204 protein-coding genes, 9 tRNA genes and 2 pseudogenes (1 of these 215 cut by a window edge) are annotated in these 230,686 nt (G+C 51.2%); 162 read left to right on the plus strand and 53 right to left on the minus strand.

Annotated features, from left to right (window positions below; translation table 11 throughout):
- Window position 1: 1 nt before the first annotated feature.
- The 17 genes from PHO67_03200 to PHO67_03280 all read right to left on the minus strand — a co-directional run bounded on the left by PHO67_03200 (window position 2) and on the right by PHO67_03280 (window position 17,057).
- A tRNA-Asp gene (locus PHO67_03200) sits at window positions 2-80 on the minus strand.
- A 170-nt stretch (window positions 81-250) separates the two neighbouring features.
- Window positions 251-327, minus strand: a tRNA-Val gene (locus PHO67_03205).
- A gap of 189 nt (window positions 328-516) precedes the next feature.
- Window positions 517-1,644 (minus strand): M48 family metallopeptidase, encoded by a 1,128-nt coding sequence (locus PHO67_03210; protein MDD5546156.1) that lies wholly within the window; start codon window positions 1,642-1,644, stop codon window positions 517-519.
- Window positions 1,641-2,171 (minus strand): DUF4416 family protein, encoded by a 531-nt coding sequence (locus tag PHO67_03215; protein MDD5546157.1) that lies wholly within the window; start codon window positions 2,169-2,171, stop codon window positions 1,641-1,643. The genes PHO67_03210 and PHO67_03215 overlap by 4 nt, the downstream gene beginning before the upstream one ends.
- Entirely contained in the window at window positions 2,172-2,864 is a 693-nt protein-coding gene (locus tag PHO67_03220) for a hypothetical protein (GenBank protein MDD5546158.1), read from the minus strand.
- Window positions 2,839-3,612, minus strand: coding sequence for a 5'/3'-nucleotidase SurE (gene surE, locus PHO67_03225; protein ID MDD5546159.1), 774 nt, complete (start codon window positions 3,610-3,612; stop codon window positions 2,839-2,841). Before surE ends, PHO67_03220 begins: the two co-directional genes overlap by 26 nt.
- Window positions 3,609-4,682 carry a DUF362 domain-containing protein gene (locus PHO67_03230; GenBank protein MDD5546160.1) on the minus strand — a complete coding sequence of 358 codons (1,074 nt, stop codon included), beginning with the start codon at window positions 4,680-4,682 and terminating at the stop codon, window positions 3,609-3,611. Before PHO67_03230 ends, surE begins: the two co-directional genes overlap by 4 nt.
- Window positions 4,679-5,170 carry a metallophosphoesterase gene (locus tag PHO67_03235; GenBank protein ID MDD5546161.1) on the minus strand — a complete coding sequence of 164 codons (492 nt, stop codon included), beginning with the start codon at window positions 5,168-5,170 and terminating at the stop codon, window positions 4,679-4,681. The genes PHO67_03230 and PHO67_03235 overlap by 4 nt, the downstream gene beginning before the upstream one ends.
- Window positions 5,171-5,183: 13 nt before the next feature.
- A complete protein-coding gene (pgeF, locus tag PHO67_03240) occupies window positions 5,184-5,846 on the minus strand; it encodes a peptidoglycan editing factor PgeF (protein MDD5546162.1) in 663 nt (220 codons plus the stop codon).
- Window positions 5,846-7,822, minus strand: a complete 1,977-nt coding sequence (locus PHO67_03245; protein ID MDD5546163.1) for a BamA/TamA family outer membrane protein — start codon at window positions 7,820-7,822, stop codon at window positions 5,846-5,848. The genes pgeF and PHO67_03245 overlap by 1 nt, the downstream gene beginning before the upstream one ends.
- Complete coding sequence (locus PHO67_03250) at window positions 7,804-8,595, minus strand: protein-L-isoaspartate O-methyltransferase (GenBank protein MDD5546164.1); 792 nt, start codon at window positions 8,593-8,595, stop codon at window positions 7,804-7,806. The genes PHO67_03245 and PHO67_03250 overlap by 19 nt, the downstream gene beginning before the upstream one ends.
- A gap of 2 nt (window positions 8,596-8,597) precedes the next feature.
- Entirely contained in the window at window positions 8,598-9,425 is an 828-nt protein-coding gene (locus PHO67_03255; protein ID MDD5546165.1) for a lysophospholipase, read from the minus strand.
- A gap of 9 nt (window positions 9,426-9,434) precedes the next feature.
- On the minus strand, window positions 9,435-11,231 hold the full coding sequence (locus PHO67_03260; GenBank protein MDD5546166.1) for a long-chain fatty acid--CoA ligase: 1,797 nt from the start codon (window positions 11,229-11,231) through the stop codon (window positions 9,435-9,437).
- Window positions 11,232-11,243: 12 nt separating this feature from the next.
- Complete coding sequence (locus PHO67_03265) at window positions 11,244-12,554, minus strand: FAD-dependent oxidoreductase (GenBank protein ID MDD5546167.1); 1,311 nt, start codon at window positions 12,552-12,554, stop codon at window positions 11,244-11,246.
- 27 nt (window positions 12,555-12,581) lie between these two features.
- Window positions 12,582-14,630, minus strand: coding sequence for a patatin-like phospholipase family protein (locus tag PHO67_03270; protein MDD5546168.1), 2,049 nt, complete (start codon window positions 14,628-14,630; stop codon window positions 12,582-12,584).
- 359 nt (window positions 14,631-14,989) lie between these two features.
- Window positions 14,990-15,886, minus strand: coding sequence for a GTPase Era (gene era, locus PHO67_03275; protein ID MDD5546169.1), 897 nt, complete (start codon window positions 15,884-15,886; stop codon window positions 14,990-14,992).
- 1 nt (window position 15,887) lies between these two features.
- The gene (locus PHO67_03280) at window positions 15,888-17,057 is read right to left on the minus strand and encodes a tetratricopeptide repeat protein (protein ID MDD5546170.1); all 1,170 of its coding nucleotides are present in this window, start codon (window positions 17,055-17,057) and stop codon (window positions 15,888-15,890) included.
- A 39-nt stretch (window positions 17,058-17,096) separates the two neighbouring features.
- Here PHO67_03280 and mazG point away from each other — a divergent pair, with 39 nt between their 5' ends.
- Window positions 17,097-17,867: a nucleoside triphosphate pyrophosphohydrolase gene (mazG, locus tag PHO67_03285; protein ID MDD5546171.1), complete on the plus strand. Its 771-nt coding sequence runs from the start codon at window positions 17,097-17,099 to the stop codon at window positions 17,865-17,867.
- Here mazG and PHO67_03290 read toward each other — a convergent pair.
- The 7 genes from PHO67_03290 to PHO67_03320 form a co-directional block, all read right to left on the minus strand.
- A complete protein-coding gene (locus PHO67_03290; GenBank protein MDD5546172.1) occupies window positions 17,840-22,156 on the minus strand; it encodes an acyl-CoA dehydratase activase in 4,317 nt (1,438 codons plus the stop codon). The genes mazG and PHO67_03290 overlap by 28 nt on opposite strands.
- Window positions 22,153-22,902 (minus strand): alpha/beta fold hydrolase, encoded by a 750-nt coding sequence (locus tag PHO67_03295; protein ID MDD5546173.1) that lies wholly within the window; start codon window positions 22,900-22,902, stop codon window positions 22,153-22,155. Before PHO67_03295 ends, PHO67_03290 begins: the two co-directional genes overlap by 4 nt.
- Window positions 22,899-25,688: a DUF2339 domain-containing protein gene (locus tag PHO67_03300; GenBank protein MDD5546174.1), complete on the minus strand. Its 2,790-nt coding sequence runs from the start codon at window positions 25,686-25,688 to the stop codon at window positions 22,899-22,901. Before PHO67_03300 ends, PHO67_03295 begins: the two co-directional genes overlap by 4 nt.
- Entirely contained in the window at window positions 25,675-26,133 is a 459-nt protein-coding gene (locus tag PHO67_03305; protein ID MDD5546175.1) for a MarR family transcriptional regulator, read from the minus strand. Before PHO67_03305 ends, PHO67_03300 begins: the two co-directional genes overlap by 14 nt.
- 95 nt (window positions 26,134-26,228) lie before the next feature.
- Window positions 26,229-26,606 (minus strand): hypothetical protein, encoded by a 378-nt coding sequence (locus tag PHO67_03310; GenBank protein ID MDD5546176.1) that lies wholly within the window; start codon window positions 26,604-26,606, stop codon window positions 26,229-26,231.
- Window positions 26,603-27,127 carry an NUDIX hydrolase gene (locus PHO67_03315; protein ID MDD5546177.1) on the minus strand — a complete coding sequence of 175 codons (525 nt, stop codon included), beginning with the start codon at window positions 27,125-27,127 and terminating at the stop codon, window positions 26,603-26,605. The genes PHO67_03310 and PHO67_03315 overlap by 4 nt, the downstream gene beginning before the upstream one ends.
- Before the next feature lie 107 nt (window positions 27,128-27,234).
- On the minus strand, window positions 27,235-27,435 hold the full coding sequence (locus PHO67_03320; GenBank protein ID MDD5546178.1) for a cold-shock protein: 201 nt from the start codon (window positions 27,433-27,435) through the stop codon (window positions 27,235-27,237).
- A gap of 273 nt (window positions 27,436-27,708) precedes the next feature.
- Here PHO67_03320 and ndhC point away from each other — a divergent pair, with 273 nt between their 5' ends.
- From ndhC to atpC, 21 genes are all read left to right on the plus strand, one after another.
- Window positions 27,709-28,065 (plus strand): NADH-quinone oxidoreductase subunit A, encoded by a 357-nt coding sequence (gene ndhC / locus PHO67_03325; protein ID MDD5546179.1) that lies wholly within the window; start codon window positions 27,709-27,711, stop codon window positions 28,063-28,065.
- On the plus strand, window positions 28,056-28,568 hold the full coding sequence (locus tag PHO67_03330) for an NADH-quinone oxidoreductase subunit B (protein ID MDD5546180.1): 513 nt from the start codon (window positions 28,056-28,058) through the stop codon (window positions 28,566-28,568). The genes ndhC and PHO67_03330 overlap by 10 nt, the downstream gene beginning before the upstream one ends.
- Window positions 28,558-28,917 (plus strand): NADH-quinone oxidoreductase subunit C, encoded by a 360-nt coding sequence (locus PHO67_03335; protein MDD5546181.1) that lies wholly within the window; start codon window positions 28,558-28,560, stop codon window positions 28,915-28,917. Before PHO67_03330 ends, PHO67_03335 begins: the two co-directional genes overlap by 11 nt.
- A gap of 23 nt (window positions 28,918-28,940) precedes the next feature.
- A complete protein-coding gene (locus PHO67_03340; protein ID MDD5546182.1) occupies window positions 28,941-30,011 on the plus strand; it encodes an NADH-quinone oxidoreductase subunit D in 1,071 nt (356 codons plus the stop codon).
- On the plus strand, window positions 30,011-30,985 hold the full coding sequence (nuoH, locus tag PHO67_03345) for an NADH-quinone oxidoreductase subunit NuoH (protein MDD5546183.1): 975 nt from the start codon (window positions 30,011-30,013) through the stop codon (window positions 30,983-30,985). Before PHO67_03340 ends, nuoH begins: the two co-directional genes overlap by 1 nt.
- Window positions 30,982-31,425: a 4Fe-4S dicluster domain-containing protein gene (locus tag PHO67_03350; GenBank protein MDD5546184.1), complete on the plus strand. Its 444-nt coding sequence runs from the start codon at window positions 30,982-30,984 to the stop codon at window positions 31,423-31,425. Before nuoH ends, PHO67_03350 begins: the two co-directional genes overlap by 4 nt.
- A complete protein-coding gene (locus tag PHO67_03355; GenBank protein MDD5546185.1) occupies window positions 31,397-31,951 on the plus strand; it encodes an NADH-quinone oxidoreductase subunit J in 555 nt (184 codons plus the stop codon). Before PHO67_03350 ends, PHO67_03355 begins: the two co-directional genes overlap by 29 nt.
- The gene (nuoK, locus tag PHO67_03360; GenBank protein MDD5546186.1) at window positions 31,948-32,256 is read left to right on the plus strand and encodes an NADH-quinone oxidoreductase subunit NuoK; all 309 of its coding nucleotides are present in this window, start codon (window positions 31,948-31,950) and stop codon (window positions 32,254-32,256) included. The genes PHO67_03355 and nuoK overlap by 4 nt, the downstream gene beginning before the upstream one ends.
- Window positions 32,250-34,130 carry an NADH-quinone oxidoreductase subunit L gene (gene nuoL, locus PHO67_03365; protein MDD5546187.1) on the plus strand — a complete coding sequence of 627 codons (1,881 nt, stop codon included), beginning with the start codon at window positions 32,250-32,252 and terminating at the stop codon, window positions 34,128-34,130. Before nuoK ends, nuoL begins: the two co-directional genes overlap by 7 nt.
- Window position 34,131: 1 nt before the next feature.
- Complete coding sequence (locus PHO67_03370; GenBank protein MDD5546188.1) at window positions 34,132-35,610, plus strand: NADH-quinone oxidoreductase subunit M; 1,479 nt, start codon at window positions 34,132-34,134, stop codon at window positions 35,608-35,610.
- The gene (locus PHO67_03375) at window positions 35,607-37,052 is read left to right on the plus strand and encodes an NADH-quinone oxidoreductase subunit N (GenBank protein MDD5546189.1); all 1,446 of its coding nucleotides are present in this window, start codon (window positions 35,607-35,609) and stop codon (window positions 37,050-37,052) included. The genes PHO67_03370 and PHO67_03375 overlap by 4 nt, the downstream gene beginning before the upstream one ends.
- An 8-nt stretch (window positions 37,053-37,060) precedes the next feature.
- Window positions 37,061-38,191, plus strand: coding sequence for a TIGR02281 family clan AA aspartic protease (locus PHO67_03380; protein MDD5546190.1), 1,131 nt, complete (start codon window positions 37,061-37,063; stop codon window positions 38,189-38,191).
- Window positions 38,192-38,227: 36 nt separating this feature from the next.
- The gene (locus tag PHO67_03385) at window positions 38,228-38,500 is read left to right on the plus strand and encodes an AtpZ/AtpI family protein (protein ID MDD5546191.1); all 273 of its coding nucleotides are present in this window, start codon (window positions 38,228-38,230) and stop codon (window positions 38,498-38,500) included.
- Window positions 38,493-39,242, plus strand: coding sequence for a F0F1 ATP synthase subunit A (atpB, locus tag PHO67_03390; protein MDD5546192.1), 750 nt, complete (start codon window positions 38,493-38,495; stop codon window positions 39,240-39,242). The genes PHO67_03385 and atpB overlap by 8 nt, the downstream gene beginning before the upstream one ends.
- 96 nt (window positions 39,243-39,338) lie before the next feature.
- The gene (locus PHO67_03395; protein MDD5546193.1) at window positions 39,339-39,569 is read left to right on the plus strand and encodes an ATP synthase F0 subunit C; all 231 of its coding nucleotides are present in this window, start codon (window positions 39,339-39,341) and stop codon (window positions 39,567-39,569) included.
- A gap of 11 nt (window positions 39,570-39,580) precedes the next feature.
- Window positions 39,581-40,078, plus strand: coding sequence for a F0F1 ATP synthase subunit B (gene atpF / locus PHO67_03400; protein ID MDD5546194.1), 498 nt, complete (start codon window positions 39,581-39,583; stop codon window positions 40,076-40,078).
- Complete coding sequence (gene atpH / locus PHO67_03405) at window positions 40,075-40,623, plus strand: ATP synthase F1 subunit delta (protein ID MDD5546195.1); 549 nt, start codon at window positions 40,075-40,077, stop codon at window positions 40,621-40,623. The genes atpF and atpH overlap by 4 nt, the downstream gene beginning before the upstream one ends.
- A 1-nt stretch (window position 40,624) precedes the next feature.
- Window positions 40,625-42,160 (plus strand): F0F1 ATP synthase subunit alpha, encoded by a 1,536-nt coding sequence (atpA, locus tag PHO67_03410; protein MDD5546196.1) that lies wholly within the window; start codon window positions 40,625-40,627, stop codon window positions 42,158-42,160.
- Window positions 42,144-43,049, plus strand: a complete 906-nt coding sequence (gene atpG / locus PHO67_03415) for an ATP synthase F1 subunit gamma (GenBank protein ID MDD5546197.1) — start codon at window positions 42,144-42,146, stop codon at window positions 43,047-43,049. Before atpA ends, atpG begins: the two co-directional genes overlap by 17 nt.
- A gap of 4 nt (window positions 43,050-43,053) precedes the next feature.
- Window positions 43,054-44,463: a F0F1 ATP synthase subunit beta gene (gene atpD / locus PHO67_03420; GenBank protein ID MDD5546198.1), complete on the plus strand. Its 1,410-nt coding sequence runs from the start codon at window positions 43,054-43,056 to the stop codon at window positions 44,461-44,463.
- 7 nt (window positions 44,464-44,470) lie between these two features.
- Complete coding sequence (gene atpC / locus PHO67_03425) at window positions 44,471-44,740, plus strand: ATP synthase F1 subunit epsilon (GenBank protein MDD5546199.1); 270 nt, start codon at window positions 44,471-44,473, stop codon at window positions 44,738-44,740.
- Window positions 44,741-44,830: 90 nt separating this feature from the next.
- Here atpC and pyrE read toward each other — a convergent pair whose 3' ends face one another.
- From pyrE to dnaA, 23 genes are all read right to left on the minus strand, one after another.
- The gene (gene pyrE / locus PHO67_03430) at window positions 44,831-45,400 is read right to left on the minus strand and encodes an orotate phosphoribosyltransferase (protein MDD5546200.1); all 570 of its coding nucleotides are present in this window, start codon (window positions 45,398-45,400) and stop codon (window positions 44,831-44,833) included.
- A complete protein-coding gene (gene pyrF / locus PHO67_03435) occupies window positions 45,397-46,107 on the minus strand; it encodes an orotidine-5'-phosphate decarboxylase (protein ID MDD5546201.1) in 711 nt (236 codons plus the stop codon). Before pyrF ends, pyrE begins: the two co-directional genes overlap by 4 nt.
- On the minus strand, window positions 46,092-47,006 hold the full coding sequence (locus tag PHO67_03440) for a dihydroorotate dehydrogenase (GenBank protein MDD5546202.1): 915 nt from the start codon (window positions 47,004-47,006) through the stop codon (window positions 46,092-46,094). The genes pyrF and PHO67_03440 overlap by 16 nt, the downstream gene beginning before the upstream one ends.
- Window positions 47,000-47,788, minus strand: coding sequence for a dihydroorotate dehydrogenase electron transfer subunit (locus PHO67_03445; protein MDD5546203.1), 789 nt, complete (start codon window positions 47,786-47,788; stop codon window positions 47,000-47,002). Before PHO67_03445 ends, PHO67_03440 begins: the two co-directional genes overlap by 7 nt.
- Window positions 47,770-50,997 carry a carbamoyl-phosphate synthase large subunit gene (carB, locus tag PHO67_03450; GenBank protein ID MDD5546204.1) on the minus strand — a complete coding sequence of 1,076 codons (3,228 nt, stop codon included), beginning with the start codon at window positions 50,995-50,997 and terminating at the stop codon, window positions 47,770-47,772. The genes PHO67_03445 and carB overlap by 19 nt, the downstream gene beginning before the upstream one ends.
- Window positions 50,990-52,087, minus strand: a complete 1,098-nt coding sequence (carA, locus tag PHO67_03455) for a glutamine-hydrolyzing carbamoyl-phosphate synthase small subunit (protein ID MDD5546205.1) — start codon at window positions 52,085-52,087, stop codon at window positions 50,990-50,992. Before carA ends, carB begins: the two co-directional genes overlap by 8 nt.
- A 7-nt stretch (window positions 52,088-52,094) precedes the next feature.
- Window positions 52,095-53,324 (minus strand): endonuclease Q family protein, encoded by a 1,230-nt coding sequence (locus PHO67_03460; GenBank protein MDD5546206.1) that lies wholly within the window; start codon window positions 53,322-53,324, stop codon window positions 52,095-52,097.
- Window positions 53,324-53,638, minus strand: a complete 315-nt coding sequence (locus tag PHO67_03465; GenBank protein MDD5546207.1) for a hypothetical protein — start codon at window positions 53,636-53,638, stop codon at window positions 53,324-53,326. The genes PHO67_03460 and PHO67_03465 overlap by 1 nt, the downstream gene beginning before the upstream one ends.
- A 13-nt stretch (window positions 53,639-53,651) precedes the next feature.
- Complete coding sequence (locus tag PHO67_03470; protein MDD5546208.1) at window positions 53,652-54,941, minus strand: dihydroorotase; 1,290 nt, start codon at window positions 54,939-54,941, stop codon at window positions 53,652-53,654.
- A 1-nt stretch (window position 54,942) separates the two neighbouring features.
- Window positions 54,943-55,881 carry an aspartate carbamoyltransferase catalytic subunit gene (locus PHO67_03475; protein MDD5546209.1) on the minus strand — a complete coding sequence of 313 codons (939 nt, stop codon included), beginning with the start codon at window positions 55,879-55,881 and terminating at the stop codon, window positions 54,943-54,945.
- 2 nt (window positions 55,882-55,883) lie between these two features.
- Window positions 55,884-56,432 (minus strand): bifunctional pyr operon transcriptional regulator/uracil phosphoribosyltransferase PyrR, encoded by a 549-nt coding sequence (gene pyrR / locus PHO67_03480; GenBank protein ID MDD5546210.1) that lies wholly within the window; start codon window positions 56,430-56,432, stop codon window positions 55,884-55,886.
- Window positions 56,429-56,608 (minus strand): hypothetical protein, encoded by a 180-nt coding sequence (locus tag PHO67_03485; GenBank protein MDD5546211.1) that lies wholly within the window; start codon window positions 56,606-56,608, stop codon window positions 56,429-56,431. Before PHO67_03485 ends, pyrR begins: the two co-directional genes overlap by 4 nt.
- A 104-nt stretch (window positions 56,609-56,712) precedes the next feature.
- A complete protein-coding gene (locus PHO67_03490) occupies window positions 56,713-58,812 on the minus strand; it encodes a glycoside hydrolase family 2 TIM barrel-domain containing protein (GenBank protein ID MDD5546212.1) in 2,100 nt (699 codons plus the stop codon).
- A complete protein-coding gene (gene lpxA, locus PHO67_03495) occupies window positions 58,764-59,570 on the minus strand; it encodes an acyl-ACP--UDP-N-acetylglucosamine O-acyltransferase (protein MDD5546213.1) in 807 nt (268 codons plus the stop codon). The genes PHO67_03490 and lpxA overlap by 49 nt, the downstream gene beginning before the upstream one ends.
- Window positions 59,563-60,255, minus strand: a complete 693-nt coding sequence (gene rsmI, locus PHO67_03500; GenBank protein MDD5546214.1) for a 16S rRNA (cytidine(1402)-2'-O)-methyltransferase — start codon at window positions 60,253-60,255, stop codon at window positions 59,563-59,565. The genes lpxA and rsmI overlap by 8 nt, the downstream gene beginning before the upstream one ends.
- A 2-nt stretch (window positions 60,256-60,257) precedes the next feature.
- Window positions 60,258-62,087, minus strand: coding sequence for a glutamine--fructose-6-phosphate transaminase (isomerizing) (gene glmS, locus PHO67_03505; GenBank protein ID MDD5546215.1), 1,830 nt, complete (start codon window positions 62,085-62,087; stop codon window positions 60,258-60,260).
- A 3-nt stretch (window positions 62,088-62,090) separates the two neighbouring features.
- Window positions 62,091-62,705 (minus strand): carbohydrate binding domain-containing protein, encoded by a 615-nt coding sequence (locus PHO67_03510; protein ID MDD5546216.1) that lies wholly within the window; start codon window positions 62,703-62,705, stop codon window positions 62,091-62,093.
- 24 nt (window positions 62,706-62,729) lie between these two features.
- Window positions 62,730-62,806 (minus strand) — tRNA-Glu (locus PHO67_03515).
- A 24-nt stretch (window positions 62,807-62,830) separates the two neighbouring features.
- Complete coding sequence (gene gyrA / locus PHO67_03520) at window positions 62,831-65,269, minus strand: DNA gyrase subunit A (protein MDD5546217.1); 2,439 nt, start codon at window positions 65,267-65,269, stop codon at window positions 62,831-62,833.
- A gap of 23 nt (window positions 65,270-65,292) precedes the next feature.
- Window positions 65,293-67,746 carry a DNA topoisomerase (ATP-hydrolyzing) subunit B gene (gene gyrB / locus PHO67_03525; GenBank protein ID MDD5546218.1) on the minus strand — a complete coding sequence of 818 codons (2,454 nt, stop codon included), beginning with the start codon at window positions 67,744-67,746 and terminating at the stop codon, window positions 65,293-65,295.
- A 3-nt stretch (window positions 67,747-67,749) separates the two neighbouring features.
- A complete protein-coding gene (locus PHO67_03530; GenBank protein MDD5546219.1) occupies window positions 67,750-68,049 on the minus strand; it encodes a DUF721 domain-containing protein in 300 nt (99 codons plus the stop codon).
- Window positions 68,050-68,052: 3 nt separating this feature from the next.
- Window positions 68,053-69,153: a DNA polymerase III subunit beta gene (gene dnaN, locus PHO67_03535; GenBank protein MDD5546220.1), complete on the minus strand. Its 1,101-nt coding sequence runs from the start codon at window positions 69,151-69,153 to the stop codon at window positions 68,053-68,055.
- 234 nt (window positions 69,154-69,387) lie between these two features.
- On the minus strand, window positions 69,388-70,749 hold the full coding sequence (gene dnaA / locus PHO67_03540) for a chromosomal replication initiator protein DnaA (protein MDD5546221.1): 1,362 nt from the start codon (window positions 70,747-70,749) through the stop codon (window positions 69,388-69,390).
- A 169-nt stretch (window positions 70,750-70,918) separates the two neighbouring features.
- On the opposite strand from dnaA, the gene rpmH reads away from it, so the two are divergent.
- Genes rpmH through PHO67_03580 form a run of 8 tightly spaced genes read left to right on the plus strand, consistent with a single transcriptional unit; the run spans window position 70,919 to window position 76,967 of the window.
- Window positions 70,919-71,056 (plus strand): 50S ribosomal protein L34, encoded by a 138-nt coding sequence (rpmH, locus tag PHO67_03545; GenBank protein MDD5546222.1) that lies wholly within the window; start codon window positions 70,919-70,921, stop codon window positions 71,054-71,056.
- Window positions 71,057-71,071: 15 nt separating this feature from the next.
- Entirely contained in the window at window positions 71,072-71,428 is a 357-nt protein-coding gene (rnpA, locus tag PHO67_03550; GenBank protein MDD5546223.1) for a ribonuclease P protein component, read from the plus strand.
- The gene (gene yidD / locus PHO67_03555; GenBank protein ID MDD5546224.1) at window positions 71,429-71,641 is read left to right on the plus strand and encodes a membrane protein insertion efficiency factor YidD; all 213 of its coding nucleotides are present in this window, start codon (window positions 71,429-71,431) and stop codon (window positions 71,639-71,641) included.
- 7 nt (window positions 71,642-71,648) lie between these two features.
- Window positions 71,649-73,280 carry a membrane protein insertase YidC gene (gene yidC / locus PHO67_03560; protein ID MDD5546225.1) on the plus strand — a complete coding sequence of 544 codons (1,632 nt, stop codon included), beginning with the start codon at window positions 71,649-71,651 and terminating at the stop codon, window positions 73,278-73,280.
- Between the two features lie 7 nt (window positions 73,281-73,287).
- A complete protein-coding gene (locus PHO67_03565) occupies window positions 73,288-73,491 on the plus strand; it encodes a Jag N-terminal domain-containing protein (protein ID MDD5546226.1) in 204 nt (67 codons plus the stop codon).
- Window positions 73,492-73,507: 16 nt separating this feature from the next.
- Window positions 73,508-75,268 (plus strand): tRNA uridine-5-carboxymethylaminomethyl(34) synthesis enzyme MnmG, encoded by a 1,761-nt coding sequence (gene mnmG, locus PHO67_03570; protein MDD5546227.1) that lies wholly within the window; start codon window positions 73,508-73,510, stop codon window positions 75,266-75,268.
- 39 nt (window positions 75,269-75,307) lie between these two features.
- The gene (locus PHO67_03575) at window positions 75,308-76,141 is read left to right on the plus strand and encodes an AAA family ATPase (protein ID MDD5546228.1); all 834 of its coding nucleotides are present in this window, start codon (window positions 75,308-75,310) and stop codon (window positions 76,139-76,141) included.
- Window positions 76,110-76,967, plus strand: coding sequence for a ParB/RepB/Spo0J family partition protein (locus PHO67_03580; GenBank protein ID MDD5546229.1), 858 nt, complete (start codon window positions 76,110-76,112; stop codon window positions 76,965-76,967). Before PHO67_03575 ends, PHO67_03580 begins: the two co-directional genes overlap by 32 nt.
- On the opposite strand, the gene PHO67_03585 is transcribed toward PHO67_03580, so the two are convergent.
- Window positions 76,907-78,511, minus strand: a complete 1,605-nt coding sequence (locus PHO67_03585; GenBank protein MDD5546230.1) for a hypothetical protein — start codon at window positions 78,509-78,511, stop codon at window positions 76,907-76,909. The genes PHO67_03580 and PHO67_03585 overlap by 61 nt on opposite strands.
- Before the next feature lie 73 nt (window positions 78,512-78,584).
- On the opposite strand from PHO67_03585, the gene PHO67_03590 reads away from it, so the two are divergent.
- The 76 genes and pseudogenes from PHO67_03590 to PHO67_03965 all read left to right on the plus strand — a co-directional run bounded on the left by PHO67_03590 (window position 78,585) and on the right by PHO67_03965 (window position 155,401).
- On the plus strand, window positions 78,585-80,045 hold the full coding sequence (locus tag PHO67_03590; GenBank protein MDD5546231.1) for a radical SAM protein: 1,461 nt from the start codon (window positions 78,585-78,587) through the stop codon (window positions 80,043-80,045).
- Window positions 80,042-82,321 carry a YfhO family protein gene (locus PHO67_03595; protein MDD5546232.1) on the plus strand — a complete coding sequence of 760 codons (2,280 nt, stop codon included), beginning with the start codon at window positions 80,042-80,044 and terminating at the stop codon, window positions 82,319-82,321. Before PHO67_03590 ends, PHO67_03595 begins: the two co-directional genes overlap by 4 nt.
- Window positions 82,322-82,339: 18 nt before the next feature.
- On the plus strand, window positions 82,340-83,755 hold the full coding sequence (locus tag PHO67_03600) for a radical SAM protein (GenBank protein MDD5546233.1): 1,416 nt from the start codon (window positions 82,340-82,342) through the stop codon (window positions 83,753-83,755).
- Complete coding sequence (locus tag PHO67_03605) at window positions 83,752-85,644, plus strand: DUF2079 domain-containing protein (GenBank protein ID MDD5546234.1); 1,893 nt, start codon at window positions 83,752-83,754, stop codon at window positions 85,642-85,644. Before PHO67_03600 ends, PHO67_03605 begins: the two co-directional genes overlap by 4 nt.
- The gene (locus PHO67_03610; protein ID MDD5546235.1) at window positions 85,634-86,575 is read left to right on the plus strand and encodes a glycosyltransferase family 9 protein; all 942 of its coding nucleotides are present in this window, start codon (window positions 85,634-85,636) and stop codon (window positions 86,573-86,575) included. Before PHO67_03605 ends, PHO67_03610 begins: the two co-directional genes overlap by 11 nt.
- Window position 86,576: 1 nt before the next feature.
- Window positions 86,577-87,644 (plus strand): radical SAM protein, encoded by a 1,068-nt coding sequence (locus PHO67_03615; GenBank protein ID MDD5546236.1) that lies wholly within the window; start codon window positions 86,577-86,579, stop codon window positions 87,642-87,644.
- Window positions 87,645-87,651: 7 nt separating this feature from the next.
- On the plus strand, window positions 87,652-88,632 hold the full coding sequence (locus PHO67_03620; protein MDD5546237.1) for a thiamine pyrophosphate-dependent dehydrogenase E1 component subunit alpha: 981 nt from the start codon (window positions 87,652-87,654) through the stop codon (window positions 88,630-88,632).
- Window positions 88,633-88,634: 2 nt separating this feature from the next.
- A complete protein-coding gene (locus tag PHO67_03625) occupies window positions 88,635-89,684 on the plus strand; it encodes a transketolase C-terminal domain-containing protein (protein MDD5546238.1) in 1,050 nt (349 codons plus the stop codon).
- Entirely contained in the window at window positions 89,665-90,432 is a 768-nt protein-coding gene (locus tag PHO67_03630) for a glycosyltransferase family 2 protein (protein MDD5546239.1), read from the plus strand. The genes PHO67_03625 and PHO67_03630 overlap by 20 nt, the downstream gene beginning before the upstream one ends.
- A gap of 20 nt (window positions 90,433-90,452) precedes the next feature.
- Complete coding sequence (locus PHO67_03635) at window positions 90,453-91,556, plus strand: radical SAM protein (protein ID MDD5546240.1); 1,104 nt, start codon at window positions 90,453-90,455, stop codon at window positions 91,554-91,556.
- Window positions 91,553-92,032 (plus strand): hypothetical protein, encoded by a 480-nt coding sequence (locus tag PHO67_03640; protein MDD5546241.1) that lies wholly within the window; start codon window positions 91,553-91,555, stop codon window positions 92,030-92,032. The genes PHO67_03635 and PHO67_03640 overlap by 4 nt, the downstream gene beginning before the upstream one ends.
- A 5-nt stretch (window positions 92,033-92,037) precedes the next feature.
- The gene (locus PHO67_03645; protein MDD5546242.1) at window positions 92,038-92,517 is read left to right on the plus strand and encodes a hypothetical protein; all 480 of its coding nucleotides are present in this window, start codon (window positions 92,038-92,040) and stop codon (window positions 92,515-92,517) included.
- Window positions 92,514-93,365, plus strand: coding sequence for a radical SAM protein (locus PHO67_03650; protein ID MDD5546243.1), 852 nt, complete (start codon window positions 92,514-92,516; stop codon window positions 93,363-93,365). Before PHO67_03645 ends, PHO67_03650 begins: the two co-directional genes overlap by 4 nt.
- Entirely contained in the window at window positions 93,365-95,296 is a 1,932-nt protein-coding gene (locus tag PHO67_03655; protein ID MDD5546244.1) for a tetratricopeptide repeat protein, read from the plus strand. Before PHO67_03650 ends, PHO67_03655 begins: the two co-directional genes overlap by 1 nt.
- Window positions 95,297-95,362: 66 nt before the next feature.
- Window positions 95,363-95,869 (plus strand): nucleoside-diphosphate kinase, encoded by a 507-nt coding sequence (locus PHO67_03660; GenBank protein MDD5546245.1) that lies wholly within the window; start codon window positions 95,363-95,365, stop codon window positions 95,867-95,869.
- Window positions 95,866-97,641, plus strand: a complete 1,776-nt coding sequence (locus PHO67_03665; GenBank protein ID MDD5546246.1) for a phosphoenolpyruvate carboxykinase (ATP) — start codon at window positions 95,866-95,868, stop codon at window positions 97,639-97,641. The genes PHO67_03660 and PHO67_03665 overlap by 4 nt, the downstream gene beginning before the upstream one ends.
- Before the next feature lie 11 nt (window positions 97,642-97,652).
- Window positions 97,653-98,534, plus strand: a complete 882-nt coding sequence (locus PHO67_03670) for a YicC family protein (GenBank protein ID MDD5546247.1) — start codon at window positions 97,653-97,655, stop codon at window positions 98,532-98,534.
- 4 nt (window positions 98,535-98,538) lie between these two features.
- A complete protein-coding gene (gmk, locus tag PHO67_03675; GenBank protein ID MDD5546248.1) occupies window positions 98,539-99,114 on the plus strand; it encodes a guanylate kinase in 576 nt (191 codons plus the stop codon).
- A gap of 4 nt (window positions 99,115-99,118) precedes the next feature.
- On the plus strand, window positions 99,119-99,328 hold the full coding sequence (gene rpoZ / locus PHO67_03680; GenBank protein ID MDD5546249.1) for a DNA-directed RNA polymerase subunit omega: 210 nt from the start codon (window positions 99,119-99,121) through the stop codon (window positions 99,326-99,328).
- Window positions 99,328-99,870, plus strand: coding sequence for a flavoprotein (locus PHO67_03685; protein ID MDD5546250.1), 543 nt, complete (start codon window positions 99,328-99,330; stop codon window positions 99,868-99,870). The genes rpoZ and PHO67_03685 overlap by 1 nt, the downstream gene beginning before the upstream one ends.
- Window positions 99,867-100,553 (plus strand): phosphopantothenoylcysteine decarboxylase, encoded by a 687-nt coding sequence (locus PHO67_03690; GenBank protein ID MDD5546251.1) that lies wholly within the window; start codon window positions 99,867-99,869, stop codon window positions 100,551-100,553. Before PHO67_03685 ends, PHO67_03690 begins: the two co-directional genes overlap by 4 nt.
- Window positions 100,546-100,722 (plus strand): annotated as a pseudogene (locus PHO67_03695) (type II secretion system protein). The gene PHO67_03690 and the pseudogene PHO67_03695 overlap by 8 nt, the downstream one beginning before the upstream one ends.
- Window positions 100,723-101,053: 331 nt before the next feature.
- Window positions 101,054-101,260, plus strand: a pseudogene (locus PHO67_03700) (type II secretion system protein).
- A gap of 300 nt (window positions 101,261-101,560) precedes the next feature.
- Window positions 101,561-101,636, plus strand: a tRNA-Cys gene (locus tag PHO67_03705).
- Between the two features lie 25 nt (window positions 101,637-101,661).
- Window positions 101,662-101,748, plus strand: a tRNA-Leu gene (locus tag PHO67_03710).
- A gap of 148 nt (window positions 101,749-101,896) precedes the next feature.
- Window positions 101,897-103,924, plus strand: coding sequence for a diguanylate cyclase (locus PHO67_03715; GenBank protein MDD5546252.1), 2,028 nt, complete (start codon window positions 101,897-101,899; stop codon window positions 103,922-103,924).
- Window positions 103,914-105,545 carry a secretin N-terminal domain-containing protein gene (locus tag PHO67_03720; GenBank protein ID MDD5546253.1) on the plus strand — a complete coding sequence of 544 codons (1,632 nt, stop codon included), beginning with the start codon at window positions 103,914-103,916 and terminating at the stop codon, window positions 105,543-105,545. The genes PHO67_03715 and PHO67_03720 overlap by 11 nt, the downstream gene beginning before the upstream one ends.
- Before the next feature lie 3 nt (window positions 105,546-105,548).
- A complete protein-coding gene (locus PHO67_03725) occupies window positions 105,549-107,180 on the plus strand; it encodes a GNVR domain-containing protein (protein MDD5546254.1) in 1,632 nt (543 codons plus the stop codon).
- Window positions 107,170-108,039: a CpsD/CapB family tyrosine-protein kinase gene (locus PHO67_03730; GenBank protein MDD5546255.1), complete on the plus strand. Its 870-nt coding sequence runs from the start codon at window positions 107,170-107,172 to the stop codon at window positions 108,037-108,039. Before PHO67_03725 ends, PHO67_03730 begins: the two co-directional genes overlap by 11 nt.
- An 85-nt stretch (window positions 108,040-108,124) precedes the next feature.
- Window positions 108,125-108,838, plus strand: a complete 714-nt coding sequence (locus tag PHO67_03735; GenBank protein MDD5546256.1) for a class I SAM-dependent methyltransferase — start codon at window positions 108,125-108,127, stop codon at window positions 108,836-108,838.
- Entirely contained in the window at window positions 108,839-110,119 is a 1,281-nt protein-coding gene (locus PHO67_03740; GenBank protein MDD5546257.1) for a flippase, read from the plus strand.
- Between the two features lie 39 nt (window positions 110,120-110,158).
- Window positions 110,159-111,352: a glycosyltransferase family 4 protein gene (locus tag PHO67_03745; GenBank protein ID MDD5546258.1), complete on the plus strand. Its 1,194-nt coding sequence runs from the start codon at window positions 110,159-110,161 to the stop codon at window positions 111,350-111,352.
- Window positions 111,345-112,760 carry an O-antigen ligase family protein gene (locus PHO67_03750; GenBank protein MDD5546259.1) on the plus strand — a complete coding sequence of 472 codons (1,416 nt, stop codon included), beginning with the start codon at window positions 111,345-111,347 and terminating at the stop codon, window positions 112,758-112,760. The genes PHO67_03745 and PHO67_03750 overlap by 8 nt, the downstream gene beginning before the upstream one ends.
- Window positions 112,757-113,902: a glycosyltransferase gene (locus PHO67_03755; GenBank protein MDD5546260.1), complete on the plus strand. Its 1,146-nt coding sequence runs from the start codon at window positions 112,757-112,759 to the stop codon at window positions 113,900-113,902. Before PHO67_03750 ends, PHO67_03755 begins: the two co-directional genes overlap by 4 nt.
- 25 nt (window positions 113,903-113,927) lie before the next feature.
- Window positions 113,928-115,124, plus strand: coding sequence for a glycosyltransferase family 4 protein (locus PHO67_03760; protein MDD5546261.1), 1,197 nt, complete (start codon window positions 113,928-113,930; stop codon window positions 115,122-115,124).
- Between the two features lie 13 nt (window positions 115,125-115,137).
- A complete protein-coding gene (locus PHO67_03765; protein MDD5546262.1) occupies window positions 115,138-116,775 on the plus strand; it encodes a beta-N-acetylhexosaminidase in 1,638 nt (545 codons plus the stop codon).
- 15 nt (window positions 116,776-116,790) lie between these two features.
- The gene (gene wecB / locus PHO67_03770) at window positions 116,791-117,927 is read left to right on the plus strand and encodes a UDP-N-acetylglucosamine 2-epimerase (non-hydrolyzing) (protein ID MDD5546263.1); all 1,137 of its coding nucleotides are present in this window, start codon (window positions 116,791-116,793) and stop codon (window positions 117,925-117,927) included.
- Between the two features lie 72 nt (window positions 117,928-117,999).
- A complete protein-coding gene (locus tag PHO67_03775) occupies window positions 118,000-119,070 on the plus strand; it encodes a glycosyltransferase family 2 protein (GenBank protein MDD5546264.1) in 1,071 nt (356 codons plus the stop codon).
- A 3-nt stretch (window positions 119,071-119,073) separates the two neighbouring features.
- Complete coding sequence (locus tag PHO67_03780) at window positions 119,074-120,111, plus strand: MraY family glycosyltransferase (GenBank protein ID MDD5546265.1); 1,038 nt, start codon at window positions 119,074-119,076, stop codon at window positions 120,109-120,111.
- A gap of 48 nt (window positions 120,112-120,159) precedes the next feature.
- Window positions 120,160-120,990 carry an AraC family transcriptional regulator gene (locus PHO67_03785; protein ID MDD5546266.1) on the plus strand — a complete coding sequence of 277 codons (831 nt, stop codon included), beginning with the start codon at window positions 120,160-120,162 and terminating at the stop codon, window positions 120,988-120,990.
- A gap of 75 nt (window positions 120,991-121,065) precedes the next feature.
- On the plus strand, window positions 121,066-121,533 hold the full coding sequence (locus PHO67_03790; GenBank protein ID MDD5546267.1) for a hypothetical protein: 468 nt from the start codon (window positions 121,066-121,068) through the stop codon (window positions 121,531-121,533).
- Window positions 121,534-122,406 (plus strand): hypothetical protein, encoded by an 873-nt coding sequence (locus tag PHO67_03795; GenBank protein ID MDD5546268.1) that lies wholly within the window; start codon window positions 121,534-121,536, stop codon window positions 122,404-122,406.
- Window positions 122,407-122,408: 2 nt separating this feature from the next.
- Window positions 122,409-123,257, plus strand: a complete 849-nt coding sequence (locus tag PHO67_03800; protein MDD5546269.1) for a tetratricopeptide repeat protein — start codon at window positions 122,409-122,411, stop codon at window positions 123,255-123,257.
- 1 nt (window position 123,258) lies between these two features.
- Window positions 123,259-124,098 carry an exosortase gene (gene xrt / locus PHO67_03805; protein MDD5546270.1) on the plus strand — a complete coding sequence of 280 codons (840 nt, stop codon included), beginning with the start codon at window positions 123,259-123,261 and terminating at the stop codon, window positions 124,096-124,098.
- A complete protein-coding gene (locus tag PHO67_03810) occupies window positions 124,074-124,724 on the plus strand; it encodes an EpsI family protein (protein MDD5546271.1) in 651 nt (216 codons plus the stop codon). The genes xrt and PHO67_03810 overlap by 25 nt, the downstream gene beginning before the upstream one ends.
- A 349-nt stretch (window positions 124,725-125,073) precedes the next feature.
- A complete protein-coding gene (locus PHO67_03815; GenBank protein MDD5546272.1) occupies window positions 125,074-125,604 on the plus strand; it encodes a PEP-CTERM sorting domain-containing protein in 531 nt (176 codons plus the stop codon).
- Between the two features lie 91 nt (window positions 125,605-125,695).
- Window positions 125,696-126,766, plus strand: coding sequence for a glycosyl hydrolase (locus tag PHO67_03820; protein ID MDD5546273.1), 1,071 nt, complete (start codon window positions 125,696-125,698; stop codon window positions 126,764-126,766).
- Window positions 126,767-126,858: 92 nt separating this feature from the next.
- A tRNA-Val gene (locus PHO67_03825) sits at window positions 126,859-126,935 on the plus strand.
- 14 nt (window positions 126,936-126,949) lie between these two features.
- On the plus strand, window positions 126,950-128,662 hold the full coding sequence (gene thrS / locus PHO67_03830; GenBank protein ID MDD5546274.1) for a threonine--tRNA ligase: 1,713 nt from the start codon (window positions 126,950-126,952) through the stop codon (window positions 128,660-128,662).
- 35 nt (window positions 128,663-128,697) lie between these two features.
- Window positions 128,698-129,192 carry a translation initiation factor IF-3 gene (gene infC, locus PHO67_03835; GenBank protein ID MDD5546275.1) on the plus strand — a complete coding sequence of 165 codons (495 nt, stop codon included), beginning with the start codon at window positions 128,698-128,700 and terminating at the stop codon, window positions 129,190-129,192.
- Between the two features lie 28 nt (window positions 129,193-129,220).
- A complete protein-coding gene (gene rpmI, locus PHO67_03840) occupies window positions 129,221-129,418 on the plus strand; it encodes a 50S ribosomal protein L35 (protein MDD5546276.1) in 198 nt (65 codons plus the stop codon).
- A gap of 27 nt (window positions 129,419-129,445) precedes the next feature.
- Entirely contained in the window at window positions 129,446-129,799 is a 354-nt protein-coding gene (rplT, locus tag PHO67_03845) for a 50S ribosomal protein L20 (protein MDD5546277.1), read from the plus strand.
- Entirely contained in the window at window positions 129,799-130,824 is a 1,026-nt protein-coding gene (pheS, locus tag PHO67_03850) for a phenylalanine--tRNA ligase subunit alpha (GenBank protein MDD5546278.1), read from the plus strand. The genes rplT and pheS overlap by 1 nt, the downstream gene beginning before the upstream one ends.
- Before the next feature lie 49 nt (window positions 130,825-130,873).
- Window positions 130,874-132,922 carry a phenylalanine--tRNA ligase subunit beta gene (pheT, locus tag PHO67_03855; protein ID MDD5546279.1) on the plus strand — a complete coding sequence of 683 codons (2,049 nt, stop codon included), beginning with the start codon at window positions 130,874-130,876 and terminating at the stop codon, window positions 132,920-132,922.
- 104 nt (window positions 132,923-133,026) lie between these two features.
- Entirely contained in the window at window positions 133,027-134,364 is a 1,338-nt protein-coding gene (locus tag PHO67_03860) for a replication-associated recombination protein A (GenBank protein MDD5546280.1), read from the plus strand.
- On the plus strand, window positions 134,340-135,350 hold the full coding sequence (locus tag PHO67_03865; GenBank protein MDD5546281.1) for a hypothetical protein: 1,011 nt from the start codon (window positions 134,340-134,342) through the stop codon (window positions 135,348-135,350). The genes PHO67_03860 and PHO67_03865 overlap by 25 nt, the downstream gene beginning before the upstream one ends.
- A 2-nt stretch (window positions 135,351-135,352) precedes the next feature.
- Window positions 135,353-136,087: a cytochrome c biogenesis protein CcdA gene (locus PHO67_03870; protein ID MDD5546282.1), complete on the plus strand. Its 735-nt coding sequence runs from the start codon at window positions 135,353-135,355 to the stop codon at window positions 136,085-136,087.
- A gap of 51 nt (window positions 136,088-136,138) precedes the next feature.
- Window positions 136,139-136,696, plus strand: coding sequence for a 5-formyltetrahydrofolate cyclo-ligase (locus PHO67_03875; protein ID MDD5546283.1), 558 nt, complete (start codon window positions 136,139-136,141; stop codon window positions 136,694-136,696).
- A gap of 32 nt (window positions 136,697-136,728) precedes the next feature.
- Window positions 136,729-138,291 (plus strand): ribonuclease Y, encoded by a 1,563-nt coding sequence (gene rny, locus PHO67_03880; protein ID MDD5546284.1) that lies wholly within the window; start codon window positions 136,729-136,731, stop codon window positions 138,289-138,291.
- A 4-nt stretch (window positions 138,292-138,295) separates the two neighbouring features.
- Entirely contained in the window at window positions 138,296-139,078 is a 783-nt protein-coding gene (locus PHO67_03885) for a TIGR00282 family metallophosphoesterase (GenBank protein MDD5546285.1), read from the plus strand.
- Between the two features lie 8 nt (window positions 139,079-139,086).
- Entirely contained in the window at window positions 139,087-140,274 is a 1,188-nt protein-coding gene (gene xseA, locus PHO67_03890) for an exodeoxyribonuclease VII large subunit (protein ID MDD5546286.1), read from the plus strand.
- A complete protein-coding gene (xseB, locus tag PHO67_03895) occupies window positions 140,271-140,510 on the plus strand; it encodes an exodeoxyribonuclease VII small subunit (GenBank protein MDD5546287.1) in 240 nt (79 codons plus the stop codon). The genes xseA and xseB overlap by 4 nt, the downstream gene beginning before the upstream one ends.
- A gap of 14 nt (window positions 140,511-140,524) precedes the next feature.
- The gene (locus PHO67_03900) at window positions 140,525-141,340 is read left to right on the plus strand and encodes a polyprenyl synthetase family protein (GenBank protein MDD5546288.1); all 816 of its coding nucleotides are present in this window, start codon (window positions 140,525-140,527) and stop codon (window positions 141,338-141,340) included.
- Between the two features lie 3 nt (window positions 141,341-141,343).
- Complete coding sequence (gene dxs / locus PHO67_03905; GenBank protein ID MDD5546289.1) at window positions 141,344-143,266, plus strand: 1-deoxy-D-xylulose-5-phosphate synthase; 1,923 nt, start codon at window positions 141,344-141,346, stop codon at window positions 143,264-143,266.
- 3 nt (window positions 143,267-143,269) lie between these two features.
- The gene (locus tag PHO67_03910; protein ID MDD5546290.1) at window positions 143,270-143,473 is read left to right on the plus strand and encodes a 4Fe-4S dicluster domain-containing protein; all 204 of its coding nucleotides are present in this window, start codon (window positions 143,270-143,272) and stop codon (window positions 143,471-143,473) included.
- A complete protein-coding gene (locus PHO67_03915) occupies window positions 143,474-144,568 on the plus strand; it encodes a 3-methyl-2-oxobutanoate dehydrogenase subunit VorB (GenBank protein MDD5546291.1) in 1,095 nt (364 codons plus the stop codon).
- Entirely contained in the window at window positions 144,565-145,299 is a 735-nt protein-coding gene (locus PHO67_03920; GenBank protein ID MDD5546292.1) for a thiamine pyrophosphate-dependent enzyme, read from the plus strand. The genes PHO67_03915 and PHO67_03920 overlap by 4 nt, the downstream gene beginning before the upstream one ends.
- Before the next feature lie 4 nt (window positions 145,300-145,303).
- A complete protein-coding gene (locus tag PHO67_03925; GenBank protein ID MDD5546293.1) occupies window positions 145,304-145,846 on the plus strand; it encodes a 2-oxoacid:acceptor oxidoreductase family protein in 543 nt (180 codons plus the stop codon).
- A complete protein-coding gene (gene gltX / locus PHO67_03930; GenBank protein ID MDD5546294.1) occupies window positions 145,847-147,919 on the plus strand; it encodes a glutamate--tRNA ligase in 2,073 nt (690 codons plus the stop codon).
- Between the two features lie 47 nt (window positions 147,920-147,966).
- Window positions 147,967-149,166: a prepilin-type N-terminal cleavage/methylation domain-containing protein gene (locus PHO67_03935; protein ID MDD5546295.1), complete on the plus strand. Its 1,200-nt coding sequence runs from the start codon at window positions 147,967-147,969 to the stop codon at window positions 149,164-149,166.
- Window positions 149,167-149,185: 19 nt separating this feature from the next.
- A complete protein-coding gene (locus PHO67_03940) occupies window positions 149,186-149,782 on the plus strand; it encodes a hypothetical protein (GenBank protein ID MDD5546296.1) in 597 nt (198 codons plus the stop codon).
- A 45-nt stretch (window positions 149,783-149,827) separates the two neighbouring features.
- A complete protein-coding gene (locus PHO67_03945; protein ID MDD5546297.1) occupies window positions 149,828-151,441 on the plus strand; it encodes a glycosyltransferase family 39 protein in 1,614 nt (537 codons plus the stop codon).
- 752 nt (window positions 151,442-152,193) lie between these two features.
- The gene (locus PHO67_03950; protein ID MDD5546298.1) at window positions 152,194-153,270 is read left to right on the plus strand and encodes a HigA family addiction module antitoxin; all 1,077 of its coding nucleotides are present in this window, start codon (window positions 152,194-152,196) and stop codon (window positions 153,268-153,270) included.
- Window positions 153,271-153,282: 12 nt separating this feature from the next.
- Window positions 153,283-154,050, plus strand: coding sequence for a hypothetical protein (locus tag PHO67_03955; protein ID MDD5546299.1), 768 nt, complete (start codon window positions 153,283-153,285; stop codon window positions 154,048-154,050).
- A 294-nt stretch (window positions 154,051-154,344) separates the two neighbouring features.
- Window positions 154,345-154,500 (plus strand): hypothetical protein, encoded by a 156-nt coding sequence (locus PHO67_03960; protein MDD5546300.1) that lies wholly within the window; start codon window positions 154,345-154,347, stop codon window positions 154,498-154,500.
- Window positions 154,490-155,401 carry a hypothetical protein gene (locus tag PHO67_03965; protein ID MDD5546301.1) on the plus strand — a complete coding sequence of 304 codons (912 nt, stop codon included), beginning with the start codon at window positions 154,490-154,492 and terminating at the stop codon, window positions 155,399-155,401. The genes PHO67_03960 and PHO67_03965 overlap by 11 nt, the downstream gene beginning before the upstream one ends.
- A 13-nt stretch (window positions 155,402-155,414) precedes the next feature.
- Here the strand turns inward: PHO67_03965 and PHO67_03970 are convergent, their stop codons facing one another.
- Window positions 155,415-155,633, minus strand: a complete 219-nt coding sequence (locus PHO67_03970) for a helix-turn-helix transcriptional regulator (GenBank protein ID MDD5546302.1) — start codon at window positions 155,631-155,633, stop codon at window positions 155,415-155,417.
- A 52-nt stretch (window positions 155,634-155,685) separates the two neighbouring features.
- On the opposite strand from PHO67_03970, the gene PHO67_03975 reads away from it, so the two are divergent.
- The 9 genes from PHO67_03975 to PHO67_04015 all read left to right on the plus strand — a co-directional run bounded on the left by PHO67_03975 (window position 155,686) and on the right by PHO67_04015 (window position 163,315).
- On the plus strand, window positions 155,686-156,336 hold the full coding sequence (locus PHO67_03975) for a hypothetical protein (protein ID MDD5546303.1): 651 nt from the start codon (window positions 155,686-155,688) through the stop codon (window positions 156,334-156,336).
- 91 nt (window positions 156,337-156,427) lie between these two features.
- Window positions 156,428-157,219, plus strand: a complete 792-nt coding sequence (locus PHO67_03980) for a hypothetical protein (protein ID MDD5546304.1) — start codon at window positions 156,428-156,430, stop codon at window positions 157,217-157,219.
- Window positions 157,220-157,361: 142 nt separating this feature from the next.
- Complete coding sequence (locus tag PHO67_03985; protein ID MDD5546305.1) at window positions 157,362-158,081, plus strand: hypothetical protein; 720 nt, start codon at window positions 157,362-157,364, stop codon at window positions 158,079-158,081.
- A gap of 74 nt (window positions 158,082-158,155) precedes the next feature.
- Window positions 158,156-158,875: a hypothetical protein gene (locus tag PHO67_03990; protein ID MDD5546306.1), complete on the plus strand. Its 720-nt coding sequence runs from the start codon at window positions 158,156-158,158 to the stop codon at window positions 158,873-158,875.
- A gap of 581 nt (window positions 158,876-159,456) precedes the next feature.
- The gene (locus PHO67_03995; GenBank protein ID MDD5546307.1) at window positions 159,457-160,533 is read left to right on the plus strand and encodes a tyrosine-type recombinase/integrase; all 1,077 of its coding nucleotides are present in this window, start codon (window positions 159,457-159,459) and stop codon (window positions 160,531-160,533) included.
- Window positions 160,534-160,795: 262 nt separating this feature from the next.
- Window positions 160,796-161,515 (plus strand): hypothetical protein, encoded by a 720-nt coding sequence (locus PHO67_04000; GenBank protein MDD5546308.1) that lies wholly within the window; start codon window positions 160,796-160,798, stop codon window positions 161,513-161,515.
- Window positions 161,516-161,625: 110 nt separating this feature from the next.
- The gene (locus PHO67_04005; protein MDD5546309.1) at window positions 161,626-162,420 is read left to right on the plus strand and encodes a hypothetical protein; all 795 of its coding nucleotides are present in this window, start codon (window positions 161,626-161,628) and stop codon (window positions 162,418-162,420) included.
- A 235-nt stretch (window positions 162,421-162,655) separates the two neighbouring features.
- Window positions 162,656-162,729, plus strand: a tRNA-Gln gene (locus tag PHO67_04010).
- A gap of 22 nt (window positions 162,730-162,751) precedes the next feature.
- A complete protein-coding gene (locus tag PHO67_04015; protein ID MDD5546310.1) occupies window positions 162,752-163,315 on the plus strand; it encodes a hypothetical protein in 564 nt (187 codons plus the stop codon).
- 79 nt (window positions 163,316-163,394) lie between these two features.
- Here PHO67_04015 and PHO67_04020 read toward each other — a convergent pair whose 3' ends face one another.
- From PHO67_04020 to PHO67_04030, 3 genes are read right to left on the minus strand one after another with little or no spacing between them, the layout of a single operon-like run.
- A complete protein-coding gene (locus PHO67_04020; GenBank protein ID MDD5546311.1) occupies window positions 163,395-166,529 on the minus strand; it encodes an efflux RND transporter permease subunit in 3,135 nt (1,044 codons plus the stop codon).
- Window position 166,530: 1 nt separating this feature from the next.
- A complete protein-coding gene (locus PHO67_04025; protein MDD5546312.1) occupies window positions 166,531-167,685 on the minus strand; it encodes an efflux RND transporter periplasmic adaptor subunit in 1,155 nt (384 codons plus the stop codon).
- Entirely contained in the window at window positions 167,669-169,003 is a 1,335-nt protein-coding gene (locus tag PHO67_04030; GenBank protein MDD5546313.1) for a TolC family protein, read from the minus strand. The genes PHO67_04025 and PHO67_04030 overlap by 17 nt, the downstream gene beginning before the upstream one ends.
- Before the next feature lie 273 nt (window positions 169,004-169,276).
- On the opposite strand from PHO67_04030, the gene PHO67_04035 reads away from it, so the two are divergent.
- The 41 genes from PHO67_04035 (at window position 169,277) to PHO67_04235 (ending at window position 224,458) form a co-directional block, all read left to right on the plus strand.
- Window positions 169,277-170,137 carry a hypothetical protein gene (locus tag PHO67_04035; GenBank protein ID MDD5546314.1) on the plus strand — a complete coding sequence of 287 codons (861 nt, stop codon included), beginning with the start codon at window positions 169,277-169,279 and terminating at the stop codon, window positions 170,135-170,137.
- 17 nt (window positions 170,138-170,154) lie between these two features.
- Window positions 170,155-170,242 (plus strand) — tRNA-Leu (locus tag PHO67_04040).
- A gap of 24 nt (window positions 170,243-170,266) precedes the next feature.
- Window positions 170,267-171,049, plus strand: coding sequence for a sugar phosphate isomerase/epimerase (locus tag PHO67_04045; GenBank protein MDD5546315.1), 783 nt, complete (start codon window positions 170,267-170,269; stop codon window positions 171,047-171,049).
- A 2-nt stretch (window positions 171,050-171,051) separates the two neighbouring features.
- The gene (locus PHO67_04050; protein MDD5546316.1) at window positions 171,052-172,056 is read left to right on the plus strand and encodes a Gfo/Idh/MocA family oxidoreductase; all 1,005 of its coding nucleotides are present in this window, start codon (window positions 171,052-171,054) and stop codon (window positions 172,054-172,056) included.
- A 4-nt stretch (window positions 172,057-172,060) separates the two neighbouring features.
- A tRNA-Glu gene (locus PHO67_04055) sits at window positions 172,061-172,135 on the plus strand.
- A gap of 29 nt (window positions 172,136-172,164) precedes the next feature.
- Window positions 172,165-174,195 carry a beta-galactosidase gene (locus PHO67_04060; GenBank protein MDD5546317.1) on the plus strand — a complete coding sequence of 677 codons (2,031 nt, stop codon included), beginning with the start codon at window positions 172,165-172,167 and terminating at the stop codon, window positions 174,193-174,195.
- 138 nt (window positions 174,196-174,333) lie between these two features.
- Window positions 174,334-175,437: a GntR family transcriptional regulator gene (locus PHO67_04065; GenBank protein MDD5546318.1), complete on the plus strand. Its 1,104-nt coding sequence runs from the start codon at window positions 174,334-174,336 to the stop codon at window positions 175,435-175,437.
- Window positions 175,434-176,033: a hypothetical protein gene (locus PHO67_04070; GenBank protein ID MDD5546319.1), complete on the plus strand. Its 600-nt coding sequence runs from the start codon at window positions 175,434-175,436 to the stop codon at window positions 176,031-176,033. Before PHO67_04065 ends, PHO67_04070 begins: the two co-directional genes overlap by 4 nt.
- 22 nt (window positions 176,034-176,055) lie before the next feature.
- Window positions 176,056-176,631, plus strand: a complete 576-nt coding sequence (locus PHO67_04075; GenBank protein MDD5546320.1) for a hypothetical protein — start codon at window positions 176,056-176,058, stop codon at window positions 176,629-176,631.
- Between the two features lie 35 nt (window positions 176,632-176,666).
- Window positions 176,667-179,687: a sugar-binding protein gene (locus tag PHO67_04080; protein MDD5546321.1), complete on the plus strand. Its 3,021-nt coding sequence runs from the start codon at window positions 176,667-176,669 to the stop codon at window positions 179,685-179,687.
- Window positions 179,688-179,702: 15 nt separating this feature from the next.
- On the plus strand, window positions 179,703-181,253 hold the full coding sequence (locus tag PHO67_04085) for a discoidin domain-containing protein (GenBank protein MDD5546322.1): 1,551 nt from the start codon (window positions 179,703-179,705) through the stop codon (window positions 181,251-181,253).
- 24 nt (window positions 181,254-181,277) lie between these two features.
- Window positions 181,278-181,859 (plus strand): glycan-binding surface protein, encoded by a 582-nt coding sequence (locus PHO67_04090; protein MDD5546323.1) that lies wholly within the window; start codon window positions 181,278-181,280, stop codon window positions 181,857-181,859.
- Window positions 181,860-181,928: 69 nt separating this feature from the next.
- Window positions 181,929-183,116, plus strand: a complete 1,188-nt coding sequence (locus PHO67_04095) for a hypothetical protein (GenBank protein MDD5546324.1) — start codon at window positions 181,929-181,931, stop codon at window positions 183,114-183,116.
- Between the two features lie 13 nt (window positions 183,117-183,129).
- Entirely contained in the window at window positions 183,130-184,059 is a 930-nt protein-coding gene (locus tag PHO67_04100; protein ID MDD5546325.1) for a glycoside hydrolase family 130 protein, read from the plus strand.
- Between the two features lie 14 nt (window positions 184,060-184,073).
- The gene (locus PHO67_04105) at window positions 184,074-184,949 is read left to right on the plus strand and encodes an ROK family protein (GenBank protein ID MDD5546326.1); all 876 of its coding nucleotides are present in this window, start codon (window positions 184,074-184,076) and stop codon (window positions 184,947-184,949) included.
- The gene (locus PHO67_04110; GenBank protein ID MDD5546327.1) at window positions 184,946-187,816 is read left to right on the plus strand and encodes a DUF5060 domain-containing protein; all 2,871 of its coding nucleotides are present in this window, start codon (window positions 184,946-184,948) and stop codon (window positions 187,814-187,816) included. Before PHO67_04105 ends, PHO67_04110 begins: the two co-directional genes overlap by 4 nt.
- Before the next feature lie 266 nt (window positions 187,817-188,082).
- A complete protein-coding gene (locus PHO67_04115; protein ID MDD5546328.1) occupies window positions 188,083-188,742 on the plus strand; it encodes a PEP-CTERM sorting domain-containing protein in 660 nt (219 codons plus the stop codon).
- A 55-nt stretch (window positions 188,743-188,797) separates the two neighbouring features.
- Window positions 188,798-191,227 carry a hypothetical protein gene (locus PHO67_04120; GenBank protein MDD5546329.1) on the plus strand — a complete coding sequence of 810 codons (2,430 nt, stop codon included), beginning with the start codon at window positions 188,798-188,800 and terminating at the stop codon, window positions 191,225-191,227.
- Complete coding sequence (locus tag PHO67_04125) at window positions 191,228-192,307, plus strand: hypothetical protein (GenBank protein MDD5546330.1); 1,080 nt, start codon at window positions 191,228-191,230, stop codon at window positions 192,305-192,307.
- A 41-nt stretch (window positions 192,308-192,348) separates the two neighbouring features.
- On the plus strand, window positions 192,349-193,593 hold the full coding sequence (locus tag PHO67_04130; protein ID MDD5546331.1) for an extracellular solute-binding protein: 1,245 nt from the start codon (window positions 192,349-192,351) through the stop codon (window positions 193,591-193,593).
- The gene (locus tag PHO67_04135; GenBank protein ID MDD5546332.1) at window positions 193,590-194,492 is read left to right on the plus strand and encodes a sugar ABC transporter permease; all 903 of its coding nucleotides are present in this window, start codon (window positions 193,590-193,592) and stop codon (window positions 194,490-194,492) included. The genes PHO67_04130 and PHO67_04135 overlap by 4 nt, the downstream gene beginning before the upstream one ends.
- Window positions 194,482-195,378: a carbohydrate ABC transporter permease gene (locus PHO67_04140; protein MDD5546333.1), complete on the plus strand. Its 897-nt coding sequence runs from the start codon at window positions 194,482-194,484 to the stop codon at window positions 195,376-195,378. The genes PHO67_04135 and PHO67_04140 overlap by 11 nt, the downstream gene beginning before the upstream one ends.
- A gap of 3 nt (window positions 195,379-195,381) precedes the next feature.
- Window positions 195,382-197,508 (plus strand): DUF5060 domain-containing protein, encoded by a 2,127-nt coding sequence (locus PHO67_04145; protein ID MDD5546334.1) that lies wholly within the window; start codon window positions 195,382-195,384, stop codon window positions 197,506-197,508.
- 68 nt (window positions 197,509-197,576) lie between these two features.
- Window positions 197,577-198,602 carry a LacI family DNA-binding transcriptional regulator gene (locus tag PHO67_04150; GenBank protein ID MDD5546335.1) on the plus strand — a complete coding sequence of 342 codons (1,026 nt, stop codon included), beginning with the start codon at window positions 197,577-197,579 and terminating at the stop codon, window positions 198,600-198,602.
- Complete coding sequence (locus PHO67_04155) at window positions 198,596-203,173, plus strand: glycoside hydrolase family 2 TIM barrel-domain containing protein (GenBank protein MDD5546336.1); 4,578 nt, start codon at window positions 198,596-198,598, stop codon at window positions 203,171-203,173. Before PHO67_04150 ends, PHO67_04155 begins: the two co-directional genes overlap by 7 nt.
- A gap of 49 nt (window positions 203,174-203,222) precedes the next feature.
- Window positions 203,223-204,128: a glucodextranase DOMON-like domain-containing protein gene (locus PHO67_04160; GenBank protein MDD5546337.1), complete on the plus strand. Its 906-nt coding sequence runs from the start codon at window positions 203,223-203,225 to the stop codon at window positions 204,126-204,128.
- A 33-nt stretch (window positions 204,129-204,161) separates the two neighbouring features.
- On the plus strand, window positions 204,162-205,178 hold the full coding sequence (locus PHO67_04165) for a glucodextranase DOMON-like domain-containing protein (GenBank protein MDD5546338.1): 1,017 nt from the start codon (window positions 204,162-204,164) through the stop codon (window positions 205,176-205,178).
- Window positions 205,114-206,079 (plus strand): glucodextranase DOMON-like domain-containing protein, encoded by a 966-nt coding sequence (locus PHO67_04170; GenBank protein ID MDD5546339.1) that lies wholly within the window; start codon window positions 205,114-205,116, stop codon window positions 206,077-206,079. Before PHO67_04165 ends, PHO67_04170 begins: the two co-directional genes overlap by 65 nt.
- Window positions 206,080-206,145: 66 nt before the next feature.
- Window positions 206,146-207,171 (plus strand): LacI family DNA-binding transcriptional regulator, encoded by a 1,026-nt coding sequence (locus PHO67_04175; GenBank protein MDD5546340.1) that lies wholly within the window; start codon window positions 206,146-206,148, stop codon window positions 207,169-207,171.
- A complete protein-coding gene (locus PHO67_04180; protein MDD5546341.1) occupies window positions 207,168-210,458 on the plus strand; it encodes a hypothetical protein in 3,291 nt (1,096 codons plus the stop codon). The genes PHO67_04175 and PHO67_04180 overlap by 4 nt, the downstream gene beginning before the upstream one ends.
- Window positions 210,451-213,246: a beta-galactosidase gene (locus PHO67_04185; protein MDD5546342.1), complete on the plus strand. Its 2,796-nt coding sequence runs from the start codon at window positions 210,451-210,453 to the stop codon at window positions 213,244-213,246. The genes PHO67_04180 and PHO67_04185 overlap by 8 nt, the downstream gene beginning before the upstream one ends.
- 145 nt (window positions 213,247-213,391) lie before the next feature.
- Entirely contained in the window at window positions 213,392-217,951 is a 4,560-nt protein-coding gene (gltB, locus tag PHO67_04190) for a glutamate synthase large subunit (GenBank protein ID MDD5546343.1), read from the plus strand.
- Window positions 217,944-219,383, plus strand: a complete 1,440-nt coding sequence (locus tag PHO67_04195; GenBank protein MDD5546344.1) for a glutamate synthase subunit beta — start codon at window positions 217,944-217,946, stop codon at window positions 219,381-219,383. The genes gltB and PHO67_04195 overlap by 8 nt, the downstream gene beginning before the upstream one ends.
- A 28-nt stretch (window positions 219,384-219,411) precedes the next feature.
- The gene (locus tag PHO67_04200) at window positions 219,412-220,023 is read left to right on the plus strand and encodes a nitroreductase family protein (protein ID MDD5546345.1); all 612 of its coding nucleotides are present in this window, start codon (window positions 219,412-219,414) and stop codon (window positions 220,021-220,023) included.
- Complete coding sequence (locus tag PHO67_04205; GenBank protein MDD5546346.1) at window positions 220,020-220,442, plus strand: pyridoxamine 5'-phosphate oxidase family protein; 423 nt, start codon at window positions 220,020-220,022, stop codon at window positions 220,440-220,442. Before PHO67_04200 ends, PHO67_04205 begins: the two co-directional genes overlap by 4 nt.
- 5 nt (window positions 220,443-220,447) lie before the next feature.
- Window positions 220,448-221,407: a tRNA dihydrouridine synthase DusB gene (dusB, locus tag PHO67_04210; GenBank protein ID MDD5546347.1), complete on the plus strand. Its 960-nt coding sequence runs from the start codon at window positions 220,448-220,450 to the stop codon at window positions 221,405-221,407.
- Window positions 221,408-221,426: 19 nt separating this feature from the next.
- Complete coding sequence (locus PHO67_04215) at window positions 221,427-222,518, plus strand: ATP-dependent 6-phosphofructokinase (protein ID MDD5546348.1); 1,092 nt, start codon at window positions 221,427-221,429, stop codon at window positions 222,516-222,518.
- Between the two features lie 17 nt (window positions 222,519-222,535).
- The gene (locus tag PHO67_04220; protein MDD5546349.1) at window positions 222,536-222,793 is read left to right on the plus strand and encodes a hypothetical protein; all 258 of its coding nucleotides are present in this window, start codon (window positions 222,536-222,538) and stop codon (window positions 222,791-222,793) included.
- Window positions 222,794-222,796: 3 nt separating this feature from the next.
- Window positions 222,797-223,459, plus strand: coding sequence for a DNA alkylation repair protein (locus tag PHO67_04225; GenBank protein MDD5546350.1), 663 nt, complete (start codon window positions 222,797-222,799; stop codon window positions 223,457-223,459).
- Window positions 223,456-223,923 carry a nucleoside deaminase gene (locus PHO67_04230; GenBank protein MDD5546351.1) on the plus strand — a complete coding sequence of 156 codons (468 nt, stop codon included), beginning with the start codon at window positions 223,456-223,458 and terminating at the stop codon, window positions 223,921-223,923. The genes PHO67_04225 and PHO67_04230 overlap by 4 nt, the downstream gene beginning before the upstream one ends.
- Window positions 223,895-224,458, plus strand: coding sequence for a hypothetical protein (locus tag PHO67_04235; protein ID MDD5546352.1), 564 nt, complete (start codon window positions 223,895-223,897; stop codon window positions 224,456-224,458). Before PHO67_04230 ends, PHO67_04235 begins: the two co-directional genes overlap by 29 nt.
- On the opposite strand, the gene PHO67_04240 is transcribed toward PHO67_04235, so the two are convergent.
- On the minus strand, window positions 224,400-225,848 hold the full coding sequence (locus tag PHO67_04240; GenBank protein ID MDD5546353.1) for a peptidyl-prolyl cis-trans isomerase: 1,449 nt from the start codon (window positions 225,846-225,848) through the stop codon (window positions 224,400-224,402). The genes PHO67_04235 and PHO67_04240 overlap by 59 nt on opposite strands.
- A 151-nt stretch (window positions 225,849-225,999) precedes the next feature.
- Here PHO67_04240 and PHO67_04245 point away from each other — a divergent pair, with 151 nt between their 5' ends.
- The 6 genes from PHO67_04245 to PHO67_04270 form a co-directional block, all read left to right on the plus strand.
- Window positions 226,000-226,323 (plus strand): hypothetical protein, encoded by a 324-nt coding sequence (locus PHO67_04245; protein MDD5546354.1) that lies wholly within the window; start codon window positions 226,000-226,002, stop codon window positions 226,321-226,323.
- A gap of 15 nt (window positions 226,324-226,338) precedes the next feature.
- Complete coding sequence (locus PHO67_04250) at window positions 226,339-226,941, plus strand: sigma-70 family RNA polymerase sigma factor (GenBank protein ID MDD5546355.1); 603 nt, start codon at window positions 226,339-226,341, stop codon at window positions 226,939-226,941.
- Window positions 226,928-227,290 carry a hypothetical protein gene (locus tag PHO67_04255; protein MDD5546356.1) on the plus strand — a complete coding sequence of 121 codons (363 nt, stop codon included), beginning with the start codon at window positions 226,928-226,930 and terminating at the stop codon, window positions 227,288-227,290. The genes PHO67_04250 and PHO67_04255 overlap by 14 nt, the downstream gene beginning before the upstream one ends.
- 25 nt (window positions 227,291-227,315) lie before the next feature.
- Entirely contained in the window at window positions 227,316-228,191 is an 876-nt protein-coding gene (hisG, locus tag PHO67_04260) for an ATP phosphoribosyltransferase (GenBank protein ID MDD5546357.1), read from the plus strand.
- Between the two features lie 133 nt (window positions 228,192-228,324).
- Window positions 228,325-229,857, plus strand: a complete 1,533-nt coding sequence (locus PHO67_04265) for a tetratricopeptide repeat protein (protein MDD5546358.1) — start codon at window positions 228,325-228,327, stop codon at window positions 229,855-229,857.
- Window positions 229,857-230,686, plus strand: the 5' portion of a protein-coding gene (locus PHO67_04270) for a transketolase (GenBank protein ID MDD5546359.1). The gene runs 1 nt beyond the window's last position; 830 of the gene's 831 nt are visible here — the first part of the coding sequence; its start codon is at window positions 229,857-229,859; its stop codon straddles the right edge of the window (only 2 of its three bases are visible, at window positions 230,685-230,686). The genes PHO67_04265 and PHO67_04270 overlap by 1 nt, the downstream gene beginning before the upstream one ends.

Here is a 230,686-nt window from a genome sequence, read left to right on the forward strand (position 1 = left end):
ATGGCGGGCCCGACGAGATTTGAACTCGCGGTCTTCAGATCGACAATCTGACGTGCTAGACCAGACTGCACCACGGGCCCGTCGCAACACTTCTTGTCAAAAAATGGGGTGTTGCTCCCGTGGGGAAACCTTGGTTTCCCCACGTAACCCCTTCCTCAAAGCGCGGAAGACGGTCTCTCCCGCACCCTCTTAGTTCGCTTGCTTCGCAAGCGAACCTCGATCATAGTCAAACAACAAATATTTTCATATATGGTGGGCACTAGAGGACTTGAACCTCTGACCCTCTGCGTGTAAAGCAGATGCTCTAACCAACTGAGCTAAGCGCCCTTATAAAGCAGAATGGTGAGTGTATAAATTACCATAAAAACTAAGGGGTGTCAACTTCACAATTTTGCCTTATTCCCTTGAAATTTAACGTCTCGCGAAGAGCCGGTTTATGACGCAGTAGATATTTGGTAGAAGCGAGTAATAAATAAGGCCGAGCGAGACTTAAATTTCAAGGGATAAGCGCCGATATTAGGGCTTATTTTTATATTCCTCCGCTATCTTCAGGCGTTTTCCTATGGACGGGTGGTCGTAGAGGAATATCTCTATAAGCCGGTTCGGCTCCCTGTCGGCGAGGTTCTGGTCGCCGAGCTTGCCCATCATTGAGATGAAGGCGCCGGGATTTTGCGTGATCTCAAGGGCAAAACGGTCCGCTTCCCTCTCGAATACCCTGCTCAGCCCGTTCTGGAAAGGCATCATGACAACCGCGAAGAAGAAAAATATGAGCGCAAGCAGCGGGAAGCCCGCCAGGTCGGCTATCCCGCGGTAATCAAGCATCCCGGAAAAGCCCTTGAATACCAGGTTGGCGATATAAAAGCTCACAAACGTCACCGCGGCGCCGAATACGAGCAATTTCATTATGTGGCCCTTCTTGTGGTGGCCGAGCTCGTGGGCGAGGACAGCCTCTATCTCGTCGTGGGTGTACTCCTTGAGCATCGTGTCGCCCAAAAGCACCCTCCTTGTCTTCCCGAGGCCTGCCAGGGCTGCGTTCGCCTTGACCGTCTTCTTGCTTAAGTCTATTTCGAAGATGCCGTTGACTTTCGAGCCGCATTTTTCGGCGAGATTCAAGAGGCGGACGCGCAGGTCTTCGTCGGCAAGCGGTTTTACCTTGAAAAATAGCGGAAGGATGACGACAGGCGCGAGCCTGCTTAGGACTATCGTGAAAATTATCCAGAATACGGCGGTCCATATCCACCAGGTCGCGGTAAAATTCCGCAGGAACAGGTAAAGCGCCTCGATAAGGATGAAGAATATCGTCCCGCCGACGAGCAGCTTCTTTAAATAATCGAGGACCCAGCCGCCGAACGTCTGCGTCGAGAGCGAGAATTTCCGCTCGAGCGAGAAGCCCTGGTACATATCGAGCGTGAACGTGACCGCCGCGTATATAGCCCCGAACACCAGGAAATAGGCCGCGGTCTGTATCCACGGGTTGCGCGAGGCCCCTTCGGCAAAATTGCGTATCCATACGGACGGGCCCTGCGTGGCCATGATATAGAGGAATAAGACCGTCAGGACGAGCTCGACGCCGAACAGGACGTTCTTTATCCGCGAGTATCTTTTGCCCTCGCCTGACCCGCCTTCGAAGAACCGCTCTATCATTTTATCTGGTGCAAATATATCTTGCGGATCTCGTTGAAGATGTCGACGTATTCCTTCGTCTGGTAGTCGCGGTATGTCCATTCCCACGGCTGGAACGACCTGTCGACAAAGCGGAGCGTTATCTCGGCGAAGACGCCTCCGTGCAGGTAGACCCTGTGCGCGTTGTCTTTCGTCGTCGCGAGGATCAGTTTCGCGTCGGTAATGTAACCCGGGTCGATGTTTATCCTGCGCGACGGCTTGCCGCGCTCCCTGCTCATCCCCAGCTCGAGCTTGTTCGTGTAATGCTTTATCTTCGGCAGGACCTCGGGGTTGACGAGCTTCCTGAAGGATACGAACTGCCTCTTTAGATTCTGCCCCATCTCAGGCGCGTAATAATCCGTATACGCGAAATCCAGCAATGAGGTCCTGAAATCTATCTTCCCGAATTTCCATTCCAGCGTCTTTTCTATTTTCATTATCAGGTCCGGGTCGTTCGATATCATCCCGATGATGAGTTTGACCGGCTTATGCTGCTTTGCTGCTCCCATTTAATCCTCCTGTTGTTTCCCCTTGCATACCCTTACACATACACCGCAAATAGAATGGCCTATCCCCGCTTTGTTGGCAAAGGTTTTCAACAATTCGCGGCAGGCCTTCAAATCCATGTCCTTTGGATCTTTTTTGATCGCCTTGGCCGGGCAGGCGGCGACGCACGCTGCGCATTTCCCGCAGCTGATATCTACCGGCTTGTCTGACTTGAGAGGCATATCGGTAAGCACTGTCCCGTATCTTACCCTGGCGCCGTATTCCGGGTTGATGAGCAGGCCCGAGCGGCCGGTGAAACCCAGCCCGGCGAGGCGGCCTATCTCCCTGTGCGAGAGCGTCGCGCGCATCAGGCCCCAATCCTCGACGAGGCTCGCCGGGACCGGCAGCGCGGAATAGCCGCTCTCCTGGATATGGTTTGCCAGCTTAAGGGTGATCTCGTCGATCAGGGAATTGACCCTTTTATAATGGAAGGCGTAGATCTTTGACGGCTCATCCACGACAGTCTCGATTATCCTGCCGGAGAGGCGCACGCCTATCGAGATGCCGCGGTCGAGCCCTTTGAGGACGGACTTCGGCTCGATGATAAACCCGTCTTTTATAGACGATACATCGGCGACGCCGAAGAGCGAGGCGCCCTCCCCTTCGGCGATAGCTTTCAATTTTTCGTAATTACTTAAAGAATCTTTTCCTTGCATCAGCTAATTTCTCAAAGTCCTTATAATCGGTCATATCGAAATGGAGCGGCGTTATGGAGATGTAGCCGTCGCGCACCGCGACCGCGTCAACGAGCTCATCGCCTCTTACCTCGGCCCTGTAACTGCACAGCCAGTAATAGAGGCGCCTGTTCGGGTCCTCGCGCATGTCGTAATCTTCCTTGTAGAAGGTAGACATCCCCTGCCGCGTTATCTTTACCCCTTTTATCTTCGACCTCGGAAGCGCCGGGACGTTGACATTGAGCAGCGTAGTGACAGGGAGCTTCTTTTCGAGCATCAGTTTCGCGAGTTTATGCGTAAAATCTACCGCCGCCTCGAACTTTTCCCATTTAAACGACGCCAGAGAGACTGCGAACGCCGGGACGCCGAGTATCGCCCCCTCTGTCGCGCCTGAGACCGTCCCGGAATAGAGGACGTTTATCCCGAGGTTCGGCCCGCGGTTCAGGCCGGATACGATCAGATCCGGTTTTTTCTTCTTCATTATGTTCATCAGCCCGATCTTCACGCAATCGGCCGGCGTGCCTGTTATCGAGTAGCCGAAATATTTCCCGTCGCGTCGCGCCTCGTTGACGCGCAGCGGCACCGATAGCGTTATCGCGTGCCCCTGCGCCGAACGCTCGGCGTCAGGCGCCACGACCGTCACCTCGGCTATCGACTTTAATTTTTTCTGCAGGGCGGCTATGCCCGGCGAATATATCCCGTCGTCGTTTGTAAGTAATATCCGTTTCATTTCATCTCTATCAATTCGTATTCGAGGTTACCGAGGCCTATCCCGGCGCCGTACCTGAGCTGCGCCTCCCAGTCGATATGAGGCCATTCCCTTTTGAATGCGTCGGTCTTGGAAGCTTCATTTATCAGATCGGCAGAGGCCTTATCGATCGCTATCGGGTCTGTCGAGGCGAATATCCCGACATCAGGCGCCACGGACGGGTCATCCTTGGCCAGGCAGTCGCATTCTTTCGTTATCTTCATCGCGTAACTCAGGAATAATATCTTCCCCTCTTTGTCCTTCATCACGCCCAGGGCGAACTCGGCCATCTTCTCCTGCACGTTATTGCTCGACTCGCTCCACGATATGTCGATCGCGTCGCTGCGGCAGGCGACGAGGCAGTCGGCGCAGCCGATGCATTTCTTCTCGTCTATATACGCTATTTTTTCCCTTAACGTTATCGCCCCGGTCGGGCAATGGATGACGCACAGCCCGCAGCCGATGCACGCCTTCGCGTTGACGTTAGGTTTTATCGCGGAATGCTGCATCAGTTTCCCGGCGCGCGTCGCGAAACCCATCCCGATATTTTTTACCGCCGAGGCCAAGCCTGTGACCATGTGCCCGGTCACGTGGGAGAGGACGACGGCCGCGTCCGCGTCGGCGCAGGCCTTCGCTATCTTCACCGACTTGAAATGTTTCTTGTTGATCTTCACCTCGAAATCTTCGCCCGATCTCAGCCCGTCGGCGATGACGACCGGCGCGCCGCATACCTCGGGCGTAAAACCGTGCTCATAGGCGATATTCGCGTGGTCGACAGCGTTCGACCTCGACCCCTTATACAGCGTGTTCGAGTCGGTAAAGAACGGCTTGCCCTTGAGCGCGGATATCTCGTCGGCGACGAACCTCGCGTGGCGCGCGTCGACGTGTCCGGTATTGCCTTTGTCGCCGAAGGTCAGTTTTATGGCGATGAGCGCGTCCTTTTTGACTATTTTTTTGAGGCCGGCGTTCTCGAGCAGCCAGCGCGTCTTCCCGCGCATCGAATCGAGCGGTTCGTCTTTATTGGCTTTTACGAAAAATACTTTCGACTTCACGCAAGCTCCACTATCTTTCCTTCCATCGTCTTGATGTCTATTATCGCGACCGTAGATTTGCCGGTCGTCCAACCGCCTGTCTCGCCGGGATTGACCAGAAGGGCGGTGCCCACCTTCTTTATCTCGGGCTTGTGCGTATGGGCGTAGATAAGGAGATGCAGCTCCTGGTTCTCTATCATGCCCATGATGCCCGGGACGTCTTCTATCTCGTGGGTGATTATCATCCTTACGTTCGAGAGGTCATACCTGTAAGGGTGGTCGACTATCATGCCGTTCGATTTTATGGAGAGGGCCTTCTTGTCGCCGTCGTTGTTGCCGTAGACGCCCAGCCATTTGCATTTCAATTTGTCGAGCGGCGAGAGCGCGAACGGCGAGCAGTAGTCGCCGGCGTGGACGACCAGGTCGCACCCTTCCGCGTTGAATACCTCTACCGCCTTCCTCACCATAGGCACATTATCGTGCGAATCAGCCATCACTCCGAGTTTCATGCGTTCCTCCGTATCATTTTAACATTATAACCGAGAGCATCCTCCCGGCCTTGTCCTTCTCTTTCCTGAATGAGAAGAATTCACCGTTCTTGCAGGCGGTGCATATGCCGCAGTCAAAAATATTTTTTGCGCTTATCCCGGCGGCGATCAGCTGTTCGGCGTTCTCCCCTACCAGGTCGAAATAATGCTTATGCGCCATTTTAACAACCGAATCCGGAAAATGCACCAAAAATTCGCTGTTAACCTCGTAACAGCACTGCCTGAGCGCCGGGCCCATCCCGGCAAACAGCTTCGCCGGCGCCGACCTGTATTCGGATCTCATCGCCTCGACGACGTTTTTGGCTATCTTCTCCTTCGTGCTCTTCCATCCCGCGTGCGCGACGCCGATGGCGTTATGCTCGGGATCGTATAACAGCATGGGAAGGCAATCGGCGGTCCTGACAGAGAGGGTTATCCCTTTCACATCGGTTATCGCGCCGTCCGCGCCCGGGATCTCGCCGGATAAGGCAGTCCTCGCGTCTATCTTTACGACCTTCCCGCCGTGCACCTGCTGCAGGCGGACGAGGCCCTTAGGCGGTATTTCCAGCTTTTTCAGGAAATCCTCGTGGCTTATCTGCCTGTCGGATATTCCGTGCAGGACAGGAAACTTGTTAAACTCCCGGAACGATATTATCATCAGAACGGCAACCCCACATCGAACATGAACCTCGGCACTTGCCTCTCCTTGTTTGTGTTGAGCGGGTAAGCGAGGTCAAAGCGCAGGACGGTCCACTTCGTCTTGAAGCGCAGGCCCGTGCCGATGGAATTCTGGAGCTCCGCAGGAAAGCGCACCCTGTTCAAGCTTCTCCAGTTCCCGCCCACATCGTAAAAGAACGCGCCGTTGAACCATTTATATATCGGGAATCTCATCTCGGCGTTGCCCAGCAGCATCACCGTCCCCCACAGGGGCCTGTTGTCCGCGTCCTTCGGGCCTATGGAGTTGACTTTATACCCGCGCACCGTATCTATCCCGCCCAACATGAATTTTTCGAAGAAAGGGACGTCCTTCGTTTCGCCGTACCTGTCCATCCACCCGCCCATCCCCCTGAAGGCGACGGTTATCCTCGGGAAAGGCAGGGTGAAACACCATCTCCCTTCGCCTACGGCCCTCATGAAATTATAATCGCCGCCGAGGCCCTTCGCGGCGACGCCGAAACCGGCGTGATAGTACGAGCCGTCCGTCGGGTAGAGGTTATCGTTGAAGGTGTTCCTCTCCCAGTGGAAGGATAGCGTGGACACGCCGGTCCTGCCCGCGTTATTCTTGAATTCCTGTGGAGCCCAATCCGCTATTTTATCGACATTCACGTGCTCGTATGTGTATTCGAGGAACCCGTGGGTATGCTCTGTCAGCCGGCTCCCGAATATAAGGCTGCCGCCGAGGTCCCGCATGTCGTGACGGTCGTCTTTCGACGCGCGCCAGAGCACCTCACCGCCGCCGAAATATCCCGAGCCGAAAAGGTTCTGCCGTATGACGCCGGCGCGGATATCCCGGTACCTGTTGTTCGTGCCGACCTTGACCTTGTAGCTCGTCTCGTTGCCTATGATATTCCCCGCGTCTATCGAAAAATTCGATACGGGATACTCGGGATAATACGAAGGCTCGATCCTTTTGGCCTTTTCCCTGTCGACCAGTTCCGCGTAAAAGAACTGGAACGTCTTCAATTTGGCGTAGCCCATCGTGAATAGCGAAGTGAAATGGCCCGACGGTATCCAGACTATCTGCGGCTTTCCCAGCGCCTCCCACAGTTGGTCGGTGCTCGCGCGCGGGATCGCGGTATCGAAATACGCGTTTACCATCAGGATTGGCTTGCCCTTGCACCCGTCCGCGAAAGTCAGCGGGTCTATTATCCATAACCTCTTCTCGAGCTCTCCCTCCGAAACTATCCCTTCCTCTTCCAGGCTTTTCTTGAATGTCTTTGTCGCGAAGCTGTTCCACATTATCTTGCCCATATCGCCGCCGCCGAGGATTATCGCCATCGAGCACGGCCTCCGGTCCACCGCGGTGACTATGGGCACCATTATCCCGCCGAGGCTCAGCCCCATTATGCCGATCTTTTCCTTCTCGACTTTCGGCTGCGCTTCGAGCCAGTCTATGCCGCGGCGCGCCTCGATGACTATCTGCCGGAATAACTGGACTATCGCGTCAGAGCCGCATTGCCTGATATTCTCCTCGAGCCATCTGCGGCTGAATTTATAATCCTTCTGGTAAGCGGTCTGGATGAACAGGACCGCTATGCCGTTGGAGGCGAGTTCGCGGCAGAATTCCCCTTCGATCTGCGGCACTCCTCCCGCTATGTGGCTGAGGAATATTACCGCGGGATATTTTTCCTTGCCATTGGCTTCGCCAGGGACTCCGCCCTTCGGCTCATAAAAATCCAGGTATACCGTATTATTGGGATAATCGGTCTGCAGGGCGGAAGGATAGCTGAAAGAATAATGTTCATATTGGCTAGTCTTCTCCCTCGGCTCGAGCTTACAAAGAGGCGCGCCCTTGGCGTAATCGTAAAATTTGGCGGGGTCCGCTTCTTCGCCGTATGCGGAAAAAGCCGAAGCCCCCGCGAAGAAGACCATGATATAGAACGCGAACGGCCATTTCATTTTTTCTTCATCCACTTACTGCCTTTTACGGCCTCCCATTTCGCGCCTTCTATTTGTTTCGGCGGGGTTTCTTTAGCGGCCGCCGAAGGCGCCTCGCCGGTGAGCGGCGTTACCAGGGTACCTGTCATCTCTAAGCCTTTGCCCTTAGGCGTCTTCTTAAGCACGACTATCTTCTTGCCCCAGTATTCGCGGAGAGGCATCACCATCCTTCCGTTCGGCATGAGCTGGTCGATCGCCTGCTGGGGGGCGAAATCTATCGGGCTGGTTATCACGATGACGTCGTAAGGGGCGAATTCCAGCCATCCCGCGTCAATCCTGCCCGTCTTTACTTTTATATTTTTGTAGCCCAAGGCCTTGAGCTTCTCCCCTGCTTCCAGCGCGATCTTCCGCGACGGTTCGACGCAATAGACATCCGCGGAGAGTTCCGCGAGGACGGCCGCCTGGTAACCGGACTCTATGCCCAATTCCAGGACCTTCTCTTTCCCTTTAAGGCCGGCGAGTTGGGCGACCAGCGAGACGAAATACGCCGGGGGGACGGCTTCATCCCCGCCTACCGGGAGGGATATATCCTCGTAGGCGTATTGCCTCATGCCTTCGGGGATGAATTTGTGCCGCTCTATTTTTCCGACCGCGTCGAGGATCCTCTTGTCTTTTATCCCGCGCGCGGCGATCTGGGAATCGACCATCATCTGCCGCTCCCTGGCATAATCCGTTTCCTCCGCGGCGCAAACGGCTGATGACGCCAGTAAAAAAGAAAGGAAAAATGCGCACGGGCCGCGCAGGCTCATATTCACGCCCTTTTCGCTATCCAGCCGAGAATGTAGTCCGTTATCTCCTGCCTCTCCGTCTCGCGCAACAGCTCATGGTAGAGGCCGTCGTATAATTTTATCTCTTTGTCCGCGAAAGTCATCTTCCGGAAAAATTCCTTTGTCCCGGACGGGTCGACCACCTTATCCCCGGTGCCTTGCAGCAACAGGAGCGGGACCTTTACCGACGCCGCGTTCTCGAGGGCATACGCCGCCGCCTTTGTCGCCTCGGAAAATAACCTGAAAGAAATGACCCTGTGCGATTGCTTGTCGCCTTTCGTCTTCTCTACCAGTTCTTTATCATGCGACAGGTATTCGAAAGGCACCCTGTTCGGCGTCGTGAGCCTCGGCAGGAAAAAAGACAATAATCCGGCCATGCCGGCCTCTATGCCGGTGGGCGGGCTTACGAAACGCAGGGCGGGCGCACAGACAACCGCACCTTTTATCATCCCGCCGTATTTCATCGAAAAAAGCAGTGAAGTCAGCCCGCCCATGCTGAGTCCCACGATAAAGGCGTCATCGCACAGCGATTCGATCTTGGCTATCCCGACGAACTGGCGCAGGTCTTCCACGAGATCATCGAACCTGTCGACGTGGCACCTGAAGCCGCCGGAGCGGCCGTTGCCGCGCTGGTCATAGGCGAAGAAGGCCATCCCCTTTTTGCAGGCGTCCTCGGCGAAATAATTGTATTTCGCCGAATGCTCGCCGAGCCCGTGGACGAGGATTACCGCAGCCTTCGGTTTTTCCGGGATGAAAGCCCTGTAAAATATGTTCTGGGCGTCTTTATTCTTGAACGAACCTTCGGTCTTCATTGTGCCGTCCTAGGATCTGTACATCCCGTCGAAGATATCCTTGTATTTTTCCGCGACGGCCTTCCGCTTTACCTTAAGGGTCGGCGTTATCTCGCCTCCCTCGATAGTCAATTTATTTTCCAGCATGGTGAACTTCTTTATCTTCTCGTAATTGGCGAAGTCCTTCTGTTTCTGCTCTATCCTATCGGCGATGAAATCCCGCACGCGGGGATGCCTGGCCAGCTCCTCTGCCTTTATGTACGGTATGCCCTGCCTCAGGGCGAGGCCCTTGAGCGCGTCGAAATTCGGGACTATGAGGGCCGTAATGTACGGCCTCCTGTCGCCGTGCAGGATGACTTCGTGTATATAGGAATCGGACCTGATCGTGTTCTCTATGTTCTGCGGCGCGATATTCTTCCCGCCGGCGGTTATTATGATATCCTTCTTCCGGTCGGTTATATAGAGGAAGCCTTCCTCGTCGAGATACCCGATATCGCCGGTGCGGAACCGCCCGTCGGCGTCGAATGCCTCCTTGGTCTCGGTTTCCTTTTTATAATAGGCCTTCATCACGCCGGGGCCGGTGATAAGTATCTCGCCGTCCGGGGCTATCCTGACCTCGGTGTTATGTATGGGCTTGCCGACCGAACCGAATCTGAACGCCTTGAAAGTATTTACAGTAACGACCGGCGAGGTCTCGGTCAGGCCGTATCCCTCGAATATGAATATCCCGAACGAATAGAAGAACTCTCCGAGCTCTTTCGAGAGCGGCGCGCCTCCTGATATGAAGAACTTGATCCTCCCGCCGACGGCGTCCCTTATTTTAGAGAAGACTAGCGCCTTCGCCAGTTGGTATTCAAGCCAGAGGACCGGGCCGGGGCCCAATTTGTTCAATTTGGCGTCGGCATATCTCTTGGCCGCCGCAGCCGACCTCTCGAATATCTTTTTCGCGGGCTCCGGGCTGCGCGAAACGGAATCCATTATGTTCGCGTGCATCTTTTCGTAGAACCGCGGGACGGAACAGGCGTAAGTCGGCCTTACGTCTTTGAGATCCTGGGCTACGGATTCATTGCTGCCGGCATACGCTATCGTTCCGCCGACAAACATCGTGAAATAATAGCTGGCCATCCTCTCGAAGACATGGGAAAGCGGCAGGAACGAGAGGCATGTGTCATCCTCGCCGAGAGGCAGGAGGTCGACGGAAGACCTGCAGTTCGAAAGGAAATTTTCGTGCGTCAGGCAGACGCCTTTCGCCGCGCCGGTCGTGCCTGACGTGTAGATTATCGAGGCGAGACCGTCCTTCCCCGCGGCGTTAAGCCGGAATTCGAATTCGCCCCTTAGCTCCGGCGCCTTCGACGCCCCGGCCTTAAGGACCGACTCGAACGGGATGATAGCGGCGTCGCCTGTCTTTTCCGGCAGATCGATCATTATTATTTTCCTGAGCTCCGGGAGCCCCTGCTTTATAGAGATTATCTTATCCAGCTGCTCCCGGGTCGAGACTATGACCATCGCGCAGCCGGAATCCCGGAGGATATACTCCATCTGGAGCGAGACATCGGTGGGATAGAGCGGGACATCTGCGCAGCCGAGGGAAAGGACGGCGAGGTCGGAATAGGCCCATTCCGGCCGGTTCTCGGAAAGCAGGCCGACCTTCTCGCCGGGTTTAAGCCCGAGGGATATCAAGCCGATGGCGAGGTCTTTTACTTTGCCCTCTGCCTCTGCCCAGCTTATATCGCGGTACTTACCGTTCTCTTTCGACCTGAGGGCGCACTTCCCTCCATACTTGTTCGCCCTCGAGAAAAACATAAAAGGAATCGTGTCTTCACGCATCGAATTATCCCGTCAGAACATCACTTTGCGCGCGCGATTCATCCCGATAGCCAGCTTGAGGAGGTTGACCCTCTTCAGGCCCTTCTTTATCACGGCCATCCTTGACTTGCCTTTCGGCGTCTCGGAGACGGTGAAGAAGTCCTCGGCCAGCTCGACCAGCAGCTCCGGATATTCCTTGAAAAATTCAGGATGTTTCGCCGCGAAATTTGAAATGCCCTTATAGCGCTTCAGGTCCTTGAACACAAAAGAGTCTTCCAGCCGCCTGCGGTATCCCGCGAGCCCGTTCTCGGAGAAATCGTTCTTCTGTTTCGCCTCTATTATCGTCTCGGCCGCGAACAGCCCCGAGGCCATCGCCAGGTTGGAGCCCTCGTGGAACATCGGGTTCATATTGACGAAACCCGCGGCGTCGCCCGCGATGATTAGCCCGTCCATCGTCAGTTTCGGGAGGTGGTCGTAACCGAACTCGGGTATCAAATGCGCCGCATATTCCAGGAGCTTCCCGCCTTTTACGAGCCGCCTTATCGACGGGTGTTCCTTGAAATTCTCAATGAGGTCATTCGGCGTCAACTTGTTATATTTCAGGTCCCTGGTCGAGACGCCGATGCCGACCGAGAGCGTCTCCTTATTGGTGTAGATAAAGGCCGAGCCTACCATCCCCTTCACAGAGCCCCCGAAATATTCGAGCGAGGCCCCTTCCTCTCCCTCGAGGTTGAACCTCTCCTCGATGACTTCCTTCGGCAGGGCGACGACCTCCTTGCAGCAGGTGACCATATGCTCCGGGACGTGCCTCTCCCTCAATCCCAGCCTTTCGGCGAGGAGCGAACCGACCCCTTCCGCTATGACGATAGTGTCCGCGAAAAGGTCGCCGTCCTCGAGCCGCGTCTTGACCCCGACCGCCTTTTTGCCTTCGGTGATCACCTTATCCACGACAGCCTGGTTGAGCACCATTACGCCGGCCTCTTCCGCTTTCTTTGCGTACCACGCGTCGAATTTCCCGCGAAGGACCGCGAAGGTGTTATTGAACGGCGGCTTATTGAAACCCTCGAACCTCATCCCCATCTGCAATTCAGAATCGGCGGACAGGACTGAGAACACTTTTTTCACGATGCGCCTTTCCACCGGCGCCTCTTCCCAAAAATTCGGTATGACCTTATTGAGTATCGTCGAATATAATATCCCGCCCATCACGTTCTTTGAACCGGGCGCCTCCCCGCGTTCGAGCAACACCACGCTAAGGCCCGCTTTCGCGAGCGTATACGCGCACGTCGTCCCTGCCGGGCCGGCGCCGACTACGATGCAATCGAACTTCTCACCGCTTGCCATCGGTCCCTCTCCTTATAGTATAGATGATCATTCCTCTATCAATGCTTTTATCTGCGGGAGCATCTTTTCCGTCTCCTGCTCCCCGCGCCTTATCAGCGCCTCTACTTTATACAATTCGAACCACGCCGCGTTCGGGAGGACCGGATGTATGACGCAATCCGCGTCCTTGGACGAAACCTCGGCGAATGCATACTGCATAGCCAGCGAAACGTTCATCATCACATCGAATATGTTAGGCGCGAATGTCCGGCGAATCCAGTTTCTGAAATTATAGGCGAGGCGCGAGAATACCGTGCGCCGCGACAGCCTTATTTCGTCGTTCCTGCGCTTCTCCTCGAATTCCTTGAAGGCCTTCATCATCTCTTCCTGGCTTGGCAGGCAATTCACCGCTATTATCTTCTTCGCGCCGAGTTTCGTCAGGACGTCTATCGGCACCGGGTCGAGGGTGCCGCCGTCGATAAGGAAATCATCCCCGTATCTTACGGGTTTTATAAACGCGGGGATGGAACACGAAGCCCTAAGCGCGTCGACAAGACTGCCCTCGTCAATAACTATGTTCTCGCGGGACCTGAGGGTATTCGCGACGATCTTCAGCGGGATATGCGTATCGTGGAATGTCTTCTTCCCGAGGTATTCCCGGAAAAACTTCTTGAAATTATTCCCGTTCATGAAACCCTGCAGCGGCATGAGCGAAAAATCCGCCAGCGAAAAGAGCATGTCCTTCCTCTTGAATCTCAGCGCTATCTTTTCGAGTTCCCCGCTCTCTATGCCGGACGCCCAGAAAGCGCCGACCACCGCGCCTATCGAGGTGCCTGCTATAAAATCTACCGGTATCTTCTCCCTCTCCAATACTTTCAATACGCCTATATGGGCCAGCCCGAGCGCCGCGCCGGAGCCGAGCGCGAGGCCGACGAGGATCTTCCCGATCTCGCGGGCTATCCTCCTTACGGACCTCGAATAGAGGCTCTCCGGGACAGCCAATACCGGGGGCAACCCCGCGGACATCATCCCGGCCAGTAACCCCAAATCCGGCAGTGTGGCATATGCCTTGTGGCCCAGCAATTTTACCTCTTCCTCGAAACTCTCGGTCCTCACGAACTCGTTTATTATCGCCTTAACGGTATTTTCGGGATCCTGCACCGCCTTCTTAAGTTCTTTTATGAGCATTCCCGTGGCTTTAAGGTTATGCTCATTGCAGTCGCTGACTACATGTATGAGGTCTGACTGCTCGAGAAGCGCGTAGGTCGGCTTGCCTATCTCCGCCGGCATGTCGACGATTATGTAGTTGAACTCCGACGTCAGGGAACTCAAAAAAGAGATGACATGCGACGGCTCGATCTTGCTGTGGTCGTCACAGCCCATATTAAGGAGATATATGCCCCCGGCTTCGTATTTCACAATAAGGGGCTTGGCCTCCTCGTAATTCATGCTGTGGCGCTTCAGGTCGACGCATTTAAGCTCATCCATCTGCAGCATCGAGGAGCATTCGTTCCCCGAATGGCTCATGTCGAGGAGTATGACCTTTTTGCGCGTCTCATAGGCCAGCGCTATCGCGAGGTTGACCGCGTACATTGTCCGCCCGGATTTTTTCGCGAGCCCGAAGACGGATATTATCGAGGACTCGAAGATCGTCCTCTGTTTAGATTCTGCCTTCTTCAGGCGGCGCGAGAGCGCCTCGGTAAATTTCAGGGCAAGCTGAGGCGCTTCCTTGAGCAGGAGATCGAAATTCTTTTTATCTATGCGGAGGACCAGCGAATCGTTTATTATGCGGACCGACGCGGAATGCGGCTCGTTGGTAAGAAGGGAGATTATGCCCACATAGTCACCGCGGTGCAGGTGGACAAGCGTCCTCTCTTCACCGGACGGCGTCCTTACGAATACCTTCGCCCTTCCCGTGACCATGCAGTAAAAGGAATCGGCCGGGGCGCCTTCGCGGTAGAGGATATGGTTCCTCTTGTATTCGGCTACATAGGAATAATCCTCTATCAGCTTTTGGGCCGCGCTCGGGAGGCCTGAGAAGATCGGTATCCTTCTTATTATGGACGCTTTGTCTATACTTGGGTTGGCAGGGTTCATCTCTTGTATTATATAGGCTTGGGAGGGAAAAGTCAAAAAAAACGCCAACGGCTCTAAACCCCTTCGAAGCTGCTTACTGCGATACTGCCGCTTCTTTCTTGAATCCTGCTAGCCGTTGGCAATTATTGTCAGTTGACCGTTAAGGGGGCAACCTACGCCTTTGACCTTTTCTCCAGTTTCGGCAACCTTTTGGCCTTGTCCCTTGACTGCGGGATTTAGGCTTGAGGTTTTGCGTCCCGCCCTTTCGGTGCCGACTGATGCGGCATCAGCGCGTTTTGGCCTATTCGCGCTGAGCGGCTTTGCCCTCTTCGGTCAATTGAAGTATGCCACATCCCGGGGAAAATACAAGGGTGAAAAGATCACGCGTAGCCGAGCATCTTCAGCGCGTTGGGGTCCTTGCGCCAGTTCTCGTGGACCTTGACCCACAGCTCAAGGTAGGCGTGCCGGTCGAGGAGCTTCTGGATCTCCCTCCTCGCGGTCTCGCCGATGGCTTTTAACATCTGGCCCTTATGGCCGACCAATATCTTCTTCTGCGAATGGCGTTCGACATATATCACCGCCCTTATGTAGACGAGTTTCCTCGGGCGTTCCGTAAATTCCTCGATAAGGACCGCGACCGAGTGCGGGACCTCCTCGTGCGTCATCTCAAGGGCCTTCTCGCGTATTATCTCCCCTACCATGAACCTTTCGGTCCTGTCGGTAAATTGCCCGTCGGGAAAATATTTCGGCCCCTCGGGAAGATGCTCGATGACCTTCTCGAGGAGAATGTCCATATTGTCGCCGTTCGACGCCGATGTCGGGATTATCTCCCTGAAATCGTAGAGCCGGGCCCCGTCCTCGATAAGCGGCAGGGCGAGCGACTTGCTCCTAAGGTCTATCTTGTTTATCAGCAGGATGGCCGGCTTCTTCGCGGCTTTCACGAGGTTGAATATGAGCATATCTTCCGGGGTTACGCCTTTTGTGACGTCCAGGACGAAGACGATAAGGTCCACTTCGAGCAAAACGTCCTTCGCGACCTGCGTTATCTGTTTTCCGAGGAGGTTCTTGGGCTTATGTATCCCCGGCGTATCGACGAATACCACCTGCGCTTCGGGGCGGGTCAATATCCCTTGTATCTTGTTGCGCGTCGTCTCGGGTTTTTGCGTGACGATGGCGACCTTCTCTCCGACAAGGCGGTTAAGGACCGTCGACTTGCCGACGTTCGGCCTGCCTATTATCGCCACGAACCCTGATTTGAATACTTTTTTATCCGCCATATCAGTAGAGCCTGCCTTTATTCAATTCGGTAAGCCAGCGTTTTTCGAATTCTTTCATGGATGTGTTAAATTTTTTTTTCATGACCGCCTCGAACGTTTCGCCATCGCCCATCCCCTTAAGGATCTCGCGGATGGTGTATTTGTTATACCTCTTCATCATGTAAAAGGCGATGGTATACGACTCCTCGCACGCGAGCCAGTAATCTTCACCGACGTCTTGCGCCTTCAGCACATCATCGAGGCCGGCGAGCGGTATCAGCCGGTTCTTATCGACCGCGGCCTTCAGCGTGGCCATGCGCTTTTTCATATACTTAAAACCCTCGTAATAGGCAAGCCCTTCGTTCATCCACAGCGGCGCCCTTCCCTTGGAAAGGTCTTCCACGATCAGGTGCGTGTATTCATGCCAGACCAGCCCCCGTATGTGGTCGGGCGCGTAATCCGCGCCTATCAGGGGGAGCCGTATCTTGCCGTCATATCCTCCCTGCGTCCCGGCCGGCCATCCGCCTATCGTCTCGAACTGTTCCCTGTCCGATATCAAGACCGTTATCCTGTAACCGGGACGGTAATCGAAGTCCTGCCCCAGGAGCCTGTATGCCTCCTGGAGGTAATATCTTATATTATAACTTAACCTGGCGCCTTCGCGCGAATATTTGATCTCGAACCGGTCCATCCCGGTCGAGCGGTAATCTTTCTCGACCTTTGCTTCCTTGGCCAGTTTCGCTATTTTTTCTTCAAGCTCTTTCCTGTATTTATAATCCGGGTCCGTCTTTAGCGCTTTTTCCCAAAGGGCCTTCGCTTCGCCCATCTTCTGCGACAGGTATTTTATATCGCCCAATAAGACCAGCGAATTCATGTTCTCCGGGTCAAGTTGAAGCGCGGCCTCAAAATATTTTTGCGCGCCCGCGAGGTCCCTCCTGTCGTACTCGGCCATGCCCTGGCCGGCGTAGGCGGCGGCAAGGTTCTTCTTTATCGTCTTATCCGAGGGGTTAAGCCTGCGGGCCTGCTCGAGGTAGGATACCGCGGCCGCCGCCGCGCCGTCCTTGAAGGCCTTGACACCCATCTCGTTATACATCGCGGCCGCCGCCGGGTCGTTTGTGACCCGGCCGTAGGCCTGGACCGGCGCAACAACAGCCAGGATGACCACAAAAATTTTGAGGATCTCGGATTTCATGTTATAATCAGTATACCTTAACCGGAAACGCATGTCCATATGAGCATAAGACCTTTCGAAAAATTAACCGGGATAATGGCCCGCCTTCGGGCGAAGGACGGCTGTCCGTGGGACAGGGCCCAGACACATTCCTCCCTCAAAAAACACATCATAGAGGAAGCGTATGAGCTCTGCGACGCTATAGATTCCAAAGACCCCGAAAAACTGAAGGACGAACTCGGGGACTTCCTCTTCCAGGTGGTCTTCCAGGCCCAGATCGCGAAAGAGCGAGGCGCCTTCGATATCGACGATGTCCTGCGGACGTCGGCGAAGAAGATGCTCAACCGCCATCCGCACGTCTTCGGAAAACACAGGGCGAAGGACGAGGACGACGCCTATAAACACTGGCAATCGCGCAAGGAGCAGGAAAGGTCCTATAAAGACAGAAAGAGCATATTAGACGGCGTCCCGAAGATACTTCCGGCCCTGATCAAGGCCCAGAAGGTCTCGAGGCGCGCGGCCCATCAGGGGTTCGATTGGCCGGATGTGAAATTCGTCGTCGATAAAGTGCACGAGGAACTTGAAGAAGTAAAAATGGAGTTAAAGAGCGGCAACAAGCGCCGCCTCGCAGAAGAGATCGGCGACTTATTGTTCGTTATCGTGATACTCTCCCGCTTCGGCGGCATCGACGCCGAGGAAGCCCTCCACAGCGCCACAAAGAAATTCGCCAAGCGGTTCGGTAACATCGAACGGGCGCTGAAAAAACGGCACAAAAAAATAAACGAATGCGGTTTTGAAGAACTCTACCGGCTATGGAGAGAGCTGAGGTAGCCATCCTCTTTTTCAGCGTCCGAAGCAACGATCTTCTTATGCAGCCTTTTTGTCTGGAGGCAGAACGCCTCGATCTTGGCTTCTATCAGCGGCGGGAAAGGCGTGCCGTCTATCTCTATCGACAGGAAAGGAAGCTCCTCGACCTCCTTTAGCCCCGTAAAATCCCGGTCGGATAATCCTTTTTTTGTGGTCAAATTCATGCTTCCGTTCAATATCGACTCGATTATCCTGGTGGGAAGGCACGCGAACGGCCCGACGCTTATCACTCCCGAGACATATTCCACTATCTCGTTCAATGCCGAGCCCACTACGACGATGGATTCCCCGGTAAGCTGCTCGTCGATAAAATTCCTGCCGGCCTTCATTATCTTTTCTATGTCTATGGCGTCATTATGGTACAGCCCGGAACCGGCGAGTATGCCCTTTATCTTCTTCTCGTAACTCCTCTGCAAAAATGTCTTCACGAAGAATTCTATCTTGCCGGATATCCCCAGGTTAGATTCGATCAATTTATTCTTAACAAGGTAATCTACATAGCAGATCCACTCGAGGACCGGGGAGGTCCGCGCTACGATCCCTTTCTGCGCGAGCCTTTCGATGAGCGGGTTGCAGCAGAAATCGTCCCGCCTTACGTATATCTCCCCCATTATAGCCACAGTAGTCGCCTCGGAGAGCGGGTGTTTCAACGGTATCGCCTTGAGCGCGGCGGACGCTTCTTCGAGGACCTTGTAAAGGCCTGCGCCTTTTTTCCCGAGGCAAGCCACAATATTATGCCACTGCTTATCGAATACCCTCATCGCCTCTTCTTTGTCTTTCGCCAGGGCCTTAAGCGCGTTCTTTATGTCATACATCGCGTCGTAGATGAGCGCGCCTTTAAGTATGAGTATGTTGAAGCTATTGCCCATTCCCAGGTAGCTGTTCTGGGTATCCATCGAATATACCGCCAGGTCCTTTATCCGTTTCTTCCTTATAAGGTCGTTAAAGAACGTGTTGTATTGCCCGAACCTGCAGTTCCCGCCGGTCGAAGGCATGAAATATACAAGGATGTCTCCGTCCTTCCGGTGTTCCAGGTATCTCATGAGGCTCCCGGCGCTCAATATCAGCGGCAGGCATTCCTTGCACGTCGTATTCGCCCGCCCGTGCTTAAGAGAGGTGCCGTCTGACGGCTGGAGCGGTATCGCGTTTATCCCCGCAGTCTTGAAGACAGCGGCAAGCGCCTCAGGGCCCATCGTCCCCATCGGCGGAAGGAGCAGCTTGACCCTCTTGTCGTCGATCCCGTAGCGCTTCCCGTCCGAAGATACCACCCATACTTTTTTATCGTGGCTAATGCAGCGCGCCGGCGTGAACGCCTCCCTGCCGTCCTGCGTAGCTGCGCCGAGCAAGCGGGACCTTTCCACTATATCCAGGAAAGCCTCTATCCTGGTGTTGATCCCTGCGTCCGCGGTATGGCTATCGATCTCGAGGATGAGTATCGGCCTCTTGTCCATCATATCCCTTACGTTGCCGACGATGAACGAATCCGGCCCGCAGCTGAAATTCGTCACGAATACGGGATAGAGCTGCGGATGTTTCTTTATGAAGCGCGCGGCCTTGAGTATCATCTGCCCGCTCGCCCAATACATATTAGCGTCATCGGACTCTTCTTCATACGGCAGGCAATCGAACGGCATGACCGTCACCCCGCGCGAGGAGAATTTATCGGGTATCGCCATGTTTGCTTCCGCGGCGAAAGTGTTATACGCCCTTCCCAGGAGGACCACGGCTATCCTCTCCGGGTCTTTCTTTAATTCCTCGAGGCATTCTCTCCCGTAACGCTTCAAGCCCTTCGTGAAATCATCCTGCTTTGCGCATGCCGCCTCGTAAGCCTTTACTGCGTCCCTTTTTGAAAATCCCATCTTTCCGGCCATATCCGCAAAGGCCTTGCGGGCGCCGCCGAGCCCTTTCGAAAAATCCAATACCGGGACGAGGACGTTGTTCTTATCGAAGCCCTTGAATGTGTTCTTCAGGTAATACGGCTCGCTCTGGAGGATGACGCACGTAGACTGTTGCTCCTTCCTCGACTTCTCCGCTTTCTTTGATTTAAGTTCCAGGACCTGCGGCAGGAATATATAATCCGGGTCTTTCTCGAGCAGGTTATGGAAGAGGCCATGGGCTATCTCTGCCGGATAACAGAACGGCGCCCTCTTGTGCTGTACCCCGTAGTCGGATATCGCGTCCGAAACCACGACCTTCATCCCCAGTGACTCAAAAAAAGTGTTATATAAAGGAAAAAAGATGTGCGTCAAAAATGACCTGCTTATCCCAACGGTCTTTGCGGCCGCAGGCGCGGACGGCCCTGAGGCGAGCGGCGCGAACAGCCTCTCCTGGCGCATCTTGACCAGGTTCAGTTTTGCCTCGTCGACATTTACGGAATGGTTAATATTATAATACCTGTTGCACGAACCGCCGAAGAGGTAGATCCTGCCGCCTATCTCTATCCTGAGTATGCTGCAGCCGCGGTCGCATTTTTCCGCGCCGCCCTTGCACTTAAAACTGTCGTGGTATTTGACGTCCCTGCCGATAAGCCCGGAGAGCTCGAAATCTTTTCTTTTCAGCAGGCCCTTATTTAATTTATCCTTTATCTCCAGGGCCGCCCCGAAAGCGCCCATAAGCCCCGGCTCCGGCGGCACCACTATCTTTTTGCCCAAAAGCGAGGCCATGGCGACAGGCACGGCCTTGTTGTAACATACGCCGCCCTGCATGAGGACCTTGTCCCCAACTATCCTGTTGCCTTTGACGCGGTTGCTGTAATTCATGCATATCGAATAGACCAGCCCGGCGACGATATCCTCTTTCTTGAGCCCTTCGTAAGAAGCGGTCTTGATGTCACTGCTTATAAATGCGGCGCACTGGTCGTTGAAATTAGGCGGGCTTTCGCCCTTCATCGCGTACCGCTCGATCTCGCGCAGCTCGACGCCGAGGGTCTCCTTGCATGACTCCTCGAGGAATGAGCCGGTGCCGGCCGAACACGCCTCGTTCATCGCGTAATCGCAGGCGACCATATTTTTGATATGCGTATATTTCGCGTCCTGCCCGCCGATCTCGAATATAGTGTCGACTTCATCGTCAAAATATACGGCGGCGCGGGCGTGGGCTATTATCTCGTTTACTATCCCGTCAGTCATCGCGTGTAATGCCGCTATCTGCCTGCCGGACCCGGTGACGCCCAATCCCGATATCTTTATTTTTTTGTCGAGGCTCTTCTCCAGGGCCTTGTAGCAATTGCGCGAGGCCTCGACCGGGTTGCCGTTCGTCCTGAGGTAGACGGAATCGAGCACCGCGTTATCGCGCTCCCTCATTATTACCGCTTTCGTTGTTGTCGAGCCGACGTCGAGACCCAAAATACATGCGTCTCCGTCCGAATATTCCGTTTTTTTCCAGGCATCCTTAAATTCGACGAGCGGCAGGGCCGACCTAAGCGCCGGCAGGGCAGTGTATCTCGAGGCGCGGCGCTTCTCCTTTAATAATTTGGCGTCGGATATGACTGCGCTGTGTTCCATCATCCATAGGGCCGCGCCAAGGGCCTCGAAATACGCGGCTTCGTTAGGCACATATATTGAATGTATCTCTTTTTTAAGGAAGCTGATGACGCGCGGGTTCAGGGCGACGCCTCCGATGAGCATAACCTTTTCTTTAGGCATGTCTACCAGCAGCTCCATCACTTTCCTGGACATCATCTCGCACAGCCCGGCCAGTATCTCGCTCACGTTCTGCCCTTTATTGAGCGCGTGGGTGCAATCGCTCTTGCAGAATACCGAGCACCTGCTTGAGAGCCGGTAGACCTTATCCGCAGATACGAGCTTCTCCGCATCGTCCAGCGAGAGGTCCATCCTCCTTAACTGCTGCGCAAAGAACTCGCCGGTCCCTGAGGCGCATTTGTTGAGCGTCCTTACGCCTGAGATGTTCCCCTGTTTATCCAGTATATACGCGATGAAAAGCTCGGCGCCCATGCTTACGACCGCGTTGTAATGTTTTTTTTCGGTATTTATGAATTTCAGCGCTTCTTCAACCGCCTCGGGCTCGGAGATCCACGGCAGGTTCACCGATGAATCCACCTTCCTGCCGGTCACGGCGATATTGCGGTATCCCTCGTCGAGGAGCCTGTTCAGGGCCTGCTCGAGACAGCCGAATATGTTCCCCTCGTGCGGCACGCTTATCACCTTGCCCACGCGGAGCTTATGCTCCTCCTTATATATCTCTACTGAGGTCAGGTTAGACGCCCCGACGCATATGCCGCAAGATTTGATCATAAAAGTGTTTCCTTGAACCAGCCTAACATCAGTTCTTTCATCCGGTCCGGGTATTTCTCGATAAGCCTTTCGGCGTGAAAACCGTTATGCAGTATAGCCAATCTTTTGTTCTTGGTTACCGCCGCGTCGTAGAGTTTCCTTGAGTGGTAATCCTTTATGACCCAATCCCTGTCGCCGTGGATAAATAGCATCGGAATCTCTTTGATCTCCGCGACGGACTTTATCGGCTTGACCTTGGGCAGGAATATATTATCGAGCTTCGCGCCTTTTCCTTCCCACTTGCATTCAAAATTAGCCATCAGGTCGGAGAGCATCTCCGGTTCCCAGAAATGATAATTCATGTCCCAGAAACTGAACGGCGCGCTGATGAGGATCATACTTTTTATCTCCGGCCGATTAACCGCGACGTTCATCGCCGTCGCCGCGCCCAGGGAAAAACCGATCACCCCGATCTTTTTGTACCCGCACCCTGCGGCATAATCCAATACTGCCCCCAGATCGAGCGGCTCGGTTGAAGTCCAGGTAAACTTACTCCCGCTCTCGCCGTGTCCCCTGAAATCAAAGATTATGACGTCATAAGACGAGGAGACTATTTCCACGGTCTTTTTCATGAACGAGTTCTTCTTGCTGTTAAAAAAACCGGGACATACTATCACCACGGAATCGAACCCGTTCTTATAATGGTCGTAGGCGATGTTGACGCCGTCCGTGGTTGCTACCATTCCGGCTAGCGCAAGGGCGATCATTTGTCCTTCCCCACGTTGTATTTGTTATAAAGGAATGAGGTGACCAGGAATATCGCGCCCAGCACCATGAAGCTTATGATCTTATAGACTGCCGCGACATGCGCCATATCGACCAATATTATCCTGGCAAGAGTAAGGCCGAACAGCCAGAACCCGCCGATCCTGAAGACCTTGTCTTTGGCCATAAACCCTATCGCGAACATCGCCGCGCCCTCGACGCCCAAGGCCAGGCTTACAAAATTCCTCCCGACCTCTTTGAAAATAATAGACGTCGCGACGATAGCCGCGATGACGAAGATGGATAGCGGGACGCCCTTTTCGAATTCCGATGCTTCTTTCAGGCCTTTGTATAGGAAATATAAGGCCGCGAACAGGGCCATCTCGACCGCAAAGGCAAGCCAGTTCACCGCCTCAAAACCCCAGTTCGCGTCGATAAATACCATCCGGATCGAGAACATCGCCAGGAGGACCAGTGAATAGGCGCGGAAATACGCGTCTTTTGCCATACGGCCCGTAAATAATAACGCGGCCGCCTCAAAAGCCCACGCCAGGCTAAGCCAGCGCAGGGGGACTGCGTCCCAAAGGAAGAGGGTAAGATACGCGGTCCCTATCGCGGAATATGCTTTAACCATCGGGTATTCCCCGGCGAACCGTTCCGCTTGCCCGAGACGCCTGTTAAAATAATCACACAAAAACATGGCTGCAAGGCCGGCAAGCAGTATTACTTTCTTCCATGTTATCGCGGCCCCGAAGAACGCCAGCGTATAATAAAGATGATAATCGAATGCCAGGGCTTTAATGAATATGACGGCGCTTCCTACGAGCGCGATCACGCGGACAGGCCTTATCTCATAACCCAAACCCAGGATGAGCAATAACGGCAGCTGCGCCATTATCCAAATGAAGTTATGGCCGTTCTCCGTGAAGATCAAAACGAATGAGGCGGCGACCAAAAGCGCGTATGAATATATGCGGAAAGCCCTGTCCTTAAGCCAAAACGCTATAAGGGCGAGGATAAAGACCTCTTCGAACAAGATCACCCCCAGCCATGCCTTAGAAGCCGTATCCCACAGGAACATGGTAAGATATACCGTACCGAAAAATGAGTATACATTCGTAAGGGCACCTTCCTTTTCCAGGCGCACATCGTCATTTATCCGCCTGGCTATAAGGACGGATAGATACGAAGAGAGCGCTCCGATGAAGAATATGAAATTTTTCAACGTGAAATCATGGCCGAATACCGTAAAGACCCCGGATACGGCAAAATCCAGCGTTATTATCCTCACAAAAACCGCGGCCGCCAGCATCAGGCCGAAGATCCTGAAAGATTTCTTGCCGAAACGCCAGCCTATGTACATTATGCACGGCAGCTCTATCAGCCATATGACCGTCGTGCTTAAGGGGATCTGCCTGAGCGGCACGGCAAATGTGACGAGCGAAAGCGCTATAAGAGTATTCACGGTCGACATTACCCTGTTCTTCATCCGGGATGAGGCGAGAGCCAGTACGGCATATACGAGGCCGAGACCGAAGACGAACGGGAACCTGAAGTCGGGGTATTGCGCGTAGATTTTCGAATAGGCCAATACGAAGAACGGCAAAAAATTGGAAAAGCTCGCCACTGCGAGCTGCTTTTTTTCGTTTTCGTTCTGGTCCTTGATCAAATATATCGATACGGTAAAAACAAGCCAGTAGAGCGCGACAAAACCGTTGTTTAGCCAGAACTGGACCTGTCCCACATCTAAAACCCCGACGGGGACGAAAGAGGCATGCACTTGTTTAACGACCCAGAATATGTGCGTCATGTATGTCAGCGCAATGCCTACGAATATCATTTTGAGCCACCGCATCTTGTAGACCAGGACAACCGATACCACCGCCAGGAAGAGGCAGCTCGCCAGGGTAAAATAATTGATATCGCCGAGCGTTGCCGTAAAATATCCCACAAAGAGCGCCACGGATGAAATTTCCTGCGATTTGTATTTTAGCGTGTGCAGCAGTATCGCGACCGCAACTGCCGCAAGCAATATCAGGTCTACGAGCTGGCTCTGGATGATGCGGGAAGCCTGGAAATGATACATCGCGTAAGTGGTAAAATACGCTATAGCCCATCCTCCCCCCAAAAGGCTGCGTCCGTAATAGGCCAGGCCGGCTCTCTTTTCCAGCTTGACGCCGATGACGAGCAAACCGGCACCTATGATATAGCCGGTGAGTATTTTCATGAACGGGCCGAAATATTTAAAGGTATAGCTTATGAGAAAAGTGACGCCCATCGCGAGGACAAGGATGCCGACTTTGTTAAGCCAGTATTTCCCCATCTTCTGCTCAAGGCCGACGGCTGCCGGGACCTCCAAAGCAGGATGTGCAATCAAAGGAGCGGGTATCGGCGCTGCCGGTCTCTTTTCAGGCTTAGCGGCCTTTTCTGCCTTCGCTTCAGGCTCCTGGCGGGAGGGTTCTTTCAGTATATTTTCAAGGACGCTTATCCGGTAGGCGGTATCCGAATAGAGGGTTTTTATCTGATCCAATTCTTTCTTGATGGCCTCCAATGACAGCGGGCTGCCGATCATTTGGGCCGGAGATTTTTCACTCTTTTCCGGCCCGGCTTTCGGTAATAATGAAATGATGATCAGCGTAACGGGCCCTCCGATACAGCCCAGCAAGAACCATGCTATCGCGCTCCTGTTTTTTGCGACAGCGGCGATGACCGGAGAGGCAATTATTGAGACTATCCATAAAACGGGGAATAGCCTCAAGATCATATCGAACTCGTTAAAGTAATACATCTTCGGTCCTCCTTAGCCCCTTTTCGAGCCTGCCTATGATATTGGCAAGCTCGCGTTTGTCATTTTCGCCCAGGAACCACGCGATCTGTTTAAGGATATCGAAATATTTCTCCTCGACCTTCTTTATCAGGTCCTTCCCTTTCTGCGTTATCGCGGTATATTTCACCCGGCGGTCATCCGCGCTGCCTTCCCTCTTCACGAGGCCGAGTTTCTCGAGCCTGTCGATGATACCGGTTATGTTCGAGCGGGATACGACGCGATGGCCGCCCAAGTCGCTTTGCGTGACCCTCTTCTCCGAATACTTCAGTATGACTAAAACGTCGTATTGGGTGGTCGTGACCCCATATTTGCTGAAAAACCTGTCGCCGGCTTTTACAAGCGCCTCGGAAATGCGCACCAGCTTTAATACCGCCTCGTTATTCAGCCTGTCCAGTTCGGTAGCCATGACAATCTCCTTATATTTGTTATTGTATTGATAGTTTATATAATAACAATTATGTTGTCAAGTATTTTTTTGGGAAATCTTCAACCTGAATGCCTCTATTCTATCTTGTATTCCACCGGGCGGGTAAATGCCTTCTTGAAGTCGTAGACATCCTTGAAGTCTTCTATCGAATCGGCCTCGGTCTTGGCGAGGAGCTTCGCTTCTATAAGGTTAAATACGATATTCCCGAAATCTTCCGTCCGGGTGATGCCCCAGTGCTCGAGGACGTTTTTGGCCATCGGGCCGAACTGTTCCACCGCGTAAAGCCGCATGCCATCGGAGAGCTCCCGCCCTGTCACATGGCGGGGCTTATCGAGTTTTGCCACCGTAAAATTAAGCCCTTTAAGGACGAAGAAATAGGCCTCCCCGTCGTAGCGCGGGTCCTTTTTAGCCGCTTCATCTATTATACTAACCAGGTTAAATTCGTCTTTCATCCCTTCTCCGCGGCAAGTAAGAGCGCGATTATCGTCTTCGCGTCCCTTATCCTGCCTTCTTTTATATATCTTAACGCGTCCGAAAGCTTCACCGTTCTTACCTTTATGTCCTCGTCGAAATCAGCCGCGAGCTTGGAGGGCCTGAGGCCTGTCGCCTTGTAAATTATCACAAACTCATCCGTGACGCCGGGCGAAGGGTAGAATATATTGATCTTCTCGAGCCTGCCGGCCGCGTAACCTATCTCCTCTTGTATCTCCCTCTTGGCCGCCGAGAGAGGGGCTTCGCCTTTGTGCAGTGTGCCGGCCGGTATCTCAAGGAGCCTTTCGCCGACTGCGTAACGGAATTGCTCGACCAGCACGACTTTGTCTTTAGTGAGGAACGGGATTATTCCGACAGAGCCGATATGGTGGACCACCTCCCACCTCGCCTTGCGGCCCCTAATCAACCCGTCGCTTACGACGAGGCGCACTATCCTGCCGTCGTAGACAAGCGTCTTCTTTTGGAGTTTAAATTTTGCCATCGCCCGTATTCTACACGTTTATCGGACAAAAAACAAGGCCCGGTAACAAGAAAGGGGGCACTTTACTTTTCAGTAATGCGCCCCCTATTCGTTTGGTTTCTCTGGGATTAGAGCTTTACTACTTTCGTAGCCTGCTCACCCTTGGGACCCTTTTCGACTTCGAACTCGACTTCCTGTCCCTCGGTTAAAGATTTATAACCTTCACCCTGGATCGAGCTGTGATGTACGAATACATCCTTGCCGTTCTCAGGAGTAATGAATCCGTAACCTTTCTGGTCGCTGAACCACTTTACCTTACCTTTTGCCATTATTTACTAACCTCCTTTCCTCTTGAATTATAGTAAATAACGACAGAAAAAAACCGCAAGGCTAGAATTATCACCAACCGTTGCGGTATAGGATTTCTAATCTTTTATTTACTACGGGAGTAATTATAGCACATACCCCCGGCTTGTCAAGGATTATTTACGGGCGGGACGGGCATTTATATCTTTGACATCATGACCCTGTATTTTGTATAATCATACAAGCCAGCCATTATCATGACCAGCAAGAGAGTCCAGGGAGCCTAAGACCATATTATGATAGCGGATTACGGATACGTAGGTTTATTTCTCCTCTTCGGAATCGTTTTTGTGGCAGGGGCCTTTATCGTCTCCTGGTTCCTGAGGCCGCGCGACCCCAACCCGGCCAAGAGATCCTGCTACGAGTGCGGCGAAGTAGTAAAGGGCAGCTCGTGGATACAGTTTAACGTCCGGTACTACCTCATCGCCCTTATATTCGTCGTCTTCGACGTCGAAGTCCTCTTCCTCGTGCCCTGGGCGGTCATCTTCCGCGAGCTTGGGATAGTCGCCTTCGTTGAGATGATAATCTTTATAGCCATCCTTATAGCCGGCCTCGCATACGCCTGGAAGAAAGGAGCCCTCGAATGGCAGTGATCGAGAAGATACCTGCCTCGGGGCTCATAGAAAAATTTCCGGGCGGCGGTATCGTCCTTGCTACCGGAGAGAACGTATTGAAATGGAGTAAGGCCTCATCCCTGTGGCCCTTGACCTTCGGCCTTGCCTGCTGCGCTTTTGAGATGATGGCGGCAGGCGCTTCGCGGTTCGACATTGACCGCTTTGGCGCCGGCGTCTTCCGCGCATCCCCCAGGCAGTGCGACGTGATGATAGTCGCCGGGACGATCTGCGCCAAGATGGGCGACTGCATGAAACGGATCTACGCCCAGATGCCCGAGCCCAAATACGTCATCGCAATGGGAAATTGCGCGATCTCAGGCGGGATCTTCCACCGCGACACATATTCCGTGGTCAAAGGGACCGAGGCGCTGGGAATACCTGTCGACGTTTACATCCCCGGCTGCCCTCCCCGTCCGGAGAACCTGCTCTTCGGGCTGATAAAACTCCAGGAAAAGATCAGGAAGGAAAAACGTGCCCGCTGATACCGGAAGACAAGTGGATATTTCAAAAGAGGCCCTCCTGGAAACGGCCCGCCGCCTTAAAAACGAGGGTTTCAATGACCTGCATTGCATTACCGCCGTTGACAGGAAAGACGGCATCGAGCTCGTCTATATTTTTTACGCAATGGACAAGCATGCCTGTACGATCTTAAGAACAAGGCTAACGCTTGACGATCTAAGCGCGGAGAGCCTCGCGCATATCTGGAGATCTGCGGACTGGCTCGAACGCGAAGTATACGACCTTTTCGGCGTAAAGTTCTTGAACCACCCGGACCTAAAAAGGATACTCAATCCAGACGATTGGACAATACACCCGTTAAGGAAAACTTAAGGACCGAGGAATTCTGGGTCAATATGGGGCCGCAGCACCCCTCGACCCACGGCGTCCTCTATCTCGAGGTCAGGTTAAGCGGCGAGACCGTCGTCGACCTCATTACCCATATCGGTTATCTCCACCGCGGCATGGAGAAGATAGCCGAGAACCGCACCTATACCCAGTTCATACCTTATACCGACAGGCTCGACTACGTCGCGTCGATGACGAACAACCTCGGCTATGTCCTCGCCGTAGAAAAGCTCATGAAGGCGGAAATACCGGAGCGCGCGAAATACATCCGCGTCATCGTCGCCGAACTACAGAGGATAGCCAGCCATCTCGTCGGCATCACGACTTTCACGCAGGACCTCGGCGCGTTCGCCACTCCCCTCTTCTACGGGTTCCGCGAGCGCGAGAAGATACTTGATCTCTTCGACGAGCTGTGCGGCAACCGCCTTACGTATGATTATATGAGGATAGGCGGCGTCCAGTTCGACCTGCCGAAAGGGGCGGGCGGGAAGATAAGGGGCATAGTCAAATATATGGGACCGAAGATAGACGACCTCGAAAACCTGTTCAGTTCCAACGCCATATTTGTCGCGAGGACTAAAGGCGTAGGCGTCCTCACCAAAGAAAAAGCCCTAAATTACAGCGTGACCGGCCCTAACCTCCGCGCCTCAGGCGTGAAATGGGACCTGCGCAAGGATGAGCCATACCTTTGTTATGACAGGTTCAATTTCGATATTCCGACGGGATCGAACGGGGATTCGTGGGACAGGTATAAGGTGAGGATCGAGGAGATGAGACAGAGCCTGCGCATAATCGAACAGGCGTTGGATGGGCTGCCGGAAGGCGACCCCACGGTCAAGATCGGCCGCGTAATAAAACCAGCTCCCGGCGAAGTATATATGAGGACGGAGGCGCCGCGCGGCGAATTGGGTTTTTATATCGTAAGCGACGGTTCGGCCGTTCCCTATCGCATGAAGATACGTTCCCCCTCCTTCTCTAACCTTGCCGTGCTTTCGGAACTGGTAAAAGGCGCAAAAGTAGCCGATGTCGTCTGCGTGCTGGGAAGCCTTGATATCGTCGTGGGAGATACGGACAGGTAATGGTCTCGATACTTACGTTCATAGTGATGATTGTCGTCGGCGCGGTAGTCCTCGGATTTATCGCGGTATCGGCGATGTTCCTTATATGGTGGGAACGCAAGGTAGCGGCCCATATCCAGACCAGGTACGGCCCGATGCGGGTCGGCTGGCACGGGGCCTTACAGTCGGTAGCAGATGTCATAAAACTGCTCTTAAAAGAAAATATCACGCCTGAAGGGGTAGATAAGCCGGTCTGGTGGCTCGCGCCGTTCTTCGCGGTCGTCCCGTCAGTAATGGTTTTTGTTTGTATCCCATTTGGAAATTTGTTCGGGATCGACCTGATACCGCGTGACCTGAACATCGGCATCCTGTATATAATTGCGCTCACCTCCGTCTGCGTCCTCGGGATATTCATGGCAGGATGGGGCTCGAACAATAAATATTCGCTCCTGGGCGGGATGCGCTCGGCCGCCCAGATAGTAAGTTACGAGGTCCCGCTGATAATATCGGTGGTGACCGCGGCTATGTTCGCCGGCACCCTCTCGATGCAGAAGATTGTCGAGGCGCAAAAAGGGATGTGGTTCGTCTTCCAGCCGAATATGGCGCTGGCGTTCCTCATATTCGTGATCTCCGCGACGGCAGAGATAAACCGGACGCCGTTCGACATACCCGAAGCCGAGTCGGAGCTGGTCGCCGGGTTCCACACGGAATATTCCGGGATGAAATTCGCGATGTTCTTCCTCGGCGAATACACTAATCTTTTTATTGTTTCCGCCCTCGCCGCGACATTATTCCTCGGCGGATGGCAGGGGCCGTTCTTGCCGCCAGTATTATGGTTCTTGATAAAGACGTACGGCGTCATAACCGTTTTGATGTGGGTCAGGTGGACCTTACCGAGGGTGCGCGTCGACCAGTTGATGGGTTTCGCCTGGAAGGTGCTCACGCCTATAGCGTTCGCGAACCTCGCGGTCGCGGGATGGGTATTGCTAAGATGATAAAATATTTCAAGGATATAATCACCGGCGCCTGGAGCCTTATAAGGGGGCTCTTGGTGACATTGAGGAATCTCTTTTCGAAGGCGGTCACCATCCAATACCCGACGCAGAAGCTCCGGATGGTTGATAGGTACCGCGGTCTCGTAGACCTGCGTATCGAAAAATGCATCAAGTGCTACATGTGCGTCAAGATATGCCCTACGGGATGCCTTTCTCTCGCGCATAAAGAGAACGCGGAGAAGAAAAAGGAGTTCGAGCACTTCAAATATAATATGGAGCTCTGCTGTTTCTGCGGCATGTGCGACCAGGTATGCCCGGCACAGGCGATATATATGAACAAGATGTATGAGATAGCGGTATACGGCCGGGATAAGATAACGCATATAGACCTTTTAAATACGGGGAAATACGATGAGTGGGCTCATCCAACTGTTAAATAACCTGCTGAATAATTACGGACTGCCGCAAGGGTTCATCGTCCAGGCGTCGTTCTATATCATCGCCGCGGCCGCGGTCATATCGGCCATCGGCGTCGTGACTTCGCGCAACATCTTCCATTGCGCGATCTTTTTGGCCGTCTCCCTCTTCTGCGTCGCCGGTGTCTACCTCTTCCTGGGCGCGGAATTCCTGGCCGTGGTCCAGGTCCTTATATACGTCGGCGCAATAGTGACATTATTCCTCTTCGCCATAATGCTGACCGCGAACATCGGCGACAGGTCGATAAGGCACACGAACAAACAGGTCCTGGCAGGCGGAGTGATCGCGATAATGATGTGTGCATTCTTTGTATTCATCATAATAGGCGAGCCGTGGAAGAAAGCGCTCGTACAGGCGCAGCCGCTGACCCTCCAGGAGATAGGCAAGTCGCTCATGTCCGTATACGCGCTGCCGTTCGAGGTCATATCCCTTATCCTGCTCGCCGCGCTTGTCGGGGCGATAGTAATAGGAAAGGTGAAGAAAGAATGATACCCCAGAGCCATTTCCTTATATTGGGCGCAGTATTGTTCGCGATAGGCCTGTACGGCGCGTTGACCCGCAGGACCGCCATCGGTATATTGATGTCTATCGAGCTCATCCTTAACGCGGCAAACATAAACCTCATCACCTTTAATAAGTTCCTGGGCAGCCCTGACGGGCTGGGCCAGATATTCGCGTTATTCGTCATTGCGATAGCGGCGGCATCGGCCGTGGTCGGCCTCGTGCTCGTGATCGCCGTATACAGGAACATGAAGACGATATTCACCGAAAAGATAAATATGCTGAAATGGTAAAATACGCGCATTTTATACCGCTCTTCCCGTTCATGGCTTTTGCCATAAACATCCTTTTCGGGCGCAGGCTCAAGAAGGCAAGCGCGCTCGTCTCTATAGCCGCCTCGTCTGTCGCCCTGGCCATCGCGGCCGTCACTTTCATCGGGAATCTAAACGGCGAAGGCTCTTATACCGTCGCGAAATGGATCTTCTTGAACGGGCTCCCGCTCGATTTCGGGATAACGGTGGATCCGCTCACATGCATGATGCTGCTGGTCGTCACTATCGTCGGGACCCTCATACAGATATATTCCATGGGATATATGCGCGATGACGCGAGGTACTCGAGGTTCTTCGCGTATATGTCGCTCTTTATGGGCTCGATGCTCGGCTTGCTGCTGGCCGATAATTTCGTCATGCTTTATATCTTCTGGGAAGGCGTAGGCCTCTGCTCCTACCTGTTGATATCGTTCTGGTTCGAGAGGCCCGCGGCCGCTAGGGCAGGCATGAAGGCGTTCATAACGACCAGGATAGGCGACACAGGGCTCCTGGTCGGCATACTGCTCCTCTTCTTCTCGGTAAAGACCCTCTATTTCAGGGACCTCGCGGGCCTGGCGATAAACGATGTCACGCTCACGGCCGTAGGCATACTCATATTCTGCGGCGCGGTCGGGAAATCGGCGCAATTTCCCCTGCACGTGTGGCTTCCTGACGCGATGGAAGGCCCGACCCCGGTCTCGGCGTTGATACACGCGGCCACAATGGTCGCGGCAGGCGTATATCTTATCGCGCGCTGCTACGGGCTGTTCATCTCCCACCATATCGCCCTGGTCTCCGTCGCATATGTCGGCGCGATAACGGCGTTCATGGCCGCCTCGATCGCGCTGGTCAATAACGACATAAAACGCATCCTCGCATATTCGACAATAAGCCAGCTTGGGCTTATGATGCTGGGCCTCGGAGTCGGCGGCTATGAGGCGGGCACTTTCCACCTGATGACCCACGCGTTCTTCAAGGCCCTGCTCTTCCTCTGCGCGGGAAGCATAATACATTCTATACACGTGGAGGGTGACCCTGCGATACATACCCAGGATATACGCAAGATGGGCGGGCTCTTCCCGAAGATGAAAATAACCGGCACGACGTTGATAATCGCGGGCCTGGCGATCGCCGGAATACCGCCGCTCTCAGGCTTCTGGTCGAAAGACGAACTCCTGTCCGAGATAATAAATACGGGGCATCCGGTCCTTTTCGCCGCGGCGTCGCTGACAAGCCTGATGACCGCGTTCTATATCTTCCGCCTTATCTTCCTCGTGTTATTCGGTAAAGCGCGGCCCGGCATGCGCGCCCATGAATCGCCGTATGTGATGACTATCCCGCTGGCTATCTTAGCCGTATTTTCGGTATTCGCCGGATTTTTCAGGCCGGTCCAGCCCGACTATCTCACGATGGGCGTATCGACGGCGATAGCCGTCATCGGTATAGGCCTCGCCTATTCTTTCTATATACTCAACAACAAGATACTCTCGGCCGACATCCGCGCCAGGTTCGGTTTCCTTTACAGGCTCCTCTCGAACAAATATTATATCGACGAGATATACGAGGCGGTATTCATAAAGCCCTGCTTCCGGCTCGCAGAATCCGCCGCCAAATTCGACCTTAACGTCGTTGACGGCGCCGTAAACCTCGCGGCTTATGTCTCGGTCGTCGTAAGCAGGATACAGTCCTGGTTCGACCTCTACATCGTAGACGGGATAGTAAATATGGCGGCGAACATCACGTGGCTCTGCTCCGCGATACTGCGCAGGCTGCAGACCGGCCTCGTGCAGAATTACATACTGATAGCGTTCTTCGGGCTCGCGATAATCATACTGATAAAATTGATAGGAGGTTAGAATGCCCTTTCCCCTGTTGACGTCGATAGTCTTCCTGCCGCTTCTCGGCGGGCTGCTTATCCTTTTTATCCCGAAAGAGAGGACCGGGCTGATAAAGACCATAGCCACGGCCGCGACAGGCCTCGCGCTCGTCCTGGCTGCCGCCCTGGTCCTGAAATTCGACTGTGGTGACCTTGCGATGCAGTTTGTTGAGCGGTCACCATGGATACCGCAGATAAACATAAACTATCACCTCGGCGTCGACGGCATCAGCATCGGCCTCGTATTCCTGACCGCGCTCCTGGGTTTCTTCGCCTGCATCGGCTCATACGGAATAAAGGAACGGCAGAAGGAGTATTATTTCCTGTACCTCCTGTTGAATACCGGCATGCTCGGGACGTTTTTGGCGCTCGACCTCTTTCTCTTCTATGCATTCTGGGAGATAGTCCTTGTGCCGATGTATTTCCTGATAGGGATATGGGGAGGCCCGAGGAAAGAATACGCGGCGATCAAGTTCTTCATATATACCCTGGCAGGTTCGGTATTTATGCTCCTTTCGATACTGGCGCTTTATTTCACGTCGAACCCGCACACTTTCAATATGCTCGAGCTCGCGGGTAGCGGCAGCACGCTGGCGAAAGGTTTCCAGATAGCGCTATTTATCGGCTTCTATCTCGGCTTCGCGATAAAAGTCCCCGTATTCCCTTTCCATACTTGGTTGCCTGACGCGCACGTAGAGGCGCCTACTCCGATAAGCGTCCTGCTCGCAGGTGTCCTGCTTAAGATGGGCGGGTACGGTTTCTTCAGGATCAGTTTCCCCATATTAAAGGATGCGGCGATATACTTCGCCCTGCCGTTCGCGATACTCGGCGCGATAAACATCGTCTACGGGGCATTCGTGGCGATGGCGCAGACGGATTTCAAGAAGATGGTCGCATATTCGTCGGTAAGCCATATGGGGTTCGTGATGCTCGGTCTCGCGAGCATGACAGTGACCGGGTTTAACGGCGCGTTGATGCAGATGTTCAACCACGGCGTGATAACCGGCGGCATGTTTCTTCTCGTCGGCGTCCTCTATGACCGCGCCCACACCAGGGACCTTGATAAATTCGGCGGCCTGGGCGCGAAGATGCCGGTCTACGCCGGGATACTTACGGTCTTTACACTCGCCTCGCTCGGCCTGCCGGGATTAAGCGGCTTCGTAAGCGAGTTCATGTCTCTGATAGGCGGTTTCGCGGCGTTCAGGCTGATAACCGTAATATCGGTCCTCGGCATCATAATAACCGCGGGATATTTCCTCTATATGATCCAGCGCGTATTACTGGGTCCGCTCAACCCGGTATGGTCTAAAATAACCGATATAAACAGGCGCGAGATATTTACACTTGCTCCTTTGATGATAGTGATAATAGCCATCGGCGTATATCCTCTCTTGATACTCAACTTCCAGTCGCCGGCCATAATCAACCTGATACGGCATATCGGAGGGGCCCTGTTTTGAGCGTCCTCCTCAGCGTTAAATATTTCTTTCCTGAGATCGTATTGACCGGGTTTGCGGTCGCGGTCTTGATCGTCGGGCTCTTCGTAAAAAGGCGGGCTGTGCTGGGCATGTTCTGCCTGCTCGGAATACTGGCCGCGATCCTGCTCATGCCGCAAAGCTACCAGGCGACATCCCCGCTCTTCTCCGGGATGCTGATCAACGATTCCTTCTCCGAGTTCTTTAAGGAGATCGTATTTCTCGTCGTCGGCCTTGTCATCCTCGTATCGATGGGATACAGGGCATTCTCCGATGAGGACGCGGGCGAGTATTACTTCCTCCTCCTTTCCGTCTTGGTCGCTATGATGATAGCCGCCTCTTCCAATAACCTCATTATGATATATATCGCTCTCGAAGCCGTCTCTCTGATGTCGTATATCCTCGTAGGATTCCTGAAGACCGACCGGCGCTCGAGCGAAGCGGGCCTGAAGTATTTCCTCTTCGGCGCCCTCGCCACCGGCGTGATGCTTTACGGCATATCGTTCATATACGGCCTCTTCGGCACTACCGACCTCGCGGAGATAAGCCGGGTCCTGGCAGCGGGGAACGTCAATATCTTCGCCTCGACGATAGCGCTGCTGCTGATCTTCGCCGGGTTGAGTTTCAAATGCGCGCTTGTGCCGTTCCACATGTGGGTGCCGGACGCCTACCAGGGCGCGCCGACCCCGGTGACCGCGTTAATATCCGCCGGGCCGAAGGCGATAGGTTTCGCGATACTCATTCGCGTATTCCTCAAGAACTTCTTCCCTCTCTTCCCCGGATGGTCGGAGACGGTCTCTGTCATCGCGATAATAACTATGACCGCGGGGAATATCCTTGCCATAAACCAGGAAAATATAAAAAGGCTGCTCGGGTATTCATCCATAGCGCAGGCCGGCTACATATTGATAGGGTTCGTCGTCGGGACCGCTCTGGGGATACAAGGCATGATGTTCTATATACTCGCTTACGTATTGATGAACATCGGCGCGTTCGGCTGCGTGGCGCTCATATCGAACCGGCTCGGGAACGATTACATCGAGGATTACTCGGGCCTCTCGAAACGGGAGCCTGTCCTGGCGTTCCTCCTGACAGTCTTCCTCCTCTCGCTTGCCGGGATCCCGCCGCTGGCCGGATTCTTCGGTAAATTCCTCGTCTTCGCCGCGGCGATAGAATCCAAGTACTATATCCTAGCGATCGCCGGAGTGATAAACAGCGTCCTGGCCATTTATTATTACGTCAAGATAATCAAATTCATGTACCTGGCTGAACCGCGCGCCGGGATGCACGTGTCCGTGCTGCCCGTTCCCGCGACGCCCGGGACCGGGGCCGTAAAACTCGCCCTGATCATTGCCCTTATCGGGATCATCGTTGCCGGCCTCTTCCCCGGCCTTTTTATCGGCTGGATATCCGCGTCGTTACTTTAGGAGACGTGATGGAAAAAAAGCGTTTTTTTGTTCTCATCCTGCTTATTTTCATTTCTCTTCCTCTTTCTGCCGGGGCTGACTCCGTAAAACTTAAGAAGGGCGGCAACCTGTCAGGCATAATCAGGCAGGAGGACGATACCTCGATCACTCTCCAGATAGGCATGGGAACGATGAGTATACAAAAAAAAGAGATAGAGTCTGTCCGTAAAGCCGGCGAAAAAGAAAACTATGCCCTGGACGCTTCCTTCAGGAAGGCAGCCATCGAAAGAGGGACCTTTGTGCCGCCGGGGCTGGAGGAGATGGCGCAAAAATTAAGGACTATGGCCGAGGACAGGAAAAAAGTCGACGGCGCCAAGCGACAGCTCGATTCGCTGAAACAAAGGCTGGAAGACGATTCCGATAAATTCAGGTCTATGAGGTCGGATTTCGACAGGAAGAACGCGGAGGTCAGCGGGATGGACCCAAAAAGCGATGTCCCGCGCTATAACAGCCTGATAACCGAGCTTAATGCGGCCGGCGTCAAGATCTCGGCCCTGTCGGAAGAACTAAACAAGATGAACCCAAGGCTGTCGGAATACCAGAACGCGTACTGGAAGGCGATAACCGAGTACGGCAATGAGATCGGGGATTTCGGCATATACCTGGATAAGACGGCCGAAGACTTCAAGAAACGCGGGATTACCGACGACGAATCCCTCTACCTCGAGACCGCAAGGATATCTCTCGCGGACCTGCAAAAAGGCCTGAACAGGGACGCGATCGCCGTCTCAAAAAGCAACCATGGCATGACGGTAAAGGCCGTGCTTAACGGCGAGGTCACCTGCCTGCTGGCCGTCGATACAGGCGCTGCGGTAGTGGTAATAACGAGATCTATCGCCGACAGGCTCGAGATAAATCCCAGCGATTCGCTGGAAGACGTGCAATTCACGCTGGCCGACGGCAGTATCATCAAAAGCAAGGTCGTTAAGATAAAGAGCGTCCGGGTCGGGAATTCCACGGTCCATGACGTCGCGGCGGCCGTAACGGACAAACCGCCGGGAGCGGGAGTGGACGGGCTCTTGGGTATGTCTTTCCTGAACAACTTTAATATCAAGATGGATGTAGCGAACGGGAAGCTGATACTGGAAACGATAAAATAGCCTCGGTTGAAAATATGCTTGCCGGTGTGTTATAATATGCAGATCGAAGACAGGAAGAAGGCGGATTTCTACAAATGGACCAAGATCTGGGGGCTTCTCTCCTTTGTGCCCGTCGTCCTGGCCGCAGGCCCGCTTGCGGGGTACTTTCTGGGCGATTACCTGGAGAAGAAGATCGGGTACGCGCCTTACCTGTCCCTTATCGGCATGGCGCTCGGTTTCTTCACGAGCATAAGGGAGATAATAAAGATATTGAAGCTGGTCCAGAAGACGGACCCGAAACCAAATAAGTCGGAAAATCGTCATGACTGAAACGCACGCCGCACAACCCGAACTGCAGAATTTCGTGGGGCTTCTCGCCGAGAAGCTCGAGGGGACTCCTTTCGCGCATTTCCTCCTTATCTGGGAGAATGTGATATTCTCTCTGATAATAGTCGCGGTCATTTCCCTTCTCGCCTATTTCGCCTCGAGGAAGAGTTCTATGATCCCGGGCAGGCTACAGCTCTTCATGGAGATGATCGTAGGCGGGCTGGATGATTTCGTCTGCGGGATACTCGGCCCTGACGGGAAAAGGTTCACTCCCTTTATCGGGACGCTCTTCATATATATCCTTTTCATGAACCTCTTAGGGCTTATCCCGTTCTTTAAGTCGTCTACGGCGAACCTCTCGACGACCGTAGCGCTCGCGCTCTGCGTCTTCCTTTACGTCCAATATACCGCGATCAAGGAGAACGGCCTGCTCGGGTACATAGACCACCTGATGGGCAACCCGCGCGGGATAATAGCCTTTACCGTCTTTATTCCTGTCCTCCTTTTTTTCATACACATAATTTCCGAACTTGTAAAACCGGTAAGCCTGGCATTACGTCTCCGCAGCAACATCTGGGCCGAGGATATGTTGCTGGCTGTGTCGGCGCAATTCGGTATCGGCGGAGTGCCGTTATTTCTCTTCAACATGCTTTTGGTCATATTGAGCGGGATCATGCAGGCGGTAGTCTTCAGCCTGCTGACCACCGTATATTTCGCGTTAGTGATGCCGCACCACGAAGAATAGTAACGATTCCCGCTGAAGGCGGGATTAAATTCGGCCTTATAAGTTACGCCGCTGTTGCGCCGCAACTTATGGCCTCATTTAAAAAGGAGGTAGGTAATGGACTACAAGGCTATGCTTTCGATCTCCGTCCCGATAGGGCTGGCGATCGCGGCGTTCGGTTCCGCCATCGCTCTCGGAAAGGCCGTAGCTGCGGCAATGGAGGCGACGGCGAGGCAGCCTGAGGCGTCTATGAAGATACTAATCAACATGATCGCCGGTTGCGCGCTTATCGAGGCCCTGACGATCTACGCTTTGGTGCTCTCTTTCTCTCTTCTCGGAAAGATCTAGCAGATCAAGAGATGGACCTATTAAAGCTGCTTACAACTAATGAGATAGTCGCGCAGATAATAAGTTTCCTTCTGCTCATGGCCCTTCTGCGCGTATTCGCGTGGAAGAAACTGCTCAAACTGCTCGACGACAGGCGCGCGCGGATCGCCTCGGAGTTCAAGAAGATCGAGGATGCGCAGGCCGCGGTCGAGCGCATGAGGTCCGACTACGGCAAGAAGCTCGCGGATATCGAGTCCGAGTCCCGCGCCAGGATACAGGAGGCCATAAACGAGGGGAAGCAGTTCTCCCTGGAGATAAGGGAGAACGCGCGGCAGGAAGCGCGCGCCATCCTGGACAAGGCGCAGGAAAATATAGAGAATGAGGTCTTAAAGGCCAGGCAGGAATTGAAGGAAAGGGTCGTCGAGCTTACGCTCGGCACGACCGAGAAACTCCTAAAGGAGAAGATCACCGGCGAAAAGGACAAAAAACTCGCCTCTGATTTCCTTGATGAGCTCGAGAAGGTCAAATGAGTGACAGGGCAGTCGCGAGAAGATACGCCGATGGGTTCCTCGCCTTCGCCAAGGATACGATAGGGACGAAAAAGGGCCTCGAGGAGATAATCTCTTTCGGGGAAATCTTGAACGAGAACCCGGAGCTTTCGAAATTCCTTGAGAACCCTGAGATAACCTGCGCGGAGAAATCCGGATTCGTGGATGCTGCCTTCAAGTCCATCCTCTCTATTGAGACGCGGGACTTCATAAAATTGATAATCGAGAAACGCCGCAGCGAAGAAGCAGTCGATATCGCCGACGAGGCGAAGATACTCTATCGCCGCGAGATGGGGATAGAGAAGGCCGTAATAAAAAGCGCGAAGCCGCTGCCGCAGGATATAGTCCGGATGATCAAGGACAGGCTCGAGGGCAAATTCGAGAAAAAACTTGAATTTGAGATAGCGATAGACCCCGGCCTCCTCGGCGGGGTGCAGGCGACCGTAGGCAATATCGTCATAGACGGCTCGGTGAAAAGGAAACTCTACGAATTAAAGGAATATCTAATGGAGAGCAAGGTAGAATAATATGGCGATAAGACCCGAAGAAGTCGCTTCAGTGATCAGGAAAGAACTGGAAAAATTCAAGTCGAAGATGAAGATGGAGTCCGTCGGCACGGTGCTCCAGGTCGGGGACGGGATCGCCCGTGTTTACGGCCTCGACGATGTAATGGCCGGCGAGCTCGTCGAACTGCCTGGAGGGATCATGGGCATGGTCCTCAACCTTGAGGAAGAGAGCGTTGGCGTCGTCATCTTCGGTTCCGATGAGACCATAAAAGACGGCGATACCGTCAAGAGGACGGGAAAGATCGTGCAGGTGCCCGTCGGCAAGGCGCTTGTCGGGCGCGTAGTCGACGCTCTGGGAAATCCTATAGACGATAAGGGGCCTGTCGTGACTGACAAATTCAGGCCTGTCGAAGGGCATTCCCCGAACGTCATCCAGCGCCAGCCGGTAAAGGAACCGCTCCAGACCGGGATAAAAGCCATCGATTCGATGATACCCATAGGCCGCGGGCAGCGCGAACTTATAATCGGCGACAGGCAAATAGGAAAGACCGCTATCGCCGTCGATACGATAATAAACCAGAAAGACAAGGATATATACTGTATATACGTCGCCGTAGGGCAAAAGCTTTCCACCATCGTTTCGGTGGCCGAAACGCTGGCTAAATATGGGGCCATGGATTATACGGTGATCGTAAGCTCGCCGGCAGAGGCCCCTGCCCCGCTGCAATACCTGGCTCCGTACGCGGGATGCGCTATCGGTGAGGAGTTTATGTATAACGGTAAACACGCGCTTGTGATATATGACGACCTTTCAAAACACGCGCAGGCTTACAGGCAGCTCTCGCTCCTGTTGAGGCGTCCGCCGGGCCGCGAGGCGTATCCGGGGGACATCTTCTATCTCCACTCCAGGCTTCTCGAGCGCGCCGCGAAACTATCGGATGATCTCGGCGGAGGTTCGCTTACGGCCCTGCCTTTCATAGAAACGCAGGCCGGCGACATAACAAGCTATATCCCTACGAATGTCATCTCCATCACCGACGGGCAAATATACCTTGAGGCCGACCTCTTCTACGCAGGGGTAAGGCCGGCCATAAACGTCGGGCTCTCGGTATCGCGCGTCGGAGGCAAGGCGCAGACGAAGGCGATGAAGGGCGTAGCCGGAAGGCTGAGGATAGACCTGGCGCAATACCGCGAACTTGTGGCTTTCGCCCAGTTTGGTTCGGAGCTCGACAAAGTGACCCAGGCTCAGCTTACGCGCGGGGAAAGGATGACCGAGATACTGAAGCAGGGCCAGTACGAGCCCCTCCCCTTATCAAAGCAGGTCATGATAATCTACGCCGGGACAAAGGGCTATCTCGACGATATGCCGCTAGACTGGATCAAGAAGTTCGAGTCGGGTTTCTATAAGTTCATGGGCGAGAAATACCCGGACGTCGAGCACGAGATAGAAACCAAGAAAGAGCTTAGCGACGCGCTGACAAAAAAACTCGACAAGGCCATACTGGAATTCAAGAACCAGTTTTCCGAGCCGCTGGTAAGAAATGATACTATCACTTAGGCAGATAAAGAGAAGGATAAAAAGCGTCGAGAGCACGAAGAAGATAACGCGCGCGATGCAGATGGTCTCTACGGCTAAATTCAAGAGAAGCGAGGATATGCTCTATATCGGAAGGCCCTATTACCTGAAACTCGATTCGATACTCCAGAAGCTCATCGCAAGCCTTAAGCCCGAGGAACTGGGGACGCATCCCCTCCTCGAGGATAGGGCCGAGAAGAAAAATCTCGCGATCTGCTTGATCACCTCGGACAGCGGGCTATGCAGCGTATATAATAACAACATCATTCGCGTCACGGAAGATTTCATAGAGCAGCACGGCAAGGAAAAGATCAAACTTGTCGCCATCGGGCGCAAGGGTTTCGCGTATTTCGCAAAGCGCGACGTGAAGATCGCGAAGAGCTATATCGGGCTTCATGGCCGCTACTCCCCCGAGACGGCCGATGAGATAGCGGACGCCCTCACCGGGATGTTCCTGAGCGGGGAGGCCGATGAAGTGTATATTGCGCACACGCATTTCGGGTCGGCGATGAGATACCACACGAGGGTAAGGAAACTCCTTAACATCGTCCCTGCTCCTCCGGGTGCCGGGACGGCGGAACCGAAGGAGCGCGCCGCAAGGGAAGGCGAGATAGAGTTTATCGCCGAACCGAGCATGGAAAAAATATTAAAAGACCTTATACCAAGATACGTTTCAGTCAAGACAAGGCTGATACTGCTCGATGCGTTCACTTCCGAGCATTCGGCAAGGATGATGGCCATGCAGACGGCGACTGATAACGCAGTCGAATTGATCGACAGCCTTACCATGCTGAGGAACAAGGCGCGGCAGGCCTCTATAACAGGTGAAGTGCTCCAGGTCGCGACAACGGCCGAAGCTTTGAAAGGATAAATAAATGGCATACGGCGAAGTCATACAGGTAATAGGTCCGAGCGTAGACGTAAGGTTCCCCGAACATCAGATGCCGAGGATATTAAACGCGATAAAGATCGAGGATAAGGATAGGAATATAGGCCTTACCCTCGAGGTCGCTCAGCATATCGGCAATGACACGGTCCGCTGTATCGCCCTCGCCTCGACCGATGGTTTGGTCCGGGGAATGAAGGCGCTCGATACCGGCAATACGATAACCGTCCCGGTCGGCGAGCAGACCCTGGGGAGGATATTCAATCTCCTCGGCACGCCCATAGACAATAAAGGCGCGCTCCCGAACCCGGAGAAGAGATACTCCATACACAGGGATCCCCCCTCTTTTGAGGAGCAGCTTACCGTATCGTCGATGCTCGAGACCGGGCTTAAGGTGATCGACTTGCTCGCGCCTTATCCGAAAGGCGGCAAGATCGGCCTGTTCGGCGGCGCCGGCGTCGGCAAGACCGTTATAGTCATGGAACTTATCAGAAGTATCGCGACCGAGCACGGCGGCGTATCTGTCTTCGGCGGAGTCGGCGAACGCACGAGGGAAGGAAACGACCTCTGGCTCGAACTGAACGAATCCGGAGTCGTCAAAAAGACCGCGCTCGTCTTCGGGCAGATGAACGAGCCGCCCGGGGCGAGATTGCGCGTCGGCCTTTCGGCCCTGACGATGGCAGAGTATTTCCGCGACGAGGAGGGCATGAACGTCCTCCTGTTCATCGATAACATATTCAGGTTCGTACAGGCCGGCTCAGAGGTCTCTACTCTCCTCGGCCGCATGCCCTCTGCCGTAGGCTACCAGCCGACCCTCGGCACGGAGATGGCCGAACTCCAGGAGAGGATCACTTCGACCAAGCGCGGCTCGATCACTTCCGTGCAGGCCATATATGTCCCGGCCGACGACCTGACCGACCCGGCCCCGGCAACGACATTCTCGCACCTCGACGCTACAACGGTCCTCTCGCGCAAGATATCCGACCTCGGCATATACCCTGCGGTCGACCCGCTCGACTCGACCTCGAGGATACTCGATCCGAGGATACTCGGCGAAGACCACTACAATACGGCAAGGAATATCCAGAAGGTCCTTCAGAGGTATAAAGACCTGCAGGACATCATAGCCATACTCGGTATCGATGAGCTTTCCGAAGAGGATAAGTTGACGGTCGCCCGCGCCAGGAAGATACAGAAATTTTTCTCCCAGCCGTTCTTCGTCGCCGAGGCGTTCACCGGCATCAAAGGCAAATACGTAAAGCTCGCGGACACGATAAAGGGGTTCAAAATGATACTCGAGGGCAAACTCGACGATGTGCCGGAACAGGCGTTCTTCATGGTAGGGCCTATCGAGGAAGCGATCGAGAAGGGCGAGCAATTAAAACGCGAAAGCGCATGAACGGCTGATGGCTGAAAAATTATTTAAAATAAGCATTACTACTCCCGAAAAGACGATATTCGAGGGCGAGATATCCTCCCTTGTGGCGCCGGGAGAGGGGGGCTATTTCGGGGTACTGGTCGACCATGCCCCGCTTATTGCGAACATCATCCCCGGGAAGATAACAATTAAAGATACGTCGGAGCAGCCTACGGTATTCAAGTGCAAAAGCACCGGCATACTTGAAGTCCTCAAGAACAACGTAAATATACTGGTAGACTCGGCGGAGCGCGTTTGAATACTTTAAGCGCGAAGATCGGGCAGCCGCCGAATACTTCGGTTCTCCCCCGTTTCGTATTCCCCAAAAAACATATCGCGGAAACTTAAACTATTTCCTGCTCCCGGGCTTGATGACCGGTTTTCCGGCTTTGCAGAGCGGGCAGTCTTCAGGCTGGAATGTCTCGATCTTCAATTGGGCGAGCGACTTGAAAGGTACGCTGAATTTCGCCTTGCCGCCCGACCTGTCAATTATCGCGCCAACACCTACCGCTTCCGCGCCGAGGCCCTTTACGAGGTCTACGACTTCCTGAGCCGAGCCGCCGGTAGTGGCGACATCTTCTATTACCAATACTTTTTCGCCGGGCTTAAGCTTGAACCCGCGCCTCAATGCCATCTTCCCCTCTGCTCTCTCGGAAAATATCCCTCTTACGCCCAGGGCGCGGGCGACTTCATAGGCCGCGGTGATCCCGCCGACAGCCGGCCCTATCACGACGTCTATCTTTTCGCCTTTAAACTTGCCGCCGAGTTCTTTGCATAATTTTGCGGCAATCGCGGGATCGGCCAGAACGAGCGCGCACTGGAGGTAATACTCGCTATGCAGCCCGCTCGAGAGCTTGAAATGGCCTTTATGGAACGCGCCCTGTTCCTCGAATATCTTCATTACCGCTTCCTGGTTCAACTCTCCATCTCCTTTATTATCTTCCTCGCCACCGCTAGCGGGTCTTTAGTCTCGATCACCGGGCGGCCGACAACTATATAATCGGCCCCGGCTCTAACAGCACCCGCCGGGGTCATTATCCTCTTCTGGTCGTCCTTTTCCGCGCCTGCCGGGCGTATCCCCGGGGTTACTATTATAAAATCCTTGCCGAGGTTCTTCCTGATGAGGCTTGTCTCGCCGGGTGAAGCCACCACCCCGTCAAGCCCCGAGTCTTTCCCCAGTCTCGCAAGCGTGACGACCTCGTCTTCAATTTTCATATTTATACCGACCTCGCCTATCGAAGACTGGTCCATGCTTGTAAGCACCGTGACTCCCAGGAGTTTCGGCTTCTTCTCCGACTCCCGCGCCGCCTCTACGGCCCTCATCATCATCTCCGAACCGCCGAGCGCGTGGATATTCATCATGAACACGCCTAACTTCGCGGCCGACCTTACCGCATGGGCGACGGTATTGGGGATGTCGTGGAATTTAAGGTCGAGGAATACCCTGGCGCCGCTGTCGTGCACGAGCGCGACCGCATCCGGGCCGCATAAAGTGAACAGGCCCATGCCGACCTTGAATATCCGCACGTCCGGGCTTAATTTTTTTACCATCTCTTTTGCCTCGGCGAGCGATCTCAAGTCGAGCGCTACTATAAGTTTTTCGGAAGCTTTTATGCCCTGAGGCATCCGGTGAGTTCCTTTATGTTTTTTACCTTCTCTTGCCGCATATATTCTTCTATCCCCCTGACGATATCGGCAGCGGCCTTCGGATTTACGAAATTTGCGGTCCCGACCTGGACAGCGGAAGCGCCGGCTATTATAAATTCAACCGCGTCCTCGTAATTCATTATGCCGCCGATGCCGATGACCGGTATCTTCACCTTTTTAGCCGTCTCCCAGACCATGCGCAAGGCAACCGGCTTTATAGCCGGACCGCTTAAGCCTCCTATTATATTACCCAGGACCGGCCTCTTCGTATCTATATCTATCGCCATCCCTGTAAATGTATTTACCAGCGAAACCGCATCCGCGCCCGCATCCTCCGCGGCCATCGCTATCTCGGTTATGTCTTTTACGTTGGGAGAAAGCTTTGCAATGACCGGTTTTCTTGAAGCCCTCCTTACCGCCCCGACCACGGCGGCCGTCGAACCGGGCTCCCTCGCGAATTCAAGCCCGCCCTTCACGTTTGGGCATGATATATTTATCTCTATGGCGTCTATCCTTTTTGTTTTATCGAACTTCCCGGCGATCGCCGCATAATCTTCCACCCTGTGCGCGGCTATCGAGACGATGACCGCTGTCTTGACCTTGTTCAGGAACGGGAGCTTATCTTTGATAAAGGCGTCTATGCCGTCATTTTGGAGCCCGATGGAATTGAGCATGCCTGACGGCGTCTCGACGACGCGAGGAGGGACGTTACCCTCCCTGGGGTTCAGGGTCACCGATTTGGTCACGATAGCCCCAAGCTTGTTCAGGTCTACGAGCTTCCCGTATTCTTCACCTGACCCGAATGTCCCGGATGCGACAAGCACCGGATTCTTAAGTTCGAGCCCGCCTATCTTCACCTTAAGGTTCGGCTTTACCATATTACCTCTTTAGCGTTAAAGACCGGGCCGTCTTTACAGACCAGTTTATACCCCGATCTTGTCTTTATCGCGCACCCCAGGCACGCGCCCACCCCGCAGGCAATATTCTCCTCCAAAGAGACGTAACATTCAAGCCCGCGTTTTTTCGCGATCTGAGCCGTGGCTTTTAACATCGGCTTCGGGCCGCAGGTAAATATAACCGGCCGTAATCTCTTTTTTGCCGACAGGAATCCGTTTAAAACATCGGTCGCGAAGCACCTTTTACCGCAGCTGCCGTCGTCTGTAGCGACCATCGTCTCTATGCCGATGCCGCTGAAGTGCTCTTCGCACAGGAGGATTTTTTTATTCCTGGCGCCTATTATCGCGTAGACATCGGCTTTCTTTATTTTTACGAGCGATTCGGCAAGGGAAGCCAGGGGCGCCACGCCTATGCCGCCGGCGATCACCACAAAACTTTTTGCGCCTTTCGGAACCGTGAACCCGTTGCCCAACGGGCCAAGGATATCTACTTTATCTCCCGGCTTCAAACCCGCGAGGTAATGCGTCCCCTTGCCTATTATCTCGTATAATATCTCGAAACCCGAAACCTTTATCCTGTGGAAACCGAACGGCCTCCTCAACAGCGGCGTGTCAGTGTCGCCGCACCTTATCGTCAGGAACTGGCCTGGCTTCGCTTTTTTCGCGATGGACGGGCACTTTACTGCCATCATGTAATAACCGGGCTTTATCTTCCTGTTCGATAGGACTTTTCCCGTCTCTTGTATCATATGGCTGCGTGCCATTCCTTTAATGGCCTTACCCCTACGGAATGCTGCTTGATCGCCTCTATTCCCTTGGTCGCGGCATCCGCTCCCGGCATCGTCGTGACGCACGGAACGCCCAGCGAAACCGCGAGCGACCTTATCTTTATCTCATCCTCCCTCGGCTTCTTTCCGGAAGGCGTGTTTATGATCAATTTTATCTTTCCTTCCCTCATCTGGTCGAGTATGTTAGGGCTCCCCTCGCTTATCCTGTGGATCCGGGTAGCCGCGATGCCGGCTTCTTTGAGCGTCGCCGCCGTACCCGCGGTAGCGATCATGTCGAATCCCAGCTTGCTCAATTTCTTGGCTATCGGGACTATCTTCGCCTTATGGGCGTCCTGGACGCTCACGAAGACCGTGCCTTCTGTCGGCAGCGCGCTGTTAGCCGCCATCTGCGATTTCGCGAACGCCCTGCCGAAATCCACGTCTATGCCCATGACCTCGCCTGTCGACCTCATCTCAGGACCGAGTATTATGTCTATCCCCGGGAATTTGACGAACGGGAAGACGGATTCTTTCACCGATATCTGCGGCGGGGTGATCTCTTTGGTGAAACCGAGGTCTTTTAATTTCTTCCCTGCCATGACCTTTGCCGCGAGCTTCGCGAGTGGCACCCCTATCGCCTTGCTGACGAAAGGTATTGTCCTCGAGGCCCGGGGATTCACCTCTAATATATAAACGACCCCCTTCTGCACGGCATATTGGACGTTCATAAGCCCGACGACGTTCAGGTCTTTCGCCATGGAGAATGTCGCCTGCCTTATCTCGTCAATGACTTTCTTGCCCAGCGTATGCGGCGGAAGGACCATCGCGGCGTCTCCGGAATGGACTCCGGCCTCCTCTATGTGCTCCATTATCCCGCCTATCACGAATGTCTCTCCGTCGCCTATCATGTCGACGTCGACCTCGATCGCGTCCTCGAGGAACTTGTCTATCAGCACCGGGAATTCGGGAGAGGCCTTTACCGCATGCGTCATATAATACTCGAGCGACTCGTCATCGTAGACTATTTCCATCGCGCGCCCTCCCAGGACATAGGAAGGCCTGACCAGGACCGGGTAGCCTATCTTCTTCGCTGCCTCTACCGCGCCTTTGACATCGACGGCGGTCCCGTTTACCGGCTGCCTCAATCCCAGTTTCTCGACGAGGAGTTTGAATTTCTCCCTGTCCTCAGCTATATCTATCGCCTCCGGCGTCGTCCCGATTATTTTGAGGCCGGCCTTCTTTAACGCTACCGCCAGGTTCAGCGGGGTCTGGCCTCCGAATTGGACTATCGCGCCGTCCGGCTTCTCTTTATCGGCTATATTAAGGACGTCCTCGATGGTGAGCGGCTCAAAATACAGCTTGTCCGAGGTGTCGTAATCCGTCGAGACGGTCTCGGGATTGGAGTTTACCATTATCGTCTCGCAGCCTATCTCCTTGAGCGCGAAAGCGGCATGGACGCAGCAATAATCGAACTCAATGCCCTGGCCTATCCTGTTCGGGCCGCCCCCGAGTATCATTATCTTTTTTTTCGCGGAGGACCTCATCTCATCCTCTTCTTCGTATGTCGAATAGAAATAAGGCGTATACGCCTCGAATTCCGCGGCGCAGGTGTCGACCAGCTTATAGACCGCGCCTGTCCCGTCTTTTATCCTCGACTTCCTTACACCCATCTCGTCCGAACCGCGCAGGTGCGAGATCTGCTTATCAGAGAACCCGTACTGTTTAGCTTTCAGGAGAAATTCGCCTGTCATCTCTGAGCTCTTTATCTGGTCTTCGACCTCGATTATCTCCTTTATGTTCTGGAGGAACCACGGGTCTATCTTCGTAAGCCCGTATATTTTTTCTATCGTAAGCCCTTCTTTTAAAGCGTACCTGATATAAAATAACCTGTCCTGGTTGGGCGTTTTTAATTTCTCTATTATCTCCTGCTTGAAATTGGGACCCTTCGACCTCGCTTCGTACTCATCCTTCGGGTCGGAGCCGAGGCCGAACCTCCCTATCTCGAGCGACCTTATCCCTTTCTGCAGCGCCTCTTTGAACGTCCTGCCTATTGCCATCGTCTCGCCGACCGATTTCATCTGTATGGTCAGCCTTTGGTCGGCCTTCGGGAATTTCTCGAAAGCCCACCTCGGTATCTTCACTACGCAATAATCTATCGTCGGCTCGAAAGAGGCCGGCGTCTCTTTGGTAATGTCGTTAGGTATCTCATCGAGCGAGTAGCCGACAGCAAGTTTCGCCGCGATCTTGGCTATCGGGAAGCCGGTCGCCTTGGAGGCCAGGGCAGACGATCTCGATACCCTCGGGTTCATCTCGATGATCACCTGCCTGCCGGTATCCGGGTTAACGCCGAACTGGATGTTCGAGCCTCCGGTCTCGACGCCGATCTCGCGTATGACCTTTATCGCCGAATCCCGCATTATCTGGTATTCCCTGTCGGTCAGCGTCTGGGCCGGCGCGACTGTTATTGAATCGCCGGTATGTACCCCCATCGGATCGAAGTTCTCGATCGAGCATATTATGACGACGTTGTCCTTGATGTCCCGCATGACCTCGAGCTCATACTCCTTCCACCCGACGACGGATTCCTCTATCAGTATCTCTCCTATCATGCTTAAGGAAAGGCCTCTCTGTGCGATCTCCTCAAATTCTTTCCAATCCGCCGCCGTCCCCCCGCCTGTGCCGCCTAATGTAAATGACGGCCTTATGACGAGAGGGAATTCTATTTCTCCGGCGATCTTTTTCGCCTGCTCCATGTTGTAGGCGAGGTCGCTCTTCGGGAGGTCGAGGCCTATCTTCGTCATCGCTTCCTTAAAAAGTTTCCTGTCTTCGGCCTTTTTTATAGCCTCGGCTTTCGCGCCTATCATCTCCACCCCGAATTTTTTCAGGATGCCCATTTCGTGGAGCCGTATCGCGCAGTTCAGGCCTGTCTGCCCGCCCAGCGTAGGCAATAAGGCATCCGGCCTTTCCTTTTCGATTATCTTCGTTATCATTTCCGGGGTTATCGGCTCGATGTAAGTAACATCGGCCGTTTCCGGGTCAGTCATGATGGTTGCCGGATTGGAGTTAACGAGGATGACCTTGAACCCCTCCTCGCGGAGCGCTTTGCACGCCTGGGTCCCGGAATAATCGAATTCGCAGGCCTGGCCTATCACTATCGGGCCTGAGCCTATTATCAATATCTTATTTATGTCTGTCCTCTTAGGCATCTTTCCTTTCGCTCATCATGGTTGCAAATTTGTCGAATAGATATTCGGCGTCATGCGGGCCCGGGCACGCTTCGGGATGGTACTGGACGGAGAATACCGGCAGCTTCTTGTGTTCCATGCCCTCTACCGTCCTGTCATAGAGATTTATATGCGTCAATACGACGTCTTTGTCCGGGATCGAATCCATATCCACGGCAAACCCGTGGTTCTGCGACGTGATGTCGACTTTTTTCGTCCTCAGGTCCATCACCGGATGGTTGCCGCCGTGGTGGCCGAATTTAAGCTTATAGGTTTTGCCGCCGAATGCCAGGCCTAATATCTGGTGGCCGAGGCATATGCCAAATATAGGGAGTTTGCCAATCAGCTTTCTTACGGCTTCGATATGATACGGCACGCCTTCCGGGTCTCCCGGGCCGTTCGAAAGGAACAGCCCGTCCGGCTTAAGCGCGAGTACCTCTTCTGCCGTCGCAGAGGCCGGAAGGACCTTGACCCTGCAGCCTATCCTGCTCAAATTCCTGAATATATTTAACTTCGTCCCGCAATCTATCGCGACGACGGTAAACCGCGGCTTTACGGCGCCCTCATCCCCCCAATCGAAGGGTTTCTTGCACGTGACTTCCTTGACGAGATCTCTCCCTAAGAGGCCCGGCGAGCCTTTGACTTTATCTAGAAGCTTTTTCTCATCCGGCTCCTCGGTCGATATGGCGCATTTCATCGCGCCCTTGGTCCTTAATTTCCTAGTGATCGCCCTGGTATCGACGCCCTGTATGCCGACTATTTTATGCTTTTTCATATAATCGCCGAGTGTGGCTTTCTTTCTGTAATTAGAGGCTGTTCCGCTCAATTCTTTTATCACGAAGCCCTCAGCCCACGGCCTGCGGGATTCCACATCTTCGTCGTTGACGCCGTAATTGCCTATAAGCGGGTATGTCATCATCACTATCTGACCCTTATAGGAAGGGTCGGTCAGGATCTCCTGATAGCCGGTCATTGAGGTATTAAACACCATCTCGCCGAACGACTCGCCCTCTGCGCCGAACGACTCGCCCTTATACGCGCTTCCGTCTTCCAGAACAAGGTATGCTTTCATTTTCCGCTCAGAATAAAGTAAGCTGCTTCTCTCCCGTTTCTTCTTTGTCGAATATCTTTATCTTCCCGTACTCCCCGTCGTAACCGGCGAGGATATCCACTTTCCCGTTCCTGACCCTTATCACTCCCTCCGCGACCCTCTCCGGAAGCTGCGCCCTCAGGTCGTTTTCGCCCATCTTAAGCAGGATGTTGAATTCACTGCCGCATTTATTCACGAGCGACATATATTCGCGTTCGACCGCCACTGATTGTTCTCCTACTCCACGCGCGTCGGCTATTATCTGCGCGAGCGGTATCATGCTCTTGAAGGGTATGGCGCCCTCCGGCACGAATCCCTCGGGCCTGTCAGCGAGTTCTTCGACGCGGTGCATCACTCCGACGGTTATCTTCTTGCCGCAGACCGGACAGAGGTTCCGATTCTTTATCGCCTCTTTCGGGGAGACCCTAGAATTGCAGTTCCGGTGCCCGTCATAATGGTACTTTCCTTCCTGCGGATAGAATTCTACGGTATATAAAAATTTCTTTCTGTCTTTGGCCTTTAGCGCGCCGATTATCTCCCTGTAATCGAGCCCGCAATCGAAGACGTTCGCTTCCCTGCCTATCTTTTGGGGCGAATGTGAATCAGAATTTGAGATCAGTGAATACCTGTCGAGTTTGCCCAGGCGCCAGTTCATCGCCGGGTCGGACGAGAGGCCGGTCTCGAGGCAATATATGTTCTTCGCCTCATCTTTAAAGCATTCCTCGACGCTGTTGAAACCGGAATTCGACCCGAATATCGAGAAGTGCGGGGTCCACGCGTGAGCCGGCACGATAAAGCAATCCGGCGATACATCGAGGCACGCCCTGACGAGGTCCCTGGCGCTCATGTTCAGTATCGGGCGCCCGTCGGAAAAGAGGTCCCCGCATTCTCCCAGTTTTGCGTTCAATCTTTCCGCCGTCCCCATATCGGGGACAAAAACCATGTTGTGTATCCTCTTGGATTTCCCTTCGACGTAGAAATTATTGAAGACCTCTACCGTCAATATGAAATTCACGCCGCCGTGTTCATAGAGCCCACCCCCCGCTTCTTGCAGTTCGCTCTTCAATTCGGAGAACCAGAGCGGGTGGGTGAAATCTCCCGTGCCGAGGAGGGATATCCCCTTGATCTTCGCCCAGCGGGAGAGCTCTTTGACGTTCATCGATCCCGATGTCGCGCGGCTGTATCTCGAATGGATATGGAAATCAGCTGCAAATTCCATTAAAAGATTGGCTCTAGCTCCTCTGTCCCTTTGCCTACGGCCTTACCGATAAGCGACCTCTGGTAATTGATATATCCGAGGTTCTCTTTCGCCTTTTTCCCGTAATAACTGTCCGGGTATTTCTTTACCAGGAGGTCGTAATAATATTGGGCATTGTCCCAATCCTTGAGCTGGTACGCGATGTCGCCGGCGTGGAGCCAATCGCCTGCTTCCAGCTTTTCTTTTCCTTTCAAATACGGCTCCGGGGTGGCGCACCCCGCAATGAAGACCAGGGTCATCGCAAAAGCGAAGACTATCATAATTCCGCGGCCCATTATACCCTCCTTTTTAATCGAATTTCCCGTTTTCGTATTTTATCTTTCCGCCGACTATAGTAACGAGAACCGTCCCGCCCATCTTCCTGCCGGCCAGCGGCGTGTTCTTCGATTTGGATTCTAAGTGTTTCTCCTCGACGATCCATTCCGCGGCAGGGTCGAAGACCGTGACGTCAGCGTCGCTTCCCGCGGCGAGTGAACCTTTCCCCTTGAGGCCTAATATCGCCGAGGGATTTGCCGACATCTTACTTACGAGGCCGCTCCAGTCGAGGGTTCTGTTTTTCACCAATTCCGTATTAGCGAGCGATAAGGCGAACTCCAGGCCTATCATCCCGTTCGCGGCAAAATCGAATTCGACGTCTTTTTCTTCGACGGAATGCGGCGCGTGGTCGGTAGAGATCACATCTATCGTCCCGTCGGATAATCCTTTCTTGATCGCCGCCAGGTCTTCCTTCGCCCTCAACGGCGGATTAACCTTCGCCTTCGTATTAAAACCCAGCGCCGCCTCTTCTGTAAGCGTGAAGTAGTGCGGGCAAGTCTCGCATGTCACTTTTATCCCTCTTTTTTTCGCTTCCCTTACCGCCTCGACGCTCTCTTTTGCGGATACGTGGGCGATGTGCAGCTTCGCGCCGGTAAGCCCGGCCAGCTCTATATCCCTCATAACCATGACTACTTCCGACGCGCGCGGTATCCCTTTCAGCCCGAGTTTCGTCGAGATAAATCCTTCGTTCATTACGCCGTTTTTAGACAGGTTCGCGTCTTCGCAGTGCGATATCACCGGCAGGCCGAACATCTTCGCGTATTCGAGCGCCCGCCTCAATATCTCGGCGTTCATCACCGGCTTTCCGTCGTCTGACAAGGCCTTCGCCCCGGCCTCGGCTATCTGGCCTATCTCGGTAAGTTCTTTGCCTTCGAGGCCTTTCGTCACCGCGGCTGCGGGATAGATGTTAATGAGCCCCGTCTTCGAGGCCTCGGAGAGGATATATTCCACGACACCCTTATTGTCTATGACCGGGTTTGTGTTAGCCATACACAGGACCGAAGTAAATCCTCCCTTGAGCGCCGCCCTTGAACCGGTGACAAACGTCTCCTCATCTTCCCTGCCCGGCTGCCTCAGGTGGACATGCATATCTATAAGCCCGGGGAATACCAGTTTCCCTTTGCAATCAATGGACTTGGCGCCGTTCGACTTGATATTCTTGCCTACCTGCGCTATCTTATCGCCCTTTATAAGGACGTCGGCTTCCGAATTGAGATCGTTCGCCGGATCGACCACATATCCGCCCTTCAGGATGATATCCATGTCATTCGATCCTCTCTTTTACGCCTGACACCAGGTACAGGACCGCCATCCTCACCGCGATGCCGTTCGTCACCTGCTCGAGGATCACGGAATACGGCCCGTCAGCCACCTCAGGGGTGATCTCGACGCCGCGGTTGATAGGCCCGGGGTGCATTATAAGGACGTCTTTCTTCGCGTATCTCAACTTCTCAGCGTCCAGCCCGAACTTCATGGCATATTCCCTTATGGATGGGAAGAGGCTCTGCCCTTGGCGCTCGAGTTGTATCCGCAGCATATTTATGACATCCGCGCCCTCGATCGCCTCTTTAATGTCATATGTCACTTTCACGCCGAGTTTTTCTATCTCCGGCGGCATAAGCGTCGCCGGCCCGCAGACCGTGACCTTCGCGCCGAGTTTGGTCAGTCCCCAGATATTCGACCGCGCCACCCTCGAGTGGGCGATGTCTCCTATTATCGATACGTTCAGCCCGGCGACTTTCTTCTTGTGTTCCTTTATCGTGAATATATCGAGCAGGCCCTGGGTCGGATGCTCGTGCGAGCCGTCGCCCGCGTTTATTATCGACGGCGAGACCGACTCTGCCAGGAGTTGCGGCGCCCCGGAGGCCGAATGCCGCATTATTATGATATTTACCTTCATCGCCTCTATGTTCCTGGCCGTATCCTTTAACGTCTCCCCTTTGGTCAGGCTCGAGGCGCTCGTCTGGATATTGACTATATCGGCGCTCATGCGTTTCGCGGCGAGCTCAAACGAGGTGCGCGTCCTGGTCGACGGCTCGAAGAAGAAGAGGACGACAGTCTGGCCGCGGAGCGTCGGGACTTTCTTTATCGGCCTCTGCGATATCTCCTTGAACGAGTCGGCGGTCTCGAGGATGAGCCCTATCTCATCCGCCGAGAGGCTCTCAAGGCCCAGAAGGTCTTTTTTCGTCCACTTGACGGCCATATCTATCCCTCCATTTCGGCGACTACAACACCGTCTTCGCCGTCTGCTTCTTTTATTTTGACCTGTACCGTCTCTTTCTGCGATGTAGGTATGTTCTTCCCCGCGTAATCGGCCCTTATCGGCAGCTCACGATGGCCCCTGTCTACCAGCACGGCCAGCTGTATGCTCTTCGGCCTGCCGAAATCTATCAGGGCGTCGAGCGCGCATCTTATCGTCCTGCCGGTATAGAGGACGTCATCTACCAGGATTATCACCTTATCCTGTATATCGAAATCTATCTCGGTCTTATGGACAACCGGTTGTTCCGCGACGTCGGTAAGGTCATCCCTGTAAAGGGTTATGTCCAGGGCGCCTACCGGGATCTCCCGGTTGACTATGGCTCCCATCTTCCGGGCAAGCCGGTCGGCAAGCAAGGCGCCCCTTGTCCTTATTCCCACTATCGCGAGCCCTTCGACAGATTTGTTATTCTCGGTTATCTCGTGGGCGATACGCACCAGGGCGTTCTCGATCTGTCCGGCATCCATCACTTTTGCTTTCTCGCGAAGTTTCATAACCCCCTCCGGGCGACAAAGTGCCTGTCTTTGCGGATTTTGGCAACGAAGTGCCAGTCTTTACGAATTTTGGCAACGAAGTGCCAGTCTTCGCAAATTTTGGCAATAAAAATGCCTGTCTCCGGCTCCTTGCCGAAAACAGGCACAATATGCTTTTTCGTATAATTACAGCTCATCTTCCTCTCCTTTTCCGGCCTCACTGGGCCAGATTAAAAGGTTACTGAATGTAAAATATAGCATGCGGCTGCCTTATTGTCAAGGGCTAATTTCAGGAGGACGCCTACGGCGAATACCCGAGCGAATCGGTCGGTATTGAATTGAAGAGCCTGGAGACGACCCCGAACCCTGGTTTGGGTTTCCTGTCCCACGTCAGGATGCCCCAGTATTCTTCGATATTCGGGTCCTGGACCGAGGGATTGCCGCCCTTCCACCACTCGTCCGTCCATTCAAATATTACTATGCCGGCCAAGTCGCTGCCGATGGCTTCCATCTGTGTTTTCAGGGCTTTGTCCTGGGTCTCTTTCTTGACAAAAGTGCTGTATCCGGTCTCGGTTATGAAAATAGGCTTAGAGTATTTCTTGGATATCGCTTTCATCTCCTTAACGACATCTAACGCGTTTTCCTTCCCGCGCCAATTGAAACCGTGCCCTCCGATATAGGCGTTGCAGCCGATAACATCCAGGAAATCAAACCCAAGGTCGAACCCCTTTACTTTGAGAATATTGGCCGCCGTCACCGGGCGGCCCTTGTCCGCGGCCTTTACCGCGAGATATATCTCTTTCATGAAATTATTTACCTTGTCGAACCCGTAGCGCGGCACCGGATTGCCGGGTTCGTCATAACAGAACGGCGCGTCGTTCCATATGCTCCACATGAGGATACAGCGCCTGTTCCTGTGTTTTTTCACGACGTCCAAGGCCATCCTTTTGAGGGCCTTCAGTTCGATGTCAGACGCATAATCTGTATAGGCGGAAGGATAGATTACCTGCTCTATTATCTTGAGATCATACTTCTCGGCCAGGTCGAGTAACGCATCGGGAAGCGGCTCGTATGTCCTTATCGTATTTATCCCGGCCTCTTTCATCATCCTGAAATCGTTCTCGAAGACCGAGAGCGGTATTTTAGAGAAACACCCGTCGACCCCGGGCGGGAGCCCCGGGGCGCTTATGCCATAGGCCACGCCCTTTATGAAAAATAGCGAGCCGTCGGCGTATATCCTGTTATCCTTGATGACCACGCCCCGCTCCGGTATCCTTCTTGGTATCAGGACCTCTGGCCCTCCCGGCTCCTTCTTTACGATCACTTTCTCGACTTTTTCTCTTTCGGCCGCCCGCTGCCTTTCCAGCTCTTTCTGCTTCTCAACCTCTTTGGCGCGCTGTTCGAGGCGGATGCGCTCTCTCGCGAGTTCCGCGATCTCCTCTTCGGAGGGCGTCTCCATGGAGGCGATCAGCGGACGCTTAAGCGTGATGACACCTGTGGGGACTTCCACCCTGACGGAATCGGCAGTCTCGAGGATGACTTTCCCGACGACCACGCCGCCGGCGGCAAGGGTGACCTTTACCGGCTTCGATGCCTTTATCTCCTCCAGGACCTTGAGCTGGCCTTCGAGCGCTTTTTTGCCGTCAGCTACCCTGGAGAGCTCCTTGTTCAGTTCCTCGGATTTGTTTTTCGCCGAGGCCAGTTCGGCTTCAAGCTTGGCTATCTCTTCCGGCTTTGCCTGGGCTTCTGCCTTCGCCGCTTCAAGCTTCTTCTCCAGGTCGATCCTGCTCTGTTCGAATCCCTTAAGTTTCGTCTCTAGTTCGTCCCGGCTGGTCCTTAATTCTTCTAGCGATGAGGCTAATTTCGAGCGTTCGGCCTCTATGATCGCTATCTTCTTCTCCGCCTCCTTCCGCAGCGCTTCTTTCTTTACGACCTCGACCCTGGTCACCGCGACTGCCGCGGCCAGGATGACTATCGCCGCCGCGACCAGGACCGGCTTGAATTGCAGCAGCCTGGCGTGGTTTACTATGCCCTTTCTTTCTTTATCGGAGATCTGCTCATAGTAAATACCGATAAGGTACTTATTGGGGCGGCCTTCCGCTATCTTCTTTAACCATGCCGCCTCCGCTACCGCGGCAATTGGCTTGACCGAGAACGGCATATTTATCTGCAGGCGGAGTTTTGCGGATTTATTCTTTAACTTTTCGGCGAGGTCGTCTTTGAGGTTGTTGACCTCGAGGCACATGCCGCCTTCACTGACGTCCCTGGTGAAGGCCTGGTGGAACTCGGAGTATACCTCTTTGTCGTCGAGGCTGACTATCTCTAACTCGACGGGAAAGACCGTGCCAAGTCTTATATATCTTCTGCGCTCGATGCCGCTTCTGTCTTGCGGTGTTTGCATATTCCTCTTTCCGATCGTTTGACGAATTCGACCATGTGAGCGGCTTCGGGCGTTAATTCCCCTAGCTTAGATATCTCGGATAAGGCCTGCGATACGTTAAGACCGGAACGATAAAGCAGCCTGTATATCTTCTTGATCTGCGCCTTCGCGTTTTCGCCTATGGGTGAGCGTTTCAGGCCGACTACATTTAATGAGCATGCCTCGGAATCGCCTTCGATAAGCGTATAAGGCACGACATCTTTGTTCACGCGCGCCAGTCCGCCTATCATCGCGAGCGTCCCGATCCTGACGAACTGGTGCAGGGTGACATTACCGGAAATAAAAGCTGCGTCCTCGACCTGTATGTGCCCGGCGACGAGCGCGCCGTTGCATAATACTATACTATTTCCTATACGGCAGTCATGCGCGACGTGCGAGAACCCCATGAAAAAATTATCATTCCCGATGACCGTTGCCGAACCTTCCTCCAGGCCGCGGTGTATGCTCGTGTATTCCCTGAAGATGTTCCTGTCGCCTATTTTGAGGAAGCTCTTTGCGCCTTTGAAATGGAGATGCTGCGGCACATGCCCGATGACCGCGCCCATATGGACTTCACAATCTTTCCCGATCGTCGTCCCGGAACAGATATAAGCATGCGCGAGCACTTTCGTGCCGTCACCTATCGAGGCGCCGTCCTCGATTATCGCGTACGGCCCGACTTCGATCTCGCCTAATACGGCCTTTTTGCCCACGATAGCCGCGGGATGTATCTTAGTCACTCTCTCCGCCCCTCCTGGGGTTAAGCACTATCAGGAATTCGCCCTTCGGTTTAGACTTCTCGAAACGCGCGGCTATCTCGCTCACTTTCCCGCGCAGAATTTCCTCGAATTTCTTCGTCAATTCGCGCATTACGCAGATGCGGATATCTCCGAATATCTCAAGTATATCATATAAAGCCCTCAAAATCCTGTGCGGAGATTCATAAAAAATAACTGTCCGCTTCTCATCCTTGAATTCCGACAGCTTATTCCTCCGCGCGCCGGACTTGTTCGGCAGGAATCCCTCGAAGATAAAGCGGTCTGTCGGCATGCCTGATGTTATCAGGCCGAGTATTATCGCGGCCGGGCCGGGTATCCCGACGACAATGATCCCCTCTTTTATCGCAAGCATTATGATATGCGCCCCGGGGTCGGATATGCCGGGTGTCCCGGCGTCGGATACGAGGGCAACGCTCTTGCCTTCCTTCAGCAGTTTTATGAGGTAATCGCCCTTGGTTATCCTGTTGTGCTCGAAATAACTCGTCAGCGGGACTTTTATGCCGTAGTGGTCTGTGAGGATCTTTGTATGGCGGGTATCCTCCGCGGCGATGAGGTCGGCTCCCCTTAAGACCTCGACAGCGCGGATAGTTATATCTTTAAGGTTGCCTATTGGTGTAGCGACTACATAGAGCGTTCCGGATGGCATTTTTATTCAACCGTAACCGACTTTGCCAGGTTCCTCGGTTGGTCTACGTCCCTTCCCTTAAGGACGGCGATATAATAGGCCAGCAGCTGCAGAGGCACCACGGTCAGGAGGACGGAGAGCGCTTCTTCCGTCTCTGGGATATACAAAATCGAGCTTACGTGTTTTTTTATCGAGACATCCCCCTCCGTAGCTATGGCGATTATCGCGCCGTGCCGCGCGCGTATCTCCTGTATGTTGGATATCATCTTGTCATAAGTTAACGACCGAGGCGTGATGGCCACGACCGCCATGTTCCTGTCGATAAGCGCTATCGGCCCGTGCTTCATCTCGCCGGCCCCGTAACCTTCGGCGTGGATATACGAGATCTCTTTAAGTTTTAGCGCCCCTTCGAAGGCATTGGGATAGTTCACCCCGCGGCCGATATACATAAAGCAGGGGAGTCTGTAATACTTTCTTGCGCAGGCTTTGATCGCCTCGGCCCCGTCGAGTATCCCGTCCATGTGCTCCGGGATCATCTCAAAGCTGTTCAGCATCGCCTTCAGCTGTTTTTTCGTCAACGCGCCGTTTATCCTCCCGAGATGCAGGGCCAACAGGATAAAAGTCGATATCTGCGCCGTATACGCCTTGGTCGAGGCGACGCCTATCTCCGGGCCGGCATGCGTATAGATGACACCGTCGGATTCCCTGGCTATCGTTGACCCGACGACGTTGCATATCGATACCACTTTTACGCCGCTCTTCTTCGCCTCCCGGAGCGCGGCGAGCGTATCCGCGGTCTCGCCGGATTGGCTCACTGCGATAAAAAGGCTCTTCTTGCCGTATACCGGGTCCCTGTATCTCAACTCGCTCGAGACGTCCACCCCTACAGGGATCCTGGCGAATCTCTCGATAAGGTACTCGCCGACAAGGCCGGCATGATAGGCGGTCCCGCATGCCGAGATGACTATATTGTCGATACCGCGCAGTTCGGAAGCGGTAAGTTTCATCCCGTCCATCTTTATCCGGCCGCCCGGGATATCGGCCCGGCTTGACAATATCTTGTGGATGACGCGCGGCTGTTCGTATATCTCCTTCAGCATGAAATGCGCGTATCCCCCTTTTTCCGCCTGGGAGATGTCCCAATCGATGTGCGTGGGTTTCTTATTTATCTTTTTGCCGTTCAGGCCGGTTATGACCACCTTCTCCCTTGTCAGGGTGATCACTTCCTGGTCGTCTACAAAGATCACTTTCCTGGTCCTGTCCATTATGGCCGGGCAATCCGAAGCGAGAAAGTTCTCTCCGTCTCCCAGCCCGACGATAAGCGGGCTGCCGCATCTGGCCCCGACCAGCTTGCCGGGCTCATCCCTGTGTATCACCGCTATCGCGTACGAACCCTTCGCGTCTTTCAGCGCGCGGCGGACAGCGTCCTCGAGGACTCCCTTGTAATATTTTTCTACTAAGTGTGGCAGGACTTCGGTATCGGTATCAGAAATGAATTTATGGCCTTCTTTTTTAAGTTGGGCCTTGAGTTCTTCGCAGTTCTCTATTATACCGTTATGGACGAGCGCTATCGCCCTGCGGCAATCATAATGAGGGTGTGCATTTATGTAATTGGGGATGCCGTGCGTCGCCCAGCGGGTATGGGCTATCCCTGTGGTGCCTCTCAGCCGGGTCTTCTTGAGGCCTTCGTAAAGCCCCTTTATCTTCCCGGGCATCTTCAGAGTCCTTATCCTGTGCCCTTCGAGCACAGCGATGCCCGCCGAATCATACCCCCTGTATTCGAGCCTCGCCAGCCCCTTTATTAAAATAGGGGCGGCCTCTTCGCTGCCTATGTATCCGGTTATCCCGCACATTTTTTAGTCCGTGGAGAGCTTTATCTCGTCAATGTAAAAGATGCCGTTCTTGTTATCAACGGTCATGTCATCAAAAGCGACGTCCATTTCCACCATGCTGCTCATGTCCCTCAACGTCCCCGAAGCCGTGAATCCCTGCATCGGTATGGATATTAATTGCCAGTCGCCGGTTATCCCTCTCAAAACATAGGACGAGCGCTGACCCCCGGAATTCGTCAAAGTGATTTTGAATTTCGTGGTAAACCCATAATCCGCATCGCCTTTTACCATCATACTCAATTTTTTATACGGGCGCATGTCCAACTTATTCAGCATTATATAAAAACCGTTAAGCGCCGGGCCGTTCGTGGCTACATCATAGGTTATCTTGACGACGTGGTTATCATCGGCTTTCTTCCCCGGGACACCATAATACATGGGGATTATCCTCATTGTGGTCCCCTGACTGGAGTCGAGGGTGTTAGAGCTCCATGTGCCCATTTCCGTGCCCAAATCGCTTCTGTCGGCGGTCTCAAAACTGGCTATAATAAGGTCTTTGGCGAATGCCTGGTTATTTAAAGCGAACACCGCTGATAAGAAAAGCAGTACGGTGAAGAGGCGGATTATCCTGTTTCCCATTACAGACCTCCTGTTTTTGTATTTTGGCGTCCCCACGGGGATTTGAACCCCGGTCGCAAGCTTGAAAAGCTCGTGTCCTGACCAGGCTAGACGATGGGGACGCTGTATTTCGCCGGTTACTTGCTCTACTCCGCGACCTCCTCTTCTTCGATGACAGAGGCGACCGAGGAGACCCTGTCTTTTGCGTCGAGTTTAATTATCCTTACGCCCTGCGCTGCGCGTCCGGTCGACCGGACGTCTTTGACCGGGCAACGGACTATTACACCCTTTTCTGTTATGATCATTATCTCGTCATTATCAGAGACTGTCTTGAGCGCGACGGCTTCCCCGTTCTTTTCAGTGACCCTGATGTTGATGATGCCTTTGCCCCCCCTGCTCTGTGTCCTGTATTCCTTGAGCTGCGACCTCTTCCCGAACCCTAATGAGGTTATGGTAAGTATGGTCGCTTCCGGGTCAGCTACAGACATCGCGATGACCTCGTCTTTCTTGCCGAGGGCTATCCCTTTGACGCCCTTGGCTGAGCGGCCCATATCCCTGACCTGCGATTCCGGGAACCTTATCGCTTTTCCTTCCTTCGTGGCAAGCAGTATCTCTCTCTTGCCGTCTGTCATCTCGACGCCGATAAGCTCGTCGCCCTTCTCCAGGGTCATCCCGATTATGCCGCCTTTGCGCGGATGGCTATATGCCTCGAGCGTAGTCTTTTTTATGATGCCCTGTTTCGTCGTCATCACCAGGAAATTGCCTTCTTTGAATTCCTTCACCGGTATGAAAGCGCTCATCTTCTCGCCCTGCTGCATCTCGAGCAGGTTGATTATCGCCTTGCCCCTTGCCTGGCGCCCGGCCTGCGGCACATCGTAGACCTTAAGCCACAGGACACGGCCCTGGTTGGTGAAGAATAATATGTGCTCGTGCGTGGTCGCAATAAAGAGGTGCTCGACAAAATCTTCCTCTTTTACGTCCGCGCCTGTCACGCCGTGGCCGCCGCGGCGCTGTTTCCTGTACGCAGAGACCGGCAGGCGCTTGATATAGCCGGTATTGCTTACGGTTATGACAACATCTTCTTCGGCGATAAGGTCTTCGACCTCGAGGTCCTCTACTTCCCCTACGACATCGGTCATCCTCTCGTCGCCGTATTTCTCCTTTATCTTCAAGACCTCCTCTTTTACTATCTGGTACACCTTCTTCTCGCTCTTTAATATGGACTCGTACAGTTCTATCTTCTTGATGAGCTCGAGATACTCGGCTTCGAGCTTCTCGCGCTCCAGGGCGGTCAGCCTGCGCAGCTGCATCTCGAGTATCGCCTGGGCCTGGACGTCGCTGAAATCGAACTTCTTGATAAGGGCCTCTTTCGCCTCGGCCTCGGATTTAGATTTCTTTATGAGTTCTATTATCTTGTCAAGATTGGCGAGCGCCTTCTTCAACCCCTCGAGTATGTGCGCCCTCTCCTTGGCCCTGGCCAGGTCAAATTTAGTCCTGCGCGTTACTATTTCTTTCCTGTGCGCTATGTAGCATTCGAGCATCTGCTTGAGGTTCAACACCTTCGGCCTGTTCTCCACAAGCGCCAGCATTATGATGCCGAATGACACCTCGAGCTGGGTGTGCTTAAAGAGCTGGTTCAATATTACCTGGGCATTCGCGTCGCGCTTCAGCTCGATGACTACCCTCATCCCGTCTTTATCAGACTCGTCCCGTATATCGGAGATCCCCTCCACCTTTTTGTCGGTGACGAGCTGGGCGGTCGCCTCTATCATATTCGCCTTGTTAACCTGATACGGGATCTCGGTGATGACTATGGACTCTTTCCCGGATTTCTGCTCCTCTATCCCGGCCTTCGCGCGTATCTTTATCAGCCCGCGGCCGGTAGTATAGGCCTGCTTTATCCCCTCGCGGCCGCAGATCGTGCCGCCGGTCGGGAAATCCGGCGCCTTTATTATCTTCATCAGGTCTTTAATGGAAATATCCGGGTCATCTATTACCGCCGCGACACCCTGTGATACTTCCGAAAGGTTATGCGGCGGGATATTCGTGGCCATACCGACCGCGATACCTGATGAGCCGTTTATCAAAAGGTTCGGCAGCGTCGCCGGCAATACGACCGGTTCCTTGAGCGAGGCATCAAAGTTCGGTACGAATTCGACGGTATCTTTCTCGAGGTCCGAGAGCATCTCCTCGGTTATGGCCGCCATACGCGCCTCGGTGTACCTCATGGCCGCCGGCGAATCGCCGTCTACCGAGCCGAAGTTCCCCTGCCCCTCTGCCAGCGGATACCTCAACGAAAAATCCTGGACCATCCTCACCAGTGAATCATAGACCGCGACATCCCCGTGCGGATGGTATTTACCGAGCACCTCACCGACGATCCTCGCCGACTTTTTGTACGGTTTCGTATGCTCGAGCCCGAGTTCCTTCATCCCGTAGAGTATCCTGCGATGGACCGGCTTCAGCCCGTCGCGTACGTCGGGCAGGGCGCGCCCTACGATAACGCTCATCGCGTATGAGATGTATGAATCCTTCATCTCGTCTTCTATATATACCGGAACTATCTTCTCATTGCGCGCGTACATTTTAGAGCTCTGATCCTCCTATCTTAAACATCCAGGAACCTTACTTCCGGTGCGTGTTTTTCTATGAATTCCCTTCTCGGCTCGACAGCGTCGCCCATCAATATTGTGAACATCTGCTCCGCCTCTACGGCGTCTTCCATCGTGACTTTCAGCAGCGTCCGTTTCTCCGGGTCCATGGTCGTCTCCCAGAGCTGCTGCGGGTTCATTTCGCCGAGACCCTTATATCTCTGGATACTCATGCCTTTCTTGCCGAGGTTCCTTGTATACTCAAGGACGGCCTTGAGCGAACCGAACTCCAGGTCCTCTTCCTCACCTTCGAGCCTGAAAGGCGCTTTCGGCTTTTCTTTCGCTTTGCCCTCTTCTGTATGCGGCAGGTAATCCGATGCCGAAAGGCCGAGCTTTTCGAGCTTAGCCAGGCACTTCTCTATCTCTTCCGCTTCGTATATCTCAAGCAGGTCCACGCCTTTTCCGTTCGCGGCGCCCTTGCCTTCTTCCTTTATTTCAACGTCCTCACCGGCCTCTTCTTCCTCTTTAACGAACTTGGCAAGCTCGTCGTCATTATAGGCAAATTGGTCCTGGCCATCCACTTTTACCCTATAAAGAGGCAGTTTTTTGGTCTTTGGATGCCTAGAAATCAGGTATTTCGCTAAATTCACTCCCTTTTTACCTAACCCGTCGGTAAGATCTTCAAGCTCGACGAGTGTATCCAGGATGTCCTTCAACTGGGCATCCGTGAATGTATGCTTTTCCTTCGTCCTGACCAGTTTAAGCCCTTCCGACCCAAGCTCAATGAGCATCGAGTTCATCTGGGTCTCTGTCTGTATGTATTCTTCCCTCTTGCCTCTCTTTATCTTATAGAGCGGCGGTTGGGCAATATAGATATTCCCCTTCTCGAGCAGTGCTCTCATCTGTTTATAAAAGAAGGTCAACAGCAGGGTCCTGATATGCGAACCGTCCACATCGGCATCGCACATTATTATCACCTTCGCATACCTTAGCTTCGATACATCAAATTCCTCCCCTATCCCGCAACCCAGGGCCGAGATCATCGTCCTGATTTCGTCATTCGCGAGGACTTTGTCCAGCCTGGCCTTCTCAACGTTTATGATCTTGCCTTTGAGCGGCAATATCGCCTGGAACCTGCGATCCCTTCCTTGTTTCGCCGAACCGCCGGCAGAATCGCCCTCAACGAGATAGACCTCGCAAAGCTCGGCGTCCCTTTCGGAACAATCAGCTAGCTTGCCCGGCAAACCTACGCCTTCGAGCGCGCCTTTCCTCCTGGTAAGCTCTTTCGCCTTCCTCGCCGCTTCCCTTGCGCGGCTGGCCAGGAGGCATTTATCCGCCACTTTATTCGCTATCGAGGGGTTCTCCTCGAAGTAAGAGCTCAGCGATTCGTTAACTATTGAAGCCACCAGGCCCTCGACCTCGGAATTCCCCAGCTTTGTCTTGGTCTGTCCCTCAAATTGCGGGTCCGGTATCCTTATCGATACGACCGCGGCAAGCCCCTCGCGCACATCGTCGCCGGAGAGGGTTATCTCCTCGTTCTTGAAAAATCCTTTATTCTTGCAATACTGGTTTATGACCCTTGTCAGCGCCGACTTAAACCCGCTTAAGTGGGACCCGCCCTCTATGGTATTTATATTGTTCGCGAAGGAGAAGAGATTTTCGCCGTATCCGTCGTTATACTGCAGGGCGACCTCCATCTGTATCCTGTCCTTCTCGCCGCTGAAATAGATGACTTTCTTGTGGAGCGGGTTTTTGTTCCTATTCAGGAATTCAACGAAAGATTCTATGCCGCCTGTGAACTTAAATGAGTTCTCCTTGTTCGTCCTCTCGTCCTTCAGGCTGATCTTTAGGCCTTTATTGAGGAACGCCAGCTCGCGCAGCCTGTTCGACAAAGTATCAAAACTGTACTCTGGTTTCCCGGTAAATATCTGGTTATCCGGCTTGAAGGTTATGCGCGTGCCGGTCGTCTTGGATTTCCCGACGACGGCCACTTTCGATGCCGTCTTGCCGCGCTCATACCTCTGGTGATAGACCTTTCCGTCGCGCCTTATCTCTGCCTCGAGCCATTCCGACAGGGCATTAACTACCGAGACACCGACGCCGTGGAGGCCTCCGGAAACTTTATAGCTCTTATGGTCGAACTTGCCTCCGGCGTGAAGCTTCGTCAGGACGACCTCGAGGGCCGATTTCTTCTCGGTATCGTGCATATCGACCGGGATGCCGCGCCCGTCGTCTATGACCGTAACGCTGCTATTTTTATGCACGATAACGTCGATATTCTGGCAATAACCGCCCATCGCCTCGTCGATGGAATTATCCACGACCTCATAGACAAGGTGGTGGAACCCGCCGACGGCCGTATCGCCGATATACATGGCCGGCCTTTTCCTTACGGCCTCCAGGCCCTCCAGGACCTGGATAGTCTTAGCGTCGTACTTTTCCGATTTCACCGGTTTTTCCGCCTTTGCCATATTCTATGTCTCCCCTATCCTGAGTTTTATATCCTTAACCGGGCCATCGCCCAGTTCGCTCTTTATTTTCGCCAGGATCCCTGCTTTCTCCATTGTTAATTTATGGAGCCAGCTGGACGAATCCACGTGCACCACCAGGACCCCTTCTTTTATGTCTATGGGCTTCGCGTGTTTTACCGCAACCTCGCCCGCCGCTTTCATCCAAATGTCGCCGATCATCCCCGCCTGCGAAACCTTCCCGCCGCCCAAGTCCCTTAAAATACCATCCAAGACATCTTTAATAGCGACGGGCCGGTTCTTCATCTTCTATTCGGTGCGCACCGGCAGGATTATATATATATAATCCCCGCCTTCCGCCCTGATCACGCCCCGCCTGTCCTGCCCGGCGAATTCAAAATCCACCTCTTCCTCGTTTATGGTCTTGAGTGCGTCCATAAGGTAATTCGGGTTGAAGCCGATGGTGAATTCATCCCCGCTATATTCACAATCGACCTCTTCGCGGGACTCGCTGCCGTCCTGCGAAGCCTTGGATATTATGACCCTGTTTTTTAGCAGGTCCAGTTTTATCGATTGTGAATCCGGCGTCGCCAAAAGGCTGGCCCTTTTCACGGCCGCATAAAAATTCTCCCTATTCGCCCTCAATTTATCCTGCCCCTGCTTCGGGATAACCTGTTCATAATTAGGGTATTCGCCCTCGATCAACCTTGTTATAAGCTGTGAATCGTCCAGTTCGAAGGCAACTTGGTTTTCACTGAACAAAATCTTCGCGTCGCCGTCGTCTTTTAAGATCCTCTGTAATTCAGTGACCGCTTTCGAGGGGACTATGATCTTTCTTATGAACCCTGTCGGTTTGGGCGTTTCTTTCTCCACCATGGCCAGCCTTCTTCCGTCGGTCGCCACGACACGCAATCTCTTTTCAGATAAGACAAATAAAACACCGTTCAGGATATACCTGGTTTCGTCCTTTGATATCGCGAACGCTGTAGAGCTCAGGATCGACTTTAATTGCCTTTGTGGGATGGCCAGGGTGTCCTTGTCTGACAGTTCGGGCACTTTCGGGAATTCGTCTTTTGGCAGCCCCATCATTTTAAATATCGACTTATCGCATTTTATAGTGACCTGGTTGTTCTTTTTCGCCGAAAGAGTTATGTCTTTATTGGGGAGTTCTTTTACGATATCGCTTATTTTTTTAGCCGGTATAGATATCGAGCCCTCTTCCTGGATGTCGGCTCCGGCTAATTTTGAAATTACCCCTATCTCCAGGTCTGTGGCTATGAGCTTTATTTTGTCTTTTGACGCTTCAAATAAAATATTAGATAAAATGGGCAGCCCGCTCTTTTGAGATACGGCGTTTTGCACGGTCTGTATGCCTTTCTGTAGTATCTCGCGCGTCAATTTTACTTCCATCTCTTCTCCTTATTTATTAATTAAAAAATAGCAGTAGAAGTAGTAATCCCTGTTCGCTTGTGGACAACAACACAACGCTTTATGCCGCGGCGCATTAAAGGGTTTTTCCAGCCCTAAAGTTATGCACAGGTTGCGAGCGCAAAGCATCGTTCCGATAGAAACCACGGCATGCCGCATTAGTTATGCACAACCATCAACATGTTATCAACAACAAAACCAGAGCCGGCCAACAGGTTATTCACCTTGTATTTGTGTCGCGAGCCTGCCGATCATCTCCTTTATTTTAGCGTCTTTTTTCATGTCCGACTCTATACTTTCGCACGCGTGCAAGATCGTGGTGTGGTCCCTGCCCCCGCATAATTCCCCTATTTCAGGCAGTGAATGGTCGGTCAGTTTCCTTATCAGATACATGGAGATCTGCCTGGGTAGAACCATCTGTTTTGTCCTGCGCCTGCCCTTTATATCCGACACCCGGACGTTAAAGTAACTTGCCACTTCCTCAAATATCGTATCCGCGAGTATCCGGGACTCCTTTTCTTTTACCATGTCCTTCAGGACAGAGCGGGCCAGCTCAAGCGTGATGCTCTGTTTAAGCAGGACTGCGTTCGCGACAACGCGCTTCAACGCGCCTTCAAGTTCGCGGATGTTGGACCTTATCTTTTCCCCTATGTAAAAAATCACGTCATCAGGGACCGCGATATTCTCTCTCTTTAATTTTTGCCGCAATATTGCTATCCTCGTTTCGAAATCGGGCTGGGAGATCGATACGATAAGGCCCCACTCAAACCTCGAGACCAGCCTCTCCTCGAGCCTGTCGATCTCCTTGGGCGGCTTATCGCTCGAGAGGACTATCTGCTTGTGCGCGTCGTGCAGGGTATTGAAAGTGTGGAAGAACTCTTCCTGCGTCGATTCCTTCCCGGCGATAAAATGGACGTCGTCTATCAAAAGGACATCCACCGTCCTGTATCTTGCCCTGAACCTGTCCGTGGACCGGTTCTGTATCGATTGTATAAGTTGGTTCGTGAATTGCTCGCTTGTTATGTAGACCACTTTCATGCCCGGGTTTTTCGCCGCGACGCAATGTCCGATGGCATTCATGAGATGCGTCTTCCCCATTCCGGCCTTCCCGTATATGAAGAGCGGATTGTAGGCCCTTGCCGGTGATTCGGCTACGGCCATTGCGGCGGCATGCGCCATCTTGTTGCTCGGTCCGATAACGAAATCATCGAAAGTGTACGCCGGGTTAAGCCCGATATTATTATGGGCCTCCTGCTTTTTGGGTGTATCGGCGGATTTCGGGGCGGAGCTGGCTGCGGCCGGCAGGAAGGCATTCGGCTCTTTGGCGGAATAACGGAAATCCAACGCCAGGTTCTCGTCGGCGATATCCTTAAGGGTTGTCCTTATCAGGTCTAAGTGATGCTCAAGGAGCCAGTCCTTAAAGAAGCTGTTCGGGACCTCAAGGACAAGGGAACCTTTCGAGATCTCCAGCCCGTTTGTGGGCTTGAACCACGTCTCAAAAGTCTGAGGGTTTACCTTGGATTTTATGAGATCCTTCGCTTTTTCCCAGACCTCTATAGCACTCTTTATATTTTCCATAAAAAAGCCGTAAAAAGTTATTCACAATTTATTCACAGGCCGTAAATAAGGCAGGCCGCACCAAACCTTGTTAAATTATAACAAAGATACGGGCTTGTTGCAAGAACTTTTTCTTGACTAACTTGCCAATCGTGATATAATCTTCCTTTAACTTTAAAAGGAGAGAACGATGAAGAAGAACATTACCTTAAAATCCAATTTAAAGAGGGTGCGTGCCCACGGGTTCAGGAAGAGAATGTCGACCAAGGACGGCAGAGCGGTCTTAAGGAGAAGGCGCCAAAAAGGCAGAAAGCGCCTCATACCCTAACCCTTCGGATCCCCCATGAAGAGGTTCTCCCTTTCGCGTCCCGAAAGGATAACCAAGACATCAGATTTTAAGCAGGCCTTAAAAAGCGGCTCGTTCTATAACGGGAGAGCCTTAAAACTGAGCATTTCCCGGAACGATCGCGGCGTCTCAAGGATAGGCGTTTCGCTCCGCAAGCATATATTCAAGCTGGCCGTTTCGCGCAACAAGCTGCGCCGCCATATCAAGGAAGCCTTCAGGCTCAATAAAGAAAAACTGGAGAAGGGCTACGATATCGTAGCTATCCCGGGAGCCGCGGCAGCCGGTCTGGGCTTCGAAGGATTGAGCGCGGAATTTTTGGCGTTGTTAAAGAAAGCGGGTATCTTAAGAGATTAAATGGTTAAAAAATGTTTGTTATTTTTAATAAAGTTCTATCGTAACTTCTTGTCAGGATATAAGTTACAATGTTGCAGGTACTACCCCTCCTGTTCGGAATACGCGGCTGAAGCGATAGAGAAGAAGGGAGTTTTTAAGGGGATCCTTCTCTCCTCTTTCAGAATTCTAAAATGCAACCCATTCACTAAAGGCGGATACGATCCGGTAAAATAATATGAATATGGAAAAACGCGCGCTTCTGGCGATCGTAATATCGATGGGGATACTGTTGTTGACTCAACCGCTCCTCGTAAAATATTTCCCCAAGCAGAACCAGCCGCAAAAGGCATCGGCAAATGTTCAACCCGCGCCGGAGCCGGCAGCGGTCCCGGTTCCCCCGGCACAAAAGACACAACAGCCGCCCCGGCCGGTCAAACAGGCCGATGAAAAAGATATTATCTTCGAGAATGATGAATATCGCGCCGTCCTTTCGAATGCCGGAGGCGTGGTAAAAAGTGTTACCCTGAAAAAACATCTCGAGGGCGGGAAGCCGATAGTCTTATTCGACGAGCTGAACCCGTCCGATGCCACTTTTGCGGTATCGGGGCTCGAGCCGGCCCTCGACAAGGCCGTATATTCTCCCTCGATCTTGCAAAACGGGGTCCTTTTTACCGCTAGATCGCCCGGCGGATTAAGCGTGGAGAAGGAGATAACCTTCAGGCCAGGTGAATACGCCATAGACCTGCGGCAGACGATCACGAACTATTCTACCCAATCCCGGAACCTTAAGTATGCGATCGTGGCTGGATCAGGCCTGAGAAGCCTTTCCCCGCAGGACGAAACGTACTCAGAGCTTGTGAAGGAGATAGACGGTAAGATAACTAACGTAAGCAAGGGCTCTATAAAAAAGCCGGTTACATGGGATGGCATGCGGGTCAATTGGGTCTCGCAGAAAGCCAGGTATTTTTCTTTAATAACAAAACCGCCGGTTTCTTTTAAAGCGGTTTCTTCTAACAAATTGCCGGACAATAGCTTACAAACGCAGATAGGTTCGGACAATTTTACGGTCACCCCGAATTCATCGGTTACCCATGAGTTTATCTTATACGCCGGACCCAACGTTTATAATAATATGAAGAGCCTAAAGCTAGGCATAGAGGATTCGGTTTATTTGGGTTTTACGGGCGGTATAGGGCGCGTATTATTTGTTATACTTGACCATATCCATAAGGTGGTCAAAAACTGGGGCATGTCTATAATATTCCTTACCGTTTTGATCAATATCCTGCTTTTCCCCCTGACTTTCAAGGGGATAAAGTCGATGAAACAAATGCAGGCTCTCCAGCCGAAAATGGAAGCACTGAAAAAGGCGCATAAAGGGGATCCCCAGAAACTCAACAGGGAAGTAATGGAGCTCTATAAGAAATATAAGATAAACCCGATGAGCGGTTGCCTGCCGTTGATCTTACAGATGCCGGTCTTCTTTGCCCTCTATCAGGTCCTTATGCGGTCGATAGAGTTACGCGGCGCCCCCTTCCTTTGGATAAAAGATCTCTCTCAGCCGGACAGGCTCGTCGTATTTAAAACTCCTATCTTATTGATAGGAACAGACTTAAATATTTTACCCTTATTGATGGCCATAGCTATGTTCTTCCAGCAGAAACTTTCTGCCCCGCCCTCCTCGTCTAATGACCAGATGGCCCAGCAGCAGAAGATGATGGCGGTCATGATGCCAATTATTTTTGGTTTTTTGTTTTATCATCTTCCTTCAGGCCTGGTAATGTACTGGCTCACCAATACCGTTTTGACGATTACCGAGCAGGAGCTCTTCCTTAAAAAGGAAATGTTCCACGTGGAACATTCCGAAAGTTAAAGGGCATATGAAGTCTATTGAAGCCGAAGGAAAGACCACGAAAGAAGCTATTCACCTGGCGCTGCAGAAGCTTGGGGTTAGCCGCGACAAGGTCCACGTTAAGGTACTCTCCGAAGGCCACCGGGGCCTCTTTGGTATGGAAGGCCTGAAACTGGCCAAGGTCAAGGTAACCTTAAAAGAAGAAACCCACCAAACACACCACAAAGCTTGATCCGGAAGCACCCAAAATGCCGGGAATACCTTATTCTAAGGACTATGATGTCATAGTGGTAGGCGGAGGCCATGCAGGCTGCGAAGCTGCCCTCTGCGCGGCCAGGATGGGCTTAAAATGCCTTCTATTGACCATGGACCCGGATACCATAGCCCAAATGTCCTGCAACCCCGCCATAGGCGGACTTGCCAAAGGCCATATCGTCCGGGAGATCGATGCGCTGGGCGGCGAGATGGCAAAAGTGGCTGATAAGACCGGTATCCAGTTCCGGCTTCTTAATACCAAAAAAGGCCCGGCTGTCCAGGCACCCCGTGCCCAGGCAGATAAAAAACTTTACCGGCTGACGATGAAAAAGGTCCTCGAAGGCCAGGACAATCTAGACTTAAAGCAAGAGACCGTTGAGGAGATAATTACCTCGAGCGGAAAAGCTGCAGGCGTCCTTTGCCAATCAGGTGTGCGGTATGGCGCCAAGGCAGTTATTATCACAACAGGCACATTCCTGAACGGACTGATACACATAGGGATGACAACCTTCCCTGCAGGCAGGATCGGGGAGCCTCCGGCTGCCAGGTTATCGGACTCATTACGTTCGTTAGGATTTGAAATAAAAAGACTTAAGACAGGGACCCCCGCCAGGCTAAAGAAAGGGTCTATAGACTTCTCCAAAACAGAGATCCAGGATGGCGATCCGGAGCCGACACCCTTCTCATTTTCTACCGAAAGAATAGAGCAGCGGCAGGTCCCTTGCTATATTACTTATACAAACCACGAGACCCACAAGTTCATCCTAGGCAACCTTGACCGCTCACCGCTTTACAGCGGGAAGATCAAAGGAGTCGGCCCTCGCTACTGCCCGTCAATCGAAGACAAAGTCGTAAGATTTAAAGACAAAGAGCGCCACCAGATATTCCTTGAGCCGGAGGGGCTGGATTCCGATGAGATATATCCTAACGGGGTTTCCACGAGCCTCCCCGAGGATGTCCAGTTATCTATGTTAAGGACCATCAAAGGGTTAGAGCATTGCGAAGTGGCCCATTTTGGCTACGCCATTGAATACGACTTCTGCCCTCCCACCCAGCTTAAACCTACGCTTGAGACAAAGCTTATAGATGGACTTTACTTTGCCGGACAGATCAATGGCACTTCCGGATACGAAGAAGCCGCCGGCCAGGGCCTTATTGCCGGGATCAACGCCGCGCAAAAAATTAAAGGCAAAGGGCCTTTTGTCCTGAAACGGTCGGAAGCTTACATAGGCGTATTAATTGATGACCTGGTGACGAAAGGCACAAACGAGCCATACCGCATGTTTACCTCCCGCGCGGAATATAGACTTCTGCTGCGCCATGACAATGCCGACGTACGGCTTATGGGTTATGGTCATGAGTTAGGCCTTATACCGGAACCGCAATATAAGGCGCTGATCGAGAAAAAGAAGATGATCGAGGCCGGGGTGGTCGCCTTAAAGCGAAAGCGTCCCGGCGAGATATCTTCGTATCCCGCAGAGATCAGGAAACAGGCCGAGCTGGAGGTAAAATACGAAGGCTATATCAATAGGCAGGTCCGCGAGGCCGAAAAGTTCAAGAAACTCGAGCAGGTAACGATCCCTTCGACGATAGATTTCAAGAGCATCAAAGGCCTGCGGAAAGAAGCCCAGGAAAAACTCGACAAGATAAATCCAGGGTCTGTCGGCCAGGCCTCAAGGATATCAGGAATTTCGCCGTGCGATATATCGCTTCTTTACGTCTATATAGAAGCCCTTCATAAAAGAAAATCTTGACAAAAAATCCGGCTCTGTTAAAATGTTCCACGTGGAACAATGGCAAAGATAATCTCTGTCTGCAATCAGAAGGGCGGCGTCGGTAAAACTACCACAGCCATAAACCTCGCCTCATTCATCGCGTTGGCAGGACGCAATGTTTTAGTCGTCGATTGTGATCCCCAGGCCAATGCCACCTCAGGACTCGGTATCGATAAAAAACAAGTCAAAGAATCCATTTATGACGTCCTTATCAACGGAAAAGAAATTTCACAAGTAATTGTAAATACTAAACTTACAAACTTATATATCATCCCTTCGAATGTTCATCTTACGGGGATGGAGGTTGAGCTTGTCAATTCGGAAAGCCGCGAGTTCCATTTAAAACAAGCGCTTGAGCACATAAGGCCTTCATTCGATTATATAATCCTAGATGCTCCGCCTAGTCTTGGACTATTGACGATAAACGCGCTGACTGCATCAAAGTCCGCCCTGATACCGCTGCAATGTGAATACTATGCGCTCGAGGGGTTATCTCAATTGCTCAGCACCATCAATCTCGTCAGGCAGAACCTGAATCCGTCCCTCGAGATAGAGGGCATCCTTCTTACAATGGCTGACTTCAGGACAAAGCTTACCGACGAGGTCATAAAAGAAGCGAGGAACTACTTCGGCGAGAAGGTATATAAAACAATCATACCGCGTTCCGTGAAATTAGGGGAGGCGCCCGGCTTCGGGGTGCCTATCGTAATGTATGACAAGCATTCACAGGGCGCGCGCAGTTATTACGAATTCGCGAAGGAATTTTTAAAGATAGATTTTCCGCTCGAACTGAACACAAAGCCAGAAAAGGAGATCCCTGATGGAGAAGAGAGTATTAGGCAAGGGGCTTAAAGCCTTAATCCCGGACGACGTCCCGCAGAGATCCGAAAGCAGGGGAGCGGTCCAGTTAAAGATCGGCGAGATCATCCCCGGCAGGTTCCAGCCGAGGGAGGTCTTCGACCCGGATAAGCTTAAAGAGCTGGCGCTCTCGATAAAAGAGAAGGGCGTAATACAGCCGGTCATCGTGCGCCCGAAAGGCGACGGATATGAATTGATCGCCGGAGAGAGGCGGTTGAGGGCCGCGAAAGAATCGGGGATGGAACTTATCCCGGCGATAATAAAAGACGTGAAGGACGACGAGGCGCTCGAGATAGCACTTATTGAGAATATCCAGCGCGACAACCTGAACCCGATCGAGGAAGCGAAAGCGTACCAGAGGCTTTCCGAGGAGTTTTCTTTTACGCAAGAACAGATATCCGAGAAAGTGGGCAGGAACAGGGCGTCGGTCTCGAATACGCTGAGGCTCTTGAGGCTCCCGGACAAGATAAAAGAAGAGATATATCTCGGAAGGATCTCGATGGGCCACGCCAAGGCTATATTGATGCTCGATTCCGAACAATCGCAGTTGGAACTCTGCTTAAAGATAGTAAGGCGCGGCCTCTCGGTCAGGGAAGCGGAATATTTTGTCAAGCGTAAGATCGTCGGGAGAGCGCGTCCGGCGAGGCCGAGGAAGCATTCGACAGAAGTCCGCACGGTCGAGGAAGAGCTGCAGAGGATACTCGGGACAAAGGTGACCCTCCTGCATAATAACAAGCGCGGAAAGATCCTTATCGAGTATTATTCAAACGACGACCTGGAGAGGCTGCTGAACTTGCTCCGCGGGCGCGCCAGGTCATAGAGGATAACCAGGAAAGCGCCGCATAATATTAAAAACACGGCCCAGGTCTTGACGACCGGTTTTACGGGCACAGATTTAAAAGTCCCGCCCCTCAGAAGTATCTTCGCTTTATCCGTCTCTGCTATCAACCTGAATTTGTATTTATCCGAGGCTATCTTTAATGCGGCCATATCGTAATTCCCATCCATCTCCCTTAACCAAACAGCCGATTTCGACGAACCGAATTCATTGATCGGGATATCAGGCCTTTTTATCTCGAAGAATGTCTGGGCCGCGTTCGGGCGTCCGGTCATCGCCGAGGCCATCGCCCCGATATAAGCCCAGTTGGAGCAGATTATATCGTCCGGGGCCGTATTCTTCTCTATGATCTTTATCCAGTCCTTTGCCTCCGCGTCGACCAGGTTTATCTCTAAGGGCCTTGTGTGTCTTTTTAACGGAGGGATAAGGTTGTCGGCCGTGGAGTCGGGCAAAAATACCGCAGATATATTCTTACCTAGTTCCGGATCCGGGTACGACGATATAGTAGGCGAGAAGATATTTATGAAGATCAGCAGGGAGGCCGAATAAAAGAGCGCCATGCGCGCCCCGGTGTTTTTCCCTGACAGGAACCTTTCCAGCATCCCGTAAATTTTTTCCAATCCCGCCCCCGCGAAGAAGATGACCGGCAGGAGGCCTTCCCCGCTTAAAAACCTGAACCTATAATTAATCGCAAGGGGCAGGAGAGCAAGCAATAGCGCGATAAGAAAAAGGCCGCGGGCCCTGAATTGCCTGTCCGCGAGCCTGCCGAGGCCCAGAACCGCGAATAAATATATGAGGGGATAAAACTCGAGCAGGTCGTTTTCGGCGACTTTTATACCGAGCGGGTTTTCAAGCATGTTTATATTTGCCAGGACGTGTATTATCACCGGCGCAGACAGCGCCAGCGAGAAAAGGACGGTTTTCAGCACCCGCATCAGGACATCTCTTCTCGCCAGTCCGTAGATAATGAATGCCAGAAGGCCCAGCCAGGGCATGCCGAGGTGGGTGTAAAAAGCGCACGCGATAAGCATCGGGCAGGCCAACTTCCTGTTTTCCTCGAACGCATAGAACGCCAGCAGGATGAATATCAACGACAGGGTTACGGGTATAGTGATCGTTAATTTCAGGAAGAACGTAAAAGGGATTGCCGCGGCGACAGCTACGAAGAAACCTGTTTTCGGCGAAAAGAGCCTGTTGGTGACGAAGGAAAGCGTAGCCAGGAGGGACACGAATGACAATGCCGAGAAAAGCCTGGCTATGAAGAGTATGTCGAGCCCCAGCCTATACGGGACCAGCAATAAGAGGTGGAAGAGCGGAGGGTAGAGGTGTATATTGCCGGCAGGCGCTAACTCCCAAAAAGCATGGTTAACTATCCCGCCGGCCGTATCAAAACCCCGCATTACATTGATATGATAGTATATATCGAGGAAGAACGGGAGCTTTTGCCAGTTAATAAGAGAAAGGGCCGCGAAGAACGCTATGACAGCAGATGTCAAGATGCCCCATTTCGGCTTACCGGCGACCATTATGTATATACCCGCTTTCTCATAGCATTAAGTATACTCACCAAGCTCAAAATAGTGTATAATATTATACCACATGATTTTAATAAATCCAAAATCAACGAAATTCGGGATATTTGAGAGGTACGTCCCGCTCAGCGTCCCTATCGGCGTGGGTTGTCTTGCCGCTTATCTCCTGCAGCACGGCAGGAAGGTAGAGATAATAGACGAACACATCGAACCCCTGTCTAAAGAATTAATAGATAATGCGCTCGAAAGGGTTTCTCGGCCGTATATCTTCGGAATATCGACTTTAACCGCTTGCGCAAAAAGAAGTTATGATATTTCAAACAGGATAAAAACCTGGTATCCGGATTCGGTGATCGTTCTGGGCGGCATACACCCGACCGTTCTTGCGGAAGAGGCGCTTGCGAACCGGGCGGTTGATTTTGCTGTAAGAGGGGAAGCGGAGAAGATCCTGCTCGAGTTGTATGACGCCGTAAAAAACAATGGTGATCATTCGCGGATAAGAGGACTGTCTTATAAAGACGGCGGCAAACCGGTACATAACCCGCCGGCAGATCTGCCCGACCTGGATGACTTCCCCGTTTTTCCCTATCACCTTTTCGAGAAGTACCTCGGAAAGTATAATTTCGGTTTCATAGCCAGCTCAAGAGGCTGTCCTTATGATTGCATATTTTGCAGCCAGAGGGCGATATCAGGCCAGAAGTTCCGTTATGTGCCGGAAAAGACCGTAATAGAAGAGATAGGCCTTCTTATTAATAAGTACGGGCAGACGCACATTAATTTCGTCGACGACAACTTTACCGCGAACAAACAAAGGATATCCCGCCTATGCGAGCTGATGATAAAGAGCGGATTCCACAGGAAGGCGACCTTCGATTGCCAGACGAGGGCCGACGCGGTCGACGACGAAATTTTAACATTGTTGAAAAAAGCAGGGTTCCGGGTGGTAAATTACGGCCTGGAAACGGCCTCGGAGAGGCTTATGGTAATGTTGAACAAGAAAGAGACGGTAGCTGAAAATATAGCCGCGGTAAAACTGGCGAAGAAACATGACTTCAAGGTCTCCGGGACTTTCATTTTTGGCCTGCCGACGGAAACAAGAGAGGAGAGGTGGCAGGCTTACGAGTTAGCCAAGAAGCTGGACCTGGATTATGTCCGGTTTAATAACGCGACCCCTTATCCGGGCACGAGATTATACGAGATAGCGAAAGAGGAGGGGCGCCTGTTTGTGGAAGAGGGATGGACTAATCTGAATGCCTGCGCGTCGTTGGTCCAGGACTCCATGACGGAGTCGAAGCTGCCTTATGTGCCAAAAGGTTGCGACGAGAAAGAACTGAAGAAGGACATCATCAGGGCAAACCTGCTTTTTTCGCTCAGGCCCAAAAGGGTTTTTAGATTGCTGACCAAGAGAATAGGCCCCGCCGGCTGGTTTTATCTTCCCTCGCGGTGGTATTTAAGCTTTAAAGAATGGCGTTGTCTTATCAGGCTGGGATGGAGCTTATTGAACTCATTGGTGAAAATATACACATGAAAATAAGCGGAAGAGCCAAAGAAACTTTGGCCGTGGCGGCGGTTTTGCTTGGCGTGATCGTCCTGCAATGGAACCTATGGGTTACCGGCAAGCGCATGGTCAGCCACGACAGCATCGTATGGTATGGCGTTTTTTCGTATTTTGCCGATTGCCTTCAGGGGGGGGTCTTGCCTCTCTGGAACCCGTATATGAATTGCGGCGAAATATTCTTTTTAAACATAAACGTCCTTCATTTGTGGGATCCTTCCACGTTGTTTTTGATATTTGCCGGGAAATTACTTAGGGTGAATACGTTGACGGTTTATCATTACGATCTACTGGTCCGCTACCTGATCTTCATTTCCGGAAGTTACTTTTTTTTCAGGCTGGTGGCAAAATACAAATTCAGCGCTTTCGCCGCTTTTATAACCCTCTCCTTTTCGGTGCTTTACAGCTCGTACCTGAAGCAGCACGGCCTTATACTCTGTTTTTACCAGCTTCCCTGGATAGTTTTCCTCACTTTCAAGTTTTTAGAAAAAAAGGACCCCGTATTGCTTTTGTGGCTGGCCCTTTTCTGGGGAGTCACGGTCTATTCGGGGTATCACGCGGTGTATATCCTATCGTCCGTCGCCGTATTGCTAGCGTCTGTTTTTTTGTCAAAAGGCCTCGCGTTCCCGAAGGGCGGCGGTTTTATGGAAAAGCGCGGGATTGCCTTTGCGGCCATCGCCATATTTTTACTGTTGTCGGCCAATTTAATACCGGCTTTTTTGGCATATGTCAAAGATACCGTACCGTCCGTGAGGCTCTTCGAAGCCCCGATGGCGGCAAATTCCCTTCCGGCCGATTTTTTTACTTTATTTGCGCCGTATTCTTTCGCGTTGCATTTTGAGCAGCTTTATTTTAATTCGATCCCCATGTCGGAGTCGTTTTTGTACATCGGCCTGATCCCTCTTTTTTTCGCTATAGTAGGCTTATTGTATTCCCGGCAAAGGTACAGAGTCGGTTTCGCCGCCACTTTATGCATAACGGCGCTATTGATGCTGGGTCCCAGGTTCCTTGTGTCGAAATTCTTGTTGGACTTCATCCCGTTCTTTAATATAGTGAGAAATACCCACATCTTCGGCACATTTTTTATTTTTTGCCTGGTTTATTTCACGTGTCTCGGCGTAGACGTGGTATTAGGACTGGCGGAAAACTCGGCGTTAAAACGTTACGAAAAACGGTTTTTATTGATCGCGGCCGTCATCGGTGCGGCAGCCTTTTTTATCACCCGTTATGTGCTGGAGAATTATGCTGCCCCGTTACAGGAATTTCCCGAACGTTATAAAGAATTATCTTTGATAGCAGGCCAGGATCTAGCCGCGATGCTGACATCGATATTTTGCAGGTCTTATTATGGCGCCCTTTTATTCATCGTTTCCATAGCGGTAGTTTTTTATGTTATAGGAAAGCCGAAAGCGGGCTTAAAGTTTAAATATTTCACGCTAATCTCCTTGATCCTTATCGACCTTCTCGTTTTTAATCTGGTGATGTACGGGTTCACGACCACGCAAAGGGTAGACATGTCTTTGTGGCCCAAGGAAAAGGCCCCATACAGCAATTACAGGATAACCGCCATACGGCCGAAATATCCCTTTTTGGGTTTCGCCCCGGCGCTGCAGAGAAGGTTTGCCGCCGTGAGCCCGAGGGTACCGTGGCTAACGACGCACTTTTATGAAATGAAAGATTTTTATAATTTCGCGAATAACGGTCAAATCCCGGCGGAGGTAAAGAAAGTTTTTATGGGAGTGACCGCCCCGAAAATAAAGCTCGTAAAAGGCGCCGCCGTTTTACCTGTCGACCGCCAGATAGAGGAATGCAAAAAATTAGACGATAAGTCAATGAACGGCGTAATGTTTATCGAGGAAGACCCGCCCGCAAGATTCATGAACCTGAAAATTTCACCGAAAAAAATGGGCAATGCCAATATCGGGAACGGGGCGATAAGGCTTTTGGAATTCGGCCCAAACAGCATACTCCTGCAAGTAAATTCCGAAGAGGACGCCTTTCTTTATTACAGCGACGGATACGATAGGTCGTGGAGAGTTTTTGTAGACGGCAAGGAAAACAAGGTTTATAGGGCCAATATGGCGTTTAAATCCGCCATCATCGAAAAAGGCGGCCATATCGTATATTTTATATATGACCCCAGGCTTTACAGGATCGCCTTATTATGTTATTTTGCGGGGATCATTACGGCGGCGATCGCGCTCATCCTCGCGTCGTTTAAACGGCGCGGCGAAGTACACGGCAATTAATAGCCGGAAGGACGCTGAATGAAGGTCTGTTTTGTCCAGAAGCAGATGTTCCCGTATTTTGGGGTCATGGCGGTCTCCGGGCAGCTAAAGAAGCGCGGACACGAAACGGATATCGTAATAGACGTTTGCGAAAAAGACGCTGTTTCCGCATTAAATAAAACTAAACCGGATTTGATCGCCTTTTCCGCGTTGTCATCAGAGCACAACTGGCTCAGGAAGCTATCCGCCGGATTAAAGAGGCAAATGCCCGCTGTGCCCATAGCCGTCGGCGGCGTTCATTCTATCCTGTATCCGGAAGAGATCTTGGCGCTGTCCGGCGTCGATTATGTATGCTGCGGGGAAGGGGAATCTTCGTTTGCAGAACTCGTAGACCGCATCGCGCAGAAGAAATCGGCCGCTGGCATCCCCGGGATCTTTTATAAAGAAGGCGGGAATCCCGTAATGCAGGACGTCGCGCCCATAACCCGGGAGCTGGATTCGTTTTTTGAGGACCGGCACCTATACTATGAAAAATATCCCGAACTCGGCAAGCTCGCTTTAAAGGTTTTTATGTCTTCGCGCGGATGCCCGTTTTTGTGTTCTTTTTGCGCGAATAGCTATATTATGGAGGTTTTCAAGGGCAAGGGGGAATATATACGGAGAAAATCGCCGCAACATTTCGTCGAGGAGATAAAACGCGTCGTTGCCGAATACCCCACCACCTCGCTGTTTTTTGCCGACGACCTTTTTGCCGCGGATATCCGCTGGCTCGAAGCATTCAGCCCTTTGTATAGGAAAGAAGTCAGCCTTCCCTATATATGCACGGCCCGGATTGACCTGATAACGGAACGCCTTGCCGGCCTTCTCGCCGGATCCGGGTGTCATACCGTAAGTTTTGGCGTCGAAACGGGAAATGAACAATTGCGCAGGGAAATTCTCAAGAAAAACATCAGTAATAAACGCATATTTGACGGCGTGGGCATTATCAGGAAGGCCGGGATCAAAGTGCAGACTTCGAATATGTTCTGTTTGCCGGGCGAAACGGTCGATGATGCGGTATCGACAATAGATTTAAATATCGCCGGCGGGACCGATTATATGTTTACGGCGGTCTTTTTGCCGTTTCCCAAGACTGCCTTGGCTCAGTATTGCATAGATAAGGGGTTGCTGAAAAAAGATTATTCTTTCGACGATATGCCGAATTCGTTCATTCAGGATTCAGTGCTGTCCCTGGATAACAAGGAAGCCCTGCTTAACATCCATAAGGTGGCCCATCTCTGCGTGCGGTTTCCCCGGGCGAAACCGTTTTTGATATATCTCGCAAAAAAGATCAAGTGTAAGCAGTTGTTCCTGCTTTTCTGGCTGTTGGGTACTTTTATCAGGTTCAAGGAGGAGAGGAAACTTAGCTTATGGAAGACGACATTTTACCTTTGGGAATACAGGAGAGGCCTATGAAGAGGATAGACGCGTTTTGCCTGAAGTTCGCGGATCGCCTGGTATGGGCATCTATTTTGGCTTATATCCTGGCCTTCGGATGCCTGTGTTTCTTAAAATACCAGTCTTTTAATTATACAGATTGGGATTTAGCCAGCGATGCGGTCGTCTTTTGGAACAGCGTCCACGGCAAACTGCTGTATTTCCCGTTTTTGGAAGAGGTGATTTTCGGGGCTCATCTGTACCTGATAATGTTTTTGATCATGCCGATATATGCGGTTTTCCAGAGCCCGTTGACGATCCTGTTTTTGCAAAGCGCGTTCCTGGGATTAGCGGCATACCCGCTGTATCTTTTGGCAGGGACCAGGCTGAACAAGACCTTTTCACTGGCCGTGGTCCTGGCCTACCTGTTATATCCCGCGCTGGGTTTCGCCAATCTTTTTGAGACACATTTTGACACATACGAGATCTTTTTTCTTTTCTTCGCTTTGTATTATTTTGAAAAAGGTAATTTTAAAAGATTCCTCATTTGCATATTCTTGACGTTGCTCTGCAAAGAAAACGCAAGCCTGATCGTATTCATGATGGGCATATACGCGATGGCGCGAAGAAAGCAGGGGAAGTGGGTTTTTGTGCCCTTATTAGCCGGCGCTATCTGGTTTTTAGTATCGGTGAAAATGATAATCCCGTACTTCGCGAAAGACGCGGATTTATATCCCGGAGGTTTTATATTCGGTTCCCATTACAGGCACCTGGGTACCAACCTGGCCGAAATGGTTAAGACGATGATCCTGCACCCGATAGGGGTTGCGGCGTACGCATTTACCCCCAGGAAAATACTGTATCTTATCCAACTGTTTTTGCCGGTCGGATTTTTGGGTTTATTAAGCCCGCTGCCTTTGCTGGTCATTATCCCGATCCTGATGCAGAATTTGCTGGCTTCGCCGGTAACTGTCGCGTCGATCTATTTCCACTACACCGCGATAATGATCCCTTTCATATTTTTTTCGGTTATATGCGGGCTTAATAAACTGGCGCGCTATGGGCCCATTGCCGGACATCAGGCGAAGCTGTTATTCTGTTTTTTGGGGTTCGTTGTTTTTTCAGGCATATATTTACAGGCCCCGCAATTTAACTTAGCGTGGCATGTGTCCCGGTATCAAGCCGGGGATTATAGCAGGGAAAAAGAAAAACTGGTCAAGGCGATACCGGGTGATACTTCCGCGATAGCGACTTTTCAGTTTTTGCCCAAGCTATCTAACAGGCACGATCTCTATTCGATGCATTTTGTGTCGACCGGGCACAAGATGTATACGAATGTGAAATACGAACCGCCGGAGAACCTTCAATATGCGCTCATAGATTTCAACGAGCCTCTTATGATAGCAGCCTTCTTCCCGCCATCCGCCCCGGGCAACATCCGCTCTTTCCTAGAAGCCGGGGACTGGAGGGTTGTAAGGGCCTTTAATGACACCGTCCTGTTCGGAAAGGGCAGTGATAAGGGCCCAAGGCTCTGCGAGGCGGTCATCAATCCCAAGATACAGTACCCGATGAACGTGGACCTGAACAAAGAGATCGTCTTCCTGGGCTATGATATCGTAGATGACGACGCGCCGGGCAGCGGGCTGTTGCATATGGTATATTACTGGAAGAGGATAAAAGGCAATAGCAGGCCCGAGGGATTTTTCATCCAGTTCTCGGACGCCAACGGCAACGCCAGGTTCAGGAACGAGCACATGTTTGGTTACAGGGCATACCTGCGGGACGAATGGAAACCGGGCCAGATCGTAAAGGAGCACAATTACATACTGATCCCCTCGGGGCTGGACAAAGGAGATTATGGAATCAGCTTCGGCCCGTTCGTCTTCGAGAAAGACCTTGACCAAACGGAGAAGGCAGATGCCAAATAAGGTATTGATCATAAAATTAGGTTATTCGGAGACCCTTGACCAGGAGATAGGCACGACCACGAGCCTGGGAGATGTCCTGAGGACGACCGTCATCTTGAATTATTTTAAAGGTAGAGACGTTACCTGGCTTGTGGACGAGAAGGCCTATCCTCTGCTTGACGGCAATCCCCGCATAAAAAGGATACTTATTTTCGGGCCCGAGTCGGTGTTACAGCTTCAGCGCGAGCGGTTCGATACGGTGATCAATCTCGAAAAAGGGCCGGCCATCTGCGCGCTTTCAGATTCGGTGAACGCGCGGAAGAGGTTCGGGTTCAGGTTTGACCCGGCAAAAGGCGCCGCGCAGGCGCATAACGGCGCGGAGATGGTATTAAGCCTGTGCCTTGACCTTGAGAAGAAAAAAGAGAACTTAAAGTTTTGGCAGGACGCACTCGCTTCGATGATAGGAAAGAGATGGTCCGAGGGCGAAAAATATATACTTGGGTATAAGCCGCGTTCTAAGGTAAAATATGATATAGGCTTTAATTGGGTCGTGGGGGATAAATGGCCGAATAAGGCATGGCCCAAAAGGAACTGGCAGAAGCTCGGGAAATTATTAAAAGGCAAATACAGCGTCTGCTGGCAGAAGGGGCTCGGCGATCTCGACGAATATATGGATTGGATAAATTCTTGCCGGCTTATCGTTACCAATGACAGCCTGGGGATGCATCTGGCGATTGCCCTAAGAAAGAAGATGATCGCGCTTTTCGGGCCCAGCTCTTCGAAAGAAGTCTGTCTTTACGAAAGAGGGGTAAAGCTTATGCCGAAGTCGCCGTATAAATGCGCGCCGTGCCTCAATTCCGTATGCGTCCAAAAGGTCAATTGCATGGAATATATCACGCCGGAAGCGGTAAAGGAAGAGATCGTAAAGATGCTCCCGGCCAAGAGGAGATAGCGTGGAAGACCGTTTCAGGATAGACGGACATAAATTGATGTTCCATATCGGGAGGGTCGATGACTGGCTGAAAGGCAAGCAGGTAAGCCCGATATATCTGGAGATCGCTCCTTCGGGCGCCTGCAACCACAGGTGCGTCTTTTGCGCGGTCGACTACCTGGGGTATAAAGCCAGGTTCCTGGATCTGAATGTCTTGAAGAAAACGGTCAGGCAGGCAGGCGGGCTCGGCGTCAAGAGCGTGATGTATGCGGGAGAAGGGGAGCCGCTGCTCTATAAGGACATATGCGAGATAATAAAATACACGAAAGGCCGGGGGATAGATGTCGCCGTCACGACGAACGGGGCCCTTCTCAATAAGGAAATTTCACGAAAGATCTTAAAATACCTTACCTGGATCAGGATAAGCCTTAACGCGGGCACGGCCGGGACCTATTCCAAAATACACCGCACAAGGAAAGAGGATTTTTACAAAGTGATGGAGAACCTCCGCGAAGCGGTGAAGATAAAAAGGAATGGAAAGCTAAAGACGACCATAGGCGTCCAATTATTGTTGATACCGGGCAACGTCAAAGAGGTCGCTGCCCTCGCGCGGATATTAAAAAAGACAGGCGTCGATTATTTGACGGTCAAGCCTTATTCCCAGCATCCCTTAAGCGGGTCGCGCATAAATCCCGGATTCAGGCATAAAGACCATATTTCACTATATGAAAAACTGCGCGGCCTTGAGGACGACAGGTTTAAAATATCGTTCAGGGACGAGACGATGAAAAGATTGAGATCTGGAAAGGAATACGCGCGCTGCCTGGGGCTCCCGTTCTGGGCTTATATCGACGCGAACGGGGAAGTATACGCCTGCAGCGCTTTTCTGGGGAAAAAGGGATACAGTTTCGGCAATATTTATAAGAACAGTTTTGAGGATATAATCAAAGGCAGGCGCAGGAGAGCCGTAATGGCAAAGATTAGCTCAAAGACGGACGTCGAGAAATGCCGCCGGGCCTGCCGGCTGGACAAAATCAACAGTTACCTCTGGGAATTGAGCAATCCCGGACCGCACGTAAATTTCATTTAAGGTGAAGATGGCAAGACAGGGCAGAGGCCGCGACCTGATACAGATATATGAGACGATGCTCAGGATTCGTCTTTTCGAGGAGAGGGTCATCCGTTCATATCCCGGGCAGGAAATGAAGACGCCGGTCCACCTATGCGTGGGCCAGGAGGCTGTCGCAGCCGGCGTCTGCCGTAACCTGACAGACAAAGATTATGTTTTTACAAATCATCGCTGTCACGGCCATTGCCTGGCGAAGGGCATGAGCATGTCTTCTATCCTGGCCGAGCTTTACGGGAAGCGGACGGGGTGTTGCAAAGGGAAGAGCGGTTCCATGCACCTCTCGGATCCGGATAGAGGCATCCTCGCGACCTCGGCCATCGTCGGCGGGAACATCCCGGTCGCGGTAGGCGCGGCATTAAGTTTAAAATTCAGGAAGAGCAGGAATATCGCGGTCGTCTTCTTCGGCGACGGAGCGGTAGACGAAGGAGCGTTCTACGAAAGCCTTAATTTCTCCGCACTGAAAAAATTACCGGTCTTGTTCGTTTGCGAGAACAATTTCTATGCCACAAATTCCCCGCAGAAAGCAAGGCAGCCGGTGGATAACATATTTAAAAGGGGCGGGATATTCGGAATAAAGGGTTTTCGCTGCGACGGCAACGACGCAGTAGAAGTATTCGATCTTTCTAAGGGCCTGATCGAAAAGATAAGGAAAGGCTCTGGGCCGTATCTTATGGAATGCCGGACTTACCGTTGGAAGGGGCATGTCGGGCCGGATTGCGATTTTGAAAAAGGTTGCCGCCCCAAGTATGAGCTGGATGGCTGGGTCAGGAAGTGTCCGGTGAAGAGACTCGAAGATAAGTTATCGAGAAAAGGGTTATTGACCGGGTCCGGGGCCGAGAAGATGCGCGTTAAGATCGAAAGAGAGATATCAAAGGCGGAGAATTTTGCCAAGAGAAGCCGTTTTCCGAATACAGGGGAACTCTATGAAGATGTTTACTGGAAGGGATAGCCGTGCCCTGGACTGAAGTGGCGGTCGAGCGGACTATAAGTTCACGCTCCCCGGATAAAAATGCCGCAGGAAGGGTCTTAAGCTACAGGGATGCGTTAAGGGAGGCCCTGGGCCAGGCCCTTAAAAGGGATCCCGGGGTTTTTATCATGGGCGAGGGCGTGGATGATCCCGCCGGGGTCTTCGGCTCGACGGCCGGGTTGCGCGAAGAATTCCCATCAAGGGTCTTAGATACGCCGATCGCCGAAAACGGGCTGACCGGTTTCGCAGTGGGAGCGGCCCTGGCCGGGATGAGGCCGGTCCTGGTCCATATGAGGATGGACTTTCTTCCCCTCTCTTTCGACCAGATATTGAACCACGCCGCGAAATTATGTTATATGTCGGGCGGGAGGAGCCATGTCCCGCTGGTCATACGTGCGGTCATCGGCAGGGGATGGGGCTCGGCCGCACAGCATTCCCAAAGCCTGCAGGCGATGTTCATGCAGATGCCCGGCATAAAAGTCGTCGCGCCAAGTTCGGCATATGACGCCAAAGGGCTGCTGCTTTCAAGCATAGCCGACGGGAACCCTGTAATTTTTATCGAACACCGCTGGCTTTACGATGTGAAGGGCGGAGTCCCGAAAAAGGAATATCTTGTACCGATAGGGAAAGGCGTTGTCAGGCGGACCGGTAAAGACGTGACCGTAGTAGCTGTTTCATTGATGGTGAACGAAGCCGTCGAGGCCGCCAAGGAACTCAAAGACGGCGGCATAGATATAGAAATAATAGACCCGAGGTCTCTCGTGCCTTTTGACGAAAAGATAGTCGTAGATTCGGTAAAGAAGACCGGCAGGTTAGTTATCGCGGATATGGGGTGGCGTTCAGGCGGCGCGGCGGAGATAATTCTGGGGCGGATCCACGACAGGATAAGGAGATACCTTAAAGCCGACGTCCAGATAGTCGCCCTTCCCGATACCCCGACGCCGGCAAGCCATCGACTGGAAAAAGCGTTCTATAAAAATTCGGGAGATATAGCAAAAGCGGCAAGAAAGGCCTATGGATTACGAAAAAAATAAACTTAGCGTTATAATGCCGGCTTTAAACGAAGAGGCCAATATATGCGATGCCATCTCGAACACGCTGAAGGCGTTCGACCTCTTTGGGATCAACGGTGAAATCATAGTCGTCGACGACGGGAGCGCCGACCGGACCAGATCGCTGGCTGAAGAAAAATCGAAAAAGTATCCCTCCCGCGTCCACGTGATAAATCATGACAGGCCGAAAGGCATAGGCTCATCCTTCTGGAAAGGGGTGGACTCGGCTAAAGGCGACGCCATCGTCATGTTGCCGGGGGACAACGAGAACGACCCGCAAGAAGCATTCCGTTATTATAAGCTCCTCGAGCAGGTGGATATCGTCATTCCGTTCATTTTCAACAGGGAGGCCAGGCCTATATTCAGGAACGTCCTTTCCCTCCTTTATCGTTTTATCATAAATTCGACTTTCATGGTCAATTTCCGCTATACGAACGGGACGGTCCTTTACAGGAGGTCTATTTTATGGGGAATAGACGAACGCTCCGACGGTTTTTTCTTCCAGACTGATATACTGATCAGGGCCGCGAAAAAAGGATATCTCTTTGCAGAGGTCCCCTATAAGGTCGGCTCAAGGAAAAACGGTTCCTCCAAGGCGATAAATTTCCCGTCCCTGTTTAAAGTCATCAAGGGTTATTTGAAATTGGTGAGAGATTATTACTTCAGTAAAAATAAAAAACGGCAACAGGATTATTCAAGCGATTCGCAGACGGCAGCCCGCCGGAAATAAGAGATCCCGGGAAATTTTAAATGTCAGACTTGATACTAGACGGTCAAAAATTGATATGGCACCAGGAGCGCCTCAAGGCCTGGCTCAAAGGCGAGAGGATCTCGCCTATCACCATCGACTGTTCGTTGACGAGAAGGTGCACTTACAGGTGCGTCTATTGCTACGGTGCGCTGCAGGCCAACGACGAAAAGAAGATGACAAAGGACGTGATATTCAGGTTTCTGGATGACGCGGCCGAGATAGGCGTCAAGGCGGTAAGCTTCGTGAGCGACGGCGAGAGCACTTGTTCGCCGCATTTTTACGACGCTGTCCTGAGGGGAAAGGCAAACGGGCTCGATATGGCTGTCGGCACGAACGGATATCTGCTCAAGGAAGAGTGCCTTGAAGAGATCTTGCCCGCGCTTATTTATATAAGGTTTAATATATCCGCCGCCGACCCTAAAAGGTATGCGCATATCCACGGTTGCGGCGAGAAATGTTTTGAAAAAGTCTGCCGGACCATCCGGGAATGCGTAAGGATAAAAAAGGCGAAGGGGCTTGATGTCACGATCGGACTGCAGATGGTATTCTTGCCGGATTTCGCCGATCAGGTAATGCCTCTTGCCAGGCTCGGGAAAGAGCTCGGCGTCGATTACACCATCTTTAAACACTGCAGCGACGATGAAAAGGGGAGCCTCGGCGTCGATTATTCAAAATACCAGAAATGTATCGACGTATTAAAGGAGGCTGAGAAATTCTCTGCGGAGGGCTATAAAGTCGCCGTAAAATGGTCTAAAATATTGAGCGAGGGGAAGAGGGACTATTGCCGTTGCTACGGCCCGCCTTTTATTATGCAGTTTTCCGGTTCAGGCCTTGTGGCTCCATGCGGGATGTTATTTAACGAAAAATATTCAAAATATCATATCGGCAACATAGCGGAAAAATCATTTAAAGAAATATGGAAGAGCGAACGCTATTGGGAGGTCATACGCCTGATCTCCTCGGATCAGTTCGACGCCCGGACGATGTGCGGCACGTTATGCCTTCAACACAAGGTCAACGAATTTTTGTGGGCCGTTAAAAACGGGAAAGTCTCCCCTGAAAAACCCAAAGGGGAACCCCCGGCGCATATCAATTTCATATGAACGCCTTATTTTACGGTTTACTGACGTTTTTCGCCGCCCTATTAGTGCACCTGGCAGTTTGGAGAACCCGCCTGCCGGGGAAGAACAGGGCATTCATCCTGGCGAACATATTTTTTTGGACGTTGGTCCTGGGCGCTGTATCACTAAAGGGCGTTTCAAGCCATATCGATTATATAGTCCTGTATTGTTGCCTGGCGGCCGCTTACGTGGTCTCTTATCCGGCGATGGAGGCCGACAGCCCTTCACTCGTGATAGTGCGTAAGATCGCCGGAGCCGGCAAGTCCGGCCTGGAGAAAAGCGAATTATACAGGACTATGACCGACGAGACGCTGGTGGCCGCCGGAGTCGAAGATCTATTAAACAATAATTTGATCCGGATCGATTCCGGGAAATATATCCTGACTTCAAAAGGGCGCTTCCTGGCGGAGGTGTTTGTGTGGTTCCGCAGATTGCTTAACGCTCCGAAAGGCGGTTGACGCGAATGGGGGATAACGGCGCGCATATTTTTATCCCGTTTATAGGCCTGGCGGCGAACGTCCTCGTCCAGATATCCGTTTTCAGGTTTTTTCCCGGGACGGGATTGCTGCGGTCCGTTTTCCTCGGGTTTGCATGCGGATTTTTAGTGTCTATCCTTATAAGGCCGGACCTTATATCGGCGAGCAACATCGCGATATATGTTTTGTCGGGATATTGCTATTTTCATTTTGTAAATATGGGGGAGACCGCCCGCAGGGTACGCATCCTGATTGAATTAAAAGATGCCCGGCAAGGGCTTTCATTGCGCGAGATCCTGGAGCGTTATAATTTTAAAGATGTCATCGAGCGGCGGATCGTCAGGCTTGTAAATAACGGGCAGGTGATCTGTAAAGGCGGGAAATATTATATCGGGAATTCCGCGATGCTGGCTATCGCAGGTTTTTTAGCGGCCGTAAAACACGTTATTTTCGGCAGGATGCCATGAAACCGATCAAAATGCCGCATAACTACAATTACATTGCCGTATTCTTGACATTCGCCTGCAACCTGAAGTGCGGTTACTGCATCAATAATTTCGAACAGAAGCTGATAAAAAGAAAAATCATCTCAGGGAAGGATTTTGTCACCGGATTAAACAGGATCGTTTCAAGGAAGGACCTTCCGGTGACGCTTCAGGGGGGCGAACCTACCCTGCACCCGGATTTTTATTATATCGCCAATAACCTGAAGCCCGGGCTCAACATCGATCTTCTGACCAACCTGCAGTTCGACGTCGATGAGTTTATCGCGAAAGTCGGCCCGGACAGGATCAAGAGAGAGTCGCCGTACGCCTCGATAAGGATAAGCTATCACCCGGAACAGATGGGGCTCGGTGAGCTTATAAAAAAGACGCTTAAGCTTATGGAAGCGAAATTCAGCGTGGGGATATGGGGGGTTATGCATCCGGCGACGGAGAAGGCCGTCCTCGAGGCCATGGAGAGATGCAAAAAACTGGGCATTGATTTCCGCACCAAGGAATTTTTGGGCGGACACAGGGGCCGGTTATACGGGACATATAAATATCCGGGCGCCTGTGACGGGAAATTCAGGAAGAAGGTAAGATGCAGGACCACCGAATTGCTGATAGACAGCGAGGGCAGCGTATTCCGGTGCCACGCCGACCTTTACGCGGGAAAAAATAAGATCGGCGGCATCCTGGACCCGGAATTCGAAATAGAGGATAAATTCAGGGATTGCGCCGATTTCGGGCACTGCAACCCGTGCGACGTAAAGGTCAAGACCGACAGGTTCCAGCAATTCGGCCATACCTCCGTAGAAGTAGAGATGCCTTGATGAAGAACGTCCCGTTTGTATTCAAAACAGAAACTTCGCGCACCTTATTACTCTCCGCGGTCATCGCCGTTTTGGGCGGGTTCGCATATCTGAATTCGCTGTTAAACCCTTTTATCTGGGATGACGCATTCCTGGTCTCCGCAAACCTGCACATAAGGTCCCTTGCGTATATACCCAGGCTTTTTTTCGAGAACGTCTATCATCAGGATATGATAGGCAAGTTCTACAGGCCTGTCCTGATGACCAGTTTCGCGCTAGATTATCATCAATGGGGATTGGAGCCGTTCGGTTACCATATTACCAATATCCTGATACACCTGGGTAACGCGCTGCTTGTGTTCGGGATCGTTCGCCTGGTTTTCCGCCGGGAACTCCTCGCTTTTTTGACGGCTATATTATTTGTATTGCACCCCGTCCAGACCGAGTCAGTGACGTATATCTCAGGGAGGGCGGACCCGCTCGCGGCATTTTTTTGCCTGCTGGCCCTTTATTTCTTTATAACGTATATCGACTTTGACGGATACAAGAAGAAACTTTATTTCGGGGTTTCTGTGCTATCCTTTCTATTGGCCCTTTTTTCAAAGGAATCGGCCGCGGTCTTTCCTTTAACGTTCATTCTCTACGAAGCCTGTTTCAGGAAGGACGGGCTTAAGGGCAAAAGATCCCTGAAATACGCATTCTACCTTGCAGCCTTGTTGATCTACGGCGTTATAAGACATTCGATCTTACTTAATATTAAAGGCACCCTGACCGCCGGCGGTTCTTTGCCGCTGCTAGAACGTTTTTATCTCATCCCGCCTATTATCTTAACATATATAAAGCTGCTTCTGTTCCCGGGAGGATTGCATATGGAACGAAGCGACTTTCTTTTCGATAGGCCGCACTATTTTTTTGACCACAGAGTCATGTTAGCCCTTTCCGTTTTAGCCGCTATCGCGGTATTTGTATGGCTGGCGAGGAAACGCCACAGAGAAGCGCTCTTCGGCTTCGGATGGTTCATCCTGATGCTAATACCCGTCTTGAACATCATCCCCATAAATGCTTTCGTCGCGGAACATTGGCTTTATCTCCCTTCCGCCGGATTTTTTCTTTTGGGCTCATCCGCGCTTATAGCTCTTTTCCGTTTCAAGTCGATAAAGTTATGCGCGGCGAGCTTCATAATTGTTATCCTGGCCATGCTGTGCGCGTTGACCATAAGGCAAAACTACATATGGAGGGATCCGGTATCTTTTTACAAATACACCCTGAAGTTCTCTCCTTTGAGCACCCGCCTGCGCACTAATTTAGGCGTCGAGTATTTCAATTTGGGCTTATATAAGGAGGCGGAACAGGAATACAGGAAGGCGCTTGCCGCCGAGCCGGCAGGCGTAAACACAGTCAATGACTACATAAATCTCGGAGCCGCGCTTTATTGGCAGGGGAAGAAGAAGGAATCGATCGAGGCTTATAATAACGCCATAAGGCTTAAACCGGATTCTCCCCTGGGGTACTGGTTTATGGCCAATATCCTTTACCTCGACAACCAGACGAAGAAAGCCATAGGATTCTACAAGAAGGCCGCCGAATTAATTCCGTCTAACGCTGCTTATTGGCTTACGCTAGGTAACGCCTATCAGAAGGATAAGGATTTCAAGGAAGCGGAGGGGGCGTATAAAAAGGCCCTTGCGGCGTATCCCGCTTTCTTTGAGGCCAGGATAAACCTGGGCACCGTTTATTATAAACAAGGCAGGATTAAGGACGCGTTCAAGGAATACCAAGAGGCCCTAAGGCTTGACCCGGAAAGCCCCGAGGCTTATTATAATATCGGGAACGTCAGCGCCGCGATCGGTAAGACCGAAGAAGCCAAAGATTTCTGGAGAGAGGCACTTAAAAGGGACCCTAACCACGAGGGCGCGAAAAAGAAACTCGAAAAGTCCGGCGGTAAGAAGTAACCAACTTGTTGACAAACGGTCAGTTATGTAATAAAATCTAGGTTTACATAAAAAGGAAATACTAAAATGGAACAGAAGACCTTGGTAGTGATCAAGCCCGACGGCCTGAAGAAGTCCCTGACAGGGAACATCCTTACGCGGTTGTCGGAAACAAAGCTCGAGATCGTCGCGGCAAAGATAATCCGGGTAAGCAGGGAGTTGGCGGTAGAACATTATAAGCACATGAAGGACAAGCCGTTCTTCGAGGACCTTGTAAAATACATACAGGGCGAGCTGCACGAAAGGCGCAAGGTTATGGCCATGGTCTACTGGGGCGACGACGCCATAAATAAAGTAAGAAAGCTTGCCGGCGCCACAAATCCCGAAGAGGCCGACCCGACCACCATCCGCGGTTCGTACGGCCGCATAACCACAAAAGGCCTTTACGAGAACGTCATACATACCTCCTCGAACGAGGAGGAGGCCGAACGCGAGATAAAACTCTGGTTCGAGCCGGATGATATTATAGTGGACCTCTATTCCACCAAATTTGTAACGCTTACCAATATAACAAAAAGAGTTTGGGAAAAATGATAATCCGCTCCGAAGAGATCACCGTAAACAGTTTCCTCGATATCTTCAAGAAGATAGTCAGGAAGAAAGAGGCCGCCGGTATAACCGCCGTCCAGAACAACCCCACGGACCTTTTCGAAAGGGCCAAATCTTACGGTACCCGTTATAAGAACGACAGTTGGGGATGGACGTCCAATATTTGGAACCGCAGTGCGGCCGGGACCGTTGTCGTCGAGAAAGAAGAGGACCTGCGACTCGAGCACACCCAACTCATGCAGCGCGTCCTCGAGCAGATATTATGCAAACCTATGGTCCAGGTCGACGCTAACCTCGGCCAGCCCGGCTCGAAGGCGGAGATGAAATGCCGCCTTTTCATCGATCCCCAATTCCCCGACATCGGTTACCGCTGGAAAGAATTGAATTTTGCCGGCGACCCGGCAAAAGAACCGGATGCGACGCTTTTTTGTATACCGCATTATCTTGAAAACCCCAATGTCCCGGGCGGACATGAAATGTTGAGGGTGATCAGGTTCCCTAACCACTCATATACTATTGTTACCGCGAGCTCTTACCAGGGAGAGGTGAAGAAAGGCTTCCTTTCCCATTGGATATACCACGTCTACAGGAAAGGCGGGACCGGTGAGCATGCCAGCCTGAAGGAATTTACCGCGAAGCGCGCGGACGGAAAAAGCAAAAGGATAATCATGGCCCTCTGGGGCCTTACCGGAAGCGGAAAATCGACTCACGGAATGTATACCATAAACAGCCACACCGCCCCGGCTTTTAAAGAAAAATTCGGCATCGACATTTCAAAATATATAACCGAGCAAGTAATAAAGAATGATGACGTTATTGGTGTCTTCGAGGATTGTGTGGTCAGCCCGGAAAAGGGAGCATGGACCAAGACTGAAGACCTCGACGAGAGACAAGAAGCGATGTTCAAGGCCGTCTCCTCCCCGCGGGCGTTGCACGAGAATACCGAGTGGGACGAAAAGGGCAACATAAGTTTTGCCGGAAAACTTTTCCAGTACCACGGCAAACCCAACCAGAACGCGAGGACGGTCCTGATGATCGAGGATACCGGTTATTACGACGGCAGCGTCGATTCGAGCGGCCCGCTTAACATGGCGGTCTTCATCAGCCCCGGATATATATCCGATTATGCCTGGCTCAAGTTGAGCGATCCCGCTTTTGCGGCAAAGGTGCTCGCTGACGGCCGCACGACCGGCCATCCGGCCCAGAGCAGGAAAGGCGTGGGCGAGGAGAAATACGAATCGAGATATTGCCTTCCTTTCACGATGGGCGTAGGGAATGCCGCGCACGTGAAAAGATTCCACGATTTTATTAAAAAAAGAGAGAAGACTGATAACCCGCTCGAGGTTTACCAGATCAGCACCACCGGCAGGGTCGGCGCGCACTACGATTGGGTAGAAGTGCAACTCGGCGATAAGAAAGTAAAATTACCTAAGACAAAATTTGAGGAGATAGGCGGCAAGATAAGGCCGGTAGGCGGCACAGGGCCCACCATAGAAGAGACTGAACTATTTTTATTCCAGGCGGCAAGAGGCGCGGTAAAGTATGAGCCCCATCCGATATGGAAGGATAAGGTCCTGGTGCCTGTAGAGGTCGAGGGCCTGTCGAAGGAACGGCTTAAGGAGATGAACCCTTTCCATTACAGGTCTGCCGCAGAGATGAAGCGCCTGCTGAAGGCGCAGATATTGACGAGCAAGTTTTACCTTGAACAGCAGTGCCCGGGCCTTTCCAAGAACATCTTTAACGCGATGGATTTCTAGGGGGGTGCGCTTTGCTTAAGAGCATGACGGGTTTCGGCCGCGGCGAGACGGCTACGCCGAACGGGAAGATACAGATAGAGGCAAGGACCGTGAACCACAGGTTCTTCGAGGTATCATCCCGCCTGCCCGAAAATTTCCAGATATTCGAGGACAAGCTGAGGGCCGAGATCGCCAAGAAAGTAAAACGCGGGAAAGTGAACCTTTCCATGACATACGATAACCCGCGGAAGTCCGGGCCAAAGCTCATAATAAACAAAGACCTCGCCCGTAAATATAAGAGATTACTTCTGGACCTGAAACATTCCCTGGGATCGAAAGACGAGATCAATTTTTCCCAGATAATCGCCTTCCCCGGCGTAATAAGCGTGGAGGAGCAGCCAAAGGAAGAGGCGAAGCTCTGGCCGCACATCAAGTCCGCGTTGAATAAAGCCCTATCCTCCCTGGTAAAGATGAGGGAAGAAGAAGGCAAGAGGTTGGTCGCGGATATATTAAAGAGGAAGGCCATGGTTTCCAGGCACCTGGCGGTTATAGAGCATCGCTCCAGGCTGGCCGTCAGGGAATATCGCGGCCATCTTTTAAAAAAGATAAAAGAGCTCTCGTCCGGGAAGATAAACCTCGACAAGGGAAGGATAGAGCTGGAGGTGGCCCTCTTCGCCAAGAATTCCGACATATCCGAAGAGGTTACCAGAATAAGATCGCATCTTAAGGGCCTCGGGGAGGCCCTTAACCAGCAGGATGAAGTGGGAAGGAAATTGGATTTCATCGCCCAGGAATTGCACCGCGAGATAAATACCGTAGGCCAGAAGACGAACGATTACAAGATAGCCCAATTGGCCATCGCCATAAAGGGCGAGATAGAAAAGATACGGGAACAGATACAGAACATAGAATAGGCCTATGCCGGAGAGAAGGGGACATATTTTCGTCGTTTCAGCGCCGTCGGGTTGCGGCAAGACCTCGCTTGTAAAGGCGCTTTTAAAAGAGGACAGGTCCCTTGCGCATCCGGCCTCTTTTACGACGCGCCTCAGGCGCCCGGGCGAAAGAGACGGAGTCGATTATCGTTTTATTTCAGAAGACGAATTCAGCCGCCGCCTTAAAAGGAAAGATTTTTTGGAGTGGTCCCGGCCGTTCGGGCAGTATTACGCAACGTCAAAAAGCTCCGTCTCGGGCAATATCCGCAGCGGCAGGGACGTGATCCTCAGCCTGGATTTCAAAGGCGCGAATTTCGTAAAGAAGAATTTCAAGGATTCAACCTCGATCTACATACTCCCGCCTTCACTGAAGGCTTTAAGGCAGAGGCTCGTCGGCCGCATGACCGATCATTCCTCCGAGATAAAGAAGAGATTGAGCTGCGCGAGGGCCGATATCTGCAATATTAAGAAATACGACTACGCGGTAGTCAACGACAGTTTTACGGATGCCGTAAAAAAGCTCAAATCAATCATCGTCGCGGAAAGACTTAGGGTGAGGTGAAAAATTGAAAGCGAAGAGTTCCATCTCGGTCGAGAACCTTCTCGACAAGACTGATAATTCTATCTACAAGCTCGTGATACTTGCCTCGAAGCGCGCCTTGGAGCTGAACGAAGGGAGCCCGAAGCTGGTCGAGACCGAAAGCAAGAAGATATCGACCGTAGCGCTTGAAGAGATCAGAGAAGGCAAGATAGGGATGAAGGAAAAGAAAAAATAATGGCGAAGAAAGAGGCGATCCTCGGGGTCAGCGGTTCCATCGCCGCTTACAGGGCGTGTGATATCGTCAATAGCCTGAGGAGGGCGGGGGCGAACGTCACGGTCATCATGACGAAAGAAGCGAAAGAGTTCGTCACTCCCTTGACGCTCCAGACCCTTTCCCGTAACAAAGTTTATTCAGAGATGTTCGAACTGCCGGCCGAATGGAGCCCGGTCCATACCTCGTTGGCCGACATGGCCGACCTGATACTGATCGCCCCGGCCTGCGCCAACGTGATAGGCAAGATAGCCAACGGCATCTGTGACGATCTCCTGACCTGCGTGGTCCTGGCGTCCAAGGCGAAGACCCTTATTGCCCCGGCGATGAACGAGAAGATGTATTTGAACCCCGCGGTGCAGGATAATATCAAAAAGCTCAAAAGCAGGGGAATAGGATTTATCGGCCCTATCAAAGGTCCCCTGGCATGCGGGCACGATTCTATCGGGCACATCGCCGATACTGCCTCGATAATCCTGGAAGCGAAGAAATTACTCAAGGGTTGAAGTTGCGAATACTCATAACCGCAGGCCCCACCAAAGAATACATAGACCCCGTCCGCTTCATCTCGAATTCCTCTACGGGTTTTTTCGGATACCAGATAGCCTCGGAAGCCGCCAGGCGCGGCCATAAGGTCACGCTCGTAAGCGGGCCGACATGCCTGACCCCGCCCAAAGGGGTGAAATTTGTCCCTGTCGTCTCCGCCCTGGAGATGAAAAAGGCCGTCGAAAAGCATTTTCCGGCATCCGATTGCCTTATAATGTCGGCGGCCGTAGCGGATTACAGGCCGGCGGCTGTCTTCCCGCGGAAGATCAAGAAGGGGAAGGACCGGTTGGTATTAAGGTTGAAGAGGAACCCCGACATACTTTCGCTCGTCTCCCAAAAAAAAGAAGGCAGGGTCGTAATAGGTTTCGCCGTGGAGACTGCCGACTTGAAGAAGAACGCAAAGAAAAAATTGAAAGAGAAGAGTCTCGACTATATCATCGCGGCGCCGCTAAATAACAAAAGATCCCCGTTCGGGAACCGGAAGGTCCCTGTTTCGATCATATCCGGGACCGGAAAAGCAGAAGCCCTTTTTTCCCACAAAAAAAACCTCTCAAGGATTATCCTTGACAAAGCAGAGGCGGCAAAGTATCATTATAATACTGGTAAAATTCAAAAGAGAAAGGGGGACATACATCATGATTAAGAGAAAGGGTTTCACCCTTATCGAGTTGTTGGTAGTCATGGCAATCATACTTATCCTCGCGGGTTTACTTACACCTGGCCTATTTAAAGCCAAGACACAAGCCGGTAAGGTAAGCTGCGCCAATAACATGAAGCAAATAGGTACGGCGATGGAATTGTACGCTGGCAAGTTCAGCGATGCTTATCCTGCCACGCTGGGCGCATTATACACGGACAACGACATCGACGATACCAACGTATTAAATTGTCCGGTTGCCGGGACTTCGTATACCGCCTATACTCAGCCGGCAAGCACAACGGCGTCAAATGCCATTGTTTTATCGTGCACTAATGCCGTTCACGGCACAGGAGCTCAGATAAGCCTCTACAAAGGCGGATACGTAAAGATAAAGTAATGGTATAAGTAACGAAAAGCTTCAAAAAGGCACCCAAGAGGAATTCTTAGGTGCCTTTTTATTTTGACTTTTATATTTTTATATGTTAAATTGGAAAACAAAGTTAATGGAGAAGGGGGGTGAAGGAATGATGCTGCATATATGCAAGAGAAAGGGTTTCACCCTTATCGAGTTGTTGGTAGTCATGGCAATCATACTTATCCTCGCGGGTTTACTTACACCTGGCCTATTTAAAGCCAAGACACAAGCCGGTAAGGTAAGCTGCGCCAATAACTTGAAACAGGTAGGTACGGCGCTGGAATTGTACGCTGGCAAGTACAGCGGAACTTATCCTGCCACGCTGGGCGCATTATACACGGACAACGACATCGACGATACCAACGTATTAAATTGTCCGGTTGCCGGGACTTCGTATACCGCCTATACTCAGCCGGCAAGCACAATGGCGTCAAATTCCATTATTTTATCGTGCACTAATGCCGTTCACGGCACAGGATCTCAAATAAGCCTCTATAGGGGTGGATACGTAAAGATAAAATAGATAATAGGTGACATTTAGGGTATTTACAAAGAAAGGCACTTGGGTTACAATACTCCGGTGCCTTTTGTTTAAGGCGACGTACCCAAGTGGCTAAGGGAGCGGTCTGCAAAACCGCGATCCACCGGTTCGATTCCGGTCGTCGCCTCCAGATTTATCTATCATAAGCGCCAAACGCCGGGATGGCGGAATTGGCAGACGCACGGGACTTAAAATCCCGCGACCGTAAGGTTATGAGGGTTCGACCCCCTCTCCCGGCACCATCTTCGTCAACAAATTACCACTAAAAAGCAAGATATTTTCCTTGACAAATGTGCGCGTTAGGTGTAGTTTATAGCAAGTATCAGAGTAGCATAAAAATCAAACCGGAGCCGGAAGTTAGGCTCCTTTTTGTTTGCTAAAGACCGGAAAATGGAAAAGAAAAAAGCAGTCATAATAGAAAACAATCCGACGATAGCGCAGGATATCTCCGATATCTTTTCGGAGAAGGGCTATCTTCCCTTACTGGCGACCAACGGACTGGACGGCATTGAGCTAGTCTGCGAGGAGTCGCCTGACCTCGTCATGCTTAATCCATGCATCACAGACATAAACGGCAGTTCCGTATATAAACTTCTCAGGGACGACCCCAAAAACGGCCATATCCCCATCCTGATCTGCGTCACCAACGAAAGGGATATGTTCAGGTTCTGCGGCATGAAATCTCAGCCCGAACAGAACGCGATCAGGTTTACGGCAAAATCCGATTTTAAAGATAACCTGGAAAAATCCCTCAATCTTATAGAGAACCGCGTCCTGTCGAATAAATTCCAGCTCGACAGCGAACATTTCAAGAGAGTCCTGGTAAAGCTTGTGAGCGCTTACCAGTCGTATAACGGTTTATCGTCGGAAGAGGTCAAGGGCATCCTTAACGAAGTCCTCGATAAGATAACGACGATGCTGAGTTCCGAACTCGGGTCGTTGATGCTCGTAGACGAACCCGCGCAGGAACTTGTGATCAAGGCCTCCAAGGGATTAAGCGACGACGTAATAAATAAGACCCGCATAAAGGTGGGCAAGGGGATCTCCGGTTGGGTGGCGAAGGCGGGGAGCCCGTTGCTGATAAGGAACATCGAGACCGACGAGCGTTTCTCCCGCCAGAATTCCAAGAGATATTATACATCGTCCTTATTGAGCGCGCCCATCCGGATAAAGAACAGGATCGTAGGCGTGATCAACGTAAACAATAAATCCACGAGGGAGCCTTTTACGGAATATGACCTTGCGCTCCTGACGATCCTCACAAATGAGATGTCGATAGCGATCGAATCCTCGCATTGGCAGAAAGAGCTCGAAGAGGCCAACGAGAAAATAGAAAAACTCAAAGTCAGCAAGCAGATCCTGGGAGATATCGCCCGTTCGCTCGATGACGAATTATATGAGTTGACAATCTCGCAGGAAGTTAGTAATATAATATACTCGAGGCTCGATTATAAGGAGATAATAGACGCGATTTTGGAGATAATCGAGCGCTCCATCGATTGTCATCTATGCGGCTTATTGTTTGTGGATGAGGAAAAAAAGACGGGAATAATAGTCGAGGTAAAATACCCGGCTACCCAGCAGGAGATTGACAACTTTAAGCTGAAGATCATAGAAACGTTCAACAGGTTAACAGGGGGGAGACTGTTGCCGGAACAAGTTTCGGTTGATCAGGCTCGAGACAGCGGAAATTTAATAGACTCATACGCCGAAAACAGGAATATCCTCAGCTCTTTCCAGGCGCAATTACTTTTGGCCGGCGAGAAGCCTATCGGCATGCTGGCAGTCGCCAATTCATTCCCGAACGCCTTCAGCGGCGAAGACCTGAGAGTCTTCTCGATCATATCCCGCCATTCAAGCATCGCGATAAACAATACCATGCTCCACAAGAAGATAACCGAGCTTTCGATAACAGACGGCCTTACCGGCCTTTATGTCTACAGGTATTTTAACGACGCGCTCGACAAGGAAATACTGCGATCGGCCAGGTACAGGCAGCCATTCGGCCTCATAATGATCGACCTGGACAGCTTCAAGAAGATAAACGACAGCTACGGCCATCCCCAGGGCGACGAGGTATTAAAAGAAGTCGCCCAAATATTCAAGAAAATATGCCGCGAGGTGGATATCGTGGCGAGGTACGGCGGAGAGGAATTCGCGATAATACTTCCGGAAACGGACCTGGAGGGCGCGTTTGTCCTGGCCGACAGGATAAGGATGGTCATAAAGAATTACGCTTTCGGGACAAAAGAGAACGTAATAAACCTGACGGCGAGCATCGGGGCCGCGAGCTATCCCGATATAGCGGTCTCGAAAACGGAACTCATAAAGCACGTCGACAGGGCGTTATACAGGGCCAAGGCCGAAGGCAGGAACAAGACATGCCGCGCCGTAAAGGAGATCACGAATGAGATTTAGCAGGCAACTTTTGTTTTGCAGCTTCGTCACGGTTTTCCTTTTGGTGTTTGCCCATCTCACCTGCGCCCAAGACGACAAAACGGTCACCCTCGACGTGCAGAACATGAATATCGACGCGGTCGTCAAGATGATAGCCGACCAGAGCGGAATGAACGTAGCCCTGAGCAATAATGTCATCGGCACGGTTACCGTAAAACTTGACAGCGTAAGCGTGATCCAGGCCCTCGACTCGGTCCTGAAGGCGAACAATTACCTATATTCCATCGAAAACGGGATAATATCCGTCTACACATACCAGGACTCGGAACAACAGGAGCGTTTCGTTAATCTCGAAACAAGGGTATTTACTCTTGGCTACACGGATGTCGCCGACCTGAAAAAAGTCCTCCTTTCGATGAAGACAGCCCGCGGCAGGATAGAGACGAACGAGAAGAACAACCAGGTAATAGTGACCGATACCCCGGAAAAGGTAAAAGAGATCGAGATCGCGCTTAAGGAACTCGACCAGCCTACCGAGACGAAAGAATATAAGCTGTTGTATTCCAAGGCCAAGGATGTCGAGCCGAAGATACTCCAGGTGATACCCAAAGAGAAGGGTGACGTATACATCGACGAGAGGACTAACAGTATAACCGTCAGGGCGACGCCGGTCATACTGAAAAATATAGATAATTTTATCGGGGGCTGGGATTCCCAGCATAAGCAGGTGCTCATAGAGTCGATGATATTAGAAGTCACCCTCGATGAAGGGACGAAGCTTGGCATACAATGGCAGCAGTTGAGCCAATTACCGGTCGATTCCAGCGGTAAAGCCGCCCATCACCCCGCGCTTATCAATACGGCCGCGATGTTCGCTTCCGGGCTCCCGGCAGCGGGCCCGGCCGGTTTCTTTAAGATCGGAAGCCTTACGGCCGACGAATATAACATCGCTATAGACGCCCTCAAGAGCAACGCGAATACCGAGGTCCTTTCGAGCCCGAGGATCGTGGTCATAGATAACGAGAAAGCGAATATACTTATCGGGAGCAGCGAGCCGTACGCGGTGGCGACGACTGACCCGATAACCCACCTGCTCGTCCAGGATATAAAATATGTCGATGTCGGCGTAAAATTGGAAGTTACGCCGCAGATCGGCGAGGATAATTATGTCACGATGAAGATACATCCAGAGGTCAGCACCGCGAGAAGGGTGCCTGAGGTCGACAACGTCGTGGCCAAAGATACCACCCAGGCCGATACAGTAATGATGGTCAGGGACGGCGAGACGATAGTCCTGGGCGGGCTCATTAAGAACCAGAAAAAGCTGACAGTAAATAAGATCCCGATATTGGGGGATCTGCCCCTGTTCGGCCTGCTCTTCAGGAACAAGAATTACCAGGACCAGAAGAGGGAGGTGATAGTCTTTGTCACGCCCCATATCCTGACGAATAATAACCGCCAGACGCTTTCAAGGCAGCAATACCAAAACACCATCAACAGGACAAAAAGAGACGACGCTATCGTAACCGATGCCATAGAAAAGTCCGGTGGGGTACTGATGACCCCCGTAGAGAAAGAAAAGAAGAGCGAGGCGATAAGAAAAGATATCCAGAGATTGTTAGACGGCGGCGATGAGTATTAAACCATGACCATGACAACGCATGAGGACCAAGGTTCGCTACGCGATTATCTACAGATAATCTTCCACCGCAGATGGTTTTTCATGATGCCCTTCGTCATCGTCTTCTTCACTGCCAGCATAGGCAGTTTTTTTCTGCCCAAATATTACCAATCGGCAGTTCTCGTGCTTGTCGAAGAAGAAAAACCGATTAATCCGCTCGCCACCAAGGAACCGACATATGTCTCAGTGACCGGACAACCTCCTACCCTTTCCGAACAACTTAAGACTTTAACGGAAAAACTCCTCAGCTATCCCCATCTTTTAGTATTAGTAAAAACACTCGGCCTTGATAAGGGCATTGCCGATCAAGCCTCCTATGAAAAACTTCTGATGGGGATCCGGAAACGGGCAGAAGTAAAAATGAGGTCTCCCGACGTTTTCCAGATCTCATACGAAGACAAGAACCCCGTCGTCTCGAGGGACTCCGTAAGGACGCTGGTAAAGATCTTTATAGACGAGAATAAATCAAAAAAGACCGAGCAAGCCAAGGACGCCGTTAAATTCGCCGAACAGCATGCCCAGCTTTATAAGAAAAAACTCGAAGACTCGGAAAAAGCCCTTTTCGAGTTCCGGGCCCAGTATCCTATGCAGCTGCCAGGGAAGGAGCTCGATTATAACGTCTCCATGCTCACCAATTACCAGACATCGCTTACGGCCATCCAGATGAGCATAAAAGAAGCCCAGAATAAAATAGACCTGGTAAAGAGGCAATTGGCGGGCAGGGAGCCGGTCATAATAACGGCTGAGTCGATCGACCTCAATCCGGCGGTCAGCCGCCTTAATTCCAAGTTACAATCGTTGCAATCCCAGCAAGAGGAGCTTATAAAGACTACTCCTGATTCGCCTGACATCTCTTCTCTGCAGGTCGAGATGGAAGAGACGCGCGATCAGCTGCGGCTTGAGACCGAGAAACTGGTCGGCGGAGAGACCGCCCAGACCGCGCCTCTTTTTTACAAGAGGCTTGAGCAAAGACTCAGAGATGCCCAAAAAGAGGCGGATGAATTAAGGGTGCGGGAGAAGAACCTGCAGGGACTGGTCAGCGAATATGAAAAGAGGATCGAGACTCTGCCGGAACAGGACAGGAAATTAGCCCTGCTTACGAGAGATACCGAAGTAAATGACAATATATATAAAATGCTGGTGCTAAAAGTGGAAGAAAATAAGCTCGCGACATCAGAGGCCGAGGAGAAAGGGACCAAATATACGATCCTCGACGATGCCAGGCTCCCCCTTAAGCCTTCCAAGCCGCAGATCTTGTTGATCGGGATAGTCGCTTTCATATTGGGCATCCTTTCCGGGTTTGGCTGCGTATTCATGGCCGAATTCGCGGACCATTCTTTTAGGGGAGTGGAGGACGCGAGGGCATTTTTAAAATTCGAGATATTAGGAGGCGTGGCGGCCATTGTCGACCGTAACGAGGTAATGGCCCGGAATGCGAGGCAGCGCGTGGTCGGGGTAACGGTGGTAATATTGTATATCGTGTTTTTTGCAGTCGCCGCGACATATTCAAATATGAGGCAGGAAGAGGTAAAGAATAAAGTCATTGAGATAGCCAACAAAGAAAAGACTGCCGAGGCGAAACAATATGGCAAATAACGGCAACGGGTTCAAAAAATTAAGCGATGCGCTGAAAAAGGCGGCCGAAGAGAAAGACGAAGCTTTGCAGAAGGACAAAGTGCCGGTAATTACCCCCCCGCCGGCGGCGCCGGAAACGGAGAAACAGGAAGCTCCTCAAGAGGCGCCTGTGTATCAGGCCGCAGAAAGACCAGAAAGCCAAATACGTTCAACAGGGATAAGCAAAAAGATAGTGGCATACCACAATCCTGCCAGCCATATAACAGAGCAATTCCGCGTTTTAAGGATGCATGCCTGTTCATCGGAGAAGGCCGGCAACGTAAAACTAATGGTTGTTACCAGTTCCGCTAATGGGGAAGGGAAATCGGTGGCTGCGGCGAATCTCGCGGTGGTCATGGCCCAGGATTTTGGCAGGCCGGTCCTGCTTATCGACTGCAATATGCGTAAACCTGCCATCGATTCGTTACTGGGGATAAGAAGTGAGAGGGGCCTGTCCGACGTCCTTTCGGGAAACCTGAAATTAGAAGACGCGTTGGTAAAGACAGATATAGCTAACCTGGTGGTCCTGCCCGCCGGGCAGACGCCCGCAAATCCGAACGAACTGCTGGCGTCCGACAGGATGAAGGCCATTCTTGCGGAAGTAAGGCCGCAGTTTGAGGTAATAGTCCTGGATACACCCGCGGTCATACCGTTCGCCGACCCGAGGATATTGAGCAAAGTAGTCGATGGCGTTATAATAGTGGTAAGGGCGGGAAAGACACGCCGGGAAGTGGTAGCCCGAGCGGAAAGCATCCTGAAGAGTGTCGGCGCGAATATAATGGGGTATGTCCTGACAGGCGTAGAATACCATATTCCTGAGTATATTCACCGGCATCTGTAGTTTTTCAAGGAGGCGATTCGGTGAATCATAAACCAAGATCCGCAAAAAGGGGTTTTGGTTTTTTGGTTTAAGGAGTTGATTATTTATGTATGCTGGCGATGAATTAATAAAAGAATTTGTGCCGAATAATGAATGTAAACAAATTTCCTCGACTTTTTTTCTCGATTTATTATTAAAAGATACGAAAATAGAAAAAATATTAGACCTAGGCTGCGGCAAAGGAGATTCTGTAGATTACTTCAGGAAGAAAGACCCTGAAATACAATGGGTCGGCCTTGACATTCAATCGTCTCCGGAAGTCGGGGCCAGGAAAAGGACAGACGCCGCATTTGTCACATTTAACGGAAGAGAAATCCCTTTTGCGGACGGATATTTTGATATTATATATTGCAATCAGGTATTAGAGCATGCAGAGAAACCGGAAGAGCTTATCAATGAGGCGACAAGAGTATTAAAGAAAGGCGGTTTCTTGGTCGGTTCGACATCCCATCTGGAGCCGTTTCATTCCTTGAGTATGTATAATTTTACCCCTTACGGTTTCAGCCTCATGGTTAAGGCTCCTCTGAAATTAAAGGAGATAAGGCCGGGCATAGATGTGTTTACCCTCATATTCTCGCGAATATTCAAACGGGTACCACTTTTGTCTCAGCTGTTATCGAGCTATTTCGAAAATGAATCACCCTTCAATTTCATGATGACCGTAGCGGGGAAAATGACCGGCAGGTCAGATCAGTATATTAACCTTGCGAAACTGTTATTTTGCGGTCACTTCAGGTTTTTAATACAAAAAGACGGATAAATGCTCAGTAAGTTTAATATTGACAAAAAACGATTGATATCAAATTTCTTCAGCCTCTCATCGGTTGAAGCGGCGAATTATCTCTTCCCGCTTATAACATTGCCGTATCTGGTAAGAGTGCTCGGTCCGGAAAAATATGGTCTTATTAACTTTGCAGCAGCATTCATCTACTATTTTGTGCTCTTGACAGACTATGGCTTTAACCTCTCAGCTACGAGAGAGATCTCGATCAATAGGGAGGACAAACGAAAAGTATTGAGTATCTTTAATTCAGTCATGTTCGTGAAGTTTGTATTGATGGTCGTAAGTCTAATTATTATGCTGGCGATGGTGTTTTCTATACCAAAGTTCAGGCAGGATTGGCTTATTTATATAGGTACTTTTGGGATGGTTCTAGGCAACGTCCTTTTTCCCATATGGCTTTTTCAGGGGATGGAGAAGATGAAACTGGTGGCGCTTCTTAACCTGCTTGCGAAATTTATATTCGTTATAGCGATATTTATATTCGTGAGGAAGCAATCAGACTATATTTACGTGCCACTTATAACATCGTTAGGGTTTATGACGGCCGGTGTTATCAGTCTCGTAATAGCGGCAAGGCGTTTCGGTATAATCTTCCGTATGCCCGCAGGAAAAGACTGCACCTCTTCTCTAAAGGAAGGCTGGCACGTATTTATCTCGACCGTTTCTGTAAGTTTATATACGAGCAGTAACGCTTTTATACTGGGGCTCTTTACCAACAACACGATAGTCGGCTATTATAGTGCCTCCGAAAGGATAATAAGAAGCGGCCAACGCCTGATAAACCCCATATCGCAGACACTATACCCGCACATAAGCAAGCTTGTTGCGGATTCAAAAGAGAAAGCCGCATATTTTATAAAGAAAGTTATAGTGGTCTTTGGAGGAATCGGATTTGCCGCATCGATTCTATTGTTTGCCCTCGCGGCACCTATAGTGAATATAATTCTCGGAAACCAGTTTGAACAGTCAATAATAGTCCTGAAGATATTGGCGTTCCTGCCTTTTATGGATGCGTTAAGTAATATTTTTGGTATTCAAACCATGCTGACTTTTAACATGAAGGAGGCCTTGTCGAGGATATATATTTCCGGCGGAATACTAAGCATTATTCTTGCTCTGATCCTCGTGCCATTATGGAAGCACGTCGGTACGGCAATGGCAGCATTAATAACCGAGACATATATATCATTAGCAATGTTCGCCTTCATTCACAAGAAGGGGATTTTATACGCCAAAAGACAGGTAAGGCAACATTAGAGTCATGCATATGAAATTCCAAAAAAAATCGCTCGTATTATGAACATCCTGATCTTGACGGCAGACTACTATGCACAGCTTGGCGGGAAATTTACGCATATCCTTATGTTGAAGAGCGGATTAGAAGAACTCGGGCATTCTGTAGACATACTATTCCCTAAGAGAACCCCCCTCAATGCTTTAGTGATCAGCGGAGGCGGAAGGATACTGGATTTTTTCGGAATAGGTATTTACTACAGGCAAAATGCCATAAAGGCAATGTTAAGATTTTCTCTCGGGAATTTTTTGTGCAGAAAACGGATAGATATTATTAACGCGGAAGACGTAATAGCGTTTTTTGCGATTAATAGATCAAAAATTAAAGTTCCCGTGATCCTGACGATCCACGGCGAACTTGCGCAGGAGATGGAATCCGCCGGTCATATAAAATCAGCCTTCGAAAAAAAACTTTTCTTGAATATGGAGAAGAGATCGTATGAGCTCGCGGATTATACAGTTACCGTAGACACAAGGCTGAAAAACCATATTCAGGATTTAGCCCCTCTTGCTAAGTCCAAACTCCAGATAATCCAGAACTTTATTGATGTGGAATCCTTCAGGAATAGAATAGATTTGTTAAATATGGAAGAGATAAAGAAAAAAACAGGAATTTCTTCCGACAAAAAGGTGATCCTCGTCCCAAGAAGGCTCGTACTGAAATGCGGGGTAATATATGCAATAAAAGCAGCTGAGCTCATTAGAAATAAATTCAATAGATGCGACCTGGTGTTTTTGATAGTAGGAGTTGGGCCGGAGAGGAGTAATATCCTTAACTATATTAATGATAATAAGTTACAAGAGCTGGTATCCCTTATTGATGGTGCTGAATACGACAAAATGCCGGAATTCTATAAAATAGCTGAAGTAGTTTTAATCCCGTCTATTAACGTGAAAGGTTATATAGAAGCCACATCCCTGTCCGCTATAGAAGCTATGGCAGCGAATATTCCGGTGATCGCTTCCGATATAGGCGGCCTTGCGGAGATGATCAGTAACGGAGTTACGGGTATACTGGTCCCTGAGAAATCAAGCGAAGATATCGCCAAAAATATCATAAAGATCCTGGATAATGAAGATTTAAGAAACGTTATTACCTCTGCAGCCTTTGATTATGTATCAAAAAATCATTCGAACCGGGTTGCCGCGCAGAAATTCGCGCGAATATATACAAACGAGATAAAAAATAATGGATGAGCTCAAGATCAAGAAACCGCAAGAAATTTTGTCAGAAGAAAGGCCGCTGGTAGAGCTTCCGGCGCTATTAAAAATATTATTGGTGCTCGTATTTTTTTTATTGGGCATCAGTCTGTTAATTTTTCCAAGCTATATCGTGTTGGCGCTATTTTTTGGGGTCGTTACGGCCATAGGCATATTATTTAATCCATTCATAGGGGCAATTTTATTTGTCGCAGCCGCGTACCTACATCCAATACAGCTTATGCCTGAATTAAAATATTCTAATCTTACGACTGCATTCGGCTTTATAATATTTCTTGTATGGGCTTTTCATATTTTGATATATAGAGATTTCAAGGTTCCAAAGAGCAGGCAAATACCATATTTTATCGGCTTCGCGATTATTGCGACTGTCTCCTCCGCATTGCGCTGGGAAGAGAGTTCATTCTATTACGTAGACTTGCTCAAGGTATTTATATTGTATTTCTTGATCTCGAATTTAACAAAAACAAAAAAGCAAATTTCTATCATAGTAATTGTTATGCTGATATTGGGATTTCTGGGAAGCATTTTAGCAGTATATCAGTATACCCATGGGTTAGGGTTGAAGATGTCGGGCGGCATCCTTAGGGTCACGGGCTTCTCGGATAATCCCAATGATTTCGGCCTAAGCTTGTTATTGCTTATTTCGTTTAGCGTAGGGCTAGTCATGAAAAGCGGAAAATCGGCGCTTAAAATTACAGGGGCGTTATTAGTATGCGCGTATTTGTTAGGCATATTGATAAGTTTTTCGAGGGCGGTTTATCTCGGGCTGCCCGTGGTCTTGATCGTAAGTGTATGGAAATTCATAAACAAGGGAAAAAGATTTCTTACCGTCATAATCACCCTTATGTTATTTACCGTGGTGTTATTATTTTTGCCGCAGCAGTTCTGGAATAGGATCAATAGCATAGTTATGACGGGGGCAGATCCGAGCATCTGGTCAAGGTTGGACGGGGATATCGTTGGATTAAAAATGATGGCGGCAAATCCCGTAATCGGAGTAGGTATAGGGCGTTGGAAACAGGAATATTGGCCCATCGCATACGCATCGCCGTTAATAAGGACAAAGTCATCTACCGTTCCGCACAATCTTTTTATAGAAGCCGGCGCTGAAACTGGCATCACAGGCTTGATTTTGTTTAGTTTGCTGATATTCCTCGCCCTCAGAGAATCGCAGCAATCAATCCGCATATTTGAAAAGTCAAAGAATACTCTCTTGAGCGTATATTCCCAGTCGGCAAGTATAAGCTTGGTCGGTTTTCTCATATCCTCGATGTTTATTTCAGCGCTTCATGTCAAATTTGTATGGATTATATTAGGATTTATTATAGCCCTTAGGAATATCGCATCAAAAATAGAATCTGAGGATCAAGGGATAAAATGATAAAAGTGCTGCATTTGATGACAGCCTCGGAAAAAAACAGGGGGGTCGGAGGAGCGGAAACGCTGCTTTTATCGATAACGGAAAAGATGAGCAAAGAAGATATCGGATTTATTATCGCGTATACATCAGGAGGGATGCTAACCGATGATTTCAAAAAGGCGGGAGCTGAAGTCGTCCAGTTTGATACGGCAAGCCAGATAGATCTGCCCGCCGTCTTTAAGTTGGTGAAATTGATAAAAAGCAGAAATATCGATATCGTCCATTCTCACCAGCTTAGGTATGATTTCCTTGGGTCTATTGCAGCCAGGATAAGCAAGACCCCTTTTATTTTTACTAGGCATCAATCTCTAAGTGATTATCCGATTAAAAGATTCAAGAAGGCGATTTTCTTAAATGTGGATAGGTTAATTACAGTAAGGTCGGCGGATAAAATAGCAGCCGTTTCTAAATTTATTGCCGCTGACCTAATACGAAATGAATGGGTGCCGGCAGAAAGGATAGAGGTTATATACTCCGGATTAGATCTGAAAAAATACAACAAGGAGGTAAGGGTAGGGAATATAAGAAAAGAATTTTCAATAGATCCCAGGGCCCCCCTTATCGGAACGGTAGGCAGGATAAACATCGAAAAGGCCCACGACCTGTTCCTGAAGGCGGCGGCCGAAGTAATAAAGGCGGCCCCTGATGCGAGATTCATAATAGCGGGAGACGGCCCATTAAGGGAAAACCAGGAAAAGCTCTCGGAGGAATTAGGCCTGAAGTCAAAAGTGATATTTACGGGATACAGAAGAGATATTCCAGAGATAATTGCCGATCTCAACATATTCGCCCTCTCATCTCTTACCGAATCCCTGGGAATCGTAAATTTAGAAGCTATGGCCATGGGAAAACCCGTGGTCTCCTTTGATGTGGGAGGGGTCTCAGAGTTAGTGGCCGATAAGGAAACGGGCTTGTTGGTCCCTCCCAGGGATGCCGTCGCCTTCGCCGGCGCCATAATAGGCCTAATACAGGACAAGGGAAAAGCGAAAAATATGGGTTTGGCGGGAAGAAGGCGAGTAGAAGAAAACTTCACGCTGGATGCGACGGTAAAAAAATACCATGAATTATACAATTCGATTGCAGAGGGCGGACAAAAGCAATAATATGCCGAAAAAATTGAATATTCTAATGGCGACAGAGGCTTTTTATCCGGATGGGATCGGCGGGGCGCATACTTACGTCTATAATTTATCTAAATATTTGATACGGCAAGGTCACCGCGTTTATGTCATAACCATAAAGAACGGTGAAAGCGCATTAGCAGATGAGGACATCGAGGGAATCAAAGTTTTAAGATATAAGACTCCGATTAGCGGGCTCTTCCTGTTCGTTAGGCGTCCGATATGTAGCATTATAAATTCCCGACGACTGTTTTGTTCTATAGCAAAAGAAGTAAAATTTGACGTCATTAATTTTCATTTAGCATTACCAGCTTTTGGTTTAAGCACTTGCTCATTTAGCAAGGGGATTCCGAAGATTTACACTTTTCATTCATCAATGGCCGGAGATGTAGCGGTCCAGGTAAAAAAGAAGAAATATTTTCCGTCATTCCTGAACAGCCTTGTTTTCGCGGTGATCAGATCTATTGAAAAGGCGGACTTAAAATGGTGCGATAAAGTAATAGTTTTAAGCGGTTTCAGCAAGCGGTGCCTGACGGAGATCTATAAACAGGATCCCGGCAAGATAACGATTATCCCAGGAGGGGTAGATGTAAACAAGTTCATTCCCGTTATCGACAAAATGCTGCTGAGAAAAGAGCTCTCCATTCCCGCGGACAAGACGGTCCTTTTGACTGCAAGGCGCTTGGTTGCCCGGATGGGGCTCGAGAACCTGATCTATGCCATGAGGCATGTGATTGAAAAAGAAAAGAATGTGATCTTACTGATTTTAGGCGAAGGGTTTTTAAGGGAAAAGCTGGAACTGATCATAACGCAGAATGGCCTGAAAGATTACGTTATTCTTTTGGGACCGGTCGATACCGGTAAAATGAGCTCTTACTATCAGGCTTGTGATGCTTTTGTTTTGCCCACCGAGCAGGATGAATGGTTCGGGCTGGTTACTATAGAAGCGCTATCCTGCGGTATTCCGGTTCTCGGAACACCCGTGGGCGGGACTTCGGAAATATTGGGAAGCATCGATAAGGCGTTGTTATTTTCCGGGACAGGTGCTCGGGATATGGCCAAGGGTATATTGGATTTCCTCGGGAATAAGGATCGCTTTACTGGGAAGAGCCGCGAGTTCAGAAAATTCGCGGAAGATAATTACTCATGGGAGATTGTATCCCGGAAAACCGAGGATATTTATTTAAGCATCCTCGGAAAATAAATAGAGAGGTTATATGAGATTTTTTCTGGAAGTAATTATTTTGATAAGCATGATCCCAACATCTTCGGCTTCCGGTCCGGTTTCAGTAACGCCCACTCCCCAAGAAATAGAGATGAAAGGAGGGGCAGCAGTCTTATCGAACGATTGGAGCATTGTATTGGACCAGAAAGATTCCAAAAATGCACTTACTGCTAGATACTTGGCGGATAAAATTAATGACCGATTCGGCCTTATTCTTAATCTGGAAGATGTGGCCCATCCAAATAAAAAAAACCATATTGTGTTAAGTAAACTTTCCGGACAAGAGCATAATAACATAGGAGAAGAAGGTTATGTGTTGATAGCCTCAGATGGGAATATTTCCATATCGGCAAATACCCAGAAAGGTATATTCTATGGCATGCAAACGCTGTGCCAGTTGATTAAAAAAGAAGCAAACAATATAACGGTGCCGTTGCTCAAAATCGTTGATTATCCCAAGATAAAGATCAGGGCAGTGCATTTTAGCGGAATAAAGCCCGATAAAATAAAGGAAGAAATAGAAAAAATCGCCCAGCTTAAATACAATACGGCGATAATAGAATCGCAAGCTTATTTTAGCCTTGGCCAAAGCGAAAACAGGGAATTAATGGAAGAAATATTCCGTTACGCCCGCGAACTCTATATTGAACCTATTCCCGAGGTGCTTAGCTTTAGTTCAGCGCAGGGAATATTGGTAGGCGATCCTTATTCAGTCGAAGGAATACGTAACGAAAATAAAAAGCTTAAATTCATAAATGATATTGCCCAACCAGAAGAATCAACTGTTGGGCCTCTGGTCAATGTGATAAGAGACGGAGAAGACGAAATAATAGTCAGAAGCGCGGATGGGAAAAAAGTATTTTCCGAACACAAGGATTATAAAGTCATTGATGGGCAGATATCCTTTCCCTTCAGTTCGAGTGCCGTTCCCACGCAGATCATGAGGATCCAAGATGGCGAGATAGAAAATGGAGAAGAGGTCCTGGTTTCCTATACTTATTTTGAAAATAAACCCTCGTTTAATTTTCCGGATTGCGTGGCCACCTATTGTCCTTCCACGGAAAGGACATATAATGTAATGACTGAAACGATAGGGAACGTGCTTAATATATTAAGGCCGTCATATATCAGCATCGGCCATGATGAAATAAGGGGAATGAATAGGGACAATCGTTGCAGAAAAAGAAATCTAAGCAACGCGGAATTGTTGGCGGACGATGTGATTAAACTTTTTAATATATGTAAAAGCGTTAATCCGGATGTAAATGTATTAATGTGGAATGACATGCTTAATCCTTATTATAACGGCGGCAATGCTGATTTTGAAGTACAGTATGGAGGCCTGCCCGGAGAGACATATCCGGCCATAGATTGGATTCCTAAAGACGTTATCCTAATGACGGCGGCATACGATCCAAATAAAAGTTTCTGCCTGAAAAGTTGCGATTATTTTGACTCGAAGCAATTTAACTACCTTGTTGCCGGTTGGAACAATAAGCAGAACATTGCCGAGTGGTCTGAAATAGCCAAACAAAGAAGCAATTGCCTCGGTATCATAGAGACCACCTGGTATGATTGGGAAGGTAATTTTGAGAATATAAAATATGCAGCCGAAGTTTCCTGGCACTAATTTGAGGGAGGCAAGATGAAGCCGCAAAAAATTAAGGTCATCTTGATATTCGGTACGCGCCCCGAGGTGATCAAGTCCGCTCCGGTAGTGAAGGAGTTGCGGAAATATCCAAAATCGATCGAGTCCAAAGTGATAATCAGCGCACAACACAGGAAAATGGCAGACCAATTCCTAGGTCTTTTCAAGATAAAGGCCGATTTCGATTTGAATATAATGCGACCTAATCAGACGCTCTTTGACGTTACTGGGAGGTGCCTGAAAAAACTGGAAGATATTTTAAGGAAAGAGAAGCCTCATCTCGTCCTGGTCCAGGGGGATACCACTACTTCTTTTACAGCCAGCCTGGCAGCTTATTACCTGAAGATAAAAGTCGGTCACGTAGAAGCAGGCCTTCGGACTGACGATAAATACAGGCCGTTTCCGGAAGAAATGAACAGAAGGCTTGTCAGCGCCATAGGGGATTTCCATTTTTCACCAACGACGAAAGCCAGGCAAAATCTTATAAAGGAGGGGATAAACCCTTCAAGCATCTACGTCACCGGTAATACCGTTATAGATTCGCTATTGGAAGTAGCGAGGAGAAAGTTTAGATTCGATGACCCGTTTTTGCAGAAGATCTGTTCTGGTAAAAGGAAGATAATATTAGTTACCGCTCACAGGAGAGAAAGTTTCGGAAAGCCCCTGGAATCCATATGCGAGGCCCTTAAAGAGATAGCCCGACTCTATGATGTTGAAATTATATACCCTGTCCATCTCAACCCCAATGTCCAGGTGCCTGTAAGGAAAATTCTTGCAGGTATAAAAAATATCCATCTTATTGAGCCGTTGGAGTACGAGCCGTTTATTCACCTGATGAAAAGAAGTTATATAGTATTAACAGACTCAGGCGGAGTTCAAGAGGAGGCCCCTTCATTAGGGAAACCTGTCCTAGTCATGAGGGAAGTGACTGAACGTCCGGAGGGCATTAAGGCGGGGTGCGCAAAACTTGTCGGAATGGATAAGAAAAGGATAATTTCCGCCGTTAAGAAGCTCCTGAATTCCAAGCCGGCATACAACAAGATGGCCAAATCGGTAAATCCGTATGGCGACGGGAAAGCAGCGAAAAGGATAGTGAGCGTTATTTTGCACTCAAGAAAAAGGCTTGTCAGGTAGACTATGGCTGCATGGCTATTTTGGTTTTCGATAGGTCTAGTGGCGACTAGTTATTTCGGCTATCCTTTTATTATGGCCGTGTTAGCAGCTGTTTTGAAAAAGCCCTATGAAATAAAAGATATAGAACCATACGTTAGCTTGATCATTCCTGCCCATAATGAGGAAAAAGTTATAGCCGATAAGCTTAATAATGCCCTGTCTCTGGACTATCCCCGGGATAAGTTCGAAATCTTGTTAATTCTGGATGGTTGTATTGATAAGACTAAAGCAATCGCCGCGGGTTACAAAGATTCTCGGCTGAAATTAATCGAGCAAAACCCCAGAAAAGGCAAAATGGCCGCCCTGAATTTAGCAGTTCCGCAAGCCAAGGGTGATATAGTCGTATTTACCGACGCGAATTCCCTCTACGAGAAAGATGCCATAAGAAAACTAGTAAGGAATTTTGCCGATAAAAGAATAGGTTGCGTGTGCGGAGAATTAAAATATCGCAACGAATCTCTGGTAGGAGAGGGCGAAGACCTGTATTGGAAATATGAAAAATTCATAAAGACAAACGAAAGTCGCTTATATTCTTTATTAGTAGTGAACGGTTCCATATATGCCATAAGGAAAGACCTGTTCGAACCGGTCGAAGAGACCCTGGCAGATGACTTTGTGGTACCCATGGTCATAGCCAAAAAGGGATACGGCCTTGTATATGAACCTGAAGCAGTTACCCTGGAAAAGACCGCAGCGAGCACAAAAGAAGGAATAAGCCAGAAAGCCAGGATCATCGCGCAGGGGCTTAAAGCCGGTTTTGCTGTCGGCCGGATCATTGTTTTGTCAGGGCCTCTGAGATTATTTCAATTCCTGTTCCATAAGTTTATCCGCTGGTTTGTTCCCGTTTTTTTAATTATAATGTTTCTATCCAATATATTTTTACTGAACGAGCCGTTCTATAAAGTTATATTTTTGTGCCAAGGTCTATTTTACATATTCGCGGCGATCGGCCATTTACTGGAAAAAAATAACGTAAAGATAGGCATCTTCAAAATCCCGCTTTATTTTTGTGTGGTCAACTTGGCCTCGGCCATCGGTATAATCAAGTTTTTGACAGGCGGGATAAAGGCAACCTGGGAAAAAGCGGAAACAACAAGAGGATAAACCATGATCAGGTATTTCTTAACCTCATTTTTCATCTCCGCGGCGGCGGCGATCGTCTTTACCCCTATAGTCAGAAGGTTGGCGCTGGCGTTAGGGGTTGTCGACAAACCCGGCGGCCGGAAGGTGCACCGGCAGAACATGCCGACTTTGGGCGGGATAGCGATAGCCGCGGCGTTTTTCGCGGGCATAACCGTCGCTTTTAGGGCAGTGCCGGGGGCGATGGGCACATTTTCACTGAAATTTGCGGGATTATGCGTAGGCAGCGCGATCATCCTGCTGCTGGGGGTGATAGATGATATCGTACCGCTCAAAGCGAAATTGAAACTCGTCTTCCAGGTCATAGCCGCTTCTATCCTGATCGGATGCGGATTTACGGTTGAAGAAGTGACCATACCGTTTTACGGAAAATTCTCCCTCGGGATCTCCGGGGCCGTTTTTTCGATGCTCTGGATAGTCGGCATCGTCAATGCCATAAACCTTCTCGACGGACTTGACGGGCTCGCTGCCGGCGTCTCGGCGATAGCCTCGTTTTTTATCTTCCTGTCAGCCGTCGAACAGCACGATTATGTAGTGGCTTTCCTGGCTTTCGCCCTTACCGGCGCTTGCGCGGGATTCCTGCCGTTCAATTTTTATCCGGCGAGAATATTTATGGGGAATCCGGGAAGTATGTTCCTTGGATTTATACTGGCGGCGATATCCATAGTCAGTTTCCAAAAAAGTAGTACCGTGATAACTCTATTTATCCCGGTAATAGCCCTGGGCGTCCCTATAATCGATACCTTGCTTGCCATCGTCCGCCGCCTGGCAAAAAAGAAACACATCTTTCAGGCCGACAAGGAGCACATCCACCATAAACTCCTTTTCCGTGAGGAATCCCAGAGGAGGGTGGTGCTCTCTCTTTATTTCCTGTCGGTCTGTTTCGGGATGATCGCCCTGAGCTTCAGGGGCATAAAAGGCCTTTATGCTATTATCGCTCTGGGCGTCGTGATCTTAGTGACTTATAAGTGGATGAAAGATTCCGGCTTCCTCGATTTTAGGTAATTTATTATCCTTGACAAAATTGCTTAATTGTAGTAAATTTTAAGGACAATGGAATGTTCTTTAGCGATAAAAGGAATTGCCAGCACAAGGATCCTGCAGGAGCTTCAGGGCGCGTTCCTGAAGTTTACGGGCATGGAATTCTCTTTCGTGGACCTGAAGGGGAAGCCCGTGATAATCTCGCAGTATGCCGGGCATTCCTGTAAAGCCCTCCTCTCGTCGAAGAAAAAAGATTCCGCGTTCCCGGACGTCGTAACTAAATCGTGCAATTCCCTCTCCGGCTCGAAGAAACCCGTTATTTCCGAATATAATAAAACACCGCTGGCGTTCGTCCCTATAATAATAGAGGGGAACGCGATAGGCGCGGTCTTGATGTGCCCCGGCGGCAGCCAGGCCGCCAATGCCGGGATATCGAAGGAGCAATTCAAAAGCGCGGCCGAGCTTTTATTCATTTTTGTAAATTATGTGTTTAAGCATGAATTCGACTTCCTGGTCGTTTCCGATACAGACAAGCAGTATTCGCGCAACCAGGAAGCGGTCCTTAAAGCTGTAGCGTTCATAAAGAAAAACTACCACGACAAGGACATATCCCTCCAGAAAGTAGCCGCGGAAGTCGCCCTGAGCCATTACTATTTCAGCCATATTTTCAAGGATGAGCTTAAGATCACTTTTATAGAATATTTGACGAAGGTCAGGATGGAAGCTTCGGCCAAGCTTTTGAAAAACCGCAACCTGAATGTTAACCAGATCGCGTATGCCGTTGGATACCAGGACCCGAATTATTTCAGTAAAGTTTTTAAAAGATACATGAAAACCTCCCCGATCGAATACAGGAACAATATGCTGAGAAAGGGGACAGAAAAACAAATAATTACGGCATAAAAGCAACAAAACCCATTGACACTGTTTACTTTTGTGTTATACTAACCTTAATTTATTGCAGCACAAGGAGAAAGAATGTCAGAACGCAGAAAGTATAAACGTGTCGACGTGAATGTTGCTATTAAGGGTAAGCTCATCGACCCCCAGAAAAAGGTCGATATTACCGGCGACATCCTGTTGAAGGCGAAAAATTTAAATGAAGGGGGCGCTTTGCTTGAATGGCCGCGCTCCTGGGATTGCGAATCCTGCTCTAATTGCCTCGGCTGGGTGCATAATTCCACCTGCAAACTTAAGGAAGGCGGGCAAAGGGACAGCGAATTTAACAAGGATCTGGTCCCGGGGATGCATATCACTATACGTATAGTGCCGGGAAACGATATAGAGCCGGTAAATGCTTTGGGTAAAGTAAGCTGGGTCAGGTCCGCAGGAAGCGAGAGGGCAGACAGCTATAATGTCGGGGTCTCTTTCGTTGAAGATGAAAAGCAGGAACCGGACATCAAAAAGAAGATCCTGGTCATAAAGAAAAGTTTCGAAACAACTTAGATGCTGAGTTTTTCTGTCTGGTCGATAACATTCAGGATGATCGCCAAGTATCCCCGCGTCCTTATCCCGTTTTTTATCAAAGCGATATTCGAAGCCCTGGCGCTTACCGTATTTTTTTATTCACCCCGTTCGCCTTTACTGGCTATCTTCGGGCCGCCCATTACATCGTTCTTTACCACTAGGACCCCGTCGGGGGTTATTTCCGGGGCGCGTTATCTGCACTATCCCATCAACTTCGAGCTTCTCCCTACTCTTTTTTATTACGGCCAGATCTTCGTTATGATAACCGTCGGAGCGGTAATGTACGGCATGGCGATGGGGATGGTGTCACAGGCCCACTCGGAAGGCGGGGAGGTCAAGATATTCGGCAATTTTAACAGGTCCCTGAGGCGCTATTTAGCCTTGGTCGGCGTATGGCTTATAACTTTTATCCTCTCTCTCGCGATCCTGAAGCTTCCGCCGCTGATCATAACAAAATTGATGCCCCCGACGCCGACGGCGATGTTGCTGCTCCGTATACTGTCCTATGCGGGTATCGTAGTCATTTTCGTTATCGAGGCGCTCTTTATCTACGCATATCCTGCCGTCATCATCGAGCGGAAAAGCTTTTTCGGGGCCATCGGAAGGTCGTTTAGCGTCATAAGGCATGTTTTCTTGACGACGGTCGTGCTGGTCTTTGTCCCGAGATTATTTGAGTTTTTGTATGTATTCGTCAGGCAGAAACAACAGGGCCTTATGAACCTGACGGTTCCCGAGGCAACCCTCGTTATCTTAGGCGTAAGCATCGTACTCACCCTGGTCACCGACGCGCTGGTCTTTTTAAGCGCCGCGAATCTTTTTATCCTTAAGCAGGAAACGGAAAAAGGGGCGTAAAGTTGCTCAAGAAGACGATTATCATACCGTTTATTTTCGCCGCAGCCGTAATGCTGAACGGCTGCGATTCGGGGACATATTCCGCCGAAAAAAGATTCTGGCATGCTTCCAAGGTGTTCAACCAGTTGTTGAAGGCCCCGGACAAAGCGACGCCGGTCGATTACCAGAAGATCATCGACTCTTTCCGCGAGATAACCATCCGGTACCCGATGTGGCCTAACAGCGGGCAGGCGCAATTTAATATAGGCCAGCTCTATGCCATGCAGGGGAATTTTTCCAAGGCGAGGGATGAATTCATGGTCATCCTTAAGGATTACGCGGCGAACACCGATCTGTGCGCCAGGAGCCTTTTTGCGGCGGCGTTGGTATATGAGAGGGAGGATAACTGGCCCAAGGCGAAAGAAACTTTCGACAGGTTAGAAAAAGACTATACCGACACAGGGACGGCATTCCAGGTGCCGCTGCATGTCGCCGAGTATTATAAAGTAAAAGGGAAGAACGCCGAGGCGGACGCCGCTTATCTCGTTGCGCTGGATAAATACAAGAAGATGATCAAGGACAGGCCTAAGACCTACGGCGCCCTGCTTACGATCGACCTGGTGGTAAATTGTTATACCGACCAGGAGAAATGGAATGAGGCCGTGGATTATTTAGGCGGCCTCGTCAACGACTATCCTGATACCCTGCTTGCCCCAAAGGCCAAACTCATACAGGCCGCTATCTATGAGCAGAAACTCAACCAACTAGAAAAGTCGCGCGAGCTTTACGACGAAATAATCAAGAATTACTCCAAGACGCCGTTCGCGAAAACCGCCCAGCAGCAGGTCGAAAGGCTTAATAAGCCCAAATAAGATGAAGAATATTTCCAGGTATGGTCCGATAATAGTCGCGGCCCTTTTAATGCTGATATACCTGCCTACTTTTGTATGGATGAAAGCCCGTTTTGATGAAGTGGAATCGTATTATTCCCACGGATACCTCGTCCCCCTGGTTTTTGCTTACCTTATCTGGATGAAGAGGGATGAACTGAGAAAATGCGCTATTAAACCCGCCGGCCTGGCATTGCTTATTTTCGTTCCCGCGCTCCTGGTCCATCTCCTGGCCTATTTCTTCGAGATCAATTTCGTATCGGGATTTACCCTTATTGCGGCGATATTCGGCCTCGCATTGTATCTGTACGGGCCGGATATCGCTAAAAAGACGGCTTTCCCTGTCATATTTTTAATATTTATGGTCCCCCTGCCCCAGGTCATGATAATAAATATAAGTTTTAAAATGAAGATGATGGCCGCGCAGGTCGCGACAGGCATCGTTAACCTCATTGGCATACACGCCGTAAGGGACGGGAGCATAGTTTACCTTAAGCCGGACACTTCGCTGACAATAGGAAGCCCGTGCAGCGGGCTGAGTTCCCTGATCGCGCTGACGGCGTTAGGCGCGCTATACGCTTACCTGGCAAAGATGTCCGGGTCGAGGAAAATTATCCTTTTCCTCCTGTCGATACCGATAGCCTTGGCGGCTAACATATTCAGGATAGTCATGCTTCTTCTTGTGGGTTTCGCGTATGACGCGAAAGTGGCGACCGGTCCGTTTGTGCACGGTTTCCTGGCGTTCTTACTTTATATCTTCGCTATCGCAGGGTTATTAATAGTAGGGAGAATGTTGTCGTGGGCAAAAATGAACGCAACCTAATAATCGCGATCGTCATCTTAGCCGCTTGCGGGGCGTGTGTCTTCGGGATCTCTACCGTCAAAAGGGCCCCGTCCCGGGCCGTAAAATTAATGGAGTTCCCCCTTAATCTCGGCGAATGGACAGGGAAGGATATCAAGTTCGAAGATAAGGAATACGAAAAACAGGTTTACGAGATACTCGGCACAGACAAGGTCCTGATCAGGGCATACTCGGACAGGAAGAATGAGTCGGCCGCGGTACAGGTGGTCTATTCCGACCAGAAGAGGCAGAGTTTCCATCCGCCCGAATATTGCTACCTGGGAAGCGGCGCAAACGAGCTTTTAGAGACAGGCAAGGCGCAGGTCGCGCTTGACGGCGGCAAGGTTTTGCAGGTAAACAGGACAGTATACCAGACGAAAAGGGGAAAGGTGCTGATGCTCGATTGGTATACCGCCGGAGATATGATGACGGGTAATTATTATAAACAACAGATGTATTTCATGATCAACCAGCTTAAGCGCGCGAAAAGCGGGGGTTCGGCCGTAAGGGTCTGGACGCCGATAATAGGAAATGATGTTGACGCCGCGTTCGACAGGTGCCGGCGCTTGATACGCGAGATGGTAAAACTCCTTCCCGATTACCTATAAATAATACTAAAAAATAGCAATTTTTTTCTCTTGACATACTTACCCTCGTGGGGTATAGTAGCAATGTCATAAACACGTGTCGAAGCGTACACCGCAGCACATGCTTCCGAAAATAAATCGCAACCTTTTGAATAGAGCATTAGTTTAATCCGTGGATAAACACGTTTCGACGAAAGGTAACTAAAAAAGGAGGAGGTGGAAGATGGGAAAGTTTTTGTTAGTGGTATTGGTAGCGTTAATGTTAGCGTTACCAACGATGGCCCAAGCTGCTCCTGCGATATCTTCTTGGCCGGGCTACGTTTATAAAGATGGCGGCTATGCCGGAAACCTGTATTCGCCATCGGGATGGATGGGTCAGCACTCAGCCATGAGTTTAGCCGTTACCACGAGTTCTTCTGAAACGGCTGTCAGCGGCACATCAACCAAGATAAGTTTTACATCCGGTACCTCGGCTTCAGAGTGGACCGGTGTCTATTGGCTGTCGCCTGACGGCAACTGGGGTAGTGACGCTAACGGCGGTTGGAATTTGACCGGCGCGGGCAATATGACGTTCTGGGCAAAAGGCGCTGTCGGCGGAGAGAAGATGGAATTCAAGATAGGCGGTATCGCCGGGGATTACGGGGATACGCTGGCCGGTATGACGCAGACGGTTACTCTCGCTCCTGTCTGGACGCAGTATTCTTTCGATTTAACCGGCAAGGATCTAAGCCGTGTGGTCGGCGGTTTTGAATTTGCCGCCAACGATACCGATAACCCGACCGGCGCTACATTCTACGTCGATGACGTTCAATACAACGCCGTTCCTGAACCTGCGAGCCTGTTACTGCTCGGCAGCGGTTTAGTAGGGTTAGTTGGTTTGACAAAAAAGAGAAAAGCGTAAGTAAGTAGGTTATAGTTAGTGTAGGGGGACGAAGAGGGCTTCCATATTCCGCTCCAGGTAGATGGGAGCCCTCTTTATTACTTCATACTTTATGAAAATAAACTATTTAAGTCTTACAGCAGCCTTATTTATTTTACTCTATGCGCCGGCCGTTTCCGCGGAAACGGAGATCGGCGCTTTCGTGGGTAATGAAGACCACATGATGCCGTCCGCTGCCGAGGTCCAAAATTTCGAGAACCTCACCGGAAGGCACGTCAATAGCGTCCTGGTCTATTGGGCGTGGAATGACGGCGATTTCCCGGCGCAGAGCCTCAATAGCGGGGTCAGGTTCCATGACGGGTACGATACCAAGACATCGATAAATTTTACATGGGAACCATGGTCAAGGCTGGGCGGAAATGACAGCACCTTCCCCATGGACAGGATAATAAATGGCGATTTTGATCCTTATATCACTAAATTCGCGATAGACAGCCGCGTTTGGGCCGATCCGATAAGGATGCGTTTCGCTCACGAGATGATACAGGATAACGATCCGGCTACGCCGGGTTGGTATCCGTGGCAGGACAAGCCCGCAGAGTACGTCCAGGCATTCAACCATGTACGCGATATATTCAAGAAAGAGGGGGCAAATAACGTCGAGTTTGTCTGGTGCCCGAATAACTACCCGTTCGATCCCACGGTGTTAGCGCAATATTATCCCGGGAAGGAAAACGTCGATTGGCTTGGGATAGACGGCTATAATTCCGGGGAAGACGGCGATCCCGAATGGCCCTATTGGCAGAATATCGATGATATATTTTATGTGATGTACAACGCCTTTAAGAATAACCCGGAGCTGTTCGGCGACAAGCCGATAATGCTCGGCGAATTCGCCTCTGTCGAGGGAAATCAATTAGACGGCGGGAGCAAGGCGCAATGGATAGCCCAGGCTTTTAGCAGGCTCAAGCAGTCCTATCCGGATATAGACGCTTTTTATTGGTTCGACAAGCTGAAAGAGGCGGATTGGCGGATAGATTCTTCCCCCGAAAGCCTGGCGGCTTTTCAGTTAGCGATGCAAGACCCGTATTATACCTCCCACGCCGTTCCCGAGCCCGCAAGCCTGCTTTTGCTTGGTACGGGCCTTTTAGCGTTATTTTCTCCCTTATTTCCCCTTGACTAAAAACCCTCTAATCGGCTATAATCTAGCTTCACACGTGGGCTTACCCATTAGTATCTACTAGAGGGTAAGCCATGGGTGGATTATGTTTAAGTGGGCTTATAGCTCAGTTGGTTAGAGCGCTTCCTTGACATGGAAGAGGTCAGAGGTTCGAGTCCTCTTAGGCCCACCATTTTACCGTAAACCATGGAACAGGATACCTTAAGACATTCTACGTCACATATCATGGCCCAGGCCGTAAAAAGGCTGTTTCCGGGCGTCAAACTGGCTATAGGACCGGCCATAGAGGACGGTTTTTACTATGATTTTGACGTCCCACAGCCGTTTTTGGAAGAGGACCTTCCCAGGATCGAGGCCGAGATGGCCAAGATCATAAAGGAGAATTATAAGTTCGAAAAGTCCCTCCTGAAGAAAGAAGAGGCGCTTAAGCTATTCGAGAAGATGGGCGAGCCGTATAAGGTCGAGCTCATCAGGGAGATCCAGGATAGCGAAGTTACGATATACAAGAACGGGGACCTTACTGATCTTTGCAGGGGCCCGCACATTGATTCCACCGGCCAGGTCAAGGCGTTCAAGCTGCTTTCCATAGCCGGCGCATACTGGCGCGGCGATGAGAAGAACAAGATGCTTCAGAGGATATATGGGACCGTTTTTGAGACCAAGGCCGAGTTGGATGCCTATGTCGCGAAACTCGAAGAAGCGAAAAAACGCGACCACAGGAAATTAGGGAAAGAGCTTGAGCTTTTCATGATGGACGAGAAGGCCGGCGCCGGGCTTGTGATATACCAGCCGAAAGGCGCAATGCTCCGCACCATAATCGAGGACTGGGAAAAGAAGGAGCATTTAAAGCGCGGCTACCAGATCGTCATCGGCCCGCATATGCTCAAGTCGGATATCTGGGTGGAGTCGGGCCACTACGGATATTACAAAGAGAATATGTACATCTTCCAGGTCGAGGGGCAGGAATACGCGATAAAACCAATGAACTGCCCGGCGCATATCCTGATATACAGGTCGAAGACGAGGAGCTATAAGGACCTGCCGATAAGATATTTTGAATTGGGTTCCGTGTATAGATATGAGAAGTCGGGCGTCCTTCACGGCCTTTTGAGGGTCCGCGGCTTTACCCAGGACGACGCCCATATATTCTGCCTGCGCGAACAGGCCGTTGACGAGATAAAGGGCGTCATAGATTTCGTGATGGATGCCTTGAAGGTCTTCGGGTTTGCCGATTTCGAGATAGAACTTTCCACTAAACCGGACAAGTGCATAGGCACCGACGAAGATTGGGAACTCGCGACGAACGCCCTGGTCGCAGCCCTGAAATCAAAGGGCCTGGCTTATAATGTGCATGAAAAAGAAGGGGCGTTCTACGGGCCTAAGATAGACATCAAGTTAAAAGACGCCTTGGGCAGGGCGTGGCAATGCGCGACGATACAATGTGATTTCGCGTTGCCGCAAAGGTTTAAGATCTCTTATGTAGGCCCGGACGGAAAGGAATATACCCCGATAATGCTGCACCGGGTAATACTCGGCTCTATGGAAAGATTTTTGGGGGCCCTGATAGAGCATTACGGAGGGGCTTTTCCGGTATGGCTTTCTCCGGTCCAAGCTGTTATAATACCGATTGCGGACGAACACAAGGATTACGCGAAGAAGGTTGAAGAGGAACTCCGAAATAGCGATATACGGGTCGAGATCGATGACAAGAACGCCAGGATGCAGCATAAGATAAGGGAAGCGGAAACGCAGAAGGTCCCTTATATGCTCATCGTAGGCGGGAAAGAAGCCCAGACCGAAAGCGTTTCCGTTAGGGAGCGGGGCAAAGGCGACCTTGGGCCGATGAAACTCAGCGAATTTATCGGTAAGATAGCGGACGAAATAAACGGCAAAAAATAAAAGGGGGTGATCGTATCCAGTTTCAGGCAAAATCTATCAGGGTAAATGATAGAATCAGGATACGCGAGGTGATGGTCATCGGTGAAGACGGCGGACAACTCGGCGTGATGGCTCCGGAAGAAGGTTTAAAACTCGCGCAGCAGGCAGGATTGGATCTGGTAGAAATAGCGCCGACGGCAAGGCCGCCGGTATGCAGGATAATGGACTTCTCCAAATTTAAATACGAGCAGGAGAAGAAAGAAAAGGAAGCCAGGAAGAAGCAGCATGCCACCCAGCTCAAAGAGATAAGGCTCAAGCCCAAGATCGGCGACCACGATTACCAGGTGAAAGTGGGTTTCATAAAGAAATTCCTTGAGCATAAAGACAAAGTAAAGGTAACGCTCATATTCCGCGGGAGAGAGATGGCGCATCCCGAACTCGGCAACAAGGTGCTCGAGAGATTGAAGGCCGACATAGCCGATGTGGCGCAGATAGAAAAACCGCCGCTCAGGGAGGGACGCGCAATAATAATGATCGTCGCCCCTAAATAGATAATCAGTTTCGAAGGAGGAACCGTTAATGCCTAAAATGAAGACACGCAAAGGAATTGCTAAAAGGTTCAAGGTAACCAAAAGACGCAAGGTCTTGAGGCATAAAGGCGGCAAGGGCCACCTGTTAGGCCACAAGACGAAGAAGAGGAAGAGGGCGCTCCGGAGAGCGACCCTTGTAAGCAAACACGAGCGCAAGAAGATATTAAAGCTTCTGCCTTACGCGTAAAATCATCAGTAGAAGGAGAGAACAGAAATGCCTAAGTCGAAGTATTTGCCGGCAAAAAGACAACGCAGGAAGAAGGTCCTAAAAGCAGCCAAGGGATATTTCCTCGGCCGCTCGAAATTATACAAGAAGGCCATCGAGACCGTCAGAAGGGCGATGGTCTACGCTTACCGCGACAGGAAGGCCTATAAACGCGAGATGCGCGCTCTCTGGGTTGTGAGGATAAATGCCGCGTGCAGGAACAACGGCATAACGTATTCTAAGTTCATAAACGGCCTCAAAAAGCTGAAGATCGACCTCGACAGGAAGATCCTCTCCGATATGGCCGCGAACGACCACCCCGCTTTCGCGAAACTGGTTGAAGAAGTAAGCAAAGCAAAATAATGCTCGATAAGATCAACGCACTCGAGGCCGAAGCAAAAAGCGAGATCAAAGCGGCCGGAGATTCGAAGGCGCTCGATGATCTTAGGATAAAATACCTGGGCAGGAAAGGCCTGGTCACCGAGTTGCTCGGAGGGATCGCGTCCCTGCCGCCCGAGGAGAAGCCGCGCCTCGGTAAAGAACTGAACGCCCTGAAGACGCGGCTTGATGAGGCGCTCAGGTCAAGGCAGGCGGAGCTTTCAAGGTCGCCTGTGATACCCTTGGTATTACCGGGGGATTTCGCGGACCTGACCCTGCCCGGTTTCAGGCCGCCGGCCGGATCGAAACATCCCCTCACAAAGACCATAGACGACATCTGTTCTATCTTCCTCGGCATGGGTTTCAAGATAGTCGAGGGGCCGGAGATAGAGACCGAGTTCTATAATTTCGAAGCCCTCAATATCGCGCTCGACCACCCTTCGCGCGACGCCTTCGACACATTCTACATAAAAAACCAGTATCTGCTGCGGAGCCATACATCGCCTGTGCAGGTGAGGTTCATGGAAACGGAGAAACCGCCGTTCAAGATCATCGTCCCTGGCAGGGTATACCGTCCCGACGCGGTCGACGCGTCGCACTCTTTCATGTTCCACCAGGTCGAAGGCCTTGTCGTGGGCGACGGCGTGACATTCGCCGACCTCAAGGGCGCGTTAAGCGTATTTTTGAAGGGCTATTTCGGAGCGGATGTTAAAGTCCGGTTCCGCCCCCATTATTTCCCGTTCACCGAGCCGAGCGCCGAGGTCGATGTCTCGTGCTTCATATGCGGCGGGAAAGGCTGCAGCGTTTGCGGGAGGAAGGGATGGCTCGAGATACTCGGCTGCGGCATGGTCCATCCGAACGTATTCAAGGCGGTAAAGTATAATCCCGAAAAAGTCACCGGCTTCGCGTTCGGCATGGGAGTCGAGCGCATCGCGATGCTCAAATACGGCATCAACGACATGCGCCTTTTCTTCGAGAACGACATGCGCTTTTTAGAACAATTCAAATGACCCCTTCGCAGATGCTCAGGGGTCATCCTGAGCTACCAGGGAGCAGAGGATGAAGATTTCATATAACTGGTTAAGAGAATATATTAATTTCAGCGCCAAGCCCCAAGACCTGGCGGATAAACTGACCATGGCCGGGCTCGAGATAAAGGGAATAGAGAGGCAGAACGGCGATTTTATATACGAAGCTGAGATAACCTCGAACAGGCCGGACTGGCTCTGCCTTTACGGGATCGCGCGCGAGATGCAGGCGCTTTACGGATCAAGGATCAAGCCGGTAAAGGCCGCACCCGCCGGATCCGCGAAGCCAGAAAAACCTTCGATAACTATAGAAGATAAAAAAGGCTGCGCCAGATATGTAGGTATCATGATCGACGGCGTCCAGCCCGCGCCTTCATCGAAAAGCCTCGCGCAGAAGATAGAGAGCGCCGGGATGCGGCAGGTGAACAATGTAGTGGATATAACAAATTTCTGCATGCTTGAATCCGGACAGCCGCTCCACGCCTTCGACTACGATAAATTGGACGGCGGGAAGATAATAGTCAGGAGGGCGCGCAAAGGCGAGGAGATAACCACCATAGACGGGGTGAAACGCGCGCTCGATGAGAATATCCTCGTCATAGCTGACGTTAAAAAGCCGGTGGCGATAGCCGGCATAATGGGCGGCAAGGATACCGAGGTCGGTTTCTCGACGAGGAGGGTCCTCCTTGAGAGCGCGTATTTCGGTCCGGCCCTGATACGCCGGGCCGCGAAAAAACTCGGGATCTCCAGCGAGGCTTCATATAGGTTTGAAAGGAACGTGGATATCGGCGGGTGCCTGGCCGCGGCCGAGAGGGCGGCATCATTGATATGCGAGGCCGCCAAGGCGAAGTCGGTCTCTAAGCCTTCGGATACGGGGGCAAAAGGCCCCGGGGCGGTAAAAATAACGTTAAGGATGCCAAGGGCGAATAAGCTGCTCGGGACGGACATACCCGCCTCAAAATGTGCCTCGATACTCAAAAGCCTCGGGCTGGGCGTAAAATCCAAGGGCAAGGACGCGCTAACGGTATCGGTCCCTTCTTTCAGGAGAGACCTCAAGGAAGAGGTCGACCTGATAGAAGAGGTATCGCGCATATACGGCTATGATAATATACCGGAGACCCTTTCGAGGATACAGCTCTGGGGCAAGGGTTCCCAGAAGAGCCGCGACAGGATAATAGAAGAGACGGTAAGGGAGGCCCTGACCGGCGCAGGGTTGGATGAGGCGATCACCTACTCGTTAAGGTGCAGGGATCTTTATGTCCAACAGGCGTTGAGCATGACCGACAGCCAGGTATTAAAGGTCCGGAACCCGCTGAGCTCGGAATCGGAGGCGCTCCGCCCGGTCCTGATATGCGGGATGCTGGATGTCGTCGCGTATAATCTCAACAGGAAGGTCCCGGACGTAAAGATATTCGAGATCGGGAAATCCTATTTTTACAAGGGCGGCGACGTGCCGTCCGAAAAAGGGGTTTTAGCGCTCGCCATGTGCGGGATGAAAGAGAAGGATTGGCACAGGAAAGAGGCGGTCGACATATTCGACCTCAAGGGGATAATAGAAGCGCTTTTTTCGAAACTCGGGATCGCCGGATACGAATTTGAGGTAAAACCGCTTCCCCTCTTCTCGCCGGCCGCGTCGGCTATCGTGAAGATCGACGGAAAAGAGGCGGGTGTTTTGGGTAAAGTCGACAAGGTGTACCTCGATAAATACGGCATAAAAGGTAACGTATTCGTTAGCGAGCTGGCGATCGAGGCGGTATATCCGCACGCCAGGCTTGAACATAAATTCTCAGGGCTCCCGAGATACCCGTCGTCATCGCGGGACATATCGCTTATAGTCGACGAAAAGGTGTCTAACAAGGATATCGCAGGGACGATAAAAGAGGTTTGCGGCGAACTGGCGGCCGATGTCAGCCCGTTCGACCTTTACCGGGGAGAGCAGGTGCCCAAGGGATGCAAGAGCATCCTGTATTCCGTGGAATACAGGTCGCCTGACAGGACCTTGACAGACGAAGAGATCAACTCCCTCGACAGGAAGGTCCGCGAGGTGTTGGTCCAGAGATTTAACGCCAAGATACGATAATGAGGCCATGAGTTACGGAGTGTAAGCGACGCAACTCATAAGGCCGAATTATCCCCCAGCGTATTATTCGTTACGGGAATCAGCTGGGGGGTAGAAAGTCATAGATGGTTAATTCCTCCCTGAACAAAGACCTGTTTGAGAAGAAAAAAAGGGATTCCTCCAAGCCCGAACCTCTCGCCGTAAGGATGAGGCCCCGCGCCCTGAAGGAGTTCACGGGGCAGGGCCATATCATCGGGCCGGGAAAGCTCCTTACCCGCGCGATAGAAGCGGATACGATAGCGTCGCTCGTGCTTTACGGCCCTCCCGGGACGGGAAAGACGACCCTTGCCCATGTAGTTTCGAACGCCACAAAGGCGGAATTCGTCCAATTGAACGCTACGACCTCAAACGTCCAGGAAATGAGGAAGGAGATCGAGGCCGCGAAACAGCGCCGGGCCCTTTACGACAAGAAGACGATACTCTTCGTCGACGAGATACACAGGTTCAACAAGGCGCAGCAGGACGTACTGATGCCGGACGTCGAAGCGGGCGTCGTGATATTGATAGGCGCGACGACCTACAACCCCTTCTTCTCGATAGTTGCGCCGCTCATCTCACGTTCACTGGTCTTTGAGTTAAAACCGCTTTCCGAGGCTGATATCACGACGATATTGGACAACGCGCTCAAGGACAGGGAGCGCGGGCTCGGCAATATGCCCGTGAAGACAGAAAGCGACGCGCTTAAATTTTTAGCGAAGATCTCCGAGGGCGACGCGCGACGGGCATTGAACGCCCTGGAGCTTGCGGCCCTTACGACCCCGAAGTCTAAGGACGGGACGATAAATATCACTCTGCAGGCCGCCGAGGAATGCATACAGAAGAAGGCCGTCGTATATGACAGGGACGAGGACGGCCATTATGACACCATATCGGCCTTCATAAAATCCATGCGCGGCTCGGATCCCGACGCCGCGCTATATTGGCTCGCCAAGATGCTATACGCCGGCGAGGACCCCAGGTTTATCGCGCGCCGCATCGTGATATGCGCGGCGGAGGATGTCGGCCTAGCCGACCCGCAGGCGATAGTCGTCGCGAACGCGGCATTACAGATATCGGAATTCGTCGGGCTCCCGGAGGCGAAGATACCGCTGGCCGAGGCCACGGTCTATATCGCGTGCGCGCCTAAATCGAACTCGGCTTATCTCGGAGTGGAGAAGGCGTTAAAGGACGTCGAGGCTGGAAGGGTCATGGAAGTGCCCGCGCATTTGAAGGATGCCTCGATGGATTCCGAGGCCCTGGGCCACGGTAAAGGATATAAGTATGCCCACGATTATAAAGGGCATTTCGTCGAGCAGGAATATATGCCCAAGAAGGCTACTTATTATGAGCCGACGGAGATAGGTTTCGAGAAACAGATCAAGGAACGCATAGAGACATTATGGAAAAGAAGACAAAAGCCATAGGATTGTTGAGCGGCGGGCTCGATTCGATCGTCGCCTCAAGGCTTATCCTGGACCAGGGGATAGAAGTAGAGGCGCTTAATTTCGTGACCGCGTTTTGCACCTGCACTTCCAAGGGCTCGGGCTGCCTCGCCTCGCAGAAGGCCGCAGACCAGCTCGGGGTCCCGCTAAAGGTCGTGGATATCTCCGAGGAGATCCTCGATGTCGTGAAACACCCGAAGTTCGGATACGGCAGCGGGATGAACCCGTGCCTCGATTGCCGTATATTTGTATTCAAGAAAGCCGGGGAATATATGCGCGAATCCGGAGCCGAGTTCATATTTACCGGAGAGGTGCTGGGACAGAGGCCTATGTCGCAGAGGCGCGAGGCGATGAATACCATAGAGCGCGAGTCCGGGCTCAGGGGTTACCTCTTGAGGCCGCTCTGCGCCAAGCTCTTCCCGCCGACTTTCGCGGAAGAGAAGAAGATCGTCGACAGGGAGAAGCTTTTATCCATTTCCGGGCGTTCAAGGAAAGGCCAGATATCGCTTACGAAAAGGTTTAACATAAAAGATTACCCGTGTTCAAGCGGCGGATGCCTTCTCACCGACAAGTGCTTCGCCCAGCGTATGGAGGACCTGATGAAATACAAGCCGGATTTCGGGCTGCCTGACGTCCTCCTGCTGAAATACGGCAGGCATTTCAGGATGTCCCCGTCGGTAAAACTCGTAGTGGCGAGGGATGAGAGCGAGAATTTCAGGCTGGCGGCGCTGAAGAATAAGAGCGATATAATGTTCCACGCGCAGGACCCGCTCGGGCCCGTTTCGATATTGCGGGGAAGCACCGGCGGGGAGTTTGTGGACGAGGCCGCATCGATAACCGCAAGGTATGCGCTCGGTAAGGATAACGAAGGCGAAGTAAAAATAAGGTATTTCATTAACCCGGGCGAGGACAGGTTCCTGAGGGCAGGCCCTTGCGGGGAATCTGCGGTTAAGGGCAGGAGGGTTTAGCCATGGATAGCGGGACAGGATCGGTAAGTTTTATAGCCGCTTTTGTAGCCGGTTTACTGTCGTTCCTTTCCCCGTGCGTATTGCCCCTTATCCCGTTTTACATATCGTATATTACCGGCATCACGTTCGGGGAACTGACACAGGAAACGCTGCCGAAAAAAATAAGATTCCTGACTGCAGTCCATTCCCTGCTTTTCATACTTGGGTTTACCATAGTCTTTATGCTCCTGGGGTTGTCGCTGACTTTCGCGGGCGGGCTGGTGTCCCAACACAGGCAGGCCATAAGCAAGATAGGCGGCATCATAATAATCATCTTCGGGCTTAGTATATCAGGGGTAATAAACCTGGCCTTCCTGCAGAAGGAGAAGAAGGTCGAGGTCAAATCAAGGCCGGTAGGCTATCTCGGGTCGCTCCTTATAGGGGCGACTTTCGCGCTCGGCTGGACGCCGTGCGTCGGGCCGCTTTTGGCCTCAATATTGCTTTTGAGCTCGACCGAAAAAGAGATAATGAAAGGGGCTGCGCTCCTTTTCTCTTATTCCCTTGGGTTGGCCTTGCCTTTCTTCATTTCAAGCATACTCATCAACGACTTCCTGTCCTACTTTAAGGCCTTGAAGAAGTACCTTAGGGCGGTATCCGTCATTACGGGTATATTCCTGGTCGTTGTGGGCATAATGCTGTTCACGAACTCGTTCGGCTCGCTCGCCGGCTGGTTCGAACGGCTCTTTTCGAGGCCGTGATTTTAGGGCATTTTCCCTTGACTTAGCGGTATTTTAACTTATAATAAATAGATGGTACATAAGCTAAAACAGAATCTTAGAGAAAATATCCTTAGAAGGTTAAAAACCCAAAAGGAGGGTGAAAGGCATAGTAGGAGCCTCGCTATAAAGAGGAGGCTTTTGTCGTTGCCCGAGTTCAAAAGGGCAAATGTAATAATGTTTTACGTCTCGAAAGACGGCGAAGTTGAGACGATGCCGATGATCGAGGCGGCTTTGGAACGCGGTAAGGCAGTGCTTGTGCCGGTCATAAAAGTGAGAAAGAAAAAAATGGTGGTATCCGAGATAATGGATCCCAATAAAGATCTGGTTAGAGGCCCTTACGGGATTTATCAGCCTAAGGCGCATTTTGAGGTTTTTCACCCGCGCTCAATAGACCTTGCGGTAGTGCCCGGTGTCGCTTTTGACACGAAAGGCAACCGGCTTGGCCGCGGGTTGGGCTATTACGATAAATTCCTCGTCAGGCTCCGTCCGGGAGCGACGACTGTAGGCCTCGCTTTTAAATTCCAGGTAGTCAAGAAGTTACCCAGACTTTCTCACGACCAGCCCGTCACAAAACTCCTTACCGCATAACGATCAATATAATTTAATCAGGGGGTACTTAAATGAACGGTGTTTTATCTCTCGTCCTCTGCCTTGTTGCGCTCTTGGGCGGAGGCTTAGTAGGTTTTATTGTCAGGAAGTCATATGCTGAACAGAAGGTCAAGTCTGCTGAGGAGCGGGCGAAGTCGATCCTTGAGGAAGCCGACAAGAAGGCGCAGGACAAGAAGAAGGAAATCGAGCTTGAGTCCAAGGAACTGCTCCATAATATAAGGGCCGATTTCGAAAAGGAGACGAAGGAGAGGCGCGCGGAATTAATGAATATGGAGAAGCGCCTCATACAGCGCGAGGAGAACCTGGACAAGAAGGTCGAGCTCCTCGACAGGAAAGAGAAGGAGCTTAACGAGAAACTCAGGGATATAGCCGCCAAAGAACAGAAACTCCATTCCATGGAAGAGGAATATAACGTCCTCGTGGCCGAGGAGAAGGACAGGCTGCAGAGGGTATCGGGCCTGACCGCGGAAGAGGCGAAGAAGCTGCTTTTGGCCAGGATGGAGGAAGACGTAAAGCAGGAAGCCGGCGTAATGATAAAGCGGATCGAAGATGAGACCAGGCAGGAATCCGACAAGAGGGCGCGCGAGATACTCGCCACAGCGATACAGAGGTGCGCGGTCGAGCATACCGTCGAGTCCACAGTATCGGTCGTCAACCTTCCCAGCGATGAGATGAAAGGAAGGATAATCGGCCGCGAAGGGCGCAATATCCGCGCCCTTGAGATGGCCACGGGCGTCGATGTCATCATTGACGATACTCCGGAAGCGGTCATACTCTCCGGGTTCGATCCGGTAAAAAGGGAGGTCGCGCGCATAGCCTTGACCCGCCTGATGGAAGATGGCAGGATCCATCCGGGCAGGATCGAGGAGGTCGTCGAAAAAGTCAAGAAAGAGATGGAGGTATCGATCAAGGAAGCCGGCGAACATGCGGTATTCGAGGTCGGGATACGCAACCTCCATCCCGAGCTTGTCAAATTGATCGGTAAATTGAAATACAGGACCTCTTACGGGCAGAACGTCCTCGACCATTTGAAAGAATCGGCATTCATAATGGGGACGATGGCAAACGAACTGGGGCTCGACGCCAACCTCGCGAAGCGCATCGGGCTTTTGCATGATATCGGAAAGGCCGTGAGCCACGAGGTCGAAGGCGCGCATCCGAAACTCGGCGCCGAGATGGCAAAGAAATACGGCGAGAACGAGATCGTCGTCAATGCCATAGAAGGACATCACGGCGAGATACCGGCCATCTCTATTTATACGGTCCTGTCCAGCGCCGCTGACGCGGTTTCCGGCGCGAGGCCGGGCGCCAGGCGCGAGACGCTTGAGATATACATAAAGCGCCTCGAAAAACTCGAGGAGATCGCCGATTCGTTCAAGGGTGTAGAAAAAGCTTACGCGATACAGGCCGGGCGCGAAATAAGGGTAATAGTCGAGCCGGCGAAGATAACCGACGCGCAGGCGACGGTCCTTGCCCGTGAGATAAAAAAGAAGATAGAGGAAGGCATGGAGTATCCGGGCCAGATAAAGATAACCGTGATACGCGAGACCCGCGCGATAGAATACGCGAAGTAAAATTATGAACATACTGTTTATAGGCGATATAGTCGGAAACCCCGGCCGCGAGGCCGTGAAATCGCTCCTCCCGAAGATAAAACAGAGGGAGAAGATAGATTTCACCGTCGGTAATTCCGAGAATGCGGCCGGAGGCGCCGGCATCACGCCCGACATAGCGCAAGACCTCCTGGGCATGGGAGTAGATGTCCTGACGAACGGCGACCATATCTGGGACAGGAAAGAGATCCTCGAGGAGATAGACAAGGAGCAGAGGATATTGCGCCCCTCGAATTACGGGGACGGCGCGCCCGGGAGCGGTTCGATAGTGATGCATTCGAAGACCGGCGCGAAGGTCGGCGTCATCTGCCTCGTCGGCCGCGTATTCATGCAGGCGGTCGAATGCCCGTTCAAGGCGGCGGTAAAAGAGATAGAGAAAGTAAAGAAGGAGACCCCGGTCATCGTCATCGATATGCATGCCGAGGCGACATCCGAAAAGATAGCGCTCGCGTATTATCTCGACGGGCTCTCGACCGCGATATGCGGGACGCATACGCACATCCAGACCGCGGACGAAAGGATATTCCCGAAAGGGCTGGCATATATCACCGATGTCGGGATGACAGGCCCGTTCGATTCCGTCCTGGGACGCAAGCCCGAGCAGATAATAAGGCGGTTCATAACAGGCCTCCCGACGAGATTCGAGATGGCCGATTCGGATATCCAACTCCAGGGAGCAGTCATAAACTGCGACGACAAGACCGGAAAGGCAGTTTCCATAAAAAGGATCCAGGAGAAGCTTTCCTAAAAGGACTTATGTCCCCGAACGCGCAGACCAACGCAGGCAGGCTTGTCTATTCGGTAACCCAGATCACGAGGGAGATAAAGGTCGTCCTCGAGGACGCGTTCCCGCAGGTCTGGGTGGAAGGCGAAGTGTCTAATTTCAAGCTCCACTCATCCGGACATATGTATTTCGCGCTTAAAGACCCGGAGTCGGTCCTGAATTGCGCGTTCTTCAGGGGTTCTAACCAGGGTATAAAATTCCAGATAAAAGACGGCCTGAAGATCCTGTGTTTCGGCAGGGTCGGTTTCTATAATAAGTCGGGCCAGACGCAGCTCTATGTGGAAAGGGTCGAGCCGAAGGGGGTCGGCGAACTCCAACTCGCATTCGAACAGCTGAAGGAGAGGCTCCAGAAGGAAGGGCTTTTCGACGAGGCGCACAAAAGGCCGGTCCCGATGCTCCCTTCAAAGATCGGTATAGTCACGTCGCCGACAGGCGCCGCGATACGGGACATATTGCACATATTGAAGCGCCGTTTTAACGATATAGAGGTCCTGATCTACCCGGTCAAAGTGCAGGGGGAAGGCGCGGCCGAAGATATCTCCGGGGCTATAAAGGAGATGAACCGCATTAAAGATATCGACGTTCTGATACTCGCCAGGGGCGGCGGCAGCCTCGAGGACCTGTGGGCCTTTAACGAAGAGGCGGTCGCGCGGGCGATATACAACTCCGGCATCCCGGTCATATCGGCAGTCGGCCACGAGATAGATTATACGATAGCGGATTTTGTCGCGGACCTCCGCGCGCCTACGCCCTCGGCGGCGGCGGAACTTGTCATAGCCAATAAAGAGGACCTGTCCGGTAAACTCGATTCCTTGATAAGGATCCTGCGTAAATATCCTATCGAGGCGATAGAAAGATACGGCCAGGAGATAGACGACTTGTGCAGGAGGATGGACAGCCATGCCGCCCACGCCATCGAAATGGGGGCCGAGAAAGTAAATTCCCTGATCGGGATGCTGGACGCGCTCTCCCCGCTGGCGATATTGAAACGCGGATACAGTATAACGCTGATGATGCCGGAGGGAGGAGTCCCGCCTCAGCGGGGCAGGTTATTAAGGAGCGTGAAAGGCGTCAAAGCCGGTGATATAATAGAGACGAGGCTGGCCGTGGGCCGGATGACCAGCGAAGTGAAAGAGATCTCAAAGGAGGAGACCAGATGACCGCCGAGATGAAATTTGAGGATGCCCTGAAAAAACTGGAGAAGGCTGTATCCGACCTCGAGTCCGGCGAGTTATCGCTGGATGATTCGCTCAAGAAATACGAGGAGGGCGTGAAACTGGCGCAGTTCTGCTCAAAGAAACTGGATACAGCGCGAAGGAAAGTAGAGATACTCGTCAAGACGAGCGGCGGAAAGCTGGAAACGAAACCGTTCAATGAAAAAGCGCTCGAGGAATAACAGGGAGAACGCGATTGAAGATCACAGGATACTTTAAGGCTCGGCGAAAGCTGGTCGATGCGGCGCTGGATTCCTGCCTCCCGGCCGAGAACGAATATCCCAAAGAGATCCACAGGGCGATAAGGTACTCCGTCTTTAGCGGGGGCAAGAGGGTAAGGCCCATACTTACGCTGGCCTCTTGCGAGGCGTGCGGCGGGAACATAAAGGGGGCCATGGCCGCAGCCTGCGCCGCGGAGATGGTCCATACCTATTCGTTGATACACGACGACCTCCCGGCGATGGACGATGATGATTTCAGGAGGGGAAAACCCACCTGCCACAAAAAATTCGGCGAGGGGATCGCGGTATTGGCCGGCGACGCGCTTTTGACTTATGCTTTTGAGCTTTTGAGCGAGGGGAAGGACCCTGCAGTAAATAACCGGATAATGAAGACGCTGGCCGGGGCGGCAGGCTCCAACGGCATGATCGGCGGACAGGTCGTGGATATCCAGAACCAGTCCGACCCCGATCTGCCCACGCTTACCTATATTAATGCCCACAAGACCGGAGCCCTGATCGCGGCCTCCTGCATGATAGGCGCGATATCCGCCAAGGCGCCGAAGAAGAAATTTGACGCCCTCAAGAGATACGGCGAATATATCGGCTTTACGTTCCAAGTTGTAGATGATATATTAGATAAGGAAGGTTTTGCCCTGGCGCTGGGCGTCGACGGCGCGAAAAAAGAAGCGGCGCGGCTTATCGCGAAGGCCCGCAGGGAACTGGAGATCTTCGGGAGAAAGGCCAAGCCGTTAGATGACCTGGCCGGTTTCATTTTAAACCGCAAGAAATAAATTATGTTCAAAATCCTTAATTCCATGAATTCTCCGCAGGACCTGAAGATCCTGTCCAGGGAGGAGCGCGAGCTCCTGGCTAAAGAGATCAGGGAGTTCCTGGTCGATACGGTCTCGAAGACCGGCGGCCATCTTGCCCCGAGCCTCGGCGCGGTAGAGATAGCTATCGCCCTCCACTATTGTTTAAATACGCCATACGATAAGATAGTCTGGGACGTCGGCCATCAGTCCTATGCCCATAAGATACTTACCGGCAGGCGGGATAAATTCAAGACGATCCGCCAACTGGGCGGGCTTAGCGGTTTTCCGAATATAAACGAAAGTGAATACGACGCCTTTACTGTTGGGCACGGTTCCACATCTATTTCGTCAGCGCTGGGATTGGCGAAGGCGAGGGATATAGCGGGCGAGTCCTATAAGGTGGCGGCTGTCATAGGCGACGGTTCGCTGGTCGGCGGGATGGCGTTCGAGGCGCTAAACCATGCCGGGCACGCGAACACCAACTTGCTGATAATCTTAAACGACAACGAAATGTCCATCTCCCCGTCGGTCGGAGCGTTATCAAAATACCTTAATAAGATACTGATGAATCCGACATACAATAAGATCCACAAGGACCTCGAAGGGCTCGTCAAGAGGGTCCCCTGGTACGGCTTCAGGGCCTACCGGGCGGCTAAAAGGCTCGAAGAGAGCGTAAAGAGCCTGCTTATACCGGGAATGTTGTTCGAGGAGCTGGGATTGAGGTATATAGGCCCGATCGACGGGAACAACCTCGAGGAACTGATAAAGACTATCGACAGCGCCTTAAGGCTGGACGGCCCGATATTGATACACGCTCTTACGAAAAAAGGGAAAGGGTATGTCCACGCGGAGAAACATCCCGAGAGATTCCACGGCACGGCGCCCTTTAATGTTGAAACGGGAGACCTGAGGGAAGCGGAGTCGGACTCAGCCGTCTCTTTCACCGAGGCTTTCTCCGACGCCATAATGGATATCGCTAAGGACAACCCGAAGGTGGCCGCTGTGACAGCCGCAATGTCGGACGGCACAGGGCTCGACGAATTCCAGAAGGCGTATCCCGACAGGTTTTTTGATGTCGGTATGGCCGAACAGCATGCGGTGACGTTCGCGGCCGGGCTGGCGAAGGGCGGGCTTATCCCGGTCGTCGCCATATATTCCACCTTCCTCCAGAGGTCTTACGACCAGATAGTGCACGACGTATGCCTGCAGAATTTCCATGTGGTCCTTTGCCTCGACCGCGCGGGTATCGTCGGGGAGGACGGCCCGACGCACCATGGCCTTTTTGATATACCTTACCTCAGGCACATACCTAACATGACCATAATGGCGCCGAAAGACCAGTCCGAACTTAAGGCGATGCTCAAGTTCGCCGTGGACGAATGCAAGGGCCCTGTAGCGATAAGGTATCCCCGCGGAAAGGTCGTATCGCCTCCTGTCCTCGAAAAGACCGCGCCGGTCTCATACGGGAAGGCGGAGGTGATGTCGAAGGAGGGCGAGCTCGCGATACTTGCCGTCGGTTCCATGGTCTGGCCGGCCGCCGCCGCTGCGGGATTATTGTTCAATGAGGGAATAAAGAGTTCGCTGGTAAATATGAGGTTCATAAAGCCGCTCGACGAAGAATTGCTTAAGGACCTGGCATCGCGCACGAATATGTTCGTGGTCATCGAGGAGGGCGTCCTCGATGGCGGTTTCGGCAGCGCGGTAATGGAATTTTTTGAGCGCGAGAGGATCATCGGCATATCCGTGAAGAGGATAGGGTTTCCCGGCAAGTTCATCGAACACGGGAAAAAAACAGAACTCCTCAAGAATTACGGGCTGGACGCCCAAGGGATAGCGAACGAGATAAAAAAGGTGTGCGCGAAAGGCAAGGTCCCTGGCGAAGCCAGGGGAAAGTGCGCGAGGTAAGATATGGCAAGGATAACCATAGACAGGGACGCTTGCAAGGGTTGTGAGCTGTGCTCGATAAACTGCCCGGAAAAACTTATAATCATGGACGACTCGCTTAACGTTCGCGGCGTCCATCCCGCGAAATTCCGCGGCGTGGGTAAATGCAAGGGCTGCAAAATGTGCGCCATGATGTGCCCGGATATATGCATAGAGGTATATAAATAAATGGCAAAGATAATGATGTGCGGCAATGAGGTCATAGGAGAGGCGGCCGTCCACGCCGGCTGCACTTTCTACGCCGGATACCCGATAACCCCGCAGAATGAGTTGACGCAGTATATGGCCTCGAGGATGACCGAATCCGGAGGGACATTCATCCAGGCCGAGTCCGAGCTGGCAGCGATAAACTCGGTATTCGGCGCGGCCGCGGCAGGCGCCCGCGCGATGACATCAAGCTCGAGCCCGGGCATAAGCCTTAAACAGGAAGGGATATCGTATCTCGCCGCGTGCCAGCTTCCCGCGGTCATAGTGAACATGATGCGCGGCGGCCCGGGGCTGGGAAATATTGCCCCGTCGCAGGCGGATTATTTCCAGGCGACGCGCGGCGGCGGCCACGGCGATTACAGGACGATAGTGCTGGCGCCGTCCGCAGTAGAAGAGGCGTGGCATCTTACGCATCTGGCGTTCGACCTGGCCGATGAATACAGGAACCCGGTCCTGATACTTGGCGACGGCATACTGGGCCAGATGATGGAGCCGATAGAGGTCGTCAGGAAACACCTCCACGGCAAGATAGCCAATCATGATATGCGCCACAAGCCGTGGGCGCTGACCGGATGCAAGGGCAGGAAGCCCAACGTCATCCGCTCCTTATATTTGGGCGAAGGCGAACTCGAGGAGCTCAACAGGCTACTCCAGATGAAATATGACAGGGTGAAATCCAAGGAAGTCCGTTTCGAGTCGCTATATACGGAGGATTCGGACCTGGTGGTAGTTGCATATGGCACTACCAGCAGGATAGTCCGCTCCGCGATATCGAAAGCCAGGCAGGAGAGGCTTCATGTCGGGATGCTCAGGCCGGTCACGCTATGGCCTTTCCCTGAAGCCGAGCTGCAAAAACTGGCGAAGAGGGCAAAGGCATTCCTCGTCGTAGAGATGAGCGCCGGACAGATGGTAGACGACGTAAAGCTTTCCGTGCTAGGAAAAAAACCGATACATTTTTACGGGAGGGCCGGAGGCGGCATACCTACGGAAGAAGCGATTCTCGATATCATCAGGGATATACTCAGGGCAAAGTCAAGGAACAAGGTGCGCGTATGAAAAAGATATTTGAACGGCCCAAATCGTTAAGGGACGTGCCCACGCATTATTGCGCCGGCTGCGGCCACAGCCTTGCGCACAGGCTCATCTGCGAGGTCATCGACGAGCTCGGCATACGGGAGGATGTCATAGCGGTATGCCCGGTTGGGTGCGCCGTCATCGCCTACGAATACTGGGATTTCGACTGTTCCGAGGCCGCGCACGGGAGGACGCCATGCGTTGCTACAGGGATAAAACGCATCCACCCGGATAAGATAGTCTTCAGTTACCAGGGCGACGGGGACCTCGCGGCGATAGGCACCGCAGAGATAATACACACCGCGAACCGCGGAGAAAATATCACCGTGATATTCATAAATAACGGCGTCTACGGAATGACTAACGGGCAGATGGCCCCGACCACAATGATCGGGCAGAGGACATCGACCACGCCGCTCGGCCGCGATATAACGCGGGACGGGTATCCACTGAAGATCACCGAGCTTTTGGCGCAACTGCCCGGCTCGAGATATGTCGAGAGGGTATCGGTTGATACGCCGGCGAACGTCATCAAGGCAAAGGCCGCGATAAAAAAAGCGTTTAAGAACCAGATAGATAAAAAAGGTTTTTCCCTGGTAGAAGTATTGTCGCCATGCCCGACTTACTGGGGCCTTTCGCCTAAAGACGCATGTATGCGGATCTCCGGCGAGATGACAAAGGAATATCCTCTTGGCGTGATAAAGGACACATAAGAAAATGAAAGAAGAGATAATATTCGCGGGTTTCGGCGGGCAGGGGATAATGGTGATGGGCAAGGTCCTGGCCTGGGCTGCGATGCGCGAAGGATTAAAGGTGACGTGGATGCCTTCTTACGGCGCCGAGGTTCGCGGCGGCACGGCGCATTCGATGGTCGTGATATCGGACGAGATGGTCCCTTCGCCGGTCGTGACGAACCCGACGGCGTGCGTCGTGATGAACAGGCCGTCGATGGACAGATACGAGGATTCTCTCACGAAATCAGGCACTTTAATAGTCAATTCCACGCTGATTGACAGGCAGGCAGCGAGGAAAGATATATACGTCCTGGAGGTACCCGTAACCAAGCTGGCCAAGGAGCTGGGCAATACGCGCTGCGCGAACATGATAGCGCTAGGCGCGCTGAACGCTAAATTGAAGATAGTATCGATGAGGGCATTGGTCGACGCTTTAAAGGAAGTGATCCCTCCGGATAAGCACGGCCTTATTCCGATAAATGAAGAAGCGCTGAAGGAAGGCGCTAAACTGGTCTCAAGGCAATAGATGGTAAAGGTAAGGTTCGCCCCGTCTCCGACGGGTTTTCTCCACATAGGAAGCGCGCGGACCGCGCTCTTCAACTGGCTCTTTGCCAGGCACATGAAAGGCACTTTTGTCTTCAGGGTGGAGGACACCGACAGGGAGCGCTCGAAAGACGAATTCCTTCAGGAAATAATATCTTCGCTCGAATGGATGGGGATGAATTGGGACGAGGGGCCGTTTTACCAGACGAAACGGCTCGATGTCTACCGCGAATACGCCAAAAGGCTGCTTAAAGAAGGAAAGGCGTATGAGGCGGAAGGGACGCTTGGCGGCGAGAAAGCGGTGATCCTTACCATGCCAAAAGTGACGATGACGATGGATGACATCGTCCACGGCCCGGTCTCCTTCGATATGAACCTGCAGAAAGACCTCGTACTCATGAAGTCGGACGGATTTCCCGCCTATAATTTCGCGTGCGTCATCGACGATCATGACATGAAGATCACCCATGTGATACGCGGCGACGACCATATATCGAATACGCCGAAACAGCTGGCGGCCTACCAGGCTCTCGGTATCGAGCCGCCGAAATTCGCGCATATACCCCTTATACTGGGGACGGACCGTTCGCGGATGTCAAAACGCCACGGCGCGACTTCTATCTCGGAATACAAAGAGATGGGTTTCCTTCCCGACGCCCTCGTCAATTACATCTCCCTTTTAGGCTGGGCGCCGACAGGCGACCGCGAGGTGATGCCGATCGACGAGATAATAAAGGAATTTTCCCTCGAGAGGGTCGGGAAGACCGGCGCCGTATTCGATATAGACAAACTGATCTGGATGAACGGCGAATATATCAGGGCAAAAAAGACGGAGGACCTGGTCCCATTCGTCGCGCCGAGGCTTAGAGAGAAAGGCGTAATAGGAGACGACTACGATAAGGTGCGGCTCAAGGAGGCGGTGGAGCTTTTTCATCCCCGCGCGAAGACGATCGCCGAACTAGCCGATTCGACCGCTCCGTTTTTCACAGACGACGTGGTTTACGACGAAACCGCGGTCGCTTCTGTACTCGCCAAGGAAGGGGTAAAGGCAAAACTGGAGGCTGTTATCGCGAAATTCGGGCCGCTCAAGGCGTTCGATCCGCAGGCGCTCGAGGCCTGCGTCAGGGACCTTGCCTCGGAGTCGGGCGTTAAGGCGGCGGATCTCATACATCCGGTCCGCGTAGCCGTCACTGGCCGGAAGGTTGGCGCGAGCCTCTTCGAGACCCTTTCCCTTATCGGAAAAGAAAAGACGTTGGCGCGCCTTAAAGCGGGCCTCGCGAAGGCCTTATCGGTCGTGATGGCGGCCGGGCTTTTGATGACATGCCGGGATCTGCGGGCGGAGAAGATATACTACAAAGACGGAACTAAGGTCACGGAACAGGTGATCGGCCGTGATAAGAGATCGGTCTGGATCAAAGACCCCTCGGGGAATATCGCCGTAAACCCGGATCGCATACAAAAGATCCTGAATGATGACGGGTCGGTCTCCAAGTATGATTACGGGACGATACTGAGGACGATAGAAGAGAAAGTGAGGGCCGGAAATTACAATGAGGCCGCGGACTTATGCGACCTTTTAGTGCAATCGTTCCCGAAGAGCAACGAGGTCCATTACCTTCGGGCGGTGCTTAACCAGAAGGCCGGAAGATTTTCCAAGACCGCAGAAGATTACAAATTCATAATCGACAGCAAGTATAGCGACGCCAAGGTCTTTAACAACCTCGGCGCGATATACGCCGCGGATAAAGACAACCGCAGCGCGATGGAGATGTTCAAGAAAGCCGCGGAGATGAACGGCGATATGCCAGAAGTCCATTATAACCTCGCCTTCCTGTTCCTGCAGGAGAAGGACTACGATAAAGCGATAGATGAATACAATAAAGTGATAGCCAAGGAGCCCGATAACACCACGGCCTTGTATAATCTCGGCGTAGCCTGCGCGTTTAAGGGGGATTTTGCCGGGGCGAGGGAGCGGTTCGAAAAAGTCATCGCGATAGACAAAGGCGACGAAAGCGCGACGAAAGCGCTTAAGGCGCTTTTGAGAAAAAATAAGTAGTTTGATATTTCTCAGAGATGTGATAAAATTATAGTATGAAAAGAGTTATGCGATATAATAGGTCCGGGATAAGGGCGTTTACCCTAGTCGAGATATTGATCGCGCTCGCGGTAGTAGGGGTCCTTTTTGGCCTTATATTCGCCTTCTACAGGTCCGCCATAGACAGGTCCAAGTATGTTGGGGCCGTCGCCACGGTAGATTCTATCAGTAAGGCCGAAGAGATAAGCCAGATGAATACCGGCGAGTATGTGGCTGCCGCCGACACGCAAGAGGTAAACGAAAAACTCGGGCTGGATATAGAATCGAAAGAATATAATTTTAAGGTTATCGGGGTAACGAACGATAATTTCATCGTCCTGGCGGAAAAGATACTAGATGATATCAATAGCGGAGACCTTTCTTCGGATCAGGCCGTAATAGCCAGGGATAAAACCGGGCCGATCCCTCCGGAATCGGTCGATACCCAAGGAGATGAAACCTCTCCCGGAGAAAATAGTCCCCCCGGCGGTGATTCTCCCGGCGGCGGTAGTCCGGGCGGCGGGGCTCCTTCGGGCGAAAGCAGCCCGGTTAGCACCCCGGGCGGGGGCGGAAGCCCTACCGGCGGCGGGATCCGGACGATAAGGCCGCGCCAAAGCACCCTCAGCGCCGACATATTAAATTTACTGGACGGCACTATCTCAGGACAGTGGGCGCTCGACCTTATCGCTAACAATAGCATAAAAGTAGTCTATGTCGACATTAATGATTACGGCCTTTCGGGCGCTTTGGCTTTTTGGGGAGGCACAAGAGATGGTTATATAGTCGTCGACAGGCATAACGTATTCGTAACAGGCAACACGATATTCGTAAACGAGAACCTTCCCGCGCTTGGGTATCCCGATACCGCCATAGCTTCCATAATCACGCATGAAGCTACTCATGCCGATTACGATTATCATCCCCAGGCATGGATAGACGCGACTAAACTCGCGCATCCGGAATTGACGGATAGCGACATCCATATAACCAAGTATCCGGGAGATTCCATAGACCAGGAATACCAGGCTTTTAATAACGCCACGACCACCTGGAGGGAAATAAGGGGAGCCGATAGAAATACCGAAATGGATGATTGGATCACGCTCCAGGATACGCCTCCTCCGCCTATAGATATAGGGCCGGAAGCGGCCATGAAAGCTGAGATCAGGACCAGGTATCCGACCAATCCGCCGATACCGATAGGATCGGGCGGGTTGCCGGAATATTGATATTATCGGAGCAGACCATATGAAAAAATCGGCAGTAACGGTTTTTATTTTATTATTAGGAGCGGCCTATATGGTTACTTGTAGCGGTTGTTCCGGAGCGGGCAAATATAAAAAATATTCCAGCACAGACCCGGAGCTTAATTTAACGATGTACTATATCCCGGGTTGGGAGTTCAGCGAAACGCGCGGCGCCCATAACAGCTATGTTGATGTCTATTTTGGCGAACCGTGGGACAAGGTAAGGGCAAAGACGCGCAGGGCATCCATCGAAGTCGTCTCTTTCCAGGTGCCGAAGACCGGGACGCCGGATATCTCGGCCCTTGCCGAGGGGATTGCCGCCGGTAAATTAAGATTGAATGACGGTAAATTGCTCGGAAAGGCGAAGATAAAACTTCCGGCGGGAGAGGCGATGGACCTTTCTTTTTCCTTTAAGGCCCCGGACAGGCTCTATAACACAAGCTCTAAACTGTTGACTGTAAAAGAAAGGGTCGTGATCTTAAAGAACGGCGACAGCCTTTATACCGTCAAATACCAGAACAGGGAAGAGGCTTTTGACAAATATAGCAAAGATTTCAACAATATAGTAAGGTCGATAAGGTTTAAAGTGAAAAGGTAATATTTTGCCGTCGCATTTCAACCGGTTCCCTCCCGAATATTAGAGATGACTGATAAAATAAATATTCTTATACTTATAGCATGCTGTCTATTCTTGTATTTTATCGGAAGCGCCTCCATTAATCTTACCGATCCGGACGAGGTCTTCTACACCGGTACGGCAAAAGAGATGCTCGCTAACAAAAGCCTTCTTACGCCGCTTATCTTCGGAAAACCCCAGTTCGAGAAACCCCCGTTATTTTATTGGATGCTGATGGGTTCCTTCAAGGCCTTCGGCATCAATACATTCGCGGCGCGGCTTGTCCCTGCCCTGGTCGGGCTGATAGGAGTCATGGGGACTTATTTTTTCATGAGGAAGATATCCGGCGCCCAGGTCTCTTTTTACGCGGCCCTGTTCCTGTCGGCCGCGTTTTTGTATTTCGGGCTTTCAAAGACGGTGATCACCGATATCGCCTTTTCGGTCTTTACGGCATTCGCCCTTTACTCCTTTTATATCTGGTACAGGTCCAGGAAAGACCCTTATGTAGCCCTTTTTATGATAACCCTCTCCCTGGCCGTATTGACAAAAGGTCCGCTCGCCGTAGTCCTTGTTTTCGCCGCCATAATCCCGTTCCTCTTTTTGGCCAAGGGAGCCAAGGCCTTGCCGGCATTCTTACTGAACAGGTACTGGCTCATATTCCTGGCGCTCGGATGCGGCTGGTTTGTTTATGCCGTCGCAAAATACGGGAATGAGTTTGTCGGGGAATTTTTTGTGCGCGATAACTGGCACAGGATAATCTATGCAGAACACCGGAGTTCCGACAGATGGTATTTCTATCCGGCCGTCGTAATAGGGGGCATGGCCCCGTGGACGGCTTACCTCTTATTCCTGGGAAAGGGCTTTAAGGAGCATAGGGACGAATACCTCTTCTTTATCTCATGGATCGTCTCGACCTTTTTGATATTAACCTGCGCGCATTCTAAATTAGCCAGTTATATACTTCCGCTCTTCCCCGCGCTTTGTTGCGCCCTTGCCATTTCCGTGAATTCACTGTCCGGCAGGCCGAAGTCGCTTATCGCCGCGGGAGCCGTTAATATCCTTTTTGGGGCGGCAGGATTGATAGCGTCGCCGTTTATCGCGAAAGAATATCCGGACCTGGCAAAACCGTTTTTTTTGAGCCTTTTCCTACTTTTTATTTTCATGACGGCAGGAGGGGTATCGCTGATAAAAGGCAGGATAAAGCAGGCGGTATTTTTGAATATCGCGGCGCTCGCGGCTTTTCTGCTCGCGGGGGTATCTTCGGTCCCGGCTAAACTTGAAACAGCTTTTAGCGATCACGGCCTTCCTGAAATCGTGAGGAAGCACGGGTATGAAGGAAAGCCGATAGTTTGCAGCAAGATGTATGTGAGAGGGGTATATTTTTATACCGGAAACCCGGTCCTGGTCTTGAATATGGGCGGGAAAAAACCTTTTTGGAGCGACCATCCCTTAGATGTATTGAGCACGGAAGCGGAGGCGGTGACTTTTTTCAGGGATAAGGATAAAGTACTGTGTGTCTTGACTGAAGAAGGCCTGGAGAAGATAAACGGGTTTTTCGGAAGCGGCAGGAGGAACGCGGTGATATCGAGCAATTTAGACAGGGTGGTCGTCCTAAGCGAAAAAATCTCCCCGTTAAAATAGGTTTTATTTCCGCCGGAAATCAGGTATAATTGTCTTCCGGCAATATAAGATCCGAAGTTTCTGCCCCGTTGGGTAATGGTAGCCCACAAGATTCTGGAACTGATGTAGATACTTGCAAAAACCGTCTCAAACCGCTATAACCCCTTAATCCAAATCACATTAGCCAAATCCGCGATTTTAATCAATTTTATCAAATTTTAGTCATTTTTAATCTAAAACAGTCATTTTATAGACATCGACCCGGGAGTAGGATTTAGCATTTTAATTTATTTATCATCGTGGCCGCTCCACCGTACTTATCTCTGACTCTTGCCTGTAAATTAATCAAACCTAATTTTGTTCTTGACAAACGTTTTTAATTAGGTTAAAATTATTAACAGAAAGGGTTAAGAATTTTTTGACATATATCATAGATGGATGTATACTTTGTTAACAGCAAATTGGGAAAGATTTTTAATAGCGAGAGGAATTTGCGAAAAAAATATGGCCCAATTTCAGACAAGATTAAACAAAGGCTAGCCGAGCTTAGGGCGGCTAGTACCTTATCGGAAGTATCTCAGTATCCGCCCGCCAGATGTCACGAGCTAAAAGAAAACCACAAAGGACAATTCGCAGTTAATGTTAGTGAAAATAAAAGATTGATATTCGTACCCCATAACCACCCTACTCCTCTCAAAGTTGATGGTGGCATAGATTTAACTAAGGTTACTGAGATTTGTATCATAGACGTACTGAATTACCACCAAACTTAAATGTATAACACAAAAAAATATAAATTTAATCCTGATTATGCTGTTGCTCCCGGGGAGACGGTATTAGAATACCTCAATCATCTAGGGATGACTCAAGCAGAATTGTCTACTAGAACGGGCAGACCATTAAAAACAATTAATGAGATTATAAAAGGGAAACAAGCCATAACACCGGAAACTGCGCTGCAATTCGAAAGAGCGCTTGGAATGACTGCTAGCTTCTGGAATAATCTCGAAAAAAATTATCGTGAAGTATTAGTTGGCAATAGAGAAACTCGACTTCTAGGAAATCATCTTGAATGGCTTAATAAAATACCAGTTAATGGCATGATAGCCAATGAATGGATAAAGAAATGTGACAACCCTGTTTATCAATTGCAGGAAGTTTTATCTTTTTTTGGAGTTGCAAGCCCAAGAGAATTATCTGCAAACTGTTCTCAGGTTGTTTATAGACAATCCAAAAAATTAAGAGGTGACCCTTGGGCAATTTGCGCATGGTTAAGAGAAGGGGAGTTAGTAGCTCAAGCCATAACTTGCGATGCTTATGATAGTGCGAAATTCCGTGCCGCTTTAAATACAATAAGAGGAATGACGGTAGAACCTATTTCTGATGTTTTGGTTAAATGGCAAAGTCTTTGCGCTGAATGCGGAATCGCTCTAGTTCTTGTGAAGGAACTCCCAAATTTAAAAGTTAATGGCGCTACTCGTTGGATATCAAAAGACAAAGCCGTTATTCAGCTTTCATTGTTATATAAGTTTGCCGATATATTTTGGTTTACTTTTTTTCATGAAGCAGGCCATATATTATTGCATGGCAAAAAAGAAGTCTTTATTGAAAGCCATGGTAAAGAAAACAATAATGAAAAAGAAGCAGATGAATTTGCAGAAAATATTCTGATACCAAAACGTGAATATAGTACATTTATTAATGCAGATAGTTTTACTTATGAAGATATTATAAAATTTTCTAAAAAAATTGATATTTCCCCAGGAATTATACTTGGTCGTTTGCAATTTGAAAAGAGAGTACCTTACAATAGTTTTAGTAGTTTAAAACAAAGATTTTGCTGGAAGTGAGAGGGAAATACTATGACGATAGTAGAGATAGCTGATAAAATTGCAAACAATGCATGGTATGGAGTAATTTTTATAGCAGGTTTAGTAACAAAGTATGTTTTTGATTTATACAAAAACAAGATATCTAAACTACAGTACTCTATTAACAAATCTCTTCTTGGGGCATCAAACCAGGATAATTACTTAGGGAACGTCCAAGTTCTGTATAATGGTAAACCCGTAGAAAATCTTTATCTGTGCAATATCAATCTCGTTAATACGTCTAATAAAGATTTTAAAGATATTGAGATAACTGTATGGAGTGACATTGATAGTATTATTCTTGTTTCGAATGCTCTCAAAGCAAAAAGCATATATGCTCTGTCATTAACCCAAGCGTATGTAGAGCAAAGTAAGACTATAACAGACCAAAATGTAAAATTAATTAATTCAAGGCGCCCTTATTTAATTCCTGTTTTGAATAGGGATGACAGTATCACTTTTTCGTGTCTTGTAACAAATCCAAATAAAGCCGAACCAAATATATACTTAAATTGCGACTTTCCTGGATTAAAGATAGAGCCAACTTTTACAAAGCCAAAGTTATTTTGGAGGGAAAATCAGGATACCGCGGCTCTGTACGGACTGCTTATTACCGCCATTATTTCAATATTTGTGACGCATTATTTACAATCTAAAGCTATCATTGCTTTGATTATATTTATACTTGCCGCATTTTTGTTAATCCCAGGTGTTATAGTACTGAAAATATTAAAAAGAATTAGAAAATTGATAAGGTAGATTAAGATACGGTGCCCTCGTCTAAATCATATTGGATTCTGGATCCACGAAATATAGCTTAACCGTCTGTATTCCAAGTGGTTATATCAAAATAGTGCTTAATTTTTATAGTATTTTGTCTGGAAATTATGAGTAGAGCTGTCTGGAGCACCGTCTGGGCGCTGTCTGAGACTTATGAGAGCGATTGTCAGCACGCTATGAGGCACTTATTAGAGACATGCAAGAAAAGTAAGGCTCTCATTATTTTGTTAATATGCCCGGTCGTTAAGCACAAAAGTATGGTATTCAATCATAATGAGCAAGAAAAGCCAAATTGATAAATGGTCTAAACTTTATGGTAGGCCAATAACCGAGGAAGAATACAGGCAGATTTGCGATGATTTAAGTAGATATTTCAAAACATTGCATAAATGGAATAAACAAAACGAAAGTAAGTTAAATGCCGGATAAAGCCATGTATTCAAATTATGTTCTCGCTTTAATTGATGTTTTAGGGCAAAAAGAACTTTTCCAAGGTTTCGACGATAGTTTCTTAACTGTTGTTGATGACCCCAGATTAGTAGCAATTCATAAAAATACAGTTATGGCGGTTGAGGAATTACGTGGAATTTTAGAAGGTTTTCTTAAGACTTTCACTGAAAACGGGGTAAGCGAAGAAGTAATTTCTAGGATACCACCTGATAAAGTAGACCAGTTCAGAGAAATGAGGAAGACCGAAGTAATAACTTATCGGTTTTCTGATTGTATACTTGCATACTCATCATTACAGAAAACAAAATATTGCTCCCCGGCAATGAATAGCGTTTATGGTATATTAATGGCATGCGGGATAATGATGACTCTATCACTAGCTAGAAAAAAAGTATTTAGAGCCGCGGTAGATATTGGATTGGGGACGCTACTATCTAATGGAGAAGTATATGGCCCCGTTTCTTATAAGGTTTATAAAATGGAAAGTTCAATAGCCCAATATCCGCGGATAGTAATAGGAGATAATCTTCATGCATATCTGACATCTTTATCACATGAGACAAAACAGTTTGAAGGCCAAACCGCAGAAGACATTAAATTATGTAAAGAAGAAGCTGGCATTTGCCTAAAAATGATTGTTCGAGACTTAGATGGCTATCCAATACTTGATTATTTAGGTGATACATTTAAAAACTGTTTAGGCGACGGCTATAATCATCCCGACGGCAGTATTAAAGAAGAAGAAATATTGAATAAAGCCATGTATTTTATAAGGGAAGAATATGATAAAAAAAGGAAAATGAAAGATAGCAAACTAGCATTACGATATTTCTTACTTCTTAATTATTTTAAAGCTAGAATACCCAAAAAGAACATTTAATCAGGACGGTTAATTAAAGGAAATAGTTTATATTTTTCCTGTAAATTTTAGCAAATTCTTTTAATTGTATTAAATCCACTCTTCGCTGTCCAGCCTCTATTTTAGAAACATATGATTGTGTTCTGCCGAGTAGTTTTGCAACGTCTTCTTGTTTAAGCTTTCTCGATTTACGAGCTTCTATAAGCTTTTTAACGAGAATTTTATGACCTTCACTATAGATTGTCTTGTCCATACCCCATCCGTATTTACCTTGACTGGTTACCTACCCTATGATATATTCCAAAATGAAATATGCCAAAATGGAATATAGTCAATTTGGCATTAAGGAGGATAAATTAGTGAAAAAGTGTCCTTATTGCGCTGAAGATATTCAAGAAGAAGCGATAAAATGCAGGTATTGCGGAGAGTATCTAAATAAAGAAAAAAGTAAAAATATTGGTAGCCTCAAAGAATATGTAGTTTATGTTAAAGAATATGAAATGGGCGAAAGCGGCGGGCATCAAAATTTTGGAATTAAAGGTGACGTTCGTTGCTCGAAGTGCGATAAGGAGCTGTCTAAAGAGGACGCTGAGGTATTTCAAAATAAATATTGGTGCAGTGAGCACTATTTAGAGGAAGTCCGCGGACTAGGCGGAGGCATGGCTTTTGGAGCCGTTGGAGCAGTGTATGCAAATAATGAAAAAGATGCACTAGTTTTAGCGAAGAAAGAATATCCAAATGATTCTTATGGAGAGATTACCGTTAAGGAATCAACCGAAATTGGCAGGTATTCATGTCCAAAATGCGAATGTAAATATACTATTTGTAATAAAGAAATAGGTTGTTTCTTTTGGTTATTAGGGATATTTACTCTTGGATTAGCGTTAATACTGATGTGGCCGTTCTTGCCTTATAAATGTCATTGCAGAGCTTGTAAATACGATTGGAAAGCATAGCTTCCCGCCTCTAGCGTTTAAATTACCAAATAATTTAATTAAAGAAAGTATTATCGTTGAACTCCATTTAAGCAAGTAGTATTATTTAGCTATGATAAAGCACAGAGATAAAGAGGTCAAAGGCGTAAAAAGATACAGCAGGGAGCCTCGAAATATGAGGATTTTTTGGTCTAGATTCTGGATGTATCAATGTCTTATTCGAACCCCAGAGTATCGTAGAGCTTATTGTAAACTGAAAAAAATATTCATTGAAAAAGAAAAGTCGAAATTTGCAGAATATATCAAGCAAGAATTTAATCTTTCACGCATAATTAATCCATACAATAATGCCAAGAATAACGTTGATGATAAGGCGTTGAATGTGTCGGCTTTCAGAAATGGTTCATTGAGGAGCATGCGGAAGGATGAATTCAAACTGCCCGATTTTGTAAAGTTATCTAGCCGGGATGAAGATATACTGCAAGAACTTAAAGCAATCATAAAAGATGCCAAAAAGAAATCGGGTTATGATAGGTCTAGGCGCGATATAAAATTGAAATTTATGAAAGATTATCTCAAGGTATGGGACATGAAGGAAGATGGTTTAAGCACTTGGGAAATAGCTATTAAGAGGAATCCGCATCTATCAAAAGCAAAAATCGGCGATGAATATGCAAAGATAAATAAAGAGGAATATGAAAAATATGATAGTTACTGTAATGAACTAATAGATAAATTGGGCATAGATAGCGAAATAGCAGAAAAAATGATAAACAAGAAATTTCCAAAATTAGTTAGCGATCCTAAAGCAAGTAAATTGAAGTCAGAAATGAAGAAAATTCGTGAACAATACGCTATGGCTGCCAGATTAATTGAGGGAGGGATGTGGCGTTATATTAAATGACACGTAATTGGTAATACCAGTTACGTAGTTATACAAAAATTAAAATCTTATATATAATGTGCCAAAATCTAACTCTAGAACCGTTCTAGAGCGACACGATTTTGGCTTTTTTATGTACATTATTTACAAAGGAAAAATGAAAATGAATACAGCGAAGCTACGGAATATTAAAGATTGCATAAAAATCTGTCTCGAAAAGGGGGCTAAAAATGAGAATGAATTTATATCAATGCGCTACAGCATTATTTGCGAGTTGAAAAAGGCAGGCTTGGGTCAATATGAAATTGAAGAAATTATGATAGGCTGGTGCAAGAAGAATTATAAAGATTTATCTTATGTAGAATTTAAAAAACAAATCGTAGAATGCATCGAAATAATTTTTAAAAAGGATGCTAAAGCTGGTTGCGGATATATATCAGAGAATATCTTTTGTGTAGACGGGTGCAAATACATGAGAACTAATCGGAGGAAGGGCAGCATAAAATTATCTGGAGAAAAATTTTGTACTGAGGATGAAATAGAGAAATGTTTGAAAAAATACGCTAAATGCCTCCATCCAATGGAATGTGCAAGAGTATACAAAATTATGGATACCAGAAGAGTTGAATTGGGGCTATTAAGAGAAGAAGCTTTTAATATGTCTTACGGGGATATAGCAGATAAACTTTGGGTAACCGATGTCTCAACTGCAAATCCGAAGCAAGTGCATAGATTTGTCAACGAACTTATTGATAGCAAACTTTTAGAAATGGTCACTATTAATGGAAAAAATAATTTTCATAGTCAAGCAAGAAGATACAAGCTGAAAACTCCAGAAGACATTTATAGTAATAAATTGTTTAACCTGCTTAATGAGCACTAATAGTTAAACTAAAATGAAAGGCAGATAACTGCAAATAATTATACAATGCATATCGAAAAAAAGGAGGTTAATCAATGAATATGAATACACTAAAAGATGTCAGAGATTGCGTGATGAAAAGTCTTAATGACGGTGTTTCAGATTTGCATGAATTTAGAATCATGCGGTACGGAATTATTTGTGAATTGAAAAGGATAGGATGCGGAAAAGACAGAATCGAAGAAATTATGAAACGCTGGAATGAAAAAAACTATAAAAAATTATCATTTAAAGATTTTAGAGAGCAAGTCAAAGTGTTTATTGATTGGGTATTCAAAAAAGATGCAAAAGTGGGATGTAATTATTTTACTGAAAATATGTGCTGTATAGCCGGGTGCAGGTATAAAGAGAATAAGATTAAAGAAGACAACAAGAAATTATCCGAAGAGGTTGTTTATACCCAAAGCGAAATAGAGAAATTCTTGACAGAATATGACGAATGCAAACATTCAAGAGAATGTTCAATAGTTTATAAAATAATGGACAACAAAAGAGTTGCTCTGGGTTTATTAAGAAAACAAATACTTTATATGTCATTTGAAGAAATGGCAAAAATGCTTTGGGAGAATGGGTATTCAACTGCAAAGCCTATGAATGCGTGTAGATTTGTAAGAGAATTAGTTGACAGCGGACTCTTAGAAATAGTCGAAAGAGGAAAAAAGGGCAATTTTCATAGTCTAGCTAACGGCTACAATCTGAAAACTCCAGAAGATGTTTACAATAAAGACTTGTTTGAGTACTCTGACGGACTATAACTTCATAAGACTAATTCATCTTGATAGGCAGGCATAATCATATATATGTATAACAAATATAAGGAGCTATAAAATGAGAAAAAAGAACTTACTCTTTGGCGTTAATTCCAAATGCAGACAATGCACCAAGGAATGTAAAAAATATGAGCAACAAACTGTTGTTTTGTGCAAATACTTCGATTCGGTTACGGCTAAAAAGAAAAGGCTGTAACCTGCAAGCACAGAAAAGCGTGGAAATTGACGATTCCAGACATGTTTTTCAGAAACCGTACTCATGCTATGAATAATCGCAAAAACGCTCTGGACAGACAATGGAGACTTAAAACAAGTCATTATTAGACATGGACAGCAGACTTTTGGGGATAGATGAATTATCGCAGTACTTGGGAATAGCGAAAGGCACTCTCTACGTTTGGGTGTGTCACAGGGAGATACCCTACCTAAAAGTCGGTAGATTAGTAAAGTTTGATTTACCAGAGATACAAGGCTGGCTCAAGAAGAGAAGAGTAAAGGAATTGCCTTGACCTGGCACTTTGGATGCACTACCATCCAAGAAAGAGCAAAAATAACAGGGGAAACGCATGGGAGTATACGAAAAGAACGGAAACTGGTATATACGCTACTACATTGGTGACAAAAACGTAAGAAGAAAAGTAGGCCCAACCAAGGGTCTAGCTGAAATTGCGCTTAAAAAGATAAAAGTTGCGATGGCCGAGGGCAAATATTTAGATATAAAGAGAGAACAGAAGATTAAGTTTGAAGAATTCGCTGATGAATATATAAAGACACACTCAAAAACAAACAACAAATCTTGGGAACAAACCGACCTTCATACTGTTAAGTGCTTAAAAGCATTCTTCGCTGGTAAGTATCTAAGCGAAATAACTCCTCAGATGGTGGAGCAATTTAAAGCAAAAAGAGTAACAGAAGTAAAGCCGGCTACTACCAACAGGGCGCTGGCGTTACTGAAGTCTATTTTCAATAAAGCTACAGCATGGAATAAGTTTGATGGTCGAAATCCAGTTAAAGGAATTAAATTTTATAAAGAACACCCAAGACTTCGTTTTTTGGAAAGGGAAGACATTACTAAATTAATAGACAATAATACCGAACCTTTAAAATCAATAGTCATAATCGCTCTAAATACTGGAATGAGAAGAGGAGAGATATTTAATCTTAAATGGCATGACATAGATTTTGAGAGAGGGATAATTAGTTTATACCAAACAAAGAACGGGGAACAAAGAAAAGTCCCAATGAATGAGCAAGTCAAACAGACTATTATTGCGGTAAGAAAGACGCCGGATAGTCCTTACATATTCTGCAATAAAGACAAAAGACCATACTGCGATATAAGAAAATCATTTTTTACAGCATGCGATAAATGCGGTATAACTGATTTTCATTTTCATGATTTAAGACATACTTTTGCTTCTCAATTGGTAATGTCGGGTATCGATTTAAATACAGTCAGAGAGCTGTTGGGGCATAAAACCATTGAGATGACGTTGCGGTATGCTCACCTTTCGCCGGACTTCAAGAAACGAGCAGTTGACATCCTAGGAAGGAAAATAGGCATTCTTCCAATGCCCGTTCAAAAAGAAGCGGAAAAGACAGAAGTTTTTAAAATTGCAACTACGGCATTTATTCAAGAATAATAAATGACAAATAAACTTCTTTAATCTTCTCCCTACACAGAGCAAAAGGATTATACTAAAAGTAATGGCGTGAACGAGGCTCGGGCGGGGTAGTGCAAAACCCGTAAAAAGCAAATTCTCGTATTAATCCATTGCGGGAAAATTGAGAAATCCAAAACCCCTTTTTCGTGTTTGAAATACACATTTTAAGCATTATAATGTAAACAGAGCGATACAATAACCCATAAAAGGCAATTTTGTATATCATATATTTAGGTATAAAATGAAAATAACGAGAAAAGCTAATAGGTTAGATAGCTTTGATGAGTTACTTTCTTTTGCTGAGAAAAATACACTAACTAAGTCGCAAAGAGTATTAACAAAATTACAAAAAAAACTGTTTTCTCGAAAATCGCAAAAAAACTTAACCCATCTCTTAACGTACCTTATGCTAAAAAGTAATTTAAAAAGTGTGCAAATTATAAAAATGCTTATCAAGAAAAAGCACTTTGATGAAGCAATGGCGTTAATAAGGATGATTATTGAACGATGCGCCCTCGCATTATATAGTTTAGAAAATAACCTTAAAGTAGAATCCATTGAGAAATTGAATGGGGCAAAAGTTATTGGACATTTGAAAAGAAAATTTGCTGATGTTGGGAAATTCTATGGCTATTTTTCTGAAATAGCACATTCTAAACCTGACCCTTCTATCCATTTTTGGATTCTTAGTCTTCAAGAAAATAAAAAAAACAGCGATAACGATAATGAAAAATTCAAAGAAATGATAATAATTCTGAGATGTCTATTGTTTTTTGCTACTGAAATCAATTTCACTATAATTAAATTTTTGGCAAAAGATTACCTTAATGTAAAATCTTATTGGGAACTGGATAAAGATAATTCGTGGAATTATAATCCCCACCATAAAAGTGGGTCAAAATTAATATCTGAAGATTTATTAGATTTATATTCTCATTACGTGCGTACAGTCGAAACCTAACATTTCACTCAAACGGATTATCACAGCATCCCGTTTTTAAAAGGCCAACCGTTGAGTCAAAATGTTATATAGGAAAAGTAGAAAAGTAAATTCAACAAGGAAAACAAGCGTTGCTAGAGAAAATATATCCCCCTTGGAGTAAAATTTGTGACCGCTATGATAACTTACATAATGAATTAAAGCTAAGAAATCCCGAAGACTTTCATAGAAAAGAAGAAGCTTTAATTTGGGAACAGTTTGCTTTTGAACTAATAGTTACTATCCTTTTACACGAGAATATAAAATTCCATACTAGTGCTGATGACGTTCAACCGAAAGTGAAAACACTTGATGGAAAAACAGTAGAAATAGATTTTCAAGTTATTATTGAAGACAAGCCTATTTATTTTGGCGTAACACATTTTCACAGTAGGCAAGTAGACCTTGGGAAAAATTTGAAGGAATTAAATATTCCCGTAACTAAACTTGACACGCATAAAGAGGGAACCGTCGAGGGAGTCATTACTGCAGGAAGAGATTCAAACGATTATCTTAATAGAAGAATGGTGGCGAGAGTTTCCAAGGAAGGAAAAAACTCTTTATTAAATGACTATATTTATATTTTTGTCCCAAAGGTTGATGTGGGTTTTGGAGGTGGAATAGACGCAATGCCTACAAATTTTAATTTTTCCTCTTCCTCTAATTATGAATATAAACAAAATAATATTTCAGGAATAGTGTTAATAGGACAATGTATTGAAATAAATGGAAAAAGTTCAAAGATAAACGAGGACAAAATGGTATTAAAAACATTAGCCTTAAATTGTCGCTCGTTGGTAGCAAAAAAGTTATTAGAATTATTAAATGAACTTCGGTTAGATATGACCGAGCGAAACAAACAGTTGAGAAAATCATTAAATTCATAACAAGACAATAAAAATATGAAAAGGATGATTAGCAATAGCTTGAATGACAGAGTTGGGTCTTTACAGCATGCAGTAAATCAGGTATAATTACTCCCTACTTCATCATTCTTTAAATAAAAGAAGTATATCGGATAGACGAACAGACACTTTTTAGACACTTTGAGTATTAAGCAATAAATACATAGAATCTAATAGCCGTATAACAATTTGAAATAATAGTAGTTAGATGGTTTTCTGCCCCGTTGGGTAATGGTAGCCCACAAGATTCTGGATCTTGCTGTCTAGGTTCGAGTCCTAGCGGGGCAACCAAAAATAACAAAAGGAGATCGGCATGAGCAGGGCTTATTTGGCTGTTTTAGCAATTGCGGCAGCAGCAGTGTTCATCTTTACGCAATCATCCGTTAATGCGGCAGACAATTTACTTCTTAATCCGGGGTTTGAGTCGGGTACTGATATCACTGCGGACAACTGGAACGGGTGGGGCGGCGTCGAGCGCCTTAACGAATTCAAGCATGGCGGAGACTGGTGTCTGCATGACTGGGCCGCTGACGGTACCGATAACAGGGGTGCCTATCAGGATGTCAAGGTGACCCCGGGAACGAAACTGGTTTTTACCGGCTATGTCATGGTCCCGAACGAGAGCGGGATGCACAAAAGCCCGCTTGTCGGAGGGGCGCAGGGATTCCTGGAGATCGAGTGGTTCCAGGGCGAGACCAAATTGGACAGCATAAAAAGCGAGAGCGTTACCGGGGCGACTGACTGGAAACAGCTCTCGGTAAGCGGCACGGTCCCTGTCGGCGCCGATATGGCTAGATTTGTGGTCAAGGTAACGAGCGTTGGCGGATCGAGCGGGGATGCGTATTTTGACGACTTGGAAGTTACGCAAGACCAGTAGCTGCGGTTAAATATAGCTATAAATAAAAAACCCTTCTTAAATGAAGGGTTTTTTATTTACGGAGAACTGCGAACTGAAACTATTCCTTCCGCGCCTTGCGCGCAGAATCCGACCGCGTCAACTCGAACTTGTCGAGGTATCTCTCCTGGAACTTCTGCATGTATAGGAATATCCCGGGGGTCACGAAGAGGGTAACTACTTGGGAGAATATCAGCCCACCCACGACGATCAACCCAAGCGGTTTTCTCGATGCTCCGTCCGCGCCGTAGCCGAGCGCGATAGGCATCGCGCCCATAATGGCCGCGAGGCCGGTCATGAGTATGGGGCGGAACCTGACAAGGCAGGCATTGTATATGGCGTCGAAATCATTCATATTGCCTTTCACGAGGTTCTCGTTCGCGAAGTCGACCATCATGATGCCGTTCTTCGCGACGATTCCGAGCAGCATGAATATGCCCACATACGCATAGAGGGAAAGCTCCGACCCGAAGATATACAATGTAACCAGGCCTCCGAAAGTCGCGACCGGGAGCGTGGTAAGTATCGTCATGGGGTGCACGTAACTTTCGTAAAGGATGCCGAGTATGACGTATTTTATGAAGATCGCGACCAGTATGAGGAACCCGAGGCTTGCGATAGCAGACTCGAACTGTTCCGCTTCTCCCTGGAACGCGCCGGTTACGCCGTCCGGAAGTACCTTCTTTGCGGCGCCTTCGAGCAACTTAGTCGCGTTCCCTATGGGGACCTGCGGATCGAGGTTGAACGAGAGCGTGGCGGAGTTCAACTGGTTCAAATGCGGGACATTCTGCGGGCCCAATCCGATCTCCCATTTTGCGACCGAGCTTAACGGGATCAGTTTATTGGTAACAGACGACCTGATATATATTTGCGAGAGGCTCTCGGGCCTCAATTGGAAACTTTTATCCAGCTCAACGATGACGTTATACTGGTCGACGTCCGTTTTGTAGGTAGTGACTTTCCCTTGCGCATAAGCCAGCAAGAGGGCATTTTCTATGTCCTGCGCCGTCAATCCCAGGGTAGAGGCGCGGTCACGGAGTATCTTTATGTCCAGCTGGGGCAGGTTCAGCCTTATGTCGTTCTGAATGTCGAGGAAGCCGGGAAGTTTTTTCATTTCGTCCTGGAGCTTGAATGATACCTTATAAAGTTCATCCCGGTCCGAGCCGGTCAGTGTGTATGAATATTTTTCTCCCTGTGCCGTCGCTTCTCCTCCCGCGCTTACCTTTATGGCGGGTATCGCCATCATAAACACGGAGCCGTCCGGCAGCGTGGCCATCTTTGCGCGCAATTCCCTGACGACCTCAGGCATAGGCTTTCTCTTATTGCGTTCCTTGAGGACGGTATAGGCTATGCCGGTGCTCTGGTCGGCGCCCGGGCTAAGACCGGTCACGGTGACGAACCTATCTACATTGGGATCGTTTTGCAGGACGTTATTGATCTTATCCTGGTATTGCCTCATCTGTTTGGTCGAAGTCCCTAGCGGTGTCTGCATCATGGAGAAGATGCTGCCGCTGTCTCCTTCGGGGATGAACGTCTTAGGAAGGACCTGGAAGAAGACGATAGTCCCCGCGAAGCATATTATCCAGGCGATGACCGTTGTTATCGGACGGTTCAGCGTCCATTTAAGCATTATCCCGTACCTGTCGATAATGCCTTTCATGAACGCGGTGATGGCCCTCTGGAGGCCGGTCTCTCCCACGCCCTTTGCTTTAAGCATACGCGCGCACATCATAGGCGTGAGGGTAAGTGATATGATCCCTGAACAGAGGATCGCGGCGACGACCGTAATGGCGAATTCGCGGAATATCCTTCCTACGACTCCGCCCATGAAGACGAGGGGGATGAATATTACCGACAATGATAACGTCATCGATATGATGGTAAATGTGATCTGTTGGGCGCTCTCTATCGCGGCTTCCATCGGTTTTTTGCCTTCTTCGATAAGGCGGACCGTGTTTTCGAGCACAACGATGGCGTCATCAACGACAAAACCTATGCAAAGGGTAAGCCCCATCAGCGACATCTGGTCGAGGCTGAAGTTCAAGGCATACATGATGACGAAAGTCGCGATGATGGACAAAGGAAGCGTGATGCTCGGTATTATCGTGTCGGATATCCGGCCCAGGGAGAGGAAGATTATGGCTACGACAAGGAAGAGAGCTATAAGTATGGTCTGCTTCACATCGTCTACCGACTCGACTATCGGGACAGACTTGTCGTAAAATACCTCAAGCCTGGCAGAGCCGGGCAGTTCCACCTGGAGCGTATCGATGGTTTCGCGGACCCGCTTGGAGAGTTCGACCGTGTTCGAGCCGGCGGAACGGGAGACCGCGATGACGACCGCTCCCGGCCTTATCTTCTCGTTAGGCCGCCCCAGCATGGGATTTACTACGTCGTTGTCCATGCTGTCTATGCATTTCGCGACGTCCCTGAGCCTTATGGGACTGCTGTCGCGGTAAGCTACGATAAGTTCCTCGTAATCTTTTGCCTTGAAAAGCTGCCCGTGGGGTTCGATGGAGAATGCCCTTGTGCTGCCGTTCAGACTGCCTGCCGGTATTAGCACGGTCCCGGAATATAATACCTGGGCTATGTCGTTGAGCCCTATGCCGAAAGCCGAAAGCTTATTGGGATCGACCTGTACCCTGACCGCGGTCTTCGCGCCCCAGACCTGGACCTGAGATACTCCGTCTATCATGCTTATCCTTTTTCCAACGGTCCTGTTGCCGAAGTCGTATAGCTGCCCCGGAGTCAGAGTATCGGAAGTAAGCATCAAATAGAGTATCGGCGTATCCGAAGGGTTGACCTTTTGATATGACGGTGGCTCGGGCAGGTCAAGAGGCAGGTTCCCCTGGGCGCGCGCGATAGCCGCCTGCACGTCAGGCGCGGCAAGATCGACGTTGCGGCTTAAGTCGAAGGTGAGTATTATTTGCGACTGGCCTTCAGTATTGTTCGATATGATGCTTGTAAGGCCCTGTATCTCCGTAAACTCATTCTCGAGAGGGGAGGCGACTGCCGAGGCCATGGTCTCCGGGCTCGCGCCGGGATACGATACAGTGACCAGTATTACGGGGAAGTCTATGACCGGGAGGTCGCTTATAGGCAGAGTGAAAAACGCGACGATGCCGAATATCGTAACGACCACCATTATGAGGGTGGTCATTATCGGTTTTCTGATGAAGTTTTCGGTAAAGCTCATATTATTTTGCCTCGGCTACCGGCGTCCCGGGCCTTAGTCCCATCTGGCCTACCGTAACGACGGTTTCGCCGGCCTTTACGCCGTCCTCGATAATTATGTGGTCGTCTTCCTTACTGCCGACGGTAACATTTCTCAGGTCCGCCTTCTTGTCAGGGGAGACGACGAAGATGTAATTTCCCTGCTGTCCGATCTGGACGGCCTCGTACGGGACCACCACGGCATTCTTCTTTATCGAGAGATGCAGCCGGACCGTTACAAACTGCCCTGCCCAAAGTTCCATATCATGATTCGGCACTATCGCGCGCAATAATACGGTCCCGGTCGTGTTATTGACCGCGTTGTCAAGGAAATGGAGCTCCCCTTCGTAGGAATCCCCTTCATTCCCCGCCCTATCCTGCGACGACTCAGATCCTTTTTCAAGCGTTAACACGACCTTTAATTTGCCTTCGGACATAGCTTTTCTTACATTGCCGAGCTCCCGCTCGGGTATCGTAAAATCCACATAAAGCGGGTCTACAGTCTTGACGTTAACGAGCGTAGGCCCGTCGTTTGCCGTCACTATGTTGCCCAGGTCGACCTGGCGCTTTCCCGTTAGGCCGTCTATGGGGGAAGTTATATAGCAATAATTCAGATTGATCCTGGCGAGGTCTATATTAGCGTTGTCGCTCTTTACCGCGGCTTCGGACGAGGTCACGTCTGTCTGGAGCTTATCGAAATCCTGCTGGGAAATGAGTTCTTTTTCGAGGAGCTTCCTGTTCCTTTCGACCGTATCCTTATTTAGCTTAAGGTTGGCGAGGTCCTGTATCAGCGCCGCGTCGGCCCTTTCCAGCTGGGCCTTGTACTGGCTGGGATCGATCGTGAAGAGCAGGTCCCCTGTTTTTACCAGGTCGCCTTCCTTGAAATTCACCTGCATTATCTGGCCCGTGACCTGCGATTTTATGTCCACGTCGTTGGGAGAATCGAGATTTCCGAAAGATTCTATGAATACGACGACATCTTTCTTTTCAGCCAGCGCCGTTTCCACATTGCGGGGAGGGATCACCGCCTTGGCCGGCTTCTTTATGAGTTTCGAGATAAAGAAGACCGCCAAAAAGATTATCAGCAGGACGACCGCTAATTTCAGGAACCCGAATAACCTGTCACTTGTTTTGTTCATTTGTTATATCTCCCGCATAAAGTGAACCCGTCGCATGGGCCAAGTCGGCCAGCGATACGAATAGGTCCTTTTTTGTCTGGATCAGTTTGCTTTTCGCATCAGAGAGCTGGCTCTGCGCGTTTATAAGGTCGAGCATGCTCTTCAGGCCGTTGTTGTAGCTTTCGAGCGCAAGTTCGTAAGATGTCTGCGCCGTTTCCAGGAGGGATTCCCCGAAACCATACTGGCGGACGGCGGTCTTAAAATTATAATATTTCGTCCAGACGTCCGCGCTGGCAGCCAGCTGTGCCTGTATCAGTTTGGCGCGCTCGACCTCGGACGTCATCTCGGCCTCACGCTTTTTATTGAGGTTATTGAACCCGTCGAACAGGTCCCAATTAAAAGTCAGGTATGCGGAATAACTCGCGTCGTAATTGCGGGTATTGGTAGTGGCGCCGTAATAATGATATTTGTCCGTTGCAGCCGTACCGCCCGCCGAAATCGAAGGGTAGAGGGCGGAATTAGCAAATTTGACCGCGGCTTTGCTTGCCTCGACCGAGGCCTTCTGTGCGGCTATATCCGGCCTCTTGTCCATAGCGTCGTTTATGAGTTTTGTCACGTCGTCTTCGGAGAGGGTGGTAGGCAGCGGCTTTTCCGGGTCGGCTATATCGAATTCGGTATCAGCGGATATGCCGATCGTCTGCGCAAGTTGGGCCTTAGCGGCATTGACCTGTCCTTTTGCGCCTTCCAAAGAGAAGAGGGAGTCCTCGTAACTAGATTTTGCCTGGAGGACATCCAATTTCGAAGCGAGTTGAGCCCTGTATCTGGTATCAGCGTCGTCATAAACCGTCCTCGCGGTCTCGAGGTCGTCTTGCGCCGCGACAAGCATCGACTTCGCGCTGTAGAAATTGTAGTAAGCATTTTCCACGTTGAACAAAAGGTCTTGCATGGATTGGTTGAACTGGTAATTCGCGGCCAAAAGCAGGTCGGTAGTCTGTTTGATATTGGCCGCCCTGCCGCCGAAATCGAGCAGCAGGTACGTGAGCTCTATTTCGGGGCCGATCACAAGGTCGTTATAATCGGCCGCGCGTAAATTCGCCTTGGCGCCTTCCCTTGTAAGCGTGGCCGTCACGGTGGCGCTGGGGTATAACAGGGATTCGCTTTGCGCCTTTACGGCCTCGGCGGCCCGCGCGCTATTCCACGCCTGTTTCGTGGAGGGATTATTCTGTAAAGCTAGGTTCACAAGGTCAGTGAGGGTAAGGGGTTTAGAGGAGTCTATTTTTTGCCCGCGCAGGACCTGCCAGGAGCTGTTGTCGGCCTTGGCGGGGGGGGCCTTCCACATTTCAGATGAAGACGAAGGGGCCGTAAGTGTTTGGCAACCGGCTATGGAAATTATTGCAAACACGATAAATAATTCGGATATCGGATTAGATAAGTTTGTCATAAATTTTTTATAGCCAAGATTTATTATACAGATTAATCGGCAATAAAGCAATATTTATCGATAGAGTTGCCGGCGGATGTAACACCTTGTCATTTTGCGAAATCTCTGGTATATTATTAGCGTAATCAGGTCCCTGATCCTTCTGCCTTCGGCAGAAACCGGGAGGTTGAGGTGTCCAGAAAGATTTTTTTAAGCGCGGTGGTTATTTCCGCGATATTCGGCATGTCCGGGACGGCATATCCGGAGACCCTGAAAACCCTTAAGACCATACAGGATATCGGGTTCCCGGCCGGCACGGAGGTTGAGTTTTACGGTTCCGGGCAGATCTCGCTGGCCGAACTCGCCAAGGACCAGAAGATAGAAGGGATAGATTTCGCCAAAGGCACGAGATTGTTATTTTATGAAACAGGGAAGTTAAGGATGGCGATATTACGCCGGGAACACGATATCCAGGGAGTGCCGTGTATCGGCGAAGCCGATTTCTACCAATCCGGAAAATTGAAGAGCGCCATCCTCAGCAGGGATAAGGGGATCCAGGGGTTGCCTTTCTCGAAAGGCAGCAGGATAACCTTATTACAGTCCGGAAAGATACAGGGCGGGCCATTGGCCGAATCCAGGAAAATACAGGGCATAGACTTTCCGAAAGGCGCCGAATTATATTTCCGTGATTCCGGAAAACTCTCTATGGCGTATTTGCCGAAGGACCAGGAGATCCAGGGCTTCCCTCTCGCCGCGGGTAAGGTGTTATTCCGCGAGTCGGGAAAGGTGTCAGGCGGCATTCTCTCGGGGGACGCGGAGATAAACGGCATAAAATTACCGAAGGGCAGCGGCATAGAGTTGTATCCTTCGGGAAGGCTCCAGACGGCCTTTCTTTCAAAAAATATCGAGATACAGGGGGTAAAGCTTAGCGCAGGGAGCATGGTATCTTTCACCGTAGACGGAAAGATTATAGTGAATAAGAATAACTCGCAGGGCATAGTAACTGCTCCTGCCCCGCACGCTATAGGAAAACTCCCCCCGAAGGGTAAATAGGTCAGGTATTTTTTAGTGCTGGGATGGCGGAATTGGCAGACGCGACAGTTTGAGGGGCTGTTGGTTGAATAAACTGTGGGGGTTCAAATCCCCCTCCCAGCACCAATTTATTTATAACGGCGGTGAAACATGGCAAGGTTCAGAATTGGCTGCCATACCCTTACCTGGGGTAATTATTTAAGCGGGTATCCGATAAAGGATGCTCTTTGGGAGATAAGAGAAGCGGGCTATGACGGCGTGGAGATATACGATCCGCTCTCCAGGCTCGGCCCGGCCTCTGCGCTGAAGATGCAGCTTGAGGAACAGGGCCTGGCGCTTGCGGCGGTCTCCGCGAATATAAAGGTTTCCGCCGACGAAAAAGCGGACCTTGCGGAGGCTAAGGAGAAGGTATTCTTTGCCGGCCAGTTTGGCGTAAAAGCGCTTATGGCCACCGGAGGATGGTCCGGCGAAGGCCTCAAAAAAGAGCCCAAAAGTTACAAATCCCTCTGCAGAAGGCTCGACCTGCTGGCGGCGTATGCCTCGAAGTTCGATATGCAGGTGGCCTTCCACAACCATCTCGATACTATAGTGGAAGACGAGAGGGATATCCTCAATCTCCTCGAATTTTCCAAGTCATTGAAGCTCTGCATCGACACGGGGCACCTGGCCGCGGCCGGTTCCGACCCCGCCTATGTTCTGGAAAAATATGCCTCGTCGCTCGCGCTCGTGCACTTAAAGGACTGGGACCCCGGGATAAGGGATTTCACCGAGCTGGGGCGCGGCGTTATAGGCGGCGGGATGAAGAATGTCCTTGAAACTTTAGAGAAGATTAACTATACTAACTGGATTATCATAGAGCTTGACAGAACTTTAACTACTCCGTTCGAGAGCGCGAGGATATCGCGCGATTTCCTCAGGGGGATAGGATATTAGATATGGAGTTTAAGGTCGGCATCTGCGGCCTTGGAAGAAGCGCGCAAGAGTTCCACATACCTTTGATGAAGAAGGCGGGGAATTTCAGGATCGTGGCGGTATGTGACACGATACCGGGGCGCCGAAGGGTCGCGGACAGGGATTACCACACTATAGCTTTCTCGGATTATAGGCACTTCCTTGATACGGACATAGACCTGGTCGTGATAGCGACCCCTTCGAGCAGCCATTTCAGGATAGCGAAGATGGTCCTGGAGGAGGGCAAGCATTGTGTCGTCGAGAAGCCCATAGCGCTCTCCCTGAAAGAGGTGGATTACTTAATAAGGCTCGCCCATAAGAAGAGGGCCGTGCTTTCGGTCTTCCAGAGCCGCCGGTTCGACGGGGATTTCCTTACCGTCAAGAGGATCCTTGACGAAGGCCTGCTGGGCGAACCGTTCACGATCGAGTCGCGCGCGACCTCATACGGCTCTTTGAAGAATTACGGCGTGAAAGAATTCAACCCGGCCTGGCGTTATAAGAAGATATACGGCGGCGGCATACTTTATGATTTCGGCTCGCACCTGATCGACCAGATGCTCTGCTTGGCCGGCGAGCCGCCGGTCTCGGTCTTCTGCGACATGAAGTCGGTCCTCTGGTCGAGGGAAGTCGACGACTATTTCAAGCTTTTGATAAGGTTCCGCGGAGGGATGACGGCGCATCTCGAGGCGAGCCAGGTTTCGCGGTATAACCTGCCGCGCTGGTACGCGCTCGGGACGAAAGGCGCCCTCTTAAGCGAGAACGGCGGGCACCCGATAAAGGTGAAGACGCAGATAAAAGGCGAAGAGTTCGAGCGCACCTATCAGGTGGATCCCAGCCGTTGGGAACAGTATTACATGAACCTTTATGACGTTTTGATGCACAGGGCGCATCCGATAATAAAGCTCGAAGAGGTGCGTAAATCAGCCGCGGTGATAGATGCCGCGCGCATTTCGGCCCAGAAAAAAAGAGAAGAAACAGTAAGATATTAAATTTGGCCCCTTCGTCTAGTGGTTAGGACGAGAGCTTCTCAAGCTTTAAACACGGGTCCGATTCCCGTAGGGGCTACCAAATCAATCCCTCCAAGGGCGGGTTTTCCGATGAAAAAGACAGTTGAAATAAAAGACGGTATCTTATATATAGACAATGAGCCAGTTTTCTTGAACTCGGCTGATTATCCGTATTATCGCGACGACCCGGGGAATTGGGACGACAGGCTGAAGAAGATAAAGATGGCGGGCATCGACGTCGTTAGTTTCTATGTCCCGTGGCGCCACCATATGACCGGGTCAGGCGGGGGATATGCCGTAGATTTTGACGGGAAGACGCGGCCAAACCGCAATGTAAAATTATTTGCGAAGCTGTGCGCGAAAAACAAACTGTGGATGGTTGTCAAGCCCGGCCCGTTCATCCATGCCGAAACAAATTACGGGGGCCTCCCGGATTGGGCCTGCCCCGAAGAAGACCCGGAGATCGAGCCGTTCACGGACAGCAAAGGAGGCCAACTCAGGTGGCCGCCGCATAGCGGGAAAGTACTGCCGGCCCCGCTTTCGGGTAAATTTAAGGGCATGGTCAGGAAATGGTTCGGTTCGGTGGACAGGAACATCATAAAAGATAATGTTTACCCAAAAGGGAATATTATAGCGGTCCAAGTCTGCAACGAAGGCCTTTATTCCGACTTCCCTAATTTGATCACGGATTATGACTATTCTCCCTCGGCTTTGTCGCTTTTCCGTAAATTTACGAAGGAAAGGAACCCGAAGGTCCCCCGGGACGTCTCGGCGCTCAAGACCAGGTCTGACCTGAAAGAGTATCTCAAGTGGGGCGAATGGCAATCGGAATATATGGGATCGGTATACAGGGAATACTCGTCTTTCATCAAAAGCAAGGTGCCTTTCGTGATAAACCTGAGCCCTCCGATAGACGGTAAAAGGCTGGACCATTGGCTTACCCGCGCCATTCCCGAAAAATGGAAAAACATAAATTACGGATTTACAAACTGGCTAAAGCCGGTTTCGGAAGACAGCGTTTCCTTTGAGCGCTATAGCCTGCTGGCGAAGAGGAAGAGGGGAATAAATTTTGAAGAGAATTGGGGCTTCTCCAAGATTTATGACACGCGTTTTCAATACCCGGTGGTCTGCGTCTTCGAGACCCTCCTTGCTGTCGCCAGCGGGGCGACGGGTTTTAATGTCTATACTGCCATCAATACCGGCAGATGGGATGACCTGATCGACCGAGTTCATGAACGGCCGTATCCGGATTCGTCCCCTATTAAAGAGGACGGCACGCTGACGAAGAAATATGACGTATTGGCCTTATTGGCGGGTTTCTTTAAGGAGAATGCCGCTGATTTCCTGGAGGCCGGACCCTGCCGCGGTATCGCCTGGGGTTTCTATCCGGCTTATTCGTATCTCGCGGCATGGGATATTCCCGATGACTGCCTGAAAGGGCTGGGGTTTGGCCGGTTTAAGTGCGGCTTTGGCGGATTGGACGAATTCCAAAGGCTTCTGCGCGGGAAAAATATAGACTTCCAGATAACGAATATCGAGTCGGCCGCGCCGAAGGAGCTTAATAGCTATAAAAATATCGTATTGTGCGGCGGCTCCTTTATGGACAGGAAGACCCAGGGAAAGTTATTGAAATACGCCTCTTCGGGAGGCAGGTTGATATTTACCGGGGAGGTCCCGTCTCTCGACGAGAATTTCAAGAAATATGATGTCCTAAAGGGGAAAGCGGTATTAGTGCGGGCGATGGACGGCGTTTTGGGCGCGATAGCAGGCCCGGACAGGAGATTGGAGGCCGGAGATCCGGACCTCCAGGTTTGGGCCTATGAAAACCGCAGGAAAGCCATCCGATTCTTCTTTATATTAGACCTGTCCTCGGAGCCGGGGATAAAAGAATTCAGGTATTCGGGGAAAAGCTTGAAGGTATCCTTACCAGGGAAGTCCGCGGCGATAATTAAGGTTAAAAATTCAAGGCTCGATGCGGTTTTTGTAAAAGGCGTGAACGAAATGACCGGGAATTCTGTCGTCCCCTGCGTCTCTTTCGGAAAAGATGAATTGAAGGCCGGCGAAGAGTGCGACCTCCGGGCGTCGCGCAGGGGAGATAAATGGCAGGTAAAGACCGCTTGACCCTTCAGACCGCAATTTATTCCCTCAAAATCACATTTTAGCCCCTTGACAACTACGGGTTATGATATATAATATAACCGAGTATACCAAGGTATATCTAAAGTCACCTTAATCTTCCGCAAAAAGAGGGCAATAAAGATGAAAGATGCCGTAGAGAAAAATTCGCCGGTCCCTTTATATAAGCAGCTTAAGCGGGTAATTGAAAACCAGATAAAGAGCGGCGATAAGGAACCCGGAGAACTCATCTCTTCCGAGAAGGAATTCTGCCAGCAATTCAGCGTGAGCCAGATAACCGTCCGCAAGGCGATGTTCGAGCTGGTGAACGAAGGCGTGCTCTACAGGATCCCGGGAAAGGGGACGTTCGTCTCCGGCCCGGAGCAGGGATCGAGGGGCGGCTCAAAACTGAAGACCGACAACATCGGATTTGTGATATCGCGCGAACATCACCCGATATTTTCCAACACCTTCTATTCGTATGTCTTCGCCGGAGTGGAAGAAGAAGCGCGCTCCCATGGCTATAACCTTATCTACCAGGTCCTCGACGAAAAATTGATGTTCGACCCCTCCACATTCAAGTTGATAGAGGAAAGAAAAGTCGACGGCCTGATCCTCGTCGGCGAGATGTCCCACAGTTTCATTTCAAACCTTAAAGCGAAAGATATCCCGATAGTCTTGCTAGACCATTATATTGAGAATTCATCGCTCGACTCCATCGTGACGGATAACACGAAAGGCACGGCGGATATGATCAAATACCTTGCAGACCTCGGACACAAGCAGATAGGATTCCTCGGCGCCACGCTCGAGCACGGCTCTTTTATGGAAAGGTTCGAGGGATACAAGGCCGCGATGAAGAAGCACCGCCTGGAGCTCAACGAGGATTTCGTCCAGACCGGCCTCCTATGGAACGGATACGGCATCATGGAGAAGATGTTCAGGCTCAAGAAGCTCCCCACCGCTATTTTCGCCTGCAACGACCTGATAGCTATCCGCGCGATGGCTTCGATACAGGACAAGGGGATGAAGATACCCGACGAGATAAGCATCGCCGGTTTCGACGATATAGATATGAGCCAGCAGATACACCCCCAGCTTACCACGGTGCGGGTGGAGAAGGAAGAGATGGGCAAGATCGGCGTCAAGAGGCTTATACAGAGGATGAAGAACAGCAACAAGCGCGCCGAGAAGATCACCGTCCCGACCGAGCTGGTCGTAAGGAAGTCCTGCAAGGCGTTGAAATGAAGAAGGGAGGCGGGAAAGTGAAATATGTCAGCCTGGTCCCGGTATTGTTTTTCATGTTAGTTGCCGCCGCTCCGGTTAAGGCGCACGCGGCAGAGGTCTTATGGGAAAGTTTTGAGGGGGACAATTACTGGGAGCCGGTCGATTGGGAGAATACGGCGCAGGTGAACCTTTCGGTGAGCGCGGATAAGCCCTCCGAAGGAAAACAATCGCTCAAAGTCATAATAAGGGAAGAAGCGACCGACTGGAAGAACAAGGTCGGTTTCTCCAGGGAAGATCCTGTAGACCTCTCGAAAGGCAATAGCATAGTCATGGATATCTTCAACGAAAAGACCGCTGACCTGGAAGTGGCCGTTGGTTTCATGGCAGGCGAAGACTGGACATATTATGAGTCCGGGAAAAAACCCCTGAAGCCCGGCTGGAACAGGGACATAAGCTTCGATCTATCGGCTTCAGATTTTAAGGACAAGGCCAGTGATTGGAAATATACGGTATCGTTGGCGGACAGGGATAACGTCGGGAAGATCTTCATACTTTTGTATCGTCCGGCCAGGATGTCCGCCGATACGGTTTATATCGATAATATCAGGATAAAATAAAATTTAACAAAAGGAGGGCCGGATGAAATACGCGTTGCTGTTATCGGTGATCGCGGCGCTGGTATTTACGGGCGCCAGCGCCGGAATTGCCGGCGCTGAAGATAAGCCGTTTGATAATTTTGAGAGCCTGCCGGTGAACTGGGCATCGCCGGGTTGGGAGAACATAGGGGGCGTGGACCTGGAGTTAAGCACCGAAAAAGCCTCTGAAGGGAAACAGTCACTCAAACTAGCGGCCCAGGATGAGCCGGAGGAGTGGAAGAACAGGTTTGTTGTCGCCAGGGAAGCGAGCCTCGACCTCTCAAACTCGAATATGGTCTTGGATGTATATACCGACGTGGCTACGGGAATGGGTGTCCAGGTCGGGTTCGATTCGGCCGGGGATTATTACGAGTCGGAGAAGAAGATATTGAGCCAGGGATGGAACAGGAATATCACCTTCGACTTAGGCGCCAAGGATTTCAAGTGCAAGGCGAGCGAGTGGAAGAATACCGTGCCGTTGGCCGACAGGAGCGACATAACAAAGGTCTTTATCCTCATAACCCATCCGAAGAAGGCGAAGAACGCGACGGTGTATGTGGATAACATAAGGTTCAAATAGAGTTTAATCCTATGCCAAAGACAGGGAGTCCTGTTATGAAAAAAATAATTGCGGCATCGATCTTTGCTCTCTCGGCGGCACTCGCTGCGCTCGCTGCAAATATCGCTTTCGCGCAGCCGGACCTGCCCTGGGAAAGCTTTGAGAAGGAAAAATTATCATGGGCGCCCGTCCCCTGGGATAACGCCCATGAGGTGGGGCTGTCGAGGGTTAGGGACAACGTTACCGAAGGCAGACGCGCTTTGCGGATGGATATCAAGGAGGACGTAAGCAAGAGCAAGAACAAGGCCGGGATATTCCATGAAGAGAATCTCGACCTCTCCAAGCATAACCTCGTCCTCGATATCTACGTCCAGTCCTCCGAGGCGGCGTCGGCGGCCGTCGGTTTCGAGACCGGAAACGGCTGGACTTATTACGAATCGATGCCGGTCAAATTGAAGAAAGGCTGGAACAAGGGTGTCGTCTTCGTGTTGGACAAGGCGAATTTCGAGTGTAAGAGGAGCAAATGGAATTACAATGCGAACCTTGCCAACCGCGATGATATAAGGAAGGTCGTCATACTTATCTACGACACCGTCATGTTCGAGGCGGAGACGATATATATAGACAACATAAGGTTCAGGCCGACGCGGAAGCTGGTCATGCCTTTTTCTTTTTGGGCGACAGCCTTTGCGGAAGAGGCGAAAGGGGAAACGAAAGAAGAGACAAAGATAATATCAGTCACCGCGAGCGCCCCGGAGATACCCAAATACGGCAAGTTTGAACTTACGGTAGACCTGAAAGCCGCCTTTAAGAACCCGTTTGACCCGGAAGAGGCGGACTTGAGCGCCGCTTTCACGAGTCCGGGCGGCGAAACGTTCATAGTCCCGGGATTCCTCTACTCGGCGAAGTTAGACGCGGATAATAATTACGTTGAGCCGGTCTGGAAGATCAGGTTTACCCCTATGCGGGAGGGGGAGTGGAGATATGCCGTTCGCCTGAAGACCCCGGCAGGCGAAGATAAGACAGGGGCGGCATCCTTTAAGTGCGCGGCGTCCCCGCTGAAGGGCTTCGTCCGCGTAAGCAAAAAGGATCCAATATATTTCGAATACGATAGCGGAGAGTTCTATTACCCGTTGGGCGAGAACGTATGCTGGGCAAGCCTGCCGGGCTACAAAAAATATTTCACCGAGATGAAGAAGGCCGGCGACAACTGGTCCAGGGTATGGATGTGCAACTGGGAGGTAGGCATCGAGTGGGCCAAGGGCAAAGATTACCGCGGGCTGGGCGAGTATAGCCTGAAAAAGGCGGAGAAATTGGACGAGATAATCAATTTGGCCAAAGAGAACGGCATTTTTTTTCAGCTGGTCCTCAATCACCACGGGCAGTTGAGCACAAAGGTCAACCCCCAGTGGAACGAGAATCCTTATAACATAAAGAACGGGGGGCCCTGCGGCAAGCCGCAGGATTTTTTTACGAATGCGTCGGCTAAAAAATATTTCAAGAACAGGATGCGTTATATAGTCGCGCGGTGGGGTTACAGCCCGAATATCATGGCGTGGGAGCTCTGGAACGAGCTCACTTTCATAGACGACCTTAACCTGGATACGGACGCGGCGTGGCATAAAGAGATGGCCTCATATATAAAAGATATAGATCCCAATAAGCACCTGATAACCACAAGCTATGCCGGCACGTTCCACGATTACGGTTTTAACAAGAAACTCTGGGAGTTGCCGGAGATAGACTATACGCAGTTCCATATGTATACACATGAAATCGTCTCGGCGAACATGGGCGCTTACAGGCTCATGAGCCAGTTCAAAAAGCCGTATTTCATGGCTGAGATAGGGACCGATTCATCCGACGACGTGGACGCGAAGGACCTCGACGGCGCGTATATCCACGCCGCGATCTGGTCCGAGTATATGCTCGCCTGCGGCGGGAACGCCATGCCGTGGTGGTGGGATAAATATATCCATCCGAAGAAACTGTATTACCACTGGGCCGCGCTTTCGGCGTTCGATAAGGGAGAGGACAGGCGGTATAAGTTTTACAAGACGTCTACAGCCAGGGTTCTGGCCGAGACGGAAGGGCTAAATTCGCCGGTATATGCGATCGGGCTTTTGAATAACTTAGAAGGAGCGGTCTGGATCTTCGACCCCAAGTGGACCAAATTCGAGCCGAACCATCCGGAGCCGCCTTTTATAAAGGATGCGCTTGTCAGGATAAACGGCCTGGTCGGGGGAAAGTATAAAATAGAGTTTTGGGACACATGGAAGGGGCAGATTATTGAGACGAGGGAAGTGAAGTCCGACGCTGACGGGATAGACGTTAAACTGCCGCCTTTCAAGAGGGATATGGCGTTTAAAATAAAGTCGGTCGAAACTGTGATCAGAGCCAAAGGCGGCAAACAGGCCGAGCTCGTCTCGACCACCCCGATGCCGATAGGATTTACCCGCAAAGAGATCGTGGCGAAGAAGGCTGCCGGGCCGATAACCATAGACGGGGATCTCTCCGATTGGAAGCTTTCGAAGTTCGGTGAGGACCAGGTCGCATCGCTCTCGAAGGGCTCAGCCAGATTTTACATCCTTTATGACGACGAGAACCTGTATTATGCCGCGGACGTAAAAGATGACACGGTCATCGGTAACCAGCGCGGGGTGGATATCTGGCGCGACGATGCCGTGGAATTCTGGCTCGACGCCAAGGGCGATGCCGATATATTCAATAACATGCCGTTCAATCCCGGGTGCTACCAGATAGATTTCGCGCCGCTCACTAAGGACAGCCGGCCGGGCGTTTATGTCTACAGGAACATAAACACGAGGCCGGTCGCCGACGCGATAAAGACCGCTTCCAGGATATCCAAGGGGACAGGGGACAGCGGATACGTGATTGAGGCGGCCATACCGATACGCGCGATAACCGGGCTCGAGATGAAGGGCGGTAAGGTCCTCGGGGTCAATTTCTCGCTCTCGGACAAGGATTCCGCGAGCGGCGAATGGAAACATATGATATGGTCGGGGCAAAAAGAAGACGACGCCACGCAGTGGGGCAAACTGAAGGTCAGGAACTGACTTACAGGAAATCAAATGATGTATAAAAAATTCGCATCAGTCATATTTTTATCCCTTACTTCCCTGTTATTTACTGGCGGCCCGGATGCCTTGGCCGAAGAAAAATGCGAGGACCTCGTGTACTTGAAACCTGCCGCTGCGGTTGCGTCGTCTTTCGACGATTCCGAGTGGGCTCCTGGGCCGAACCCGATGGCTGTAGCCGACGGGGATTTCAATACGCGCTGGTCGCCGGTGCTCGGCAGGGACGGGGAATGGATATTTTACGATTTCGGGAAACCCAAAACTTTTACGAAGACCGTTATCTACTGGGAACGCGCTTACTCCCCGGAATACGAACTCCTTATCTCGGACGACGCGAAGCAATGGAAGTCGGTGATGGTCCTCAAGAACAGGCACGGCGGCACCGATACTATCGGCATACCGCAGACCACGGCGCGCTATCTTAAACTTGTCGGCCTCAAGAGGTCGAATCCCGAATGGGGCATCTCGATATGGGAATGGGAGGTCTACGGCCCTAAAGAGCTTAACCCGGAGGATAAACCGATAGAACAGGTATTCCCGGACCGCAAACTGCGGGAGGTAATAAAGCTTTCCATGGAAGCGCCGGCCGCGTCGCCGGGACCGGTCACAGCCGCCGAATTCCAGAAAGGCGTAAACTACGCATCCTATAACGAGAGCGACCTGGCGGCGAAAGAATCCGATTCGATGCTGGAGTACCTTAAAACGATAAACGTCACGCATATTTGCATTATCGTGACCTGGTATCAGGATACACTCGAATCGATGAAGATCTATCCGGAGAGCCCTGAAGGCGGCAGGACGCCGGTAGATGAGGCGTTGACCCACGCGATAAACAAGGCGCATTCCCTGGGATTCAAGGTAATGCTCAAGCCGCATATAGATATCCAGACCGGAGAATTCCGCGGAGATATCCCGGGGGAAGAAGAGTGGTTCAGGAATTACGAGGAGTTTATCCTCAGGTACGCCAAGATGGCCGAAAAATACAACGTTGAAATTTTTTGCATAGGTACAGAGCTTGCCGGGACGCCGATGAAGTGGGAGCCGCAATGGAGGAAGATAATAAAATCGGTCAGGGGGAATTATGAAGGCCCGATAACATACGCGGCCAACTGGAACGAATATAAGGAAGTTCCTTTCTGGAACGACCTGGATTTTGTCGGCATAGACGCTTATTTCCCCCTTACCTCGAAAGCCAATCCGGCGAAGGCGGAGTTGGCCGGGGCATGGGAGAAGGAAGCAAAGAATATGGAGGATTTTTTCAGGAAGAAGGGCATAAGTAAACCGGTAATATTTACAGAAGCCGGATATACCAGCGCCGAGGGGACTGGCAAGACACCGTGGACGGTGCCATCAAAGGTCGAGAGCCAAAAAGAGCAAGCTGACTGTCTGGACGCGATGATGACGGTCATGACAAAACGGGTGTGGTTCAAAGGCCTTTACTGGTGGTGCGTGTTCCCGCAGGATATTGAAAGTCCTCTCGGATACACGATCAAGGGCAAATCGGCCGAAAAGGTTTTGGCCGGCTGGTATAAGACGGCAAAGTAAAAGCAGGGAAAGGAGGAAGTTGAAATGAAAAGGTTGGCAGTGGTTCTTTTTGCGGTTTTGATGTTGACATCTTCCGGCGTATGCAACGCGGCAGAGACCGTACTCTTCGGTTTTGAGAAGGATACGGACGGCTGGCGCATACCCGATTGGGCGCTTGAAAAAGAGGATAGCGTCGCGAGAGAAATAGCGGTATCTTCCGATTGGGCTTCCGAAGGGAAGAAATCCCTCGCCGTATCCAGCGAGTTCCTGGACAAGAAATGGTCAGGCGCGTATGCCGAGATCGAGGATTACTACGATTGGTCCCCTTACGGCAAGATATCAGCCGATGTCTATATCCCGAAGGATGCTCCTGCGGGCCTTAAGGGCAAGATAATCCTTACGGTCGGCGAGGACTGGAAGTGGGTCGAGATGGGAAAGACGATCCCTCTTACCCCCGGACAGGTTACGACGATAACGGCCGATTTCAAGCCGGGCAGCAAGGACTGGAAGAACACGGTCGTAGATGACAACTTCAGGAAAGATGTAAGGAAAGTCGGCGTCAGGGTAGAAGACAACAGGACTGCCTGGAAAGGCAAGATATACATCGACAACATCAGGGTAGAATGACGACATCCTTGGGGGTGCTGTATTAACAGCACCCCCAAGGATAAAACTTTAGCCTAAGGAGATAACGATATGTCTTTTCGCAATAAACTGGTAATTATCGCACTTATAATCCTCGCTTTCTTGGCGGGGTATTTATTCAGCCTGAAGGGTAATAAAAAACTCGAGGGCCAGACGCAACCCGATGTCAAGGTCGAGGCTAGTGCTGGGACAGGGCCCGTGCAGCCTACATATTCGCCTGCTCTGGCCGCGCCCTCGACTCCTCCGGCGCCCGCAAAAGAACATAAAAAGGCAGAGAGGCCATCCTTCCCGCAATTCCAAAAGGGCATGACATACGTGACGTGGGACAGGGTAGCATATAGCAAGGGTTTTTCCGACTTATCGATGTCAAAGCTTTCGTCATTAGGGTGCCAATATATAGCCATAGTAACGACGTGGTACCAGACAGATTATAACAGTACTGAGATAAGGCCCGGCGCCTATACGCCTACCGATGAAGGGCTCGCGCATGCCATTGGACAGGCGCATAATTTAGGCCTCAAAGTGATGCTCAAGCCCCACCTTGACCTGGTCAAGGGCGGATATTGGCGCGGAGAGATACAGTTCAATAATGACGCGGACTGGGAGGCGTGGTTCAGGAGTTATGGGAATTTCATCTCTCATTACGCCGCTTTGGCGGAAAAAGAGAACGTCGAATTGTTATGCATAGGCGTGGAGCTGACAACCCCGGCCACATATAAAGGCGAACTCTGGGACAAATATGTGATAAGCGAGGTCAGAAAAGTCTTTACCGGCCCGATAACATACGCGGCCAACTGGAACGAGGAATACCAGAATATCACGTTCTGGGATAAGCTCGATTATGCCGGCCTCGACGCATACTTTCCGCTTTCCGATAAAGAGAAACCCGCGCTTGACGACCTTCGCGAAGGTTGGAAAAAATATATCCCGGAGATCGAGGTGTGGCAGAAGAAGATAAACAAGCCTGTGATCCTTACTGAGGTCGGATATAAGAGTTCGACCGGCGCGGCCAAGACGCCGTGGGAACATCAGCTCGGCAGGGAGGTCGACCTCCAGCTCCAGAGTGACTGCTATACCGCCATGCTCGAGGCGTTCTGGGACAAACCGTGGTTCTACGGTATGTATTGGTGGTATTGGGGCACGAACGAGAGGATGGGAGGGAGCACTGACCGCGGGTTCAATATCCAGAATAAACCGGCATCTGATGTAGTCAAACTGTGGTATTCTAAAACGAAATAAGGGGGGACAAAAAATGAGATTCGTATGCAAGAAGTATGAGAAGAACCCGATATTGACAAAAGAGGACGTACCGTACCCGTGTGACGCGGCCTACAACGCCGGCGCGGCGAAGTACAACGGCAAATACTACCTCCTATTCAGGGCCCTGCGCCTGAATGGTAACTGCGAATTCGGTTTGGCGGTGAGCGACGACGGATATAACTTCACCGTGCGCCCTAAGCCGGTCATGGTCCCCGCGACGACCGGGCCGTTCGCGTTCTACGAGCAAAAAGGCATAGAGGACCCGAGGATCACGAAGATCGGCGACACTTATTATTTCTTTTACAGCTGCTTTTCGGGCATCGGCATGAGGATAGGACTGGCGAAGACAAAAAATTTCGAAAAATTTGAGCGGGTCGCCATGACAACGACTATCGACTACCGCAACTCGGTACTCTTCCCTGAGAAGATAAATGGCAAATACTGCCGTTTTGAGCGGCCGAACGTCGGACGCCAGGGCATCTGGATCTCTTATTCGCCCGACCTCATACACTGGGGCGAGCAGGAGCTTATAATGCTTCCCTACGGCAACCATATCTGGGAGGACCACAAGATCGGCGCCGGGGCCCCGCCCATCAAGACGAAGAAGGGCTGGCTCAGCATCTATCACGGCGTGACCTGGACGATGGACGGGATGACATACAGGCTGGGTGTCGCGATGCATGACCTCAAGAACCCGGCAAAAGTGCTCGGAATCGCGGACCAGTTCATAATCAGCCCTGACGAAATATTCGAAAGGGTCGGTTACGTACATAATGTAGTATTCACCTGCGGCGCGATCCCTGAGCCTGACGGCACGGTCAAGATCTATTACGGCGGCGCGGATACGGTAATGTGCGTCGCGACGGCTAAGATAGACGACTTGGTCGATATCGCTTTGAAAGGGAAGAGGAAGCCGCTATAAGCAATTATCTCGGCATAGACATAGGCGGGACGAATATCCGCTTCGGCATCATAGACGGGCGCGGTAAAGTCATCGCGAGATACCGCATGCCGACGCTGAAAGAGCAGGGAAAGTATAAAGTGATCCGGCGCCTGCTCGATGCCGCGGCCGGTCTTATCAAAAGGTCCGGAGTTAAAGTGAAAGCTATCGGGGCCGGTTGCCCCGGCCCGCTGGACAGCAAGAAAGGTGAAATCCTTTCCCCTCCGAACCTGCCGGATTGGCGCGGGGTGCGGTTAAAGAAGATCATTGAAAGAAGGTTCCGGGTACCTGTGGTAGTCGAGAACGACGCGAATTGCGCCGGGCTCGGTGAATCGGTGCGCGGAGCCGGACGCAGGGCTTCAAGCATGGTCCTGCTGACGCTCGGCACCGGGATAGGAAGCGCGATAGTCCTCGACGGGAAATTATGGACCGGAAAAGGCGGGTTCGCCTCTGAATTGGGCCATGTATCTATAGATATTAAGGGCCCGAAATGCGGCTGCGGCAACCGGGGCTGCTTAGAGATGTATGCCTCGGCCACGGCTGTGGTCCGGCGGATGAAGAAAGCTGAAATGACGGCCGAACAGACCTATGGCGCGGCAAGGAAAGGCGATAAACTTGCGCGCAAGATCGTCGATGAAACAGCCGTATATCTTGGCGCCGCGGTAGCCAACATAATAAACGCGCTCGACCCGGAAGTGATAGTTCTGGCCGGGGGGATGGCGAAGGCAGGAAAAAAATATTTTGCTAAAATAAGAAAAGCGGCAAAAGAAAGAGCTTTGAAAGAATCGTTTAAAGGGGTCAGGATAGTGCCCGCGGAACTCGGAGAAGACGCGGGAATAATCGGTGCAGCCTGGAGGGCGAAAAAGCAATGAAAAAGCCATTATGTGTCCTATTTATCATGTCTATGCTGGCGATCGTAAACCACGTTTACGCCGCCGAGACCGAGACCGTCTTGTGGGACGGCCTTGAAGCCAAGCACCTCTGGAGTTTAGCCCAATGGGGCGATGCGGCAAGACTGACCATCGTCCCGGATAATAAGACCGAAGGCGAGAAATGCTTCAAGGTCGAATTTGGGCCAGAAGGCAAGCAGAACCCTCCCAAGGGACTCGTCCTCGAAAGGGAGCAGTCGGCTATCGACCTCGATTCGACGAAGAAGCTCATGGTTGACATCTATAACGACGGCCCGCCGTTCGAGCTGGCCCTCGTCCTTTATACCGACGAATTCATCGAGAGCGCGACCGAGACGATAAAGAAGGGGCTCAACAAGGACGTGACCTTCAATATCCACGAGAAAAATTTCAAGTCGCCGACCAGCAACTGGCAGTATAATTACGCGCCCAGGGCAGGCACGATCGCGTGGCGCATAATGTTCATAATGTATGCCGAAGACACCGAGGCGAAGGGGAACATCTATTTCGACAACATCCGCGTCGAGAGGACCCCGAGGTTGACGAGCGAGCAGAAGGTGATCCCGTTGGCCGAATATAAGGCACCGGAGGTCCTTTCGGTAAAAGCCGAAAACGAGAGCGTCGAGCAGTTTGAGAAGTTCGAGGCGACCATCGATTTCGAGGGCACATACCAGTATCCGTATAATCCGGAGAACATAGACGTGAGCGCCGTATTCACCTCTCCGGACGGCAAGAAGATGACCATGCCCGGATTCCTTTATTCCGGGAAGGTCGACGGCGTCAATATCTCGGACGCGGTCTGGAAAGTAAGGTTCACCCCGACCACGGCCGGGAAATGGACATACAGCGTGAACGTGACAAACCCGAAGGGTACGGCCAGGTCAGAGACCATGGCTTTCGAATGCAAGGCCCCGGCAATGCCAGCACTCGGAAGTCTGGCACCGGCGGCGCCGAAAAAAGGATTTGTCCGCATAAGTAAGAAGGACCCGCTCTATTTTGAGTTCGACAACGGCGAGTATTATTATCCTATAGGCCAGAACGTGGCATGGGCGCCGTCGCTGAACGCGTACGAGCATTATTTCCTGAAGATGCAGGAGAACATGTATAACTGGTCGCGCGTCTGGATGTCGAGCTGGCAATGCGCCATAGAGTGGCTCGACGTCGGTAATTTCCACGGCCTTAACAATTATAACCTCAATAACGCGAAACTCCTGGACGACATAACTGATCTGGCGAAGAAGCATGACATTTATTACCAACTCGTATTGAACCAGCACGGCCAGCTAAGCACAAAAGTCGACCCGGAATGGCTCAACAACCCCTACAATGTGAAGAACGGCGGGCCGTGCAAGGAGCCGAAAGATTTTCTGACGAATCCGGAAGCCAGGAAGCTCTATAAGATGCGCGTGCGTTATATCGTGGCGCGGTGGGGATATTCCACGAACATCCTCGCGTGGGAGCCGTGGAACGAGCTTACGCTTATGGACAACTACGACGCGAAACTCGACATCCCGTGGCAGAGGGAGATGGGCCAGTACATTAATTCGATCGACCCTTACAGGCACATGGTAACCACCAGCTATTTCGGCAACTTCCCGAAGGATATCTGGAAACAGCCGGAGATATCCTACGGCCAGATACATATGTATACGCCGGAGATAGTCACGACCCTCGACGGGCTTTATACGATAATGAAGGATTATAAGAAGGCGTATTTCGTCGGCGAGTACGGCGGCAGCAATTTAAGCGGCATCGATATACAGGACCCGAATGCCACGGTCCACCACAACGGCATCTGGGCCGCCTATACCACCGTGTCATCCGGCGACGCGATGCCGTGGCAATGGGACGATTATATCGAGCCGAATAATTTTTATTTCCACTGGCGCTCGCTCGCAAAATTCAACGAGGGCGAGGACAGGCGCGGGCAGGATTACCGGTACAGCCGCGGGACGCTCGAGTTCGAGGACGGGACGATACTCAACGCCCAGGGCGTATTGAATAACAAGAGGGCGCTTATCTGGGTATATGACCTGTTGAGGACGAAGTTCAACCAGGGCGCGGTCAGGCCGCTCGATATCAAAGGAGCCGTTTTGACGGTTGCCGGGATGGACAAGGGGGATTATAAAGTCGAGTTCTGGAATACGTATAACGGGAAAATCACCGGGACGGTCAATGCCGCGTGCAATGGCTCGAAAATAGAGATACCTTTGCCCGAGATAACCGGAGATATGGCCCTCAAAGTGATATCCCTGGATTCAAAGGCCCGTCCCAGGCCTGCAAAGGTCTACATAGCTTCGAATTTCCTGAAGAAGGATGTGCCGTTGGAGACGCGCGATATCTGGGAAGGTTTTGAGAAACAGGGCGATTGGGTCTGCGCGGACTGGGGCGATAAAGGGAGGGTTTCGCTAGCCAAAGACAGATTTACCGAAGGCAAGACTTCGATCAAGGTGGTATTCGACAAGGCAGGCAAGAGGACCGACGGGAAAGGCCTGTGCCTCCAGAATACCAAGCTTGACCTCGACCTGTCAAAGGCCAAAAAGATGATATTCGATGTTTATCTCGACGCGCCGAATTCCATAGAAGTATCGGTTGTCCTTAACAGCAAGGGCTTCTGCGAGAGTGTAAGGAAGCAGATGGTGCCGGGCTGGAACAAGAACGTGACGTTTGACCTTACGGCTAAGACCTTTAAGAAGCAGGAAACAAAATGGCAGCACAAGGGTGCCATTGACAGGGAAGAGCCGATGAAAGAAGCGATGTTCATGTTCTACCCGTGGGACGTCGATTCCGGCGCTATCTACGTAGACAATGTTGGATTCTTGAGCAACTAGGGATCTTAAACGCAGGATAACAAAGATTTACCTTAAAAAAGCAACAATATATTCTTGACAAAGAGCGCTTAAAATGGTATATTGCCTTTTGAAGTTATACCAGAGTATACTTGCCTTGTTCTTCAATAATCATTTAATCCTTGTTAAAACATCTTTGTTTACAATTAAATAGTATACTCGGATATACTAATCAATCAAAAGGAAAGGGGGGTCGACGAATGGTCAATAAAATATTAAAACTTCAAAAAGAAGGAGGTGAAACAATAATGATGAAGTACATTGCAGTAATTGCAACGATGTTATTGGTAGGCAGCTCAGCGTTCGCTACAACTTTGTACGACTTCGAATCAGGCACCCAGGGTTGGACTTTCCAGGATTATTCGGACAGCATGGCCGTATCAGCGGTCGCCCAGTCCGGCGATCAGGCGAAATCCGGTTCATACTCATTGGCAGGAACAACTCATCTGGTACCCGGAGACGCTAGCTTCAGTAAGGGAGAAGTCCTGGTCAATAGGGGCTCGTCTAACGCGCTTGATCTGCAGGGGGTATTGGCATCCGTGTCGGTTTATGGTCCTACGGGAGCGGCAGGGACAAATCCTTCGTCCCCCAACGGATGGCAGATGTTCTTCAAGGACACGAGCTGGAAGTCATGGTACGGTCCGTGGAGTAACTTGACCGAAAACAACTGGACGACACTCTCTTCAACTTTAGGTTCCACAACTCCGGATTTTGTCGATTCAGGTTTTGACCCCACTCGCGTAATGGTCATGGGCGTCAAACTCGGCACCGGCGACTCGTCAACAGGGACTTACGACGGTCTCATCTATGTCGATCAGTACGACGTAATTCCCGAGCCGGCGAGCATGCTTCTTCTCGGCAGCGGTTTAGTGGGCATCCTTGGTTTCGCCAGAAAGAAGAAAGCGTAAGCAGTAAAAGTAACACAGGAAAATCGAAGAAATAATAAAAGGGGGTATTAAAGCTATGAGGAAAGTTCAAAAGGACTTGCTCCCTCACCCGAAAATAGCTTTAAGCACCCCCTTTTTTATCTCCGGGAGGAACAATAAGGGCGTTGCCCTTATCCTCACGGTAGGGGTCTTGGCCCTTATCCTGCTCGTCGGCACTTCCTTTGCCATCAACATGATAGCGGACCTCAAGTCGGCGAAGAACTTCAAAAATGCCGCGGAAGCGAAATATCTCGCCGAGGCCGGGATAAACAGGGCGATCTCCGAACTCCTCTACGGCGCCGAAGGATTTGTAAGCGACGCGGTTGACTCGACCGACGAGGAGTGGGCAGGAAGCCCCGCTTATGTGACGCCGGCCGGCAACGGCGGTTATAGGGTGGATAAGATATATGATTGCGCGGGCCAGATATGCATAAACGACGCCAATCCTAACCTAAGCGTTATACTGGAGAACCTGGTCGCTTCCCTTGGCGCGCCCCTGTCTGCCGGAGACGGCGCGGCGATAGTCACTAATCGTCCCGCTGCCGGTTATACCACAAAGGAAACAATAGTAGAGGCCCTTCCCGGCGCGGCGCTTGCCGATAAAAAGACAAAATATAATAAGATAAAGGATCATATAGCCTTACAGGCATTTATAGATTACGATGTAATAAGCCCCGTGTCGCCTTATCCCGCGGCGCCCAGGGCTCCGGTTAACGTTAATACCGCCTCAAGGGAGGTATTGATCGCGGTCCTGACGGGGATAAGCGACGGCACGAATACTATGACTTCCGCGAAGGCCGCTTCTCTCACAGACCATCTTATAAATAACCGCCCTTACGGGACCTACGACCAGTTGTGGGGCATGCTCTTGTCCGCAGAGACGCTCGGTTATATCGCCGCCGGCGACGCCGCGGTCGTCATGGCGAACGCTAACCCGAACACGGACCTGATGCGCGCGAACCCGAATTGTTCATGGCGGTATAAGCATGTATCGAGGTATGATCCCGCCAATCCCGGCATTCAGGCCTATTACGACGCGAATGGCGTCCCGCTCGCGGTAGATAAGACCGCGCTCTCAGTTTATACGACGGAATTCTGCTTCAACTCCGGCGGATATTATGAGATCAACGCGACCGGGTTCATAAATGACGCGGCAGGGAACCGGGTGGCATCTAAAAACCTGCAGGCGGTCGTAAAACTTTTCGATATCTGGAAGCAGACCACCCAGGCCCAGTTCGCGCAGGGCACGATAAGTAATGCCGAGCTCTATCCGGAGTACGACCAGGCCTCTTCCGGCGTATCTCCCGCCGCCTATGACGGGCAGATAATGCTCACGACAAGGAAAGAAGCGGCCCCTTCCGGAACGCCGCATTTCAAGATCGATTACGCGGATAAGGCCAATCACCTGAACGCCGACAACGCAGGCGGCAGCGCCGCGAGGCAGACGAGCGGCATCGCAAGCCCTATCCCGAGAGAGGCCGGTATATTTGCTAATCCTGCGGGCAATCTCATGCCTGACGGGGTGTTTTATCCCCGGGAAGGGCAGACTATAGATTGGTTCTATCCCGAAAATAATATAGAGGCGAGCAGGGGATCTATAGAGGTATGGTTTAAGCCGAATTTCTATGAGAGATGGGTGACGTTTCCTACCTATGATTCGGGTAAGATATTTGAAGCGCAGACCAGATCTTTTTGGGATGCCGACGGCAATGAATGGAAATGGTCCAATTCTTCCATTGATATGTACATGGCCAGGGGTTCCGGCGAAACCTCATGTAAAATCGTCGTCAGGGTCCACGGAAAAGACGGCCTGGAGCATAATTTTACTTATTGGCTTTGGGGCGTCAGCAGTTTCTGGGGGGCGGGGACGTGGCATCACCTGGCTTTTGTGTGGGATTTTAATGCCGCGGAACAGCATATGTATATAGACGGGATCAGCCAGTATGATAATTCACTGGCCATCCAGCCGTATGGGTTTACCGGATTTCAGGGCCTGCAGTTCGGCTGCGATACGAACGGGAACGAGCCTCCGAATGGCACTATGGATGAGATACGCATATTTCCGACGATGTTAAATGCATCCGACATCGGCAACGATTGCGCTGCCGGAAGATACTATGATGTCGGGGACGCCTCTTTTACCTCTTCCTCTGATACGGTGGGCGCCGCGAGGTTAGGGACGATATCCTGGACCGAGCATGTAGCGGATGTTGTCGGAAATCCCATCATCCCGGGCGCGGACATAACTTTTGACGTCTTTGACGGCGCGAATTGGCTAGGCAACAGCTCGTCCAGGTCTAATCCGGCGGGCAATCCCCTCAATGTCGTTACCGGCGGCACGGGCGATATCAAGTATAGCGCTTATTTCCTGGAATCCGGGGACGGCCTCCTTGATACCCCTGTCCTGGATGATGTGACGATAACTTACCAAAAACGCGCGAAGATACTGTATTGGAGAAATATATAAATGAAAAAGGCAATATACTTCATATCTCTTATATTTGCTCTGTCATTGGCGTGCCGGGCCTCATTCGCGGACACGGTTACGCTCAATAACGGCCGCTCGCTCGAAGGAGAGATACTCGAAGAGAACGGCGAGACCATGACTTTAAGGACGAAAATAGGAAAGGTAATTTTTAAACGCGCCGATGTCGCCTCGGAGGAACGCATGGAGCTGCCCGAGGGATTCTTCGGCGCGAGGGCGGAAGAGAAGCGCCGGGTCACGGTAAATCCGGTGCCGCTAAAGGCCGAGGGTTACGGCGCGGCGAATTCCGGGAAATTTAATTTGAACGTTTCGGCCGAGATGAAAAGTTCTTACAACGGCGACGCTATCCTCGTTAAGTATAAGACAAACCTTCCGCAGAAGACCGTCCTCTTCCTGCAGGTCAGGACGCTCAACCAGGTTATCGTCACGCGCAAGCATGCGGTGGAAGGGCAGTCATTTGCGATAAGGTTCGGCCCGTTCAAGGAGAAGAGATTCTCGCCGGGCATATATGTAATCGAGGTCTCCTGTATAACCTCAAGGCAGGAGAGTGAAGAGATAAAGAAGAAGCTCGAAGGCGTTGGCGATATCGTCGCGACCGCGGAGATCCGGGTGGGGTCTCCGGACGAGGCAGAGGGGGCTACGGGCAAGCGCAGAAAGGAGTTGGTGGCTGAACTTAAGGAGTTGGACAGCCTTTACAATAAACTGAGCCTGGAATATGGATCCCAAAAGAAGAAATTCAACAAAGAGAGATGGGAATCGTTTACTAACGACTTCGAGGGCGCAATAGAGAAGATAAAGGATGCGGACCTGGCGTACCGGAAGGTCGCGATAGTCATGGACTACCCGGCGCAGGAGAACGCCAAGATATCTATCGCGGATATTTTAAGGAAACTCCGGATCCGTTATGCGGAAGAGCTGTACAAGGCGAATAATCTAGAGTTCAAGGTCCCCCCGTCGGATGACAGCAGGGGAGCAGAGGCGCTCGACGTCAATACGAAAAGCCTTCTTGCCTCTGCCCGTAGTTTTATCGAGAAATCGGAAAAAGAGACGAAGCAAAAGTAACTATCTCTTGACTTTTTATAACAATAGAGAATAATAAGGCTATGCGCGGAATAAAACGCGGAAGTGCCATAGGGTGTCTTTTTTTATTTTTTGCGGCCCTCATTTTATCCTGCCTTTCCGGCTGCGCAAAGAAGTCTTCCGAAAAAGAGATACTCATGTGGCTTGTAGGTTCCGAGAAGCAGGCCCAGAAGATAACCGAGCTCGGGCGGGATTTTTATAAAGAGACCGGCGTCAAGGTGAGATGCGAGGCGATCTCGTGGGGAGAGGCGCATTCGAAATACCTGACCTCGGTAGTAGGGGAAGTCACCCCCGACATCGGGACGATGGGGCTTACCTGGGGGACCGAATTCGGCAACCTGGGCGCGATGGTCGACCTCCAGAAGGCTTTTCCTGCGGACCTCAAGGATATAGAGGACAACATCTTTCCCGGCCTCGCGGAGTCGATAAGGTACAAGGACAGCGTCTATGCCGTACCATTCGATATAAGCGAATATATAATGTATTACAGGACCGATATGATCGGAAAGCCGCCCCGGGACTGGAAAGAACTGGCCTCGCTTTTGGCAGAGCTTAACCGCAACGGCAAATCGATGATAATCGACTGGGGCGGGCTCGGTTGGATAGGGTACAGCCCTTTCTTATGGCAGGCAGGCGGGGATTTTTATAATAAAGAGAATACGGTTGCCACCCTCGATACCGCAGCCGCGGAAACAGGGATGGAATTTTTCACCGGACTTTATAAAAGATACGGCGTGCCGAAGGAGGAGAAACCCGTAGAGCAAGGATTCAAGATGGGCGACTACCCGATATTCATCTCCGGGAACTGGAAGATGAAGACCCTTGCCGACGTTGCCCCGGAGATAAACGGTAAATGGGGCATATCGCAGCTGCCGGCCGGGCCGACGGGAAAAAGGACAGGGTTCATCGGCGGCAGGGTGATGGGGGTATTTTCCCAATCCAAGCTGAAGAATGAATCGTGGGGATTCATAAAGTATCTTTCCCGTCCGGACATCCAGCTGAAATTATACGAGGCGACCCTCGAGTCGCACGATACCTATCTTCCCCCGAACATAAAGACGTGGGATATCCTCCCGATGGATGCGGCGTTCAAGGAACCGCTTAAGGCGCAGGCGATGGACTCGAAAGGCCCTCCGTCCCTGTTGGGTTGGGATGACAGCACGAGGTTCATAGATACGGCCATACAGCTTATCGTCCTGAAGGGCAAGGACGTGAAGGCCTCTTTAGCCGGCGCGAATGACGAATTGAACAGGAGGCTCAGGAAGTGAAGCCGTTCGCAAAGGAATTGAACAGGCAGAAATGGTCTTACATCTTCATCGGCCCGTCCTTTATCATCTTCACCGTATTTCTCATCATACCGGTCTTCGCGTCGCTTTACTGGAGTTTCACCCAGTATAATATCCTCCAGCCGCCCAAATTCGTCGGGTTCCAGAATTACATAAACATACTGTTCCATGACCCGCGTTTCTGGAAAGCGATGGTAAATACCGCGATATACGTGGCAGGCACGGTCCCGACGAGCATAGTGATCTCGCTTGCCCTCGCCGTCGCCATCGACCAGAATATCCGTTTCAAGAACTGGTTCAAGACCTTTTTCTTCATCCCCAGCATAACCTCGATAATAGCGATATCGGTAATCTGGAAATGGCTTTACGCCAGCGGCAAATACGGCCTCTTTAACCACGCCCTTTCTTCGATCGGGATACAGCCGGTGAACTGGCTCGGGATCGATTGGACGCTCCCCTCGATAATAATCATGAGCGTCTGGGGCGGGCTCGGGTATAACATGATACTCTTCATCGCCGGGCTTCAGGGCATCCCCCATGTTTTCTATGAGGCGGCCGAGGTCGACGGGGCGAGCGAATGGGACAAGTTCCGCAACATCACGCTGCCGCTGTTGGCGCCGACGATGCTCTTCGTCACCATAATGTCGATCATAAGCGCATTCCAGGTCTTCGACGCTGTATATATAATGACCTACAGTTCCGAGGGAGCGGTGGGCGGCGCGCTTGACTGCGCGCTGACGATAGTCGCGTACCTCTACGACACCGGGTTCCAAAGGTTCGCGATGGGTTACGCCTCGGCGCTGGCGTACCTTATATTCCTGGTGCTTTTTATCGTAACGATCGTCAACATGCGGCTGGTGGAGAAAAAGATTGAGTACTGACATGGGTATGAACGGGATAAAAGAGCTGGAGAGAAGGGGCACGGTCAGGGTAACCAGCAAGAAGCAGCAGCAGAAGACCGCCAATCTCCTCATCTATATTTTCCTGATAGCCGGTTCGTTCATAATGATCGTGCCGTTCGTCTGGATGATAGTCACGTCGTTCAAGCCGCTCGACGAGATAAATACCTATCCGCCGAGCTTCTTCATCCGCAAACCTACGATCGAGGCGTACCTCGAACTCTTCAGGATAATACCGATGGGCAGGTATTTCCTCAACAGCCTTTTTGCCACGACCGCTATAACGCTGGCCAATATATTCTTCTGTTCCCTGGCCGGCTACGCCTTCGCCAAGCACCGGTTCTTCGGCAGGGACAAGCTCTTCCTCCTGCTCGTCGGCTCGATGATGATACCGTGGCAGGTGAACCTTATACCGAGTTTCGTGATAGTGAAGAAATTCGGGTGGCTCAATTCGTTTTACGGGCTGATAATCCCGGCGATGGCGGGGGCGTTCGGCATATTCCTGATGAGGCAGTTCATAATGAACATCCCCGACGACCTCATAGACGCGGCGAAGATAGACGGCTGCACCGAGTTCACGATATACCGCAGGGTGATACTCCCCCTGATACAGCCGGCGCTCGCCTCGCTGGCGATATTCACTTTCATGGCGCAATGGAATAATTTCGTCTGGCCCCTCGTCATAATATATTCCTCGAAAATGAGGACGATACCCCTCGCTCTCTCCGTACTGAACGGGCAGTTCGGGACGAATTTCGCGATGGTCATGGCCGGCGCAGTGGTCGCTACGGCCCCGGTATTGATAGTCTTTATAGCCTTCCAGAAGTATTTCATAAAAGGCATAGCCCTTACCGGCCTTAAAGCGTGACATATGAAAAAAAGCTGTCTTGTCTTTCTAGCGTGCGCATTTTTCCTCGTTTCCGCCGAAACGTTCGCCTATAAGCCGGCCACGATAAATTCAATCGCCCCTTCTTCGGAAAAAGTCGGGAGATACGGCCTCTTCGAGCTCACGGTGGACCTAAGCGCCGAATATGAAAATCCTTTTGACCCTTTGCAGGTAGGCCTCTCCGGAATATTCAAGTCGCCGTCATCCAAAGAGATAAAAGTCCCCGGGTTCCTTTATTCATCGTCCGGGAAAAGGCCTGTTTGGAAGATACGCTTCTCCCCGGATGAAGAGGGGGACTGGACCTATTGTGCGACAGTTGCGGACAAACACTCCTCAGCCAGGTCTCCTGTTGCCGGATTCACATGCTTCCCCTCGACGGCTACGGGACCGGTCAGGGTAAGCAAGATCGATCCCTGTTATTTTGAGACCTCCGACGGCAAATTCTTCTTCCCTGTCGGCATGAACGTCGCGTGGCTCGGGGGGGATACGCTGTATAATTACGACGGCTATTATAAGAAGATAAGCGGCAACGGCGGGAACTGGTCGCGGCTGTGGCTGTGTTCCTGGGGCCTCGGGCTCGAATGGAAGAAGGATAAGTCATACGGCGGCCTCGGGAAATACAATCTCAGGAACGCGGACAGGATAGATAAGATACTGGGGATGGCCGAAAAATACGGCATACGCGTCCAGCTTACGATAAATATCCACGGCCAGTTTAGCACTTCATCCGATTCTGAGTGGGGCGCAAACCCCTATAACGCCAAGAACGGCGGGCCATGCAAGTCCCCGCCGGATTTTTTCACGAACGAGGACGCAGCAAGGCTCTTCAAGAACCAGCTCCGTTATATAATCGCCAGGTGGGGATACAGCCCGGCGATATTCTCGTGGGAGCTTTGGAACGAGATCGACCTGACCGACGGTTTCGACGAGGCCCGCGCCGGCGAATGGCACAAGGAGATGGCGGATTATATAAAGGGCGCGGACCCGCTCGGCCACATGATAACCACGAGTCTCTCAAAGCCGCTGGATTGCTTGCTCTGGCGCGCGCCATACATCAGCTATACGCAGATCCACCAGTACAGCGATGTTATGATAGACGAGATAGTCTTCCGCGCGAAAGAGTTCCGGGAGAGGTACGGAAAGCCGGTCCTTATCGCTGAAGTAGCCAGCACCGCGAAGGAAGGGACGGTAGAACGCAGGCAGGATCCCCAGGGGATAAGGTTCCATAACGCGCTCTGGTCTTCGGCCGCCTCGCCTGCAGCCGGAACCGCGATGTATTGGTGGTGGGACAGCTATATCAAGCCGCGAAATCTTTTCTACGAGCTTAGGGCGGTCTCCGGGTTTACCGCCGGCGATGACAGGCGCGGTAAAAAGTTCACGGATATCGATTACAGGATAATTTACCCCAAGGATACCTATAATACGCTCACTTTCACGCCTTATCTCGACTGGCAGGCCTCGACCGCCTCGGAATTCATCGTGGGGAACGATGGGCGCATCTCGGATATCGACAAACTTTCTAGGTTTTTCCAGGGCTCGGCGCACACGGATATGAAGGTCACCCCGGTATTCGCCGTAGATTATCCCGGGGACGGCTCGTTTACCCTTAATATCGACATGGTATCCGAGGGCGGGGCCAAAGCTGCCATCTGGCTTGACGACCGGATGGTCCTCGAACATATCTATAAGCCGCTCCCGAGCTACAAACATCTCGATGACAGCTTCGAGGTCGGCGTGAGCAAGGGAAGACACCGCATAAAGATAACCAATGACGGGGCCGATTGGTTCAGGGTCAGGAACATCTGCCTGAGCGGCTATTCCAACCCGCTCCAGGTGGTAGGTATCAGGTCCGGCGATTCAGCGTATCTTTGGTTCAAGAACAGGGATGACACGGTCGATAACCGCAGGAAAGGCGTCAGGTATACTTGGATAGAGATACCCAGGGTCGTCATAACCGGCTTGAAAGACGGGGATTACGCAGTCGAATATTTCGATACCATCGCCGGCGGCGTGATCCGGAGCGAGAAAACCGGGTGCCGGAACGGCAGCCTCGAACTGGCCATACCTACCTTTACCACCGATCTGGGTTGCAAGGTCAAACTCTCCAGATAAGATGTTATCGGTCACATTGACAAAAGGCCGTTCGTGTGGTAACCTTTCTTTTAGAGGTATGCTAATCAATGAAACGTTTCGATAAATCCAGCATAACCATAAAAGACGTGGCAAAACGGGCGGGGGTCGCTCACTCAACCGTCTCTCTTGTTATGAACGACCGTGAACACGTGTCGCCGAAGCTGCGCGAACGTATCCTTAAGATCGCCAAAGAGATGGGCTATATGCCCAACCTGGTCGCGCGCAGCCTTATCAGCAAGAAATCGTCCACCGTAGGGGTGGTATTCCCCGAGAACCCGCATTTTTTCACCATAACGTACTTCCTTATGATAATAGAGGGCATACAGAACGCCTGTAAGAAATACGACAGGGCGCTTATGTTCTTCAGCCTCGACCAGACCAAGGGCGAGTCGTATTACCAGATATCCCGCAAATGGCTTATTGACCTCATGGTGATCCTGAACGTCGATTACACAAGGGATATCTCAAAAGACATCCGCGACCTCAAAGACAACGGCATAGCCTTTTCTTTAGTGACAAAATATAACGGCAAAGAAAAGGTCAACTCGGTCTGCGTCGATAATTTCGAGGGCGTGAGATTGGCCCTGGAATATCTGGCCTCGCAAGGCCACAAGCGCGTCGGGTTCATAAGCGGCAACCCGAACTCGGCAGACGGCCCAGAAAGGCTGCAGGCGTTCAAGACCCTATCCAAAAAGATGGGCTTTGACCAGGACGAGGAGCTTATCGTCTACGGCGATTTCACATTCGAGAGCGGCGAAAGGGAGGTCCCGAAGCTCCTGGGGCTCAAGAAACGCCCCACCGCGATATTCGCGGCTAGCGATTATATGGCCATCGGCGCGATGCGCGTCATGAAAGCGCAGGGCATCTCAATACCCAAAGACATGGCGCTGATGGGGTTCGATAATACGCTCGAGGTCGCCTACGTCGAACCCCCGCTGACGACGATAAGGCAGCCTCTCCAGGAGATGGGAGAGAAGGCGGTCGACCTCGCAGTCCGCTCCATGAACGACGAGAATTTTGAACCCCAGATGGCAGTGATAAAACCCGAACTCATTAAGAGGCAATCATGCTGAAAAAAACCTTCCCATATTTTGCGATTATAGTCTTCCTGGCGTGCGCGCTCGCGCCGGCGCAGGTGTATCCCGCCCAGGCCGCGGGACCCGGGGTCCAGCCTCCCACATTCGAGGTAAAAGAGATAGACGGCCTGTATCTCCCGTTCCAGAACGGGATACCTTTCCCGTCATGGGAGAGGCAGGACCGCCCTTACATAGAATTGGACGGCTCATGGAGGTCCGAACGGCAGGGCGTCGACCACAAGCTTACGCTTTATAAGAGGACGCCGGAGACCTTGAAACTCCTCGAAGAGGAGAGCACCGGCAGGTATAAAGCCGATTACGACGACAGCGCGTGGAAAGAGAAATCTGTCCCGGGCGTCGAAGACCCGGCCCCTGACAGGTATATGGACGGGGCATGGTACAGGAGGCATTTCACAGTCCCGGCCGACGCGTCCGGCAAGTACGTTAAACTCATGTTCGAGGCCGCGAATTATTTTACGGATGTGTGGATCAACGGCAAATGGATAGGCTGCCATGAAGGCGGCTATACGCCGTTCGCGTTCGATATAAGCCAATACCTTAACTTTGGGCAGGATAATGTCATAGCCGTCCGCGTCGATAATATCCCGTGGCTCCCCAACGGAGACGCCTCGTCCGAGGCGCTCAGTACCAACGACCATAACATAGTCCCTTACGTTACCGGCGACTGGTGGAATTACGGCGGGATAACAAGGAGCGTATATATAGAGATATCGCCGCCGGTCTCGGTCGTCCGCGCCGACATAAAACCGAAACTGGTCAACGAGAAAGATTCCGAACTGACGATAGATGTGACCGTTTATAACCGGAGCGATGCCGAATTTGATTCATCCCTTGCCCTCAAGATCGTCCAGGCCAACGTGAAGGACGATAACCTAGAGGAAGCGTCTGTAAAGAAAATAGCTACGGGCAGGACCGTCTCCATGGAAGGAGAGACCTCCAAACAGGTAACGTTGAAGGCGGGCGAGGCGAAGGCGTTCAGGTTCTCGCTGAAATCGGGCGCGCTCAAACCCTGGTCGCCGGAGTCGCCTAACCTTTACGTGTTACGGGTAGCTCTCGCCGACAGGAAGGCAAGATCAGGCGAGCTCTACACCCAGTTCGGCGTCAGGGAGGCAAGCGTAGATAAGGCCAACGCGAAACTGCTCCTGAACGGCAAAGAGATATTCCTCCGCGGTATCGCGCGCCACGAAGTCTTCTACGGCGAACCCGGCCCGCTGGTTTACGGCCCGGCCGCGGTTACGGCGGATTTCAAGTACATAAAAGACGCCAATGCGAATTTTGTAAGGACGGCCCATTATCCCAACCAGCAGCAGACCTACACTATCGCCGACAGGATGGGGCTTCTCGTATGGGAGGAGATACCCATGTTCTGGTTCACCGGGCCGGAGTTCCTCGTCCAGAAAAATGTCCGGGGCATCGGAAGGCAAATGTGGTTCGAGATGATATACCGCGATTATAACAGGCCGTCGGTCATAATCTGGGGCGCGTGCAACGAATGCAGCTGGCAGGGGGAGAGGGCCGTTTTTATCAAAGACCTGAGGGAGAACGCTTATAAGGTCGACGGGACCCGGCTTGTCGCGCAGTCGGCCTCGGGAAGCGATCCTACCGATGCCACCCAGAAGGAATGCGACATCATAGGGTTTACGACTTATTACGGTATATTCTACGGCAGCTCGTATTTTGCCGATACGAAGGAAGCTCTCAAGAAGACCCACCAGGCCTTTCCGGACAAGCCGGTCATATCCACGGAATACGGCGTCTGGGCCCGTTACGGGGACCTTGCCCAGGAAGCGTCGCAGGTCGAAGTGGCGAAAGATACTTTCAAGGCTTTCAGGGACTTCCCGTTCGTCGCCGGCGCGACATGGTGGACGATCGCGGATTGGCACACGATGATCAACGAGCCGGAGGTTATGGGCACGATGACGATCGACAGGAAATTCCAGAAGCCGGTATATTTCCAGCTGCAGCGGCAATATGCCTCGCTTTTAGGAGACCTGGCGGTCGAACTTAAAGAACCGAAGGAAGAAGCGGTCTTGCAGGGAAAGGCCGGTATATCGGCCGAGATAAAAGGGGAAGAAAAGCCCGAGGCAGTGGAACTGATAGTAGAAGGGAAACTCCTGGGCCGGCTATACCAGAAGAAAGACCTTTACCGGATGGAATTGGACACGTCAAAACTGCCGGAAGGCAAACATATGCTTATCGTCCGGGCGACCGGTGAAGTCCTTAGCGAAGCTAAGGGCAAGAAGGGTTATTATGTCTCCGATTTCGTCCGGGTCATCGTAGATAATATAGACGAACTTCCTGCGGTCACGGTAAATCTCAAAGATAACGACGCAGTTATAGGCAAAGTCTCGCTGAAGGCCGTCGCGGCCGACGACAGGGGCATCGCTTCGGTCACTTATTCCGTCGACGGGGAAGAGCCCAAGCAGATGGAAGGCATAGGCGAGGGAAATTACCAGGCGGTATGGGACGCCTCGCAGCTTCCCGACGGCTCTACCCATGATATTAAATTCATAGTGACGGACACGGGCAGCCAGACCTCCGAGGCAACGGCCAAAGTAACTATCGATAATAAGCCGGGCAAGTATGCGGAATTGCCGCTTGACCACGACTGGATCTCATGGAATACAAACCGCAACGACGGGACCGGCTATGACTTCCCGGCGGAGGAACTGCCCGACTCGAATTCCGAGTTCATATTCAACGGCGCGGAAAAGGTAAAGTTCAAATTCGGCGACAAGGCCGACGGCCAAAAGAACACCGTCGAATGCGGCAAGCAAAAGATAGCTTTCCCGCCCGGGTATTATACGAAAGTGCATATCCTCGCCGCCATGCATGACGGCGGCTCGAAACAGACGTTCGTCCTGAGCTATACCGATGGGACCTCGGCGAAGGTCGTGACCGGTTTTTCGGACTGGTGGGGAGGCAATCCCATCTACGGCGAAGAAGTAGCCGTAGTGACGACATACCATCATGAATCGGCCGGCGACAGGAAGCCCGGCGTGGCGCTTTATATGCAGACGCTCGAGCCGGACAAGAGCAAGATCCTCTCTTCGCTCACCCTGCCCGCGGACAAGAGATTGAATATATTTGCGATCACCCTTGAGGGGGAGGTCTCGAACATTCCCTTGCCCGAGCCCGCTATAATTGAGCCCGGGCCCAACTCATCGGTGGGCGGTGCCGTAAAGATTGCAGCGGAGGACAAGCAGGAAAATATAGCGAAGATCGATTATTCCGTGGACGGGGGAGAGTGGATGCCGATGTCGCCTTCGGCCGCAGGGACTTATACCGCCGAATGGGACACGTCAAAAGTGCCGGGAATAAATCATATGATAAGCGTAAAGGCGACTGATAAGATCGGGCAGATAAATATAAAAAGCATAGACGTGAGGGTTGTAAATAAGGTCACCATAGTATTCCCGTTCGACGGCGCCAGCATATATAAAATGGCTACTCTTATGGTCGAGCCGAGGGCCAACACGGAAGTCGACAAGCTGGAGTATTCCATCGATAACGGCCGGTTTATCGAGATGTCGCCGAATATGGGGCTCTACACGGCCGAGTGGAGGATAGACGAGGGGTATAAGCCCGGCTCAATCCATACGCTGATGGTCAGGGAGAATGAGAAATCCGGCGCGGTCACGATAGACACGGTCAAGATAACGGCCGATACCGTAAAGATAATGATAGCGGAACCGGTCAAGGGCCATACTATAAAGGTCGACAAGAACATAAGGGACTGGGTAGGTACTACGCCGGCCCAGGAGAATACGGCGACTATCAGCGGAGGCGAATATATCTGGGAAGACGCCAAGGGCGACGGTACCGGAAACGGGCATTACACTTATCCGACTAATAAAGCGCTGACTAAAGGCGCTGACCTTAGGGAATTCAGGGTCACGTGGGACAAAGAGAACTTGTACCTGATGATAAAATGCGACCGGCCCGGGGATTTCTGGACGCCTTACAGGATAATAGGCATAGACCAGGACGGCGCCAAGGGCGGCAAGGGCGGCACGCAGGTCCTTGCCCAGGGCGATGGGGACCAGGATACCGGGTGCTACGGGAACCTTAAGGTCTCGCCGGACCTGGCGTGCGAATACGTGATAGGGATATTCAATTCCTACAAGGGGAGGATCTGGGACGCGAAGGGGAAAACTATAGCCCGCAAGGAAGGAGATAGTAACGATACTCCGGGATTCATGGTCGACGACGCCAACTGGAACTCGGTCGAAGTCGCTATCCCTTTGAAACTCATCGGCGGAAGCCCTGCGGGCCATACGTGGAGGTTCGTTGTGGGGACCGGCCAGCAGGACAGCGGAATTTTCAGGAAAGTGGATAAGGATGTATCCGAGTGGCACGGGGGCGGGGGCGAGGTGAACGGCTCGAACCCGTATATTTACGATATGGCCAGCCCGGACAGGAAAACGCAGGAATATGAGTTGAACAGCTACAAGAAGGACGGGGACTCTTCGGACCCGTTGACGTTCGCGGTAATAAACAGATCTTATCTGGCGGTCACTTTCAGCGACGAGGCAAAGTCCCCGTAAGGGGAGAGCGAAATAGTAATTAAACCGGTATAAAAAGGAGGGCGGTAAAATGGGTAAAGTGGCGGTGTTGTTAGCGGTCGGATTGGTCTTTTCGTCTGTCTGTTTCGCCGAGGATGCGGTCACAGGGCATACTATCGCGGTCGATAAGAATATAAAGGACTGGACCGGCGTTGCTCCGGAGCAGGAGAACTCGGCAGCGGTGAGCAACGGAGAGTATATCTGGAAGGATGCCGCCGGCGACGATACGGGAAACGGGAAATACACTTATCCTTTGGATAAAGCGCTCAAGAAGGGCGCGGACCTGAAGGAGTTCAGGGTCACGTTCGACAAGGAGAACCTTTATATCCTGATCAAGACCGACAGGCCCGGAGACTGGTGGACCGGTTTCAAGGTGATAGGGATACACAAGGAAGGCGTAGCGGGCGGCACACAGGTCCTGGCCCAGGGTGATCCGGACGAATTAAATTTTGATTCGGGCACTTTCGCTAACCTGAAGGTCGCGCCGGAGTTAGCCTGCCAGTATGTGGTGGCGGTCTCATCGACTTACAAAGGCCGTATCTATGACGAGAAAGGCAAGATGATAGCGCGCAAAGAGGCGCAACCGGACGATACAGCCGGGTTCAAGGTTGACGATTTCAACTGGAATGCGGTAGAGATAGCAGTCCCGTTAAGCCTCATCGGCGGGAGCCCTGCGGGCCAGACATGGAAGTTCGTTGTGGCGGCCGGACAGCAGGATAACGATATTGCCCGTAAGGTATTGGTCGAACAGAGCCAGTATAACGGCGGCGGCGGAGCCGAAAACGGAGAAAACCCGAGCGCATATGACCTCGCAGGCGCCGATAAGGCTACACAGGAGAAAGATCTCGGCAGTTACGACTCTAATGCAGCGGAGGAGGACCCGAAAGGTTTCGCTACGATAGAAAAATCGTTCCTGACCGTTAATTTTGCGAAGTAAGCCCGTTCGTATTAAATTAGGAAAGGCCGGCATATGAAAAGGAAAGCAAACGTTCTTTTTTATATGTTCGTGGCTTTGGGAGTCATCTTTACCACTCAGCGGATGGCCGGAGCTTTTTCCGGCCATCCGGTCCTTGTCGGCGGCGCGACCAACGACTGGATCGGGACGACGCCGTCCGAACCCAACAGCTGGACGATAAGCGGAGGGGAATATATATGGAAGGACGGCGTGGGCGATGATACCGGTAACGGCAGTTATACCTATCCTCTCCAGAAGGCCCTGAAAGGGGGATGCGACCTAAGGGAGTTCAGGCTTAGCTACGACGACAAGAACCTCTACTTGCTGATAAAATGCGACCGGCCCGGGGATTTCTGGCCCCCTTTAAGGATAATAGGGATACATAAAGAAGGAACCGCGGGCGGCATGACCCTCCTGGCGCAGGGTGATGCGAATGAACCGGATTTTGATAAAGGAGTTTCCGCCAACCTGAAGGTCGCGCCGGAGCTGGCCTGCCAATATGTGATCGCTATATCATCCTCCGCATATAAGGGCCGGATATGGGATGCCGAAGGAAAACTTGTTGCCCGGAAAGAGGGCGAAAAGGACGATACTCCCGATTTTAAGGTGGAAGGAGTGAATTGGAATCATGTCGAAGCCGCGATACCTCTGGAGCTGATAGGCGGCAGTCCGGCGGGACAGGTATGGAAGATCGTCATCGCCATAGGCCAGCAGGATTTTGATGTCGCGCGCAAGATAGACGTGGACGCGAGCGAATGGAACGGCGGAGGCGGCGCGCCGAACAACTCCAATCCGTATGTCTATGACCTGGCCGGCGCCGATAAAGAGACGCAGGAGAAAGAATTGGGAAGCTATAACCCGAATGCGCCGTTCGGGGATCCCGACGGATTCGCCGTTATAACAAAATCATTCCTGAAAATTGATTTCAGGAATGAAGGTCCGGGTAAATTGTCAAGGAGGGGTGAAAATGGCACGGAAACCGGTTTTTTATCTGGTGTTTGCGTCTTTTTTCCTGCTCTGCTCTCCCGCTGAGGCGACAGACAGGTACGGGCCTTTTTCCGGCCATTCGATAAAAGTGGACGGTTCGCTTGCCGACTGGGTAGGCATCGCCCCGTCCAGTCCTAATACCGGCGCGATAAGCGGCGGAGAGTTCATATGGAGGGACGCCTCCGGAGACGATACCGGGAACGGTAATTATACATATCCAATGAACGCCGCTTTCGCGAGGGCCGCTGACTTAGAAGAGTTCAGGGTCACGTGGGACAACAAAAACGTTTATTTTTTGATCAAGACGGCCATGCCGGGCGAATGGTGGGCTCCTTACCGCGTCATAGCCATAGATACGGATGGCGCTGGCGGAGGAGGGAAAGGAATGCGGGTTATACAGCAGGGCTATATTAATGCCGAGGCCGCGGATTCCGGCACGTTTGGGGAATTAAAGGTTTCCGATGCGCTTGCGGCGAATTACGTAATAGCCATAGCCGGCACATACAAGGGGCGCATCTGGGACGAGAAGGGTAACCTTGTCGCAAAGGCCGCCGGTGAAAGCACGGATACCCGCGGTTTCAAGATAAAGGATTCCAACGCTTGCGCTATTGAGATCCAGGTGCCGCAAAAGATAATCGGGAATCCTGCCGGGAAGATATGGAGATTTATCGTGGCCTGCGGCCTCGAAGACAAAGAGCATGCCAGGGAGGTCTATAAGGTTGCTGAGGAATGGCATGGCGGCGGAGGGGAATCCACGACAGCCGAAGACGGTGTAGACCCGGATTTTTATGACCTGGCCGGCCTCGGCCGGAACACGCAGGAGACGGAGCTTTCGAGTTACGGTTCCAACAAGCCGGCAGGGGACACCTCGGGTTTCGCGGAGATAAAAAGGTCTTATTTACAGGTAAAGTTCGCGCCGTATCCGAACGCGAAGAGCCTGAAATAACCGCCGGTTTTTCCCCCCTTGAGGGGGAGAATTTTTTACGGTATTATATGTTATCGGTAACATAAGATGAAGAAAGTCACCTTTAAGGAGATCTCCAGGATAGTCGGCGTGTCCCCGATGCACGTGTCGAGGGCCCTCGCAGGGCACCCTTACGTAAAGGAGGAACTGCGCCGCGAGATATCCAAAGTAGCCAAGAAGCTCAACTACAGCATCAATCCCTTCGGCCGCGGCCTGTCCAAGAATATCCAGATGAAAGCCCGGATGATATGCGTCCTGACCAAATACGGGAACTTCTTCCGGACCGAGTATTTCGTCAACCTGATAGACGCAATCAGCAGCAATTGCAGGGCGAAGGGATACGACGTGATAATAGCGAGCCTCACGGACGATGAAAGCGGCAACATAAAGAGGCTCAAGAACCTGGTCAGTTATTATAAGGCGGGCATAATAGAGGGGTTCGTCTTCATCGCGCCGGACCTCGACGCCGCGGAAGGTTTTTTCCTGCGCGCGGAAAAGGTCAATTTTGTCTGCGCCGGCAGCAGGATAGATGCAGCTACGAAATATGTCGACGTCGATAATTTCAGGGCGGGCTCCGAGGTCGGCGGCTATCTTATCCGCCTGGGCCACAGGAGGATAGCTTTTGTGAAAGGCCTCGAGAAGAGGCGCGATAGCCGGGAGAGGCAGCAGGGTTTCTTGAATGCCCTGACGGCAAGCAGGATCGCGCCGGACGAGAGCCTATTCATTGCCGGCGATTACAGTATTCCCGGCGGGAAGAAGGCGACGGCGGAATTGTTTTCGCGCAAGAAGAAGCCGGACGCGATATTTTATGCTAACGACCTTATGGCCTACGGCGGCCTCGAATTTTTCAAGGAAAAAAAGATAAGGGTACCGCGCGAGATCTCTATCGTGGGTTTTGACGACCTCGCTGCGTCGTCCCGGACCGAGCCCCCGCTTACGACCGCGAGGCAACCTTATAAAGAGATGGGAGAGGCGGTCATGGAGGCTGTATCCCGCCCGGAATTCGCTTCAAGGATGATAACAGCGAAATTAATAATAAGGAAGAGCTGCGACAACCCAAGGAGAAGAGGATGAGGACTACCGCGGAATACAGGATCGGTAACGACAACGAATTCATAATTGAAAATTACAACTATTCCAAGGCCTTTTCGAGTTTCCTGCCCGGCATAGCCGGCGTCGACGGCATCCCGATGTGGGTCTTTTACGTGAACAGGAACCAGGCGGTATGCAGCCTCGGCATAGAGAGCAAGGACCGCGCGATGATGGAGTTCCTGCCCGCGAATTTCGCCTACCAGCTGGTCGGGACGCAGGGCTTCAGGACCTTTATCAAGATAACGGGCAAAAACGGTTTTACGCTGTATGAGCCGTTCAGGGTATACGAGAAAGAAGAGGGGTATATCCCGTCCCAGGTGATGACTATTACCCCTTATTCCGTGACGCTAAGGGAGGTCCACGAAAAGCTGGGCATGAGCGTCGAGGTCAGGTATTGCAACGTCGTCCAGGAGCCGTTCCCCGGCCTTATAAGGCAGGTGGAGATAAAGAATATCTCCAAGAGGGCCGTGAAGATCGAGCTCCTCGACGGGATGCCGCAGGTGATACCCTTCGGGATGGACGATTCCAGCCTGAAGAAGATGAAATACCTCGTCAAATCCTTCAGTTACGCGGAAAACCTCGAAAAAAAGATACCTTATTTCCACATCAGGACGACCCATGAGGACGGCCCTGAGGTGGCCATGGTAAAGAGAGGCCATTATTACGCGTGCGTCAGGGTGGATGGAGGCAATGCTGAGTTGAAACGGCCCCTTATAGATGCCTCGCAGATCTTCGGGATGAGGAAGGACCTGATCCTCCCCTCGTGCTTTAACGTGAGGTCGAAATTCATTTATGATACTAAGGGCGAACTGACCAGCGGGGAGTTCTCTTCGGCCATGTGCCATGATGATGCGGCCCTCAAGCCTTCGGAGGCGCTCACTTTATACTGCGTCTGCGGCACCTTGGATTCCGTCGGCGGCACGAAAGAGGTGGCGCGCGCCCTCACCGCGGATTTCGCGGAGACGCAGCTCAAGAAGAACCGGGCCGTCATTGAATCGATAATGGGCTCTTCCCTGGTCATAAGCGAAGACGAGAAGTTTGACAGGTATTCCGCCCAAAATTTTCTCGACAACGTGCTGCGCGGAGGCTTTCCCCTGACGGTAACGAAAGACAGAAGCAAAGTCTTCTATGTCTATTCCAGGAAGCACGGCGACCTGGAGAGGGATTATAACCAATTCTACACTTCCCCGACCCTCTATTCCCAGGGCGATTCCAATTACAGGGACGTCAACCAGAACAGGCGAAACGACACGTTCTTCAATCCCGACGTCGGGATGTCCAACATTATCAACTTCATAAACTTCATACAGATGGACGGGTTCAATCCGCAAGGCGTGGACGGAGTGACATTCATATATAAGGGAGACAAAAAACTTCTCATAAGCCTTTTCGGAGCCGGCGCCGAAAAGATGGAGGAGTTTTTCAGGAAGCCTTTCGCCCCGGGCGACATCTTCAAGTTCGCCGGATCCAATTCTATCAAGGCCGCCGTATCGAACGGGGAGATGCTCTCGAAGATACTCGAGCGCTCGGACGCCGGGCAGAATTCGCGGCATATCGACGGTTTCTGGAGCGACCACTGGTCCTATAATATGGACCTCATCGACAGTTTCCTGGCCGTCTATCCGGACAGGAGGAAAGAATTATTCTCAGGGCGCAGGGATTTCACGTTCCACGACAGCCCTTACGTCGTCCTGCCGAGGCAGGATAAATACGTCTTGTGGGACGGAAAACCGGTCCAGCTGGGCGCGGTAAAGGTCGACGAGGAGAAGAGGAAGATGATCGCCGGCAGGAGATCGGAGAAGACGCTCGTCCGCAAAGTTAACGGCAAAGGAGACGTCTACAGGACCGACCTCATCACGAAACTCCTGATAATCGCGGTCAATAAGATAAATTCCATCGGGCCGGACGGCTGCGGAATCGAGATGGAGACGGATAAGCCGAACTGGTGCGATGCGCTTAACGGACTTCCGGGGCTCTTCGGGTCGTCCTCGAACGAGACCTTTGAACTGAAGAGGCTGATAACCATGATCTCGAAGAACCTTGGCGGTAAGGCCCTCGAGCTTCCCGAGGAAGCCGTCGAGGCGATCAGGGATTCGAAAGACGCGCTAAACGGTTATATCGGCGGGAAACTGGACGATTTCGGCGTATGGGACAAACTGGCCGCGATAAAAGAAGATTTCAGGAGAAAGACGAGATGCGGGATAATCGGCAGGCTCATCCCGGTCCCGGCAGACGAAATATCCGGCTACCTTGCGCTCGCGGCAAAGAGGGTCCAGGCGGCCATAAACAAAAGTTTTGACGAGAAGACCGGCCTTTATTTTGGGTATTTTATAAATATCCCGGCTGAATACGAACAGATCGCGGTCACCGACAGCACCGGCAGGGAGGTCCCGAAGGCCAACCATAAGGGCCTGCCGTGCATCAGGGTGATGAAATTCAACTCCAGGCCGCTGCCGTTATTCCTGGAGGCGCAGGTCCACGCGCTGAAGGTGGAAGAGGACAGATCTGTCGCCGCGAGGCTGCACTATAACCTCATGAAGAGCGGTCTGGTCGACAAAAAATTGAAGATGTTCTCGGTCAATGCCTCGCTTGAAAAGGAGCCGTATGAGATAGGCAGGACCAAGACGTTCAATCCGGGCTGGCTCGAGAACCAGTCGATCTGGCTTCACATGGAATATAAATACTTACTCGAGTTATTGAAGGCCGGGCTTTACAAAGATTATTACGCGAATCTCAAGGACGTCCTCGTGCCGTTCCTGAGGCCCGAGGTCTACGGAAGGAGCATCTTCGAGAACTCGTCTTTCATCGCGGGCAGCGTCCATCCGGACAAGAAAGTCCACGGCCAGGGGTTTTACGCGAGGCTCTCCGGCTCGACCGCCGAATTCGTCCATATGTGGCTTATGATGATGACCGGAGGAAGGCCTTTCGCGCTTGACGCAAACGGCAAGCTGGTCTTCAGCTTATCCCCGGTCCTTAAGGGCGGCATGTTCCTGAAAAAAGACCGCAAAGCGGAGTATTATTCTCCCGAAGGAAAACTGCAGAAAGAGACCGTCAAGAAAGGCACATTGAAATTCATGCTGCTTGGCAGCATAGCCGTGACTTATATCAATCCCCGGAGGAAGGATATTTTCGGGGGCGGCAAAGGGGCTAAGTACGCGCTGACGCTCGAGGACGGCGCGGTGAAGGAATTCATCGGCAGCGTCCCGGAACCGTATTCGGCCCTTGTGAGGGAAAGAAAAATAAAAGAGATAAAGATGTATCTTGATTAAACAGGAGGTTTCGGTGGAGGAGAAGGTGATCTCTTTCGACAAAAAGAGCATGATCATTAACGGGAAACGCGTCATGCTCTACGGGGGGGAATTCCATTACTTCCGCGTGCCGCACGAACTTTGGGAGGACAGGCTCCGTAAGATGAAGGCGGCGGGGCTCAACCTGGTCGCTACGTATATACCCTGGAATTTCCATGAGATGAAGGAGGGTGAGTTCATCTGGGAAGGCGACCGCGACCTCGATAAGTTCGTGACGCTGACGGAAAAATACGGGTTTTATCTTGCGATAAAGCCGGGGCCGTATATCTGCGCGGAATGGGATTTCGGCGGGTTCCCTGACTGGCTCCTCGGAAAGGACGTAAAACTGCGCGAGGACGACCCGGAGTACCTCAGGCTTATCGGCAGGTATTATAAGGAGATCGCCGGGATCCTGCGGCCGCACCTGGTCACAAAAGGCGGCAATATAATCCTATTCCAGATAGAGAACGAATATGACCACCTGATCGCGTTCACCGGCATAAAGAGATACAAGGACGGCGCCCTTCGATACCACCTCAAGCTTTTAAAGATGGCGCGCGAGGCGGGCATAGACGTGCCGGCGTTCACGGTGGAGGGGAGTTTCCTGAGGAAGAGCGAGATAATCGACGCGAGGACCTATTACCCGAACATCCCGTGGATATGGCTATGGGAGTTCGATGATTTCGATAAGGCGATCGAGGCGTCGGTCGCCCAGCAACCGAAGAAGCCGCTGATGATAATGGAACTCGAGACAGGCTGGTTCGCGCAGTTCGGGAAGCCGCTGTACCAGATAGAGCCGGAGGTCACGAGGGCCATATTAAGGACGGTCATCGCCGAGGGCGCATCCGTCATGAGCCATTTCCTGTTCGTCGGCGGCACGACGTTCCCTTACTGGAACTGCAAGGGCGACTACGGCGGGATAGGCACCTGCACGACATATGATTTCGGCCATTCGCCGCTCAGGGAATGGGGAGAGGTCTCGCCGACGAAATACCACATGGCCCGCAACACCGCGCAGTTCCTCGATTCATTCGAGGACGTGCTCTTCGGTTCCGAAAAGATAGAGGGCGCGGCGAAGTTTATTGACAGCGGGAATACCGTGGCGCTCGTGGACCGGAGAAAGGGCGCGGCCAAACCCGACTTCTCCGGGACTTTCGAGAACGTCAAGGTCACCGAGAGGGCGGGAAAGAAAGGCGGGTTCCTGATGGTCCGCAACCTCACTGACGATACGCTCAGGACACAGATCGAATATCTTTCTCCGGCCGGGAAGAAAAATAAAAAGCTGCCCTCTTCCGGAGACCTTAAGCTCGCTCCCAGGTCCTCGTTCCTTTTCCCCATTGATGTCCCTATCGGCGATAAAGGGGTGGTCATCAAACACTCCACCTGCGAACTCCTTTTGAAGAAAGAGATAGGGGAGAACGCGTTTGTCTTCCTCACCGGGAGACCCGAATTGAGGGGCGAGACCTATATCAAGTGCGGTCCCGTAAAGCCCGCCGTCATCGAAGGCGATTTCGATGTGAAAAGGGTAAAGGACGGCTATATCATCGGGAACGAGAACTCGGGGCTCCGGATAATAAAAATAGAAGGGATATTCCTCGTTTTTCTCGACGACAAGACGGCCGCTAAAATATGGGACGGCGAAGAGACTGTCGCGATAAGCGATTACTACTACATCGAGGACCTTATCGCCGACGGGCGGTCGATCGAGATAAACGCGCAGGTCAAGAACGGATGCAACCAACTTACAAGGATATTTACCGCGGTCAGGCCTAGATCCGTAACTATCAACAAGGAAAAGGCGCCTTTTAAATATGACAAAAAGACCGGGTCGGTGATCTTCAAATACGATTGCGCGGTGGAGGAGCTTCCGAGGATAACATGGCTCGACTCCCCGCGGTTCATCTCCGACCTCGACGAGAAAGAGCCCGGTTTCGACGACTCGTCGTGGAAGACGATAACCATGCCTAAAGCGCTTGAGCAGGCCGGACTGCTCAAGCATGGTTTCATCTGGTACAGGCAGGAATTCGGGCTTAAAGGGAGGCCGTCGGAATGCCTGGTAAAGATAATAACCAACGATATGGACAGGTTCTATGTCTATGTCAACGGAGAATTCATCTGGCGGGGGATAGGCAGTCCCTGCCTTGATATTACCGGGGCGGCCAGGAAAGGGAAGAACCTCCTCGCGGTCAGGTATGAGAACGCCTACCATACCAAGGCGCATCCCCACGAAGGGCCGATAAAAAAACTCAGCGGCATAATGCAGCCGGTAAGGATCCGAGGAAGGGCGCAGGGAAAGTCCTTCAACATTGTCATTAATAAATTGCTGGTCCGCGAGAATGCGGGCGGCCTCTTGAAGGGCTATCATGAACCTGAGATCGATGAAAACGGCTGGAAGATCTCGCCTTCCGCCAAGAAGTATGTATTCGCGAAGGAGATGGGAGAGCTTGTCTGGTACAGGAGGAGGTTCAAGTTCCTGCCGCGCAAGGGCGGCACCTGCGCGCTCAAGCTCACGATAGACCACGCCTTCGAGAGGTGCGTCATATACCTGAACGGAAGGGCGCTAGGCAAATACGAGTCGGTCGGGCCGCAGAATGATTTTTATATCCCCGAGCCGTTCCTGCGCGCGGAGAATACTCTCGCTATCCTAGTCGAGGGGCCGGGCTTCCATCCCGTCAAAGGATCGGGGTTCGTCCCGCCGGTCCTTAAAGATCCCAGGATAGGTTTCTACTATGCGGCCAAAAAGGTGAGCGCGAGGGTATCGGCCTATTGACAAGAGTCAGGATTGTGCTATAATTAAATGGAACCTAAAATGAATTAGGAAGAGACGAAGGCGTCTTTCATATAAATGAAAGGCGCCTTTTTCGTCTTCTGTAGTACAACTGATTACGCAAATGAATAAAAAATCAGGAAATAAAATGGCATTTAAGCGCCTGCCCGAGAAACAGGGGCTTTACGACCCGCAGTTCGAGCACGACAGCTGCGGCGTGGGATTCGTCTGCGATATCAAAGGCCGCAAGTCCCACGATATCGTGGCCAAAGGGATCCTCGCGCTGGAGCATTTGATGCACCGCGGCGCCACCGGCTCCGACCCGAGGACAGGAGACGGCGCGGGCATCCTGATACAGGTGCCGCATGAGTTCCTGCTGAAGGAATGTTCGAAGGCAGGCTTCCGCCTGCCCAAAGCCGGCGATTACGGCATAGGCCTTGTTTTTTTGCCGACCGACGCCAAAGAGAGAAAGCTTTGCGAGGATAATTTCAAAAAGATCACGGAGGAGGAAGGGCTTATATTCCTCGGCTGGCGCGAAGTCCCGGTTGACGATTCGGCCATAGGAAAGACCGCCAAGGAATCCCGGCCCGTAATAAAGCAGGTTTTTGTCGGCCGCCCCTCCGGCATCGCCGGCGAACTTGCTTTCGAGAGGAAGCTCTACATCGTAAGGAAGCGGGCCGAGAACTTTGTCCGCGGCTCAACCATAAGGCAGAAGGCGTCCTTTTATATCTCCGGCCTGTCGTCGCGTACGTTGAGTTATAAGGGGCTCCTGATGTCGACGCAACTGAAGGATTTCTTCCCTGACCTGAAAGACCGTGCGCTGGAGAGCTCATTTACGCTTTTCCACGCGCGCTACAGCACGAACACATTCCCGGCCTGGGACCTCTCGCAGCCGTTCCGCTTCCTCGCGCATAACGGCGAGATAAATACCCTGCGCGGAAATATCAACTGGATGAAGGCGCGGCAGGGTCTGATCGAGAGCGGCGTATTCGGGAAGGATATAAAGAGATTGTTCCCGGTCATAGTCCCTGGCGGCAGCGACTCGGCTTCGCTGGATAACATGCTGGAACTGCTCGTCCTGGGCGGTCGCTCGCTTCCTCACGCGATGATGATGCTAATACCCGAGGCGTGGCAAGGTAACGACCAGATCGGCGAGGAGAGAAAGCGCTTTTACGAATATCACGCCTGCCTTATGGAGCCGTGGGACGGCCCGGCAGCCATAGCATTCACCGACGGCAAATTCATCGGCGCAACGCTCGACCGAAACGGCCTCAGGCCCGCGCGCTACGTTATCACGAAGAACGGCATCGTCGTGATGGCCTCCGAAGCCGGCGTCCTCGATATCCCGCCCGAAGAGGTCGCGGTCAACAGCAGGCTCCAGCCCGGCAGGATGTTCCTGATCGACACCCATGCCGGGCGCATAATCGGCGACGAGGAACTTAAATCGTCGATATCAAACCTAAAGCCGTACGGCAGGTGGCTCGATGAGAATATGGAAAAACTCGAGGACGTGCCTTTTCCGCGCTCCTTTAAGGTCTGGCACGAGAAGGACCTGGCACCTGCCCTCAAGGCGTTCGGTTATTCCAAGGAAGACCTTCGCAGGATAATCAAGCCCATGGCAGGGGACGGCAACGAGCCTACCGGCTCTATGGGCGATGATACCCCGCTTGCGGTCCTTTCGACCAGGCCCAGGATGTTATACGATTATTTCAAACAATTATTCGCGCAGGTCACCAACCCGCCCATCGACCCGATACGCGAAGAGCTCGTCATGACTCTTAACACGTATCTTGGCAGTGAGAAGAACCTGCTTGACGAGACCCCTACCCATTGCCACAGGCTCAAAGTCAATAATCCCATCCTGTCGAATATGGACATCGAGAGGATCCGCCATATCCGCAACGGGACATTTAAGGCTAAGACTATTTCGACGCTCTTCGAGGCGAAAAAAGGAAAGGCAGCGTTCAAAAAGTCCCTGGACAGGATATGCGCCGAAGCCGACAAGGCCGTCAAGAGCGGCTGCACCTTCATCATATTAAGCGACAGGGGAGTCGACGGTAAGTTTGCGGCGCTCCCGGCGCTCCTGGCGTGCGGAGCCGTCCACCATCACCTTGTCCGCAAAGAGACGCGCACGCAGGCGAGCATAATAATCGAGAGCGGCGAACCGCGGGAGGTCGCGCATTTCGCGCTCCTCTTCGGGTACGGAGCGGGCTGCATTAATCCCTATCTGGCCTACGAGACGATAGAGAAGATGATCAGGGAGAAGGACCTTGTCATCGCCTTCCCTGACCCGGAACTCGCGGCCAGCTCCGCGCGCAAGAACTATACCGATGCGGTAAACCACGGGCTCCTGAAGATCCTGTCGAAGATGGGCATATCGACGCTGCAGAGCTACCGCGGCGCGCAGATATTCGAGGCCGTCGGGTTAAGCGGCAACCTTATCGAGAGATGTTTTACCGGCACGGTATCGCGTATCGAGGGCATAGGGCTCGACGAAATAGCGCAGGAAGTCATCAAGAGGCATGGCGAGGCGTTCCCGGAGACGGAATCCGGCCCGGCTCACCTTCCCAACGGAGGGCTTTACCAGTGGAGGCGCGACGGCGAGTTCCATCTCTGGAATCCCGAGTCCATCGCCGCGCTTCAGGATGCCACCCGTTTTGAGGACCCGGAGCTGTATAAAAAATTTGCCGCGCTTATAAACGACCAGGCGAAGGGCCTTTGCACTTTGCGCGGCCTGATGAAGTTCAAGCCGGGCGTAAAACCTGTCCCGCTCGACGAGGTCGAGCCGGCATCTGAGATAGTAAAACGTTTTGTGACCGGAGCGATGAGCTTCGGTTCGATAAGCAGGGGTGCGCACGAGACGATGGCCATAGCGATGAACCGCCTCGGCGGAAAATCAAATTCAGGAGAAGGCGGCGAAGACCCTGCGCGTTACGCGCCGCTGCCTAACGGTGACAGCCTCCGTTCCGCGACGAAGCAGGTCGCGTCCGGCAGGTTCGGCGTCACGATAAACTACCTGACCAACGCGGATGAATTGCAGATCAAAATAGCACAGGGCGCGAAACCCGGAGAGGGCGGGCAGCTGCCCGGCCATAAAGTCAGCCCTGTCATCGCGAAGGTCCGCCATTCGACGCCCGGGGTCACGCTAATATCGCCGCCGCCGCACCATGATATTTATTCGATCGAAGACCTTGCGCAGCTCATCTTCGACTTAAAGAACGCGAACCCGCGCGCGCGGATAAGCGTCAAACTTGTTTCAGAAATGGGGGTGGGCACTATTGCGGCAGGCGTCGCCAAGGGGCACGCGGATATGATACTCATATCCGGCGGCGACGGCGGGACCGGCGCGTCGCCTTTGAGCTCAATAAAGCACGCGGGCCTGCCGTGGGAACTCGGGCTTTCTGAGACGCACCAGACGCTGGTTTTAAACGACCTGAGGAGCCGCGTGCGCCTGCAGACCGACGGGCAGATGAGGACCGGCCGCGACGTCGTTATAGCGGCGCTCCTGGGCGCCGAGGAATACGGCTTCGCGACCGCCGCGCTGATTAATCTAGGCTGCGTCATGCTCAGGCATTGCCATTTGAACAATTGCTCGGTCGGTGTCGCCACGCAAGATGAGGAACTAGGCAAGAGATTTGCCGGCAAACCCGAATATCTCCAGAGATATTTTTATTTTGTAGCAGAAGAGGTCCGCGGCATCATGGCGGAACTGGGGGCGCGCAAGCTCGACGAGCTGATCGGCCGTTCGGAGCTCATCGAGTTGAATACCGGCATATTGAATTGGAAGGCCAAGAGCGTCGACCTTTCGAGGATATTATACAAACCGCAGGTCCCTTCTTATGTCGGGACCCGTTGTGCGAAGAAACAGGACCACGGCCTCGATAAAGTAATGGACCTTAAGCTTATCGAGAGCGCGAAGCCGGCGATCGATAATAAAGACCACGTCCAGGCCGACCTTTCCATAAAAAATACCGACAGGGCAGTAGGCGCGATGCTGAGCGGCGAGATAGCGCTTCGTTACGGGGATAAAGGCCTCCCTGACGACACCGTCCATTTTAAATTCACCGGGACCGCCGGACAGAGCTTCGGCGCGTTCCTGGCCAGGGGCGTCGTTTTCGAGGTCGAGGGCGAGGCGAACGATTACGTCGGCAAAGGGCTTTCCGGCGGGCGGATCATCGTCTATCCTCCGAAAGGATCAGCTTTCGAGGCCCCGGAGAATATCATCATAGGTAACACCACTTTCTACGGAGCCACTTCAGGCGAGGCTTATATCTGCGGAGTCGCCGGCGAGAGGTTCTGCATACGCAACTCAGGGATCTACGCCGTCATCGAGGGCGTAGGCGACCACGGATGCGAATATATGACCGGCGGGCGTGTCGTCATCCTCGGCAAAACCGGGCGCAACTTCGCGGCCGGGATGTCCGGGGGCATTGCGTATGTCTACGACGAAGACCGGGAATTCAAGGCGAGGTGCAATATGGGGATGGTCGCGTTCGAGGCCCTCGATGGCGAGGATACCGCCACCATACAGAAACTCCTCTCTAACCATATAAGGTATACGCATAGCGCCAAGGCAAAAGCCGTGCTTGATGATTTCGATAACGAGATAAGGCATTTTATCAAGGTCATGCCTGTTGAATACAAGCGCGCGCTTGAAGGCAGGCTAATGAGGAAGGACGTGCTCTTCGAAGAGGTAAGCGATGGTTGATACAAAGAGGTTCATGAAGATAAAACGGGAGGCCTCGTCCTACCGCGCGGTATGCGACCGCGTAAAGGATTACAGGGAGGTGGCTGTCCTGCGCCCGGAGGAGAAGTCGAAGGACCAGAGCTCGCGCTGCATGGACTGCGGAGTGCCGTTCTGCCATTGGGGCTGCCCGATCGGGAACTATATACCGGAATGGAACGACCTCATCTTCCGCGGCCAGTGGAAAAAGGCCATTGATGTCCTTCTGGTGACGAACAACCTGCCCGAGGTGACGGGCAGGATCTGCCCGGCCCTGTGCGAATACGCATGCGTCCTCGGGATAAATGATGACCCTGTCACGATACGCGAAGACGAGCTGGATATTATAGAATATGCTTTCAAAGAGGGATGGATCAGGCCGAACCCTCCGAAAAAACGCACCGGTAAAAAAGTCGCGGTCATCGGCTCCGGCCCGTCAGGCCTTGCCTGCGCCGACCAGTTGAATAAAGCCGGGCACAAGGTCACGGTATTCGAAAGGGACGACAAGATAGGCGGCATATTGCGTTACGGTATCCCTGATTTCAAATTAGATAAATCCGTCCTCGACAGACGCATAAAGATATGGAAGAAAGAGGGGATAGAGTTTAAGGCGTCCGTTGATGTAGGCGCGGATTATAAGGCGGCCAAATTGAATAAGGATTTCGACGCGGTCGTGCTTGCCGGTGGAAGCCGTTTTCCCCGCGATCTCAAGATACCCGGCCGAGAGCTGGGCGGAATACATTTCGCGATGGATTTTCTCGTCCAGTCGAATAAAAGGGTCTCCGGAATCAAGATACCTTCCGGAAAGCTCATCGACGCGAAGGGTAAAAAGGTTGTCGTGATCGGCGGCGGCGACACAGGCGCTGACTGCGTAGGCACCGCGCACAGGCAGGGCGCGTCATGCATCGTCCAGATAGAATTATTGCCCCAGCCTCCGGAATGCCGCACAAAAGATTTCCCGTGGCCGAAATATCCGATGTTGTTAAAGACGACCTCCAGCCACCAGGAAGGAGGCGATCGCTATTGGTCGGTCTCGACCAAGAAGTTTGAGGGCGCCGGCGGCAAGGTCAAGAAACTTTCCTGCGTGAAGGTCGAGATAGGCCGCGACGATAAGGGCTGCATGCTGATAAAAGACGTCCCGGGAAGCGGATTCGAGATAGAGGCGGACTTGGTCGTCCTGGCTCTCGGTTTCATGCACCCCGAGAAAGAGCTCATCTCACAGCTCGGCGTCGAGCTCGACCCGCGCGGCAACGTCAAGACCGACGAACATTACCTCACATCCGTAAAAGACGTATTCGCGGCAGGCGATATGAGGAGGGGCCAGTCGCTCATCGTCTGGGCCATCTCCGAGGGCCGCCGCGCCGCCCACTCCATCGACAAATACCTCATGGGATCCACCCGCCTGCCGGCTATATAAAAACACTTTTTTGTGTTATTATATACTTATGGACGAAGGGCCCAACGATACCCTAAAAGTTATCAATCGCCGGCACAGCGTCAGGCAATTCCTGGATAGGCCGGTCGACGATCCCCTTATCAAGGCGGTGCTCGACGCCGCGAATAAGGCGCCGTCGGCGCATAACCAGCAATCGTGGCGTTTCATCGTCGTGCGGGGCGAGAAGAAGCAGCAACTGGCCCAGCTCATTGTGGATAGGTCCCCGGGATTCCCTAAGCCGTCCTCTTCTATACTCCGCATGGCGGCGAGGAGCATAAGCAACGCTCCGGTCGTCATCGCTGTCATGAACACAGGCACGCTGATAAACCGCGGGACCGAACTGTTCAAGATAGAAAAAGACAAGGCGAAGGATTTTTTCCGGACAATGGAGATACAGAGCTCTTCCGCGGCGGTCGAGAACCTGCTTATCGCCGCGACGTCCCTCGGCCTCGGCAGCGTATGGCTCGGGATATTGTTCTTGATAAAAGACGAGATCCTGTCGTTCTTCGGTGAAGCAAAAGGGGAATTTATGGCGGTCATCCCTGTCGGTTATCCGGCCAAAGAACAGGAAGGCCCCAAGAAAAAATCGTTGGAATACGTCGTGAGGTATATTGAAAAATGACAAAAGAAGATATCATTAAGTTCATCAACGCGAATCTCGTCTGCCACCTGGCTACCTGCGAGAATCACCAGCCCCACGTCAGGGGCATGATGGCGTACCGGGCGGACGAGAAAGGGATAATATTCCACACCGGTAATTTGAAAGACCTGTTCAAGCAGGTCTGCGACAACCCCCTGGTCGAGGCCTGTTTCTTTGATCCCAATACCAACACGCAGGTCAGGGTGAAGGGCAAGGCCGTCATAATATACGACGATAACCTTAAGAGGGAGATCGTCGCGGCAAGGCCGTTTTTGAAACCCTGGGTCGAGGAGCTCGGCCTCGATCTGATAGTGACTTTCAGGATAACGGATTGTCGCGCCTGCGTCTGGACGTTCGGGACGAATTTTGCGCCCAAGGAATACGTCAAGATCTCCGACTGATATTTATGCTGACGATCGGAAAGCTCAACCTGAAGTCCAGCCTCATTCTCGCCCCGATGGCGGGCATAACCGACCTGCCGTACCGCATGCTCAACCGCAAGTTCGGCGCCGAACTCGCCTTTACCGAGATGGTCAACGCGCGCTCGTTAAGCTACAGCAATGTCAAGGCGCTCGAGATGCTCGGATCGGCGAAAGGCGACAGGCCGCTCGGCATCCAGCTCGTCGGGAACGAACCCGAGTATCTTAACCGCGCGATAGAAAAACTCCATAAATACAGGTTTGATATCCTCGATTTCAACGCAGCCTGCCCGGAGAGAAAGGTCACCGCAAAGGGGGAGGGCGCCGCCCTTCTTAAAGACCTGAAAAAATTAAAACGCCTCCTTAAGATACTCGTCAGGGAATCGAAATGGCCGGTCACGGTCAAAATACGCTCCGGTTGGGACAAGAATAGCGTAAACGCCGAGGATGCGGCTTTGCATGCCGAGGACGCGGGCGTTTCCGCGATATTCATCCACGGCAGGACGCGCAACCAGCTCTACGGCGGCCAGGCCGATTACGGCATAATAAAGAAGGTAAAAGGCGCCGTCAAGGTCCCGGTCATCGGAAGCGGCGACGTCTTGTCAGGGCCGCTCGCGAAGAAGATGTTCGATGAGACCGGCTGTGACGGGATATTGATAGCCCGCGGCGGCCTCGGCAACCCGTGGATATTCAAGGAGATCCGCGCATACCTGGAAGGCGGCGCCGTCCCGGAAAGGCCGTCCAAAGATGTCATAATAAAGACGATGATATGCCATCTCAATTCCTCGGTAAAATGCTTCGGCGCGAAGAGGAGCATCCCCTTCTTCCGGAAATTCTTCTGCTGGTATACCAAGGGGCTGGATAATGTTCGTCCATTACGTGTTGCGGCCTGCGCCGCCTCCACGAAGAAAGAAATGCTTGATATAATAAACGAAATTAACATATAATCTAACAAAGGAAACTAATATGAGACCAAAAAGGATAGCGATACTTACCGGCGGCGGGGACTGTCCGGGCCTGAACGCGGTCATACGCGCCGTGGCTAAAAAAGCCATGGGCGAAGGATGCGAGGTAGCGGGGTTTGAGGACGGATACGAAGGCCTCGTAAGGAATAAGGCCAAGAAACTCGAGAATCACGATGTCTCGGGTATCCTCACCCTGGGCGGCACGATACTCGGCACATCCAACGTCGCAAACCCCTATCATTACGCCATAGAAAGCAAGGACTGCAAGGTCACCTTCAAGGATTACCACAAGAGGGCCATAAATAATTTTAAGAAATTGAAAGCCGACGCGCTGGTCGCTATAGGCGGCGACGGGACGCTTAGCATAGCTCACAGGCTTTATGAGGACGGCGTCCCGGTCATCGGCGTCCCCAAGACGATAGATAACGACATCCTCGGCACGGACATTACGTTCGGTTTCGACACGGCCGTATGGGTGGCGACCGAGGGTATCGACAGGATACATACGACCGCGCAATCGCACCACCGCGCGATGATAATAGAGGTCATGGGGCGGACCGCGGGCTGGATAGCGCTCCACGCCGGGGTCGCCGGCGGCGGAGATATCATACTTATCCCCGAGATCCCTTACGATATCAACGTAGTTGTCAAAAAGATAAAAGAGAGGCACGGCAAGGGCAAGAGGTTCAGCATAATAGTGATATCCGAAGGCGCGAAGCCGAAGGGCGGGGATGTCGTAATAAAGAGGGTGGTAAAAGAGAGCTTTGAGTCTGCCAGGTTCGGCGGCATAAGCTTTGTCCTCGGCACCCAGATCGAGAAATTAGCGTGCGGCATCGAGACGCGCGCCGTAATAATGGGCCATCTACAGAGGGGCGGCTCGCCCACGCCTTTCGACCGGGTCCTCGCCACACAGCTCGGGACAGGGGCGGTGGATCTTATAAACGAGGGTGCGTTCGGCCATATGGTCGCGGTCAGGAACAATGAGTTCGTGAAAGTCTCGCTCAGGGAAGTAGCCAGGGGCAAAAGGCTTGTCCCGAGGAACCATCCGCTCGTCGCGTCAGCGCGCGCGGTCGGGACCTGTTTTGGGGATTAAGGATTAAAGGAGGGAAGATGAAGAGCATACTGATAGCGCTTTTGCGCACCCGCAGTAGATCGGCGGTAAATTTCCAGAAGGTCCTCACCAAATACGGCTGCTTCGTCAAGACGCGCCTCGGTATCCACGACGGCGTCCTCAACCAGTGTTCGGACGTCGGCCTGATAATCCTCGAGCTCGTCGGCGATAGCAGGAAAAATAAGGAACTCGCCAAAAGGCTTAATGCCATTCCGGGCGTCACCGCGAAACTCGTCGAGATCACGCTTAAGAAATAATCCATGTCGCGTTACACTGCCGAAGAGATATTAAAAAAGCTCAGATCCCTTTCGAATCCCAAAAATATCGCGGGGATGGCCCGCTTCGGCATCAATTCCCGTAATACCCTCGGCGTGCCCATCCCCGCGCTAAGGAAGATAGCGAGGCAAGCAGGCAAAGACCATGCCCTCGCCCAAAAACTGTGGGCGGCAGGCATCCACGAAGCGCGCATCCTCGCCGGTATGGTAGCCGATCCAGATAGAATCACTCCCGAAGAGATGGATAAGTGGGCCAGGGATTTTGATTCGTGGGACGTTTGCGACCAGGTATGTTCGAACCTTTTTTCTTATACGCCGGTCGCCCACAAGAAGACCCTCGAATGGAGCGGGAAGAAAGAAGAATATTATAAGCGGTCGGGTTTCGCTCTGATGGCTTGCCTTGCGGTCCATGACAAGAAGGCGAAAGACGCGGCATTCATGGTTTATTTCCCCGTGATAAAGAGGGAATCTACAGACGAGCGCAATTACGTAAGGAAGGCCGTCAACTGGGCCCTGCGCCAGATCGGCAAGCGCAACCCGAAGCTCAGGAAAGCCGCGTTAAAAGCCGCAAAAGAAATATATAATATAGACTCAAAGGCCGCCCGATGGATCGCCACGGACGCAATAAGGGAGTTAAAGGATAAGTGAAAAAGAAATTCATGCTCCTGGCCATAAAAGAGGCCGAAAAGAACCTCAAGAGGATGGACGGCGGGCCGTTCGGCGCATGTATCGTAAAAGGCGACAGGGTGATCGCTGTAGCGAGAAACACTGTCCTGAAAAATGACGCGACATGCCACGCTGAGATTAACGCCATCCGCCTCGCCTCGCGCAAATTAAGGACTTTCGATCTTTCGGGATGCGTTATCTATTCGACGACAGAACCGTGCCCGATGTGTTTTTCCGCGATACACTGGGCCCGCATAGATAAGATAATCTACGGCACGTCAACAAAAGACGCCAAGAAGATCGGCTTCAACGAGCTCGAAATAACAGACAGCCGCCTCAGATCCCTCGGCAAAAGTAAAGTAAAGCTCGTCCCGGGCTTTATGAGAAAAGAATGCCTCGAACTCTTCAATAAATTCAATGGACTTCCAAATAAGAAATTATATTAAGATCTACCTCTGGGCAGTCGCGATATCCCTGGTAGCCTTCTTCGCCTATAACATCATCCAGGGCGTCTTCGGCGGCGAGCAGGCCCGGATAAAAAAATTCATAATGACAGGGAAATCCCGTATCGAGAAGAAGAACATCCTCGGCATCTCGGATATGGTCTCTTTCAACTACAAGGACAAATACGGCAATGACCGCCCGGCCATTGTCTACGGCGCGAAGAGTTTCGTCTCGTATTATAAGGATGTCTTCATAAATATTGAGAGTGTGGATATAAAACTGAACGCGGCGAAGACAGAGGCGGACGTGGAAGTGGTCGCCCTTATAATAGGTCGCACCGGCGGGGGGGCATCGGAAACGATAATGCAGGGGCTGGAAGGGGAGAAGGATAAGTTCAGGCTGAAGCTCATCAAAGAAGAAGACGGCTGGAAGCTCCTTGAATTGGAATTCCTCCAGCCGGTAAGCGTGATGGGCGAGACTATCGGCTGCGTCCCAGCGCCTTGTCGAGATTATCCTGGAGATCCGCTTTCTTCCTAAGCTCGCTGAACCAGGTTATCGAGGCGAAATATCTCTTCTGCTCCGCCATCATCTTCTTTAATTTATCTTTTTCTTCCTCGTATTTCTTCTCGTCTATAGGGACTATGGAATCCTGTTTCACGATCGCATATCCGTCATGGACCCTGACCGCGTCGCCGAATACCTCGCCCTGTTTTAAGGAGAACGCGGCTTCCGCGAACTCAGGCGCCACACCGAGCCCTTCTATATATTGTCCGCGCGCGAACGCGTCGGTTTTTTTGACGGATAACGACAGCCCTTTCGCGGCCGACTCGAACGACTCTTTCTTTTCGATGGAGGCCTTTATTGCCTTCAGTGCTTCCTGCGCCTTGGTTTTTGCCGTCGCATCAGCTTTTTCCGCCTTTAAGCTTTTTTCGACGGCGTCTTTTACCTCGGCGAGGGCGGCCTGGCGCTCCGGATTCTTTTCCTTTATCTTTATTATGTATACGCCGGTCTTTGTTTCGATGGGGCTGCTGACCTGGCCCGCGGCAAGAGAAAGCGCGGCGTCCGCGAATTTGAGGTCGTATCCTATAGCCGGGATATTAGTCTCCCTGTTAAAAAGGCCCGTCTCTTTTACCGCGAGCGAGAACTTCTTTGCGGCCGCCGCGAGGTCCGTGTTCGCGGCTAATTCGTAGGAGACATCCTTCATCTCTTTCCTGATCTTTTGTTTAGTCTCTTCCTTGTCGTCCGGGAACGGCTTGGCGATGTATTCCGCGTTCACCTGCGCGGGTATCTTAAAGGCCTCTTTGTTCTTTTCGAAATAGGCCTTTATCTCGCCTTCGGTCGCCGCGGCCTTCGGAAGGTTATCGGCGGTCTTGAACAACGCGTAATCGGCTTTCGCCTTTTCGTTCAGGAATTTATATTCCTTGAGGACTTCGTCGTCGGTGATCTTCGCGTCGCCGCTGTGTTTTTCGATCAACTTGTCTATCGTCAGGTTCTCTTTGACCTGTCCCTCGAACTCGGCAGGGGTGAGGCCGAGGCTGTATTTCAGTATCTCCTCGTATTGCCTCTTGCTGAACCTGCCGCTCTTGTCGTTGAAGGCGGTTACCCCCTTGACGGAATCGACGATCTCCTTATCGCTGACTTTTATACGCTCTTTTTTTGCCTCGTAGAGCATTATGAGCCTGTTCCATGCCTCGTCCTCGACCACCTTTTGTACTTTCGAATCGTCGGGCAGGTTGCCGTACCTCATTTTCAACTGGGTCGCCGCGGCGTTATAGGCCTTCCGGAAATCGCTTATGGGGACCTTCCTGCCGAATATCTTTCCGGCCGGCGGGTTGGTCTCATGGCTGCTAATCGCGTACATCCCGATGAAGGCGACTATTAAAAGATAAAGCGGTATTCTTGCGTTTTCCCTGATCTGTTTGAGCATTTTAGGTTCTCCTTGGAACCCCCATCGCGAGGGGGTATATAAAGTCAAAACATTATAACAGGAAAACCGGGGACAGGCAACCCCATTTATGGTAAAATAAAGTAAACTTTTTACGCTCATTATACGTCTAATAAAGTAAAAGGAGGATAAGATGAAGGTATCCCAGACAATTTTGGCGGCAGCGCTTGTCCTGATCATCGCGTCAAGCTCGGCCTTTACCGGTTATTATATCGGCAAGGGCCAAGCGAGAGAGCGGGGCTTCGAGAGGTTCCATAAGCTGAGGGAATACGGGGAAAGGCATCCCGAGCAGTTCAAAAAGATGTTGGACCATAGGCGCGGGCAGATACGCGAGAGGCTGGCGGAGCTGAAGAAGAAGGACCCGGAGAAGTACAAGGCGATGGTCCAGGGCCAGATAGAGAGGATGGAGTCTACCATCTCAGAGCTTAAGAAGGACCTGGCGGATACGGGCAAGTAGGGGTCGAACCGATAATTGGATCCTGAACTTCTGCTTATTGAACGGGCAAGAAATGGCGAGCGGGCTGCGTTCGACTCACTTGTAAATATCTACAAGGGGAAGGCGTTCGCCCTCGCTTACAATTTTACCGGGAACGCCGAGGATGCCAAGGACGTGCTGCAGGAGGCGTTCGTAAAGGCGTATTTGAATATCAGGAGATTCCGCGGCGGCTCGGCTTTCTATACCTGGTTTTACAGGATACTGGTGAACCAGTGCAGGGACGTCTTAAGGAAGAAGCAGTCTAGGATGAAGGTGCTTGTCGACATGCCTGAGCCTGCGGATGAGGACGATGCGGCGCCGGTAGAGGCGATCGAGGGCGGTCCGGACCCGGGAAAGGCGCTCCTCAACAAGGAGATACGGGAAAAAGTCGACGAGGCGATAAATAGGCTGCCGGAGAAGCAGAAGATAACATTTATATTAAGACATGTACACGGGATGAAATTGGGCGAGATCGCCGGCGTGATAAAATGCAGCGAGTCGACCGCGAAGGTCCATCTTTTTCGCGCGACAAAGAACCTGCAAAAGGCGTTATCGCCGTACATAAATACGGATGGGGGTGGCCAATATGGCGTCGTTTAAGGATATTATGGAGACGATGGCGAAGAAGAAAGTTCCCGAGCCTCAAAAAGAGTTTTGGCTGAAGTTCGACAGGGAATTGCGGGAAAGGCTGGATGCCATAGACAGCCGTAACTCCAGCCGCGGCTATGGGTTCGCCGAAAACCTGGGCGGGGCCTTCTCCGCGATATTCCAGCCCAAGCCGGTCCTTGTCGCGGCGACATTAGTCGTTGCGATCAACCTGATGGTCTTTTCCCTGTCATCCGGCGGATCGGGCCTTGTCTCGGTCGCGCTCCTCTCAAAGGATGACCTCGCCGGAGAGTTCGTGCTGACGGAAGAACTGGCTTCCGGCGAAAATATCGTTGACTTTTAGGCCCGTTAAATATAGAATATGAGGCATGTCAAAGCTAAAAATAGGTTTGCCTAAAGGTAGCCTGCAAGAGGCTACCTTTAAACTGTTTAAGAAGGCCGGGTTTTCCGTATCCGCCTCGGATAGATCGTATTTTCCTTCGACCGACGACCCGGAGCTTGCCCCTGTCCTGTTGAGGGCGCAGGAGATGTCGCGGTATGTCGAAGGGGGCATCCTCGATTGCGGCATTACCGGCAACGACTGGATACTCGAGAACAAGTCCGACGTCATCCGCGTCGAAGAGCTTACCTACGCCAAACAGAGCCTCAATCCCGTAAGGTGGGTCCTGGCCGTCCCGGAGAATTCCAATATACGCGGCGTAAAGGACCTCAGCGGCAAAAGGATAGCCACCGAACTCGTAAATTTCACAAAAGAATATCTTAAGAAGAAGAAAGTCGCCGCCGACGTCGAATTCTCCTGGGGCGCGACAGAGGCCAAGGTATATTCCGGCCTTGTCGACGCCATCGTCGAGCTTACCGAAACCGGCTCGTCGCTGCGCGCGCACAACCTCAAGATCGTCGAGACGCTATGCACATCGACGACCCAATTAATAGCGAACAAAAAATCCTGGAAGGACCCCTGGAAGAGGGCGAAAATAGAGAAGATCGCCATACTCCTCAAGGGCGCCATAGCCGCCGAGGAGAAGGTCGGTCTGAAGATGAACATCGCGAACAAGAACCTGAAGAAGATCCTCGGCATACTTCCGGCCATGCGCAGGCCCACGATCTCCCAACTGAGCGTTCCCGGATGGTGCGCAATCGAGACGATCATAGACGAGAAACAGGTGCGCGAGCTCATACCCAAATTGAAACAGGCCGGGGCGGAAGGCATAATCGAATACCCGCTCAATAAAGTCATATATTAAAAGGAGGCAGCACAAGATGCCGTGCGGTAAAAAGCGCAAAAGAAGGAAGATCAGGACGCACAAGAGGAAAAAGAGGCTCCGCAGGGACAGGCACAAGAAGAAGTAGTCTTTCTTGGGACCCGGCTTTCCACAGGTGAAAAAGTATATTCTCGTTGCCATAACAGGGGTGGCCCTTTTTGCCATAATAAAAGGGTCGCCTCTCTATTGCAGGTCTTCCGAGCGCCTCTCCGATTACGATACCCTTTTTTCCGAAGGCCAAAAATCGAAGAGCGCCGATACGAGGTCTTATGCCCGTTTTCTCATGGGCAACATGCTCGACAACGAATCAAAGTTCGAGCGGGCCATCGAGGAATACAAGAAGGCCCTGAAGCAGGACCCCAAGTCCTCGACCATAAATACGTGCATAGCGCTTGATTATATCCGGCTCAACAAGTCCGAGGATGCGGAGAAATACCTCAATATTGCGATCGAGAGCGACCCTTCGGACGTCAATGCCCGTTTTACCCTCGCCCTCCTCTACACGATAACGAAGAAATTCGACAAGGCCGCCCAGCAATATGAAGAGATAGTAAAAAAGGACCCGCACGACATCAAAGCCCTCGCCTCGCTCGCCGATCTTTACGTGGTCCAGAAAAAGATAGAGGAAGCCGCCAAGGTTTACGAGGACATCCTCAAGGAAGGCAAGGAGTCGGGGCTGATACATTTTACGCTGGGGATCTTTTACACGAAGTTAGGGAAATATGACGATGCGCTCAAACATTTCGACGCGGCCGTAAAGCTCAATCCCGATTATGCCGAAGCGCGCCTGAGCAGGGCGATAATCTGGGAACTTAAGGGCGATTACCCCAAGGCGATAGAGGACTACAAGAAGACCCTCGAGGCCGAGCCGCTGAACACGAAGATATATGCCTTGCTTGCGCACGCGTATTACCGCGCCGGAAAAATTGAGGACTCGATCGCGACCTATAAACTTATCATCGGCCTCGCGCCGGATAAGATAGACGGTTATCTTGAGCTCGCGTATGTCTATCTAGATGAAAAGAAGCCCGACGAGGCACTTAGCTTCCTTGATAAGGCGGCCGTTATAAAAAATGAGCCGCGCGTCAACCTGGCCTTTATAGTGAAAGGGATGGCCTATTCGCAGAAGAAGATGCCGGCGGAGGCCATAGCCGCCTATAAGCGGGCTATAGAACTCGCGCCGAAGGATGCCGAAGGATATTTTTATTTGGCCTCAGTCTACGAAAGCAGCGGGGATAAAGCGCTCGCCATAGAAGAATTAAAAAAGGCGATCGCGCTCAACCCCAGGCATGCCGACGCGCTTAACTTTTTGGGCTATATGTACGCCGAAGAGGGGACGAACCTCGATGAGGCGATAAGCCTCATCAAGCGCGCTATCGATATAAGCCCGAATAACGGCGCCTATATAGATAGCCTCGGTTGGGCATATTTCAAGAAGGGGATGACCGACGAGGCGATAGTCCAGCTCGAGAAGGCGATATCCATTTACGGGAAAGATTCGATACTCTATGACCACCTTGGGGACGCATATTACAAGAAAGGCCTGACGGCGAAGGCGGAGGACGCCTGGAAGAAGTCGTTGGAATTGAAAGTCGACCAGCCGTCGATCAAAGAGAAGCTCGAAAGATCGCAGAAAGCCCGGAGATAATGGCAAGACCAAGCCTCGACCAGTTAAAAGATACGGCTAAAGGGATAAGGAAGGACGTCCTGACGATGCTTTCGGAGGCGGGGTCCGGACATACGTCCGGCTCGCTCTCATGCATCGAGATCGTCGTAGCCCTTTATTATTATAAATTGCGTTATGACCCCAAGAATATCAAATGGCCGGAGAGAGACAGGTTCGTCCTTTCGAAGGGCCACACTTGCCCGACGCTCTACGCGGTGCTCGCGCGCAGGGGATTCTTCCCGTGCGAGGCCCTTATGACCCTGCGAAAGCGCGGTTCGATACTCCAGGGGCACGCGAGCCTCAGCACGCCGGGCTGCGAGGCCTCGACCGGCTCGCTCGGACAGGGGCTCTCCATCTCAGACGGGATGGCGCTATCCGCGCGCATGGACTTCAAGGATTACAGGGTATATTGCCTGTTGGGAGACGGCGAGCTTGACGAAGGTCAGGTATGGGAAGCCGCCATGACGGCCGCGCATTATAAGATCGACAACCTCTGCGCTATCATAGACCTCAACAAGCAGCAGATAGACGGTTGGACGAGCGACATCAAGAACCTCGAGCCGGTAAAGGACAAATGGCTCGCTTTCGGCTGGCACGTCATAGAGATAGACGGCCATGATTTCAAGCAGATAATGGACGCGCTCGATAAGGCCGAGATGATAAAAGGGAAACCCACGGTGATAATAGCGCATACGGTAAAGGGCAAGGGCGTCTCGTTCATCGAGAAGAACGCGCCCGGATACCACGGTACGGCGGTCAAGAAGGCCGACCTTGAAAAGGCGCTGAAAGAAATAGAAGATGGACTTAAATA

Source organism: Candidatus Omnitrophota bacterium (assembly GCA_028716565.1).
Classification (GTDB): Bacteria; Omnitrophota; Gorgyraeia; order Pluralincolimonadales; family Pluralincolimonadaceae; genus Pluralincolimonas.

Excerpts from the sequence above, each read along its gene's own strand:
- PHO67_03210 (MDD5546156.1), bottom strand. The coding sequence starts at position 1,644 with ATGATAGAGCGGTTCTTCGAAGGCGGGTCAGGCGAGGGCAAAAGATAC.
- PHO67_03215 (MDD5546157.1), bottom strand. The coding sequence starts at position 2,171 with ATGGGAGCAGCAAAGCAGCATAAGCCGGTCAAACTCATCATCGGGATG.
- PHO67_03220 (MDD5546158.1), bottom strand. The coding sequence starts at position 2,864 with ATGCAAGGAAAAGATTCTTTAAGTAATTACGAAAAATTGAAAGCTATC.
- surE (MDD5546159.1), bottom strand. The coding sequence starts at position 3,612 with ATGAAACGGATATTACTTACAAACGACGACGGGATATATTCGCCGGGC.
- PHO67_03235 (MDD5546161.1), bottom strand. The coding sequence starts at position 5,170 with ATGAAACTCGGAGTGATGGCTGATTCGCACGATAATGTGCCTATGGTG.
- pgeF (MDD5546162.1), bottom strand. The coding sequence starts at position 5,846 with ATGATAATATCGTTCCGGGAGTTTAACAAGTTTCCTGTCCTGCACGGA.
- PHO67_03250 (MDD5546164.1), bottom strand. The coding sequence starts at position 8,595 with ATGAGCCTGCGCGGCCCGTGCGCATTTTTCCTTTCTTTTTTACTGGCG.
- PHO67_03255 (MDD5546165.1), bottom strand. The coding sequence starts at position 9,425 with ATGAAGACCGAAGGTTCGTTCAAGAATAAAGACGCCCAGAACATATTT.
- PHO67_03260 (MDD5546166.1), bottom strand. The coding sequence starts at position 11,231 with ATGCGTGAAGACACGATTCCTTTTATGTTTTTCTCGAGGGCGAACAAG.
- PHO67_03265 (MDD5546167.1), bottom strand. The coding sequence starts at position 12,554 with ATGGCAAGCGGTGAGAAGTTCGATTGCATCGTAGTCGGCGCCGGCCCG.
- PHO67_03270 (MDD5546168.1), bottom strand. The coding sequence starts at position 14,630 with ATGAACCCTGCCAACCCAAGTATAGACAAAGCGTCCATAATAAGAAGG.
- era (MDD5546169.1), bottom strand. The coding sequence starts at position 15,886 with ATGGCGGATAAAAAAGTATTCAAATCAGGGTTCGTGGCGATAATAGGC.
- PHO67_03280 (MDD5546170.1), bottom strand. The coding sequence starts at position 17,057 with ATGAAATCCGAGATCCTCAAAATTTTTGTGGTCATCCTGGCTGTTGTT.
- mazG (MDD5546171.1), top strand. The coding sequence starts at position 17,097 with ATGAGCATAAGACCTTTCGAAAAATTAACCGGGATAATGGCCCGCCTT.
- PHO67_03290 (MDD5546172.1), bottom strand. The coding sequence starts at position 22,156 with ATGATCAAATCTTGCGGCATATGCGTCGGGGCGTCTAACCTGACCTCA.
- PHO67_03295 (MDD5546173.1), bottom strand. The coding sequence starts at position 22,902 with ATGATCGCCCTTGCGCTAGCCGGAATGGTAGCAACCACGGACGGCGTC.
- PHO67_03300 (MDD5546174.1), bottom strand. The coding sequence starts at position 25,688 with ATGTATTACTTTAACGAGTTCGATATGATCTTGAGGCTATTCCCCGTT.
- PHO67_03305 (MDD5546175.1), bottom strand. The coding sequence starts at position 26,133 with ATGGCTACCGAACTGGACAGGCTGAATAACGAGGCGGTATTAAAGCTG.
- PHO67_03310 (MDD5546176.1), bottom strand. The coding sequence starts at position 26,606 with ATGAAAGACGAATTTAACCTGGTTAGTATAATAGATGAAGCGGCTAAA.
- PHO67_03315 (MDD5546177.1), bottom strand. The coding sequence starts at position 27,127 with ATGGCAAAATTTAAACTCCAAAAGAAGACGCTTGTCTACGACGGCAGG.
- PHO67_03320 (MDD5546178.1), bottom strand. The coding sequence starts at position 27,435 with ATGGCAAAAGGTAAGGTAAAGTGGTTCAGCGACCAGAAAGGTTACGGA.
- ndhC (MDD5546179.1), top strand. The coding sequence starts at position 27,709 with ATGATAGCGGATTACGGATACGTAGGTTTATTTCTCCTCTTCGGAATC.
- PHO67_03330 (MDD5546180.1), top strand. The coding sequence starts at position 28,056 with ATGGCAGTGATCGAGAAGATACCTGCCTCGGGGCTCATAGAAAAATTT.
- PHO67_03340 (MDD5546182.1), top strand. The coding sequence starts at position 28,941 with ATGGGGCCGCAGCACCCCTCGACCCACGGCGTCCTCTATCTCGAGGTC.
- nuoH (MDD5546183.1), top strand. The coding sequence starts at position 30,011 with ATGGTCTCGATACTTACGTTCATAGTGATGATTGTCGTCGGCGCGGTA.
- PHO67_03350 (MDD5546184.1), top strand. The coding sequence starts at position 30,982 with ATGATAAAATATTTCAAGGATATAATCACCGGCGCCTGGAGCCTTATA.
- PHO67_03355 (MDD5546185.1), top strand. The coding sequence starts at position 31,397 with ATGAGTGGGCTCATCCAACTGTTAAATAACCTGCTGAATAATTACGGA.
- nuoK (MDD5546186.1), top strand. The coding sequence starts at position 31,948 with ATGATACCCCAGAGCCATTTCCTTATATTGGGCGCAGTATTGTTCGCG.
- nuoL (MDD5546187.1), top strand. The coding sequence starts at position 32,250 with ATGGTAAAATACGCGCATTTTATACCGCTCTTCCCGTTCATGGCTTTT.
- PHO67_03370 (MDD5546188.1), top strand. The coding sequence starts at position 34,132 with ATGCCCTTTCCCCTGTTGACGTCGATAGTCTTCCTGCCGCTTCTCGGC.
- PHO67_03380 (MDD5546190.1), top strand. The coding sequence starts at position 37,061 with ATGGAAAAAAAGCGTTTTTTTGTTCTCATCCTGCTTATTTTCATTTCT.
- PHO67_03385 (MDD5546191.1), top strand. The coding sequence starts at position 38,228 with ATGCAGATCGAAGACAGGAAGAAGGCGGATTTCTACAAATGGACCAAG.
- atpB (MDD5546192.1), top strand. The coding sequence starts at position 38,493 with ATGACTGAAACGCACGCCGCACAACCCGAACTGCAGAATTTCGTGGGG.
- PHO67_03395 (MDD5546193.1), top strand. The coding sequence starts at position 39,339 with ATGGACTACAAGGCTATGCTTTCGATCTCCGTCCCGATAGGGCTGGCG.
- atpF (MDD5546194.1), top strand. The coding sequence starts at position 39,581 with ATGGACCTATTAAAGCTGCTTACAACTAATGAGATAGTCGCGCAGATA.
- atpH (MDD5546195.1), top strand. The coding sequence starts at position 40,075 with ATGAGTGACAGGGCAGTCGCGAGAAGATACGCCGATGGGTTCCTCGCC.
- atpA (MDD5546196.1), top strand. The coding sequence starts at position 40,625 with ATGGCGATAAGACCCGAAGAAGTCGCTTCAGTGATCAGGAAAGAACTG.
- atpG (MDD5546197.1), top strand. The coding sequence starts at position 42,144 with ATGATACTATCACTTAGGCAGATAAAGAGAAGGATAAAAAGCGTCGAG.
- atpD (MDD5546198.1), top strand. The coding sequence starts at position 43,054 with ATGGCATACGGCGAAGTCATACAGGTAATAGGTCCGAGCGTAGACGTA.
- atpC (MDD5546199.1), top strand. The coding sequence starts at position 44,471 with ATGGCTGAAAAATTATTTAAAATAAGCATTACTACTCCCGAAAAGACG.
- pyrF (MDD5546201.1), bottom strand. The coding sequence starts at position 46,107 with ATGCCTCAGGGCATAAAAGCTTCCGAAAAACTTATAGTAGCGCTCGAC.
- PHO67_03440 (MDD5546202.1), bottom strand. The coding sequence starts at position 47,006 with ATGGTAAAGCCGAACCTTAAGGTGAAGATAGGCGGGCTCGAACTTAAG.
- PHO67_03445 (MDD5546203.1), bottom strand. The coding sequence starts at position 47,788 with ATGGCACGCAGCCATATGATACAAGAGACGGGAAAAGTCCTATCGAAC.
- carB (MDD5546204.1), bottom strand. The coding sequence starts at position 50,997 with ATGCCTAAGAGGACAGACATAAATAAGATATTGATAATAGGCTCAGGC.
- carA (MDD5546205.1), bottom strand. The coding sequence starts at position 52,087 with ATGAAAGCATACCTTGTTCTGGAAGACGGAAGCGCGTATAAGGGCGAG.
- PHO67_03460 (MDD5546206.1), bottom strand. The coding sequence starts at position 53,324 with ATGGAATTTGCAGCTGATTTCCATATCCATTCGAGATACAGCCGCGCG.
- PHO67_03465 (MDD5546207.1), bottom strand. The coding sequence starts at position 53,638 with ATGGGCCGCGGAATTATGATAGTCTTCGCTTTTGCGATGACCCTGGTC.
- PHO67_03470 (MDD5546208.1), bottom strand. The coding sequence starts at position 54,941 with ATGGATATCATCCTGAAGGGCGGATATGTGGTCGATCCGGCGAACGAT.
- PHO67_03475 (MDD5546209.1), bottom strand. The coding sequence starts at position 55,881 with ATGGCCGTCAAGTGGACGAAAAAAGACCTTCTGGGCCTTGAGAGCCTC.
- pyrR (MDD5546210.1), bottom strand. The coding sequence starts at position 56,432 with ATGAAACTTCGCGAGAAAGCAAAAGTGATGGATGCCGGACAGATCGAG.
- PHO67_03485 (MDD5546211.1), bottom strand. The coding sequence starts at position 56,608 with ATGAGCTGTAATTATACGAAAAAGCATATTGTGCCTGTTTTCGGCAAG.
- PHO67_03490 (MDD5546212.1), bottom strand. The coding sequence starts at position 58,812 with ATGCAAACACCGCAAGACAGAAGCGGCATCGAGCGCAGAAGATATATA.
- rsmI (MDD5546214.1), bottom strand. The coding sequence starts at position 60,255 with ATGCCATCCGGAACGCTCTATGTAGTCGCTACACCAATAGGCAACCTT.
- glmS (MDD5546215.1), bottom strand. The coding sequence starts at position 62,087 with ATGTGCGGGATAACCGGATACATAGGCAGCGAAGAGGCCGCCCCTATT.
- PHO67_03510 (MDD5546216.1), bottom strand. The coding sequence starts at position 62,705 with ATGGGAAACAGGATAATCCGCCTCTTCACCGTACTGCTTTTCTTATCA.
- gyrA (MDD5546217.1), bottom strand. The coding sequence starts at position 65,269 with ATGTACGCGCGCAATGAGAAGATAGTTCCGGTATATATAGAAGACGAG.
- gyrB (MDD5546218.1), bottom strand. The coding sequence starts at position 67,746 with ATGGCAAAGGCGGAAAAACCGGTGAAATCGGAAAAGTACGACGCTAAG.
- PHO67_03530 (MDD5546219.1), bottom strand. The coding sequence starts at position 68,049 with ATGAAGAACCGGCCCGTCGCTATTAAAGATGTCTTGGATGGTATTTTA.
- dnaN (MDD5546220.1), bottom strand. The coding sequence starts at position 69,153 with ATGGAAGTAAAATTGACGCGCGAGATACTACAGAAAGGCATACAGACC.
- dnaA (MDD5546221.1), bottom strand. The coding sequence starts at position 70,749 with ATGGAAAATATAAAGAGTGCTATAGAGGTCTGGGAAAAAGCGAAGGAT.
- rpmH (MDD5546222.1), top strand. The coding sequence starts at position 70,919 with ATGAAGAAGAACATTACCTTAAAATCCAATTTAAAGAGGGTGCGTGCC.
- rnpA (MDD5546223.1), top strand. The coding sequence starts at position 71,072 with ATGAAGAGGTTCTCCCTTTCGCGTCCCGAAAGGATAACCAAGACATCA.
- yidD (MDD5546224.1), top strand. The coding sequence starts at position 71,429 with ATGGTTAAAAAATGTTTGTTATTTTTAATAAAGTTCTATCGTAACTTC.
- yidC (MDD5546225.1), top strand. The coding sequence starts at position 71,649 with ATGGAAAAACGCGCGCTTCTGGCGATCGTAATATCGATGGGGATACTG.
- PHO67_03565 (MDD5546226.1), top strand. The coding sequence starts at position 73,288 with ATGAAGTCTATTGAAGCCGAAGGAAAGACCACGAAAGAAGCTATTCAC.
- mnmG (MDD5546227.1), top strand. The coding sequence starts at position 73,508 with ATGCCGGGAATACCTTATTCTAAGGACTATGATGTCATAGTGGTAGGC.
- PHO67_03575 (MDD5546228.1), top strand. The coding sequence starts at position 75,308 with ATGGCAAAGATAATCTCTGTCTGCAATCAGAAGGGCGGCGTCGGTAAA.
- PHO67_03580 (MDD5546229.1), top strand. The coding sequence starts at position 76,110 with ATGGAGAAGAGAGTATTAGGCAAGGGGCTTAAAGCCTTAATCCCGGAC.
- PHO67_03585 (MDD5546230.1), bottom strand. The coding sequence starts at position 78,511 with ATGGTCGCCGGTAAGCCGAAATGGGGCATCTTGACATCTGCTGTCATA.
- PHO67_03590 (MDD5546231.1), top strand. The coding sequence starts at position 78,585 with ATGATTTTAATAAATCCAAAATCAACGAAATTCGGGATATTTGAGAGG.
- PHO67_03595 (MDD5546232.1), top strand. The coding sequence starts at position 80,042 with ATGAAAATAAGCGGAAGAGCCAAAGAAACTTTGGCCGTGGCGGCGGTT.
- PHO67_03600 (MDD5546233.1), top strand. The coding sequence starts at position 82,340 with ATGAAGGTCTGTTTTGTCCAGAAGCAGATGTTCCCGTATTTTGGGGTC.
- PHO67_03605 (MDD5546234.1), top strand. The coding sequence starts at position 83,752 with ATGAAGAGGATAGACGCGTTTTGCCTGAAGTTCGCGGATCGCCTGGTA.
- PHO67_03610 (MDD5546235.1), top strand. The coding sequence starts at position 85,634 with ATGCCAAATAAGGTATTGATCATAAAATTAGGTTATTCGGAGACCCTT.
- PHO67_03620 (MDD5546237.1), top strand. The coding sequence starts at position 87,652 with ATGGCAAGACAGGGCAGAGGCCGCGACCTGATACAGATATATGAGACG.
- PHO67_03630 (MDD5546239.1), top strand. The coding sequence starts at position 89,665 with ATGGATTACGAAAAAAATAAACTTAGCGTTATAATGCCGGCTTTAAAC.
- PHO67_03635 (MDD5546240.1), top strand. The coding sequence starts at position 90,453 with ATGTCAGACTTGATACTAGACGGTCAAAAATTGATATGGCACCAGGAG.
- PHO67_03640 (MDD5546241.1), top strand. The coding sequence starts at position 91,553 with ATGAACGCCTTATTTTACGGTTTACTGACGTTTTTCGCCGCCCTATTA.
- PHO67_03645 (MDD5546242.1), top strand. The coding sequence starts at position 92,038 with ATGGGGGATAACGGCGCGCATATTTTTATCCCGTTTATAGGCCTGGCG.
- PHO67_03650 (MDD5546243.1), top strand. The coding sequence starts at position 92,514 with ATGAAACCGATCAAAATGCCGCATAACTACAATTACATTGCCGTATTC.
- PHO67_03655 (MDD5546244.1), top strand. The coding sequence starts at position 93,365 with ATGAAGAACGTCCCGTTTGTATTCAAAACAGAAACTTCGCGCACCTTA.
- PHO67_03660 (MDD5546245.1), top strand. The coding sequence starts at position 95,363 with ATGGAACAGAAGACCTTGGTAGTGATCAAGCCCGACGGCCTGAAGAAG.
- PHO67_03665 (MDD5546246.1), top strand. The coding sequence starts at position 95,866 with ATGATAATCCGCTCCGAAGAGATCACCGTAAACAGTTTCCTCGATATC.
- gmk (MDD5546248.1), top strand. The coding sequence starts at position 98,539 with ATGCCGGAGAGAAGGGGACATATTTTCGTCGTTTCAGCGCCGTCGGGT.
- PHO67_03685 (MDD5546250.1), top strand. The coding sequence starts at position 99,328 with ATGGCGAAGAAAGAGGCGATCCTCGGGGTCAGCGGTTCCATCGCCGCT.
- PHO67_03715 (MDD5546252.1), top strand. The coding sequence starts at position 101,897 with ATGGAAAAGAAAAAAGCAGTCATAATAGAAAACAATCCGACGATAGCG.
- PHO67_03720 (MDD5546253.1), top strand. The coding sequence starts at position 103,914 with ATGAGATTTAGCAGGCAACTTTTGTTTTGCAGCTTCGTCACGGTTTTC.
- PHO67_03725 (MDD5546254.1), top strand. The coding sequence starts at position 105,549 with ATGACCATGACAACGCATGAGGACCAAGGTTCGCTACGCGATTATCTA.
- PHO67_03730 (MDD5546255.1), top strand. The coding sequence starts at position 107,170 with ATGGCAAATAACGGCAACGGGTTCAAAAAATTAAGCGATGCGCTGAAA.
- PHO67_03735 (MDD5546256.1), top strand. The coding sequence starts at position 108,125 with ATGTATGCTGGCGATGAATTAATAAAAGAATTTGTGCCGAATAATGAA.
- PHO67_03740 (MDD5546257.1), top strand. The coding sequence starts at position 108,839 with ATGCTCAGTAAGTTTAATATTGACAAAAAACGATTGATATCAAATTTC.
- PHO67_03745 (MDD5546258.1), top strand. The coding sequence starts at position 110,159 with ATGAACATCCTGATCTTGACGGCAGACTACTATGCACAGCTTGGCGGG.
- PHO67_03750 (MDD5546259.1), top strand. The coding sequence starts at position 111,345 with ATGGATGAGCTCAAGATCAAGAAACCGCAAGAAATTTTGTCAGAAGAA.
- PHO67_03755 (MDD5546260.1), top strand. The coding sequence starts at position 112,757 with ATGATAAAAGTGCTGCATTTGATGACAGCCTCGGAAAAAAACAGGGGG.
- PHO67_03760 (MDD5546261.1), top strand. The coding sequence starts at position 113,928 with ATGGCGACAGAGGCTTTTTATCCGGATGGGATCGGCGGGGCGCATACT.
- PHO67_03765 (MDD5546262.1), top strand. The coding sequence starts at position 115,138 with ATGAGATTTTTTCTGGAAGTAATTATTTTGATAAGCATGATCCCAACA.
- wecB (MDD5546263.1), top strand. The coding sequence starts at position 116,791 with ATGAAGCCGCAAAAAATTAAGGTCATCTTGATATTCGGTACGCGCCCC.
- PHO67_03775 (MDD5546264.1), top strand. The coding sequence starts at position 118,000 with ATGGCCGTGTTAGCAGCTGTTTTGAAAAAGCCCTATGAAATAAAAGAT.
- PHO67_03780 (MDD5546265.1), top strand. The coding sequence starts at position 119,074 with ATGATCAGGTATTTCTTAACCTCATTTTTCATCTCCGCGGCGGCGGCG.
- PHO67_03785 (MDD5546266.1), top strand. The coding sequence starts at position 120,160 with ATGGAATGTTCTTTAGCGATAAAAGGAATTGCCAGCACAAGGATCCTG.
- PHO67_03790 (MDD5546267.1), top strand. The coding sequence starts at position 121,066 with ATGTCAGAACGCAGAAAGTATAAACGTGTCGACGTGAATGTTGCTATT.
- PHO67_03795 (MDD5546268.1), top strand. The coding sequence starts at position 121,534 with ATGCTGAGTTTTTCTGTCTGGTCGATAACATTCAGGATGATCGCCAAG.
- xrt (MDD5546270.1), top strand. The coding sequence starts at position 123,259 with ATGAAGAATATTTCCAGGTATGGTCCGATAATAGTCGCGGCCCTTTTA.
- PHO67_03815 (MDD5546272.1), top strand. The coding sequence starts at position 125,074 with ATGGGTCAGCACTCAGCCATGAGTTTAGCCGTTACCACGAGTTCTTCT.
- PHO67_03820 (MDD5546273.1), top strand. The coding sequence starts at position 125,696 with ATGAAAATAAACTATTTAAGTCTTACAGCAGCCTTATTTATTTTACTC.
- thrS (MDD5546274.1), top strand. The coding sequence starts at position 126,950 with ATGGAACAGGATACCTTAAGACATTCTACGTCACATATCATGGCCCAG.
- rpmI (MDD5546276.1), top strand. The coding sequence starts at position 129,221 with ATGCCTAAAATGAAGACACGCAAAGGAATTGCTAAAAGGTTCAAGGTA.
- rplT (MDD5546277.1), top strand. The coding sequence starts at position 129,446 with ATGCCTAAGTCGAAGTATTTGCCGGCAAAAAGACAACGCAGGAAGAAG.
- pheS (MDD5546278.1), top strand. The coding sequence starts at position 129,799 with ATGCTCGATAAGATCAACGCACTCGAGGCCGAAGCAAAAAGCGAGATC.
- pheT (MDD5546279.1), top strand. The coding sequence starts at position 130,874 with ATGAAGATTTCATATAACTGGTTAAGAGAATATATTAATTTCAGCGCC.
- PHO67_03860 (MDD5546280.1), top strand. The coding sequence starts at position 133,027 with ATGGTTAATTCCTCCCTGAACAAAGACCTGTTTGAGAAGAAAAAAAGG.
- PHO67_03865 (MDD5546281.1), top strand. The coding sequence starts at position 134,340 with ATGGAAAAGAAGACAAAAGCCATAGGATTGTTGAGCGGCGGGCTCGAT.
- PHO67_03870 (MDD5546282.1), top strand. The coding sequence starts at position 135,353 with ATGGATAGCGGGACAGGATCGGTAAGTTTTATAGCCGCTTTTGTAGCC.
- PHO67_03875 (MDD5546283.1), top strand. The coding sequence starts at position 136,139 with ATGGTACATAAGCTAAAACAGAATCTTAGAGAAAATATCCTTAGAAGG.
- rny (MDD5546284.1), top strand. The coding sequence starts at position 136,729 with ATGAACGGTGTTTTATCTCTCGTCCTCTGCCTTGTTGCGCTCTTGGGC.
- PHO67_03885 (MDD5546285.1), top strand. The coding sequence starts at position 138,296 with ATGAACATACTGTTTATAGGCGATATAGTCGGAAACCCCGGCCGCGAG.
- xseA (MDD5546286.1), top strand. The coding sequence starts at position 139,087 with ATGTCCCCGAACGCGCAGACCAACGCAGGCAGGCTTGTCTATTCGGTA.
- xseB (MDD5546287.1), top strand. The coding sequence starts at position 140,271 with ATGACCGCCGAGATGAAATTTGAGGATGCCCTGAAAAAACTGGAGAAG.
- dxs (MDD5546289.1), top strand. The coding sequence starts at position 141,344 with ATGTTCAAAATCCTTAATTCCATGAATTCTCCGCAGGACCTGAAGATC.
- PHO67_03910 (MDD5546290.1), top strand. The coding sequence starts at position 143,270 with ATGGCAAGGATAACCATAGACAGGGACGCTTGCAAGGGTTGTGAGCTG.
- PHO67_03915 (MDD5546291.1), top strand. The coding sequence starts at position 143,474 with ATGGCAAAGATAATGATGTGCGGCAATGAGGTCATAGGAGAGGCGGCC.
- PHO67_03920 (MDD5546292.1), top strand. The coding sequence starts at position 144,565 with ATGAAAAAGATATTTGAACGGCCCAAATCGTTAAGGGACGTGCCCACG.
- PHO67_03925 (MDD5546293.1), top strand. The coding sequence starts at position 145,304 with ATGAAAGAAGAGATAATATTCGCGGGTTTCGGCGGGCAGGGGATAATG.
- gltX (MDD5546294.1), top strand. The coding sequence starts at position 145,847 with ATGGTAAAGGTAAGGTTCGCCCCGTCTCCGACGGGTTTTCTCCACATA.
- PHO67_03935 (MDD5546295.1), top strand. The coding sequence starts at position 147,967 with ATGCGATATAATAGGTCCGGGATAAGGGCGTTTACCCTAGTCGAGATA.
- PHO67_03940 (MDD5546296.1), top strand. The coding sequence starts at position 149,186 with ATGAAAAAATCGGCAGTAACGGTTTTTATTTTATTATTAGGAGCGGCC.
- PHO67_03945 (MDD5546297.1), top strand. The coding sequence starts at position 149,828 with ATGACTGATAAAATAAATATTCTTATACTTATAGCATGCTGTCTATTC.
- PHO67_03950 (MDD5546298.1), top strand. The coding sequence starts at position 152,194 with ATGTATAACACAAAAAAATATAAATTTAATCCTGATTATGCTGTTGCT.
- PHO67_03955 (MDD5546299.1), top strand. The coding sequence starts at position 153,283 with ATGACGATAGTAGAGATAGCTGATAAAATTGCAAACAATGCATGGTAT.
- PHO67_03960 (MDD5546300.1), top strand. The coding sequence starts at position 154,345 with ATGAGCAAGAAAAGCCAAATTGATAAATGGTCTAAACTTTATGGTAGG.
- PHO67_03965 (MDD5546301.1), top strand. The coding sequence starts at position 154,490 with ATGCCGGATAAAGCCATGTATTCAAATTATGTTCTCGCTTTAATTGAT.
- PHO67_03970 (MDD5546302.1), bottom strand. The coding sequence starts at position 155,633 with ATGGACAAGACAATCTATAGTGAAGGTCATAAAATTCTCGTTAAAAAG.
- PHO67_03975 (MDD5546303.1), top strand. The coding sequence starts at position 155,686 with ATGAAATATGCCAAAATGGAATATAGTCAATTTGGCATTAAGGAGGAT.
- PHO67_03980 (MDD5546304.1), top strand. The coding sequence starts at position 156,428 with ATGATAAAGCACAGAGATAAAGAGGTCAAAGGCGTAAAAAGATACAGC.
- PHO67_03985 (MDD5546305.1), top strand. The coding sequence starts at position 157,362 with ATGAATACAGCGAAGCTACGGAATATTAAAGATTGCATAAAAATCTGT.
- PHO67_03990 (MDD5546306.1), top strand. The coding sequence starts at position 158,156 with ATGAATATGAATACACTAAAAGATGTCAGAGATTGCGTGATGAAAAGT.
- PHO67_03995 (MDD5546307.1), top strand. The coding sequence starts at position 159,457 with ATGGGAGTATACGAAAAGAACGGAAACTGGTATATACGCTACTACATT.
- PHO67_04000 (MDD5546308.1), top strand. The coding sequence starts at position 160,796 with ATGAAAATAACGAGAAAAGCTAATAGGTTAGATAGCTTTGATGAGTTA.
- PHO67_04015 (MDD5546310.1), top strand. The coding sequence starts at position 162,752 with ATGAGCAGGGCTTATTTGGCTGTTTTAGCAATTGCGGCAGCAGCAGTG.
- PHO67_04020 (MDD5546311.1), bottom strand. The coding sequence starts at position 166,529 with ATGAGCTTTACCGAAAACTTCATCAGAAAACCGATAATGACCACCCTC.
- PHO67_04025 (MDD5546312.1), bottom strand. The coding sequence starts at position 167,685 with ATGAACAAAACAAGTGACAGGTTATTCGGGTTCCTGAAATTAGCGGTC.
- PHO67_04030 (MDD5546313.1), bottom strand. The coding sequence starts at position 169,003 with ATGTGGAAGGCCCCCCCCGCCAAGGCCGACAACAGCTCCTGGCAGGTC.
- PHO67_04045 (MDD5546315.1), top strand. The coding sequence starts at position 170,267 with ATGGCAAGGTTCAGAATTGGCTGCCATACCCTTACCTGGGGTAATTAT.
- PHO67_04050 (MDD5546316.1), top strand. The coding sequence starts at position 171,052 with ATGGAGTTTAAGGTCGGCATCTGCGGCCTTGGAAGAAGCGCGCAAGAG.
- PHO67_04060 (MDD5546317.1), top strand. The coding sequence starts at position 172,165 with ATGAAAAAGACAGTTGAAATAAAAGACGGTATCTTATATATAGACAAT.
- PHO67_04065 (MDD5546318.1), top strand. The coding sequence starts at position 174,334 with ATGAAAGATGCCGTAGAGAAAAATTCGCCGGTCCCTTTATATAAGCAG.
- PHO67_04070 (MDD5546319.1), top strand. The coding sequence starts at position 175,434 with ATGAAGAAGGGAGGCGGGAAAGTGAAATATGTCAGCCTGGTCCCGGTA.
- PHO67_04075 (MDD5546320.1), top strand. The coding sequence starts at position 176,056 with ATGAAATACGCGTTGCTGTTATCGGTGATCGCGGCGCTGGTATTTACG.
- PHO67_04080 (MDD5546321.1), top strand. The coding sequence starts at position 176,667 with ATGAAAAAAATAATTGCGGCATCGATCTTTGCTCTCTCGGCGGCACTC.
- PHO67_04085 (MDD5546322.1), top strand. The coding sequence starts at position 179,703 with ATGATGTATAAAAAATTCGCATCAGTCATATTTTTATCCCTTACTTCC.
- PHO67_04090 (MDD5546323.1), top strand. The coding sequence starts at position 181,278 with ATGAAAAGGTTGGCAGTGGTTCTTTTTGCGGTTTTGATGTTGACATCT.
- PHO67_04095 (MDD5546324.1), top strand. The coding sequence starts at position 181,929 with ATGTCTTTTCGCAATAAACTGGTAATTATCGCACTTATAATCCTCGCT.
- PHO67_04100 (MDD5546325.1), top strand. The coding sequence starts at position 183,130 with ATGAGATTCGTATGCAAGAAGTATGAGAAGAACCCGATATTGACAAAA.
- PHO67_04110 (MDD5546327.1), top strand. The coding sequence starts at position 184,946 with ATGAAAAAGCCATTATGTGTCCTATTTATCATGTCTATGCTGGCGATC.
- PHO67_04115 (MDD5546328.1), top strand. The coding sequence starts at position 188,083 with ATGATGAAGTACATTGCAGTAATTGCAACGATGTTATTGGTAGGCAGC.
- PHO67_04120 (MDD5546329.1), top strand. The coding sequence starts at position 188,798 with ATGAGGAAAGTTCAAAAGGACTTGCTCCCTCACCCGAAAATAGCTTTA.
- PHO67_04125 (MDD5546330.1), top strand. The coding sequence starts at position 191,228 with ATGAAAAAGGCAATATACTTCATATCTCTTATATTTGCTCTGTCATTG.
- PHO67_04130 (MDD5546331.1), top strand. The coding sequence starts at position 192,349 with ATGCGCGGAATAAAACGCGGAAGTGCCATAGGGTGTCTTTTTTTATTT.
- PHO67_04145 (MDD5546334.1), top strand. The coding sequence starts at position 195,382 with ATGAAAAAAAGCTGTCTTGTCTTTCTAGCGTGCGCATTTTTCCTCGTT.
- PHO67_04150 (MDD5546335.1), top strand. The coding sequence starts at position 197,577 with ATGAAACGTTTCGATAAATCCAGCATAACCATAAAAGACGTGGCAAAA.
- PHO67_04155 (MDD5546336.1), top strand. The coding sequence starts at position 198,596 with ATGCTGAAAAAAACCTTCCCATATTTTGCGATTATAGTCTTCCTGGCG.
- PHO67_04160 (MDD5546337.1), top strand. The coding sequence starts at position 203,223 with ATGGGTAAAGTGGCGGTGTTGTTAGCGGTCGGATTGGTCTTTTCGTCT.
- PHO67_04165 (MDD5546338.1), top strand. The coding sequence starts at position 204,162 with ATGAAAAGGAAAGCAAACGTTCTTTTTTATATGTTCGTGGCTTTGGGA.
- PHO67_04170 (MDD5546339.1), top strand. The coding sequence starts at position 205,114 with ATGGCACGGAAACCGGTTTTTTATCTGGTGTTTGCGTCTTTTTTCCTG.
- PHO67_04175 (MDD5546340.1), top strand. The coding sequence starts at position 206,146 with ATGAAGAAAGTCACCTTTAAGGAGATCTCCAGGATAGTCGGCGTGTCC.
- PHO67_04180 (MDD5546341.1), top strand. The coding sequence starts at position 207,168 with ATGAGGACTACCGCGGAATACAGGATCGGTAACGACAACGAATTCATA.
- gltB (MDD5546343.1), top strand. The coding sequence starts at position 213,392 with ATGGCATTTAAGCGCCTGCCCGAGAAACAGGGGCTTTACGACCCGCAG.
- PHO67_04195 (MDD5546344.1), top strand. The coding sequence starts at position 217,944 with ATGGTTGATACAAAGAGGTTCATGAAGATAAAACGGGAGGCCTCGTCC.
- PHO67_04200 (MDD5546345.1), top strand. The coding sequence starts at position 219,412 with ATGGACGAAGGGCCCAACGATACCCTAAAAGTTATCAATCGCCGGCAC.
- PHO67_04205 (MDD5546346.1), top strand. The coding sequence starts at position 220,020 with ATGACAAAAGAAGATATCATTAAGTTCATCAACGCGAATCTCGTCTGC.
- dusB (MDD5546347.1), top strand. The coding sequence starts at position 220,448 with ATGCTGACGATCGGAAAGCTCAACCTGAAGTCCAGCCTCATTCTCGCC.
- PHO67_04215 (MDD5546348.1), top strand. The coding sequence starts at position 221,427 with ATGAGACCAAAAAGGATAGCGATACTTACCGGCGGCGGGGACTGTCCG.
- PHO67_04220 (MDD5546349.1), top strand. The coding sequence starts at position 222,536 with ATGAAGAGCATACTGATAGCGCTTTTGCGCACCCGCAGTAGATCGGCG.
- PHO67_04225 (MDD5546350.1), top strand. The coding sequence starts at position 222,797 with ATGTCGCGTTACACTGCCGAAGAGATATTAAAAAAGCTCAGATCCCTT.
- PHO67_04235 (MDD5546352.1), top strand. The coding sequence starts at position 223,895 with ATGGACTTCCAAATAAGAAATTATATTAAGATCTACCTCTGGGCAGTC.
- PHO67_04240 (MDD5546353.1), bottom strand. The coding sequence starts at position 225,848 with ATGCTCAAACAGATCAGGGAAAACGCAAGAATACCGCTTTATCTTTTA.
- PHO67_04245 (MDD5546354.1), top strand. The coding sequence starts at position 226,000 with ATGAAGGTATCCCAGACAATTTTGGCGGCAGCGCTTGTCCTGATCATC.
- PHO67_04255 (MDD5546356.1), top strand. The coding sequence starts at position 226,928 with ATGGCGTCGTTTAAGGATATTATGGAGACGATGGCGAAGAAGAAAGTT.
- hisG (MDD5546357.1), top strand. The coding sequence starts at position 227,316 with ATGTCAAAGCTAAAAATAGGTTTGCCTAAAGGTAGCCTGCAAGAGGCT.